Origin of the sequence: Streptomyces sp. NPDC088730, from assembly GCF_044751215.1 — a bacterium.
In the GTDB taxonomy this organism is placed as follows: Bacteria; Actinomycetota; Actinomycetes; order Streptomycetales; family Streptomycetaceae; genus Streptomyces.
In genome coordinates this window covers 629,874-853,755 of record NZ_JBIVLK010000002.1, presented here as the reverse complement: position 1 = coordinate 853,755, position 223,882 = coordinate 629,874, and the positions used below count along the sequence as shown (strand labels likewise).

Annotated in this window: 221 protein-coding genes, 5 tRNA genes and 2 pseudogenes (2 of these 228 only partly in view); 77 read left to right on the top strand and 151 right to left on the bottom strand. The window is 70.3% G+C overall.

Going from position 1 to position 223,882, the window contains the following annotated elements; genetic code table 11:
* The 3 genes in view from tsaD to tsaB are tightly spaced (at most 3 nt apart) and all read right to left on the bottom strand, a layout consistent with a single transcriptional unit that may run on beyond the window.
* Window positions 1–841, bottom strand: the 5' portion of a protein-coding gene (tsaD, locus tag ACIP89_RS10745) for a tRNA (adenosine(37)-N6)-threonylcarbamoyltransferase complex transferase subunit TsaD (RefSeq protein ID WP_402114254.1). Its footprint begins 278 nt before the window's first position; the window shows 841 of its 1,119 coding nt (coding positions 1–841); its start codon is at window positions 839–841; its stop codon lies off the left edge, out of view.
* 3 nt (window positions 842–844) lie between these two features.
* The gene (gene rimI, locus ACIP89_RS10740) at window positions 845–1,357 is read right to left on the bottom strand and encodes a ribosomal protein S18-alanine N-acetyltransferase (protein ID WP_401923522.1); all 513 of its coding nucleotides are present in this window, start codon (window positions 1,355–1,357) and stop codon (window positions 845–847) included.
* Window positions 1,354–2,001 carry a tRNA (adenosine(37)-N6)-threonylcarbamoyltransferase complex dimerization subunit type 1 TsaB gene (tsaB, locus tag ACIP89_RS10735; RefSeq protein WP_401923826.1) on the bottom strand — a complete coding sequence of 216 codons (648 nt, stop codon included), beginning with the start codon at window positions 1,999–2,001 and terminating at the stop codon, window positions 1,354–1,356. The genes rimI and tsaB overlap by 4 nt, the downstream gene beginning before the upstream one ends.
* A gap of 185 nt (window positions 2,002–2,186) precedes the next feature.
* On the opposite strand from tsaB, the gene ACIP89_RS10730 reads away from it, so the two are divergent.
* Window positions 2,187–2,720, top strand: a complete 534-nt coding sequence (locus tag ACIP89_RS10730; RefSeq protein ID WP_401923824.1) for a hypothetical protein — start codon at window positions 2,187–2,189, stop codon at window positions 2,718–2,720.
* A 508-nt stretch (window positions 2,721–3,228) separates the two neighbouring features.
* Here ACIP89_RS10730 and tsaE read toward each other — a convergent pair.
* The 7 genes from tsaE to glmS all read right to left on the bottom strand — a co-directional run bounded on the left by tsaE (window position 3,229) and on the right by glmS (window position 10,668).
* Entirely contained in the window at window positions 3,229–3,792 is a 564-nt protein-coding gene (gene tsaE, locus ACIP89_RS10725) for a tRNA (adenosine(37)-N6)-threonylcarbamoyltransferase complex ATPase subunit type 1 TsaE (protein WP_401923516.1), read from the bottom strand.
* Window positions 3,758–5,005, bottom strand: a complete 1,248-nt coding sequence (locus ACIP89_RS10720) for an alpha/beta fold hydrolase (RefSeq protein ID WP_401923513.1) — start codon at window positions 5,003–5,005, stop codon at window positions 3,758–3,760. Before ACIP89_RS10720 ends, tsaE begins: the two co-directional genes overlap by 35 nt.
* Before the next feature lie 141 nt (window positions 5,006–5,146).
* Complete coding sequence (gene alr / locus ACIP89_RS10715; RefSeq protein WP_401923511.1) at window positions 5,147–6,325, bottom strand: alanine racemase; 1,179 nt, start codon at window positions 6,323–6,325, stop codon at window positions 5,147–5,149.
* Between the two features lie 86 nt (window positions 6,326–6,411).
* Entirely contained in the window at window positions 6,412–6,801 is a 390-nt protein-coding gene (locus ACIP89_RS10710) for a DUF488 domain-containing protein (protein ID WP_401923509.1), read from the bottom strand.
* Between the two features lie 37 nt (window positions 6,802–6,838).
* Window positions 6,839–8,314, bottom strand: coding sequence for an NAD(P)H-hydrate dehydratase (locus ACIP89_RS10705; protein ID WP_401923506.1), 1,476 nt, complete (start codon window positions 8,312–8,314; stop codon window positions 6,839–6,841).
* Between the two features lie 94 nt (window positions 8,315–8,408).
* Window positions 8,409–8,777: a holo-ACP synthase gene (locus ACIP89_RS10700; protein ID WP_401923504.1), complete on the bottom strand. Its 369-nt coding sequence runs from the start codon at window positions 8,775–8,777 to the stop codon at window positions 8,409–8,411.
* Between the two features lie 43 nt (window positions 8,778–8,820).
* Window positions 8,821–10,668 carry a glutamine--fructose-6-phosphate transaminase (isomerizing) gene (glmS, locus tag ACIP89_RS10695; RefSeq protein ID WP_402114251.1) on the bottom strand — a complete coding sequence of 616 codons (1,848 nt, stop codon included), beginning with the start codon at window positions 10,666–10,668 and terminating at the stop codon, window positions 8,821–8,823.
* Between the two features lie 756 nt (window positions 10,669–11,424).
* Here glmS and ACIP89_RS10690 point away from each other — a divergent pair.
* Both ACIP89_RS10690 and ACIP89_RS10685 read left to right on the top strand, forming a co-directional pair.
* Window positions 11,425–12,246 (top strand): SDR family oxidoreductase, encoded by an 822-nt coding sequence (locus ACIP89_RS10690; RefSeq protein ID WP_402114249.1) that lies wholly within the window; start codon window positions 11,425–11,427, stop codon window positions 12,244–12,246.
* A 205-nt stretch (window positions 12,247–12,451) separates the two neighbouring features.
* On the top strand, window positions 12,452–13,336 hold the full coding sequence (locus ACIP89_RS10685) for a helix-turn-helix transcriptional regulator (protein ID WP_402114248.1): 885 nt from the start codon (window positions 12,452–12,454) through the stop codon (window positions 13,334–13,336).
* A 196-nt stretch (window positions 13,337–13,532) separates the two neighbouring features.
* Here the strand turns inward: ACIP89_RS10685 and ACIP89_RS10680 are convergent, their stop codons facing one another.
* Both ACIP89_RS10680 and ACIP89_RS10675 read right to left on the bottom strand, forming a co-directional pair.
* Complete coding sequence (locus tag ACIP89_RS10680; RefSeq protein ID WP_401923493.1) at window positions 13,533–13,739, bottom strand: DUF397 domain-containing protein; 207 nt, start codon at window positions 13,737–13,739, stop codon at window positions 13,533–13,535.
* Window positions 13,736–14,587: a helix-turn-helix domain-containing protein gene (locus ACIP89_RS10675; RefSeq protein WP_402114245.1), complete on the bottom strand. Its 852-nt coding sequence runs from the start codon at window positions 14,585–14,587 to the stop codon at window positions 13,736–13,738. The genes ACIP89_RS10680 and ACIP89_RS10675 overlap by 4 nt, the downstream gene beginning before the upstream one ends.
* 136 nt (window positions 14,588–14,723) lie before the next feature.
* On the opposite strand from ACIP89_RS10675, the gene ACIP89_RS10670 reads away from it, so the two are divergent.
* Complete coding sequence (locus ACIP89_RS10670) at window positions 14,724–15,143, top strand: ATP-binding protein (RefSeq protein ID WP_402114243.1); 420 nt, start codon at window positions 14,724–14,726, stop codon at window positions 15,141–15,143.
* A 345-nt stretch (window positions 15,144–15,488) separates the two neighbouring features.
* Window positions 15,489–16,388 carry a helix-turn-helix domain-containing protein gene (locus ACIP89_RS10665; protein ID WP_402114240.1) on the top strand — a complete coding sequence of 300 codons (900 nt, stop codon included), beginning with the start codon at window positions 15,489–15,491 and terminating at the stop codon, window positions 16,386–16,388.
* Between the two features lie 9 nt (window positions 16,389–16,397).
* Here ACIP89_RS10665 and ACIP89_RS10660 read toward each other — a convergent pair whose 3' ends face one another.
* Window positions 16,398–16,631, bottom strand: coding sequence for a hypothetical protein (locus ACIP89_RS10660; RefSeq protein ID WP_402114238.1), 234 nt, complete (start codon window positions 16,629–16,631; stop codon window positions 16,398–16,400).
* Between the two features lie 295 nt (window positions 16,632–16,926).
* Between ACIP89_RS10660 and ACIP89_RS10655 the strand changes: the two genes are divergently transcribed.
* Window positions 16,927–17,964, top strand: coding sequence for a sodium:calcium antiporter (locus ACIP89_RS10655; RefSeq protein ID WP_402114235.1), 1,038 nt, complete (start codon window positions 16,927–16,929; stop codon window positions 17,962–17,964).
* 238 nt (window positions 17,965–18,202) lie between these two features.
* Here ACIP89_RS10655 and ACIP89_RS10650 read toward each other — a convergent pair whose 3' ends face one another.
* The 3 genes from ACIP89_RS10650 to ACIP89_RS10640 all read right to left on the bottom strand — a co-directional run bounded on the left by ACIP89_RS10650 (window position 18,203) and on the right by ACIP89_RS10640 (window position 20,028).
* Window positions 18,203–18,616, bottom strand: a complete 414-nt coding sequence (locus ACIP89_RS10650; protein ID WP_401923482.1) for a VOC family protein — start codon at window positions 18,614–18,616, stop codon at window positions 18,203–18,205.
* Window positions 18,617–18,704: 88 nt separating this feature from the next.
* The gene (locus tag ACIP89_RS10645; protein ID WP_401923480.1) at window positions 18,705–19,097 is read right to left on the bottom strand and encodes a helix-turn-helix domain-containing protein; all 393 of its coding nucleotides are present in this window, start codon (window positions 19,095–19,097) and stop codon (window positions 18,705–18,707) included.
* A 7-nt stretch (window positions 19,098–19,104) separates the two neighbouring features.
* Window positions 19,105–20,028 carry a LysR family transcriptional regulator ArgP gene (locus tag ACIP89_RS10640; RefSeq protein ID WP_401923477.1) on the bottom strand — a complete coding sequence of 308 codons (924 nt, stop codon included), beginning with the start codon at window positions 20,026–20,028 and terminating at the stop codon, window positions 19,105–19,107.
* 69 nt (window positions 20,029–20,097) lie between these two features.
* Between ACIP89_RS10640 and ACIP89_RS10635 the strand changes: the two genes are divergently transcribed.
* The 3 genes from ACIP89_RS10635 (at window position 20,098) to ACIP89_RS10625 (ending at window position 22,971) form a co-directional block, all read left to right on the top strand.
* Entirely contained in the window at window positions 20,098–20,724 is a 627-nt protein-coding gene (locus tag ACIP89_RS10635; RefSeq protein ID WP_402114233.1) for a LysE/ArgO family amino acid transporter, read from the top strand.
* A gap of 242 nt (window positions 20,725–20,966) precedes the next feature.
* On the top strand, window positions 20,967–21,962 hold the full coding sequence (gene coaA / locus ACIP89_RS10630) for a type I pantothenate kinase (RefSeq protein ID WP_401923470.1): 996 nt from the start codon (window positions 20,967–20,969) through the stop codon (window positions 21,960–21,962).
* A gap of 28 nt (window positions 21,963–21,990) precedes the next feature.
* Entirely contained in the window at window positions 21,991–22,971 is a 981-nt protein-coding gene (locus ACIP89_RS10625) for a DUF389 domain-containing protein (protein WP_402114231.1), read from the top strand.
* Window positions 22,972–23,036: 65 nt separating this feature from the next.
* Here ACIP89_RS10625 and glmM read toward each other — a convergent pair whose 3' ends face one another.
* The 4 genes from glmM to ACIP89_RS10605 form a co-directional block, all read right to left on the bottom strand.
* Complete coding sequence (gene glmM / locus ACIP89_RS10620) at window positions 23,037–24,395, bottom strand: phosphoglucosamine mutase (protein WP_401923464.1); 1,359 nt, start codon at window positions 24,393–24,395, stop codon at window positions 23,037–23,039.
* A gap of 165 nt (window positions 24,396–24,560) precedes the next feature.
* Window positions 24,561–25,097 carry a 30S ribosomal protein S9 gene (gene rpsI, locus ACIP89_RS10615; protein WP_024490228.1) on the bottom strand — a complete coding sequence of 179 codons (537 nt, stop codon included), beginning with the start codon at window positions 25,095–25,097 and terminating at the stop codon, window positions 24,561–24,563.
* Window positions 25,098–25,141: 44 nt separating this feature from the next.
* The gene (rplM, locus tag ACIP89_RS10610) at window positions 25,142–25,585 is read right to left on the bottom strand and encodes a 50S ribosomal protein L13 (RefSeq protein ID WP_024490227.1); all 444 of its coding nucleotides are present in this window, start codon (window positions 25,583–25,585) and stop codon (window positions 25,142–25,144) included.
* Window positions 25,586–26,271: 686 nt separating this feature from the next.
* Window positions 26,272–27,891 carry an ABC-F family ATP-binding cassette domain-containing protein gene (locus tag ACIP89_RS10605; RefSeq protein ID WP_402114228.1) on the bottom strand — a complete coding sequence of 540 codons (1,620 nt, stop codon included), beginning with the start codon at window positions 27,889–27,891 and terminating at the stop codon, window positions 26,272–26,274.
* A 67-nt stretch (window positions 27,892–27,958) separates the two neighbouring features.
* Here ACIP89_RS10605 and ACIP89_RS10600 point away from each other — a divergent pair, with 67 nt between their 5' ends.
* Window positions 27,959–28,813, top strand: coding sequence for a hypothetical protein (locus tag ACIP89_RS10600; protein WP_402114225.1), 855 nt, complete (start codon window positions 27,959–27,961; stop codon window positions 28,811–28,813).
* 22 nt (window positions 28,814–28,835) lie between these two features.
* On the opposite strand, the gene truA is transcribed toward ACIP89_RS10600, so the two are convergent.
* From truA to rpsJ, 31 genes are all read right to left on the bottom strand, one after another.
* Window positions 28,836–29,690 (bottom strand): tRNA pseudouridine(38-40) synthase TruA, encoded by an 855-nt coding sequence (truA, locus tag ACIP89_RS10595; protein ID WP_401923457.1) that lies wholly within the window; start codon window positions 29,688–29,690, stop codon window positions 28,836–28,838.
* 90 nt (window positions 29,691–29,780) lie between these two features.
* Window positions 29,781–30,284 (bottom strand): 50S ribosomal protein L17, encoded by a 504-nt coding sequence (gene rplQ / locus ACIP89_RS10590; protein WP_073732672.1) that lies wholly within the window; start codon window positions 30,282–30,284, stop codon window positions 29,781–29,783.
* A gap of 250 nt (window positions 30,285–30,534) precedes the next feature.
* A complete protein-coding gene (locus ACIP89_RS10585; protein ID WP_024491600.1) occupies window positions 30,535–31,557 on the bottom strand; it encodes a DNA-directed RNA polymerase subunit alpha in 1,023 nt (340 codons plus the stop codon).
* A gap of 137 nt (window positions 31,558–31,694) precedes the next feature.
* Window positions 31,695–32,099 (bottom strand): 30S ribosomal protein S11, encoded by a 405-nt coding sequence (gene rpsK, locus ACIP89_RS10580; RefSeq protein ID WP_003956432.1) that lies wholly within the window; start codon window positions 32,097–32,099, stop codon window positions 31,695–31,697.
* 105 nt (window positions 32,100–32,204) lie between these two features.
* Window positions 32,205–32,585 carry a 30S ribosomal protein S13 gene (gene rpsM / locus ACIP89_RS10575; RefSeq protein WP_014047799.1) on the bottom strand — a complete coding sequence of 127 codons (381 nt, stop codon included), beginning with the start codon at window positions 32,583–32,585 and terminating at the stop codon, window positions 32,205–32,207.
* A 193-nt stretch (window positions 32,586–32,778) separates the two neighbouring features.
* A complete protein-coding gene (rpmJ, locus tag ACIP89_RS10570) occupies window positions 32,779–32,892 on the bottom strand; it encodes a 50S ribosomal protein L36 (protein ID WP_003956441.1) in 114 nt (37 codons plus the stop codon).
* A gap of 60 nt (window positions 32,893–32,952) precedes the next feature.
* Complete coding sequence (gene infA, locus ACIP89_RS10565; RefSeq protein ID WP_014047798.1) at window positions 32,953–33,174, bottom strand: translation initiation factor IF-1; 222 nt, start codon at window positions 33,172–33,174, stop codon at window positions 32,953–32,955.
* Window positions 33,175–33,346: 172 nt separating this feature from the next.
* The gene (gene map / locus ACIP89_RS10560) at window positions 33,347–34,183 is read right to left on the bottom strand and encodes a type I methionyl aminopeptidase (RefSeq protein WP_371776646.1); all 837 of its coding nucleotides are present in this window, start codon (window positions 34,181–34,183) and stop codon (window positions 33,347–33,349) included.
* Window positions 34,184–34,336: 153 nt separating this feature from the next.
* Window positions 34,337–34,996, bottom strand: coding sequence for an adenylate kinase (locus tag ACIP89_RS10555; RefSeq protein ID WP_401923452.1), 660 nt, complete (start codon window positions 34,994–34,996; stop codon window positions 34,337–34,339).
* Window positions 34,996–36,315 carry a preprotein translocase subunit SecY gene (gene secY / locus ACIP89_RS10550; RefSeq protein WP_024491597.1) on the bottom strand — a complete coding sequence of 440 codons (1,320 nt, stop codon included), beginning with the start codon at window positions 36,313–36,315 and terminating at the stop codon, window positions 34,996–34,998. Before secY ends, ACIP89_RS10555 begins: the two co-directional genes overlap by 1 nt.
* Window positions 36,316–36,539: 224 nt before the next feature.
* Window positions 36,540–36,995, bottom strand: a complete 456-nt coding sequence (gene rplO / locus ACIP89_RS10545; protein ID WP_073732675.1) for a 50S ribosomal protein L15 — start codon at window positions 36,993–36,995, stop codon at window positions 36,540–36,542.
* Between the two features lies 1 nt (window position 36,996).
* Window positions 36,997–37,179 (bottom strand): 50S ribosomal protein L30, encoded by a 183-nt coding sequence (gene rpmD / locus ACIP89_RS10540; protein ID WP_024491595.1) that lies wholly within the window; start codon window positions 37,177–37,179, stop codon window positions 36,997–36,999.
* The gene (rpsE, locus tag ACIP89_RS10535) at window positions 37,179–37,778 is read right to left on the bottom strand and encodes a 30S ribosomal protein S5 (RefSeq protein WP_024491594.1); all 600 of its coding nucleotides are present in this window, start codon (window positions 37,776–37,778) and stop codon (window positions 37,179–37,181) included. The genes rpmD and rpsE overlap by 1 nt, the downstream gene beginning before the upstream one ends.
* A 47-nt stretch (window positions 37,779–37,825) precedes the next feature.
* Entirely contained in the window at window positions 37,826–38,209 is a 384-nt protein-coding gene (gene rplR / locus ACIP89_RS10530; RefSeq protein WP_024491593.1) for a 50S ribosomal protein L18, read from the bottom strand.
* A 3-nt stretch (window positions 38,210–38,212) separates the two neighbouring features.
* On the bottom strand, window positions 38,213–38,752 hold the full coding sequence (rplF, locus tag ACIP89_RS10525; RefSeq protein WP_311303763.1) for a 50S ribosomal protein L6: 540 nt from the start codon (window positions 38,750–38,752) through the stop codon (window positions 38,213–38,215).
* Window positions 38,753–38,773: 21 nt separating this feature from the next.
* Window positions 38,774–39,172, bottom strand: a complete 399-nt coding sequence (gene rpsH, locus ACIP89_RS10520; RefSeq protein ID WP_024491591.1) for a 30S ribosomal protein S8 — start codon at window positions 39,170–39,172, stop codon at window positions 38,774–38,776.
* Between the two features lie 224 nt (window positions 39,173–39,396).
* Complete coding sequence (locus tag ACIP89_RS10515) at window positions 39,397–39,582, bottom strand: type Z 30S ribosomal protein S14 (RefSeq protein ID WP_024491590.1); 186 nt, start codon at window positions 39,580–39,582, stop codon at window positions 39,397–39,399.
* 2 nt (window positions 39,583–39,584) lie between these two features.
* Complete coding sequence (gene rplE / locus ACIP89_RS10510) at window positions 39,585–40,142, bottom strand: 50S ribosomal protein L5 (protein ID WP_018550615.1); 558 nt, start codon at window positions 40,140–40,142, stop codon at window positions 39,585–39,587.
* Window positions 40,142–40,465 carry a 50S ribosomal protein L24 gene (gene rplX / locus ACIP89_RS10505; protein ID WP_018550616.1) on the bottom strand — a complete coding sequence of 108 codons (324 nt, stop codon included), beginning with the start codon at window positions 40,463–40,465 and terminating at the stop codon, window positions 40,142–40,144. The genes rplE and rplX overlap by 1 nt, the downstream gene beginning before the upstream one ends.
* A 2-nt stretch (window positions 40,466–40,467) precedes the next feature.
* Window positions 40,468–40,836 carry a 50S ribosomal protein L14 gene (rplN, locus tag ACIP89_RS10500; protein ID WP_003966950.1) on the bottom strand — a complete coding sequence of 123 codons (369 nt, stop codon included), beginning with the start codon at window positions 40,834–40,836 and terminating at the stop codon, window positions 40,468–40,470.
* 107 nt (window positions 40,837–40,943) lie between these two features.
* The gene (gene rpsQ, locus ACIP89_RS10495) at window positions 40,944–41,228 is read right to left on the bottom strand and encodes a 30S ribosomal protein S17 (RefSeq protein ID WP_024494977.1); all 285 of its coding nucleotides are present in this window, start codon (window positions 41,226–41,228) and stop codon (window positions 40,944–40,946) included.
* On the bottom strand, window positions 41,228–41,452 hold the full coding sequence (gene rpmC / locus ACIP89_RS10490) for a 50S ribosomal protein L29 (protein WP_024494976.1): 225 nt from the start codon (window positions 41,450–41,452) through the stop codon (window positions 41,228–41,230). The genes rpsQ and rpmC overlap by 1 nt, the downstream gene beginning before the upstream one ends.
* Complete coding sequence (gene rplP, locus ACIP89_RS10485) at window positions 41,452–41,871, bottom strand: 50S ribosomal protein L16 (RefSeq protein WP_003966953.1); 420 nt, start codon at window positions 41,869–41,871, stop codon at window positions 41,452–41,454. The genes rpmC and rplP overlap by 1 nt, the downstream gene beginning before the upstream one ends.
* A gap of 5 nt (window positions 41,872–41,876) precedes the next feature.
* Window positions 41,877–42,713, bottom strand: coding sequence for a 30S ribosomal protein S3 (rpsC, locus tag ACIP89_RS10480; protein ID WP_250968190.1), 837 nt, complete (start codon window positions 42,711–42,713; stop codon window positions 41,877–41,879).
* Window positions 42,713–43,060, bottom strand: coding sequence for a 50S ribosomal protein L22 (gene rplV / locus ACIP89_RS10475; protein WP_073733141.1), 348 nt, complete (start codon window positions 43,058–43,060; stop codon window positions 42,713–42,715). The genes rpsC and rplV overlap by 1 nt, the downstream gene beginning before the upstream one ends.
* Window positions 43,061–43,102: 42 nt before the next feature.
* Window positions 43,103–43,384, bottom strand: coding sequence for a 30S ribosomal protein S19 (gene rpsS / locus ACIP89_RS10470; protein ID WP_015610726.1), 282 nt, complete (start codon window positions 43,382–43,384; stop codon window positions 43,103–43,105).
* A 12-nt stretch (window positions 43,385–43,396) separates the two neighbouring features.
* Window positions 43,397–44,233 (bottom strand): 50S ribosomal protein L2, encoded by an 837-nt coding sequence (gene rplB, locus ACIP89_RS10465; protein ID WP_024494973.1) that lies wholly within the window; start codon window positions 44,231–44,233, stop codon window positions 43,397–43,399.
* Window positions 44,234–44,272: 39 nt separating this feature from the next.
* Window positions 44,273–44,596 (bottom strand): 50S ribosomal protein L23, encoded by a 324-nt coding sequence (gene rplW / locus ACIP89_RS10460; protein ID WP_014154589.1) that lies wholly within the window; start codon window positions 44,594–44,596, stop codon window positions 44,273–44,275.
* The gene (gene rplD / locus ACIP89_RS10455) at window positions 44,596–45,249 is read right to left on the bottom strand and encodes a 50S ribosomal protein L4 (RefSeq protein WP_073732676.1); all 654 of its coding nucleotides are present in this window, start codon (window positions 45,247–45,249) and stop codon (window positions 44,596–44,598) included. The genes rplW and rplD overlap by 1 nt, the downstream gene beginning before the upstream one ends.
* Window positions 45,250–45,253: 4 nt before the next feature.
* Window positions 45,254–45,898 (bottom strand): 50S ribosomal protein L3, encoded by a 645-nt coding sequence (gene rplC, locus ACIP89_RS10450; RefSeq protein ID WP_014154591.1) that lies wholly within the window; start codon window positions 45,896–45,898, stop codon window positions 45,254–45,256.
* A 14-nt stretch (window positions 45,899–45,912) separates the two neighbouring features.
* Window positions 45,913–46,221 (bottom strand): 30S ribosomal protein S10, encoded by a 309-nt coding sequence (gene rpsJ / locus ACIP89_RS10445; protein WP_003948644.1) that lies wholly within the window; start codon window positions 46,219–46,221, stop codon window positions 45,913–45,915.
* 507 nt (window positions 46,222–46,728) lie between these two features.
* On the opposite strand from rpsJ, the gene ACIP89_RS10440 reads away from it, so the two are divergent.
* Window positions 46,729–48,504 (top strand): RNA ligase family protein, encoded by a 1,776-nt coding sequence (locus ACIP89_RS10440; RefSeq protein WP_402114223.1) that lies wholly within the window; start codon window positions 46,729–46,731, stop codon window positions 48,502–48,504.
* A complete protein-coding gene (locus ACIP89_RS10435) occupies window positions 48,504–50,750 on the top strand; it encodes a poly(A) polymerase (RefSeq protein ID WP_402114221.1) in 2,247 nt (748 codons plus the stop codon). Before ACIP89_RS10440 ends, ACIP89_RS10435 begins: the two co-directional genes overlap by 1 nt.
* Before the next feature lie 51 nt (window positions 50,751–50,801).
* Here the strand turns inward: ACIP89_RS10435 and ACIP89_RS10430 are convergent, their stop codons facing one another.
* Window positions 50,802–51,011, bottom strand: a complete 210-nt coding sequence (locus tag ACIP89_RS10430; RefSeq protein ID WP_402114219.1) for a DUF397 domain-containing protein — start codon at window positions 51,009–51,011, stop codon at window positions 50,802–50,804.
* Window positions 51,008–51,883, bottom strand: coding sequence for a helix-turn-helix domain-containing protein (locus ACIP89_RS10425; RefSeq protein ID WP_402114217.1), 876 nt, complete (start codon window positions 51,881–51,883; stop codon window positions 51,008–51,010). Before ACIP89_RS10425 ends, ACIP89_RS10430 begins: the two co-directional genes overlap by 4 nt.
* A gap of 164 nt (window positions 51,884–52,047) precedes the next feature.
* Between ACIP89_RS10425 and ACIP89_RS10420 the strand changes: the two genes are divergently transcribed.
* From ACIP89_RS10420 to ACIP89_RS10405, 4 genes are all read left to right on the top strand, one after another.
* The gene (locus ACIP89_RS10420) at window positions 52,048–52,473 is read left to right on the top strand and encodes an ATP-binding protein (RefSeq protein ID WP_402114216.1); all 426 of its coding nucleotides are present in this window, start codon (window positions 52,048–52,050) and stop codon (window positions 52,471–52,473) included.
* Window positions 52,474–53,421: 948 nt separating this feature from the next.
* Window positions 53,422–54,300: a hypothetical protein gene (locus ACIP89_RS10415; protein ID WP_402114214.1), complete on the top strand. Its 879-nt coding sequence runs from the start codon at window positions 53,422–53,424 to the stop codon at window positions 54,298–54,300.
* 227 nt (window positions 54,301–54,527) lie between these two features.
* Window positions 54,528–54,601: transfer RNA gene (locus ACIP89_RS10410), tRNA-OTHER, on the top strand.
* Between the two features lie 43 nt (window positions 54,602–54,644).
* Complete coding sequence (locus ACIP89_RS10405; RefSeq protein WP_401923431.1) at window positions 54,645–55,109, top strand: GNAT family N-acetyltransferase; 465 nt, start codon at window positions 54,645–54,647, stop codon at window positions 55,107–55,109.
* A 95-nt stretch (window positions 55,110–55,204) separates the two neighbouring features.
* Here ACIP89_RS10405 and tuf read toward each other — a convergent pair whose 3' ends face one another.
* The 14 genes from tuf to ACIP89_RS10335 all read right to left on the bottom strand — a co-directional run bounded on the left by tuf (window position 55,205) and on the right by ACIP89_RS10335 (window position 73,366).
* Entirely contained in the window at window positions 55,205–56,398 is a 1,194-nt protein-coding gene (tuf, locus tag ACIP89_RS10400; protein WP_250299265.1) for an elongation factor Tu, read from the bottom strand.
* Between the two features lie 161 nt (window positions 56,399–56,559).
* Window positions 56,560–58,689: an elongation factor G gene (gene fusA / locus ACIP89_RS10395; protein ID WP_401923429.1), complete on the bottom strand. Its 2,130-nt coding sequence runs from the start codon at window positions 58,687–58,689 to the stop codon at window positions 56,560–56,562.
* A 38-nt stretch (window positions 58,690–58,727) separates the two neighbouring features.
* Window positions 58,728–59,198, bottom strand: a complete 471-nt coding sequence (gene rpsG / locus ACIP89_RS10390) for a 30S ribosomal protein S7 (RefSeq protein ID WP_014047773.1) — start codon at window positions 59,196–59,198, stop codon at window positions 58,728–58,730.
* Between the two features lie 2 nt (window positions 59,199–59,200).
* Window positions 59,201–59,572, bottom strand: a complete 372-nt coding sequence (gene rpsL / locus ACIP89_RS10385) for a 30S ribosomal protein S12 (RefSeq protein ID WP_003948652.1) — start codon at window positions 59,570–59,572, stop codon at window positions 59,201–59,203.
* A 384-nt stretch (window positions 59,573–59,956) separates the two neighbouring features.
* The gene (locus tag ACIP89_RS10380) at window positions 59,957–63,856 is read right to left on the bottom strand and encodes a DNA-directed RNA polymerase subunit beta' (RefSeq protein WP_327338541.1); all 3,900 of its coding nucleotides are present in this window, start codon (window positions 63,854–63,856) and stop codon (window positions 59,957–59,959) included.
* A gap of 130 nt (window positions 63,857–63,986) precedes the next feature.
* Window positions 63,987–67,472, bottom strand: coding sequence for a DNA-directed RNA polymerase subunit beta (gene rpoB / locus ACIP89_RS10375; protein ID WP_401923425.1), 3,486 nt, complete (start codon window positions 67,470–67,472; stop codon window positions 63,987–63,989).
* Window positions 67,473–68,079: 607 nt separating this feature from the next.
* On the bottom strand, window positions 68,080–68,463 hold the full coding sequence (rplL, locus tag ACIP89_RS10370) for a 50S ribosomal protein L7/L12 (RefSeq protein WP_073732691.1): 384 nt from the start codon (window positions 68,461–68,463) through the stop codon (window positions 68,080–68,082).
* 84 nt (window positions 68,464–68,547) lie between these two features.
* Entirely contained in the window at window positions 68,548–69,105 is a 558-nt protein-coding gene (gene rplJ, locus ACIP89_RS10365) for a 50S ribosomal protein L10 (RefSeq protein ID WP_401923422.1), read from the bottom strand.
* 273 nt (window positions 69,106–69,378) lie between these two features.
* On the bottom strand, window positions 69,379–70,278 hold the full coding sequence (locus tag ACIP89_RS10360; protein WP_401928559.1) for a hypothetical protein: 900 nt from the start codon (window positions 70,276–70,278) through the stop codon (window positions 69,379–69,381).
* A 193-nt stretch (window positions 70,279–70,471) separates the two neighbouring features.
* Window positions 70,472–71,194 (bottom strand): 50S ribosomal protein L1, encoded by a 723-nt coding sequence (gene rplA / locus ACIP89_RS10355; RefSeq protein WP_401923417.1) that lies wholly within the window; start codon window positions 71,192–71,194, stop codon window positions 70,472–70,474.
* A gap of 79 nt (window positions 71,195–71,273) precedes the next feature.
* Window positions 71,274–71,708 carry a 50S ribosomal protein L11 gene (gene rplK / locus ACIP89_RS10350; protein ID WP_024494105.1) on the bottom strand — a complete coding sequence of 145 codons (435 nt, stop codon included), beginning with the start codon at window positions 71,706–71,708 and terminating at the stop codon, window positions 71,274–71,276.
* Between the two features lie 176 nt (window positions 71,709–71,884).
* On the bottom strand, window positions 71,885–72,826 hold the full coding sequence (gene nusG, locus ACIP89_RS10345; protein ID WP_401928561.1) for a transcription termination/antitermination protein NusG: 942 nt from the start codon (window positions 72,824–72,826) through the stop codon (window positions 71,885–71,887).
* Between the two features lie 73 nt (window positions 72,827–72,899).
* The gene (gene secE, locus ACIP89_RS10340) at window positions 72,900–73,187 is read right to left on the bottom strand and encodes a preprotein translocase subunit SecE (RefSeq protein ID WP_073732696.1); all 288 of its coding nucleotides are present in this window, start codon (window positions 73,185–73,187) and stop codon (window positions 72,900–72,902) included.
* Window positions 73,188–73,293: 106 nt separating this feature from the next.
* Window positions 73,294–73,366 (bottom strand) — tRNA-Trp (locus ACIP89_RS10335).
* Window positions 73,367–73,602: 236 nt separating this feature from the next.
* Between ACIP89_RS10335 and ACIP89_RS10330 the strand changes: the two genes are divergently transcribed.
* A complete protein-coding gene (locus tag ACIP89_RS10330; protein ID WP_073732697.1) occupies window positions 73,603–74,829 on the top strand; it encodes a pyridoxal phosphate-dependent aminotransferase in 1,227 nt (408 codons plus the stop codon).
* Between the two features lie 121 nt (window positions 74,830–74,950).
* Window positions 74,951–75,973: an adenosine deaminase gene (locus ACIP89_RS10325; protein WP_402114211.1), complete on the top strand. Its 1,023-nt coding sequence runs from the start codon at window positions 74,951–74,953 to the stop codon at window positions 75,971–75,973.
* Between the two features lie 12 nt (window positions 75,974–75,985).
* Here the strand turns inward: ACIP89_RS10325 and ACIP89_RS10320 are convergent, their stop codons facing one another.
* Window positions 75,986–76,591 carry a TetR/AcrR family transcriptional regulator gene (locus ACIP89_RS10320; protein ID WP_401923410.1) on the bottom strand — a complete coding sequence of 202 codons (606 nt, stop codon included), beginning with the start codon at window positions 76,589–76,591 and terminating at the stop codon, window positions 75,986–75,988.
* Window positions 76,592–76,678: 87 nt separating this feature from the next.
* On the opposite strand from ACIP89_RS10320, the gene ACIP89_RS10315 reads away from it, so the two are divergent.
* Window positions 76,679–77,314, top strand: coding sequence for an NAD(P)-dependent oxidoreductase (locus tag ACIP89_RS10315; protein ID WP_401923407.1), 636 nt, complete (start codon window positions 76,679–76,681; stop codon window positions 77,312–77,314).
* 170 nt (window positions 77,315–77,484) lie between these two features.
* Here the strand turns inward: ACIP89_RS10315 and ACIP89_RS10310 are convergent, their stop codons facing one another.
* The 8 genes from ACIP89_RS10310 to ACIP89_RS10275 all read right to left on the bottom strand — a co-directional run bounded on the left by ACIP89_RS10310 (window position 77,485) and on the right by ACIP89_RS10275 (window position 82,263).
* Complete coding sequence (locus tag ACIP89_RS10310) at window positions 77,485–78,540, bottom strand: UDP-N-acetylmuramate dehydrogenase (protein WP_402114208.1); 1,056 nt, start codon at window positions 78,538–78,540, stop codon at window positions 77,485–77,487.
* Window positions 78,541–78,609: 69 nt separating this feature from the next.
* Window positions 78,610–80,040 carry an MFS transporter gene (locus ACIP89_RS10305; RefSeq protein WP_401923403.1) on the bottom strand — a complete coding sequence of 477 codons (1,431 nt, stop codon included), beginning with the start codon at window positions 80,038–80,040 and terminating at the stop codon, window positions 78,610–78,612.
* 103 nt (window positions 80,041–80,143) lie between these two features.
* Window positions 80,144–80,692: a TetR/AcrR family transcriptional regulator gene (locus ACIP89_RS10300; RefSeq protein WP_401923822.1), complete on the bottom strand. Its 549-nt coding sequence runs from the start codon at window positions 80,690–80,692 to the stop codon at window positions 80,144–80,146.
* A 134-nt stretch (window positions 80,693–80,826) separates the two neighbouring features.
* Entirely contained in the window at window positions 80,827–81,255 is a 429-nt protein-coding gene (locus ACIP89_RS10295; protein WP_401923401.1) for a MaoC family dehydratase, read from the bottom strand.
* Complete coding sequence (locus ACIP89_RS10290; RefSeq protein ID WP_401923398.1) at window positions 81,255–81,707, bottom strand: MaoC family dehydratase N-terminal domain-containing protein; 453 nt, start codon at window positions 81,705–81,707, stop codon at window positions 81,255–81,257. Before ACIP89_RS10290 ends, ACIP89_RS10295 begins: the two co-directional genes overlap by 1 nt.
* A 110-nt stretch (window positions 81,708–81,817) precedes the next feature.
* On the bottom strand, window positions 81,818–81,982 hold the full coding sequence (gene rpmG, locus ACIP89_RS10285) for a 50S ribosomal protein L33 (RefSeq protein ID WP_003956487.1): 165 nt from the start codon (window positions 81,980–81,982) through the stop codon (window positions 81,818–81,820).
* 90 nt (window positions 81,983–82,072) lie between these two features.
* Window positions 82,073–82,145, bottom strand: a tRNA-Met gene (locus tag ACIP89_RS10280).
* Between the two features lie 45 nt (window positions 82,146–82,190).
* Window positions 82,191–82,263, bottom strand: a tRNA-Thr gene (locus ACIP89_RS10275).
* Window positions 82,264–82,564: 301 nt separating this feature from the next.
* Here ACIP89_RS10275 and ACIP89_RS10270 point away from each other — a divergent pair.
* Both ACIP89_RS10270 and ACIP89_RS10265 read left to right on the top strand, forming a co-directional pair.
* Entirely contained in the window at window positions 82,565–83,839 is a 1,275-nt protein-coding gene (locus ACIP89_RS10270) for an amidohydrolase family protein (RefSeq protein WP_402114206.1), read from the top strand.
* 36 nt (window positions 83,840–83,875) lie between these two features.
* Window positions 83,876–84,532 (top strand): SDR family oxidoreductase, encoded by a 657-nt coding sequence (locus tag ACIP89_RS10265; protein WP_401928569.1) that lies wholly within the window; start codon window positions 83,876–83,878, stop codon window positions 84,530–84,532.
* Between the two features lie 30 nt (window positions 84,533–84,562).
* Here ACIP89_RS10265 and ACIP89_RS10260 read toward each other — a convergent pair whose 3' ends face one another.
* Window positions 84,563–85,012, bottom strand: a complete 450-nt coding sequence (locus tag ACIP89_RS10260; protein ID WP_401923819.1) for a DUF523 domain-containing protein — start codon at window positions 85,010–85,012, stop codon at window positions 84,563–84,565.
* A gap of 71 nt (window positions 85,013–85,083) precedes the next feature.
* A tRNA-Tyr gene (locus ACIP89_RS10255) sits at window positions 85,084–85,165 on the bottom strand.
* 215 nt (window positions 85,166–85,380) lie between these two features.
* Between ACIP89_RS10255 and ACIP89_RS10250 the strand changes: the two genes are divergently transcribed.
* The 3 genes from ACIP89_RS10250 (at window position 85,381) to ACIP89_RS10240 (ending at window position 87,193) form a co-directional block, all read left to right on the top strand.
* Window positions 85,381–85,869, top strand: a complete 489-nt coding sequence (locus ACIP89_RS10250; protein WP_073732707.1) for a YajQ family cyclic di-GMP-binding protein — start codon at window positions 85,381–85,383, stop codon at window positions 85,867–85,869.
* Window positions 85,870–86,019: 150 nt separating this feature from the next.
* Entirely contained in the window at window positions 86,020–86,532 is a 513-nt protein-coding gene (locus ACIP89_RS10245) for a methylated-DNA--[protein]-cysteine S-methyltransferase (protein ID WP_402114204.1), read from the top strand.
* A gap of 1 nt (window position 86,533) precedes the next feature.
* Window positions 86,534–87,193: an alpha-ketoglutarate-dependent dioxygenase AlkB family protein gene (locus tag ACIP89_RS10240; RefSeq protein WP_401923387.1), complete on the top strand. Its 660-nt coding sequence runs from the start codon at window positions 86,534–86,536 to the stop codon at window positions 87,191–87,193.
* A 20-nt stretch (window positions 87,194–87,213) separates the two neighbouring features.
* Here ACIP89_RS10240 and ACIP89_RS10235 read toward each other — a convergent pair whose 3' ends face one another.
* The 14 genes from ACIP89_RS10235 to ACIP89_RS10170 all read right to left on the bottom strand — a co-directional run bounded on the left by ACIP89_RS10235 (window position 87,214) and on the right by ACIP89_RS10170 (window position 100,018).
* Window positions 87,214–87,489, bottom strand: coding sequence for a GlsB/YeaQ/YmgE family stress response membrane protein (locus tag ACIP89_RS10235; protein WP_024493475.1), 276 nt, complete (start codon window positions 87,487–87,489; stop codon window positions 87,214–87,216).
* 145 nt (window positions 87,490–87,634) lie between these two features.
* Entirely contained in the window at window positions 87,635–88,027 is a 393-nt protein-coding gene (locus tag ACIP89_RS10230; protein WP_073732710.1) for a YccF domain-containing protein, read from the bottom strand.
* Window positions 88,024–88,887 carry a zinc metalloprotease HtpX gene (gene htpX / locus ACIP89_RS10225; RefSeq protein WP_402114201.1) on the bottom strand — a complete coding sequence of 288 codons (864 nt, stop codon included), beginning with the start codon at window positions 88,885–88,887 and terminating at the stop codon, window positions 88,024–88,026. The genes ACIP89_RS10230 and htpX (ACIP89_RS10225) overlap by 4 nt, the downstream gene beginning before the upstream one ends.
* Window positions 88,888–89,081: 194 nt before the next feature.
* Window positions 89,082–89,546, bottom strand: coding sequence for a large conductance mechanosensitive channel protein MscL (gene mscL / locus ACIP89_RS10220; protein ID WP_401928606.1), 465 nt, complete (start codon window positions 89,544–89,546; stop codon window positions 89,082–89,084).
* A gap of 103 nt (window positions 89,547–89,649) precedes the next feature.
* A complete protein-coding gene (locus ACIP89_RS10215) occupies window positions 89,650–91,275 on the bottom strand; it encodes an NADH-quinone oxidoreductase subunit N (protein WP_402114199.1) in 1,626 nt (541 codons plus the stop codon).
* Entirely contained in the window at window positions 91,272–92,822 is a 1,551-nt protein-coding gene (locus ACIP89_RS10210; RefSeq protein WP_401923817.1) for a NuoM family protein, read from the bottom strand. Before ACIP89_RS10210 ends, ACIP89_RS10215 begins: the two co-directional genes overlap by 4 nt.
* A gap of 27 nt (window positions 92,823–92,849) precedes the next feature.
* Complete coding sequence (locus ACIP89_RS10205) at window positions 92,850–94,850, bottom strand: NADH-quinone oxidoreductase subunit L (RefSeq protein ID WP_402114196.1); 2,001 nt, start codon at window positions 94,848–94,850, stop codon at window positions 92,850–92,852.
* Window positions 94,847–95,275, bottom strand: coding sequence for an NADH-quinone oxidoreductase subunit NuoK (gene nuoK, locus ACIP89_RS10200; protein ID WP_402114193.1), 429 nt, complete (start codon window positions 95,273–95,275; stop codon window positions 94,847–94,849). Before nuoK (ACIP89_RS10200) ends, ACIP89_RS10205 begins: the two co-directional genes overlap by 4 nt.
* A complete protein-coding gene (locus ACIP89_RS10195) occupies window positions 95,275–95,943 on the bottom strand; it encodes an NADH-quinone oxidoreductase subunit J (RefSeq protein WP_402114190.1) in 669 nt (222 codons plus the stop codon). The genes nuoK (ACIP89_RS10200) and ACIP89_RS10195 overlap by 1 nt, the downstream gene beginning before the upstream one ends.
* Window positions 95,940–96,473 (bottom strand): 4Fe-4S binding protein, encoded by a 534-nt coding sequence (locus ACIP89_RS10190; RefSeq protein WP_401923814.1) that lies wholly within the window; start codon window positions 96,471–96,473, stop codon window positions 95,940–95,942. The genes ACIP89_RS10195 and ACIP89_RS10190 overlap by 4 nt, the downstream gene beginning before the upstream one ends.
* A gap of 77 nt (window positions 96,474–96,550) precedes the next feature.
* Window positions 96,551–97,522 (bottom strand): NADH-quinone oxidoreductase subunit H, encoded by a 972-nt coding sequence (locus ACIP89_RS10185; protein WP_401923370.1) that lies wholly within the window; start codon window positions 97,520–97,522, stop codon window positions 96,551–96,553.
* Window positions 97,519–98,934 (bottom strand): NADH-quinone oxidoreductase subunit C, encoded by a 1,416-nt coding sequence (locus ACIP89_RS10180; RefSeq protein WP_402114188.1) that lies wholly within the window; start codon window positions 98,932–98,934, stop codon window positions 97,519–97,521. The genes ACIP89_RS10185 and ACIP89_RS10180 overlap by 4 nt, the downstream gene beginning before the upstream one ends.
* Complete coding sequence (locus tag ACIP89_RS10175; protein ID WP_402114185.1) at window positions 98,931–99,617, bottom strand: NADH-quinone oxidoreductase subunit B; 687 nt, start codon at window positions 99,615–99,617, stop codon at window positions 98,931–98,933. Before ACIP89_RS10175 ends, ACIP89_RS10180 begins: the two co-directional genes overlap by 4 nt.
* Window positions 99,608–100,018: an NADH-quinone oxidoreductase subunit A gene (locus ACIP89_RS10170; RefSeq protein ID WP_401923364.1), complete on the bottom strand. Its 411-nt coding sequence runs from the start codon at window positions 100,016–100,018 to the stop codon at window positions 99,608–99,610. Before ACIP89_RS10170 ends, ACIP89_RS10175 begins: the two co-directional genes overlap by 10 nt.
* A gap of 170 nt (window positions 100,019–100,188) precedes the next feature.
* Here ACIP89_RS10170 and ACIP89_RS10165 point away from each other — a divergent pair, with 170 nt between their 5' ends.
* The 6 genes from ACIP89_RS10165 to ACIP89_RS10140 all read left to right on the top strand — a co-directional run bounded on the left by ACIP89_RS10165 (window position 100,189) and on the right by ACIP89_RS10140 (window position 109,350).
* Complete coding sequence (locus ACIP89_RS10165; protein WP_402114182.1) at window positions 100,189–101,397, top strand: sensor histidine kinase; 1,209 nt, start codon at window positions 100,189–100,191, stop codon at window positions 101,395–101,397.
* 232 nt (window positions 101,398–101,629) lie between these two features.
* Window positions 101,630–103,033, top strand: coding sequence for a sensor histidine kinase (locus ACIP89_RS10160; RefSeq protein WP_402114179.1), 1,404 nt, complete (start codon window positions 101,630–101,632; stop codon window positions 103,031–103,033).
* A 184-nt stretch (window positions 103,034–103,217) separates the two neighbouring features.
* Complete coding sequence (locus ACIP89_RS10155; protein WP_024493722.1) at window positions 103,218–103,877, top strand: response regulator transcription factor; 660 nt, start codon at window positions 103,218–103,220, stop codon at window positions 103,875–103,877.
* A gap of 262 nt (window positions 103,878–104,139) precedes the next feature.
* On the top strand, window positions 104,140–106,092 hold the full coding sequence (locus ACIP89_RS10150) for a 2-oxoacid:acceptor oxidoreductase subunit alpha (RefSeq protein ID WP_401923357.1): 1,953 nt from the start codon (window positions 104,140–104,142) through the stop codon (window positions 106,090–106,092).
* Window positions 106,085–107,173, top strand: a complete 1,089-nt coding sequence (locus ACIP89_RS10145; RefSeq protein ID WP_401923355.1) for a 2-oxoacid:ferredoxin oxidoreductase subunit beta — start codon at window positions 106,085–106,087, stop codon at window positions 107,171–107,173. The genes ACIP89_RS10150 and ACIP89_RS10145 overlap by 8 nt, the downstream gene beginning before the upstream one ends.
* A 221-nt stretch (window positions 107,174–107,394) precedes the next feature.
* The gene (locus tag ACIP89_RS10140; RefSeq protein ID WP_402114176.1) at window positions 107,395–109,350 is read left to right on the top strand and encodes an APC family permease; all 1,956 of its coding nucleotides are present in this window, start codon (window positions 107,395–107,397) and stop codon (window positions 109,348–109,350) included.
* A 16-nt stretch (window positions 109,351–109,366) separates the two neighbouring features.
* On the opposite strand, the gene ACIP89_RS10135 is transcribed toward ACIP89_RS10140, so the two are convergent.
* Window positions 109,367–109,792, bottom strand: a complete 426-nt coding sequence (locus tag ACIP89_RS10135; RefSeq protein ID WP_401923351.1) for a winged helix-turn-helix transcriptional regulator — start codon at window positions 109,790–109,792, stop codon at window positions 109,367–109,369.
* Between the two features lie 109 nt (window positions 109,793–109,901).
* Between ACIP89_RS10135 and ACIP89_RS10130 the strand changes: the two genes are divergently transcribed.
* The 7 genes from ACIP89_RS10130 to ACIP89_RS10100 all read left to right on the top strand — a co-directional run bounded on the left by ACIP89_RS10130 (window position 109,902) and on the right by ACIP89_RS10100 (window position 117,308).
* The gene (locus ACIP89_RS10130; RefSeq protein ID WP_402114174.1) at window positions 109,902–110,765 is read left to right on the top strand and encodes an SDR family oxidoreductase; all 864 of its coding nucleotides are present in this window, start codon (window positions 109,902–109,904) and stop codon (window positions 110,763–110,765) included.
* Between the two features lie 159 nt (window positions 110,766–110,924).
* Window positions 110,925–111,920 carry an EamA family transporter RarD gene (rarD, locus tag ACIP89_RS10125; RefSeq protein WP_401923345.1) on the top strand — a complete coding sequence of 332 codons (996 nt, stop codon included), beginning with the start codon at window positions 110,925–110,927 and terminating at the stop codon, window positions 111,918–111,920.
* An 88-nt stretch (window positions 111,921–112,008) separates the two neighbouring features.
* Complete coding sequence (locus tag ACIP89_RS10120; RefSeq protein WP_402114171.1) at window positions 112,009–113,592, top strand: FAD-dependent monooxygenase; 1,584 nt, start codon at window positions 112,009–112,011, stop codon at window positions 113,590–113,592.
* Between the two features lie 58 nt (window positions 113,593–113,650).
* Window positions 113,651–115,075, top strand: coding sequence for a hypothetical protein (locus ACIP89_RS10115; protein ID WP_402114168.1), 1,425 nt, complete (start codon window positions 113,651–113,653; stop codon window positions 115,073–115,075).
* Window positions 115,076–115,083: 8 nt separating this feature from the next.
* Window positions 115,084–115,731, top strand: a complete 648-nt coding sequence (locus ACIP89_RS10110) for a class F sortase (protein WP_401923339.1) — start codon at window positions 115,084–115,086, stop codon at window positions 115,729–115,731.
* A gap of 65 nt (window positions 115,732–115,796) precedes the next feature.
* The gene (locus ACIP89_RS10105; RefSeq protein WP_401923336.1) at window positions 115,797–116,246 is read left to right on the top strand and encodes a VOC family protein; all 450 of its coding nucleotides are present in this window, start codon (window positions 115,797–115,799) and stop codon (window positions 116,244–116,246) included.
* Window positions 116,247–116,501: 255 nt separating this feature from the next.
* A complete protein-coding gene (locus tag ACIP89_RS10100) occupies window positions 116,502–117,308 on the top strand; it encodes an HAD family hydrolase (RefSeq protein WP_401923333.1) in 807 nt (268 codons plus the stop codon).
* A 22-nt stretch (window positions 117,309–117,330) separates the two neighbouring features.
* On the opposite strand, the gene ACIP89_RS10095 is transcribed toward ACIP89_RS10100, so the two are convergent.
* On the bottom strand, window positions 117,331–118,500 hold the full coding sequence (locus ACIP89_RS10095; protein WP_401928629.1) for an FAD-dependent oxidoreductase: 1,170 nt from the start codon (window positions 118,498–118,500) through the stop codon (window positions 117,331–117,333).
* A 147-nt stretch (window positions 118,501–118,647) separates the two neighbouring features.
* Here ACIP89_RS10095 and ACIP89_RS10090 point away from each other — a divergent pair, with 147 nt between their 5' ends.
* Window positions 118,648–119,235, top strand: coding sequence for a TetR/AcrR family transcriptional regulator (locus tag ACIP89_RS10090; RefSeq protein WP_402114165.1), 588 nt, complete (start codon window positions 118,648–118,650; stop codon window positions 119,233–119,235).
* A 55-nt stretch (window positions 119,236–119,290) separates the two neighbouring features.
* On the opposite strand, the gene ACIP89_RS10085 is transcribed toward ACIP89_RS10090, so the two are convergent.
* The 5 genes from ACIP89_RS10085 to ACIP89_RS10065 all read right to left on the bottom strand — a co-directional run bounded on the left by ACIP89_RS10085 (window position 119,291) and on the right by ACIP89_RS10065 (window position 124,533).
* Window positions 119,291–119,881, bottom strand: coding sequence for a TetR/AcrR family transcriptional regulator (locus tag ACIP89_RS10085; RefSeq protein WP_401923326.1), 591 nt, complete (start codon window positions 119,879–119,881; stop codon window positions 119,291–119,293).
* 197 nt (window positions 119,882–120,078) lie between these two features.
* Complete coding sequence (locus ACIP89_RS10080) at window positions 120,079–120,969, bottom strand: ABC transporter permease (protein WP_401928631.1); 891 nt, start codon at window positions 120,967–120,969, stop codon at window positions 120,079–120,081.
* Window positions 120,956–121,909: an ATP-binding cassette domain-containing protein gene (locus ACIP89_RS10075; protein ID WP_401928633.1), complete on the bottom strand. Its 954-nt coding sequence runs from the start codon at window positions 121,907–121,909 to the stop codon at window positions 120,956–120,958. Before ACIP89_RS10075 ends, ACIP89_RS10080 begins: the two co-directional genes overlap by 14 nt.
* 115 nt (window positions 121,910–122,024) lie before the next feature.
* Window positions 122,025–123,284, bottom strand: coding sequence for an outer membrane lipoprotein carrier protein LolA (locus ACIP89_RS10070; RefSeq protein WP_402114162.1), 1,260 nt, complete (start codon window positions 123,282–123,284; stop codon window positions 122,025–122,027).
* A 238-nt stretch (window positions 123,285–123,522) separates the two neighbouring features.
* Window positions 123,523–124,533 carry a polyprenyl synthetase family protein gene (locus ACIP89_RS10065; RefSeq protein ID WP_401923318.1) on the bottom strand — a complete coding sequence of 337 codons (1,011 nt, stop codon included), beginning with the start codon at window positions 124,531–124,533 and terminating at the stop codon, window positions 123,523–123,525.
* Window positions 124,534–124,689: 156 nt separating this feature from the next.
* On the opposite strand from ACIP89_RS10065, the gene ACIP89_RS10060 reads away from it, so the two are divergent.
* The 11 genes and pseudogenes from ACIP89_RS10060 (at window position 124,690) to ACIP89_RS10010 (ending at window position 137,767) form a co-directional block, all read left to right on the top strand.
* A complete protein-coding gene (locus tag ACIP89_RS10060; RefSeq protein ID WP_401923315.1) occupies window positions 124,690–126,189 on the top strand; it encodes a peptide MFS transporter in 1,500 nt (499 codons plus the stop codon).
* Window positions 126,190–126,198: 9 nt separating this feature from the next.
* A complete protein-coding gene (locus tag ACIP89_RS10055) occupies window positions 126,199–128,223 on the top strand; it encodes a CocE/NonD family hydrolase (RefSeq protein WP_402114159.1) in 2,025 nt (674 codons plus the stop codon).
* Between the two features lie 148 nt (window positions 128,224–128,371).
* On the top strand, window positions 128,372–129,601 hold the full coding sequence (fahA, locus tag ACIP89_RS10050) for a fumarylacetoacetase (protein WP_328695936.1): 1,230 nt from the start codon (window positions 128,372–128,374) through the stop codon (window positions 129,599–129,601).
* Window positions 129,598–130,248 carry a GPP34 family phosphoprotein gene (locus ACIP89_RS10045; RefSeq protein ID WP_401923312.1) on the top strand — a complete coding sequence of 217 codons (651 nt, stop codon included), beginning with the start codon at window positions 129,598–129,600 and terminating at the stop codon, window positions 130,246–130,248. The genes fahA and ACIP89_RS10045 overlap by 4 nt, the downstream gene beginning before the upstream one ends.
* A 145-nt stretch (window positions 130,249–130,393) precedes the next feature.
* Window positions 130,394–131,164 (top strand): GntR family transcriptional regulator, encoded by a 771-nt coding sequence (locus ACIP89_RS10040; protein WP_401923310.1) that lies wholly within the window; start codon window positions 130,394–130,396, stop codon window positions 131,162–131,164.
* A 42-nt stretch (window positions 131,165–131,206) separates the two neighbouring features.
* Window positions 131,207–131,434: a ferredoxin family protein gene (locus ACIP89_RS10035; protein WP_250968247.1), complete on the top strand. Its 228-nt coding sequence runs from the start codon at window positions 131,207–131,209 to the stop codon at window positions 131,432–131,434.
* Between the two features lie 15 nt (window positions 131,435–131,449).
* Window positions 131,450–132,817: an ABC transporter substrate-binding protein gene (locus ACIP89_RS10030; protein ID WP_401923307.1), complete on the top strand. Its 1,368-nt coding sequence runs from the start codon at window positions 131,450–131,452 to the stop codon at window positions 132,815–132,817.
* The gene (locus ACIP89_RS10025; RefSeq protein WP_402114156.1) at window positions 132,814–133,680 is read left to right on the top strand and encodes an ABC transporter permease; all 867 of its coding nucleotides are present in this window, start codon (window positions 132,814–132,816) and stop codon (window positions 133,678–133,680) included. The genes ACIP89_RS10030 and ACIP89_RS10025 overlap by 4 nt, the downstream gene beginning before the upstream one ends.
* The gene (locus ACIP89_RS10020; protein ID WP_401923301.1) at window positions 133,677–134,414 is read left to right on the top strand and encodes an ABC transporter ATP-binding protein; all 738 of its coding nucleotides are present in this window, start codon (window positions 133,677–133,679) and stop codon (window positions 134,412–134,414) included. Before ACIP89_RS10025 ends, ACIP89_RS10020 begins: the two co-directional genes overlap by 4 nt.
* 26 nt (window positions 134,415–134,440) lie before the next feature.
* Complete coding sequence (locus ACIP89_RS10015; RefSeq protein WP_402114153.1) at window positions 134,441–137,161, top strand: fumarate reductase/succinate dehydrogenase flavoprotein subunit; 2,721 nt, start codon at window positions 134,441–134,443, stop codon at window positions 137,159–137,161.
* Window positions 137,162–137,246: 85 nt separating this feature from the next.
* Window positions 137,247–137,767: pseudogene (locus ACIP89_RS10010) on the top strand (Uma2 family endonuclease).
* 33 nt (window positions 137,768–137,800) lie between these two features.
* Here the strand turns inward: ACIP89_RS10010 and recQ are convergent.
* From recQ to ACIP89_RS09935, 15 genes are all read right to left on the bottom strand, one after another.
* On the bottom strand, window positions 137,801–139,900 hold the full coding sequence (recQ, locus tag ACIP89_RS10005; protein WP_402114151.1) for a DNA helicase RecQ: 2,100 nt from the start codon (window positions 139,898–139,900) through the stop codon (window positions 137,801–137,803).
* 144 nt (window positions 139,901–140,044) lie between these two features.
* Window positions 140,045–141,709: an NADH-quinone oxidoreductase subunit NuoN gene (gene nuoN / locus ACIP89_RS10000; RefSeq protein WP_401923294.1), complete on the bottom strand. Its 1,665-nt coding sequence runs from the start codon at window positions 141,707–141,709 to the stop codon at window positions 140,045–140,047.
* Window positions 141,706–143,340 carry an NADH-quinone oxidoreductase subunit M gene (locus ACIP89_RS09995; protein ID WP_401923291.1) on the bottom strand — a complete coding sequence of 545 codons (1,635 nt, stop codon included), beginning with the start codon at window positions 143,338–143,340 and terminating at the stop codon, window positions 141,706–141,708. Before ACIP89_RS09995 ends, nuoN begins: the two co-directional genes overlap by 4 nt.
* A 4-nt stretch (window positions 143,341–143,344) precedes the next feature.
* Window positions 143,345–145,246, bottom strand: a complete 1,902-nt coding sequence (gene nuoL / locus ACIP89_RS09990; RefSeq protein WP_402114149.1) for an NADH-quinone oxidoreductase subunit L — start codon at window positions 145,244–145,246, stop codon at window positions 143,345–143,347.
* Between the two features lie 16 nt (window positions 145,247–145,262).
* Window positions 145,263–145,562: an NADH-quinone oxidoreductase subunit NuoK gene (gene nuoK / locus ACIP89_RS09985; protein ID WP_024493678.1), complete on the bottom strand. Its 300-nt coding sequence runs from the start codon at window positions 145,560–145,562 to the stop codon at window positions 145,263–145,265.
* Window positions 145,559–146,389, bottom strand: coding sequence for an NADH-quinone oxidoreductase subunit J (locus ACIP89_RS09980; protein ID WP_401923286.1), 831 nt, complete (start codon window positions 146,387–146,389; stop codon window positions 145,559–145,561). The genes nuoK (ACIP89_RS09985) and ACIP89_RS09980 overlap by 4 nt, the downstream gene beginning before the upstream one ends.
* Window positions 146,386–147,108: an NADH-quinone oxidoreductase subunit NuoI gene (gene nuoI / locus ACIP89_RS09975; protein WP_401923283.1), complete on the bottom strand. Its 723-nt coding sequence runs from the start codon at window positions 147,106–147,108 to the stop codon at window positions 146,386–146,388. The genes ACIP89_RS09980 and nuoI overlap by 4 nt, the downstream gene beginning before the upstream one ends.
* Window positions 147,101–148,504: an NADH-quinone oxidoreductase subunit NuoH gene (gene nuoH / locus ACIP89_RS09970; protein WP_401928646.1), complete on the bottom strand. Its 1,404-nt coding sequence runs from the start codon at window positions 148,502–148,504 to the stop codon at window positions 147,101–147,103. The genes nuoI and nuoH overlap by 8 nt, the downstream gene beginning before the upstream one ends.
* Window positions 148,501–151,008 carry an NADH-quinone oxidoreductase subunit G gene (locus ACIP89_RS09965; RefSeq protein WP_402114146.1) on the bottom strand — a complete coding sequence of 836 codons (2,508 nt, stop codon included), beginning with the start codon at window positions 151,006–151,008 and terminating at the stop codon, window positions 148,501–148,503. Before ACIP89_RS09965 ends, nuoH begins: the two co-directional genes overlap by 4 nt.
* Complete coding sequence (gene nuoF, locus ACIP89_RS09960) at window positions 151,005–152,372, bottom strand: NADH-quinone oxidoreductase subunit NuoF (RefSeq protein WP_401923277.1); 1,368 nt, start codon at window positions 152,370–152,372, stop codon at window positions 151,005–151,007. The genes ACIP89_RS09965 and nuoF overlap by 4 nt, the downstream gene beginning before the upstream one ends.
* Window positions 152,369–153,184, bottom strand: a complete 816-nt coding sequence (gene nuoE / locus ACIP89_RS09955; RefSeq protein WP_401923809.1) for an NADH-quinone oxidoreductase subunit NuoE — start codon at window positions 153,182–153,184, stop codon at window positions 152,369–152,371. The genes nuoF and nuoE overlap by 4 nt, the downstream gene beginning before the upstream one ends.
* A gap of 29 nt (window positions 153,185–153,213) precedes the next feature.
* Window positions 153,214–154,536: an NADH-quinone oxidoreductase subunit D gene (locus ACIP89_RS09950; RefSeq protein WP_401923275.1), complete on the bottom strand. Its 1,323-nt coding sequence runs from the start codon at window positions 154,534–154,536 to the stop codon at window positions 153,214–153,216.
* Entirely contained in the window at window positions 154,536–155,249 is a 714-nt protein-coding gene (locus ACIP89_RS09945) for an NADH-quinone oxidoreductase subunit C (RefSeq protein WP_402114143.1), read from the bottom strand. The genes ACIP89_RS09950 and ACIP89_RS09945 overlap by 1 nt, the downstream gene beginning before the upstream one ends.
* Window positions 155,246–155,800, bottom strand: a complete 555-nt coding sequence (locus ACIP89_RS09940; protein WP_024491742.1) for an NADH-quinone oxidoreductase subunit B family protein — start codon at window positions 155,798–155,800, stop codon at window positions 155,246–155,248. The genes ACIP89_RS09945 and ACIP89_RS09940 overlap by 4 nt, the downstream gene beginning before the upstream one ends.
* Window positions 155,801–155,818: 18 nt before the next feature.
* Window positions 155,819–156,178: an NADH-quinone oxidoreductase subunit A gene (locus ACIP89_RS09935; RefSeq protein ID WP_024491741.1), complete on the bottom strand. Its 360-nt coding sequence runs from the start codon at window positions 156,176–156,178 to the stop codon at window positions 155,819–155,821.
* An 823-nt stretch (window positions 156,179–157,001) separates the two neighbouring features.
* Between ACIP89_RS09935 and ACIP89_RS09930 the strand changes: the two genes are divergently transcribed.
* Window positions 157,002–157,862, top strand: coding sequence for a C40 family peptidase (locus tag ACIP89_RS09930; protein WP_402114141.1), 861 nt, complete (start codon window positions 157,002–157,004; stop codon window positions 157,860–157,862).
* A 232-nt stretch (window positions 157,863–158,094) separates the two neighbouring features.
* Window positions 158,095–159,300 carry an MFS transporter gene (locus tag ACIP89_RS09925; protein WP_402114138.1) on the top strand — a complete coding sequence of 402 codons (1,206 nt, stop codon included), beginning with the start codon at window positions 158,095–158,097 and terminating at the stop codon, window positions 159,298–159,300.
* 124 nt (window positions 159,301–159,424) lie between these two features.
* Here the strand turns inward: ACIP89_RS09925 and ACIP89_RS09920 are convergent, their stop codons facing one another.
* Window positions 159,425–160,639, bottom strand: a complete 1,215-nt coding sequence (locus tag ACIP89_RS09920) for an esterase/lipase family protein (RefSeq protein WP_402114135.1) — start codon at window positions 160,637–160,639, stop codon at window positions 159,425–159,427.
* A gap of 584 nt (window positions 160,640–161,223) precedes the next feature.
* A complete protein-coding gene (locus tag ACIP89_RS09915) occupies window positions 161,224–161,577 on the bottom strand; it encodes a MerR family transcriptional regulator (protein WP_393336040.1) in 354 nt (117 codons plus the stop codon).
* A 619-nt stretch (window positions 161,578–162,196) separates the two neighbouring features.
* Here ACIP89_RS09915 and ACIP89_RS09910 point away from each other — a divergent pair.
* Window positions 162,197–162,652, top strand: a complete 456-nt coding sequence (locus ACIP89_RS09910; RefSeq protein ID WP_402114132.1) for an ATP-binding protein — start codon at window positions 162,197–162,199, stop codon at window positions 162,650–162,652.
* Between the two features lie 158 nt (window positions 162,653–162,810).
* Here ACIP89_RS09910 and hemC read toward each other — a convergent pair whose 3' ends face one another.
* The gene (gene hemC / locus ACIP89_RS09905; protein WP_402114130.1) at window positions 162,811–163,752 is read right to left on the bottom strand and encodes a hydroxymethylbilane synthase; all 942 of its coding nucleotides are present in this window, start codon (window positions 163,750–163,752) and stop codon (window positions 162,811–162,813) included.
* A gap of 131 nt (window positions 163,753–163,883) precedes the next feature.
* Complete coding sequence (locus ACIP89_RS09900; RefSeq protein WP_402114128.1) at window positions 163,884–165,200, bottom strand: helix-turn-helix transcriptional regulator; 1,317 nt, start codon at window positions 165,198–165,200, stop codon at window positions 163,884–163,886.
* 250 nt (window positions 165,201–165,450) lie between these two features.
* Between ACIP89_RS09900 and tgmA the strand changes: the two genes are divergently transcribed.
* From tgmA to tgmC, 3 genes are read left to right on the top strand one after another with little or no spacing between them, the layout of a single operon-like run.
* The gene (gene tgmA / locus ACIP89_RS09895) at window positions 165,451–165,717 is read left to right on the top strand and encodes a putative ATP-grasp-modified RiPP (protein ID WP_402114126.1); all 267 of its coding nucleotides are present in this window, start codon (window positions 165,451–165,453) and stop codon (window positions 165,715–165,717) included.
* A gap of 1 nt (window position 165,718) precedes the next feature.
* Window positions 165,719–166,684 carry an ATP-grasp ribosomal peptide maturase gene (gene tgmB / locus ACIP89_RS09890; RefSeq protein WP_402114124.1) on the top strand — a complete coding sequence of 322 codons (966 nt, stop codon included), beginning with the start codon at window positions 165,719–165,721 and terminating at the stop codon, window positions 166,682–166,684.
* Window positions 166,681–167,841 (top strand): ATP-grasp peptide maturase system methyltransferase, encoded by a 1,161-nt coding sequence (gene tgmC / locus ACIP89_RS09885; RefSeq protein ID WP_402114121.1) that lies wholly within the window; start codon window positions 166,681–166,683, stop codon window positions 167,839–167,841. The genes tgmB and tgmC overlap by 4 nt, the downstream gene beginning before the upstream one ends.
* A 49-nt stretch (window positions 167,842–167,890) precedes the next feature.
* On the opposite strand, the gene ACIP89_RS09880 is transcribed toward tgmC, so the two are convergent.
* The 4 genes from ACIP89_RS09880 to ACIP89_RS09865 all read right to left on the bottom strand — a co-directional run bounded on the left by ACIP89_RS09880 (window position 167,891) and on the right by ACIP89_RS09865 (window position 175,443).
* A complete protein-coding gene (locus ACIP89_RS09880; RefSeq protein WP_402114118.1) occupies window positions 167,891–168,274 on the bottom strand; it encodes a DUF6193 family natural product biosynthesis protein in 384 nt (127 codons plus the stop codon).
* Window positions 168,271–173,061: an RHS repeat-associated core domain-containing protein gene (locus tag ACIP89_RS09875; RefSeq protein WP_402114115.1), complete on the bottom strand. Its 4,791-nt coding sequence runs from the start codon at window positions 173,059–173,061 to the stop codon at window positions 168,271–168,273. Before ACIP89_RS09875 ends, ACIP89_RS09880 begins: the two co-directional genes overlap by 4 nt.
* Before the next feature lie 283 nt (window positions 173,062–173,344).
* On the bottom strand, window positions 173,345–174,628 hold the full coding sequence (locus tag ACIP89_RS09870) for a geranylgeranyl reductase family protein (protein WP_311303867.1): 1,284 nt from the start codon (window positions 174,626–174,628) through the stop codon (window positions 173,345–173,347).
* 122 nt (window positions 174,629–174,750) lie between these two features.
* The gene (locus ACIP89_RS09865; RefSeq protein WP_123527617.1) at window positions 174,751–175,443 is read right to left on the bottom strand and encodes a demethylmenaquinone methyltransferase; all 693 of its coding nucleotides are present in this window, start codon (window positions 175,441–175,443) and stop codon (window positions 174,751–174,753) included.
* Window positions 175,444–175,689: 246 nt separating this feature from the next.
* Here ACIP89_RS09865 and ACIP89_RS09860 point away from each other — a divergent pair, with 246 nt between their 5' ends.
* The 4 genes from ACIP89_RS09860 to ACIP89_RS09845 all read left to right on the top strand — a co-directional run bounded on the left by ACIP89_RS09860 (window position 175,690) and on the right by ACIP89_RS09845 (window position 178,993).
* Entirely contained in the window at window positions 175,690–176,199 is a 510-nt protein-coding gene (locus tag ACIP89_RS09860; protein WP_401928674.1) for a SigE family RNA polymerase sigma factor, read from the top strand.
* 17 nt (window positions 176,200–176,216) lie between these two features.
* On the top strand, window positions 176,217–177,230 hold the full coding sequence (locus ACIP89_RS09855) for a hypothetical protein (RefSeq protein ID WP_402114587.1): 1,014 nt from the start codon (window positions 176,217–176,219) through the stop codon (window positions 177,228–177,230).
* Complete coding sequence (locus tag ACIP89_RS09850) at window positions 177,220–178,182, top strand: DUF3152 domain-containing protein (RefSeq protein ID WP_402114111.1); 963 nt, start codon at window positions 177,220–177,222, stop codon at window positions 178,180–178,182. The genes ACIP89_RS09855 and ACIP89_RS09850 overlap by 11 nt, the downstream gene beginning before the upstream one ends.
* 109 nt (window positions 178,183–178,291) lie before the next feature.
* A complete protein-coding gene (locus tag ACIP89_RS09845) occupies window positions 178,292–178,993 on the top strand; it encodes a DUF3152 domain-containing protein (protein ID WP_402114108.1) in 702 nt (233 codons plus the stop codon).
* Window positions 178,994–179,052: 59 nt separating this feature from the next.
* On the opposite strand, the gene ACIP89_RS09840 is transcribed toward ACIP89_RS09845, so the two are convergent.
* From ACIP89_RS09840 to ACIP89_RS09825, 4 genes are all read right to left on the bottom strand, one after another.
* Entirely contained in the window at window positions 179,053–179,709 is a 657-nt protein-coding gene (locus tag ACIP89_RS09840) for an imidazolonepropionase-like domain-containing protein (protein WP_402114105.1), read from the bottom strand.
* Between the two features lie 7 nt (window positions 179,710–179,716).
* Window positions 179,717–180,916: a cyclic dehypoxanthinyl futalosine synthase gene (mqnC, locus tag ACIP89_RS09835; protein WP_402114103.1), complete on the bottom strand. Its 1,200-nt coding sequence runs from the start codon at window positions 180,914–180,916 to the stop codon at window positions 179,717–179,719.
* A gap of 72 nt (window positions 180,917–180,988) precedes the next feature.
* Window positions 180,989–182,716 (bottom strand): serine/threonine-protein kinase, encoded by a 1,728-nt coding sequence (locus tag ACIP89_RS09830; RefSeq protein ID WP_402114100.1) that lies wholly within the window; start codon window positions 182,714–182,716, stop codon window positions 180,989–180,991.
* Window positions 182,717–183,085: 369 nt separating this feature from the next.
* A complete protein-coding gene (locus ACIP89_RS09825) occupies window positions 183,086–183,964 on the bottom strand; it encodes a menaquinone biosynthesis protein (protein ID WP_311303872.1) in 879 nt (292 codons plus the stop codon).
* A 400-nt stretch (window positions 183,965–184,364) separates the two neighbouring features.
* On the opposite strand from ACIP89_RS09825, the gene ACIP89_RS09820 reads away from it, so the two are divergent.
* Window positions 184,365–184,568, top strand: a complete 204-nt coding sequence (locus ACIP89_RS09820; protein ID WP_003967102.1) for a cold-shock protein — start codon at window positions 184,365–184,367, stop codon at window positions 184,566–184,568.
* A 121-nt stretch (window positions 184,569–184,689) separates the two neighbouring features.
* Here ACIP89_RS09820 and ACIP89_RS09815 read toward each other — a convergent pair whose 3' ends face one another.
* A complete protein-coding gene (locus tag ACIP89_RS09815) occupies window positions 184,690–185,733 on the bottom strand; it encodes a CU044_5270 family protein (protein WP_402114097.1) in 1,044 nt (347 codons plus the stop codon).
* The gene (locus ACIP89_RS09810; RefSeq protein WP_402114095.1) at window positions 185,730–186,380 is read right to left on the bottom strand and encodes an RNA polymerase sigma factor; all 651 of its coding nucleotides are present in this window, start codon (window positions 186,378–186,380) and stop codon (window positions 185,730–185,732) included. The genes ACIP89_RS09815 and ACIP89_RS09810 overlap by 4 nt, the downstream gene beginning before the upstream one ends.
* 113 nt (window positions 186,381–186,493) lie before the next feature.
* Between ACIP89_RS09810 and ACIP89_RS09805 the strand changes: the two genes are divergently transcribed.
* Window positions 186,494–187,324, top strand: coding sequence for a MerR family transcriptional regulator (locus ACIP89_RS09805; RefSeq protein ID WP_401923230.1), 831 nt, complete (start codon window positions 186,494–186,496; stop codon window positions 187,322–187,324).
* Window positions 187,325–187,370: 46 nt separating this feature from the next.
* On the opposite strand, the gene ACIP89_RS09800 is transcribed toward ACIP89_RS09805, so the two are convergent.
* On the bottom strand, window positions 187,371–188,597 hold the full coding sequence (locus tag ACIP89_RS09800; RefSeq protein ID WP_401923227.1) for an amidohydrolase family protein: 1,227 nt from the start codon (window positions 188,595–188,597) through the stop codon (window positions 187,371–187,373).
* Between the two features lie 237 nt (window positions 188,598–188,834).
* Between ACIP89_RS09800 and ACIP89_RS09795 the strand changes: the two genes are divergently transcribed.
* Window positions 188,835–191,801, top strand: a complete 2,967-nt coding sequence (locus ACIP89_RS09795) for a BTAD domain-containing putative transcriptional regulator (RefSeq protein ID WP_401923225.1) — start codon at window positions 188,835–188,837, stop codon at window positions 191,799–191,801.
* A gap of 209 nt (window positions 191,802–192,010) precedes the next feature.
* Window positions 192,011–192,202 carry a hypothetical protein gene (locus tag ACIP89_RS09790; protein ID WP_401923223.1) on the top strand — a complete coding sequence of 64 codons (192 nt, stop codon included), beginning with the start codon at window positions 192,011–192,013 and terminating at the stop codon, window positions 192,200–192,202.
* A 288-nt stretch (window positions 192,203–192,490) separates the two neighbouring features.
* Here the strand turns inward: ACIP89_RS09790 and ACIP89_RS09785 are convergent, their stop codons facing one another.
* The 4 genes from ACIP89_RS09785 to ACIP89_RS09770 form a co-directional block, all read right to left on the bottom strand.
* Window positions 192,491–192,628, bottom strand: a complete 138-nt coding sequence (locus ACIP89_RS09785) for a hypothetical protein (RefSeq protein WP_402114093.1) — start codon at window positions 192,626–192,628, stop codon at window positions 192,491–192,493.
* Window positions 192,625–193,152, bottom strand: a complete 528-nt coding sequence (locus tag ACIP89_RS09780) for a TnsA-like heteromeric transposase endonuclease subunit (RefSeq protein WP_402114092.1) — start codon at window positions 193,150–193,152, stop codon at window positions 192,625–192,627. Before ACIP89_RS09780 ends, ACIP89_RS09785 begins: the two co-directional genes overlap by 4 nt.
* 405 nt (window positions 193,153–193,557) lie before the next feature.
* On the bottom strand, window positions 193,558–194,169 hold the full coding sequence (locus tag ACIP89_RS09775; protein ID WP_402114090.1) for a hypothetical protein: 612 nt from the start codon (window positions 194,167–194,169) through the stop codon (window positions 193,558–193,560).
* 837 nt (window positions 194,170–195,006) lie between these two features.
* Entirely contained in the window at window positions 195,007–195,633 is a 627-nt protein-coding gene (locus ACIP89_RS09770) for a hypothetical protein (RefSeq protein WP_402114089.1), read from the bottom strand.
* 1,431 nt (window positions 195,634–197,064) lie between these two features.
* On the opposite strand from ACIP89_RS09770, the gene ACIP89_RS09765 reads away from it, so the two are divergent.
* Window positions 197,065–197,553 carry a hypothetical protein gene (locus tag ACIP89_RS09765; RefSeq protein ID WP_402114087.1) on the top strand — a complete coding sequence of 163 codons (489 nt, stop codon included), beginning with the start codon at window positions 197,065–197,067 and terminating at the stop codon, window positions 197,551–197,553.
* On the opposite strand, the gene ACIP89_RS09760 is transcribed toward ACIP89_RS09765, so the two are convergent.
* From ACIP89_RS09760 to ACIP89_RS09750, 3 genes are read right to left on the bottom strand one after another with little or no spacing between them, the layout of a single operon-like run.
* Window positions 197,550–197,906 (bottom strand): hypothetical protein, encoded by a 357-nt coding sequence (locus ACIP89_RS09760; protein WP_402114086.1) that lies wholly within the window; start codon window positions 197,904–197,906, stop codon window positions 197,550–197,552. The two genes, ACIP89_RS09765 and ACIP89_RS09760, sit on opposite strands and share 4 nt — an antisense overlap.
* Window positions 197,903–198,208: a hypothetical protein gene (locus ACIP89_RS09755; protein WP_402114084.1), complete on the bottom strand. Its 306-nt coding sequence runs from the start codon at window positions 198,206–198,208 to the stop codon at window positions 197,903–197,905. Before ACIP89_RS09755 ends, ACIP89_RS09760 begins: the two co-directional genes overlap by 4 nt.
* Before the next feature lie 28 nt (window positions 198,209–198,236).
* On the bottom strand, window positions 198,237–199,799 hold the full coding sequence (locus tag ACIP89_RS09750; RefSeq protein ID WP_402114082.1) for a FadD3 family acyl-CoA ligase: 1,563 nt from the start codon (window positions 199,797–199,799) through the stop codon (window positions 198,237–198,239).
* A gap of 94 nt (window positions 199,800–199,893) precedes the next feature.
* On the opposite strand from ACIP89_RS09750, the gene ACIP89_RS09745 reads away from it, so the two are divergent.
* The 3 genes from ACIP89_RS09745 to ACIP89_RS09735 are packed head-to-tail and all read left to right on the top strand — an operon-like array spanning window position 199,894 to window position 202,303.
* Window positions 199,894–201,063 carry a lipid-transfer protein gene (locus ACIP89_RS09745; protein ID WP_399125461.1) on the top strand — a complete coding sequence of 390 codons (1,170 nt, stop codon included), beginning with the start codon at window positions 199,894–199,896 and terminating at the stop codon, window positions 201,061–201,063.
* A gap of 13 nt (window positions 201,064–201,076) precedes the next feature.
* Window positions 201,077–201,517 (top strand): Zn-ribbon domain-containing OB-fold protein, encoded by a 441-nt coding sequence (locus tag ACIP89_RS09740; RefSeq protein WP_401923217.1) that lies wholly within the window; start codon window positions 201,077–201,079, stop codon window positions 201,515–201,517.
* Between the two features lie 6 nt (window positions 201,518–201,523).
* Entirely contained in the window at window positions 201,524–202,303 is a 780-nt protein-coding gene (locus ACIP89_RS09735) for an enoyl-CoA hydratase/isomerase family protein (protein WP_402114080.1), read from the top strand.
* Between the two features lie 96 nt (window positions 202,304–202,399).
* Here the strand turns inward: ACIP89_RS09735 and ACIP89_RS09730 are convergent, their stop codons facing one another.
* Window positions 202,400–202,960, bottom strand: a complete 561-nt coding sequence (locus tag ACIP89_RS09730) for a hypothetical protein (RefSeq protein WP_402114078.1) — start codon at window positions 202,958–202,960, stop codon at window positions 202,400–202,402.
* A 290-nt stretch (window positions 202,961–203,250) separates the two neighbouring features.
* Here ACIP89_RS09730 and ACIP89_RS09725 point away from each other — a divergent pair, with 290 nt between their 5' ends.
* Window positions 203,251–203,880, top strand: a complete 630-nt coding sequence (locus ACIP89_RS09725; RefSeq protein WP_402114077.1) for a hypothetical protein — start codon at window positions 203,251–203,253, stop codon at window positions 203,878–203,880.
* Window positions 203,881–203,987: 107 nt separating this feature from the next.
* On the opposite strand, the gene ACIP89_RS09720 is transcribed toward ACIP89_RS09725, so the two are convergent.
* Window positions 203,988–206,378 (bottom strand): serine/threonine-protein kinase, encoded by a 2,391-nt coding sequence (locus ACIP89_RS09720; RefSeq protein WP_402114074.1) that lies wholly within the window; start codon window positions 206,376–206,378, stop codon window positions 203,988–203,990.
* Between the two features lie 179 nt (window positions 206,379–206,557).
* Window positions 206,558–207,367 (bottom strand): VOC family protein, encoded by an 810-nt coding sequence (locus ACIP89_RS09715; protein ID WP_402114071.1) that lies wholly within the window; start codon window positions 207,365–207,367, stop codon window positions 206,558–206,560.
* Between the two features lie 367 nt (window positions 207,368–207,734).
* Between ACIP89_RS09715 and ACIP89_RS09710 the strand changes: the two genes are divergently transcribed.
* Window positions 207,735–208,382: a TetR family transcriptional regulator gene (locus tag ACIP89_RS09710; protein ID WP_037779609.1), complete on the top strand. Its 648-nt coding sequence runs from the start codon at window positions 207,735–207,737 to the stop codon at window positions 208,380–208,382.
* Between the two features lie 121 nt (window positions 208,383–208,503).
* On the opposite strand, the gene ACIP89_RS09705 is transcribed toward ACIP89_RS09710, so the two are convergent.
* The gene (locus ACIP89_RS09705) at window positions 208,504–209,001 is read right to left on the bottom strand and encodes a nitroreductase family deazaflavin-dependent oxidoreductase (RefSeq protein WP_401923204.1); all 498 of its coding nucleotides are present in this window, start codon (window positions 208,999–209,001) and stop codon (window positions 208,504–208,506) included.
* A complete protein-coding gene (locus tag ACIP89_RS09700; protein WP_402114069.1) occupies window positions 209,001–210,254 on the bottom strand; it encodes an acyl-CoA dehydrogenase family protein in 1,254 nt (417 codons plus the stop codon). Before ACIP89_RS09700 ends, ACIP89_RS09705 begins: the two co-directional genes overlap by 1 nt.
* Before the next feature lie 162 nt (window positions 210,255–210,416).
* Here ACIP89_RS09700 and ACIP89_RS09695 point away from each other — a divergent pair, with 162 nt between their 5' ends.
* Window positions 210,417–211,586, top strand: a complete 1,170-nt coding sequence (locus ACIP89_RS09695) for a thiolase C-terminal domain-containing protein (RefSeq protein ID WP_401928703.1) — start codon at window positions 210,417–210,419, stop codon at window positions 211,584–211,586.
* 156 nt (window positions 211,587–211,742) lie between these two features.
* Entirely contained in the window at window positions 211,743–212,537 is a 795-nt protein-coding gene (locus tag ACIP89_RS09690; protein WP_402114066.1) for a pyridoxal 5'-phosphate synthase, read from the top strand.
* Between the two features lie 109 nt (window positions 212,538–212,646).
* On the opposite strand, the gene ACIP89_RS09685 is transcribed toward ACIP89_RS09690, so the two are convergent.
* A complete protein-coding gene (locus ACIP89_RS09685; RefSeq protein WP_401923193.1) occupies window positions 212,647–212,835 on the bottom strand; it encodes a ferredoxin in 189 nt (62 codons plus the stop codon).
* A gap of 36 nt (window positions 212,836–212,871) precedes the next feature.
* Window positions 212,872–214,122: a cytochrome P450 gene (locus tag ACIP89_RS09680; protein WP_401923191.1), complete on the bottom strand. Its 1,251-nt coding sequence runs from the start codon at window positions 214,120–214,122 to the stop codon at window positions 212,872–212,874.
* 206 nt (window positions 214,123–214,328) lie between these two features.
* On the opposite strand from ACIP89_RS09680, the gene htpX (ACIP89_RS09675) reads away from it, so the two are divergent.
* Together htpX (ACIP89_RS09675) and ACIP89_RS09670 are read left to right on the top strand one after the other, a co-directional pair.
* Window positions 214,329–215,240, top strand: coding sequence for a zinc metalloprotease HtpX (gene htpX / locus ACIP89_RS09675; RefSeq protein ID WP_401923188.1), 912 nt, complete (start codon window positions 214,329–214,331; stop codon window positions 215,238–215,240).
* 9 nt (window positions 215,241–215,249) lie between these two features.
* Window positions 215,250–215,834: a hypothetical protein gene (locus tag ACIP89_RS09670; protein ID WP_402114063.1), complete on the top strand. Its 585-nt coding sequence runs from the start codon at window positions 215,250–215,252 to the stop codon at window positions 215,832–215,834.
* A 21-nt stretch (window positions 215,835–215,855) separates the two neighbouring features.
* Here ACIP89_RS09670 and ACIP89_RS09665 read toward each other — a convergent pair.
* The 3 genes and pseudogenes from ACIP89_RS09665 to ACIP89_RS09655 form a co-directional block, all read right to left on the bottom strand.
* A pseudogene (locus tag ACIP89_RS09665) lies at window positions 215,856–216,095 on the bottom strand (transcriptional regulator); the annotation flags it as partial.
* A 160-nt stretch (window positions 216,096–216,255) separates the two neighbouring features.
* The gene (locus ACIP89_RS09660) at window positions 216,256–216,705 is read right to left on the bottom strand and encodes a GNAT family N-acetyltransferase (protein WP_402114060.1); all 450 of its coding nucleotides are present in this window, start codon (window positions 216,703–216,705) and stop codon (window positions 216,256–216,258) included.
* Between the two features lie 64 nt (window positions 216,706–216,769).
* Window positions 216,770–217,546, bottom strand: a complete 777-nt coding sequence (locus tag ACIP89_RS09655) for a GNAT family N-acetyltransferase (RefSeq protein ID WP_402114057.1) — start codon at window positions 217,544–217,546, stop codon at window positions 216,770–216,772.
* Between the two features lie 268 nt (window positions 217,547–217,814).
* Here ACIP89_RS09655 and ACIP89_RS09650 point away from each other — a divergent pair, with 268 nt between their 5' ends.
* Together ACIP89_RS09650 and ACIP89_RS09645 are read left to right on the top strand one after the other, a co-directional pair.
* Window positions 217,815–218,804, top strand: coding sequence for a phosphotransferase family protein (locus tag ACIP89_RS09650; RefSeq protein ID WP_401923179.1), 990 nt, complete (start codon window positions 217,815–217,817; stop codon window positions 218,802–218,804).
* Window positions 218,801–220,183 (top strand): MATE family efflux transporter, encoded by a 1,383-nt coding sequence (locus ACIP89_RS09645; protein ID WP_402114055.1) that lies wholly within the window; start codon window positions 218,801–218,803, stop codon window positions 220,181–220,183. Before ACIP89_RS09650 ends, ACIP89_RS09645 begins: the two co-directional genes overlap by 4 nt.
* Here the strand turns inward: ACIP89_RS09645 and ACIP89_RS09640 are convergent.
* The 3 genes from ACIP89_RS09640 to ACIP89_RS09630 form a co-directional block, all read right to left on the bottom strand.
* Window positions 220,164–220,784 (bottom strand): TetR family transcriptional regulator, encoded by a 621-nt coding sequence (locus ACIP89_RS09640; RefSeq protein ID WP_401923173.1) that lies wholly within the window; start codon window positions 220,782–220,784, stop codon window positions 220,164–220,166. The two genes, ACIP89_RS09645 and ACIP89_RS09640, sit on opposite strands and share 20 nt — an antisense overlap.
* 73 nt (window positions 220,785–220,857) lie before the next feature.
* The gene (locus tag ACIP89_RS09635; protein ID WP_402114053.1) at window positions 220,858–221,106 is read right to left on the bottom strand and encodes a DUF397 domain-containing protein; all 249 of its coding nucleotides are present in this window, start codon (window positions 221,104–221,106) and stop codon (window positions 220,858–220,860) included.
* Window positions 221,103–221,915: a Scr1 family TA system antitoxin-like transcriptional regulator gene (locus ACIP89_RS09630; RefSeq protein ID WP_402114052.1), complete on the bottom strand. Its 813-nt coding sequence runs from the start codon at window positions 221,913–221,915 to the stop codon at window positions 221,103–221,105. Before ACIP89_RS09630 ends, ACIP89_RS09635 begins: the two co-directional genes overlap by 4 nt.
* A gap of 86 nt (window positions 221,916–222,001) precedes the next feature.
* Here ACIP89_RS09630 and ACIP89_RS09625 point away from each other — a divergent pair, with 86 nt between their 5' ends.
* A complete protein-coding gene (locus ACIP89_RS09625) occupies window positions 222,002–222,406 on the top strand; it encodes a hypothetical protein (protein ID WP_401923165.1) in 405 nt (134 codons plus the stop codon).
* A gap of 103 nt (window positions 222,407–222,509) precedes the next feature.
* Here ACIP89_RS09625 and ACIP89_RS09620 read toward each other — a convergent pair whose 3' ends face one another.
* Window positions 222,510–223,292, bottom strand: a complete 783-nt coding sequence (locus ACIP89_RS09620; protein WP_402114050.1) for a thioesterase family protein — start codon at window positions 223,290–223,292, stop codon at window positions 222,510–222,512.
* 116 nt (window positions 223,293–223,408) lie between these two features.
* Between ACIP89_RS09620 and ACIP89_RS09615 the strand changes: the two genes are divergently transcribed.
* On the top strand, window positions 223,409–223,867 hold the full coding sequence (locus ACIP89_RS09615; RefSeq protein ID WP_402114048.1) for a cytidine deaminase: 459 nt from the start codon (window positions 223,409–223,411) through the stop codon (window positions 223,865–223,867).
* Between the two features lie 8 nt (window positions 223,868–223,875).
* On the opposite strand, the gene ACIP89_RS09610 is transcribed toward ACIP89_RS09615, so the two are convergent.
* A protein-coding gene (locus tag ACIP89_RS09610; protein ID WP_401928725.1) for a Zn-ribbon domain-containing OB-fold protein crosses the window boundary here: on the bottom strand, window positions 223,876–223,882 show its end. 410 nt of this gene lie beyond the right edge of the window; the window shows 7 of its 417 coding nt (coding positions 411–417); the start codon falls outside the window, past its right edge; its stop codon occupies window positions 223,876–223,878.

Genomic DNA, 223,882 nt, shown 5'->3' with positions numbered 1-223,882 from the left:
AGTTGGCCGCGACCCCGCCGCCGATCATCAGGTGGTCGACGCCCTCGTCCTTGCAGGCGCGGACGGCCTTCCGGGTGAGCACGTCCACCACGGCCTCCTGGAACGACGCCGCCACGTCCCGCACCGGCACCTCCTCGCCCGCCGCGCGCTTCGCCTCGATCCAGCGGGCGACGGAGGTCTTCAGGCCGGAGAAGGAGAAGTCGTACGCGGGGTCGCGCGAGCCGGTCAGACCGCGCGGGAACGCGATGGCCTCCGGGTCGCCCTCCCTCGCGAGCCGGTCGATGACCGGGCCGCCGGGGAAGCCGAGGTGCAGCACCCGGGCGATCTTGTCGAAGGCCTCGCCCGCCGCGTCGTCGATGGTCGCGCCGAGCGGCCGTACGTCGCTGGTGATGTCGGGCGCCAGCAGCAGCGAGGAGTGCCCGCCGCTGACCAGCAGCGCCATCGTCGGCTCGGGCAGCGGGCCGTGCTCCAGCTGGTCGACGCAGATGTGCGAGGCCAGGTGGTTCACCCCGTACAGCGGCTTGTTCAGCGCGTACGCGTACGCCTTCGCCGCCGAGACGCCGACGAGCAGCGCACCGGCCAGTCCCGGACCGGCGGTGACGGAGATGCCGTCGAGGTCCCGGCCGCTGACCCCGGCCTCCTTCAGCGCGCGCTCGATGGTCGGGACCATCGCCTCCAGATGCGCGCGGGAGGCGATCTCCGGGACGACGCCGCCGAAGCGGGCGTGCGTGTCGACACTGGACGCGACGGCGTCGGCGAGCAGCGTCGTCCCCCGGACGATACCGACGCCGGTCTCGTCGCAGGAGGTCTCGATACCGAGTACGAGCGGTTCGTCAGCCATCAGTCAGATCTCTGTTTCCTGTACGTGCCCCGGTACGTCTTCGTGTACGTGGAGGCGCATGACGAGTGCGTCGATGTTGCCGGGCTGGTAGTAGCCGCGCCGGAAGCCGATCGGTTCGAAGCCGAAGCGTTCGTACAGCTTCTGCGCCCGGGTGTTGTCGACCCGGACTTCGAGGAGCACCTCGGCGCACTCGAAGGCCGTGGCGTGCTTCAGCAGGTCGGTCAGCAGCTCGGAGCCGAGGCCGCCGCCCCAGTGGTCGCGGGAGACGGCGATCGTCTGTACGTCGGCGAGGTCACCGGCCGCCGCCAGTCCCGCGTAGCCGACGATCCGGCCGGTGGCCGGGTCCTCCGCGACGACGTAGCGGCGGGTCGCCCGCGGGCCTCTGGCGTGGGCCAGCTCGGACCAGAACATGCCGGGTGACCAGGCGTCGTCCGGGAACAGCTCGTGCTCCAGGTCGAGCACCGGCTCGATGTCCCACCAGCGCATCTCGCGCAGGGTGGCGGTCGCGGTGGTCACTTCGGCGTGACCACCTTGTAGTTCTTCGGGACCTGCGCGTCGGGCCTGCGGAGGTAGAGCGGCGTCGGCGGCAGCATCCCGCCGCCCGAGGCGAGCCGCTCGGCGGCGAGGGCGGCCAGCGCACCGGCCGCGACGTGCTCGGGGCCGCGCGCGTCCGGGAACGCCTCGGGGTAGAGCACCGCGCCCGCCCCGACGACGGGGAGCCCGGCGAGCCGCTCCGCGATCTCTGCGGGCCGGTCCACGGCGGGCTCGCCGGTCCGGGTGCGGGGGTCCTCGTACCGGGCCCAGTAGACCTCCTTGCGGCGGGCGTCCGTCGCGACGGCGAACGGTCCCTCGACGCCGTCCTGTCCGGCGGCGTACGCGAGGCCGTCCAGGGTGCACAGCCCGTGCACGGGCACCGACAGCACGGACCCGAAGGTCGCGGCCGTCACCAGGCCGACCCGCAGCCCGGTGTACGGGCCGGGGCCGACGCCCACGACCACGTCCGTCACGGCGTCGAGCTTCACCCCGGCGGCGGCGAGGACCCGGTCGACGGCGGGCAGCAGCAGCTCCCCGTGCCTCCGGGCGTCGACCTGACCGGACTCGGCGACGACACGGGTCCCGTCGTGCAGGGCGACGGTGACGGCAGGGGTAGCGGTATCCATAGCGAGCAAGAGCACGCAAACAGCCTACGGCTCCCGCGCGGGGGCGGCCGCGCCCCGTACGGCGTCCCGGCAGCCGGGGCCACGGCTGCTACCGTCACCCGGTATACGCGGAGTACGTGTAAACGCTTGTACGACAACCAACAGCGAAAGAGGCGCGCACGGTGTCTAGGGGCAGCTCGGGAATCGTGGTCGCGCTCACCGCGGCGGCCGTGGCCGCGGTGAGCTTCCTGGCCTACCAGGCGTCGGCGAACGCGCCCGCCAGCGTCGCCCCGAAGCCGAAGGCGTCCAGCAGCTCGCCGGCCGCCGGGCACGCCAAGCCGAAGCCCACGAAGGACCCGCTCGCGGTCCCCGGCTCCTCCGGCACGGGGGCGCGGGTCGTGTACGCGCTGGGTGACCGGCGGGTCTGGCTGGTGGACGCGAAGGGCAAGGCGACCCGGACCTTCAAGGTCATGCCGAGCGCGGTCAGCGCGCTCCCGGGGACGTACCAGGTCACCTCGCGCTCCGGCAGCGTCACCGGCTCCGACGGGGTGCCGATCGAACACGTGGTGCGGTTCGCGACGACCGACGACGTGGCCATCGGCTTCAGCGCCGCGCAGGACGGCTCGATGGAGAGCCCGGACCCGACGCTGAAGGCGGGCGGCGTGCGGATGTCCCGTGCGGACGGCAACGCGGTGTGGACGTTCGCCACGGTCGGCGCGAAGGTGGTCGTGGTCCCGTAACCACGTCGAGCCCGTCCGGCGCCGGAGAACGTCTCTGACCTGAGCAGATTCAAGCCCGTCCGGCGACCGAGGACATCTCTGACCTCAGCAGATTCAAGCCCGTCCGGCGATTGAGGACGTCTTCGAGCTCAGCCACGTCAAGCCCGTCCGGCGATTGAGGACATCCGTAAGCTCCGCCGGCCCCGGCCGGCCCCACGCTTCGGCCCTCAATCGCCCGACGGACCACACGCGCCGCACGGGCTCGAAACGCCCTCACCCTCACGCGGCGCGGGCGCCTCTTCCGGCGGCGTCGATACCGCGCTCGCCGCCGCCCCCGCCGCCAGCAGCTCGGTCATCGATACCGCACGCGGCGGCCGCAGGTCACTCTCGGATGTCGGCATGGACGCCTCCTGGGGCTCCGGTGGAAGGCACGGTTAGGCAGACCTAACCTGCTCTCACCCTCCATGTCACCACGCCCGCCCCGCCCCGCGCAACAATTTACCGACACCGCGTCGGAAAGCGGCCCCGCTCAGGCGGCCGCGTCCGACGCCCACGGCTCCCAGGACTCATCGGGCAGTCCGGCCCAGCGCGCACCCACGCCCACCAGCGTCACCACGCGCCGCTCGTCGTCGGTGTCCCCGACCGCCCGGTCGATCAGCACCTGGAGCCGGTCGTCCGCCAGCTCCTCGACCTTGCCGTCGCCCCACTCGACGACCACCACCGACTCCGGCAGCGACACATCGAGGTCGAGGTCCTCCATCTCGTCGAGCCCGCCGCCCAGCCGGTAGGCGTCGACATGGACCAGCGCCGGGCCGTCCCCGAGCGGCGGATGGACGCGGGCGATCACGAACGTGGGGGACGTGACGGCGCCGCGCACCCCCAGGCCCTCACCGAGGCCGCGGGTCAGGGTGGTCTTCCCCGCGCCCAGCTCTCCGGTGAGCATCACGAGGTCGCCGGGGCGCAGCACACCGGAGATCCGGCGGCCCAGGGCCTGCATCTGTTCGGGGGAATCGACGGTCAGCCTCACGCTGACGGTGCCGGGCGCGTTCGCGGCGGTCTCAGCGGCCGCCGGGCTGTTGTGCGGTGCTTCCATGCCCGCCAACGTTAGAGGATTCCGGTACGGCTCCCGCCCGCACCAGCAGGTCCGCGAGCCGGTCGGTCACCGTCTCCGGGTGCTCCAGCATCACCAGGTGCCCGGCGTCCGGGACGATGACCAGTTCCGCGTCGGGCAGCCGGTCCGCGATCGCCTCGCTGTGCGAGCTGGGCGTCACCAGATCCTTGTCCCCCGCCAGGATCAGCACCGGGACGTCCCGGAAGAGCGGCAGCGCGGCGCTCTTGTCGTGCTCGGTGAAGGCCGGGTAGAACTCCGCGACGACATCGATCGGCGTGGACTCGATGAGGCGCTCCGCGAACCGTTCGACCGCCGGGTCCACGTCCCGCGAACCGAACGAGTACCGCTTGATGAGCCCCGCGAACAGGTCCGCGGTCGCCCGCCTGCCCCGCTCCACCAGCTCCGCCTGCGAGCCGAGCGCCCTCAGCACCCCGGGCAGCACCCGCCGTACCGCGTTCACGCCCGCCACCGGCAGCCCGAAGTTGACCTCGCCGAGCTTCCCGCTCGACGTACCGACGAAGGCGACGGCGACGACCCGGTCGCGCATCAGGGCCGGGTACTGGTCGGCGAGCGCCATCATCGTCATGCCGCCCATGGAGTGCCCGACCAGCACCAGCGGTCCCTCGGGGGCGGCCGCGTCGATCACGGCCTTGAGGTCGCGGCCGAGCTGGTCGATGCCGACGTGGACGCCCTGCGCCTGGGCCCGGCCGCGCTCCGAGCGGCCGTGGCTGCGCTGGTCCCAGTGGACCGTGCGCACGAGTCCGCGCAGGGCCGCGCGCTGGAAGTGCCAGGAGTCCTGGCTGAGGCAGTAGCCGTGGCTGAAGACGACCGTGACGGGGGCGGGGGCCTTGCGCCCGAACAGCCGGCGCCTGCGCGGACCGGCGGCGTTGCCGGGAGGCGTACCGTCGGGGCCGTTTCCGGGGTCCACCTCGTCGACCTCGTAGTACAGCTCGGTGCCGTCGTCGGCGGTGGCCCGGCCCGGCAGCCCGCGCAGCGAGCCGTACGGGCCGGTGGCGTCCAGCGCCAGCCGGGCCCGCTTCCGCATTCCCCGGCCGACCGTCAGGCGCTCGACCGCGACACCGGCGGCGGCGCCCGCCGCGATCACGCCTATGGCGGCCCCGGCGACCCCCGCCCGGCGCCAGCCGGCCGCCGAAGCGGCCGTCGCCATCGCGTCCCCCGCGCTGATCTCGCTCACCGTGCCGCGCTCCTCGTGGGTCGTGTCCTTCGGGTCGGGGCCGGTCCGATCACATCAGTTCCGATCGGCCGGTCCCAGTCCAATCCGCTCCGATCTGACCGGACCGGATCTGATCGTGCCTGGTCAGGGACGCTTCCTCGGTCAGGACCCGGCCGACTTGCCGTCGGCGGTCCCGTCCGCCGTCCCGTTCCGGTAGACGCGTGGCACCCGGCCGCCGATCCGGGTGACGATCTCGTACGCGATCGTGTCCGCCGCCCGCGCCCAGTCCTCCGCGCTCGGCTCGCCCCGGTCACCGGGGCCGAACAGCACCGCGTCGCTGCCCTCCGCGACCACGTCGCCGTCCAGGTCGACGACGAACTGGTCCATCGCCACCCGGCCCGCGACCGTCCGCCGGACCCCGCCGACCAGGACCGGGCCCCGGCCGGAGGCGTGGCGCGGGATGCCGTCCGCGTACCCCACCGGCACCAGGCCGAGCGTGGTCTCGCCGCTCGTCGTGTAGTGGTGCCCGTAGCTGATGCCGTGCCCGGCGGGCACCTGCTTGACCAGGGCGACGGAGGCGGCGAGCGTCATCACCGGACGGAGCCCGAAATCCGCCGGGGTGCCCAGCTCGGGGCTGGGCGAGATGCCGTACATGGCGATGCCGGTCCGCACCAGGTCGAAGTGCGACTCGGGGACGGTCAGCGTGGCCGGGGAGTTGGCGATGTGCCGCACCTCGGGCTCTGCGCCCGCCTTCTCCGCGTACGCGACCATGTCCCGGAACACGGTCAGCTGGGCGGCGATGGAGGGGTGTCCCGGCTCGTCGGCGCAGGCGAAGTGGGACCAGAGACCGGTGATCCGGACCGTCCCGGCCTGCTCCGCGGTGCGGGCGGCGGCGACCAGCTCGGGCCAGTCGGCGGGCTGGCAGCCGTTGCGGCCGAGGCCGGTGTCGGCCTTGAGCTGGATACGGGCGGGGCGGCCGGCCTCCGCGGCCGCCGCGGTGACCTCGCGCAGCGCCCACATGCCGCTGACCGAGACATCGACATCGGCCTCGACCGCCTCGCGCCAGGGCCCGCCCGGCGTCCACAGCCAGCACATCACCCGGCCGCCGAGCCCCGCCGCGCGCAGCGCCAGCGCCTCCTGCGGGGTGGCGGTGCCCAGCCAGGTCGCACCGGCTTCGAGCGCCGCACGGGCGCAGGGCACCGCGCCGTGTCCGTACGCGTCGGACTTGACGACGGCCATGAGCTGCGCGCCGGACGCACGGGCGCGCAGAACGCGCACGTTGGCGCGGAGTGCGGCGAGGTCGATCTCGGCACGGGCTCTCAGGGACGCTGTCTCGTTCATCGCGCCCAGTCTCTCAGAGCCGTGTCCCGGAGCCGTACGGAGCGGCCTTCCGGCGCCGCTCGCGGCAGGGTGCGCCGGGGTCCGGGTCAGTGGTGGCGCAGCTCGTGTTCCAGGTGGTCGACGAGGACCGGTACGTGGCTGTGCGGGACGTCCTTGACCGCGGTCACCAGCGTCACCGGCCCGCCGTCGCGGACCAGCGCGACGAGTTCACCGACGGCGGCGGTGTGCACGGGGTCGGCCAGTTCGGCGCGGTAGCGGTCGACGAAGTCGTCGTAGCGGGTGCCGGAGCGGTCCTCGTGGTACCAGGAGCGCAGTTCCTTCGACGGGGTGAGGTCCTTGAGCCACTTGTCGATCGCGGCACGTTCCCTGGCGACCCCGCGCGGCCAGAGCCGGTCGACCAGCACCCGGGTGCCGTCGCCGTCCTCCCGCGGGTCGTACACCCGGCGTACGCGCACGTCACTGCTGCTGTTGCCCACGGCCGGGCCCCTCTCGTCTCGGCGCTTCCAGGATCGCTCAGGCCCGTACGTCCCGCCAGGCCGAACGGATGGCCTCCGCGACGTCCTGGGCGGCGACCGGGGAGCCGTCGGAGGCGTGCCGGGCCGCGAGGCCGTGCAGGTGGGCGCCGACGGAAGCGGCGTCGCGGGGGGCGAGACCGGCGGCGAGCAGCGAGCCGGTCAGCCCGGAGAGCACGTCGCCGCTGCCCGCCGTGGCGAGCCAGGAGGTGCCGGTCGGGTTGACCCGCACGGGGGCGCCCGGCTCGTCGGCGGCGATCAGCGTCGTCGAGCCCTTGAGCAGAACGGTGGCGCGGAACCGGGAGGCGAGTTCGCGCACGGCGGCGAGCCGCCCCGCCTCGACCTCCTCGCGCGCTACGCCGAGCAGGGCCGCGGCCTCCCCGGCGTGCGGGGTCAGGACGGTGGGGGCGGTGCGCTCCCGGACCACGTCGGCGTCCAGCAGCCGCAGCCCGTCCGCGTCGATCAGCACCGGGACGTCGGCGGCCAGCACGTCGGAGACGGCCTCCACGGCGTCCGTCCCGTCACCCAGCCCCGGACCGACGACCCAGGCCTGCACCCGCCCCGCCCTGGACGGCGGGCCCGCGTGGACCAGGGTCTCCGGGTGCCGCGCGATGACCGCGTCCGCCCCGGGGCCGACGTAGCGCACCGCCCCGGCCCCGCCGCGCAGCGCCCCGGAGACGGCCAGCACCGCCGCGCCCGGGTAGCGCGCGGAGCCGGCGGCGATGCCCACGACGCCGCGCCGGTACTTGTCGCTCTCTGCGCCCGGTACCGGCAGCAGCGCGGCCACGTCCGCGTACTGGAGCGCCTCCAGGTCCGGCACGGCGGGCAGTTCGGCGCCGAGCCCGATGTCGACGAGGCGCAGCGCCCCGGCCCGTTCCGCGGCCGGGTCGATGAGGAGCCCCGGCTTGTACGCCCCGAAGGTGACGGTCGCGTCGGCGCGGACCGCGTCCCCGAGCACCTCACCGGTGTCGGCCTCGACGCCGCTGGGCAGGTCGACGGCGACGACGGGCGCGTCGTGTGCCGTGTACCGGGCCACGAGCGCGGCGGCGGCGGGCCGCAGTCCGCCGCGCCCGCCGATGCCGGTGACGGCGTCGACGACGAGGTCCACGCGGCCCGCCCAGTCCCGGTGCCTGCTCGTCGCCGGGACGTCGAGGCCGTCCACCACCCGGCCGCCCGCCGCGCGCAGCGCCTCGCTCCCGCCCTCGTGGGCCCGGCCCGGCGAGACCCGTACGGCGAGCACACCGGCCCCGCGCCGGGCGAGCCGGGCGCCCGCGTACAGCGCGTCGCCGCCGTTGTCGCCGCTGCCGACGAGGAGGACGACGCGGGACCCGTACACCCGGCCGCCGCGCCGCAGCAGGTCGGTGCAGGCGGCGGCGAGCCCCGCGGCGGCGCGCTGCATCAGCGTGCCCTCCGGGAGCCGTGCCATGAGGGCCTGTTCGGCGGCCCGTACGGTCGAGACGCTGTACGCAGTACGCATGGCTCCAACGTACGCAGAAAACGTCCGCCACGCCCCGGCCCGCCGCGCTCCCGCCGGCCGGCGACACCCGGCTCAGCCCTCCGCGATCATCACCTCAGCCCTCCGCGATCACCACGGCGGACGCCACCCCCGCGTCATGGCTGAGCGACACGTGCCACTGCCGCACGCCCAGTTCGGCGGCGCGGGCGGCGACCGTGCCGCTCACCCGCAGCCGGGGCTGCCCGCTCGCCTCGACGTACACCTCCGCGTCCGTCCAGAGCAGCCCGGCGGGGGCGCCGAGCGCCTTGGCGAGCGCCTCCTTCGCGGCGAACCGCGCGGCCAGCGAGGCGATCCCCCGCCGCTCACCGTCCGGAAGCATCAACTCGCTCTCCAGGAAGAGGCGTTGAGCCAACTTCGGGGTGCGCTCCAGCGCCTCGTCGAACCGCTCGATCTCCGCCACGTCGATACCGACCCCGATGATCACGCGCGCACCCCCACAGCTGCCCCGCTCATGTCACTCCACTCACTCACTCCACGGTGACGGACTTCGCCAGATTGCGCGGCTGGTCCACTTCGTTGCCCCGGGCCGTCGCCAGCTCGCAGGCGAAGACCTGGAGCGGAACGGTGGCGACCAGCGGCTGAAGCAGCGTAGGCGTTGCGGGAATCCGGATGAGGTGGTCGGCGTACGGGACGACGGTCTCGTCGCCCTCCTCCGCGATGACGACGGTGAGCGCGCCCCGGGCCCGGATCTCCTGGATGTTCGAGACGATCTTGCCGTGCAGCACCGAGCGCCCGCGCGGTGACGGCACCACCACGACGACCGGCAGGCCCTCCTCGATCAGCGCGATCGGCCCGTGCTTCAGCTCCCCGGCGGCGAACCCCTCCGCGTGCATGTACGCGAGCTCCTTGAGCTTCAACGCGCCTTCCAGGGCGACCGGGTAGCCGACGTGCCGGCCGACGAAGAGCACCGTGTCGTGGCCCGCCAGCGAACGCGCCAGCGCGCGCACCGGCTCCATGGTCCCCAGGACCCGCCGCACCTCGCCGGAGATCTCGGAGAGCTGCCGGATGACGGTGCGGATCTCGTCACCCCACTTGGTCCCCCGGACCTGGCCGAGGTACAGCGCGACGAGGTAGCAGGCGACGAGCTGGGTGAGGAACGCCTTGGTCGAGGCGACGGCGACCTCCGGCCCGGCGTGCGTGTACAGGACGGCGTCGGACTCGCGCGGGATGGTGGACCCGTTGGTGTTGCAGATGGCGAGGACCTTCGCGCCCTGCTCACGGGCGTGCCGCAGCGCCATCAGGGTGTCCATCGTCTCGCCGGACTGCGAGATCGCGATGACGAGCGTGCGCTGGTCCAGGATCGGGTCCCGGTAGCGGAACTCGCTGGCCAGCTCGGTCTCGCAGGGGATCCGGGTCCAGTGCTCGATGGCGTACTTGGCGATCATCCCGGCGTGGAACGCGGTCCCGCAGGCGACGATCACCACCTTGTCGACCTCGCGCAGCTCCGCCCGGGTGATCCGCACCTCGTCGAGGTGCAGGGTCCCCTCCGGGTCGATCCGGCCGAGGAGGGTGTCGGTGACGGCCTTCGGCTGCTCGGCGATCTCCTTGAGCATGAAGGAGGGGTAGCCGCCCTTCTCCGCCGCGGACGCGTCCCAGTCCACGTGGTACGGCAGCACCTCTGCGGGCCGCCCGTCGAACCCGGTGACGACGACACCGTCCCGGCTCAGCTCCACCACCTGGTCCTGGCCCAGCTCGATCGCGGACCGGGTGTGCGCGATGAACGCGGCGACGTCGGAGGCCAGGAACGCCTCGCCCTCCCCCACCCCCACCACGAGCGGAGAGTTCCGCCGGGCCCCGACCACCACGTCGGGGGCGTCCGCGAACACCGCGACGAGCGTGAACGCCCCTTCGAGCCTCCGGCAGACCTGCCGCATCGCCCCGGCCGGGTCCTCGCCGCCCGCGTACTCCTCCGCGAGGAGGTGGGCGACGACCTCGGTGTCGGTCTCGGATGCCAGCTCGTGGCCGCGCCCGGTCAGTTCGGACCGCAGGACGGCGAAGTTCTCGATGATCCCGTTGTGCACGACGGCGACGCGTCCGGCGTTGTCCAGGTGCGGGTGGGCGTTGACGTCGGTCGGACCTCCGTGCGTGGCCCACCGGGTGTGGCCGATCCCTGCGCTCCCGGCCGGCAGCGGCCGCTCGACCAGCAGCTTCTCCAGATTGACGAGCTTCCCGGCCCGCTTCGCGGCGGCCAGCCCGCCATCAGCGAGGACGGCGATCCCGGCGGAGTCGTACCCCCGGTACTCCAACCGCTTGAGTCCCGCGACGACGACGTCCTGCGCCGACTGCCCACCGACGTATCCGACGATCCCGCACATATCGGTCCCTTCATGGACGTTTGCTTATGTTCCTCGCATAGTCGCAGAAGCATCCGGCATTTCACGCCCACGTCGGCGGCATCGAGCCCGTCCGGCGATCCAGGGCACCGCGTCGCCGGAGGCTGCGCCGCGACTGCCCACCCGCGCCGCCTCCGGCACCGGGCATCCGGAAGCCGGGCGGGCACGACGCGGTCCCCGCGCCAGGAGCACGGCCACCCCGAAGGCGTAACCGAGCCGCCGGAAGGGTGCCCACCGAGCCGCCCTCCGCGCCCGCCCGCTCCGGTGCCCAGGACGGGCTTCTCCGCCCGCTCCGGTGCCCAGGACGGAGCGCGCCGCCCGCCTCCGGCGGGACCGGGCGCGCCGGGTCATCGGCTCCGGCGAGCACACCTTCGAACCCGATTCCGTGGTCCCTGAATTCGTCTCGCATATGGTCGCGACACGAGTCCGCACGGCACCGGGAAAGCATTGGATCCTCGATATCGAACCGAGAACTTCGTCAACGCATCCTGACCCTTGGTGAATTCGATGGACCTGAAGAGCGCCGAGGACTTCCCGAGTCAGCGGACCGGGCAAGGGGGTTCTGACAGTACCTGTATCACCAGGGTCTCCCTGACGTTCCGAACCCCTGTCAACCTGGCGGGGCCGAATGCCCCGACAGCACGCACTGCAGCTCTACCTCATCAGCTGAATTCAGCCGCTGCCCCGAACGCGTGACCATATCGGTGCATTCTGATACGGCAGAAGGAACGGATACCAATGACGGACAACCAATTCACCACTCACACAGAACTATTCGATCTGAGTGGAAAATACGCACTTGTCACTGGCGGCACCAAGGGAATTGGGATGATGATAGCGCGCGGCCTTCTCCAGGCGGGCGCCCGCGTCGTCATCAGCTCACGCGACGCAGACACGTGCACGGAGGCACAGCGGCTGCTATCCGAATTCGGCGACGTCCAAGCAATTCCCGCCGACCTGTCCAGGCACGACGAGTGCCAGCGCCTCGCTGATCTTGTCCAGGCCGACTCGGAACGCCTGGACATCCTCGTCAACAACGCGGGCGCGATGCGTAGCGAGCCGCTGGAGACGTTCCCGGACGAGGCCTGGGATGCCGTGCTCGACCTCAACCTCAAGTCGCCGTTCTGGCTGGTGCAGGCACTGCTCCCGGCACTTCGCAAGGCGGGCACCGCCGATGATCCGGCACGGATCATCAACATCGGCAGTATCGCCGCCATCCACGTCGCCCAGGCGCCCACCTACTCGTACGCCAGCAGCAAAGCGGCACTCCATCAGCTCACCAGAGTGCTTGCCCGGGAGCTGGGCCCACAGCACGTCACGGTGAACGCGGTAGCACCGGGAGTCTTCCCGTCGCAGATGATGGGGGCCACGCTCGATGCCATCGGCGACAAGATCGCGGCGGCTGCCCCACTGCGGCGGCTCGGGCGCGACGACGACATGGCGGGTATCGCCGTGTTTCTCGCCGGCCGGGCCGGGTCCTACCTCACGGGCGCCGTCATCCCGGTAGATGGCGGCACCGCTACGACTGCAACGGGCACTCCCCCCGTCATGGGCCACTGACCAGTACGACTGAACGGGCCTAAGGGCTGTCCCGCAATTCCTGGTGGATCAGCGCGCGGCGTCAGATGCGGTGCATCGCGAGGCGGAGAGGCGCCCGCGTACTGGAGGTATTCGAGCGTTTCGACAACGCGGCGAGGCGCCGTAGCCGGCGTCGCGCGCCCGCCAGGAATTGCGGGACAGCCCTTAGGGTAAGGAGATGGCCACGATGGATCCACGCACCGAGATCCGGGAGTTCCTCAGCTCGCGTCGTGCCCGCATCGCACCCGAGCAGGCGGGCCTGCCCGCTTACGGCGGCAACCGCCGGGTCAAAGGTCTGCGCCGCGAGGAGGTCGCGCTCCTGGCGGGGGTATCGGTCGACTACTACGTGCGCATGGAGCGCGGCAGCCTCGCCGGTGCCTCCGACGGCGTACTTGAGGCTCTGGCCTCTGCCTTGCAGCTCGACGAAGCCGAGCGCGACCACCTGTTCCACCTCGCGCGCCGGTCCAGGGCGCCCCGCGGCCCACGCCGGCGCAGGCCTGCCGTGACGGTGCGCTCGACACTGCAGCAGGTGCTCGAAGCCATCTCCGATGCGCCGGCCTGGATCGGTAACGGCCGTTACGACGTGCTCGCCATGAATCAACTCGCCCGCGCGCTGTATTCACCGGTGCTGGCCGACCCGCGACGGCCCGCGAACACGGCGCGGTTCGTCTATCTGAACCCTGAGGCGGCCAGAGATTTCTTTGTCGATTACGACCAAGTTGCCGGTGCCGTGGCCGCGAAGCTACGCATGGAAGCCGGCCGCAATCCGCACGACGAGGAGCTGATCGCCCTGGTCGGCGAACTGTCCACGCGCAGTGAGCTATTTCGGCAGCGGTGGGCGTCGCAGGACGTGCGGCTGCACCGGTCCGGCCGCAAGCGTATGCACCATCCGATCGTGGGCCCACTCGACTTGGACGTCGAATCCCTGGAACTGCCCGCGGAACCCGGCCTGCACCTCAACATCTACACCGCCCCCGCAGGCACACCGACCGCCGACAAATTGGCGCTCCTGGCATCGTGGGCGGCCTCCCAACAGACGCTGGCGACCGAACTCGAACCACACAACGGATAGTCCAACCCCTTCAGCCGTACCGGGGTCCACCTCCCCGGCCAGCGCGGGCGGACCGCACCATCCGGCCAGCCGCACCACCGGCTCCAGCCCGCAGTACGCGATCAGGTTCGGATCATCGAACGCGGCTGGAGGGCCTGCCACACACGCGTATGCGCGGGCAGGCCCTCGGGGGACGGCGGTGGCGGTGTACCGACGCTCAGTCGGTCGACGCGTACGAGACGAACTCGGCCCAGGCGTCCGGGGCGAAGCCGAGTTCGGGGCCGGGGATGTTCTTGGAGTCGCGGACGTGGACGGTGTTGGGGGCAGCGGCGACCTCCACGCACGAGGGGCCGTCGTTCGAGCTGTAACTGCTCTTGAACCAGGTCAGGTCGGAAGGGATTCCGGCCGAGGGCTTGGCACTCATGTCTCTCCCAGCAGTTTCTCGATGAACATTCGCGAGAGCCGAGGCGTAAGTGCCTGGGCCCGGATCAGGCCGTACCGCATCTCAAGGATCTGGACTTCCTTGGGATCGCTGATCAGCCGACTGGTGAGCTGGACCTCGTTGAGCCCCACAGCCGTACCATCAGTCAGCTTAAACACCCGGTGAGAGCCTGCCAGTCCTGCGTGTTCTTCCGTCTCCATCGGCATGACCTGGATCTCGACATGCCTCAACATGCTCAGTTCTAGCAGGTGTTCGAGCTGTCGACGCAACACCATTTTGCCGCCCGTGGGGCGCCTGAGCGTGGCCTCTTCCTGCACGAAGGTCAGCAGCGGGGCGGGCCGACGCTCGAAGATCGCCTGCCGGGCCATCCGCGCGGCCACAAGACCTTCGACCTGTTCCTCGGTGAACGCCGGGCGCCGTTCCCCGTAGAGAGCGCGGGCATACGCCTCCGTCTGAAGCAGGCCATCGACCACATCGGTGTCGTACGAGCCCAACTCGACCGCATCGGCCTCCAACTTGGCCAGATCGCGAACCTTCTTCGGATACCGCGCCTCCGCGACATCCTTCTTCATCGCTGCGATCTTGCCCTTCGCACCCAGGGCTTCGTCCGTCCGGTCCAGGAACTCCGGTTTGGCGATCCGGGTACCGGCCTCCACCTTGTAGACCAGGTTCTCGCCGTACCCGATCGCCTCGCCCAGTTCCGCCGCGCGTAAGCCCGCCGTCTCACGCCAGAGCCGGATCTGCCTGCCGACCATGGCCATCACGGCACCCGACTCGTCCTCGGGATCGACCACCCAATCCGGCCCGTCCACCATGTCGTTGCCCGTCATGCGCCACCCGCCTCCACCCGTTCGCGGCGCTCCGGCGCTGTACGGCGTGGACAGGCCCGTACGACCGCTGGACAGTCACCGTCCGTATACGTGTCACTGCTTTTCAGCGTAGCGACGGACGGCCACGCTGAGTGACGTGAACCGAGAAATCACCCAACCGCGTGCACGCAGCGGACAGTTCGCCGTGCAGCTCTCCGCGACCCGTCGAGGCGCCCGGCTCGCCCGGCTGCTGACGACCGAACAGCTCCGCTCCTGGGGGCTGCCGCTGGACGATGCCAGACAGGTCATCGCTGAGCTGGCGTCGAACGCGGTGATGCACGGTTACGTACCGGGGCGCGACTTCCGCATCCTGCTGACGGTCACCGGGGACACGCTGCGCATCGAGGTGGCGGACGCACGCGGGGAGCGGCTGCCCCGGGTGCTGGATCGGTCCGAGGTGTACGAGTCCGGGCGGGGGCTCCTTCTCGTCGAGGCACTGGCCACGCGCTGGGGCGTCCGGCACGGCCCGTTCCCGCGCAAGACGGTCTGGGCGGAGCTCTCCCTCACCGGATCGTGACCACCGCGACCCGGTCGGCCGCGACGCGGTGGTCCGCGACCCGGCGGGCCGCGACGCAGCTGCCCACGACGCGGCTGCCCACGACGTAAAAGGCTTTTAAGTCCTTTGGGAAGAAGAAACTCTCCCAACCTAACCCCACCCAACCCATCCCGGTGGACCTCAGCAGGCCCCGCGCGCCCGCGGGGGCGCCCGTCACTCACACGGGTGAGGTTGGCCAACTGAGCTGGATTTCGCCCGGGTTGCCTGGCATATGCTCACGAAACCAACTTCAGACATGAGACGGCCCCCGCCGGGACAGCAATCCCGAGCGAGGGCCTGACCAAGAGGAAGCAGCAGATCTTCCCGATGGATATCCAGCAGAATATCGCGCCCTCGCGCGCCTCTTCAGGCGCCCGGTCCGGCCCCGGGTCCGGCGGGGTCCTCCACGTCAACGTGCGCCACACCAGTCACTTCACGGTCGTGGGCAACCATCTCGCCCAGCACCAGGAACTCTCACTGGTCGCGATCGGGCTCGCCGTACACATCCAGTCGCTGCCGGACGGGGCCAAGATCGGCATCAAGTTCCTGGTCGAGCGCTTCCCGGAGAGCGAGTACCGCATCGCCGAGGCCTTGCGGGAACTCGAAACCAAGGGCTACTTGAAGCGCACCCGCGAGCGCCTGGCCAGCGGCCGCGTGATCACGCGCTCGACGTCGTACAACCAGCCGTGCGAAGTGGCGGCGGACCCGCCGCCCACTCCTGCTCCTGCTCCTGCCCCGGCAGCGGCCCCGGTTGCGGCTGCGGCCCCGGCCCCGGTTGAGACTGTCCCACCGGCCTCCACGCCCACTCCCGCGCCCGTACCCGTCCCCGTCCCCGTCCCCGTCCCCCGGCCGCAGGAACCCACCCCGGACCTGCACCGACGGGCGTCGGCCATCCTGCTCGGGCTGCGGCGCGAGGCGCCCGTACTCGTCCTCTCGCAGAACGACATCCGCAGCCTCACGCCCGCCGTAGCGGCCTGGCTGGAACGCGACGCCGCCCCCGCCTCGATCACCCGGGCCCTGACGACGGACCTGCCCGTACCCCTGAAGTACCCGGCCAAGCTGCTGGCGCACCGGCTGAACGCACTGCTCCCCGCCCCGGTCCCGGCCGCTTACGTCCCCCCGCCCCCGGTACCGCTCCAGAACTGCGACGCCTGCGACCGCGCGTTCAGGGCGCCCGAGCCCGGCCGGTGCGGCGAGTGCCTCGCGGAGTTGTCCGTCACCGCGTGACCCGCGCCCTCAGCCGCTCTCGTCCCCGTACAGGAAAGCAAGGAACTCCCCGGAGTTCGAGGCCACTTGTACCCACACGGTGTCGTTCATGTACAGCACGCGCGGAGCGGTGGGCGACTCGCGGTAGTCGAGCACGACGGGCATGTCCGGGCCGAGATCCGCGATCGGGAGCGACCGTCGCGGAACGATTCCCTCGTTCCTCTCGTCGGCCGGGACCGGGGCGGGAAGCTCCCCGCGATGCACCAGGCCTTGTGAGTCCTCCGGCAACGGGCAACCCTTCACCGACTCCTGAAGACGCCCGGCCTCCCCGATCCAGCCATGACGCGTATGCGTCACGTTAGGTACGCGGGAGGCCCGACCCGCAGGGCCCAGAGCCCCTCGTCAGGCCCAAAGGTCGCCGGAACAAACAGGTCAGCGACTTGCTGGGGTCACTGCGGCTCCCGGCAGCCGGCTCCGTGCAGAATCTTGCGGGTGGGCGTGGTGGAGCCAGAAGCCCAGAGCCCAGGAATCCGTAGTGCGGAAAGGCCGGGCGGTCGGTGTGATCCATTTCGTTCTGCTCATCGTGTGCGCGGTGGCGATCTACCTGTCGTGCGAGTGGTTCGTCAACGCGGTGGAATGGCTGGGGCAGCGCCTCGACGTCGGAAAGATGGCGGTCGGGACGATCCTGGCCGCGTTCGGCACGGCACTGCCGGAGTCGGTCGTCACGCTGGTCGCGGTCACCACGGGCGCCGACGAGGAAGCCAAGAACATCGGCGTCGGCGCGGCAATGGGCGGCCCGCTCGCGCTGTCCACGATCGCCTACGGCGTGACCGGCGCGATGCTGTTCCTCAAGCGGCGCAGGGAGCATGTCCCCGACCCGGCCGACGGGGGTGACCGCGGCGGGGTACGGGCTCCGCTCGGGGACGAGAAGGACATGAAGCGGCTGGCCAAGGACCAGACCTGGTTCCTGCCGATCTTCGTGGTCAAGGTCGCGCTCGGGCTGGTGGCGTTCGCCGTCAAGCCGGTCCTCGGCGTGCTGTTCTTCGCCGCGTACGCCGTCTACTTCTGGCGCGAGATCCGCAGCGGCGACGACGGCGGGGAGGACGAGGAGCTGGAGCCGCTGAAGCTCCGTCCCCGGGCCGCCGTTCCGGAGACCTGGGCCGTCGTGGTCCAGACCCTGGCCACCCTCGCCGTCATCTTCTTCGCGTCCCAGCTGTTCGTGAGGCAGCTCGACGCGATCGGCCCGATGCTGGGGCTGTCGTCCGCCGTCACCGCGCTGCTGCTGTCGCCGGTCGCGACGGAGCTGCCCGAGGTCATGAACGCGATCATCTGGGTCCGGCAGGGGAAGACCCAGCTGGCGCTGGCGAACATCTCCGGCGCCATGATGATCCAGGCGACCGTCCCCAGCGGCCTGGGGCTGCTGTTCACCAGCTGGGAGTTCGACGGCGCCCTGCTCTGGTCCGGGGTGATCACCATGGCCGCGATCGTCTACCTGCTGCTGACGATGCGCGCCCACCGCCTCACCCCCGGGCGGCTGGCCGTGGCGGCGCTCTTCTACGCCGTCTTCGGGCTGGGGCTCGTCCCGATCCTGGCCTGACCCGCCCGCGGAACCGCCGTCAGGCCGCCGTCAGGCCGCAGTCAGGCCGTCTGAAGGCCGCCGTCAGGCCGCCGTGAGGCCGCCGTCAGGCCGTCTGAAGGCAGCCGTCAGCAGTCTTCGCGCGGCCCTCGGACGGCCCTCGGACGGCCCTCGGACGGCCCTCGGACGGCCCTCGGACGGCCCTCGGACGGCCCTCGGACGGCCCTCGGACGGCCCTCGGACGGCCTTCGGACCGCCTTCAGACGGCCTTCAGCTGGGTGAAGCGGAGGCGGTTGCCGAACGGGTCACGCAGGCCGCAGTCGATCCCGTAGTCGCGGTCGGTGGGCTCCTCGGTGAACTCGACGCCCTTGGCCAGCAGCGTCTCGTACGTCTTGCGGCAGTCGTCCGTGGTGAGGATGAGCCAGCCGCCCATCGCGCCCTTGGTCACCAGCTCGCGTACCTGCTCCGCGGTCTCCTCCGACATCGCGGGGGCGCCCGGCCGCTCCAGCAGGATCTGGCGCTCGGGGTGGCCGGGGACGCTGACGGCGAGCCAGCGCATGAAGCCCATGTCGACATCGGCGGCGACTTCGAGGCCGAGCTTGCCGACGTAGAAGTCGAGGGCCTGGTCCTGGTCGAGGACGTAGATCTGTGAGTGCGTGATCGCGTTGAACATGTGCTCAACGCTACGGGCGCCGGACCGGGAAAACTTATCCGGAACTGCTCGGTCGCACCGTCGTACCGTCGTACCCGCCCCCAACCGCTCAGTCGCTGGGCCTCGTCCACGCCATCGTGAAGCACGTGGGTACGCCCGTCGGCACGGATTCCTTGCGGTACGCCCTCGGCGAGCGGCCGACGATCGCGCTGAAGGTGCGGCTGAAGGTGCCGGTGCTGCCGAAGCCGACCTCGAAGCAGATGTCCGTCACGCTGCGGCCGGTCTCCCGCAGCAGGAACATCGCGCGCTCCACCCGGCGGCGCTGGAGGTAGCGGTGCGGCGTCTCACCGAACGTGTCCCGGAAGGTACGCGAGAAGTGCGCCGGGGAGACGTGCGCGATACGGGCCAGGGCGGGTACGTCCAGCGGCTGCGCGTAGGAACGGTCCATCGTGTCCCGGGCCCGGAGCATCCGGCGGTTCGACTCTTCTGCGGCGCGGCTCACCCCGCCATCACACCACGGGGGCGGGGCTCGGATCCCGGTACAGGAACTCGGCCGCTGTGGCGGCGATGACTCCGGTCACGACGGCCAGCGCGGGCACGTCCAGCTTCCAGTGCTGCCAGTACAGGGGCACATCCAGCCGCCGTCCCGGCGCCAGCTCCACGAGAGCGCCCGATCGCAGCAGCGGATCCGCCTGCGTCTCCGGGACCAGGCCCCAGCCGAGACCGGCGGCCACCGCGTCGCAGAACCCCTCCGACGTGGGCACGTAGTGACGCATCGGCCCGGCGCCCGGGGCACTGGGCGAGAGGGACCGGACGAAGCGGTCCTGCAGTTCGTCCCGGCGGTCGAAGACGATCACCGGCGCATCGGACAGCGAGCGCTCAAGAGGGGCCGTCGCCAGATGGCGTTCCGTGAACCGGGGGCTCGCCACCGGCAGATACCGGGCCAGGCCCAGCGGACGCACGACGCAGCCGGCGACCGGCTCCGCCGAGGAGGTCACCGCCGCCATCACCTGCCCCTCGCGCAACAGCATCGCGGTGTGCGCCTCGTCCTCGCGGTGCAGCTCGAAGCAGACCGGCTCGTCCTGCGGCACCCGCGTCAGCGCGGTGAGGAACCAGGTGGCCAGCGAGTCCGCGTTCACCGCTATCGGCAGCCGCGCCGGACCCGAGGCGTCCGCGATGCCCAGCTCCAGGTGCGCTTCCCGCTCCAGCGCGGCCAGTTGGCGCGCGTACCGCACCACCACCCGGCCGGACTCCGTCAGCCTGACCGGCTTCGTGCGCATCAGCAGCACGCGGCCGGTGCGCTGTTCCAAGGCCTTGATCCGCTGACTGACCGCGGACGGCGTCACATGCAGAACCGCGGCGGCGGCATCGAAAGTGCCCTCGGCCACGACGGCGAGCAGCGTGCGCATGTGGTCGGACGGAAGCTCGATCATCACAATCGCTAATCTTACCTAAGAAACTTTAGCTGTACTAATGGTTCCGCGCTCCCTAGCGTCGACTGCGTGAACAGCGACATCCTCCCGGTGGCCATCGCCGGATTCAGCACGGGCCTCTCCCTCATCGTCGCCATCGGCGCACAGAACGCCTTCGTCCTGCGCCAGGGCGTACGCAGGCAGGCCGTGCTCGCGGTGGTGGGCATCTGCGCCGCGTCCGACGCCGCCCTCATCGCCCTGGGAGTGGCCGGGCTGGGAACCGTGGTGACCACGTGGCCCAGCGTCCTGACCGCGGTCGGTCTGGCCGGTGGCGGCTACCTGCTGTGTTACGGCGCTCTGGCCGCCCGCCGCGCGCTGCGACCCGTCTCCGGGCAGGCGCTGACGACGGAGGGCGTCTCGACGGGCTCCATCCGTACAGCGGTGCTCACCTGCCTGGCCCTGACCTGGCTCAACCCGCACGTGTACCTGGACACCGTGCTGCTGCTCGGCTCGGTCGCCGCCGAACGCGGCTCGCTGCGCTGGGTCTTCGGTTTCGGAGCGATTCTGGCCAGTCTGGTCTGGTTCGCCGGCCTCGCCTACGGCGCCCGGCTGCTCAGCGGAATCCTCAACCGCCCCGCCGCCTGGCGGGTTCTGGACGCGCTCGTCGCGCTCACCATGCTCACGATGGGCGCCATGCTGCTGGCCCGCTCGGTCTGACGCACGCGGCGCACGGATTTCCGCGGCACGGCCGCCGTCAGGCCGCCGGGCGGCTCCTACGACCGCGTCGTGGCGCGCTTCCGTCAGAAGCTCCAGCCACTGCCGGACCTCTGGTCCGATCCCGACCCGCCACAGATCCCACCCACCCGTTATGCCCGCCCGTTATGCGGAAATCGACATGAAGCCCCCCACGTGACCGACCCCACCCTCCGCTCTGTTCGTATTCCCGCAACAATGAACCTGTGATCACTTCGCCGACACGGAGCACGAACCGACGCGCCGAGCACGCCGCGACGCCGTACGTCGACCTCTCCCGAGCGGAGTGGAGCGCACTGCGCGACAAGACGCCGCTGCCGCTGACCGCCGAGGAGGTGGAGCGGCTGCGCGGGCTCGGGGACGTCATCGACCTGGACGAGGTCCGCGACGTATACCTGCCGCTCTCCCGGCTCCTCAACCTGTACGTGCAGGCCACGTCCGGGCTGCGCGGCGCGCTGAACACCTTCCTCGGGGACGCGGGCAACGGGCAGGGGGCGCAGCGCGGCACCCCGTTCGTCATAGGGGTCGCGGGCAGTGTCGCCGTCGGCAAGTCCACCAGTGCCCGTCTCCTCCAGGCGCTGCTGGCCCGCTGGCCGGAGCACCCCCGGGTGGAGCGGGTGACCACCGACGGGTTCCTGCTGCCGATGAAGGAACTCCACGCACGCGGGCTGATGTCGCGCAAGGGGTTCCCGGAGTCCTACGACCGGCGCGCCCTGACCCGCTTCGTCGCGGACATCAAGGCGGGCAAGGACGAGGTGACCGCCCCCGTCTACTCGCACCTGATCTACGACATCGTGCCCGGTGAGCGGCTCACCGTCCGGCGTCCCGACATCCTCATCGTCGAGGGGCTGAACGTGCTCCAGCCCGCGCTCCCCGGCAAGGACGGCCGCACCAGGGTGGGGCTGGCGGACTACTTCGACTTCAGCGTGTACGTGGACGCCCGGCCGGAGGACATCGAGGCCTGGTACCTCAACCGCTTCCGCAAGCTGCGCGAGACGGCGTTCCAGGACCCGTCCTCGTACTTCCGCAAGTACACACAGGTCTCGGAGGCGGAGGCGCTGGAGTACGCGGCGACGATGTGGCGGACCATCAACAAGCCGAATCTGGTGGAGAACGTCGCGCCGACCCGGGGCCGTGCCACCCTGGTGCTCCGCAAGGGCCCCGACCACAAGGTCCAGCGGCTGTCCCTGCGCAAGCTCTGAGCCGCAGGACCCACCCGAGGAGCCCGTTGTGCTGCATCTGCGTCTGATCGTGCCCGCCGGCCGTACGGACGAGGTGACCGATCTGCTGGAGCGGACCGTCGGCACCGCCCATCTCGTCGTGCTGCCCGGCGTGGCCCGCGATCCGGTGGGCGACGTGGTGCTGTGCGATGTGGCCCGGGAGGCGGGCGACGAGCTGATCGGGGCGCTGCGGGAGCTCGGCCTCGACGAGCACGGCTCGATCACCGTCGAGAACATGGACCTGACGCTCTCCGCCCGCGCCGACCGGGCCGAGGAGGAGGCGCCGGGTGAGGGCGCGGACGCGGTGCTGTGGGAGGAGCTGACGGAGGCGACCCACGAGGAGTCGACGTTCAGCATCACCTACGTGGCGTTCCTCGCGGTGGCGACGATGCTCGCCGCCTGCGGTGTGATGCTCGACAACGCGATCCTGATCGTGGGCGCGATGGCGGTGGGCCCGGAGTTCGGTCCGCTGGCCGGGATCTCCACCGCGCTGGTGCAGCGGGCTCCGCGGCTGGTCTGGCGCTCGCTGCTGGCGCTGGTCGGCGGCTTCGCGGTGGCGATGGTGCTGACGGCCGGTTTCGCCTGGCTGATGGACGTCTTCGGGCTGTTCGACGCGGGGATGATCGAGGCGAAGCGGCCCAACACCGCGTTCATCTGGCAGCCCGACTGGATGTCATTCGTGGTCGCGTTCCTCGCGGGCATCGCCGGGACGCTCTCCCTCACCTCGGCCAAGTCCGGCGCGCTGATCGGGGTCGCGATCTCGGTGACGACCGTGCCGGCCGCGGCCAACGCGGCGGTGGCGTTCAGCTACAGCGACTACGGCCAGATGACCGGCTCCGTGCAGCAGCTGCTGGCGAACCTGGGCGGGATCGTGCTGGCGGGGACGCTGACGCTGCTGGCCCAGAAGGCCCTGTGGCGGGCGGCCCGCAACCGGGGTGCGAAGGTACGGCCCCCGGAGCGACAGGCCGCGGGCCGGCGCTCCGGGAGCTGAGGGCACCCCCCGGAGCCGGCCCCATGCCCCCCGGCTCCGCCCTTCAGCCCCGTCCCGCTGTCCGGCTATCCCAGCGCGGACTTCACCACGTCGGCCAGCCGGCCGGCCACCGCGCGTGCCTGCTCGATGTCGGCCGCCTCGACCATGACCCGTACCAGCGGCTCCGTGCCCGACTGGCGCAGCAGCACACGTCCGGTGGCGCCCAGCTCGCGCTCGGCCTCGGCGACGGCCACGGCCAGCTCCGAGGAGGTGGAGACCCGGGATTTGTCGACGTCCGGCACGTTGATGAGGACCTGCGGCAGGCGCTCCATCACACCCGCCAGCTCGGCGAGCGTACGGCCGGTGGCGGCGACCCGGGCCGCCAGCATCAGGCCGGTCAGCGTGCCGTCACCGGTCGTGGCGTGGTCCAGGACGATGACGTGGCCGGACTGCTCGCCGCCCAGGGCGTAGCCCTGGTCCTTCATCGACTCCAGCACGTAGCGGTCGCCCACCGCGGTCTGGACGAGCTCGATGCCCTCCCGCTCCATGGCGATCTTGAAGCCGAGGTTCGACATCACGGTGCCGACCACGGTGCCCTTGCGGAGCTGCCCGGCGTCGCGCATGGCGAGGGCGAGGACGGCCAGGATCTGGTCGCCGTCGATCTCCTCGCCCGCCGCGTCCACGGCCAGGCAGCGGTCGGCGTCACCGTCGTGCGCGATGCCGAGGTCGGCGCCGTGCTCGACGACGGCGGCCCGGAGCAGCTCCAGGTGCGTGGAGCCGCAGCCGTCGTTGATGTTCAGCCCGTCCGGCTCGGCGCCGATCGTGATGATCTCGGCCCCGGCGCGGGCGAACGCCTCCGGCGAGACGCGGGCCGCGGCGCCGTGCGCCTCGTCCAGTACGACCTTCAGGCCGTCGAGCCGGTTGGGCAGTACGCCGATGAGGTGAGCGACGTAACGGTCGAAGCCCTCGGCGTAGTCGCTGATGCGGCCCACCCCGGCGCCGGTGGGACGGGCCCACGGCTCGCCCGTGCGGTGCTGCTCGTAGACCGTCTCGATGCGGTCCTCCAGCTCGTCCGCGAGCTTGTGGCCGCCGCGGGCGAAGAACTTGATGCCGTTGTCCGGCATGGCGTTGTGGCTGGCGGAGAGCACGACACCGATGTCAGCGCCCAGCGCACCGGTGAGGTACGCCACGGCGGGGGTCGGCAGCACGCCGACGCGCAGGACGTCGACGCCCGCGCTGGCGAGGCCCGCCACCACGGCGGCCTCCAGGAACTCTCCGGAGGCACGGGGGTCTCTGCCGACCACGGCCGTCGGCCGGTGGCCCTCGAAGGTGCCCACCTCGCCCAGTACGTGCGCCGCAGCGACCGACAGGCCGAGCGCGAGCTCAGCCGTCAGGTCCGCATTGGCGACACCGCGCACGCCGTCCGTGCCGAAGAGTCGTCCCACTGGTGTCCTCCGAAGGTGCTCCGAAACGCAAAAAAACAGACCAGCCAGTCCACGAGCGCATGAACGTCTTATGCCGTTATATGCCCGAGGCTGTCAATAAACGAACGCCCCGGCAGCACGAGGTGTGCCGCCGGGGCGAACGTGTAACGCGGATGAGCAGGCGGTTTAGCGCTTGCTGTACTGCGGGGCCTTACGGGCCTTCTTGAGACCGGCCTTCTTGCGCTCGACCGCACGGTCGTCGCGGGAGAGGAAGCCGGCCTTCTTCAGCGTGGCGCGGTTGTTGTCCTCGTCCGCCTCGTTGAGCGAACGGGCGACACCGAGGCGCAGGGCTCCGGCCTGGCCGGAGACGCCGCCACCCGAGATACGGGCGATGACGTCGTAGCGGCCGTCGAGCTCAAGCACCTTGAAGGGCTCGTTGACTTCCTGCTGGTGCACCTTGTTGGGGAAGTAGTCCTCAAGGGTGCGACCGTTGATCTTCCACTTGCCGGTGCCCGGGATGATCCGGACGCGGGCGATGGCGTTCTTGCGACGGCCAAGGCCGGCCGCCGGCTGCGGGTCGCCGAAGCGGCCCACGAGCGACTCCGAGGTGTACTCGCCCTCGACGGGCACCTCGGACTCGAAGGTGGTCACCTCGGCGAAGGTCTCTTCGCCCTCGGTGACCTCGGTGCCCTCGACGGGCGTCTCTGCAGTGGTCTCGGCCACGATTCTCCTCAGATCTTTCTGTACGTCTTAGGGGGAGGCCGGAACTACTGCGCGACCTGGGTGATCTCGAACGGGACCGGCTGCTGGGCAGCGTGCGGGTGCTGGTCACCCGCGTAGACCTTGAGCTTCGAGATCATCTGGCGACCCAGAGTGTTCTTGGGGATCATGCCCTTGATGGCCTTCTCGACAGCCTTCTCGGGGTTCTTCGCGAGAAGCTCGTCGTAGCGCACGGAGCGCAGACCGCCCGGGAACCCGGAGTGGCGGTACGCCATCTTCTGGGTCTTCTTGTTGCCGGAGAGGTGAACCTTCTCGGCGTTGATGATGATGACGAAGTCGCCCATGTCCATGTGGGGGGCGTAGATCGCCTTGTGCTTGCCTCGGAGGAGGTTCGCAGCCGTGGTGGCCAGACGGCCCAGGACGATGTCCTCGGCGTCAATGATGTGCCACTGGCGAGTGACATCGCCGGGCTTGGGGCTGTACGTACGCACTTCGTAGCCTTCGCTTCTTCAGTGGATGGGGTCCAGACACACGGCACCTCTGAAGCGATATGCAGCTGGGGCTGACAATGCCGGGGACGCTGCCCGTATGCGAGCCACTGGTAACTGCTCCAGAGAACCTACGTAAGGGCCCTTCGCGTGAGAACGACGAAGCCAATACGTATAACAACGCCCGAGAGTACCTGCCACGCCCCCGACGGGTCAAAACGGTGCCCTCGGCCGGGGGCGCGGGGTCCTCGGGGCGCGGGGTTCCGTCCTCAATCGCCGGACGGGCTGTGGGTGCGGGGTGCTCCGCGTTGCGCGGGGGTGCGCCTTCCCGGTGGGTGGGGGTTCGGGGTCCCTCCGGGGCGTCTCCTCAAAAACTGGCGTGGCGACCGGAGACGTAGCGGGGGCCGGGTAGTACGCCATTTTTCTGCGGGGACGCCCCTGCACGCCCCCGAACCCGCCCGCCGCGCGTCTGCGACAGCACTTTCGCCGGTGTGCAGACGCGACTGATGCAGGGGTGGGGACGTGCAGGGGGGTCCCCGCAGGGAATGGCGTACGACCCGGGTCCCCCGCGTTGCCGGGTGAACACGCCATTCCCGAGGAGACACCCCGGAGGGGCACCACCCCCCACCCACCGGACCAGGCGCACCCCCGCACAGGCGAAGCACCCGCACCCCCCGGCCGAGGGCACGTCAGCGAGCCCGCGACACCCGACGCTCGTCCCAGACCGGCTCCGCCGTCTCCCGTACGACCCCGTCGGAGCCGAAGACCAGATACCGGTCGAAGGACTTCGCGAACCAGCGGTCGTGCGTGACGGCCATCACCGTGCCGTCGTACACCTCAAGACCGTCCTGGAGCGCCTCGGCCGACTCCAGGTCCAGGTTGTCCGTCGGCTCGTCCAGCAGCAGCGCCGTCGTACCGGCCAGCTCAAGGAGCAGGATCTGGAACCGGGCCTGCTGCCCGCCGGACAGCTTCTCGAACGGCTGGTCCCCCTGCCGCTCCAGCTCGTACCGCCGCAGCACCGACATCGCGCCGCCCCGGTCCTTGGCCTGCTCCGTCCACAGGATCTCGACGAGCGTCTTGCCGAGCAGCTCCGGATGGGCGTGGGTCTGCGCGAAGTGCCCGGCCACCACCCTCGCCCCGAGCTTCCACTCCCCCGTGTGCGCCACCGGCTCGCCGGCCAGCAGCCGCAGGAAGTGCGACTTGCCCGACCCGTTGGAGCCGAGGACGGCGACCCGTTCCCCGTAGAAGATCTCCAGGTCGAACGGCTTCATCAGGCCGGTCAGCTCCAGGTTCTTGCAGGTCACCGCCCGCATCCCGGTCCGGCCGCCGCGCAGCCGCATCCTGATGTCCTGCTCGCGGGGCGGCTCCGGCGGCGGGCCCGCGTCCTCGAACTTCTTGAACCGGGTCTGCATCGCGTGGTACCGGTTCGCCATGTCGGGGCTGTTCGCCGCCTGCTGCCGCATCCGCAGGACGAGTGCCTTCAGCCGGGCGTGCTCCTCCTCCCAGCGCCTCAGCAGCTCCTCGAAGCGCGCGAACCGCTCCTTGCGGGCCTGGTGGTACGTGGCGAAGCCGCCGCCGTGCACCCAGACGTCGCTGCCGGCCGCACTGGGCTCCACGCTGACGATCTTCTCGGCGGCCCGGGACAGCAGCTCCCGGTCGTGGGAGACGAAGAGGACCGTCTTGCGGGTCTCCTTCAGTTTCTCCTCCAGCCAGCGCTTTCCGGGGACGTCCAGATAGTTGTCCGGCTCGTCGAGGAGCAGCACCTCGTCGGGCCCGCGCAGCAGCGCCTCCAGGACCAGCCGCTTCTGCTCACCGCCGGAGAGCGTGCGCACCTCGCGCCACTGCGCCTTCTCGTACGGGACGCCGAGCGCCGCCGTCGTGCACATGTCCCAGACGGTCTCGGCCTCGTACCCGCGCGCCTCCGCCCAGTCGCTGAGCGCCTGCGCGTACGCCATCTGCGCGGCCTCGTCGTCCACGGTGAGGATCTTCTCCTCGGCCCGGTCGACGGCCTGCGCGGCCTCGCGGATACGGGGCTGGGCGACGGAGACCAGCAGGTCGCGCACGGTGCGCTCGTCGCGTACCGAGCCGACGAACTGCTGCATCACGCCGAGCCCGCCGCTCACCGAGACCGAGCCGCCGTGCGGCTGGAGCTCACCGGCGAGCAGCCGCAGCAGCGTGGTCTTCCCGGCGCCGTTCGCCCCGACGAGGGCGACCACCGCGCCGTCCGCCAGACGGAACGAAGCATCGCCGAGCAGCACCCGCCCGTCCGGTAGGTAGTACTCCAGATGGCCTGCTTCAAGATGTCCCATACACAGCATTGTCACGGCCCGCGAAGCTCTGGCCCAACCGGTTTCTGTTCCGTCTAGGATTCGCGGCATGAGCTTTGGGCAAGGGGGGCCCTCCTGGGGGCCAGGGGAGAGCGGTACTCCGGACTGGTCGGCTCTGGCCGATCAGTCCGCGGCGCGGACCAGGCGCAAGAGGTGGCTGATGATCGGCGGGGGCGCGCTGGCCACCGCCGCCGTCGCCGCGATCGTGGCGACGGCGGTCATCAAGACCGACAAGGACGGCACCGGGGCTTCCGGGGGCAAGGACGCGAGCCAGCTGCCGTCGGCGACGGACCTGCCGAGCCAGACGGCCGAGCCGGAGCCGTCCTTCTCCGCGGTGCAGCCGCCGCCACCGCCGGACCCGAAGGACTACATATCCGACGTGAAGAAGGACCGGGCTCCCGTCAGCGCGGACGCCTTCTTCCCCGGCAAGCAGCTCAAGATGGGCGACCGCGTCTACGCCAAGGGCGCCACGAACCGGACGACGAAGTGCGCCGCCACCACGCAGGGCACACTCGGCTCGATCCTCGTCAACAACGGCTGTGACCAGGTCATCCGGGCCACCTACAGCCGCAGCGGCGTGGCGGTGACGATCGGGCTGGCGGTCTTCGAGACCGAGGCCCAGGCCAAGAAGACCGCCCAGCAGGCCACCGGCGGCATCGCGTCACTGAGCGGCTCGGGCGTTCCGACCTTCTGCCGAGGCGGCGCCATCTGCCGCCGTACGGCCAACTCCTACGGCCGGTACGCCTACTTCACGATCGGCGGCTTCACCAACGGCAGGAGCGTCACCAAGGCCGACAGCAACGTGTTCGCGGTGGGGAACGACCTGACGGACTTCACGTTCCGCCAGATCCGCCACCGCGGCGAGGTCCAGGCCTCGGCCGCGGCCACCGCCCCCACCACCTGACCCGCCGCCCGGGGCCGGCCGCTCAGCAGCAGCCGGCCCCCGGCAGCGTCCGCACGTTACGGGCCTCGACAGCCCGCGCGGCCAGCAACTCATCGGCCGGGTAGGCCACTTCCTCCAGCGTCAGCCCGTGCGGCCGCACCACGTGCACGCCGGGGTCGCGCACCCGGGCCGCCAGTACCTCGGCCGGCCAGGCGGCCGGGCGCCGCCCGTCCCCCACGAACAGGGCGGCGCCGATCAGCGCCCGCACCATGTTGTGGCAGAACGCGTCGGCCTGCACCGTCGCCGTCATGACCCCGGACGCCTCGTCCCGTACCCAACGCAGCTGCTGCAGGGTCCGGATGGTCGTGGCGCCCTCGCGCTTCTTGCAGTACGCGGCGAAGTCGTGCTCGCCGGTCATCAGCGCCGCCGCCTCGTTCATGGCGTCGATGTCCAACGGCCGGTCGTGCCACAGGACATGACCCCGGATCAGCGGATCGACCCCGCCCGGCCGGTCCGCCACCCGGTACGCGTACCTGCGCCACAGCGCCGAGAAGCGCGCGTTGAACCCCGCCGGCGCCTCCTCGATCCGCATGATCCGCACATCGGGCGCCATCCGCCCGGCCATCCGCCGCAGCAGCTTGTCCGCGTGCTCGGCCCACACCCCGGCCGGCAGGTCCACGTGCGCGACCTGGCCGCGGGCGTGCACCCCGGCATCCGTGCGCCCGGCCACGGTCAGGTCGTACGTCCGGGAGGAGCGGGTCACGGTGCGCAGGGCATCCTCGATCTCCCCCTGGACGGTGCGCCGGCTCGTCTGCTTCGCCCAGCCGGAGAAGTCCTTGCCGTCGTAGGCCAGGTCCAGCCGCACCCGTACGAAACCGGGCTCCACCACGTCACTCACACCAGCGGTCCTTTCAAGATCCGTACACAGCGGAACGGGCCCGCACCGCCCCGAAGGGTGATGCGGGCCCGTCCAGAGGTCTCAGAACGCTCAGGCGTCCTTGGACTCCTCGTCGGCAGCGGCCGGCTTGGCGTCCTCGACGGACTCGACCGGGGTCTCGTCCTTCTTGGCCGCGTCTTCCTTGACCGCACGCTTCGTGGCGGCCTCGGCCTCACCGGTGGCAGCCTGCGCCACGGTCAGGGCCTCGACCAGCTCGATGACGGCCATCGGGGCGTTGTCGCCACGACGGTTGCCGATCTTGGTGATACGGGTGTAACCACCGGGGCGGTTCTCGTACCGCGGGGCGATCTCGGTGAAGAGCGTGTGGACGATGCCCTTGTCCGTGATCGACTGCAGCACCAGGCGACGGTTGTGGATGTCGCCCTTCTTCGCCTTGGTGATGAAACGCTCGGCGACCGGACGCAGGCGGCGGGCCTTGGCCTCGGTCGTGGTGATGCGGCCGTGCTCGAACAGCGACTTCGCGAGGTTGTTGAGAAGAAGCTTCTCGTGCGCAGCGCTGCCGCCCAGACGGGCGCCCTTGGCGGGCTGAGGCATGGTATTTCTCCTTGTGTGCTGCACCGGCCGTATCAGGTACCGGTGTCAGTTCCCGCGCGGCGGTCGCCACGCGGAAGTCTTACGAGCCTTACGGCTGTCATCGGACATCAGCCCGAAATCCAAGCCGTCCGGCCCTTGAGGACAAAGCCCTCGCGTACGAGCCAAAACCAAGCCCGTCCGGCGCTTGAGGACAAAGCCCTCGCCCGGTCCGGGGCGCGCAGCACAACCACGCACCCCAGCCGGAGGCGACTCAGTACTGCTCGGTCTCCACGAAACCGGCATCCGCGTCGTCGTCCGCGCCGAACGCGTCCGCCGCGGCGGTCGGGTCGAAGCCGGGAGGCGAGTCCTTCAGCGCCAGGCCCATACCGGCCAGCTTCGCCTTGACCTCGTCGATCGACTTCGCACCGAAGTTGCGGATGTCGAGCAGGTCCGCCTCGGAGCGGGCCACGAGCTCGCCCACCGAGTGGATGCCCTCGCGCTTGAGGCAGTTGTACGAGCGGACCGTGAGCTCCAGCTCCTCGATCGGCAGCGCCAGATCGGCAGCGAGCGCGGCGTCCGTCGGGGACGGGCCCATGTCGATGCCCTCGGCGTCGATGTTGAGCTCGCGCGCCAGACCGAACAGCTCGACCAGGGTCTTACCGGCCGACGCCATGGCGTCACGGGGACGCATGGCCTGCTTGGTCTCGACGTCGACGATCAGCTTGTCGAAGTCGGTGCGCTGCTCGACACGGGTCGCCTCGACCTTGTACGTGACCTTGAGCACCGGCGAGTAGATGGAGTCGACCGGAATCCGGCCGATCTCCTGGCCCACCTGCTTGTTCTGGACGGCGGAGACGTAGCCGCGACCGCGCTCGACGGTCAGCTCCATCTCCAGCTTGCCCTTGCCGTTCAGGGTGGCCATGACGAGGTCCGGGTTGTGGACCTCGACACCGGCCGGCGGGGCGATGTCGGCAGCGGTGACCAGGCCGGGACCCTGCTTGCGCAGGTACATCACGACCGGCTCGTCGTGCTCGGAGGAGACGACCAGCTGCTTGATGTTGAGGATGAGGTCGGTGACGTCCTCCTTGACACCCGGCACGGTGGTGAACTCGTGCAGAACGCCGTCGATCCGGATGCTGGTGACAGCGGCGCCCGGGATCGAGGAGAGGAGCGTACGGCGAAGAGAGTTACCGAGCGTGTAGCCGAAACCCGGCTCCAGCGGCTCGATGACGAACCGCGAGCGGAACTCGTCAACGACCTCTTCGGTCAGCGACGGACGCTGAGCGATAAGCATGTGTGAATCCTTCAGTCGTGGGCGACCACTATTTGACGCCCGACAGATGAAACAAGGATACGGGCGGCACACCCCCGTAGGGGGCATACCGCCCGTACCCACGCTACTGACGCACGGCCGTCACCGGCCGTGACGGATCAGACGCGGCGACGCTTCGGCGGACGGCAGCCGTTGTGCGGCGTCGGGGTGACGTCCTGGATCGAACCGACCTCAAGGCCCGTGGCCTGGAGGGAGCGGATCGCGGTCTCGCGGCCGGAGCCCGGACCCTTCACGAAGACGTCGACCTTGCGCATGCCGTGCTCCTGCGCGCGGCGGGCGGCCGACTCGGCGGCCATCTGCGCGGCGAAGGGGGTGGACTTGCGCGAGCCCTTGAAGCCGACGTGGCCGGCGGAGGCCCAGGAGATCACGTTGCCCGAGGGGTCCGTGATCGAGACGATGGTGTTGTTGAACGTGCTCTTGATGTGCGCGTGGCCGTGAGCGACGTTCTTCTTTTCCTTGCGACGCACCTTCTTGGCTGCGCCCTGACGACCCTTGGGGGGCATGTCTTTACTCCAGATGGAGAGGGGAGGTGATCGGTCCTACAGCGAAGACCGCTGGATGCTGCGGATGCCCGGGGAACCGGACGTTCGCAGTGCGTCCGCTGAGGACTACTTCTTGCCCGGCTTCTTCTTACCGGCGATCGCGCGACGCGGGCCCTTGCGGGTACGCGCGTTCGTGCTGGTGCGCTGACCGTGCACCGGCAGACCACGGCGGTGACGAATGCCCTGGTAGCAGCCGATCTCGATCTTCCGGCGGATGTCGCCCTGGATCTCGCGGCGGAGGTCACCCTCGGTGCGGAGGTTGGCGTCCACGTACTCGCGGATCTTGACCAGGTCTTCCTCGGCCAGGTCACGAACGCGGGTGTTCGGGTTCACGCCGGTGGTGGCGAGGATCTCCTTGGACCGGGTGCGCCCGATACCGAAGACGTAGGTGAGGGCAACCTCCACGCGCTTTTCGCGCGGGATGTCAACACCTGAAACGCGTGCCATTCAATGGCTCCAGTTGTTATTTCGGGGGTCTTCCGCAGTGCCGCTCCCGACCGCCGACCGCTCACTCGGAGCCGGTGGTACGCCCGGGTCTCCGGCCCCCGCCGGAGGTGTCGTCAGCCGTGGCTTGGACGGGCACTGCGTATGTACGTTTACGTGCGTCGCGCGAAGTCTGCGAGATGCAGGGGGTCGTGCGTCAGCCCTGGCGCTGCTTGTGGCGCAGGTTGTCGCAGATGACCATGACCCGACCGTGACGGCGGATCACCTTGCACTTGTCGCAGATCTTCTTGACGCTCGGCTTGACCTTCATGGGATGTCAGGTTCTCCGGGTCAGTGCCAGCACCCCGCCGCAGCGGGATGTGGGCAAGATCTACTTGTAGCGGTAGACGATCCGGCCACGCGTCAGGTCGTACGGGGAGAGCTCCACGACGACCCGGTCATCGGGAAGGATTCGGATGTAGTGCATCCGCATCTTCCCGCTGATGTGCGCGAGGACCTTGTGACCGTTCTGGAGCTCCACCCTGAACATGGCGTTAGGGAGAGACTCGATCACGGTGCCCTCAATTTCGATGGCACCTTGCTTCTTGGCCACGCTTCGCCTTTCGAATCGGCTACCTTGATCGGCTCCGTGCCTTCGTGTGCGCACATACGGGCACACTGATGCACGAGAGCCGACGAGTCAGTCTACGTCAGCGGACCCCAAAAGACGAATCCGTCAAGTTTGCCCCGCGCCGGAGATCCTTAGACCTCCTGGTGGGCCTCAATCACCCCAGCGGGTCGGGTGCCGCCTCGATGCCGTACTGCGCGAGCTTCTCGCGGCCGCAGTCCGGTGCGGTGAGCACCAGCGGGCCCTGCTCCGTGAGGGCGATGGAGTGCTCCCAGTGGGAGGACCAGCTGCCGTCGGGGGTGATGACGGTCCACTCGTCCTCCAGCACCTCGGTACGGGCCGTCCCGAGGGACACCATCGGCTCGATGGCCAGGCAGACACCGGGGACCAGCTTGATGCCCTTGCCGCGCTTGCGGGCGACGTAGTTCAGCAGGTGCGGGTCCATGTGCATCTCGGTGCCGATGCCGTGGCCGCCGTAGTCCTCGACGATCCCGTACTTGCCGGTCGACGGGCGGGGCTGGCGGCGGATGTAGGACTCGATCGCCTTCGAGATGTCGACCAGGCGGTTGTTCACCTTCATCGCGGCGATGCCGGCCCACATCGACTCCTCGGTCACCCGGGACAGCTCGATGAGCTCCGGAGCGTGACCGGTGCCGACGAAGGCCGTGTACGCGGCGTCGCCGTGCCAGCCGTCGATGATCGCGCCGGCGTCGATGGAGATGATGTCGCCGTCCTTGAGGACGGTCTTCTCGTCCGGGATGCCGTGGACGACGACCTCGTTGACCGAGGTGCAGATCGTCGCGGGGAATCCGCCGTACCCGAGGAAGTTCGACTTCGCACCGTGCTCGTCGATCACCTTGCGGGCGACCTGGTCCAGGTCCAGCGTGGTGGCACCGGGAACGGCGGCCTCTCGGGTGGCCGCGTGAATGGCAGCGACCACCAGCCCCGCCTCACGCATCTTCGCGATCTGCTCGGGGGTCTTGATCTGCACCATTGCGCGGCGCCTTTCTGCATGGATGACGGTGCCGGGGGCGGCCCTGCGGGGCCGGCCCCGCTGGGTCCACGATACGGCCGCAAACAGTCGGCCGCGGCGTCCATGGACGCCGCGGCCGACTGCACAAGTACTACGGGTTCTACGGCTTCGCTGTCAGCCCTCGTCGGACTTCTTCAGCGCCTCCATGGCCCGGTCGGTCACATCGGTGACCTTGCCGAGCGCGGAGATGGTGACCACCAGGTCCTGAGCCCTGTAGTAGTCGATGATCGGCTCGGTCTGCGTGTGGTAGACCTCCAGCCGGGTGCGGACCGTCTCTTCGCTGTCGTCGTCGCGCTGGTACAGCTCGCCGCCGCAGGTGTCGCAGACACCCTCGGTCTTCGGCGGGTTGTACGTCACGTGGAACACGTGCGCGCTCTCGTTGCGGCAGATGCGACGGCCCGCGATCCGCTTCACGACCTCGTCCTCGGGGACTTCGAGATCGAGAACCGCGTCCAGCTTTACGCCCTCGTCCTTGAGCATCACATCAAGAGCCTCGGCCTGGCCCACGTTGCGCGGGAAGCCGTCGAGCAGGAAGCCGTTGACCGCGTCCGACTGGGACATCCGGTCCTTGGCCATCCCGATCGTGACCTCGTCCGGCACCAGCTGGCCCGCGTCCATGTAGGCGCGGGCCTGCTTGCCAAGGGCGGTGCCCTGGCTGATGTTGGCGCGGAAGAGGTCGCCCGTGGAGATGTGCGGAATCGACAGGTTCTTGGCAAGGTACGCAGCCTGCGTTCCCTTGCCGGCACCCGGCGGGCCGACGAGGACGATTCGCATCAGCGGAGGAACCCTTCGTAATTGCGCTGCTGGAGCTGACTCTCAATCTGCTTCACGGTTTCCAGACCCACACCCACGATGATGAGGATGCTCGTCCCGCCGAACGGGAAGTTCTGGTTAGCGCCACCGAAGCCTGCCAACGCCATCGTTGGCACCAGAGCGATCAGACCCAGGTACAGCGAGCCCGGCCAAGTGATCCTGTTGAGCACGTAGCTCAGGTACTCGGCAGTAGGTCGACCAGCCCGGATACCCGGGATGAAGCCACCATACTTCTTCATGTTGTCCGCGACTTCCTCGGGGTTGAACGAAATCGCCACATAGAAGAAGGCGAAGAAGACGATCAACAGGAAGTAGGCGGTGATGTAGTACGGGTGGTCGCCCTTGACGAAGTGGTCCTTGATCCAGGTCGCCCAAGCCGCTTGGGAGTTGGAGAACTGGACGATCAGGGCCGGGATGTAGAGCAGCGAAGAAGCGAAGATGACGGGGATCACACCCGCCTGGTTCACCTTCAGCGGGATATAGGTGGACGTACCACCGTAGGACCTGCGGCCGATCATCCGCTTCGCGTACTGGACCGGAATGCGGCGCTGGGCCTGCTCGACGAAGACCACGAGGGCCACCATCACGAAGCCGATCAGGATGACGGTGCCGAACTCGATCCAGCCGTCCGCGAGCTTGCCGCTCGTCTTGATGGCCCACAGGGCGCCGGGGAAGCTGGCGGCGATCGAGATGAACATCAGGATCGACATGCCGTTGCCGATGCCGCGGTCGGTGATCAGCTCACCGAGCCACATGACGGCGGCGGTGCCGGCGGTCATCGTGATGACCATCGTGATGGTCGTGAACAGCGACTGGTTCGGGACGATCTGGTCGGCGACCGGGCAGCCGCTGAAGAGCGCTCCGCTGCGTGCGGTGGCCACCAGGCCGGTGCCCTGGAGGATGGCGAGCGCGACCGTCAGATAACGCGTGTACTGCGTGATCTTGGCCTGGCCGGACTGCCCCTCCTTCTTGAGCGCCTCTAGTCGGGGAATCACCACGGTCAGCAGCTGAAGAATGATGCTGGCCGTGATGTACGGCATGATGCCGAGCGCGAAGATCGTGATCTGCAGCAGTGCACCACCGCTGAACATGTTCACCAGGCCGAAGAGGCTGTTATTGCCCTTGCTTGCCTGATCAACACAGGTCTGGACGTTCTCGTAGCTCACCCCCGGGACCGGGATATGCGCCCCGAGCCGGTAGAGCACGATGATGCCGAGCGTGAAGAACAGCTTCTTGCGCAGGTCGGGCGTCTTGAACGCCCGGGCGAACGCGGTGAGCACGGTGCCTCCTGCGACCCCCGCGCAATGCGTAGAGGTGACGGTCTTGAGGATTGACGAATACGTAACAGTCAAAGGTCCCCGGACGACATGCGTCCAGGGCTTACCACAGCAACGGACGCCACCTTACCGGCGTACATGCCCCCCTAGGAACGACCAACCGGGGATGCCCCATATGAGAGGCATCCCCGGTCGGATGTTCAGGCCACCTATGTGTCCGAGTTGTCTCAGACCAGCTCGGTGACGGTGCCGCCCGCGGCGGCGATCTTCTCCTTGGCGGAGCCGGAGACGGCGTCAACCGAAACCTGCAGCGCCACGGAGATCTCGCCCTGTCCGAGGACCTTGACGAGGTGGTTGTTGCGCACCGCGCCCTTGGCGACCAGACCGGCCACCGTGACCTCTCCACCCTCGGGGTAGAGCGTCGCGAGCTTGTCCAGGTTCACGACCTGGTACTCGGTGCGGAACGGGTTCTTGAAGCCCTTGAGCTTCGGGAGACGCATGTGGAGGGGCATCTGCCCGCCCTCGAAGCGCTCCGGAACCTGGTAGCGGGCCTTGGTGCCCTTGGTGCCACGTCCGGCGGTCTTACCCTTGGACGCCTCGCCTCGACCCACACGGGTCTTGGCGGTCTTGGCGCCCGGGGCAGGCCGGAGGTCGTGGGCCTTCAGCGGCTGGTTCTCCGCCATGTCAGTCGACCTCCTCAACCGTCACGAGGTGGCGGACGGTGTTAGCCATTCCGCGGAACTCGGGGCGGTCCTCCTTGACAACCACGTCGTGCAGGCGCTTGAGCCCGAGCGAACGAAGGGTGTCGCGGTGGTTCTGCTTGCTGCCGATGTACGACTTGGTCTGCGTGATCTTGAGGCGCGCCATCACACACCCGCCGCTCGGGCACGGAGCAGAGCGGCCGGGGCCACGTCCTCAAGGGGCAGACCGCGGCGGGCCGCGATCTCCTCGGGACGCTGCAGGCCCTGGAGGGCCGCCACCGTCGCGTGCACGATGTTGATCGGGTTCGAGGAACCGAGCGACTTCGACAGGATGTCGTGAACGCCGGCGCACTCGAGAACGGCGCGCACGGGGCCACCCGCGATCACACCGGTACCGGGGGAAGCAGGCTTGAGCAGGACAACGCCCGCGGCCTTCTCGCCCTGGATCGGGTGCGGGATGGTGCCCTGGATACGCGGAACCTTGAAGAAGCTCTTCTTGGCCTCTTCAACGCCCTTGGCGATGGCCGCGGGAACTTCCTTGGCCTTGCCGTATCCGACACCGACGCTGCCGTCACCATCGCCCACCACGACCAGCGCGGTGAAGCTGAAGCGACGACCACCCTTCACGACCTTGGCGACACGGTTGATCGCGACGACACGCTCGACGTACGCGGTCTTCTCGGCGGCGCTGGCGCCGTCACGGCCCTTCCGGTCCCGCCGCTCGCCGCCACCGGCACCGCTTCCGCGGCGCTGGGGTCCAGCCATTGGAATTACCTCTCTCTGTTACGTCCGCTGTGCGTAGGAACCGGGGCTTAGAACTTCAGCCCGGCTTCACGGGCGGCGTCAGCCAGAGCGGCAATCCGCCCGGCGTACTGGTTGCCACCGCGGTCAAACACGACGGCCTCGACGCCTGCGGCCTTGGCGCGCTCGGCGACCAGGGCCCCGACCTGCTTGGCGAGGGCACTCTTGTCACCCTCGACGCCGCGGATGGAAGCGTCGAGCGTCGACGCCGACGCGAGCGTGTGGCCCGCGATGTCGTCGATGACCTGAGCGACCATGTGGCGGTTCGAACGCGTCACAACCAAGCGCGGACGCTCGGGCGAACCGGAGATGTGCTTCCGGACGCGGATGTGGCGGCGCTTGAGGGCGGCACGCTTGTAGGCGTCGCCCTTGGCGATCTTTACACCGTATGCCATGGCTTACTTACCCGCCTTTCCGACCTTGCGGCGGATAACCTCGCCGGCGTACTTGACGCCCTTGGCCTTGTACGGGTCGGGCTTCCGCAGCTTGCGGATCTTCGCCGAGACCTCGCCGACCTTCTGCTTGTCGATGCCCTCGACAGTGAACTTCGTGGGCGACTCGACCTTGAAGGTGATGCCTTCGGGGGCCTCGATGAGGATCGGGTGGCTGTAGCCCAGGGCGAACTCCAGGTTGGAGCCCTTCGCCTGGACGCGGTAACCGACACCGCTGATCTCGAGCGCCTTGATGTATCCCGTGGTCACGCCGGTGATCATGTTCGCCACCAGCGTGCGGGACAGGCCGTGGAGGGCCTTGTTCTGACGCTCGTCGTTCGGGCGGACGACGTTCAGGACGCCGTCCTCACCCTTGGTGACCTCGATCGGCGCGGCGACGGTGTGCGAGAGGGAACCCTTGGGGCCCTTCACCGCGACCGTGCGGCCATCGATGGTGACGTCCACACCGGCGGGAACCTGGATGGGGAGCTTGCCGATTCGCGACATGAGCTTTTCCTCCGTTCCCGACTACCAGACGTAGGCGAGGACTTCCCCACCTACGCCCTTCTTGCTGGCCTGCTGGCCGGTCAGGAGACCGTGGGACGTGGAGATGATCGCCACGCCCAGGCCGCCCAGAACCTTCGGCAGATTGGTGGACTTTGCGTATACACGCAGACCCGGCTTCGAAATACGCTTGATGCCGGCGATCGAACGCTCGCGGTTCGGACCGAACTTCAGGTCGAGAACGAGGCTCTTGCCGACCTCGGCGTCCTCGACCTTCCAGCCGGTGATGAAGCCCTCCTGCTGGAGGATCTCCGCGATGTGCGACTTGATCTTGCTGTGCGGCATCTTGACGTCGTCGTGATACGCCGAGTTCGCGTTACGCAGACGCGTGAGCATGTCTGCGATGGGATCAGTCATGGTCATGAGTTGGCCTTCGGCCTCTCTCGCCGGGGTTTCCTGTATGCGCCATCCCTCTCCCCACTCAGTGGCGGGACGGGTGCGGTGCGGGGACCTACGGCGTAGTAAGTCGGTCTAGGGCGGCAGGCGCCCAACCACACAAGCCTACGGCATGTGAGACCGGGCTCCTGCCGACCAGATACTTACCGAGAGCTTCCGGATAATCCCAACGCCCAAAGGGCGAAGGAGGATTACCAGGAGCTCTTGGTCACGCCCGGCAGCTCGCCACGGTGAGCCATCTCACGAAGGCACACGCGGCACAGGCCGAACTTGCGGTAGACGGAGTGGGGCCGGCCGCAGCGCTGGCAGCGGGTGTACCCGCGGACGCCGAACTTCGGCTTGCGGGCGGCCTTAGCGATCAGGGACTTCTTCGCCACGGTCAGTTCTCCTTGAACGGGAAGCCGAGGTGACGAAGGAGGGCACGACCCTCGTCGTCATTGGTCGCCGTGGTGACCACGGTGATGTCCATGCCCCGGACCCGGTCGATCTTGTCCTGGTCGATCTCGTGGAACATGACCTGCTCCGTGAGACCGAAGGTGTAGTTGCCACGGCCGTCGAACTGCTTCGGCGACAGGCCACGGAAGTCACGGATACGCGGCAGCGCGAGCGACAGCGTACGGTCCAGGAACTCCCACATGCGGTCACCGCGGAGGGTGACGTGGCAGCCGATCGGCTGCCCCTCGCGCAGCTTGAACTGCGCGATCGACTTGCGGGCCTTGGTGACGGCGGGCTTCTGGCCGGTGATCGTGGTGAGGTCGCGCACGGCGCCATCGATCAGCTTGGAGTCGCGGGCGGCGTCGCCCACACCCATGTTGACCACGATCTTGACCAGACCGGGGATCTGCATGACGTTCTCGTAGGAGAACTCCTCACGCAGCTTGCCGGCGATTTCCTCGCGGTAGCGCGTCTTGAGACGCGGCGCTGTGGTGGTAGTCATCAGATGTCCTCACCGGTGCGCTTGGCAACGCGGATCTTGTTGCCCTCGTCGTCAAAGCGGTAGCCGACGCGAGTAACGACCTTGTTGCCGTCCTTCTCAACAACCAGCTGCACGTTGCTGACGTGGACGGGGGCCTCGGTCGTCACAATGCCACCGGTCTGCGAACCGCGAGCGGTCTGACCGGCCTTCGTGTGCTTCTTGACCCGGTTGACACCCTCGACGAGGACGCGGTCCTGAGCAGGGTAGGCAACGATGACCTTGCCCTGCTTGCCCTTGTCCTTACCGGTGATGACCTGAACCAGGTCGCCCTTCTTGATCTTCATGCTTACAGCACCTCCGGCGCGAGCGAGATGATCTTCATGAACTTCTTCTCGCGCAGCTCACGGCCCACCGGGCCGAAGATACGGGTGCCGCGGGGGTCGCCGTCGTTCTTCAGAATGACGGCGGCGTTCTCGTCGAAGCGGATGTACGAGCCATCCTGACGACGACGCTCCTTGACGGTGCGAACGATGACGGCCTTGACGACGTCACCCTTCTTCACGTTGCCACCGGGGATCGCGTCCTTGACGGTGGCGACGATGACGTCACCGATGCCCGCGTAGCGGCGACCCGAGCCACCGAGAACACGGATGGTGAGAATTTCCTTCGCACCCGTGTTGTCGGCGACGCGCAGTCGCGACTCCTGCTGGATCACGTCTATCTCCTGATCGTCTGCCGGTTCCCGGCGGGGGCCGCTCCGTTACCGGAGCGAGCCCCCACCGAGCCTGGCGGAACCTGCCTGAGAGGAATGCCTCTCAGGAATTACTTGGCCTTCTCGAGGATCTCGACGACGCGCCACCGCTTCGTGGCGGACAGCGGCCGGGTCTCCATGAGGATGACACGGTCGCCGACGCCGGCGGCGTTCTGCTCGTCGTGAGCCTTGAGCTTGTTCGTACGGCGGATGACCTTGCCGTACAGCGCGTGCTTGACGCGGTCCTCGACAGCGACGACGACGGTCTTGTCCATCTTGTCGCTGACGACGAGACCCTCACGGGTCTTACGGAAACCGCGGTCAGTGTTGGTCTCAGTCACAGTCTTCTCGCTCATCAGACGCTCTCCACCGTCTCGATGCCGAGCTCGCGCTCACGCATCAGGGTGTAGATCCGGGCGATGTCCTTACGGACGGACTTGAGCCGGCCGTGGTTCTCGAGCTGTCCGGTCGCCGCCTGGAAGCGGAGGTTGAACAGCTCTTCCTTGGCCTCGCGGAGCTTGTTGAGGAGCTCCTCGTTGCCCAGCTCGCGCAGCTCGGACGTCTTGGTACCGGCCGACATCACGACTCACCTGCCTCGCGCCGAACAATCCGGCACTTCATCGGAAGCTTGTGAGCAGCGCGGGTGAGCGCCTCACGAGCAATCTTCTCGTTCGGGTAGGACAGCTCGAACATCACCCGGCCCGGCTTGACGTTCGCGATCCACCACTCGGGAGAACCCTTACCGGAACCCATGCGGGTCTCGGCAGGCTTCTTCGTCAGGGGGCGGTCCGGGTAGATGTTGATCCAGACCTTGCCGCCACGCTTGATGTGACGGGTCATCGCGATACGAGCGGACTCGATCTGACGGTTCGTCACGTACGCCGGGGTCAGCGCCTGGATGCCGTACTCGCCGAACGCAACCTGCGTGCCACCCTTGGACATGCCGCTGCGCTTCGGGTGGTGCTGCTTGCGGTGCTTGACCCTACGGGGGATCAGCATTTCGGTCAGGCCTCCGTTCCGGTGCTCTCAGCCGCCGGAGCAGCGGCGGGCGCCTCGGCCTTGGGGGCCTCGGCGGCCGGAGCCGACTGCTGCGGCTTGCGGCCGCGACCGCCACGCTCGCCACCGCGGCCACCGCGGCCGGCCGGACGGTCAGCGCCGCCACGGGCCGGGCGGTTGCCCGCACGGGCAGCAGCGTTCTCGGCGCGGACCTCGGCGATGTTCTTGACGTCGCCCTTGTAGATCCAGACCTTCACACCGATGCGGCCGAAGGTCGTCTTGGCCTCGAAGAAGCCGTAGTCGACGTTCGCACGGAGCGTGTGCAGGGGCACGCGGCCCTCGCGGTAGAACTCCGAGCGGGACATCTCGGCGCCGCCGAGACGACCGCCGCACTGGATCTTGATGCCCTTGGCGCCGGCCTTCATCGTGCTCTGCATGCTCTTGCGCATGGCACGACGGAAGGAGACGCGGGAGGAGAGCTGCTCGGCGACGGCCTGGGCCACCAGCTGAGCGTCCACCTCGGGGTTCTTGACCTCGAGGATGTTCAGCTGGACCTGCTTGCCGGTCAGCTTCTCCAGCTCGCCACGGATGCGATCGGCCTCGGCGCCGCGGCGGCCGATGACGATGCCCGGACGGGCGGTGTGGATGTCAACGCGGACGCGGTCGCGGGTGCGCTCGATCTCGACCTTCGAGATGCCGGCCCGCTCCATGCCCTTCGTCATCATGCGACGAATGGCGACGTCTTCCTTGACGTAGTCCTTGTACAGCTTGTCGGCGTACCAACGGGACTTGAAGTCCGTGGTAATGCCGAGCCGGAACCCATGCGGGTTAACCTTCTGGCCCATTACCGGGTTCCTTCCTTGCTGCTGACGACCACGGTGATGTGGCTGGTCCGCTTACGGATCCGGTAGGCACGGCCCTGAGCACGCGGACGGAACCGCTTCAGGGTCGGACCCTCGTCCACAAACGCCTCGCTGATGACCAGCGAAGAAGCGTCGGGGTGGTCGTAGTTGTGTGCAGCGTTGGCGATGGCGCTGTCAAGCACCTTGCCAACCGGCACGCTCGCGGCCTGCGGGGCGAAACGCAGGACCGCCTGAGCCTCCGTGGCATCCATGCCACGGATGAGGTCCACCACTCGGCGGGCCTTCATGGGCGTGACGCGGATGTACCGCGCCTGGGCCCTGGCTTCCATGGTTGTCCCTTCGGTGTGAGTCATAGTCGTTTCCACCCCGCGCTAGCGGCGCTTCGACTTCCGGTCGTCCTTGACGTGGCCGCGGAAGGTGCGAGTCGGCGAGAACTCGCCGAGCTTGTGGCCGACCATCGACTCGGTGACGAACACCGGGACGTGGATCTTGCCGTTGTGCACCGCGATGGTGTGACCCAGCATGGCCGGGATGATCATCGAGCGACGGGACCAGGTCTTGATGACGTTCTTGGTGCCGGCTTCGTTCTGTACGTCCACCTTCTTGACGAGGTGGCCGTCGACGAAGGGCCCCTTCTTGAGACTGCGCGGCATCTAAACCCGCTCCTAGCGCTTCTTGTTCGTCTTGCGGCGGCGGACGATGTACTTGCTCGATGCCTTCTTCGGCGAGCGAGTACGACCCTCCTTCTGACCCCACGGCGAGACCGGGTGACGTCCACCGGAGGTCTTGCCTTCACCACCACCGTGCGGGTGGTCGACCGGGTTCATCGCAACACCGCGGACGGACGGGCGAACGCCCTTCCAGCGCATGCGACCGGCCTTGCCCCAGTTGATGTTCGACTGCTCGGCGTTGCCGACCTCACCGATCGTGGCGCGGCAGCGGGCGTCGACCAGGCGGATCTCACCCGACGGCATACGAAGGTGGGCCATGGTGCCCTCCTTCGCCAGCAGCTGCACGGAGGCACCCGCGGAACGGGCGAACTTCGCGCCGCCGCCGGGCCGCAGCTCGATGGCGTGGATGGTCGTACCGACCGGGATGTTGCGCAGCGCCAGGTTGTTACCGGGCTTGATGTCGGCGGCCGGACCGTTCTCGACACGGTCGCCCTGTCCCAGGCCGCGCGGCGCGATGATGTAGCGCTTCTCGCCGTCGGCGTAGTGCAGGAGCGCGATGCGCGCGGTGCGGTTCGGGTCGTACTCGATGTGCGCGACCTTGGCCGGCACGCCGTCCTTGTCGTGACGACGGAAGTCGATCACGCGGTAGGCGCGCTTGTGGCCACCACCCTGGTGGCGAACGGTCACACGACCGGTGTTGTTACGGCCGCCCTTGCTGTGCAGGGGGCGGACCAGCGACTTCTCCGGCGTGGACCGCGTGATCTCGACAAAGTCGGCGACGCTGGAGCCACGACGGCCCGGGGTCGTCGGCTTGTACTTGCGGATACCCATTTCTCAGTCCTCGTCCGATTCCGGACGACTCGACCTCCGTTAGGAGGTCGGGCCGCCGAAGATGTCGATTCGGTCGCCCTCAGCGAGGGTCACGATGGCGCGCTTGGTGTCAGCGCGCTTGCCGAAACCGGTCTTGGTGCGCTTGCGCTTACCCTGCCGGTTGATCGTGTTGACCCCGGTGACCTTGACCGAGAAGACCGCTTCGACGGCCTGCTTGATCTGGGTCTTGTTGGAGCCGGGCGCGACGATGAACGTGTACTTGTTCTCGTCGAGCAGCGCGTAGCTCTTCTCCGAAACAACCGGCTTGACGAGAACGTCACGCGGGTCGGAGTAGGTCTTGCTGGTAACGGTCGCCTCGCTCATCAGGCGTCGCTCCCTTCGGTCTCAGCGGTCTGGGGGCCAGACACGAAGGACTCGAAAGCGGCCTGAGTGAAGACCACGTCGTCAGAGACGATCACGTCGTACGTGTTCAGCTGGCCCGGGTCCAGGATGTGCACCTGGGGCAGGTTGCGTGCGGAGAGCCACGCGGCCTCGTCGTTGCGGTCGACGACCAGGAGCACGTTCTTGCGCTCCGAGATCTTGCCGAACAGCGACTTCGCTGCCTTCGTGGAGACCGCGGCACCCTCGACCACGCCGGTGACGACGTGGATGCGGGAGTGGCGCGCCCGGTCGGAGAGGGCACCGCGCAGGGCGGCGGCCTTCATCTTCTTGGGGGTGCGCTGCGAGTAGTCACGCGGCTGCGGGCCGTGGACGACGCCACCGCCGACGAACTGCGGTGCGCGGGTCGAACCCTGGCGCGCGCGGCCGGTGCCCTTCTGGCGGTAAGGCTTGCGCCCACCACCGCGGACCTCGCCACGACGCTTGGTCTTGTGCGTGCCCTGACGGGCAGCTGCCAGCTGTGCGACAACGACCTGGTGGATCAGCGGAACGCTGGTCTTCGCGTCGAAGATCTCCGCGGGGAGCTCGACGGTACCGGCCTTGTCGCCTGCCGGCGAAAGGATGTCAATGGTGCTCATTACCTCAAGCCCCCTTGGCCGCGGTACGGACCAGGACGAGGCCGCCGTTCGGACCGGGGACCGCGCCCTTGATGAGCAGCAGACCCTTCTCCGCGTCAACCGCGTGGATGGTCAGGTTCTGGGTGGTGACGCGCTCGTTACCCATCCGACCGGCCATGCGCATGCCCTTGAAGACACGCCCAGGGGTGGCACAGCCACCGATCGAACCGGGGGAACGGTGCTTGCGCTGGACGCCGTGGCCGGCGCCGAGGCCCTTGAAGTTGTGACGCTTCATGACACCGGCGAAGCCCTTGCCCTTGCTCTTGCCCGTGACGTCGACCTTGACGCCGGACTCGAACACCTCGGCAGTGACCTCCTGGCCCAGCGTGTACTCGCTGGCGTCAGGGGTGCGGAGCTCCACCAGGTGGCGGCGCGGGGTGACGTCGGCCTTGGCGAAGTGACCCTTGAGGGGCTTGTTCACCTTGCGCGGGTCAATCTCGCCGAAGGCGATCTGGACCGACTCGTAGCCGTCGCTGTCGTTCGTACGGACCTGCGTCACGACGCACGGACCGGCCTTGACGACGGTCACCGGGACAACCCGGTTGTTCTCGTCCCAGACCTGGGTCATGCCGAGCTTCTCGCCCAGGACGCCCTTGATGTTCTTGCTCATCTCGGCCCGTCCCCTCAGAGCTTGATCTCGATGTCGACGCCCGCCGGCAGGTCGAGGCGCATCAGCGAGTCAACCGTCTTCGGCGTGGGGTCGAGAATGTCGATGAGGCGCTTGTGCGTGCGCATCTCGAAGTGCTCGCGCGAGTCCTTGTACTTGTGCGGCGACTTGATGACGCAGTACACGTTCTTCTCAGTGGGCAGCGGCACCGGGCCTGCGACCGACGCACCAGTGCGGGTCACCGTCTCGACGATCTTCTTCGCCGAGGAGTCGATGACCTCGTGGTCGTAGGCCTTGAGCCGGATGCGGATCTTCTGTCCCGCCATGGCTACTAGTAGTCCTGTCTCTCGTAACGCTCTGGAACCCGGGGTTCTGATTACTCCGCCTCCGACCCACGCGGTCGGGCGTGTCGCATCCCCTCTACGAAAATCTCCCGAAGAAGATCCCAACCAAGGGGGTGCGGGCCTGAGACCGCGGATGCCGGGGGAGGAACCCCACCGGGTGCCTGGCCGGTGGCACACATACGCTTCCCGAAAGATTCCCGTACGTCCGGCCCATAGGGCCGACGAGTACTGTGGGACTCGCTTCCGGTCCTCCCGGCGGGAGGCGCGCAGCATTGACACTCAACCGAGCAACCTGGTCAGTGTGCCATACGGGGTGTGAGCCTGGCCAATCGGCCGGGGATCTTACCCCCCGGGGATGAATGGTCAAACGCGGGCACGCCTCCATCACCCCCGCTCCCCTCCCCCGGCCGGGTTATTCGGTCGAGCGCCGCGGCCCCCCGCCCCTACAGTGACCGGCCGGGCCAGGCACGACACCGGGGGCGGGAATCCATGCGTACGCACTATCCGCGCACCCCGCATCTGCCCTGGTCACCGGGGGCCTCCTCGGACGACGTACGGCTCACCGGCCGCACGGACCTCGCCGGACTCACCGGCTCGGAGGTCGTGGTCACGGAGAAGATGGACGGCGAGAACACCACGCTCTACGCCGATGGGCTGCACGCCCGCTCGCTCGATTCGGCGCACCACCCCTCCCGGGCCCGGGTCAAGGCGCTCCAGGGACGCGTCGGCCCCCGCGTCCCGGCGGGATGGCGGATCTGCGGCGAGAACGTGTTCGCCCGCCACTCCATCCCCTACGACGACCTCGCGGGCCACTTCTACGGCTTCTCCGTCTGGGACGGGGACACCTGCCTGGGGTGGGACCGGACCGTGGCGTTCCTGCACGGCCTCGGCATCCCGACCCCGCCGGTGCTGTGGCGCGGGGTGTTCGACGCCCGTGCGGAACGGACCCTGCGCGCCCTGCGCCTGGACACCGGACGCCAGGAGGGTTACGTCGTCCGCCCCGCCGCGAGCTTCGGGGCCGCCGAGTTCGGGCGGCGGGTGGCCAAGTGGGTACGGCCGGGCCACGTCGTCACGGACACGCACTGGATGCACGCGGCGGTGGTGGAGAACGCGCTGGGCCCGTCCGCCGCCCTCTGGGACGTGCGCTCGGGCGCTCCGGTCGACCCGGTGGCGCTCACCGCCGCCGCCTCGGCCGGTGCCGGTGCCGGTGCCGGTGCCGCCGCCTCGGCCGGTGCCGGTGCCGGTGGCACACCCGACGGCCTCACGGCTGCGGACGCACCGGCCTGCCTCGCCGCGGCGGACGCACCCGCCGCCCTCGCGGCGGCCGACGCCCTGGACGCGCTGAGCCTTACCGGTGACGACCGGCTGTCCGGGGTGCTGGCCGCGCTGCTGCACCGCACCCGGCGGGCGGTCCTGGCCCCCGCGCTGGCCGGCCCGCTCGGCATGCCGCTCGCCCGCCGGGTCGCGGACCTGGTGGGGCTGGCCCCTTCGCTGCACCGCCCGTACCCGGACGAGGAGCGGCACGGCGGGCTGGCGCGGATGTCGCTCGCCGCCCGGCTGCCGGTGCTGCACGCGGTGGCCGGCGCCCTGGCCGTGAGCCCGGAGGCCCGAGAACAGGTGGAGTGGTCGCGGCTGCACGCCGAGGAGATACGTGAGCCGGACGGGCTCCGGGAGGCGTTCGCCGGTCTGGAGCCGGATGCCGCGGACCGCTGCCTGGCGCAGGCCCGTCAGGCGTACGCGCTGGGCCGGATCAGCACCGCGGAGGAGGCGGCGGCCGCGACCTGGCGGTGGCGGGACGGGGACTTCCCCCGCCTGGTCCACCTGGTCGGTCCGTCGGGCAGCGGCAAGAGCACCTTCGGCCGTGCCCTGCCGGGCACCGACACCTATATATCCCTCGACGACCTGCGCCTGACCCGCGGCTCTCGCGCCGACCAGAGCGCCAACGCGGACGTCCTGCGCGAGGGACTGCGGCGGCTGGACGCGGCCCTGGTCCCCGGCGCCACCGTGGTCTGGGACGCCACCTCGCTCAACCCGCACCAGCGCAGCCTGGTGCACGCGGCCGCCCGCCGCCGGGACGCGCTGCTCACCCACGCCGTGGCCTGGACCGGCGAGGCCGAGCTGACCGCGCGCAACGCCCGGCGTGCCCACCCGGTGCCCCCGGAGGTACTGGCCTCCCAGCTGCGCCGGTTCGTACCCCCGTACCCGGGCCAGGCGCACCGCACCTGGTACATCGGCAGCAGCACGACCGTGGAGGACCGGGCCTGATGCGCACCAGCGAGGAGATCTACCACCGGGTCCGCTGGGACCCCCGGTTCGACCCGGCCCGCTTCGTCCTGGGCGTCGCCCAGCGCGGCCGGGACCCCGAGCGGGTGCCGCTGGAGCGGTTCACCCCGGGCGGGGACATCCCCTGGCACCGGGTGCTGTTCTTCGAGGCGGACGGCGAGGTGGTGTGGGACCGGTCCACGGGCACCGACCGGATCGACGCGACGGACGCCGGCCGGACGCGCACTCGGCGCAGGCTCCCGTCCCCCTACTTCACGTCCCGGACCCCGCACGCGTACTCCCCTACTACGGAGACCTGGGAACCGGCACCTGCTACGAGCACCTGGGAACCGGCAGGGGCCGGGCGGGCGAGCCGGGCCGGTTCCGTGACCGTGCTGACCTGGAACACCCTCTGGGACCGGTACGACGCCGACCGGATCGACACGGCGCGCCGCCGCCCCCTGCTGCTCGACGCGCTGCACGCGGCGGACGCGGACGTCATCGCGCTCCAGGAGGCGGAGCCCGCGCTGCTGGAGCTGCTGCTGGGGACCGGCTGGGTGCGCGACGGATACACGCTCGCCACCGAACCGGCGGGCCGGGACGTGGCGGACTGCGGTCTGCTGCTGCTCAGCCGGCTCCCCGTGCGCGAGGCGGGGCTGCACGTCCTCGCCCCGCACAAGGCGGTGGCGGCGGCCGTGGTGGAGACGGCCGACGGCTGCCCGGTCACCGTGGCCGTGACCCACCTGAGCAGCGACCACTCCCCCGCGGGAGCCACCCGCCGCGACACCGAACTGGCCGATCTGGCAACGGGGTTGGCGGGTGTCGAGGGCGAGGTGCTGCTCCTCGGGGACTTCAACGACGGCGGCGACCGCCCGCAAACCCGGCTGGCGATGACGGACGCGTGGCACCAGGTCCACGGCGCCGCCGACGCAACCCCGACCTTCGACCCGTCCGCGAACCCCCTGGCGGCCGTCTCCTCCCTCTCCGGCCGTGCCTCCCGGCTGGACCGGGTGCTGCTGCGCACGGACCAGCTGCGGGCGCGGACGGCGGAGCTGACCGGCGAAGCGCCGGGCCCGGCGGGGCTCTGCATCTCCGACCACTACGGGGTACGGGTAGAGCTGGGCCCGCCCGTACCCGCGGCAACGGAAGGACTCGCGGAACGGGTCGCCGCCGCCCTCCCGGGCGCCCGGGTCCACCTCGTCGGCTCCCGGCGCATGGGCTGCGCGCTCCCGGACGCGGACCTGGACCTGGTGGCCGCGCTGCCCGGCGCGCCCGCCCCGGCGGAGCTGCGGCAACGGCTGGCCGCCGCGCTCCCGGAGGCGCGGGCCGTGCGCGAGGTGACGGGCGCCCGGGTGCCGGGGCTGCGCCTCCGCCTGGACGGGCTGAGCATCGACCTGATCACCGTGGCGACGGGGTCGCTCTCCCCGGCCGACGCGGTCGCCCACCGCGCGGAACTGGGCGAGGCGGCGGCGATCGCGCTGAGCGCGGTGAGCGACGCGGAGGCGGTGCTCGCGGCGGCGGAGCCCCACGGGGCGGCCTTCGAGGCCCTCGCCCGGAACGTCAAGGTCTGGGCGAGGGCCCGAGGCCTGGACTCCGCGCCCTGCGGCGGGCTGCCGGGCCTGGCCTGGACCGTCCTCGCGGCCCGTACCGCGCACGAGTCCGGCGACCTGCCACCGCTCCCGCTGCTCCGGCACTTCTTCGCGACCTGGGCGGCGTGGGACTGGGCCGAGCCGGTGGGCGGGGCTGCGGCGGCCGGTGACCCGGTCACGGTGCTGATCCCTACCGCTCCGGTACGTTCCTGCACCACGCAGGTCTCGGCCGCCGGCCGCGATCTCCTCGCAGCCGAGCTGTACCGCGCCTGGGAGATCCTGGAGTCGGCGGAGGACGGTGACGATCCCCGCCCCCTTCTCTCTGCCCCGCCCGTACTGCGGGACCGCCACACCTCCTGGGCCCTCGCCTCCGCACACCCCGGCCCGGACGAGGGCCGACTGCGCGGCCGCCTCCTCGCCCTGCGCACCGCCCTCGCCGAGGCGGGCGCCCCCGACTGCCGCGTCTGGCCGCACCCGGTCACGGCCGACGGCCGCACGGGGTACGCGATCGGCCTGGGCGCGACCCCGCCGGACGGGCCCCGGCTGGCGGAGATCGGGGCGGAGCTGCTGCGCGGAATCCGGGACGCGTCGCTGGCGCCGGTGGAGCTGTCAGCGCTGCGGTCGAGCGGGGACGCGGCGTTCGCGGACGGACCCGCCTGAAGAGCGGTGGCGCCCCCGCGCCGGGCCCGAGGCGGGCCTACGTAAGGGGAGTCAGCGCCCGGAGGCGTATGGAACGAAGCCCGCCCAAGCGCCCGCCGCGAAGGAGAGGCGTGGCCCCGGCAGGTTCTTGGAGTCGCGCACGTGCACCGTGCCGGGGGTGGCGGCGACCTCGACGCATTCGTTGCTGTTGCTGCTGTCGCTGTAGCTGCTCTTGAACCACTCCAGCCGGGAAGCTTCTCCGGCAGAGGTCTCGCTGATCATATCTCTCCCAGCAGTTGCTCGATGAAGGCAAGCGACTCCCGAGGCGTGAGAGCCTGAGCCCGGATGATGCCACACCGCAGCTCAACGATCCGGAGATGCTTCGGGTCCGAAACCGGGCGGCTGCCGAAGTCGCCTTCGGAGCGACCCACGGCCGAGCCATCCCTGAACTTCAACACCTGCATCTCGCCACCCATCCCCGCGTGATCGTCGCGACCGGTCGGCATCACCTGAATCTCGACGTTCCGCAACTGCCCCACTTCCAAGAGATGTTCGAACTGTCGACGCAGCACCGTTCTGCCCCCAAGGTGCCGTCGCAGTGTCACCTCCTCCTGGACGAAGCTGAGCTCCGGGCAGGGAGAGCGGTCAAAGATGGACTGCCGTGCCATGCGAGCGGCCACCAGACTCTCCACCTTGTCCAGCGAGAAGGCGGGCCTCCGCATCCCGAACAGCGCTCGCGCATACTCCTCGGTCTGCAACAGGCCATGGAGGTTGTGGCTCCCGTACGCAGAGAGTTCGACCGCCTGCGCCTCCATTTTCGCCAACTCCCGAATCTTCTTCGGGTACCGCACCTCCGCCAGATCCCGCTTCATCGCGGCGAGCTTGCCGCCCGCGCCCACCAGGTCGTCCGCCCGGTCCAGGAACTCGGGCCGGGGGATACGGCGCCCGCCCTCGACCTTGTAGACGAGGTTTTCCCCGTAACCGAGCGCCGCCCCGAACTCGGCGGCCCGCATCCCGGCCGCTTCCCGCCAGGCCTTGATCTGGCGTCCCACGGCGGCAACGACCGCGACGCCGGACTCGTCATCGGGATCGACGTCCCAACCCGGCTCGTCCGCCCCGCCGCCCTGCTCCGTACCGGTCCCGTCCACACTCATCCGTTGCCCCACTTCCGACGTGCGTGCCGTTCTCCCTCAACCGCCTCTGTTCCCCGCACGTCACTCCGGACAGCCGGGACAGCACTGGACAAGCCCGGGACAATCACCGTACGCAAAGGTTTCGTCACTGGGCAGAGTACGCAGGACCGGCCACGCTGAGTGACGTGAACCAGAAAACCGCCACCCCCCAACACCCCACCCACGAGCGCACGTTCACCGTGCGACTCTCCCCCACCCGCCGGGGCGCCAGGCTCGCCCGCCTCCTCGCCGTGGCCCACCTCGGGCTCTGGGGCCTGCCGTCCGAGTCGGCCGGGCAGATCGTCGCGGAGCTGGCCGCCAACGCCACGGTCCACGGCCGCGTGCCGGGCCGGGACTTCCAACTGAGCCTCGTCGTGGACACAGCCGACCGGCTGCGCATCGAGGTCACCGACACCCGGGGTGACCGCCTGCCCGTCGCGGCGATCCCGGAGCCGTACGCGGAGAGCGGGCGCGGTCTGCTCATCATCGAGGCCCTCGCCGATCGCTGGGGCATCGTCCTGGGCCCGGTCCCGCGCAAGACGGTCTGGGCGGAGCTCGACCTCGTACCGTGACCGAGCCCACCGGGTCGCGAGCGCCCACGACCCCATCGGCCACGACCCGGTGAACCGCGACGCGGCCGGCCACGACCTCTAAAGGCTTTTAAAGAACTCGGGAAAACAACCCATCCAAACCCCACCCGGCCCCGTCCTGAGCTGCGTCACTCACACGGGTGACATATGACAACTCGGCTGGATTTGGCCCGGGTTGGCTGGCATATGCTCGCCGCGACAACCACAGAACGAGACGGCCCCCGGCGAGACGCGAATCTCAGCCAGGGGCCTGCCCACGAGGAAGTAGACCCTTCCCCATGGATACCCAGCAGGTTATCGCGCCCCCGGGCGCCCCGCCCGGCTCCGCCGGCACCCGGCCCGACGTCACGCCGGCATCCGGCGTCGTCCACGTCAACACCCGCCACGTATCCGGCTTCACGGTCATCGGCAACCACCTCGCCCAGCACCACGAGTTGTCCCTCGTCGCGATCGGCCTCGCCGCGCACATCCAGTCGCTGCCCGCCGGGGCGAAGGCCGGCATCAAGGTCCTCACCGACCGCTTCCCGGAGAGCGAGGCCCGGATCACGGCCGCCCTGCACGAGCTGGAAGCGGAGGACTACCTGCACCGCAGCCGCGTTCGCCTCCCCAGCGGACGCATGGTCACGCGCACGGTCTCGTACAACCAGCCCGGCGCCAAGCCGTCCACGACGGCCGCTCCAGAACCCCGCCCCCGCCCCCGACCCCGCAAACCGCCGACGGCACCCGCCGCCCCACCACCACGCGAGGCCGCCACCCAGCCCACCCCGCCGCAAGGTCCTCGTCGTCCCGCTCCAGAACTGCGACACCTGCGAACGCGCCTTCCACGTCACAGAGCCAGGGCACTGCCGCGACTGCCGAACCGAAGATCCGGCCGCCCCGCACGGCGCCACCGCGTAACGCCCATTCACCCTCAACCCGGAACGGACCTGCATGGTCAGCTCACCCCACGAGGCGATGCACCGCATCTTCCAGGAGTACCCGGGCCTGTTCTCCCGCGTCTCCGAAGTGCTCGGCATCGACCTCCCACAGCCCATCTCGGCCACCGTCCTGCCGACCGACCTCACCGAGGCCAAACCCGTCGAACGCCGAGTCGACACCCTCCTGCGCATCGAGACAGAGAGCGACGGACCCTTTCTCCTCGCCATCGAGGCCCAGGGCAAGAAGGACCGGCGCAAGACGACCAGCTGGCCCTACTACGTCAGCTATCTGCACAACAGGTACGACGGGCTGCCCGTCCTCCTCCTGGTCGTCTGCCAGGACCACGCCACCGCCGAATGGGCCGCACGCCCCCTCACCATCGGCCTCCGCCAATGGCCGACCCTCACCCTCAACCCCCTCGTCGCGGGGCCGCACAACATGCCGGTCATCACCAACGTGGCCGAGGCGCGCAAGGACCTCGCACTCGCCACCCTCGCCGCCATCACGCACGCCGACAATCCGGACGTCGGTGCCATACTGAAAACGCTCTCCGCCGCGCTGCGCGAAGCACCGGAGGACGTCGCAGACCCCATCGTCGAACTCACCGCACAGGGCCTGGGCAACCGCCCGGCCGCACAACAGTGGAGGAACCTGGTGGCCGTGGATACCTCTTTCTACAAGTCCTTCATGTCAGAAGAAATCCGGGACGAAGGCCGCGCCCAAGGCATGGAAGAGGGCCTCCTCCTCATCCTCCAGGCACGCGGCATCGCCCTCACCGACGAGACCCGCGAAAAGATCACCAGCTGCACCGACCTCCCGCTCCTGCACCGGTGGCTCACCCGCGCCGCCACCGCAACCACCGCGGAGGACGTCTTCACCGAGGACCACTGACCCCGGCCCCACCTCGAACACCCAGGGCCCGCGTCCGCATACGCACGCTCGCCGGTCGGTCCCCGTCGGGGCCGGGGACCGACCGCCCTCATCCGGCTCAGGCCGCACGCCGCCAGATCTCGCTCCACCGCCCGGCCCGAGCCCGACAGACATTGCTGTTCGCCGCGGTCCGCTCCGCACCGAGACCCACCCCGTACCGCGCACACAGCCGGTGTACGAAGCGGGACGGGGTGCGTAGCGCAGTGGTTGTCGCGCCTTCACATCGTGGCGGAGGACACCGGTCCGAATCCGGTCCGCCCCGTCCCACCTGCGCTTCCGGCCCCCGCCTCTGGCACAATCCCGCCATGCATGTACGTACCACTCAAGCCTGGGCGCTGCGCCCCGCCACCCCCGAGGATCTTGAGGCCATAGCCGAGATCCGGGCGGTCGTGATGCGCCCGGATCTCGTCCGGCTGGGGCGCTACGACGAACACCGGGTGCGCCAGCGGCTGCGGGATTCCTACCTGCCGGAGTACACCTCGATCATCGTCGTGGACGGACGCTTCGGCGGCAGTGTCACCCTCCGGCCCGTCGAGGACGGCTGGTGCCTGGAGAACTTCTTCCTCGCCGAGGGCCTCCAGGGCGCGGGCATCGGCTCGGCGGTGCTGGGCGAGCTTCTGGCCACTACCGACGCCGAAGGGGTCACCGTCCGGCTCAACGTCCTCCAGGGCAGCGCGGCCCGGCGGCTGTACGAGCGGCACGGGTTCGTCCTGGAGCGCGAGGACCCGGTGGATGTCTTCATGATCCGCCACCCCGCGGTCACCGCCTGACGGCATGAGGAAGGGCCCCCTCCCACCGCTTGCGCGATGGGAGGGGGCCCTTCTCGGTGCTCTGTGCGGAGCTACCAGGTCAGACGCTCAAGGACTTACTTGAGGATCTTGGTGACCTGGCCGGCGCCCACGGTCCGGCCACCCTCACGGATGGCGAACTTCAGGCCCTCTTCCATGGCGACCGGCTGGATCAGCGCGACGTCCATGAGGGTGTTGTCACCCGGCATGACCATCTCGGTGCCCTCGGGAAGGGTCACAACGCCCGTCACGTCCGTGGTACGGAAGTAGAACTGCGGGCGGTAGTTGTTGAAGAAGGGGGTGTGACGGCCACCCTCGTCCTTCGACAGGATGTAGGCCTGGGCCTGGAACTCGGTGTGCGGCGTGACCGAACCGGGCTTGATGATGACCTGGCCGCGCTCGACGTCCTCGCGCTTGATGCCACGGAGGAGCAGACCGACGTTCTCACCGGCCTGGCCCTCGTCGAGCAGCTTGCGGAACATCTCGATGCCGGTGACCGTGGTGGTGGTCTTCTCGGTCTTGATACCGACGATGTCGACGGTCTCGTTGACCTTGAGGACACCACGCTCGATACGACCGGTGACGACGGTGCCACGACCGGTGATCGTGAAGACGTCCTCGATCGGCATCAGGAACGGCTTCTCGACGTCACGCTCGGGCTGCGGGATGGACTCGTCGACGGCCTTCATCAGGTCGAGGACGGTCTGGCCCCACTCCTTGTCACCCTCAAGAGCCTTGAGCGCCGAGACCTTGACGACCGGAAGGTCGTCGCCCGGGAACTCGTACTCGGAGAGGAGCTCACGGACCTCGAGCTCGACGAGCTCCAGGATCTCCTCGTCGTCCACCATGTCGGCCTTGTTCAGCGCGACGACGATGTACGGAACGCCGACCTGGCGGGCCAGGAGCACGTGCTCCTTGGTCTGCGGCATCGGGCCGTCGGTCGCGGCGACGACGAGGATGGCGCCGTCCATCTGCGCCGCACCCGTGATCATGTTCTTGATGTAGTCAGCGTGACCCGGGCAGTCGACGTGCGCGTAGTGACGCGACTCCGTCTGGTACTCGACGTGCGCGATCGAGATGGTGATACCGCGCTGGCGCTCTTCGGGAGCCTTGTCGATCTGGTCGAAGGCCGAGGCCTCGTTCAGGTCCGGGTACGCGTCGTGCAGCACCTTGGTAATGGCGGCCGTGAGGGTCGTCTTACCGTGGTCAATGTGACCGATGGTGCCGATGTTGACGTGCGGCTTAGTCCGCTCGAACTTTGCCTTCGCCACTGGGTCCTCCTGCGGAGTGGTTCTGTACGCCTTGCTTCATCGGCGCCAGGTGATCTTTGCTGGGATGCCGGGACCCGGGGGCATTCCGCACAGTGCTTGCGCGCTGCGCCGAATGCCCCACCGGGCTCCGGTGACAAGCCTAAAGCGTGAGCTCGGGAGAGTTACTCGCCCTTGGCCTTCGCGATGATCTCCTCGGCGACGTTCCGCGGAACCTCGGCGTAGGAGTCGAACTGCATCGAGTAGCTTGCGCGACCCGAGGTCTTGCTGCGGAGGTCTCCGACGTAGCCGAACATCTCCGAGAGGGGCACGAGGCCCTTCACGACGCGAGCGCCGCTGCGCTCCTCCATGGCCTGGATCTGGCCACGGCGGGAGTTGAGGTCGCCGATCACGTCACCCATGTAGTCCTCGGGGGTGGTGACCTCGACGGACATCATCGGCTCCATGAGCACGGGGGACGCCCTGCGGGCACCCTCCTTGAACGCCTGCGAACCGGCGATCTTGAAGGCGAGCTCCGAGGAGTCGACCTCGTGGTAACCACCGTCGAGAAGGGTGACGCGGACGCCCACCATCTCGTAGCCGGCCAGGATGCCGAACTGCATGGCTTCCTGAGCACCCGCGTCCACCGAGGGGATGTACTCCCGGGGGATGCGGCCACCGGTGACCTTGTTGACGAACTCGTACGACGCGTCGCCGCCCTCGATGGGCTCGATGGCGATCTGCACCTTCGCGAACTGGCCGGTACCACCAGTCTGCTTCTTGTGCGTGAAGTCGATACGGTCGACGGCCTTGCGGATCGTCTCGCGGTACGCGACCTGCGGCTTGCCGACGTTCGCCTCGACGCGGAACTCGCGCTTCATGCGGTCGACGAGCACTTCGAGGTGAAGCTCGCCCATACCACCGATGATGGTCTGGCCGGTCTCCTCGTCGGAGTGCACCTGGAAGGAGGGGTCCTCCTCGGAGAGGCGCTGGATGGCGACACCCAGCTTCTCCTGGTCGCCCTTGGACTTCGGCTCGATGGCGACCTCGATGACCGGCGCCGGGAAGTCCATGGACTCCAGGATCACCGGGTTCTTGTCGTCACAGAGCGTCTCACCGGTCGTGGTCTGCTTGAGCCCCATGACAGCGATGATGTCGCCCGCGCCCACCGACGCGATCTCCTCACGCTTGTTCGCGTGCATGCGGTAGATCTTGCCGATGCGCTCCTTCTTGCCCTTGACCGAGTTCAGCACCGCGGTGCCGGCCTCAAGGCGACCGGAGTAGATCCGGACGAAGGTGAGCTTTCCGAGGTGCGGGTCGCTCGCGATCTTGAACGCCAGGCCGGAGAACGGCTCGTCGTCCGAAGGCTTGCGCTCGATGACCTTCTCGGGGTCCTTGACGTCGTGGCCTTCGATGGCCTCGACGTCCAGGGGGGAGGGCAGGTAACGGACGACCGCGTCGAGCAGGGGCTGGACGCCCTTGTTCTTGAACGCGGTGCCACAGAACACCGGGGTGACCGTGACGGAGTCGGCGGAACCCTTCGACGCGAGGGTGATCCGGCGGATCGCCTCGTGCAGCTGGTCCTGGGTGGGCTCGACGCCCTCCAGGTACAGCTCCATCATCTCGTCGTCGTTCTCGGAGACGGCCTCAAGGAGCTTGCCGCGCCATTCCTCGGCAGCCTCCTTGTGGGTGTCCGGGATCTCGACCGTGTCGTACATCTCGCCCTTGGCGGCCTCTTCGGGCCACACGAAGGCCTTCATCGACACGAGGTCGACGACGCCCTTGAAGTCGGCCTCTGCGCCGATGGGGAGCTGCATGACGAGCGGGACGGCACCGAGGCGGTCGACGATCATGTCGACACAGCGGTGGAACTCCGCGCCCGTGCGGTCGAGCTTGTTGACGAAGCAGATGCGCGGCACGCCGTAGCGGTCCGCCTGACGCCAGACGGTCTCGGACTGGGGCTCGACGCCGGCCACACCGTCGAACACGGTGACAGCGCCGTCGAGGACGCGGAGCGAACGCTCCACCTCGACGGTGAAGTCGACGTGACCCGGGGTGTCGATGATGTTGATCGTGTGGTCAACATCATTGAGCGGCCAGTGGCAGGTCGTCGCGGCAGACGTGATCGTGATGCCGCGCTCCTGCTCCTGCTCCATCCAGTCCATCGTGGCAGCGCCGTCGTGGACTTCACCGATCTTGTACGAAACGCCGGTGTAGAAGAGGATCCGCTCGGTGGTGGTCGTCTTGCCCGCGTCGATGTGGGCCATGATCCCAATGTTGCGGACCTTGGCCAGGTCAAGCGAAGTGGTGGCCATAAGGCTCAATCTTCTCTCGGTCTCGATGGGGTAAGCGACTACCAGCGGTAGTGCGCGAAGGCCTTGTTCGACTCGGCCATCTTGTGGGTGTCCTCGCGCTTCTTGACGGCAGCGCCAAGACCGTTGGAGGCGTCGAGCAGCTCGTTCATGAGCCGCTCGGTCATCGTCTTCTCGCGACGGGCGCGGGAGTAGCCGACGACCCAGCGCAGCGCGAGGGTGGCGGCGCGACCGGGCTTGACCTCGATCGGCACCTGGTAGGTGGCGCCACCGACACGGCGGGACTTGACCTCAAGCGAGGGCTTGACGTTCTCAAGCGCGCGCTTCAGCGTGATGACCGGGTCAGCGCCGGTCTTCTCGCGGAGGCCTTCCATGGCGCCGTACACGATCCGCTCGGCGGTGGAACGCTTGCCGTTGAGCAGGATCTTGTTGATCAGCGAGGTGACAAGAGGAGAACCATAGACCGGGTCAATGATGACCGGGCGCTTCGGGGCGGGGCCCTTACGAGGCATTCTTACTTCTCCTTCTTGGCGCCGTAGCGGCTGCGGGCCTGCTTGCGGTTCTTGACACCCTGGGTGTCAAGGGAGCCGCGGATGATCTTGTAACGAACACCCGGCAGGTCCTTCACACGGCCACCACGCACGAGCACGATGGAGTGCTCCTGCAGGTTGTGTCCCTCACCCGGGATGTAGGCCGTGACCTCGATACCGGAGGTCAGACGCACACGTGCGACCTTCCGGAGCGCGGAGTTCGGCTTCTTCGGGGTGGTCGTGAACACACGCGTGCAGACGCCGCGGCGCTGGGGAGAACCCTCGAGCGCGGGCGTCTTGTTCTTCTCGACCTTGTCCTGCCGGCCCTTCCGGACCAGCTGCTGAATCGTAGGCACTACTTCTCCGGTTTCTGTGTGCCGTCGGTGAAACTAACCTGGAACAACTCCGACCCACGCGGTCGGGTGTGTCGGATACTGCGGGTCACTGCCCTGAAGGCGGTTCATCCACAGATCACGGTGGCCAAAGACGGACTCGCCGTGCGGTTGAGGACACGCACACGAGCCCAGGCACAACCCAGGCACAAGGTCTGATCGTACCTACCTCATCGACTCCGGTCAAAACAAGTACTGTCCACCCGGACGCGCCATCCGGGCGACCCCCACCCCAGCCGCGCTCCGCCGGGCCCGTGCGCGGCCGCCGAGGCGGGCACCCGCACCACGCCGGAGGGCGGCCACCCCGCGTACGGGGTGACCGCCCTCCGGTCGTATCAGGCGACTCGCCTACTGGTTGTACGGACCGTAGTCGTAGTCCTCCAGCGGAACGGCCTGGCCGGAGCCGGTGCCGAACGGCGAGTAGTCGATGTCGTCGTAGCCGACGGCCGAGTACATCGCGGCCTTGGCCTCCTCGGTGGGCTCGACCCGGATGTTGCGGTAGCGGGACAGACCCGTACCGGCCGGGATGAGCTTACCGATGATGACGTTCTCCTTGAGGCCGATCAGGGAGTCGGACTTGGCGTTGATCGCCGCGTCCGTCAGGACCCTGGTCGTCTCCTGGAAGGAAGCCGCGGACAGCCACGACTCCGTCGCCAGCGAGGCCTTGGTGATACCCATCAGCTGCGGACGGCCGGAGGCGGGGTGTCCGCCCTCGGTGACCACACGACGGTTCTCGGTCTCGAACTTCGAGCGCTCGACGAGCTCGCCCGGCAGCAGTTCCGCGTCGCCGGACTCGATGATCGTCACGCGGCGGAGCATCTGCCGGATGATGATCTCGATGTGCTTGTCGTGGATCGACACGCCCTGCGAGTTGTAGACCTTCTGGACTTCGCCGACCAGGTGGACCTGGACCGCGCGCTGACCGAGGATCCGCAGCACGTCGTGCGGGTTGGTGGCACCCACGGTGAGCTTCTGGCCCACCTCGACGTGGTCGCCCTCGCCCACCAGCAGACGGGCGCGCTTGGAGATCGGGAACGGGATCTCCTCGCTGCCGTCGTCCGGCGTCACGACGAGCTTCTTCGTCTTCTCGGTCTCCTCGATCCGGACCCGGCCAGCGGACTCCGAGATCGGGGCGACACCCTTCGGCGTACGGGCTTCGAAGAGCTCGACGACTCGGGGCAGACCCTGGGTGATGTCGTCACCGGCCACACCACCGGTGTGGAAGGTACGCATCGTCAGCTGGGTGCCGGGCTCACCGATGGACTGGGCGGCGATGATGCCGACCGCCTCACCGATGTCGACCAGCTTGCCGGTGGCGAGCGAGCGTCCGTAGCAGAAGGCACAGGTGCCGACCGCGGACTCACAGGTCAGGACCGAGCGGGTCTTGACCTCCTCGACGCCGGCGCCCACCAGGGCGTCGATCAGGACGTCACCGAGGTCGACGTTGGCAGGCGCGATGACCTTGCCGTCGATGACGACGTCCTCGGCGAGCATGCGGGCGTAGACCGAGGTCTCGACGTCCTCCGTCTTACGGAGCACGCCGTCGGCGCCCTTGACGGCGATCTTGAGCTTGAGGCCGCGGTCGGTGCCGCAGTCCTCCTCGCGAATGATCACGTCCTGCGAGACGTCCACCAGACGACGGGTCAGGTAACCCGAGTCGGCGGTACGCAGGGCGGTGTCCGCCAGACCCTTACGGGCACCGTGCGTGGAGATGAAGTACTCCAGAACGGTGAGGCCCTCACGGAAGGACGCCTTGATGGGACGGGGAATCGTCTCGTTCTTGGCGTTGGACACCAGACCACGCATACCGGCGATCTGACGCATCTGCATCATGTTTCCTCGGGCACCCGAGTCAACCATCATGAAGATGGGGTTCGTCTTGGGGAAGTTCGCGTTCATCGCCTCGGCAACCTCGTTGGTCGCCTTGGTCCAGATCGCGATGAGCTCCTGCGTGCGCTCGTCCTTGGTGATCAGACCGCGCTCGTACTGCTTCTGGACCTTCTCGTCCTGGTCCTCGTAGCCCTTGACGATGGCCTTCTTGGCCTCGGGGACGACGATGTCCGCGACGGAGACGGTGACTCCGGAACGGGTGGCCCAGTGGAAGCCCGCCGCCTTCAGGTTGTCGAGCGTCGCCGCCACGATGACCTTGGGGTAGCGCTCCGCGAGGTCGTTGACGATCTCGGAGAGCTGCTTCTTGCCGACCGAGTAGTCGACGAACGGGTAGTCCTCGGGCAGCAGCTCGTTGAAGAGCGCGCGGCCCAGGCTGGTGCGCAGCCGGAAGGTGTCACCCGGCTGGTACTCGGGCTCGCCCTCCTCGGCGACCGGCGGCACCCAGCCACGCGGCGGGATGGTGCCCACCGGGAAGCGGATGTCGACGGACGACTGGAGCGCCAGCTCACCGGAGTCGAACGCCATGATCGCCTCGGCCGTGGAGCCGAACGCGCGGCCCTCGCCCTTGGTGTCACGGAGCTCACCGTCGGTGGTGAGGAAGAACAGGCCCAGCACCATGTCCTGGGTCGGCATGGTGACGGGACGACCGTCGGCCGGCTTCAGGATGTTGTTCGAGGACAGCATCAGGATGCGGGCCTCGGCCTGCGCCTCCGCGGAGAGCGGCAGGTGCACGGCCATCTGGTCACCGTCGAAGTCCGCGTTGAACGCGGTGCAGACGAGCGGGTGGATCTGGATGGCCTTGCCCTCGACCAGCTGCGGCTCGAAGGCCTGGATGCCGAGACGGTGCAGCGTGGGCGCACGGTTCAGGAGAACCGGGTGCTCCGCGATGACCTCTTCCAGGACGTCGTACACGACCGTGCGGCCGCGCTCGACCATGCGCTTGGCCGACTTGATGTTCTGCGCGTGGTTCAGGTCCACCAGGCGCTTCATCACGAACGGCTTGAAGAGCTCCAGCGCCATGGCCTTCGGCAGACCGCACTGGTGCAGCTTGAGCTGCGGGCCGACGACGATCACGGAACGCGCGGAGTAGTCCACACGCTTACCGAGAAGGTTCTGACGGAATCGGCCCTGCTTGCCCTTCAGCATGTCGCTGAGGGACTTGAGCGGGCGGTTACCGGGACCGGTGACCGGGCGACCGCGGCGGCCGTTGTCGAACAGCGCGTCGACGGCCTCCTGCAGCATCCGCTTCTCGTTGTTCACGATGATCTCGGGGGCACCGAGGTCAAGGAGACGCTTGAGGCGGTTGTTGCGGTTGATCACACGGCGGTACAGGTCGTTCAGGTCGGAGGTCGCGAAGCGGCCACCGTCCAGCTGCACCATCGGACGCAGGTCCGGCGGGATGACCGGCACGCAGTCGAGCACCATGCCCTTGGGCTTGTTGCTGGTCTGCAGGAACGCGGAGACGACCTTGAGGCGCTTGAGCGCACGGGTCTTCTTCTGGCCCTTGCCGGTGCGGATGATCTCGCGGAGGCGCTCGGCCTCCTCGTCGAGGTCGAAGGACTCCAGGCGCTTCTGCAGGGCGGCGGCGCCCATGCAGCCGTCGAAGTACGTGCCGAAGCGGTCACGCAGCTCGCGGTAGAGCAGCTCGTCGCCCTCCAGGTCCTGGACCTTGAGGTTCTTGAAGCGGCTCCACACCTCGTCGAGACGGTCGATCTCGCGCTGCGCACGGTCGCGCAGCTGCTTCATCTCACGCTCGGCGCCTTCGCGCACCTTGCGGCGCACATCGGCCTTGGCGCCCTCGGCCTCCAGCTCGCCGAGGTCGGTCTCCAGCTTCTTGGCGCGGTTCTCCAGGTCGGAGTCGCGACGGTTCTCGACCTGCTGGCGCTCGACGGAGACGTGCGCCTCCAGCGACGGGAGGTCGCGGGTACGGCGCTCCTCGTCGACGAACGTGATCATGTACGCGGCGAAGTAGATGACCTTCTCAAGGTCCTTCGGCGCGAGGTCCAGCAGGTAGCCCAGTCGGGACGGGACGCCCTTGAAGTACCAGATGTGGGTGACGGGAGCGGCAAGCTCGATGTGGCCCATGCGCTCACGGCGCACCTTGGCGCGAGTGACCTCGACGCCACAGCGCTCACAGATGATGCCCTTGAAGCGGACACGCTTGTACTTGCCGCAGTAGCACTCCCAGTCCCGGGTCGGACCGAAGATCTTCTCGCAGAAGAGTCCGTCCTTTTCGGGCTTGAGCGTGCGGTAGTTGATGGTCTCCGGCTTCTTCACTTCGCCGTGGGACCAGGTCCGGATGTCGTCCGCGGTGGCAAGGCCGATCCGCAGCTCGTCGAAGAAGTTGACGTCGAGCACTTGTCGTCAATCCCTCTTTCGGGGGTTCGAGCCCCCTCGCGTCAACGCGAGAAATCGGGGCACTTCAGCAATGGTCTGAACGGGTCCGGGGAGAGCCGGCCGGATCACGGAGATCCGGCCGGCCAACCCGTCAGACCTCTTCGACGCTGCTCGGCTCTCGCCGGGACAGGTCGATACCGAGCTCCTCCGCCGCGCGGAAGACGTCCTCGTCCGTGTCGCGCATCTCGATGGACATGCCGTCCGAGGACAGCACCTCCACGTTGAGGCAGAGCGACTGCATTTCCTTGATGAGCACCTTGAAGGACTCGGGAATGCCGGGCTCGGGGATGTTCTCGCCCTTGACGATGGCCTCGTAGACCTTCACGCGGCCGGTCACGTCGTCGGACTTGATCGTCAGCAGCTCCTGGAGGGCGTACGCGGCGCCATAAGCCTCAAGCGCCCACACCTCCATTTCACCGAAGCGCTGTCCACCGAACTGGGCCTTACCACCCAGCGGCTGCTGGGTGATCATGGAGTACGGACCCGTCGAACGAGCGTGGAGCTTGTCGTCGACGAGGTGGTGGAGCTTGAGGATGTACATGAAGCCGACCGAGACCGGCTCCGGGAACGGCTCGCCGGAGCGGCCGTCGAACAGGTTGGCCTTGCCCGAGGGCTGGACCAGCCGGTCGCCGTCGCGGTTCGGGATCGTGGCCTGGAAGAGGCCGGTGATCTCGTCCTCGCGCGCACCGTCGAAGACCGGGGTCGCGACGTTGGTGCCGGGGGCGACCTGGTCGGCGCCGATGTACTGCAGGCGCTTGGCCCACTCGTCACCGAGGCCGGAGACGTCCCAGCCGCGGCTGGCGAGCCAGCCGAGGTGGATCTCCAGGACCTGTCCCGGGTTCATTCGGGACGGGACACCCAGCGGGTTGAGGATGATGTCGACCGGGGTGCCGTCCTCCAGGAACGGCATGTCCTCGATCGGCAGGATCTTCGAGATGACGCCCTTGTTGCCGTGACGGCCGGCGAGCTTGTCACCATCGGTGATCTTGCGCTTCTGCGCGACGTAGACGCGGACCAGCTGGTTCACGCCCGGCGGCAGCTCGTCGCCCTCTTCGCGGTCGAAGACGCGGACGCCGATGACCTTGCCGATCTCACCGTGCGGCACCTTCAGCGAGGTGTCGCGCACTTCGCGCGCCTTCTCACCGAAGATCGCGCGGAGCAGGCGCTCCTCGGGGGTCAGCTCGGTCTCGCCCTTGGGCGTGACCTTGCCGACGAGGATGTCGCCGGCGACGACCTCGGCACCGATCCGGATGATGCCGCGCTCGTCGAGGTCCGCGAGGACCTCTTCGGAGACGTTCGGGATGTCCCGGGTGATCTCCTCCGGACCGAGCTTGGTGTCACGGGCGTCGACCTCGTGCTCCTCGATGTGGATCGAGGAGAGGACGTCGTCCTGCACGAGGCGCTGCGACAGGATGATCGCGTCCTCGTAGTTGTGACCCTCCCACGGCATGAACGCCACGAGCAGGTTCTTGCCCAGGGCCATCTCACCGTTCTCGGTGGCCGGACCGTCGGCGAGCACCTGGCCCTCGATGACCCGGTCGCCCTCGGAGACGACGACCTTCTGGTTGACCGAGGTGCCCTGGTTCGAGCGCATGAACTTCGCGATGCGGTACGTGGTGTACGTGCCGTCATCGTTCGTCACGGTGATGTAGTCCGCGGAGACCTCCTGGACCACACCGTCCTTCTCGGCCTTCAGTACGTCACCGGCGTCGGTGGCGCAGCGGTACTCCATGCCGGTGCCGACGAGCGGGGCCTCCGACTTGATGAGGGGCACCGCCTGACGCATCATGTTCGCGCCCATGAGGGCACGGTTGGCGTCGTCGTGCTCCAGGAACGGGATCATCGCGGTGGCGACGGACACCATCTGGCGCGGCGAGACGTCCATGTAGTCGACTTCGGTGCCGGGCACGTAGTCGACCTCTCCGCCACGACGGCGGACCAGGACGCGGGGCTCGGTGAAGCGCAGCTCGTCGGAGAGCGTCGCGTTCGCCTGGGCGATGACGTAACGGTCTTCCTCGTCGGCCGTGACGTAGTCGACCTCGTCGGTGACCTGGCCGTCGACGACCTTGCGGTACGGCGTCTCGATGAAGCCGAACGCGTTGACGCGGCCGTACGAGGCGAGCGAACCGATCAGACCGATGTTCGGGCCTTCAGGGGTCTCGATCGGGCACATGCGTCCGTAGTGGGACGGGTGCACGTCACGGACCTCGAAGCCGGCCCGCTCACGGGAGAGACCACCCGGGCCAAGAGCCGACAGGCGGCGCTTGTGGGTGAGACCCGACAGCGGGTTGTTCTGGTCCATGAACTGCGACAGCTGGCTGGTGCCGAAGAACTCCTTGATGGAGGCGACGACCGGCCGGATGTTGATCAGGGTCTGCGGCGTGATCGCCTCGACGTCCTGGGTCGTCATCCGCTCACGCACGACGCGCTCCATACGAGCCAGACCCGTACGGACCTGGTTCTGGATGAGCTCGCCGACGTTGCGCAGACGACGGTTGCCGAAGTGGTCGATGTCGTCGGTCTCGACGACGATCGAACGGCCGGACTCGCCGACGGTCTCGGTCTCCCCGGCGTGCAGCTTCACCAGGTACTTGATGGTCGCGATGATGTCGTCGCTGGTGAGGACACCGGCGTCGAGCGGCTCATCCGCGCCGAGCTTCTTGTTCACCTTGTAGCGGCCGACCTTCGCGAGGTCGTAGCGCTTCGGGTTGAAGTAGAGGTTCTCGAGCAGCGTCTGAGCAGCTTCGCGGGTGGGCGGCTCGCCCGGACGCAGCTTGCGGTAGATGTCGAGCAGTGCGTCGTCCTGGCCCTGGGTGTGGTCCTTCTCCAGGGTGGCGCGCATCGACTCGTACTCGCCGAACTCTTCGAGGATCTGCTCGGTGGTCCAGCCGAGAGCCTTCAGGAGGACGGTGACGGACTGCTTGCGCTTGCGGTCGATGCGGACACCGACCATGTCGCGCTTGTCGATCTCCATCTCCAGCCAGGCACCCCGGGAGGGGATGATCTTGGCGGAGAAGATGTCCTTGTCGGACGTCTTGTCGATCGAGGAGTCGAAGTAGACACCCGGCGAGCGGACCAGCTGCGACACGACGACACGCTCGGTGCCGTTGATGACGAAGGTGCCCTTGTTGGTCATGAGCGGGAAATCGCCCATGAAGACCGTCTGGGACTTGATCTCGCCGGTCTCGTTGTTGGTGAACTCGGCCGTGACGAAGAGCGGAGCGGCGAACGTGAAGTCGCGCTCCTTGCACTCGTCGATCGAGTTCTTCGGGGGCTCGAAGCGGTGGTCGCGGAACGTAAGCGACATCGACCCGGAGAAGTCCTCGATCGGTGAGATCTCCTCGAAGATCTCCTCCAGGCCGGACTTGGTGGGGACGTCTTGTCCACTGTCCAGAGCAGCCTCGACGCGAGCCTTCCAGGCGGCGTTACCGAGGAGCCAGTCAAAGCTCTCGGTCTGCAGCGCGAGGAGGTTCGGAACCTCGAGGGGCTCCTTGATTTTTGCAAAAGAGATGCGCAGCGGGGCGGTGCTGGCGCCGTTGTTCGTATTCGCGGTCGAGGCGTTGCGCGAGGCGGCCAAGAGGGGGTCCTTCCGAGGGCTCGGACTCACTACGCGCGTACCGGTCCCAAACTGGACACATGGATAGATGTCCCTCTTCAGGGATGCTCAGTCCACGGTGCACAAGATGGGTATGCCCCTGGTGACGGGCAGGAGGCAGCTAACAGGCAGCGCAAAGGGTCAGTGTAGCCAAGAGGCACACTGATGTCCAGTCGGGGTTCTCAGAGACCCACGTTGCTCGCAACAGCTTGTTCTCAACACCTATGTCTAGCCCTGCGTAGCCCTGGATGAGCTGCGCTCTTCTTTACTGCCCTCTTCGCCCTCGATCCATGCCTCGGATCCGGATCGATATGACGACGCGCCTTGAGAATTGCGCGCCTCGTGCGGTTCGTCAAGGCCCCCCAGCCCCTACGGGCTCCGGGGACCCGGGTACGCCGCCCCCGCGCGCCGTTCGCACTCCCCTCCGAGAGGCGCACGGCGAAGATCACCATACTCGTCAGCGCGGGAAGAGCAAGGCACTCCCACGGGTACGCCGAAAGGCGACCACCCGTACGGGTGATCGCCTTTCGCGATGTGACGTCCGCGCCTCGCGGCACGGGGGTCCAGACGGGTCAGACGACCCGCAGGGTCACTTGACCTCGACGGAGGCGCCGGCGCCCTTGAGGGACTCGGCAGCCTTCTCGGCGGCCTCCTTGGCGACCTTCTCCAGGACGGGCTTCGGGGCGCCGTCCACGAGGTCCTTGGCCTCCTTGAGACCCAGCGAGGTCAGCTCACGCACGACCTTGATGACCTGGATCTTCTTCTCGCCGGCACCCGTGAGGATGACGTCGAACTCGTCCTGCTCGGCCTCGGCCTCGGCGGCCGGGCCACCGGCGGCGGGGCCGGCGACGGCGACCGCGGCGGCGGCGGTGACGTCGAACTTCTCCTCGAAGGCCTTCACGAAGCCGGAGAGCTCGATGAGGGTCATGTCTTCGAACTGCGCGAGCAGGTCGTCCTGGGACAGCTTCGCCATGATAGGCGTCCTTCCACTATTCGGCAGGTGCCGGATGTATATGTCGGCGGGCGTACGTGGAGCCCGCTGGACCGCTGAGCGAAATTACTCGGCGGCCTCGGCGGGAGCCGGAGTACCGGCACCGCCCTGCTCTTCCTTCTTGGCGCGAAGCGCTTCCGCGGTGCGGACGAACTTCGACGGCAGAGCCTGGAAGAGCTGCGCAGCCTGAGTCTGCTTGCCCTTCATGGCACCGGCCAGCTTGGCGAGCAGAACCTCGCGGGACTCGAGGTCCGCGAGCTTCTTGAACTCATCGGGGGACAGCGCCTTGCCGTCAAGGACACCGCCCTTGATGACGAGATTGGGGTTGTCCTTGGCGAAGTCACGAAGACCCTTCGCCGACTCCACCGGGTCACCGGTGACGAAGGCAACCGCCGTCGGACCTGCGAACAGGTCGTCGAGCGTGTCGATCCCGGCCTCGTTGGCCGCAATCTTGGTCAGCGTGTTCTTCACCACGGCGTACTGGGCGTTCTCACCGAGCGAACGGCGCAGCTGCTTGAGCTGTGCCACGGTGAGACCCCGGTACTCGGTCAGCACAGCGGCGTTCGAGCTGCGGAACTGCTCCGCGAGCTCGGCTACCGCGGCAGCCTTGTCGGGCCTTGCCATGAGCGTCGGCCTCCTTCCGGGTGATGAGGACCGCTCAGAAGGGGCCGGAAAAGACGAAACGCCCCGGCACAGGTGCCAGGGCGTAGCTCAACCGCACGAAGTCCGGGAGCTTTCCACAGTCACCTGCGCAGGTCGTCCGTGCTCAACGGATCCTTCGGTTGCTGTCCCCTTGCGGGAAAGCAGCAACGACCAGCGGTCTTTGGCTTCTGCAGAAGAGTACGCGACCGGAGCCGCGCCGAGCAAATCCCTCCCGGTTCGAGTGCTCCGGGAGGTTTAGGACGCGCTGCCGGACGCGCCCTGCTGCTTCTTCAGGAGCTCCTTGAAGTCGACGCTGTCGGAGGCCGGCGGCCGCTCGACCGACACCTTGGTGCCGTAGTCGCTGTAGAACACCGTGGAGTTCAGCTCGCCCGTCTTCATCTGGCCGCGCTCGGTCTTCTTCACCAGCAGGTCGTCCTTGTCGACCCAGATGTCGACCTTCTCCGTGGAGACTCCGGCATCGCTCAGCTGCTTCTTGAACGCGGCGAGCTGGTCGGCGTCCAGCTCGGAGTTCTTGGCGGTCAGCTCGGCGACGTCGACCGTGCCGGAGTAGTGCGTGGCGGTGACGCCCCGGACATCCTCCTGGCCGACCTTCTTCACGTCGCCCGAGGCCAGCAGCGCCTTCACCCCCTGGTCGGGGGTGGTGTTCTGCATCTGGTCCTTCATCACCTCGCCGGAGGCCCCGGAGAGCTCCGCGAGGTCGTCGTAGCTGTAGTTGATCCAGTGCTTGCCGCCGGACTGCTGGGCGAAGGCATCGCCCATGTTGGCCGCGTAGCCGTCCTTGAAGTAGCGCGCCTGCATCGTGCCGTCGCCGCCGACCTGCTTCATGGCGTCCGCCATGGAGCCGCCGGTGTACTTGATCTCCATGGCACCGCTGATGCCGTCGGACCAGTCGAGGGATCCGGTCTGCTTCATGGACATCGTGCTGCCCATCGCGGTGGTGCCCTCGACCTTGGCCGAGTTCGCCCCGCCGGTCTTCTTCTGGACCGCGAGCAGTGCGGCGATCGGCCCGGCCTTCGACGCCGCGGCGCCGTCGCTCCCGTTCTTGTCGTCCGATCCGCCGCAGGCCGCGACCGACGTCAGCGCCGCCGCCACTGCCACGGACAGACCCACGCGTCGTACGGTGCTCGTCCTCATATCCGCTCCCACCCCTTTGTCGGCTCCCGGTCACCTCACGCTAACGCACGGCACCGACAGTCCCGGTATGTACGGCCAGCGCACGGCACCGACGGCCCTCGGTACGTACATACGAGGACGGGCCCCGCACCTCGAAAGGTTGCGGGGCCCGTCAATGTCACACGTGACACGGCGGTCGTACGAGCGCGGAGGCTCAGACGGAGGCCGGGTCCTCCTCGACGAGGAGGTTACGGGTGCGGTTGGCGTCCAGCGGGATGCCGGGGCCCATCGTGGTGGCCAGGGTGGCCTTCTTGATGTAGCGGCCCTTGGCGGCGGACGGCTTCAGACGGAGGATCTCGTCCAGCGCCGCTGCGTAGTTCTCCACCAGCTTGGTCTCGTCGAACGAGGACTTGCCGATGATGAAGTGCAGGTTCGAGTGCTTGTCGACGCGGAACTCGATCTTGCCGCCCTTGATGTCGTTGACAGCCTTCACGACATCGGGGGTGACGGTGCCCGTCTTCGGGTTCGGCATCAGACCACGCGGACCGAGCACGCGGCCGAGGCGGCCGACCTTGCCCATGAGGTCCGGGGTCGCGACGACGGCGTCGAAGTCCAGACGGCCCTTCGCCACCTCGTCGATAAGCTCGTCGGCGCCGACGATGTCGGCGCCCGCGGCTTCCGCGGCCGCAGCACGGTCACCGGTCGCGAAGACCAGGACCCGGGCGGTCTTGCCGGTGCCGTGCGGGAGGTTCACGGTGCCACGGACCATCTGGTCGGCCTTGCGAGGGTCAACACCCAGGGCAAAGGCGACCTCGACGGTGCTGTCGAACTTCGTGGAGGCGGTGTCCTTGGCGAGACGGACGGCCTCGAGCGGAGCGTAGTTACGCGCCCGGTCGATCTTGGCGTCCGCAGCGCGGAGGTTCTTGCTGCGCTTCACTTCTACTCCTGTGGTTTCAGAGTGTGGAGTCGTGGTGCGGACCAGCGCTTGGTCCTACCACTGAGGGGGTGGGGCTGAATCAGCCTTCGACCGTGATGCCCATGGAACGGGCGGTGCCGGCGATGATCTTCGACGCTGCGTCGAGGTCATTGGCGTTCAGGTCGGGGAGCTTCGTCGTGGCGATCTCGCGGACCTGGGCGGCCGTCAGCTTGGCAACCTTGGTCTTGTGCGGCTCGCCGGAGCCCTTGTCCACACCCGCGGCCTTGAGGATCAGCTTGGCGGCCGGCGGAGTCTTGGTGATGAAGGTGAAGGAGCGGTCGTCGTAGACCGTGATCTCCACCGGCACGACCATGCCACGCTGCGACTCGGTCGCGGCGTTGTAGGCCTTGCAGAACTCCATGATGTTGACGCCGTGCTGACCCAGTGCGGGGCCGACCGGCGGGGCCGGGTTGGCCGCACCGGCGTTGATCTGGAGCTTGATAAGCCCCGTGACCTTCTTCTTCTTGGGAGGCATGTGCTCTCTCCGGGTCCTAGTGAGAGTTTTCGCCGTCATCCGGTCATCCGGATGCAGGCATACCGCACAACGATAACGGGTATAGCTGCGCGACCAAAAACCGAGCAGGTCAGACCGGCTTCGACAGCCTGTCTGACCTGCTCGGTAGGCATGTGTCCAGAGGCGAGCGGGCAGCCCTAGTTCTTCTGGATCTGGTCGAAGCTGAGCTCGACCGGTGTCTCGCGGCCGAAGATCTCGACGAGGCCCTTGACCTTCTTCGAGTCGGCGTTGATCTCGTTGATCGTCGCCTGCAGCGTCGCGAACGGACCGTCGGTGACGGTGACCGAGTCGCCCACCTCGAAGTCCAGCACCTGGACCTCGACCTTGCGGGACGGAGCCGGCTTGCCCTCGGCCTCCGCGGCCTCACGGGCGGCCTTCTCCTCGGCCTCCGGCGCCAGCATCTTGACGATCTCGTCCAGGGTCAGCGGGTACGGGTCGTAGGCGTTGCCCACGAAGCCGGTGACACCGGGAGTGTTGCGGACGACGCCCCAGGACTCGTTCGTCAGGTCCATGCGCACCAGGACGTAACCCGGGAGCTTGTTCTGACGGACGTTCTTGCGCTCGCCGTTCTTGATCTGGACGATTTCCTCCTCAGGCACCTCGGCCTGATAGATGAACTCCTCCACGTTCAGCGAGACGGCGCGCTGCTCCAGGTTTGCCTTCACACGCTTCTCGTAACCGGCGTACGTGTGGATGACGTACCACTCGCCCGGCAGGGTGCGCAGTTCCTCGCGCAGCGCCGTGACGGTGTCGACGGGGGCGGCCGGCTCGGCCTCTTCCTCGTCGGTCTCGTCGGCGGCTTCCTCGGCCTCCGCCTCTTCGGCGGCTTCCTCGGCGGCCTCGGCACCTTCGATGTCCGCGACGGCCTCGGCCTCCGCGGCCTCGTCCTCCGCGTCCTCATCGGCGGGCTCGGGGTTCACTGCGGCCTGCTCGGCGGGCTCGCCCGCGGCGGCGTCGGCAGCTTCAGCCTGGTCCGGCTCCACAGCGTCCGCCGCCTCGACGATGTCGAGCTCGTCCTCGGCGGACTCGAAGGCGCCCGCCGTCGGCTCGACGGCGTCGTTCAGGTTCGGGTCAGACACGGTGGCTGCTTCTTCCTGGATACAAATGGGTGGAACATGCGAAAGGGGCGCCCATGAGGCGCCCTCCGCGGGATCAGCCGAAGACGTACTTGATGACCCGCTGGAAACCGAAGTCAATCACGGTAACGAGACCGATCATGACGACGACGAACACAATCACCACGGAGGTGTATGTCGTCAGCTGGTTGCGAGTCGGCCAGACAACCTTGCGGAGCTCGGCAACGATCTGGCGGTAGAACAGCGCGAGACGGCCCAGAGGGCCCTTCTTGCCGCGCTTTCCGCCCTTCCGGGTCTTCTTCTTCGACTCGGGGACTTCATCCTCGGCATCAGGCATGTCGATGGAGCCCACGGCGTCCGTCACGCTTCTCACCTGATTCCGGGTCATGGCCGTGCCGCGCCCGGTGGAGCCGCACGGCGATGCATTGAAGTACGTACATGCGCACACATCCTGGCGAAGGAGTGTGTAGCAGGGCCGGAGGGACTTGAACCCCCAACCGCTGGTTTTGGAGACCAGTGCTCTACCAATTGAGCTACGACCCTTTGTGGTTTCCACCAACCTACCGCATGCTCCGGGATGCCCCGGGTGCAGGAACGGTGCGGCTGGTGAAGGCCAACGACAGGTGAGTGTACGTGCTCAGCGGCCCGGCGTCGAACAGATAGCTCCCGACCGCTCCTGTCCGATGCTGTCCGCTTCCCCGTCCGCATGCTGTCCACGTGGTGTCCGGTCCCTGAAACCCCTGTGCCGGCCAGGAATACGGTCTGGGAGCATGGGGGGCATGAGCGCTGCTACTCCTCCCTCCGAGCGCCGGGTCTCCGCCCGCGTCGGTGCAATCTCCGAGTCCGCCACCCTCGCCGTCGATGCCAAGGCCAAGGCCCTCAAGGCCGCCGGCCGTCCGGTGATCGGCTTCGGTGCCGGTGAGCCCGACTTCCCGACCCCCGGCTACATCGTCGACGCCGCGGTCGAGGCCTGCCGCAACCCGAAGTACCACCGCTACACCCCGGCCGGCGGGCTCCCCGAGCTCAAGGCCGCCATCGCGGAGAAGACGCTGCGCGACTCCGGATACGAGGTCGACGCCTCCCAGATCCTGGTGACCAACGGCGGCAAGCAGGCCATCTACCAGGCCTTCGCCGCGATCCTCGACCCGGGCGACGAGGTCATCGTCCCGGCTCCGTACTGGACCACCTACCCCGAGTCGATCCGCCTCGCGGGCGGTGTCCCGGTGGAGGTCGTCGCCGACGAGACCACCGGTTACCGGGTCTCCGTGGAGCAGCTGGAGGCGGCCCGTACCGAGCGTACGAAGGTCGTCCTCTTCGTCTCCCCGTCGAACCCGACCGGCGCGGTCTACAGCGAGGCCGACGCCGAGGCGATCGGCCGCTGGGCCGTCGAGCACGGCCTGTGGGTGCTGACCGACGAGATCTACGAGCACCTGGTCTACGGCGACGCGACGTTCACCTCGCTGCCGGCGATCGTGCCCGAGCTGCGCGACAAGTGCATCGTGGTCAACGGTGTCGCCAAGACGTACGCGATGACCGGCTGGCGCGTGGGCTGGATCGTCGGCCCCAAGGACGTCGTGAAGGCCGCGACCAACCTGCAGTCGCACGCCACGTCCAACGTCTCCAACGTGGCCCAGATCGCCGCGCTGGCCGCCGTCTCCGGGAACCTGGACGCGGTCGCGGAGATGCGCACCGCCTTCGACCGCCGCCGGCACACCATCGTGCGGATGCTCAACGAGATCGACGGCGTGCTGTGCCCGGAGCCCGAGGGCGCCTTCTACGCGTACCCCTCGGTGAAGGAGCTGCTCGGCAAGGAGATCCGCGGCAAGCGGCCGGCCACCTCGGTGGAGCTGGCGGCGCTGATCCTGGACGAGGCGGAGGTCGCGGTCGTACCGGGCGAGGCCTTCGGTACGCCGGGCTACCTGCGTCTCTCCTACGCGCTGGGCGACGAGGACCTCGTCGAGGGCGTGTCGCGGCTCCAGAAGCTGCTGGGCGAGGCCAAGGCCTGAGCACTGGACGTATCCAGCGGGCGACCCTCGGCCACGGCCGGGGGTCGCTTTCCTGTTCGGGGGGCAATCCGATGGGGAATCCGGCTACCGCGACACCCCGTCCGTGCGGCAAGATCTCTGGATGGAGCGTGATGTACGGCTGTTGCCCAAGGCCCACCTGCACCTGCATTTCACCGGGTCGATGCGGCCCACGACGCTGCTCGAACTCGCCGACAAGTACGGCGTGCGGCTGCCGGAGGCACTGACCGGCGGCGAGCCCCCGAGCCTGCGGGCGACGGACGAGCGCGGCTGGTTCCGCTTCCAGCGGCTCTACGACATCGCCAGGTCCTGTCTGCGCTCGCCGGAGGACATCCAGCGGCTGGTCCGCGAGGCCGCCCAGGAGGACGTGGCGGACGGCTCCGGCTGGCTGGAGATCCAGGTCGACCCCACCTCGTACGCACCCCTGCTCGGCGGGCTCATTCCGGCGATCGAGATCATCCTGGACGCGGTGGACAGCGCGTCGCGGGAGACCGGGCTGCCGATCCGGGTGGTCATCGCGGCGAACCGGATGAAGCATCCGCTGGACGCCAGGACCCTGGCCCGGCTCGCGGTGCGCTACGCCGACCGGGGCGTCGTCGGGTTCGGGCTCTCCAACGACGAGCGGCGCGGCATGGCCCGTGACTTCGACCGGGCCTTCGCGATCGCCAGGGAGGGCGGCCTGCTGGCGGCCCCGCACGGCGGTGAGCTGTCGGGCCCCTCCAGCGTCCGCGACTGCCTGGACGACCTCGACGCGTCCCGGGTCGGGCACGGAGTGCGGGCCGCGGAGGACCCGCGGCTGCTGCGCAGGCTGGCGGAGCGCGGGGTGACCTGCGAGGTGTGCCCGGCGTCCAACGTGGCGCTCGGCGTCTACGAGAAGCCCTCCGACGTACCCCTGCGCACCCTGTTCGAGGCCGGGGTGCCGATGGCGCTCGGCGCGGACGACCCGCTGCTCTTCGGCTCCCGGCTGGCCGCGCAGTACGACCTCGTGCGCCGCCATCACGCGTTCACCGACGAGGAGCTGGCGGAGCTGGCGCGTCAGTCGGTACGGGGTTCGGCGGCGCCGGAGACGGTGCGGGCCGAGCTGCTGTCGGGCGTGGACGACTGGCTGGCGAGGCCGGTCGCCTGACGCCCGCCCGCGTCAGTCGGTGAGCCCGCTGAGCAGGGTCCGGGCGACGGAGGCGGCGAAGGCGTCGAGCGGCTGCGGTGGCCTGCCCGTCTCCGTGGCGTCGTAGGCGAACGCCCGCTGGGCGCAGGCCCCCATCAGCATGGACGCGGCCGCGTACGTATCGGCGTCGGCCCGGATCCGGCCCGCGGACTGTTCGGCGCGCAGATAGGCGTCCACATGGTGGATCGGCACGTGGGGGCCGGTGCCGAGCTCCCGCATCGCCGCGTTGTGCCGGCCCTTGAGCCTCGGGTCCGCGTACAGGGACGCCGCGATCGGGAAGCTCTGCTCGTAGAAGAGGGCGCCCTCGCGGGCGATCTCGGTGAGATTCCGCTCGACCGTCCGCTCCCCCTCCCCCGGATCGGCAATCAGCCGCTTCAGGATGCCGTCGACCTTGGGCAGCCGCTCCTTGAGGACCACCACGAACAGCTCCTCCTTGCTCGTGAAGTGCTTGTAGAGCGCGGCCTCCGAGCAGCCGGCGGCCTTGGCGATCTCCTTGGTGGTGGCGCGGGCCAGGCCGATGGTGAGCATCAGCCGGTGAGCGGCGTCGATGATGCGGGCGCGGGCCGGCTTCTGCTCCATGTGCACTCCAACGAAGCTTGACGGACGGGTAAGTATTCACTCACCCTAGAGGTGAGTGAATACTTACCCACCCAAGGAGGGTGTGTCATGAGGCTCACAGTGTTCGGCGCGACAGGCGGTATCGGTCAGGAGATCGTCGGCCAGGCGGTGGCCGCGGGACACGAAGTGACGGCTGTGGTGCGGGACCCCGCGCGCCTGTCGGTGCCGCTCTCCGGCCTGACGGTTCACACGGTGGCCCGGGTCGACGACCCGGAGGCGCTGCGCGAGGCGGTCACGGGCCGTGACGCGGTCCTCTCCGGCCTGGGCTCGCGGGGCCGGAGGGCAGGCGGCATCGCGGAGCGGCTGACCCGCGCCGTGCTGACGGCGATGGAGGCCGAGGGGACGCGGCGGCTGCTCGTGGTGAGCGCGGCCCCGGTCGCGCCGAAGCCGGCGGACGACCCGCTGATCGACCGGATGATGCTCGGGGCGATCGGCGCGATCCTCAAGGAGGTCTACGCGGACCTCACCGCCATGGAGGCCGCCCTCGCGGCCTCCGCGACGGACTGGACGTCCGTACGGCCCCCGAAGCTCACCAACGGCCCGCTGACGGGTTCGTACCGGACGGTCATCGGCAGCAACCCGCGCAGCGGCCGGTCCATCTCCCGGGCCGACGTGGCGCACGCGATGCTCGCGCTGATCGACGACCCGGCGGCGCTGAAGCAGGGCGTGGGCGTGGCGTACTGAAGCGGCGGCCGCGCGTGCGGTCCACACGGGCCGTGCGATTCCGTGCAGGGGCCTGTACTGAAACGGCGGCCGCACGGGAGCGCGTGCGGTCCGCACGGGCGGTGCGATTCCGTGCAGGGGCCGTGCGATTCCGTGCGATGGGGCCGCCGCTCAGTACGCGCGTGGCCCCGCTACAGGGTCACGCCCACGGTCACCGGCTCGTTGACCAGCGTGACGCCGAAGGCCTCGTGGACCCCGGCGACCACCTCGCGCGCGAGGGCCAGCAGGTCCTCCGTGGTCGCGGCGCCCCGGTTGGTGAGGGCGAGGGTGTGCTTGGTGGAGATGCGGGCGGGGCCGGTGCCGTATCCCTTGGTGAATCCGGCCCGGTCGATGAGCCAGGCGGCCGACGTCTTGGTGTGTCCCTCGTCCGCGGGGAAGGCGGGGGGCGAGACCTCCGGTCCGAGCCGGTCCGCCACTCGGGCGAGGAACGCCTCGAACTGCTCCCGGTCCAGGATCGGGTTGGTGAAGAACGAGCCGGCCGACCAGGTGTCGTGGTCCTCGGGGTCGAGCACCATGCCCTTGCCCGCCCGGAGCCGGAGCACGGTCTCACGGGCCGCGGCGGCGGGCACCCGCTCGCCCTCGGCGACGCCCATGGCGCGGGCCGTCTCCGGGTACTTCAGGGGGGCGGACAGTCCGCCCGCCTCTTCCAGCCCGAAGCGGACGCGCAGCACCACGAAACGGTCGGGTTCGGCCTTGAAGCGGCTGTGCCGGTACGAGAAGTCGCACTCGCTGTTCGGAATGGTGACCGTTTCATGGCTGTGCCGGTCGTAGGCGACGACCTCCGTGATGGTGGACGACACCTCCTGCCCGTACGCCCCGACGTTCTGGATCGGGGTCGCTCCGGCGGAGCCGGGGATTCCGGCCAGGCATTCGAGCCCGGCGAGACCGGCCTCCACGCTGCGGGCGACGGCGTCCGTCCAGATCTCTCCGGCGGCCAGTTCGAGGTTCGCGCCGTCCAGCACGAATCCCTTGGTGGCGATGCGCAGGGCGGTGCCGTCGAAGCCCTTGTCACCGATGACCAGATTGCTGCCGCCGCCGATGACCAGGAGCGGGGTGCCGCTGTCGTCGGCCGCGCGTACGGCGTCGACCACTTCGGCGTCGGTCGTCGCGGTGATCAGGCGGGTGGCGGGGCCGCCGAGCCGGAAGGTGGTCAGGGGGGCGAGGGGGGCGTCGTGGAGTTCCTGCACGGGACAAGAGTACGGTCCGCTCCCCCGCCACCCGGGCGGGACCGCGGACCGTACCGGGGTGACACCCCCTCAGGCGGCCACCGGGACCCGCTCTCCGGGCTGGTCCGCGCCCGACGCCGGTGTGCCGCGACGGCCCGGGATCATCAGGGCGACGAGGGCGGCGAGGGCCACCGCTCCGGCGCCGAGCCGGACCGCGAGGACGGTCCCGTCCGTGAAGGTCCGCGCGGAGTCGTAACCGCCCTGCGAGGAGAAGACCGTGGCGAGCACGGCGACCCCGAGGGCTCCGCCGACCTCGCGCAGCGCGTTGCTGGCGCCGGAGGCGATGCCCTGTTCGGCCGGGCGGACGCTGGACATCACCAGGCTGGCGGCGGGTGCGAAGTACAGGGCCATGCCGACGCCCCCGACGATCAGTCCGGGCAGCTGCGAGGCGTAGGAGGCATCGGGGGCCAGAGCCATGGCGAACAGGGCGAGGCCTGCGGCCTGGACGGCGAGTCCGGTCGCGACCACCGGGCGGCCGCCGAACCGGTCGGCGAGCAGCCCGGCGACGGGCGCCACCAGCATCGGCATTCCGGTCCAGGGCAGCATCCGCAGACCGGCCTCGGCGGGCGAGTAGCCCATCACCCCCTGGAAGTACTGGCTGAGCAGGAAGATCGAACCGAACATTCCGAGGAACATCAGCAGACCGGCCATGTTGATCCCGAAGAACGCCCGGCCCCGGAAGAGCCGCATCGGCAGCATCGGGTTCTCGGCGCGGAAGCCGTGTCGGATGAACGCGCCTATGAGCGCGGTACCGGCGCCGAGCGCGCTCAGGACGACGGGGTCGGTCCAGCCGTCGGCGTTGGCGTTCACCAGGCCGTAGACGATCCCGAAGAGCCCGCCGCTGACCAGCAGGGTGCCGGGGATGTCCAGCCGGGAGTCCGGGGCGTACGACTCGGCCAGGCGCAGCCGGGCGAGCGGCAGCAGGACCAGGCCGATCGGCACGTTCAGCCAGAAGATCCACTGCCAGGAGAGGTGCTCGGTGAGGCTGCCGCCGACCAGTGGCCCACTGGCCACGGCCAGTCCGGTCACGGCGCTGAAGATGCCCAGCGCGGCCCCGCGGCGGGCGGGCGGCACGGCGGCCGTGAGCAGGGTGAGCGTCAGGGGCATCATGATCGCCGCGCCGACGCCCTGGACCGCGCGGAAGGCGATCAGTTCGCCGATCCCGGGCGAGAGGGCGGCCGCGGCGGAGGCGCCGGTGAAGACGGTGAGCCCGATGACGAAGAGCCGGCGGCGGCCGAACCGGTCACCCAGGGAGGCGCCGAGCATCAGCAGGACGGCGAAGGTGAGGGTGTAGGCGTTCACCGTCCATTCGAGCTCCCCCAGCTCGCCGCCCAGGCTCTCTCGGATGGACGGCAGGGCGGTGGTGACGACGAGGTTGTCGAGGGCCGCCATGAAGCCCGCGATGCTGGTGATGACGAGGGCCCAGACCGCTCCCCGGCGGCCCTGCGCGTGCTGTTCCACTGCTCTCCTTGCAGGTTAGTTATTGATTACTAACTTCTCTGGACAGAAAACCGGGCCACCCCGGGGTGCGCCGTTCAGGCGCCCGGTGCGGCCGGGTGCTGGTTCAGGTGTTCTGTGCGCCCGGGTCCCGGAACCCGGACCAGACCCGGTGGTCCGTCGGATAGCCGAGCGAGGTCAGGGTGTTGACGAGCATGCCGTACGCGAGAAACGCGGTCGCCTTCTCGGCATCCACACCGAGCGCGAGGGCGATGTCGTCGAACATCCGCAGCCAGCCGGCCCGCAGCGACTCGCCGAACTCGTGGTCCCCGGCGGCCTCGGCCGCCGCGACGGCCGCGTACATCTGCATCTGCATCAGCAGCCGGTCGTGATCGTGCACGATCAAGCGCCGATAGGCCTCTGACATGGCATGCAGCGCCTCGTCGCCTTCGAGCCCGTCGGCGGCGTCCGCGAAGACCTGACGGGTGTCCGCGATGCACCGCTCGGCGGCGGCCAGGAACATCGCCTGCTTGTTGGGGAAGAGGCGGAAGAGGTACGGCTGCGAGACGCCCACCCGTCTGGCGATCACCTCGGTGGACGTGCCGTTGTACCCGCCGCGGGCGAACTCGGTGATCGCCGCGCGGATGGCGCTCTCGCGCCGCTCGTCCGCACTCATCCTTGCCATACAGATAAGTTAGTACTCAATCACTAACTTGGTCAATCAGAACCCGGCCCCAGCCTTGCCGGGCCGCACGCGTAAGGGGCGCGGTCCCAGGACCACGCCCCTTACAGTGCACCTCTACTACGGAGTCAGCCGAGCTGGACCACGGCGCGGGACATGCCCAGCACCTTCTTGTCGTCGCTCATCACCGTCAGGTCGACCCGTACCCGCTTGTCATCCAGCAGCACGGCCACCTTGGCGCTGACCTCGATCAGGGCGCCCTTGTCGTCGTTCGGTACGACGACCGGCTTGGTGAACCGGACCCCGTACTCGATGACCGCACCGGGGTCGCCGGTCCAGTCCGTGACCACCTGGATCGCCTCGGCCATGGTGAACATGCCGTGCGCGATCACGTCCGGCAGTCCGACCTCGCGGGCGAACTTCTCGTTCCAGTGGATCGGGTTGAAGTCGCCGGAGGCGCCCGCGTACTGCACCAGCGTCGCCCGGGTGACCGGGAAGGACCGCGCCGGCAGCTCCGTACCGACCTCGACCGAGGCGTAACTCACCTTCGCCGTCATCACGCCTCCTCGGCGGCGCGCGCCACCAGCTTCGTCCACGCCGTCACGACAAGCTCACCGGACTCGTCGTGAACCTCGCCACGGACGTCCAGGATGTCGTTGCCTGCCATGGACTTGACCGTCTCGATGGTCGACGTGACCGTCAGCCGGTCCCCCGCCCGCACCGGGCGGACGTACACGAACCGCTGGTCGCCGTGGACGACGCGGCTGTAGTCCAGGCCCAGCTGCGGGTCCTGCACGACCTGCCCCGCGGCCTTGAAGGTGATCGAGAACACGAACGTGGGCGGGGCGATCACATCGCTGTGACCGAGCGCCCTGGCCGCATCGGGATCCAGGTACGCGGGATTGGCGTCGCCGACCGCTTCGGCGAACTCCCGGATCTTCTCCCGGCCGACCTCGTACGGCGTGGTGGGCGGATAGGTCCGCCCCACGAAGGACTGATCGAGCGCCATGGGCTCGCAACCTCCTGATGAAAGACGAATGGGCCGAAGTCTCGGAGTACAGCTTCGTACAACGACACGAGGCCGCCCCCAACGGGGACGGCCTCGTGTACGAGCCTGATTCAGCGCGTTTCGCGGTGCGCAGTGTGCGAGTTGCAGCGCGGGCAATGCTTCTTCATCTCAAGACGGTCCGGGTTGTTACGCCGGTTCTTCTTGGTGATGTAGTTCCGCTCCTTGCACTCCACGCAGGCCAGCGTGATCTTCGGGCGGACGTCGGTGGCAGCCACGTGAGTGCTCCTTGGACGGACGGTGGACGGATGAACGCAAAAAAAAGAGTAGCCGATCGGAGGACCGACCCCACAATCGGCTACTGTTAGTAGCGGTGACCGGACTTGAACCGGTGACACAGCGATTATGAGCCGCTTGCTCTACCGACTGAGCTACACCGCTTTGATGATGAGTCTCCCCGCCGAAGCGGGGTTTCCCGATCACCAGAGCCCCAATGCGGAATCGAACCGCAGACCTTCTCCTTACCATGGAGACGCTCTACCGACTGAGCTATTGGGGCGAGCGATGAAGACATTACACGCTCGGTCGCCGATCGCCCAAATCCGTTTCGAAGCCTCATCCAAAGCCCTTGGCCGGCGCCGCTCCGGACCCTTGATCGACCGTCCGTCCGGCGCTTGATCAGCGGTTCAGCAGTCACCGGATCACCTTCCGCCACACACCTGCGCCCCCGTCCCACGGGCCCCGCCACGGACCCCTGCGGACGACACCGGTACGACTGTTCAGCTCCTCCTCGAACCCGGTGCGTCACACCTCTAGGCTCGACTCACTCTGCGTGATCCTGCCCCCTTCCCTGGAGCGCGATGCCCGACAGCAGGCCGCGGCCGCCGGACGACCACACGGCCGACGCGTCCAACAGCCGGGAGAGCACGGCACTGACGCTCCGCGGCGCCCGTCTCACCGACGGCCGCATCGTGGACGTACGGCTCGGCGGCAGCCGGATCGAGGCCGTCGGCACCGCCGGCAGCCTCTCCGCGTCCGGCGCGCGCATCGATCTGCGCGGCCACCTCCTGCTGCCGGCGCCCGCCGAACCGCACGCCCACAGCGACACCGCGCTCACCGCCGACGCCACCGTGACCGGAGCCCCCGGACCGGCCTCGCAGCTCCCCGAGGACGTCCAGCGGCGCGCCACGGAGGCCGCGTTGCTGCAACTCGGGCACGGCGCGACCGCGCTGCGCTCACACGTGCGGATCGGCGACGTACAGGGCCTCGCCGCCCTCGAAGCCGTCCTCCAGGCACGCCGGTCGCTGCGCGGGCTCGCCGATCTGACCGCGGTCGCCGTCCCCCGGCTGCTCACCGGCATCGCGGGCGCCGACGGCCTGGCCATGCTCCGCGACGCGGTGAAGATGGGCGCCGGCGCGGTCGGCGGCTGCCCCGACCTCGATCCGGACCCGACGGGGTACGCGGAAGCCGTCCTGGAGATCGCCGCCGAACACGGCTGCCCCGTGGACCTGCACACGGACAGTGACGACCCGGCCCGGCTGGCCCGGCTCGCCACCATGGCCGGCGGGGTGCGCCAGGGGGTCGCCATCGGCCCCTGTGCGGGCCTCTCCCGGCTTCCCGGGGAGGCCGCGGGCCGCGCCGCGGACCAGCTCGCCGCGTCCGGCGTGACGGTCATCTGCCTGCCCCAGGGCGGCTGCTGCGGGGCGGAGCGCCGGGGTACCGCCCCGGTACGGCTGCTGCGGGCGGCCGGGGTGCGGGTCGCGGCGGGCAGCGGGGCCCTGCGCGACCTCGCCAACCCGGTGGGGCGCGGCGATCCGCTGGAGGCCGCCTTCCTGCTGGCCTCGCAGAGCGGGCTGAGCGCAGAGCACGCCTACGAGGCGGTGTCCGCGGAGGCAAGAAGGGCGATGGGGCTGCCGGAGGTGCGGATCGAGGCGGGCTTCCCGGCCGAGCTGCTGGCCGTGCGCGGTGAGCAGCTCACCGGGGTGCTCTCCCTGGCGTACAGCCGGATCGTGGTGCACCGCGGCCGGGTGGTGGCCCGGACCAGCGCCGTACGCGAGTACTGCGACTCCGAGACGGGCGGCGCCGGACTCCCCCGCCAGGGACGGCCGGATTCCGGTCCCGGCGGCGGGGCTTGAGCGCGCCGCGGCGCAGTCCGGCGTACGGTCGTGACCATGCGCATTGTCATCGCAGGTGGACATGGTCAGATCGCGCTGCGGCTTGAGCGGCTGCTCGCTGCGCGCGGGGACGAGGCGGTGGGGATCATCCGCGATCCCGGACAGCGTGACGACCTGCGGGCCGTCGGCGCGGAGCCGGTGGTCCTGGACCTCGAATCGGCCACCGTGGAGGAGACCGCGGAGGCGCTGCGCGGGGCCGACGCGGTGGTCTTCGCGGCCGGCGCGGGCCCCAACAGCGGCACGGACCGCAAGGACACGGTGGACCGCGGCGCCGCCGTGCTCTTCGCGGACGCGGCGGAACGGGCGGGGGTACGGCGCTACGTCGTGGTCTCGTCCATGGGCGCCGACGCCGACCACCCCGGCGACGAGGTGTTCGACGCGTATCTGCGGGCCAAGGGTGCGGCGGACGCGTACGTGCGCTCCAGGAAGGCGCTCGACTGGACGATCCTGCGCCCCGGCATGCTGACCAACGACGCCGGCACCGGCCAGGTGCTGCTCGCCGCCTCGACCGGCCGGGGCCCGGTCCCGCGCGACGACGTGGCGGCCGCGCTCATGGAGCTGCTGGACACCCCGGCGACGGCGGGCCTGACGCTGGAGCTCATCTCGGGGAACGTGCCGGTGATGGTCGCGGTGAAGGACGTCGCGGGCAACTGACGACGGGGCGCCGGGGGCCGGCCGTCCCGGTCAGCCGCCCGGCGCCGGACGTACGGCGATGCCGTGCCGCTCCAGCAGGGCCGCCGTCACCCCGTCGCCCTCGCGCAGTTCCCCGGTGAACGTCCCGTCATAAACCCTGCCGCGCCCGCACGAAGGGCTCCGGGCCATCAGCAACGCCTCGGTGCAACCCGCCCCGCGCGCCGCCTCCAGGGCCCGCCGCGCGCCGTCCAGAAACGCCTCGGTCACATCGTGCCCGGAGTCGTCCACGACGCGTGCGCGGCCGTCCAGCACGTCATGGCCGTCGCCGCCGACGATCTCGGCGGGGCGGCGGGGCGTGGGCAGCCCGGCGGCGACCTCGGGGCAGCAGGAGACGGCCCGGCGGTCACCGATGGCCGCGGCGAGCTCGGCGGAGGCCTTGCCCCGGCCGTCGAAGCGACAGGGCACGCCCAGCAGGCAGGCACTGACGAGTACGGATTCCATTTCCACGGGTACGCCCTTCGCCACCGGCACAACAGAGAAGGCCCCCGTCCGAGGACGAGGGCCTTGCTTTGTGGCGGCGCCAGGGTTCGAACCTGGGTAGGCTGAGCCGGCAGATTTACAGTCTGCTCCCTTTGGCCACTCGGGCACACCGCCAAGGGATGCTGCCGTCGGGCCCGTCTCTCGACGGCGCTCTGTGGCAACGACGTAAACGATACCTGATGCCCAGGGGTGCTACGCCACCGGATTGATCAGCGGCCCGCGCGGGCCGGGGTGGCTAGGCTTTGGTCGGCGGCGTGGTGCCAGTGGGCCCCGCGGCCGCCCCGTAGACATTCCGTTTCCAGCACCCCCGATACAAGGAGCCACACGTCATGGCCGACTCCAGTTTCGACATCGTCTCGAAGGTCGAGCGGCAGGAGGTCGACAACGCCCTCAACCAGGCCGCCAAGGAAATCTCGCAGCGATACGACTTCAAGGGCACCGGCGCCTCGATCTCCTGGTCGGGCGAGAAGATCCTCATGGAGGCGAGCGGCGAGGAGCGGGTCAAGGCGATCCTCGACATCTTCCAGTCCAAGCTGATCAAGCGCGGCATCTCGCTGAAGTCGCTGGACGTGGGCGAACCCCAGCTGTCCGGCAAGGAGTACAAGCTCTTCGCCACCATCGAGGAGGGCATCTCCCAGGAGAACGCCAAGAAGGTCGCGAAGATCATTCGTGACGAGGGCCCCAAGGGCGTCAAGGCCCTGGTCCAGGGTGACGAGCTGCGGGTCAGCTCGAAGAGCCGGGACGACCTGCAGGCCGTTCAGGCGCTGCTCAAGGGCCAGGACTTCGACTTCGCCGTGCAGTTCGCGAACTACCGGTAGGACGCGGCGGTCCGGGTGCGGGGCGGAACGCGTGGTTCCGCGCCCGGACGTCATGTCCGAATACCGCCGGTCCCGGCGGTTCGGGCGACGCAGACTGGTCCGTGGCAGCCGATGACCGCGCTGTCCGCCGGACGAGAAGAGGGACGAGCCATGACCATGTACACGACGGTCGACAGCCCGCTGGGCGAGCTGCTGCTGGTCGGCGAGAAGGCCGCGGGACCGGCCGGCGACGGGGTCGCGCTCGTCTCGCTCTCCCTGCCGGGCCAGAAGGGCGCGGCGGTCGTCCAGGACGGCTGGATCCATGAGCCCCGGGCCTTCGCGGCAATCGTCGGGCAGCTGCGGGAGTACTTCGAGGGGCGGCGGACCCGCTTCGACATCGCCCTCGCGGACGGACTGGGCACCGAGTTCCAGCGCCGGGTGTGGGCCGCGCTGGACGAGGTCCCGTACGGGGAGACGGTGTCGTACGGGCAGATCGCCGAGCGGGTCGGCGCCTCCGGGGCGGGGGTGCGCGCCGTGGGAACGGCGATCGGGCGCAATCCCGTGCTGGTCGTACGGCCGTGCCACCGGGTGATCGGCTCCGACGGGGCGCTGCGCGGCTACGCGGGCGGCCTGGAGCACAAGGAGCGGCTTCTCGGGCTTGAGGGCGCCCTGGCGGTGAGCTGATATGGCCGGGCTCTTCCCCCGGCCTCGGGCGGAGATCGCGCCGGGGGCGGTGCATGTTCCCGAATGGCTTTCCGAGGAGCGGCAGCGGGAGTTGGTGGCGGCCTGCCGGGAGTGGGCGCGCGGGCCCGTGCCCTTGCGGCACACGGCGCTGCCGGGCGGCGGGGTGATGTCCGTACGGACGGTGTGCCTGGGGTGGCACTGGCAGCCGTACCGCTACACCCGCACGGCGGACGACGTGAACGGCGCACCGGTCGCCCCGTTCCCGGAGTGGCTCGGGGAGTTGGGGCGGGCCGCGCTGGTGGCGGCGTACGGGCAGGAGAGCCCGGTACCGGCTTACGCGCCGGACACCGCGCTGATCAACTTCTACGACGACACGGCGCGGATGGGCATGCACCAGGACAAGGAGGAGCGGTCCGGTGCGCCTGTGGTGTCGCTGAGCATCGGTGACAGCTGCGTCTTCCGCTTCGGCAACACGGAGGGCCGCGGAAGGCCGTACACCGACGTGGAGTTGGCCTCGGGCGATCTGTTCGTCTTCGGTGGGCCTTCGCGTTTCGCGTTCCACGGGGTGCCGAGGATCCACCCGGGGACGGCCGGTCCCGCGACAGGCATGAGCGGTGGCCGGCTCAATCTGACCCTTCGCGAGACCGGGTTGGGTGTCTGAGGACTGATAACGGCAAGGCGTCAGCGGCGTTCGCGGGAGTTCCCGAACAGCAGCCGGTAGGCGATCAGCAGGATCAGCGAGCCGCCGATGGCCGAGATCCAGGTCGCCGCGTCGAAGAAGTCGTCCTTGGAGATCGGGCGGTCCAGGAAGCGCGCGGATATCCAGCCACCCACGAAGGCGCCGACGATGCCTATGAGCGTGGTGCCCACGAGGCCGCCGGGGTCGCGTCCCGGCAGCAGGATCTTGGCGATGACGCCCGCGACAAGTCCAAGAATGATCCAGCCAATAATCGTCATGCGTGCGAACCTACCCATCACTCGGTCTTGGAATCCAAGACGCGGGTGAGGGGCGGGTGGTTGCGAGACATGGGCTGTGAGCTGGCCGTACGCCACTCGCGGCGCGGTTGCGCCAGGCGCGGTGCCGGCCGTCAGCAGCCGTCCCTCACCAGCCGGCGAACTGCTCGTCGGTGCTGACGATCTCCTTGCCGAAGGGCATCAGCGATACCGGGATCAGCTTGAAGTTGGCGATGCCCAGGGGGATGCCGATGATCGTGATGCACAGGGCGATGCCGGTGGTGATGTGACCGAGCGCCAGCCACCAGCCGGCGAGGACCAGCCAGAGCACGTTGCCGACGCAGGACGGCGCACCCGCGTCCCGGCGGTCGACGACGCGGTGGCCGAAGGGCCACAGGGCGTAGACGCCGATACGGAAGGCCGCGAGGCCGAACGGGATGCCGATGATCGTGATGCACAGCAGGAGTCCCGCGAGCAGGTAGCCCAGGAACATCCAGAAGCCGCACAGGACCAGCCAGATAACGTTCAGAATTGTCTTCATGGGCGATGACCTGCCATCTGCTCAAGTCGGGCGATGCGCTCAGCCATCGGCGGGTGGGTCGAGAACATCCTGGACATGCCCCGGCCGGGGCGGAACGGGTTGGCGATCATCATGTGGCTCGCTGTCTCGATCCGCGGTTCGGGGGGCAGCGGAAGCTGCTTGGTTCCGGCATCAAGTTTACGCAGGGCGGCGGCAAGGGCCAGCGGGTCACCGGTGAGCTGGGCGCCCGAGGCGTCCGCCTCGTACTCCCGGGAGCGGCTGACGGCCAGTTGGATGACGGAGGCGGCGAGCGGGCCCAGAATCATGATCAGGAGCATGCCGAGGATGCCGGGGCCCTCGTCGTCGTTGGAGCGGCCGACCGGGATCAGCCAGGCGAAGTTGACGAGGAACATGACGACGGAGGCGAGGGCTCCGGCGACGGACGAGATCAGGATGTCGCGGTTGTAGACGTGGCTCAGCTCATGGCCGAGGACGCCGCGCAGCTCCCGCTCGTCCAGGATCTGGAGGATGCCGTCGGTGCAGCAGACCGCGGCGTTGCGCGGGTTGCGTCCGGTCGCGAAGGCGTTGGGGGCCTGCGTCGGGGAGATGTAGAGCCGCGGCATGGGCTGCCGGGCGGTCGTGGAGAGCTCGCGGACCATGCGGTAGAGCTGGGGCGCCTCGAACTCGCTCACCGGGCGGGCGCGCATGGCGCGCAGCGCCAGCTTGTCGCTGTTCCAGTACGCGTAGGCGTTGGTGCCGACGGCTACCAGGAGCGCGACGACCAGGCCCGTACGTCCGAAGAAGCTGCCGATGAGAATGATGAGTGCGGACAGGCCCCCGAGGAGTACGGCGGTTCTCAGCCCGTTGTGCCGGCGGTGCACGGTACGCCCTCCAAATGGTGCAGCAGGGGAACCCTTGCTTGGTGGTGCTCCACTCCCCAGTGGAGCCTCCCGTACTGGTCAACGCCAGGCGGGGAGAGCTAGTTCCCTTGTGCTCGCTGCCGCGGGGCCGGGCCGCTCCGGGTGTTCGCTCCGGAGCGGGCCGTAGGCCGTACGGGTGGAGGGGTACCGCCGGGTCAGCGCTGGACGGGGAGTTTGGCGAGCGCCAGGGCCTCGGGGTCGGGCTCGACCTCGCTGGTGCAGTGGGCGCAGCGGGAGGCGACGGCCGGGATCTCCGTGTAGCAGCGGGGGCAGTCGCGCAGGGCGGCCTTGATGTCGGCCTTCTCCTCGTCCTTCTTCGCGGTGAAGCGGTTCTGGACCTTGGCCATGGGGACGACGACGCAGAAGTAGAGGACCGCGGCGGTGATGAGGAAGGCGATCGCGGCGGCGACGAAGAGGCCGTAGGGGAACGTCACACCGTCGAACGTGAACTCAGCCTTGCTGAAGTCGCCGGTGCCCCGGGTGACGAGGCCGATCAGCGGCACGATGAACGCGTTGCTGAACCCGGTGACGACCGCGGTGAACGCGGCTCCTACGGCGAGTCCGATCGCCATGGAGATGACGTTTCCGCGCAGGATGAATTCCTTGAACCCGTTCAGCACTGCCTCTGACCCCTCTGTTGTGATGTGACGTCCGTACGCGCCGTCGCGCGGGCATGACCCTGCCCTGCCCGGACCGCTCCGGGCAAACCGATCTTGGGGGACGTCAGAACAGGTTGACGCCGGCGAACCGGAGGACGGCCTGGGGGGCGCCCGACAGGGCGATGCCGGCGGCGGCGGTGAGGACGATCGCGGCGGTGAGCGGTGCCGGGGCCCGGTGGGCGGCGGCGGGCCGCCGGTCCGTACCGTCCTCGGCCGCCCGGTCCTGAGCGCCGTCCGGAGCCTCGTCCTCCGCGGGGCCGCGGAACAGGGCGGCGGTCCACCGGAGGTAGTAGTACAGCGCGATCACGACGTTGACGGCCATGACGACGGCGAGCCAGCCGAGTCCGGCGTCGACGGCGGAGGAGAAGACGGTGACCTTGGCGAAAAGGCCGATGATGCCCGGCGGCAGCCCGGCCAGGCAGAGCAGGAAGAAGCCCAGGGTGAGGGCGGCCAGGGGGCGGGTGGCGTAGAGATCGCGGTAGTCGGCCAGCCGGTTGCCCGGGTGGGTACGGGCGACCAGGGCGGCCACCGCGAAGGCGCCGAGGTTCACGACGGCGTACATCAGGGCGTACGCGACGGTGGAGCCGATCTGCCGGTCGCCGGCGTACGCCGCCGCGGCGATCGGCACCAGGAGGTAGCCGGCCTGCGCGACGGACGACCAGGCGAGGAGGCGCACGGCGCTGCGGGCGCGGGTGGCGCTCTGGCGCAGCGCGGCGACGTTGCCCACGGTCATGGTGAGCGCGGCGAGGACGGCGAGGGCGGGGCCCCAGACGTCCGCGTAGGAGGGGAAAGCGACCACGGTGACGAGGATGAGGCCGGAGAAGCCCACCGCCTTTCCGACGACCGAGAGGTAGGCGGCGATCGGCAGCGGGGCGCCGACGTAGGTGTCGGGGACCCAGAAGTGGAAGGGCGCGGCGGCCGTCTTGAAGGCGAAGCCGACGAGGGTGAGGGCGACGCCCGCCTCGGCGAGGGTGGAGAGCTGTCCGGGCACCTCGTCGAGACGGCCGGCGATCTCCGTGAGGTGGAGGGTGCCGGTCGCCGCGTAGACGAAGCTGACGCCGAGGATCATCACCGCGGTCGCGACGACGGAGGACAGGAAGAACTTCAGCGCGGCCTCCGAGGAGCGCCGGTCGCCGCGCTTGATGCCGACGAGGGCGAAGGCGGGCAGCGAGGCGACTTCGAGGGCGACGACGAGCGTGGCGAGGTCGCGGGCGGCGGGCAGCAGCGCGGCGCCCGCCGCGGAGGACAGCAGCAGGAACCAGAACTCGCCGGCCGGCAGCTTGCGGGTGTCCCCGACCGACAACAGCGCGGTGAGCAGCGCGCCGCCGAGCACGAGGAGCTGGATGGCCAGGGTGAAGTGGTCGGCGGTGTAGCTGCACGCGTGGGTGCCGGTGGTGAGGCAGAAGGTGGAGCGGTCGCCGTCGCGCAGCGGGAGGAGCAGCGCCAGGGCGGCCACGAGACCGGCGACGGCTCCGTAGCCGAGCAGCGGTTTGCGTTCCTTGGGTACGAAGAGGTCGGCGACCAGGATGACGAGGGCGACGGCCGCGACGGTGAGCGGGGGCGCGATGGCGAGCCAGTCGACGGACTGGACGAGGCTGGACGTGCCTCCGGCCGCGGTCCGGACGAGGTCGGAGGCGTCCCCCGCAGCGGTCTGGACGAGGCCGGTGGTGCTGTCGGCCGCTGTGGTCACGACTTGCCTCCTGCGAGGAGCTTCTGCACGGCCGGGTCGGTGAGGCCGAGGAGGACGGCGGGCCACAGCCCGGCCAGGACGGTGAGGGCGGCGAGGGGGGTCCAGGCGGCGAACTCGTGGTGCTGGATGTCGGGGATCCGGTGCGGTTCCCCGGGCTTGGCGCCCATGCAGACGCGGCGTACCAGGATGAGCATGTACGCGGCGGTGAGCAGGGTGCCGAACGCGGCGATCGACATGAACGTCAGGAAGGCGGGTCGGCTCAGGCCGTCGGCCGGGTCGAAGGCGCCGAACAGGGTGAGCATCTCGCCCCAGAACCCGGCGAGTCCGGGCAGGCCCAGGGAGGCGACCGCGGTGAACGCGAGGAGGCCGCCGAGGCGGGGGGCGCTGCCGTAGAGCGCGGCGCCGGTGGCGCCGGAGAGGGTGTCGAGGTCGGCGGTGCCGTAGCGGTCCTTGACCGCGCCGACCAGGAAGAACAGCAGGCCGGTGATGAGCCCGTGGGCGATGTTGGCGAAGAGCGCGCCGTTGACGCCGGTGGGGGTCATGCTCGCGATGCCGAGGAGTACGAAGCCCATGTGTCCGACGGAGGAGTACGCGATCAGGCGCTTCAGGTCGCCCTTGGCACCGGGCCGGGCAAGGGCCAGGCAGGCGAGCGACCCGTAGATGATGCCGGCGACCGCGAAGGCCGCGAGGTAGGGCGCGAAGGTGTGCATGCCGTCGGGGGCGATCGGGAGCAGGATCCGGACGAATCCGTACGTGCCCATCTTCAGCAGGACGCCCGCGAGGAGGACCGAGCCGACCGTGGGGGCGGCGGTGTGGGCGTCCGGCAGCCAGCTGTGCAGCGGCCACATCGGGGTTTTGACGGCGAGTCCGATGCCGATCGCGAGAACGGCGGTGACCTGCACGGACGAGGTGAGGCCGCGGCCGTTGTCAGTGGCGAGTGCCACCATGTCGAAGGTGCCGCTCTTCAGTCCGATGAGGAGCAGCCCGAGCAGCATGACGACCGAGCCGAGCAGGGTGTAGAGGATGAACTTCCAGGCGGCCGCCTGCTTCCGCGCACCGCCCCAGCGGGCGATGAGGAAGTACATCGGGATGAGCACCATCTCGAACGCCAGGAAGAACAGCAGCAGATCGAGGACGGCGAAGGTCGCGAGGGTGCCGGACTCCAGGAGCAGGATCAGTGCGACGAAGGCCTTCGGGGAGGGGCCCGCCGGCATTTTGAAGTAGCTGTGGAGCGCGCAGAGGAAGGTCAGCAGCGCGGTCAGTACGAGAAGGGGGAGCGAGATGCCGTCGATGCCGAGATGGATGCGGACGTCGAGCGCCGGGATCCAGCTGATGTCGGTGGTGGCCTGCATCTTCGACGGGTGGTCGTGGTCGAAGCCCAGGGCGAGCACGATCGCGGCGAGGAGGATCACGCCGGTCACGGTCACGCCGTGGCGGAGCACGGCCTGGTCGGGGTTGCGGCCCTTCAGTCCGGGCGGGGCCGGGAGCAGGGCCGCGACGGCTCCGAGCAGCGGGGCGACGACGATGAACGCCAGAAGGAACTGCATCACGGATTCGCTCATATCGATCACGGCTCACGACCCGGCGTTGACGTTGGCGAAGACGACGGCGGCGACCGCCAGGACCAGGGAACCGGCGAGCAGCGCGCTGAGGTAGGTCTGCACGTTGCCGGTCTGGGCACGGCGGACGGCGGTGCCGAGCCAGCGTGCACCGGTGGCTGAGCCGCGTACGTAGGTGTCGACGACCTCGCGGTCCAGGAAGCGGACGAGGCTCGCCGCGGCCTGGACCGGGCGAACGAACAGGGCCGCGTAGACGGCGTCCAGGTGGAAGCCGGTGGCCGCGTGGCGGTGGAGCGGGCCGAGCAGCAGCCGGCCGGGGTCGGCCGGGTCGGGGGCGTCACCGGCGTCTCCGTAGGCGGCGGTGTGGCTCTCCAGCGCCTCGACCTCGATGAGGGCCGGTTCGGCGTCGGGGTGGGCGGTGACGGAGCCCATGGGGACACGGGCGGTGAGCGCGGTGGTGTGGCGCCAGGCCCCGTAGGTGAGGAGTCCGCCGACGAGGCAGACGCCGGTGGACAGGACGGCGGTGGTCAGCGACGGGGTGAGGCTGTGGCCGTCGAACCAGTCGGTGATCACGCCGACGGTCAGTCCGAACGCCATGGTGGGGACGGCCAGTACCCACAGCACCGAGGTCATGGCGACGGGCTGCCTGCCGTGGTCGGGGGCCTCTGCGCCCCGGCCCCGGAAGGCGAGGAGCCAGAGGCGGGTGGCGTACGCGGCGGTGAGCACGGCGGCCAGGAGTCCGGCGATCAGGACGGTCCAGCCGGCGGCGGCCGGGGCGACGTGGCGGTCGCCGAGGGCGGTGTGTTCGGCGGCGACGAGGACGGCTTCCTTGGAGAAGAAGCCGGCGAACGGCGGGATGGCGGCCAGCGCGAGGAGCGCGACGGTCATCGTCCAGTACGCGTCCGGGATGCGCTTGGCGAGGCCGCCCATGCGGGACATGGCGGCCAGTGAGTTGGTGCCCGCGGCGTGGATGACGACGCCCGCGGCGAGGAAGAGCACGGCCTTGAACGCACCGTGCGAGAGGAGGTGGAAGACGGCTGCCCCGCGGTCACCGACGGCCAGGGCGCCGGACATGTAGCCGAGCTGCCCGATCGTGGAGTAGGCGAGGACGCGTTTGATGTCGTCCTGGGCGAGCGCCGCGAGTCCGGAGCCGATCATCGTGACCGCCGCCATCACGGCGAGGACGACGAGCGCCGCGCCGGAGGCGGCGAAGACGGGGAGCAGCCGGGCCACGAAGTAGATGCCGGCCGCGACCATCGTCGCGGCGTGGATCAGCGCGGACACGGGGGTGGGACCGGCCATCGCGTCGGGCAGCCAGGTGTGCAGCGGGAACTGCGCGGACTTGCCCGCGACGCCGGCCAGGAGCAGCAGGGCGATCACGGTGGGGTGGTCGAGGCCGCCGTGGGCGACGGAGCCCAGGATGCCGGTGATGCGGAAGGTACCCGTGTCGGCGGCGAGGGCGAACAGGCCGATGAGGAAGGGGACGTCACCGAGCTTGGTGACCAGGAACGCCTTGAGGGAGGCCGCGCGGGCCTCGGGCGTCTCCCAGTAGTGGCCGACCAGGAAGTACGAGCAGATGCCCATGACCTCCCAGCCGACCAGGAGCACCATCAGGTCGCCGGAGTAGACGACGAGCAGCATCGCGGAGGTGAAGAGGGAGACGAGAGCCGCGTAGGAGGGGTAGCGGGGGTCGTCGCGCAGATACGCGGTCGAGTAGATCTGCACGCAGCTCGCGACCAGGGCGACCAGCACGGCCACGAGGACCGCGAAGCCGTCGAGGTGCAGGGCCAGGTCGACCGGGACCGATCCGGTGGGGGTGAGCTGGGTCGCGGCGTCGATGGCCCGTCCGCCGCCCTGGCGTGCGGCGACGACGGCCGCGATGACGAGGGAGGCGAGGGAGGGCAGTACCGCCAGCGGGCGGACGAAACCCGGGGAGCCGCGCCCGAGGAGGAGTCCGGCCGCGGCTCCCAGGAACGGGAGGAGGGGGACGAGGACGGCGAGGGTCGTGGTGGTCACGGGGTGGCCTCTGCCTTCTTTGCCTTCCCTGCCTGAGCAGTGGCCGGGTCTTCGGCGGCTTGCGGGGCTTCGGCGTCGCTCTCGTCGTCGTCGCCTGCCGGGACTGTTTCGGCCTCGTCGGTCTCGGCGGTGTCGCGGAGGCGGTCGACGTCGGAACTGCCCCGGTTGCGGTAGACGGCGAGCACGATGGCCAGTCCGATACCGATCTCCGCCGCAGCGATGGCGATGGTGAACAGGGTGAGGGCCTGGCCGGAGTGCAGGGCGTCGCGGAGCCAGACGTCGAAGGCGACCAGGTTGAGGTTGACGGCGTTGAGCATCAGCTCGACGGACATCAGGACCAGGATCGCGTTGCGGCGCGCGAGGACTCCGTAGAGGCCGGTACAGAAGAGGAGGACGGCGAGCACGGCGGGATAGGCGAGGTGCATCAGCTCTTGTCCTCTCGGCTCGTGCGCGTCCGGGTCGTGCTTGTCGGGGTCGTGCTTGTCCGGCCCGCGCTTGTCGGGGCTGTGCTCGGCCCAGTCGTGCTCGTCCGGGTCGTGTTCCCCCGGCCCTTGCGGGACAGGACGATCGCGCCGACGAGGGCCGCGAGGAGGAGAACGGAGAGCGCTTCGAAGGGGAGTACCCAGTGCCGGAAGAGGAAGGCGCCGGTGACTTCGGTCGATCCCTGGGCCGGTCCGTCCAGTTCGATCCAAGTGGTCCGGAAGGCGTCCACGACGACCCATACGAGGGTGCCGGCGGCGGCGACGGCCACCGCGAGGGCGGCCCAGCGGTTCTCCGAATCGGCGTCCGGGGAGCGGCCGATGGGGGCCCTGGTGAGCATCAGGCCGAACAGCAGGAGGACGACGACGGAACCTACGTAGATCAGTACCTGCACCCAGGCGATGAACTCGGCCGTGAGCAGGAGGTATTCCACGGCGAGGCCGCCGAGTGCCACGATCAGCCAGAGGGCGGCGTGCACCAGCTGCCTGGTCGTGACGGTGACGAGGGCCGCGCCGAGGGTGGCGATCCCGACCAGGACGAAGGCGATCTCGATACCGGACGGGGAGAGGAAGCCGGGGTGGCTCCCGGCGGCGAGGACGGTGGCGGGCGTCATGCCTGGCCCTCCTGGTCCGTCGGGGCGGTGGGGGCGGCCTCGGCGGCCGCCTCCTCCTGCTCGCGCTTGGCCCGGAGCTTGTCCGCCGTTTTGCGCGCGGCGGCGATCTCCTTAGGCTCCTCGGCCCCCGGATCGAGCGCCGGCGGCTCAGGCACCGTCCACATCCACTCGCGGAGCTTGTCGCGCTCGTGGGTCAGTTCGAGGATGTCCGTCTCCGCGTACTCGAACTCCGGCGACCAGAACAGCGCGTCGAACGGGCACACCTCGATGCAGATACCGCAGTACATGCAGAGCGAGAAGTCGATGGCGAAGCGGTCCAGCACATTGCGGCTGCGCTCGCGCCCGCCCGGGGCCGCGGCGGGCACGGTCTCCTTGTGGGAGTCGATGTAGATGCACCAGTCGGGGCACTCACGGGCGCAGAGCATGCAGACCGTGCAGTTCTCCTCGAACAGCGCGATGACGCCCCGGGAGCGGGGCGGCAGCTCGGGCTGAGTGTCCGGGTACTGGGCGGTGACGGTCTTCTTCGTCATCGTCCGCAGCGTGACGGCGAGGCCCTTGGCCAGGCCCGCGCCGGGGATGCGGGGCCGGGAGGGCGGGAGCGATGCGGTCACTGGTTGATCGCCACCTTCACGATGCCGGTGAGCGCGATCTGCGCGAGAGCGAGTGGGATGAGCGTGGTCCAGGCGAGTTTCTGCAGCTGGTCCTCACGGAGTCGCGGATAACTCACGCGCAGCCAGATGACGACGAAGGCGAGGACGGCGACCTTCAGGAGCGTCCAGACCCAGCCCAGTCCGTCGGCGCCCAGCGGACCGTGCCAGCCGCCCAGAAAGAGGACGGTGGTCAGCGCGCAGAGCACGACGATGCCCGCGTACTCGGCGAGCAGGAACAGGGCGAACCGGAGGCCGGTGTACTCGGTGTACGCGCCGAAGATGATCTCCGAGTCGGCGACCGGCATGTCGAACGGCGGGCGCTGGAGTTCGGCGAGCCCGGCCACGAAGAAGACCAGGGCTCCGACGATCTGCCAGGGCAGCCACCACCACTCGAAGGCGTCGAGGATGCCGGGGAGCGAGACCGTACCGGCCGCCATCGCCACCGACGCGGCGGCGAGCAGCATCGGCAGCTCGTACGCGAGCAGCTGCGCGGCGGTGCGGATGCCGCCGAGCAGCGAGAACTTGTTGGCCGAGGCCCAGCCCGCCATGAGCGAGCCGAGCACGCCGACGCCCATCACGGCGAGCACGAAGAAGATCCCCGCGTCGACCACCTGGCCGACCGCGCCCTCCCCCGGACCGATCGGGATCGCTACGAGTACGAGGAGGTACGGGAGCAGCGCGACGGCGGGGGCCAGCTGGAAGACCCGGCGGTCGGCGTCGGCCGGGACGATGTCTTCCTTCTGCACGAACTTCACGCCGTCCGCGACGAGCTGGGCCCAGCCGTGGAAGCCGCCGGCGTACATGGGGCCCAGGCGGCCCTGCATGTGGGCCATCACCTTGTGTTCGGCCTGACCCACGATGAGGGGGACGGCCATGAACACCGCGAACACGATGACGAGGCGGAGGGCGACGTCCAGTACGTCGTTCACTCGGTATCGCCTCCGGCGGGGGTGTCGCGGGTGCTGCGGGTGTTGCGGGGTTCAGCTGCGTCTGTGTCTGTTGCGTCCGCTGCGTCTGTGTCTGCTGCGTGTGCCGCGTCCGCGTCTGCTGCGTCTGCTGCGTCTGTGTCTGCTGCGTCCGCTGCGTCTGTGGGTTGGTCGGTGGTGGGGGTGCCGCTGCGCGGGGGCTCTCCCCTACCCGCCCCTTCCCGAACCGGGGGCTCCGCCCCCGGACCCCCGCTCCTCAAACGCCGGAGGGGCTGGGATGGGGCCGGATCAGTGGCAGCGGCGTCAGCCGGGCCACCGGGGTCAGCCGGGGACGGCGCTCCGTCCGACGGTGCGTCGTCGAAGGCCGGGCGGGCGTTGTGCCACGGCGCGTCCGCAGCCGGAGCAGGCGCCGGAGCGGAGGCCTCAGGGGGCCCGCTCGGAGCCGGAGCTGATGCGCCCGCGGCCGGAGCAGGCGCCGGCGCATCCGTGACCGGCGCAGCAGTCGGGGCCGCATCCGAGGTAGGCGCGGGACCAGGTGCCGGGTTCGTCGTAGGTGCGGGGCCAGGTGCCGGGTTCGTCGTAGGCGCGGGGCCAGGTGCCGCGCCCGACGTGGGTGCGGGGCCCGGTGCCGGGTTCGTCGTGGCGGGGGTGCCCGCAGCCGGCTGCTGGCCCGCCGAGCCGTCGCTCGCGCTGCGGGTGCGGCGGGCCGGGCGGTCGCCCGCAGGCCTCGCCGCGCGGGCGGGGCGGGCGGGGGCAGGGGGGAGCTGGCCCTTCAGCGGGCCCCACTCGTTCGGGTCGGGGACGCCGGGCGGGAGCATCGTGCGGCGCTTCGGGCCGCCGTGCTCCGACTCCCCCGGCTCCTTGGCGCCCGGCCAGGCCTTCGCCACGCGGGCCGCCAGGACGAAGTCCTTCCGCAGCGGGTGGCCCTCGAAGCCCTCGGGCAGCAGCAGGGGCACCAGGTGCGGGTGGCCGTCGAAGCCGATGCCGAACATCTCGTGCGTCTCGCGCTCGTGCCAGCCGGCGCCCGCGTAGACGTCGATCGCGCTGGGCAGCACGGCGTCCTCGTGCGGAACGGTCGTACGGAGCAGCAGCCGGCGGACCGCCGGCCCGGGTCCCGCGCGGTCGGGCAGCGCGGCGAGGTGGGCGCAGACCCGGAAGCCCGTGCCCGGTTCGTCCACGGCGCTCAGCCAGTCGAAGTAGGTGCAGCCGAGCCGGTCGCGCGCCGTTTCGAGCGCGGCGATCCAGGACGCGGGCGGCACGTCGACGGTCAGCAGTTCGTACGCCTGCTCCGCCGTGGCGTCCTCGCCGAAGATCTCGGTGACGGCGTCCGGCAGCCGGTCGTAGCTCTCGGCGCTCCCGGTGCTCCCGCCCGTTCCGGCGTTCTCTGTGTTCCCGGCGTTCCCGGCGGCGGTCACTTCCCCTCCTCCTTCTCGGAGTCGGGCGCGGACGGTGCGGTGACCAGTCCGCTGCGCAGCGCCGCGGTGGAGGGGCGGGCCCCGCCGCCCGTCCCGTAGCGCTCGCTCAGCGACTCGCGAGCGATCTTCTCCTGAAGCTTGAGGATGCCCTGGAGCAGGGCCTCGGGCCGGGGCGGGCAGCCGGGGACGTAGACGTCGACCGGGATGATCTGGTCGACCCCCTTGGTCACCGAGTATGAATCCCAGTACGGGCCGCCGCAGTTGGAGCAGGCCCCGAAGGAGATGACGTACTTGGGCTCGGGCATCTGCTCGTACAGCCGCTTCACCGCCGGGGCCATCTTGTCCGTCACCGTGCCGGAGACGATCATGAGGTCGGCCTGGCGGGGGCCGGGGGCGAACGGGATCACGCCGAGCCGGATGAAGTCGTGGCGCGCCATGGAGGCGGCGATGAACTCGATGGCGCAGCAGGCGAGTCCGAAGTTGAAGACCCAGAGGCTGTAGCGGCGTCCCCAGTTGAGGACCACCTTCATCGGCTCGGGGGCGAGCCGGGAGAGCACACCCAGCCGCTTCGGCTCAGGAAGGAACGTGGGTACGGGTTCGGGCTCGGATACGGGTACGGGTACGGGACCCGGCTCCGGTCCCGACTGCGGCTGACCGGCTGACGACGGGCTCGTCACGTCCATTCGAGGACGCCCTTCTTCCATGCGTAGAGCAGTCCCACGGCCAGGAAACCGAGGAAGATGAACATTTCCACCAGCGTCGTCGCTCCGTATCCGGGCGCGGCGAAGACGGTTGCCCACGGGAACAGGAAGATCGAGTCGACGGCGAAGATCACGTAGAGGAAGGCGTACACGTAATAACGGACCTGGGTGTGGGCCCAGCCCTCCCCCACGGGGTCCACGCCGCACTCGTACGTGAGGAATTTCTCCCGCGTCGGGACCACCGGGCGCATCAGCCGGCCGGCTCCGAAGGCGACGGCGACGAAGAGCACACCGACCACGGCGAGCAGTCCGACGACCGAGTAGCTGTGGAAGTACTCCGACGCGAGAACGGCCGGTCCCGACAGGTCCGTAACGTCCGTCACGTCCGCCCCCTCGCTCCCTCAAACCTGTTCGACGATCTGTACGCACGGGAGTCTAGGCCCTGTAAAGGAACAGTAAGCAGCCGCGTCGGGCAACGGGTGGGGTTATCCCCACTTCATCGCCACCCACGAGCCCCATGGCGTCCGGATGCCCCACCCGGCAGGCTGGGCATATGACCATGAGCCCGCAGGTACCCGGTAACGACCGGCCGCCGCCCGTCCGCTTCGCCTTCGACACGTGTACCTGGAGGGAGATCGCGCATCTCCTCGCCAATCTCCCGTTGGCGATCCTCGGATTCGTGTACTCGGTGCTCATGGTCGCCATCGGGGTCGGGCTCGCGGTCACGGTGATCGGTCTGCCTCTGCTGGCCGTCGGGCTCCAGGGTGCGCGGCTGATCGGCCGGGCCGAGCGGGGCCGGGCGCGGGGTCTGCTCGGGGTACGGATCGAGGAGCCGAGCCCGATGGCTCGGGTCCGTCGCGAGGAGGGGTTCTTCGCCTGGCTGTGGACGAGCCTGAAGGACCCGGTGGGCTGGCGCGCGGTGCTGTACTCCTTCATCCGGCTGCCGTGGGGGGTGCTCACCTTCGCGGTCACGCTCGTGAGCCTGATCGTCCTGTGGCCGGTACTCCCCTATACGGCGCGGTTCATGGCCAACGCCGACCGGGGCATGGTGCGCGGACTGCTCTCCCCCTCCGACGAACTGGAACGCCGGATCGCGGAGCTGGAGTCGGACCGGGGTGTGGTCGTCGACACCGCCGCCGCCGACCTGCGCCGCATCGAACGCGACCTCCACGACGGCGCCCAGGCCCGGCTCGTCGCCCTCGCCATGGGGCTCGGCCTCGCCAAGGAGAAGCTGACCGACGACCCGGAGGCCGCGGCCCGGATGGTCGACGAGGCGCACGGCGAGGTCAAGGTCGCCCTCCAGGAACTGCGCGACCTGGCCAGGGGCATCCACCCCGCCGTCCTCACCGACCGGGGCCTCGACGCCGCCCTCTCCGCCATCGCCTCCCGCTGCACCGTCCCCGTGACGGTCGGGGTGGATCTGCCGGGGCGGCCTGCGCAGGCCATCGAGGGCATCGCGTACTTCACGGTGTCCGAGCTCCTCCAGAACGTCAGCAAACACAGCGGGGCGCGCACGGCGTCCGTCGAGGTGTGGCGGAACGCGGACCGGCTGCTGCTCCAGGTCACCGACGACGGACGCGGCGGGGCCTCGATGGACGGCGGCACGGGCATGTCCGGGCTGGCCGAGCGGCTCGGCGCCGTGGACGGGCTGTTCGTCCTCGACTCGCCGCCCGGCGGCCCGACGACCGTCACGGCGGAGCTGCCCTGGCGCGACCGGGAGGACGAGAAGGCCGCCGCACGCGGCCGGACGGGGAAGGCGTGAGCACTTGGAGCCCGTCCGGGCCGGCCCCGGGTCCGGCCGCGGCCCGCGGGTCAGGCCCGGACGGGCTCCAGGGTGGGGAAAACCCCCCGCTGAAGAGGGAGACCGGCCTCATGGTGCGCCGCCGCCCTGGACAGCACCCTTGAAGCAGTACGGAGCACGGAGCACGGAGCACGTACAGAACCGAACCGAACCAGAACCAGAACAGCAGACGCGGAAGAAACGGATGGACGCCATGGCCACGGCATACGGACCGGATACGCGGGACCAGCAGCGCTCGGGCACCGGCTTCGGCAGCGGCTCCGGCACCGGTCCGGGGTCCGGGACCGGGTCCTCCGGAGACGACCGCGCCGACGCGAAGCGCGTCTTCCCCGCCGTGCTGCGCGCCCCCTTCGAGGCCCGGACCTGGCGCGAGACCACGTATCTGCTGCTCAGCCTGCCCCTCAGCATCGTGTTCTTCACCCTCGCGATCGCCATGACGTCGCTGGGCACAGGGCTGCTCATCACCTTCCTGGGGATTCCGGTGCTGGCCGGGGGCCTGGCCATGTGCCGCGGGTTCGGCGCGCTGGAGCGGGCGCGGGCCCGTGGGCTGCTGGGGCTCGACGTGGCGTCCCCGGAGCCGGTGCGGGGGCGGACCGGCGGGCTGATGTCGTGGGTCGGGGCGGTCCTGAAGAGCGGGGTGTCCTGGCGCCACCTGCTCTACTCGCTGCTGCACCTGCCGTGGGCCGTCTTCGGCTTCATCGTCCCGACGGTCCTGTGGTCCTGGGGCCTGGCGGCCTTCACCTACCCGGCGTGGCACTGGATCTTCCCGGCCTACACGGGCGTCGACGGAGTCCAGCTGTACGGGGACGACGGGCACCAGGTCTATCTGGACTCCCCCGCCGAGCTGGCCCTGACCAGCGCCATCGGGCTGCTGTTCGTCCTGGTCACCCCGTGGATCGTGCGCGGTCTCACTTCGGTGGACCGGCTGATGGTGACCGGGCTGCTGGGTCCGTCCCGGCTGGCGACACGGGTCACGGAGCTGGAGTCGGACCGGGGTGTGGTCGTCGACACCGCCGCCGCCGACCTGCGCCGCATCGAACGCGACCTCCACGACGGCGCCCAGGCCCGGCTCGTCGCCCTCGCCATGGATCTGGGCCTCGCCAAGGAGAAGCTGACCGACGACCCGGAAGCCGCGGCCCGGATGGTCGACGAGGCGCACGGCGAGGTCAAGGTCGCCCTCCAGGAACTGCGCGACCTGGCCAGGGGCATCCACCCCGCCGTCCTCACCGACCGGGGCCTCGACGCCGCCCTCTCCGCCATCGCCTCCCGCTGCACCGTCCCGGTCACCGTCGAGGTCGACCTGACGTCCCGGCCCGCGCAGGCCATCGAGGGCATCGCCTACTTCACCGTGTCCGAGCTCCTCCAGAACGTCAGCAAGCACGCCCACGCGACCCAGGCGTCCGTCGAGGTGTGGCGGACGGCGGACCGGCTGCTGCTCCAGGTCACCGACAACGGACGCGGCGGCGCCGGCCTGACGTCGGGCAGCGGTCTCGCCGGTCTGACGGAGCGGCTGGACGCGGTGGACGGGATCCTGGTCGTCGAGTCCCCGGTGGGCGGCCCGACCAAGATCACGGCCGAGCTCCCCTGGCGCGGCTGACCGCGGCCGCCCCCTCGCCCGCCGCCCCACGCGACGCATCCCTTCGAACGCGCCCCCTGCCCCGCCGAACGCAACCCTTCGAACGCTCGCGGCGTCACCGCCGATACTGGGATGCTGGATGCTGAACGGCATACCGGCGGGAACAGCGAGTGGTGGGGGAACAGACGTCGTGGTGGAGGACAGGGTGCGGGTAGTCATCGCCGAGGATTCGGTACTGCTCCGGGAGGGGCTCACCCGGCTGCTGACCGATCTCGGTCATGACGTCGTGGCAGGGGTCGGGGACGCCGAGGCGCTGATCAAGACGGTGGGCGACCTCGCCGGGCAGGACGCACTGCCCGATGTCGTGGTCGCGGACGTGCGGATGCCCCCGACCCACACGGACGAGGGCGTGCGGGCCGCCGTACGGCTCCGAAAGGAGTACCCGGGCATAGGGGTACTGGTCCTTTCGCAGTATGTCGAGGAGCAGTACGCCACCGAGTTGCTGGCCGGATCCAGCCGGGGCGTGGGGTATCTGCTGAAGGACCGGGTCGCCGAGGTGCGGGAGTTCGTGGACGCGGTGGTCCGGGTGGCGCAGGGCGGTACGGCGCTGGACCCGGAGGTGGTCGCGCAGCTGCTGGGCCGGAGCCGTAAGCAGGACGTGCTGGCCGGGCTGACGCCCCGTGAGCGCGAGGTCCTCGGCCTGATGGCGGAGGGGCGGACCAACTCCGCGGTGGCGAAACAGCTGGTCGTGAGCGATGGTGCGGTGGAGAAGCACGTCAGCAACATCTTCCAGAAACTCGGACTGTCCCCCAGCGACGGCGACCACCGGCGGGTGCTGGCGGTACTGACCTATCTGAATTCCTGACGGTTCCCGACGGTTCCCGGCCCCGCGTCCGACCGCCGGGCCGGGAACGCTCGCGACTCGCTCCACGCCCTCTCCAGTGAGGGTCCGACGAGGATCCGGGCGGCTGATGAATCATGGCGGGACGGCGCCGGACAGGCGTCTCAAAATGCCGTCCAACTTATGATCGGCCAGAGGAAGGCGACCCTTACAGACGTAGGGTGGAGCCTGGGACCGCCGGCGGGCCGGATGGTTCCGAGCCACCGCGCCGAGGGAGGTCCAGTAAGTGACCAGCCAGGTCAGTAGCCCCGCCGAACAGGCCGATGAGGCCAGTGAGGCGCTCGTGGGGGGACAGCGTGCCCCCCAGTCCGCAACAGACAACGGTGACAAAGAGATCCGCCGTCTGGACCGGGTGATCATCCGTTTCGCGGGTGACTCCGGTGACGGTATGCAGCTCACGGGTGACCGGTTCACCTCGGAGACGGCTTCCTTCGGGAACGACCTCTCCACCCTGCCGAACTTCCCCGCCGAGATCCGGGCTCCCGCAGGCACCCTGCCTGGGGTTTCGTCGTTCCAGCTGCATTTCGCGGACCACGACATCCTGACCCCGGGTGATGCGCCGAACGTGCTGGTCGCGATGAATCCGGCCGCGCTGAAGGCGAATATCGCGGATGTGCCGCGCGGCGCCGAAATCATCGTGAACACCGACGAGTTCACCAAACGCCCGATGGCCAAGGTCGGATATCGGACAAGTCCGCTGGAGGACGGCTCGCTGGAGGCGTACAACGTCCATCCGGTGCCGCTGACGACGCTCACCATCGAGGCGCTGAAGGACTTCGGGCTCCCCCGCAAGGAGGCCGAGCGCTCCAAGAACATGTTCGCGCTCGGGCTGCTGTCCTGGATGTACCACCGCCCGACGGAGGGGACGGAGACGTTCCTGCGGGCGAAGTTCGCGAAGAAGCCGCAGATCGCCGAGGCGAACGTGACGGCGTTCCGCGCGGGGTGGAACTTCGGGGAGACCACGGAGGACTTCGCGGTCAGTTACGAGGTGGCCCCGGCCACCCAGGCCTTCCCCACCGGTACGTACCGCAACATCTCGGGGAACCTCGCGCTGTCCTACGGGCTGATCGCCGCGGGCCGGCAGGCGGACCTGCCGGTCTACCTGGGCTCGTATCCGATCACCCCGGCCTCCGACATCCTGCACGAGCTGTCGAAGCACAAGAACTTCGGCGTGCGGACCTTCCAGGCCGAGGACGAGATCGCGGGCATCGGCGCCGCGCTGGGCGCCGCGTTCGGCGGTGCGCTCGGGGTGACGACCACCTCGGGGCCGGGGGTGGCGCTGAAGTCGGAGACCATCGGACTCGCCGTCTCCCTGGAGCTGCCGCTGCTGATCATCGACATCCAGCGCGGCGGCCCCTCCACCGGGCTGCCCACCAAGACGGAGCAGGCCGATCTGCTCCAGGCGATGTACGGGCGCAACGGCGAGGCCCCGGTCCCGATCGTCGCCCCCCGCACGCCGGCGGACTGCTTCGACGCCGCGCTCGACGCCGCCCGGATCGCCCTGACCTACCGCACCCCGGTCTTCCTGCTCTCCGACGGGTACCTCGCCAACGGCTCCGAGCCCTGGCGCATCCCCGAGACCGACGGGCTCCCGGACCTGCGCGTGCAGTTCGCCCACGGCCCCAACCACGAGCTGGCCGACGGCACCGAGGTCTTCTGGCCGTACAAGCGCGACCCGCAGACCCTGGCCCGGCCCTGGGCGGTCCCCGGCACCCCCGGCCTCGAACACCGCATCGGCGGCATCGAGAAGCAGGACGGCACCGGGAACATCTCCTACGACCCGGCCAACCACGAGCTCATGGTCCGCACCCGGCAGGCCAAGATCGACGGCATCGAGGTCCCGGACGTGGAGGTCGACGACCCCGCTCAGGCCCGGACGCTGGTGCTGGGCTGGGGCTCCACCTACGGCCCCATCACCGCCGCCGTCCGCCGGCTGCGCGCGGCCGGCGAGCCCATCGCCCAGGCACATCTGCGCCATATCAATCCGTTCCCCCGAAATCTCGGCGAGGTGCTGAGGCGTTACGACAAGGTCGTCGTCCCGGAGATGAACCTGGGACAGCTGGCCACCCTCATCCGGGCCAAGTACCTGGTTGACGCGCACAGTTACAACCAGGTCAACGGCATGCCGTTCAAGGCCGAGCAGCTCGCGACGGCCCTCAAGGAGGCCATCGATGCCTGAGACCAACGAGCTCCTGCAGCCCGCGGCAGACACCAACGAGCTCCTGCAACTGGTCCCGAAGTCAGAGGCCAAGCAGTCCATGAAGGACTTCAAGTCCGACCAGGAAGTGCGCTGGTGCCCCGGCTGCGGCGACTACGCGGTCCTCGCCGCCGTGCAGGGCTTCATGCCCGAACTGGGTCTGGCGAAGGAGAACATCGTCTTCGTCTCCGGCATCGGCTGCTCCTCACGCTTCCCCTACTACATGAACACCTACGGGATGCACTCCATCCACGGCCGGGCCCCGGCGATCGCGACCGGGCTCGCCTCCTCCCGCCGGGACCTGAGCGTCTGGGTGGTCACCGGTGACGGCGACGCGCTGTCCATCGGCGGCAACCACCTCATCCACGCCCTGCGCCGCAATGTGAACCTGAAGATCCTCCTCTTCAACAACCGGATCTACGGGCTCACCAAGGGCCAGTACTCCCCCACCTCCGAGGTCGGGAAGATCACCAAGTCGACGCCGATGGGCTCGCTGGACGCCCCCTTCAACCCGCTGTCACTGGCCATCGGCGCGGAGGCGTCCTTCGTCGCCCGCACCGTCGACTCCGACCGCAAACACCTCACCAGCGTGCTCCGGGCGGCGGCCGACCATCCCGGTACAGCCCTGGTGGAGATCTACCAGAACTGCAACATCTTCAACGACGGCGCCTTCGAGGTCCTCAAGGACCGGGAACAGGCCCAGGAAGCCGTGATCCGGCTGGAACACGGACAGCCGATCATCTTCGGCACCGACAACACCAAGGGCGTCGTCCGGGACTCACTGACCGGTGACCTCTCGGTCGTCACGGTCACCGAGGACAACCGCTCGCGGATCCTGGTCCACGACGCCCACGCCACCAGCCCCACCACCGCCTTCGCACTGTCCCGGCTGGCGGACGCGGACACCCTGCACCACACCCCGATCGGGGTGCTGCGCAGCGTCGAACGGCAGGTCTACGACACGCAGATGGCCGAACAGCTGGACACCGCCGTCGAGCGGAACGGCAAGGGCGACCTGGGCGCGCTGCTCGCGGGCAACGACAACTGGACCGTGGTCGGCTAGGGCTTCTCGTCGAACCGCCGTCCGCCGCGCTTCGGGCGACGACGGCGGTCGACGACGGGCCGTGGCCCCCGGAGCACCGCCGGCCACCTTCGGCGACGCGACGCGGCCCCCGGGGAGGGAGACTCCCGCGGGGGCCGCGTCGCATGGCCGAACGGGCTGACTTTCCCGCTGTACGGCGATTGCGGACCGGTCACCGGCCGGCGCCCGCGCACCATGTGGCCATGACCCTGGACCGTCCGGTGTACCGCGTCAAGAGACACCTGCTCGGCAAGCCGCTGACCACGGAGCACATCAGCGACGAGAAGCTGGGCAACCGGACGGCGCTCGGGGTGCTCGCCTCCGACTGCATCAGCTCGTCCGCCTACGGCTCGGAGGAGATGCTCCGGGTCCTGGTGCCGGTCGTCGGCGCGGCCGCGTTCACGCTGCTCATGCCGGTGACCTTCGCGATCCTGCTGGTCCTGCTGCTGCTGACGCTCTGTTACAGCGATGTGGTGACGATCTACACCCGCGCGGGCGGCTCGTACGTCGTCGCCCGGGAGAACTTCGGGCCGAACGTCGCGCAGATCGCCGCCGTGGCACTGCTCGTCGACTACATCGTCACCGTCGCCGTGCAGGTCTCGGCCGGCACCAACGCCCTCATCTCGCTCGCCCATCTGGCGGGCGACGAGTTCACCGGCCTGGACCATCTCCAGCTGCCGGTCTCCGTCGCCGTGATCGTGCTCCTGGCGTACGGGAACCTGCGCGGGGTCCGGGAGGCGGGCCGGCTCTTCGCGCTGCCCGCCTACCTGTTCATGGCCGCCGTCGGGCTGGTCCTGCTCGCCTCCGCGCTGCGCGGGCTCACCGGCGGGCTGCCGCACGCCGATCCGCACGCCGCCGGGGTCGTGCCGTTCGGCACCCCGGGCGACGGCTGGCTGTACGGGGCCTCGCTCTTCATCGTGCTGCGCTCGTTCGCCAACGGCGGCTCTTCGCTCACCGGGCTCGAAGCGATCTCCAACGGCATCTCCGCGTTCCGTGAGCCCCAGGGCCGCAACGCCCGGCGCACGCTCATCACGATGAGCGTGATCCTCGGCGTCCTCGTACTCGGCGTCTCGACGCTGGCGCACTTCACCCATGCCGTCCCGTACACGGACGGCACGCCGACCGTCATCGCGCAGGAGGCCCATCTCGCCTTCGGCGGCGGGGTCCTCGGCACGGCCGGGCTGGTCTTCGTGCAGCTGGCGACCGCGCTGGTCCTCTACACGGGTGCCAACACCCCGTTCACCGGCTTCCCCTACCTGGCCAGCTTCGTCGCGGAGGACCGGTTCCTGCCCAGGGTGCTGACCCGGCGCGGGCACCGTCTCGCGTTCTCCAACGGCATCATCGCGCTGACCGTCGTCTCGCTGGCGCTGCTCCTGGCGACCGGCGCCAGTGTGGACAAGCTGGTGGCGCTGTACGCGATCGGCGTGTTCACCGCGTTCACCATGGCGGGGGCCGGGCTCACCGTCTACCACCTGCGGCGCCGGGACCGGTACCGCAGGGCGAAGATCACGCTCAACGCGCTCGCGGCGGTCACCTCCGCCGCGGTCGTGCTGATCTTCGCGGTCACCAAGTTCACCGAGGGCGCCTGGCTGGTCGTGGTGGTCTTCCCGCTGGGGGTGTGGACGCTGACCCGGATCAACCGGGAGTACCGGCGCGAGGCCGCCGCGCTCCAGGGCATCCAGGCCCCGGGGGCGGACCGGGCGGTGTACAGCCGCCACCTGGTCCTGGTGCTGGTCGAGGCGCTCGACCTGGCGACGCTGACGGCTCTGCGGTACGCCCATGAGCTGCGGCCCGACGAGATCCGGGCGGTGCACTTCTCGATCGACGAGGCGTACGCCGGGCGGCTGGCCGCCCGCTGGGGGGCGACCTCCGCCACCGCCGTCCCGCTGGAGCTGGTGGCCTGTCCGGACCGGCGGCTGCGCCACGCGATGAAGGAGCTCGCGTACCGCAGCACAGAGGACGGGAAGACCTGGCTGACGGTCCTGGTGCCCCGGCGGATGTACAGCAACGCGCTCGGCAAGCTGCTGCACCGGGGCACCGGCGAGAAGATGGGCAAGACGCTGACGCAGCTGCCGCACGTGGTGGTGACGATCCTGCCGTTCGACGTCTCACGGGCGCTGCGGGCCATGGAGGAGCGGCACCGGCCCCATGCGGGCTGACCGCCCGGCGCACGGCTCAGCCGGAACCCCGGCCGCTCGCGTCGTACGCCCTGCGCGCCGCGTCCACCGCGTCCAGCCGCCGCTCCGACCAGCGGGCCAGGCTCCACACCTGCTCGGCGGCCTCCCGGCCCATCGCGGTGAGCGTGTAGTCCACCCGGGGCGGGATGACCGGTTTGGCGTCGCGGTCCACGAAACCGTCCCGCTCCAGCGTCCGGAGCGTCTGCGACAGCATCTTCTCGCTGACTCCGCCGACCTCGCGACGCAGCTCGCTGAAGCGGTACGAGCGCTCCAGCAGGGCGGCGAGGACCAGGACCCCCCAGCGGCTGGTGACGTGTTCGAGCACCACCCGGGACGGGCACATCGGCTCCCGTACATCGGGCCCCCGCACCGCGGCATCCCTGACCCTGATGTCCCTGATGTCCCTTACGCTGCTTACGCCCATACCAGTACCTTACTTCAAAGTGCGTACTTTCTTTTGGTTAGCGCTCTCCCTATGGTGAGTAGCAGATCGCACGAACAGAACATGAGCACCTAAAGAGGAGCAAACCCCCATGAGCATCGTCGTCACCGGAGCCACCGGAGAGCTCGGCCGCCTCGTCGTCGACCGACTGCTGGCCACCACGCCCGCCGCCGGGATCGCCGCCGTCGTCCGGAACGAGGAGAAGGCCGCCGGGATCGCCGCCCTCGGCGTCGAGCTCCGGATCGCGGACTACAGCCGCCCGGAGACCCTGGACGGCGCCTTCCGGGCCGGTGACCGGGTCCTGCTGATCTCCGGCAGCGAGGTCGGCAGCCGGGTCGCGCAGCACTCCGCCGTCATCGACGCGGCCAGGGCGGCGGGCGTGGCGCAGCTCGCGTACACCGGCATCCTGGGCGGCCCGGACGCGGACTTCCTGCTGGCCGAGGAGCACAAGGCGACCGAGCGGCTGATCCTCGACTCCGGACTGCCGCACACCTTCCTGCGCAACGGCTGGTACACCGAGAACTACACGGCGAACCTGGCCCCCGTCCTGGCCCACGGCGCCGTGGTGGCCAACGCGGGCGACGGCAGGATCGCCTCCGCCACCCGCGCCGACTACGCGGCGGCGGCCGCCGCCGTACTGACCGGCGAGGGCCACCTGGGCAAGGCCTACGAGCTGAGCGGCGATGTCGCCTGGTCGCTCGACGAGTACGCCGCCGAGGTGAGCCGGGCGTCCGGCCAGGAGATCGTCCACAACGACGTCCCGGCCGCCGCGCACCAGGAGATCCTGGTCGGCGCCGGTCTGCCGGCCGACTTCGCCGCGATCCTGGTGGACGTGGACGAGGCGGTACGGCGCGGACTCCTCGCCGGCACCAGCGGCGAACTGGCCCGGCTGATCGGCCGCCCGACCACCCCGCTCGCGGACACCGTCGCGGAGGCGGTCGCCGCCCAGCGGTAGCAGAGCCCCGGCAAGCGGAAACCTGCGGCAGGAGCGGGAGACAGCGCCGACCGGGCCCGGTGTCATGACCGTCTGGCGGTACGGCAATGACACCGGGCCCGGTCGGCGCTACCTTCGTCTGGCTGACGAAGCGTCGACGCACATCTGCCGGGAGGACCCGTGAAGGGGACGAACGAACAGCGGGCCGGGCTGTTGTCCGGATTCGCCGCCTACGGACTATGGGGACTGGTCCCGCTCTTCTGGCCGCTGCTGAAGCCGTCCGGCGCGGTCGAGATCCTCGCCCACCGCATGGTCTGGTCCCTCGGCGTCGTCGGCATCGCCCTCCTGGCGCTGCGCCGCTGGTCCTGGATCGGGGAGCTGCTGCGACAGCCGCGGAAGCTGGCGCTGATCACCGTCGCCGCGGTGGTGATAAGCGTCAACTGGGGTCTGTACATCTGGTCCGTGAACCACGGCCACGTCGTCGAGGCCTCGCTCGGCTACTTCATCAACCCCCTGGTCACCATCGCCATGGGCGTCCTGCTCCTGGGCGAACGGCTGCGCCCCGTGCAGTGGGTGGCGGTCGGCACGGGCGTGGCCTCGGTGCTCGTCCTGGCGATCGGCTACGGGCAGCCGCCGTGGATCTCGCTGGTCCTGGCGTTCTCCTTCGCGACGTACGGCCTGATGAAGAAGAAGGTGAACATGGGCGGCCTGGAGTCGCTCGCGGCCGAGACGGCGGTGGTGTTCGTGCCCGCGCTCGGCTATCTGCTCTGGCTGGGCGCACGGGGCGAGTCGACGTTCCTCTCCGGGGGTATCGGGCACGGCGCGCTGCTCGCCTCGACGGGGGTGGTGACGGCGGGGCCGCTGATCCTGTTCGGGGCGGCGGCGATCCGCGTGCCCCTCTCCACGCTCGGCCTGTTGCAGTACCTGGCGCCGGTCTTCCAGTTCATTCTGGGGATCGTCTACTTCCACGAGGCGATGCCGCCCGAGCGGTGGGCCGGATTCGGCCTGGTCTGGCTGGCGCTCACCCTGCTGACCTGGGACGCGCTGCGGACGTCGCGGCGGACGAGGATGCGGGCGCTGGCCGCGCGGGAGGCGGCGGCGCAGCAGGCGAGGCCCGCCCCGGACGATTCCGGTTCCGCTCCGCCCCCGTCCGCGGTGACGACTCCGACGCCATGATCCGCACCTCATAAAAGTTACCTGGTTGCTTTTTTAACTCGGTTGCGTTTCCATTGATCCGGACGGGAACGCCAACCGAGGAGTACGCATGCCCAAGCCCCCGAACACCGTGCTGATCGTGGGATCCGGGCCGACCGGACTGACCCTGGCCATCGATCTGGCCCGGCGTGGCACCGGCGTCCGGATCATCGACAAGTCCCGGCGGTTCCCGCGCAGTTCGCGGGCCAAGGGCCCCAACCCGCGCTCACTGGAGGTCCTTGAGGACCTCGGTGTCATCGATCAGGTGCTGGCCGCCGGATCGGCGCCGCTGCCGATGCGCAAGTACCGCGCCGGAGAGGTGATCGCGGAAACCGACCCGTACGCGGCGGCCCGCCCGACGCCGGACGCCCCCTACGACCGGCCCTGGCTGATCGCCCAGTGGCGGCTGGAGGAGATCCTGCGCGCCCGGCTCGCGGAGTACGGCGTACGGGTGGAACTCGGCGCCGAACTCGTCGGGCTGGCCCAGGACGACGACTCCGTGACGGCGTCCCTGACCGGCGGCCGGGAGATCGCGGCCCGGTACGCGGTGGGCTGCGACGGCGGCCACAGCGCGGTGCGCAAGCTGCTCGGCGTCCCGTTCGAGGGCAGCACGGACGAGGAACAGGCGATGGTCTGCGGCGACGTCGAGGTGGCGGGGCCGGACCGGGGCGTCTGGCACCAGTGGTTCGACGAGGACGGCGGCGTGATGCTCTGCCCGATCCCCGGCACGCCCTCCGGCTGGTGGTTCCAGGGTTCCCCGGAGACGGACGCTGCGGGCCGCCCCGCGCCCCCGTCGCTGGCGGGCTTCCAGCGGCTCTTCGCCAAGCACACCCGGCTGCCCGGCGAACTCCTCACGCAGGCCACGCTCCTCTCCTCCTACCGGTTCAACGAGCGGCTGGCGGACCGCTACCGGGTGGGCCGGGTGTTCCTGGCCGGGGACGCGGCGCACGTGCACTCCATCGCGGGCGGCCTGGGCATGAACACCGGCATCCAGGACGCGTACAACCTGGGCTGGAAGCTCGCCAGGGCCGCCACCGGGCAGGCGCCGCCCGAGCTGCTCGACAGCTACGAGGAGGAGCGGCTGCCGATCGCGGCCAGGACCCTGGACATCAGCGCGGAGCGGCTGCGGGCCACGCTGGAGGCGATCAAGGAGCCGGGCGGCGGCCTGGACTCGGCGGTCACCCCGCAGACCTACGGCCTGGGTGACGGCTACCACTGGAGCTCCCTCGCGCCCGGGGGCTCCACCGCCCGGCTGCGCGCGGGCGACCGGGCGCCGGACGCGCCCTGCGCCGACGCGGCCACCGGAGCGCCCCGCCGGCTGTTCGAGGCCTTCGCCGGGCCGCACTTCACCCTGCTCGGCTTCGGCCCCGGCACCGTACAGGCCCTGCGAGCAGCAACCTCCGCACACGTCGGCGAACTGCGGGCGTACGCGGTGACCGAGGTGGACGGAGTGGTGGCAGAGGCGAACGGGGCCGCCTCGCACGGTGTCCTGGCCGACCACGGCGGCCGGGCCCGCTCGGCGTACGGCATCGGGCCGGACGAGGACGTCCTGGTACTGGTCCGCCCGGACAACCACGTGGGGCTGATCGCCCCGGCCGGGGACCACCGGGCCGTCGCCGCGTACCTGAAGGGTGGGGCATTGGAGCGAGCTTGAGCGCGTCGCAGCGGGTCGTCCCCCTGATGACCCGCTGCTTATATTTTCCTCACATCTTATGACCCGATCCATCCGCACGTCGGGGACGTCCCGGACGCTCCTGCGCACCGCGACCGCCACCGCCGCCCTGTCCGCCGTGTCCCTCCTCGCCTGCGGAATCGCTGCCACCGCGGTCGCGGACGACACCGTGCGGACCGTCCACCAGGACGGGCTCGGCCCCGCCGGCCCCTGGCTCCGCCTCCAGGAAACGACCCCGGACCGGGACCCGGGGGTCCAGGAGATCTCCCCGAAGCCCGACCCGGTCCACCTGAACGGCAGCCTGCGCCTCGCGATCGCGGCCGGGCAACAGGCCCAGGCCGCGCACTACTTCAACGCGACGTGGACCCCGGTGCCGATCCGGCCGCTGCTGGACGCGGGCGTCTCGTACTGGGCGTACACGGCGTCCGAGGGCTCCAGCGCCACCGGTATCGGCGCCAACCTTCAGTTCCCGGCGTCCTGCGGGGGTTTCACCACCCTGTCGTTCGAACCCGGCGCCAACACCGACGCGCAGGGCGCGGCGCTGAAGCCGGACACCTGGCAGAAGTACCGGCTCACCGACGACTCCGTGATGCGGACCTCGCGCGCCGTGGCGGGCGTCCCGGCGGGCGGGGACGCCCCGCTGTCGCACTTCGTCACGGCGTGCGAGGGGGCGTACGGGGTGATCGCCAACATCGGCCGGCTCGGTGACCCGAACGGCACGCTGAACACCTACGTCGACAACATCACCGCCCAGGGCACCACCTGGGACTTCGCCGTCACCGGCCGGGCGTCGGCGGCGCTCACCGCCCCGGAGCGGATCAAGGCGGGCGACGGCCCCCGGCCGGCCGACGTCTCCTACACCGATCCGGCGGACGGCCCCGAGTACCAGGGCATCGGCACGCGTCTGACGCTCAAGGGCCCGGCCGGTCTGAAGCCGTACCAGCTGACCGTCGTGTCCGAGGGCTCGGCGGTCCCGCTCACCCGGGAGACGGACGGGTCGCTCACCGGTGAGCTGCGGACCGGGCTCCGGGCGGGCGGCACGCTGGAGCCGGGCGGAACGGCCGGGGCCGCGTTCACCCTGGCCGCGGCCGAGGGCGCGCCGGCCGGGCGGCTCGACGTGACGACCGAACTGACCGTCACCGTCGACGGCACCGACGGCCCGGTGCGCACGGGCGTGAGCGCCACGGACCACAGCCGGATCATCGCGGCCGGCACCCGCCCCAGCCCGTCGCCGTCCCCCAGCCACCCCCACCACCCCAGGCCCACCCCGCCCGGCGGCCACGGCAACGGTGGCGCACCCCTGCCGAACGGTCCGGTCGACGCGGGTGACGGCTCCACCGCCCTGACCGGCTCCGGCTCCGACGGCCTCTCCGGCCCCGGCCTGGCGATCGGCGCGGCCGGGCTGCTGGCAGCCGTCGCCGCCTCGGTCCACGGGCTCCGCGCGGCCCGGCGCCGGCGCGGTTGAGCCCCCGCATGCTGCGGGAACGGCTGCCCCGAGCACCGTTCCCGCGCCTGACCCGGGCGGCCGGGCTGATCCCGGCCGCCGCGGCGGCGCTGGTCCTGCTGCTGGGCTCCCCCCTCGCGGAGCCCGGCGGCGGTACCGCCTCCCGGTCCGGCCCCTCGTCCACGGGAGCGGGGCCCCTGCCGGCCGCGCTCCCCGCCGCCCGCCCCGTCCGCATCGACATCCCCGGACTCCGGGTCAGCGCCCCCCTGGTGGGCCTGACCCTGGACAGCCGGGGCCGGCTCGGCGTGCCCGATCCGGCGGACCGCAACCTGGCCGGCTGGTACCGGGACGGGGTGCCGCCGGGCTCCCCGGGCAACGCGATCGTGGTGGCCCACGTCGACACCGCGACCGGCCCGGCCGCCTTCGCCGGACTCGACGCGCTGCCGCCCGGAGCCACCGTGGAGGTCCGCCGCGCGGACCGGCGGATCGCGACGTTCCGCGTCTACGCGGTCCGGGAGTACGAGAAGCGCGACTTCCCCAGCGCCCTCGTCTACGGCCCGACGAAGGACGCCCAGCTCCGGCTGCTGACCTGCGGCGGCGCCTACGACCCCAGCGCCGGCGGCTACCAGTCCAACGTGGTCGCCTACGCCCGGCTGGCGTCGGTCCGGCCGGCCTGACGGCCCCGCCACGCCGGACACCGGCCAGACCGGGGAGCGGGCCCGGCCCGGATGAGAATGGCGCCATGCCCCTTGACTGGAAGATCGTCGTCGATGCCGCAGACCCGCACGCCCAGGCCGGATTCTGGGCCGCCGCACTGGGCTACGAGATCGAGGACAACAGCCCTCTGGTGGAACGCCTCCTGGGCCTCGGCGCCGTACCGGAGGCGGTCACCACGACCGCGCACGGCCGCAGGGCCTGGCTCGACCTGGCGGCGGCCCGGCACCCGGACGACGCGTACGAGCCGGAGAGCGGTACGGGGCTCGGGCGCCGCCTGCTGTTCCAGCGGGTCCCCGAGCCCAAGACGGTGAAGAACCGCCTCCACCTGGACGTGCACGCCGGACCGGACCGCCGCGACGCGGAGGTGGCCCGCCTGGAGCGGCTGGGCGCGAAGGTGCTCCGCGAGGTCGCGGAACCGGGCGGGACGTGGACGGTCATGACCGACCCGGAGAAGAACGAGTTCTGCGTGCAGTGAGCGGGGGGCAGGGCGGGGTCGGTGCCGGCCGGGCGCGGAATGAGTGGACTCCTCCGCATCCGGAGGGGAATCGGGTCTGCGCCGCGGGCCCGGGTGGTGATGTTCACGCCGTCCCGCCTCCCCCGCACGAAGAGGTGCCCCGCATCCGACCCACCCCCTCCCGCCGCCTGTTCGCCGCAGCGCTGCTCGTGGCGTCCGCGCTGGCCCCCGTGACGGCGCTCCCCGCGCCCGGCGCCGGCCGCATACGCTCGCCCCATGCCTCTCCCACCCGCATACGCCCTCGTCGCCACGGACCTGGACGGCACCCTGCTGCGCCCCGACGACACCGTGAGCCCCCGCACCCGCGCCGCGCTCGGCCTCGCCGCCGCCGCCGGGGCCCGCCACCTCGTCGCCACCGGCCGGCCGGTGCCCGGCGTACGGGAGTTGTTCGCCGCGCTGGGGTACCGGGGGCTCGCCGTCTGCGGGCAGGGCACACAGGTGTACGACGCCGGGGCGGGGCGCATGATCCGTACGGTCGGCCTGGACCGGGAGGCGGCCGCCGCCGCGCTCGGCAAGATAGAGGCGCAGGTCGGGCAGGTCTTCGCCGCGGTGGACCAGGACGGGCCCGGCGGCCGGACGCTGATCGAGCCGGGCTACCTGATGCCGCATCCGGCGCTGCCCGCCCACCGGACCTCCCACCGCGACGAGTTGTGGGCCGCCCCCGTCATCAAGGTGCTGATCCGCCATCCGGAACTGGACGACGACACCCTGGCCGCCGCGGCGCACGCGGCCGTCGGGGAGCTGGCGACCGTCACGCTGTCCGGGCCCGGCACGGTCGAGCTCCAGCCGTACGGCATCGACAAGGGCGCCGGTATCGCGTTCGCCGCCGAGCATCTGGGGCTGGACCCGGCAACCGCGATCGCCTTCGGGGACATGCCGAACGACCTTCCGATGTTCCGCAGTTGCGGGTACGGGGTGGCGATGGCCAACGCCCATCCGCTCCTGCGGGAAGCGGCGGACGAGGTGACCCTGTCCCACCAGGACGACGGGGTCGCGGTCGTCCTGGAGCGGCTCTTCGGCTGAACAGCGCCCCCACGCACGGGTGTCAGGCCCGGTCCCGGACCGGGCCGTCGTCGTCGGGGCCGGCGGCGGCCAGCAGGAATTCGGCGCCGCCTTCGAGCGTGCGCGCCACCTCGGCCGAGCGCGGGAGCATCGTCTTCTCGTAGCCGCGCACCGCGTCGTCGACGGTGGCGGAGCGGACGAGCGAGAGGGCGAGTTCGGCGGCGTCGAGCATGGCGAGGTTGACGCCGACGCCCAACGGCGGCATGAGGTGTGCCGCGTCCCCGAGGAGCGTCACGCCGGGTGCGCTCTCCCAGGTGTGCGGCACCGGCAGGGCGAGGATCGGCCGGTCGACGTAGGGGCCGTCGTTCTCCGTGATCATCCGGAGTACCCGCGGCGACCAGGCCGCGTACTCACGGAGCAGCTGTGCGCGGATGCCCTCGGTGTCCGCCGGGCGGAGCCCCGCCGCCGCGATCCAGTCCAGCGGGACGCGCCGCATGATGTAGACGCGCAGGTGGCCGCCGCTGTTCCGCTGCGCGAAGAGGCCGCGGTCCCCGTCGGCGGCATGGGCGCTGCCGCCTCCCACCAGCTCCGCGAGCTCGGGGTGCGCGCTCTCCACGGCGTCGAACCGTGCTTCGAGGAAGCTGACCCCCGTGTAGTGCGGTGTCGCGGGCGAGAGTGCAGGGCGGACGCGGGAGAAGGCGCCGTCCGCACCGATCACGAGATCGGCCTCGACGGCCGTCCCGTCGGTGAACCTCAGCGTGCGCGCCCCGCCGGCCGGTCCGCTCACCGAGTCGAGGGCCCGCCCCCACTGGACCGTCCCCCCGTCGAGCGAGCGGAGCAGGAGACCGCGCAGCTGTCCCCGGTCGATCTCGGGCCGGGCCGTTTCGTCCGTGTCCGGCATGTGGTGGTCCAGGACGCTCCCCGCCGGATCCAGCCGGCGCATCTCCTGCCCCTCGAACCTGGCGAGCGCGAAGAACTCCTCCAGCAGGCCCGCCTCGCGGAGTGCGATCTGGCCGTTGTCGTCGTGCAGGTCGAGCGAGCCTCCCTGGTTCCGGGAGTTCTCGTCCGGGTCGCGGTCGTAGACGGTCACGGGGATGCCGTGCCGCTGGAGGACGCGCGCGCAGGTGAGACCGCCCGGTCCGGCGCCGATGACGGCGATGCGGGCTCGGGCGGGTGCCGGGCTGTTCGTGGTGGTGTTCATGGCGGTGTTCATGGCGGATTCCTTCCGTCGGCGGGGCCCCGGTGACCTCACGCCCCGATGGGCGGCAACCCCTGCCGGCCCCAGCAAAGCAGGAACAAGTAAGAAACTGCAACCATTACGGTTTCTGCTTCATTCCAGCTATGCGGTAGGGTGGGCGCCATGCCAGACACTCCGGCCGTCGGCCGCCGCGAGCGCAAGAAGGCCGCGACCAGGCAGGCCATCGCCGATGCCGCCCTGGAACTCTTCCTGGAGCACGGATACGAGCGGGTGAGCGTGCGCGACATCGCGGAGAAGGCCGACGTGTCGACGACGACCCTGTTCGCCCACTTCCCGGGCAAGGAGGCGCTGGTCTTCGACCGGGAGGCGGAGGTCGAGGCCTCGCTCACCGCCGCCGTCCGGGACCGGCCCCCGGGGCAGGACGTGGTCGAGGCGCTCCGCGCCCACGCGCTGACGTCCTGGGCGCGGATGGCGTCGGACCCGCGCCGGGACCGGTTCACCGCCCTGGTGGACGCGACGCCCGCGCTGCGCGAGTACTGGGAACGCATGTGGATGCGGCACGCGAGCGCCCTCGGCGCCGCGATCGCGCAGGAGCTCGGCCGGGAGGCCGATGACCTCGCGTGTGCGGCGCTCGCCCGGTTCGTCCTGGAAGTCCCGGCCCTGGCCGCGTCCGGGCACGACCCCCGCGCCTCCGTGGAGACGGTGTTCGATCTGCTGATCCACGGCTGGCGGGGCTCGCAGCACCCCTGAGCGGGGTCCGCGTCGCGCCCCAGTGGCCGTGACCTCCCTGCCGAGGCCGACCGCGTCAGCCCAGCGTCGCCCCCAGCGACCGCAGCACCCGGTCGACCAGCAGCGCCACCGCCTCCGGGTCCTGCATCGGCTTGCGCAGGACGTGGCGGTAGTAGACCGGGCCGTACAGCATCTCCACCGCCAGCCGCAGATCGGCGCCCGGCGGGATCTGGCCCCGTTCCTGGGCCACGCGCAGCCTGACGACCACCTCTTCGAAACGGGGTTCGATCAGCTGGGTGCGAACCGTTTCGGCCAATTCGTCGTCGTGGTGGAGCTCGGAGAGTATTCCGGCGTACGCGGGGCCGAAGGGCGGTACGGAGAGCACGCCGACCGCGCCGTTCACATGGGTCCGCAGGTCCGCCGCGATGTCATCGGTGTCGGCGGACGGGGCGGCCTGGACCAGTGCCTCCGTGAACGCCTCCAGCAGCACCGCGCTCTTCGACGGCCACCAGCGGTAGATCGTCTTCTTGCTGACACCCGCCCGCGCCGCGATGGCCTCAACGGTGACACGGCCGTAACCCCTCTCCGTGCAGAGATCGAGGGCCGCCTCCAGCGTCGCCCTGCGTGAGCTCTCGCTACGGCGCAGCGAACTCGGCGATGTGATCATTCGGTGAGCATAGGGCTGTTCGAGCCAATCCTTATTGACAGTCCGTCGCCAGAAGTCGAACAATGCTCAGGCGGAAACGGAACGTACCGTGTCGGCTCGTTCTCATCCTTCGCACCGTTCGTGCCGTTCGTGCCGCGACGAGCCGATCGGGGGACGGCTCGCCCGGCCGACGGTGCGGGTGAGGCCTCCGTCCACGGTCAGGCCGTGATGTCCTTCGCCGTGAAACGCGCCCAGGCCGCCGAGCCGAACACCGCCGCGTACAGCGCCTGGAGTTCCAGGTTCTTCACCAGGTCGTCCCAGTAGACCGGGGCGCGCAGCAGGTCCGCGAAGGACAGCCAGTAGTGCGGGAAGAGGTACGGGTGCATCCCGTGCAACTGCGGGATGGTGTCCAGGATCTGCACCGTGATCAGCACCCCGACCGTCGCCGCCATGGCCGCGATGCCGCTGTTGGTCAGGGTCGAGACGAACAGTCCGAGCGCCGCGAAGCCGGTCAGTGACGCCGCGACCGCGACCGCGATGACCGCCGCCCGCACCAGGCCCTCACCGAAGCCGATCCGGGTGCCGGAGATCGTCGTGACGTCTCCGACCGGGAACAGCAGCGCGCCCACCGCCAGCGCGGACGCCGCCACCACCAGGGTCGCGAGCAGGCAGAAGGCCAGCGTGGTGGCGTACTTGGCGAGCAGCAGCCGGGTCCGGCCGGCCGGCGCGACCAGCAGATAGCGCAGCGTTCCCGCGTTGGCCTCGCCCGCGACGGAGTCGCCCGCGATCACGCCGACCGCCATCGGGAGGAAGACCGGGAGCGTGGCGGCGAGCGAGGCGAACACCAGGAAGAGGCCGTTGTTGGTCACCTGGGAGAGGAACGCGGGCCCGGCCCCGCCCTCGCCGGGACCGGCCGGTGAGCCGTTCGCCGTCTCGATCCGCACCGCGATCCCGATCAGTACGGGCACGGCGGCCAGCACCCCGAGCAGGGCCAGGGTGCGCCAGCGGCGCAGGGTGGTGGTCAGTTCGGAGCGCAGGATGCCGAGCGTCCACAGCGGGTTGCGCCGGAGCGGCGGGGCCTCCTCGCGCGCCTGTTCAGCCTGCGACATCGAATCCCTCTCCGGTGAGCGCGACGAAGGCGTCCTCCAGGGAGGCCCGTTCGACGCCGAAGGACCGTACCCGGACGCCGGAGTTCACCAGGGCCGCGTTCAGGTCCGCCAGTTCGACGGAGCCCGGCGGGGCGTCGGCCCGTACCCGGTCGCCGTCGAGGGTGAGTCCGGTGACTCCGTGCTCCTTCAGGACGCGGGCGGCGTCGGCCGGGTCCGGGGTGGTGACGGCGAGCCGGCCGCGGGTGCCCGCCGCGAGTTCGGCGACCGGGCCCTGGGTGAGCAGCCGACCGCGTGCCATGACCGCCGCGTGGGTGCAGACCTGCTCGATCTCGTCCAGGAGGTGGGAGGAGAGGAACACCGTGGTACCCTCCGCGGCCAGCTCCCGGACCAGGGTGCGGATCTCCCGCATGCCCTGCGGGTCCAGGCCGTTGGTCGGCTCGTCCAGCACGAGCAGCCTGCGGGGTCTGAGCAGCGCGGCGGCCAGGCCGAGGCGCTGCTTCATGCCCAGCGAGTACGCCCGCGCCTTCTTGCCGCCCGCCGCGGCCAGGCCGACCCGGTCCAGCGCGTCACCGACGCGGGCGGCCCTGGTGCGCGGGTCGGCGGTCGGGTCGGCGCAGTCGTAGCGCACCAGGTTGTCCCGGCCGCTCAGGAACCCGTACAGGGCGGGCCCCTCGATCAGCGCCCCGACGTGCGGGAGCACCGTACGGGCGGCGCCGGGCATGGGGCGGCCCAGGACGCTCGCGGTGCCGGACGTCGGGTCGATCAGCCCCATCAGCATCCGGATGGTGGTCGTCTTGCCCGAGCCGTTGGGGCCGAGGAAGCCGAAGACGCTGCCGCCGGGGACGGTGAGGTCCAGCCCGTCGACGGCGAGCTGGCCGCCCCGGTACCGCTTGGTCAGCCCGCGGGTCTCGATCACGGGCACGGCTGCGGCCCCTGTCATGTCTGCTCCCCATGGCTCGATGGCCCGCTCCGCGCGGCTTCCGGTGCGGACGCGTCCGCCCCGCCGTACGGAGGCTACGGCGGGGCGGAGGCATCGTGCACAGGGTGTTCGGATGTCAGCCGGCGTTGTCCGCCGCCTTCACCAGCGCGTCCTTCGTGACCGCGCCGACGTACACCCGGCCGTCATCGGTCATCAGCGCGTTGACCAGGCGGGTCTTGAAGACCGTGCCGGAGCCGAACGTGCCGGTGACCTTGTCGCCCATCGAGTCCAGGAGCCCCTGCGCCTCGGCCGGAATGTCGCCGGACGCCTTGCCGTCCGAGGACTCCGAGGGCATGCCGCTGCCGCCGGGGGCCTTGATCTCCGCGATCGCGCTCCAGCCCTTGCCGGTCACCTTCACGCCCTCGCCCTTGGCGTTCAGGCCCTCGAACGGGCCGAGACCGCCCTCGGCCTTGTGCGCCTTCTCCTGGTTCGCGGCGCTGTCCGCCTCGGTGACCTCGGCGCCCTTGGGCGGAGTGAAGGTGAACGAGGACGCGGCCGGCCTGCCGAAGTCGACGGAGGTGAACCCGGCGTCGATCGCCGCCTTGCCGCCGCTGCTGGGCTGGAGGGTGAACTTGAGCGGCACGCCCGTCTTCGCGTCCACCGCGACGGTGATCGAGCCGATCGTCGAGCCGCTCTGCTCGGGCTTGACGACCAGCCGGTAGGCGTCGCGGCCCGCGATCTGCGCGGTGCCCCCGACCTTCACGGACGTGGTGCCGTCGGCCGCCTTGAGGGCCTGTTCGGCGAAGGCCTTCGGGGTGGTCGGTACGCCGTCGGGGACCGGCTGGTCCCCGCGCTTCGCGTGCTCCCCGGCCTTCTCCTTCGCGTGGTAGACGGCGTTGGACTTGCTGTCGTACGCCCAGACCTCGTCGCCGTTGTGGATGAGGCTGTACTCGGACGCGTTGTCCAGGATGGACACCCGCTGCCTGTCGGGGCCGTCGGCGGCCACCCGGAGGGTGTGCGTGCCGGACGCCAGCTCGGTCAGCTTCGACTGCGGGTCCGCGCTCGCGCCGCCCTTCTCCCCCGCGCCGTCCGGCACGAAGGAACCGGCCAGCCCGCCCAGGGACGGGATGCCGAGGTCGGTGCTGATCTTCACCGTGCCGGACAGCTGCTCCGTGTCCGAGGCGGCGATCTTCTCGATGAGTTCCTGCGCGGTGATCTCCGGCAGATCGGGATCGCCCGAGCTCGCGAGCGCCGGGACCAGCCCGATCGTCGCGGCCGCGACACCCGCCACCGCGACCGGGACGATGTAGCGCACCGCCTTCCGGCGGCCCGCGACGGGCCGTGCGGGGCCGTGCGGGGCCGTGCCGTTGGTGTCTGCGCTGTCGTTCGGTGCCATGTGTGCCCTACCTCCGTGGTCGGCGGCTTCCGTCGGGATGCACTCGTCCACTCCGTGCCGCCATTCTCACCCGTTTTGGTCAGGAGTGGTTGTTCTCCATCTGACCAAATCCGGGAGCCCGAAGCGTCAGCCCGGGGGAGCAACTCCTCATACCTCTTCGGTATGACACCGCGGGGCCCTCGCTCCGCCTACCCGTAGGGGGCGGCACGCAGATCCGGCCACCGGCACCGGCGGGCTCTCAGCCGGCGCGGTGCACCACGGCGTCGCACATCTCTTCCAGCGCCGACTTGGCGTAGCAGGCGGGCAGCGGTGCCAGCGTGGCCCGCGCCTCCTCCGCGTACCGGACGGTGTCGCGACGGGCCTGTTCGAGCGCCGGGTGGGCGCGCAGCCGGCGCAGCGCCTCGGCCAGCCGGCCGTCCTGCGTCAGGTCGCCGTCCAGCAGGGCGACGAGCTCCAGGTCGTCCGGCCTGCCGTCGGCCTCGGCCCGCGCCCTCAGGTGGAGGACGGGCAGGGTCGGGATGCCTTCGAGGAGGTCGGTGCCGGGGGTCTTGCCGGACTCGTGGGAGTCGGAGGCGATGTCCAGGACGTCGTCGGCGAGCTGGAAGGCGACGCCGAGCCGTTCGCCGTACTGGGTGAGCGTGTCGGTCGCCGCGTCGTCGGCGCCGGCCATCATCGCGCCGAAGCGGCAGGCCACGGCGACCAGCGAGCCGGTCTTGCCGCGCATCACCTCAAGGTAGTGGTCGACCGGGTCACGCCCGTCGCGCGGGCCCGCGGTCTCCAGGATCTGGCCGGTGACCAGGCGCTCGAACGCCTCCGCCTGGATGCGGACGGCCTCGGGGCCGAGGTCGGCCAGGATGTGCGACGCGCGCGCGAAGAGAAAGTCGCCGGTCAGCACCGCCACCGAGTTGCCCCAGCGGGAATTGGCGCTGTCCACCCCGCGCCGCACGTCGGCCTCGTCCATCACGTCGTCGTGGTACAGCGTCGCGAGGTGCGTCAGCTCGACGACCACGGCGGCGGGCACCACGCCCGGGGCGTCGGCGTCACCGAACTGGGCCGCCAGCATCGCGAGCAATGGCCGGAAACGCTTGCCCCCCGCGTGCACCAAGTGCTGTGCGGCCTCGGTGATGAAGGGCACCTCGCTCTTGGTCGCATCGAGCAGCCCCGACTCGACAGCAGCCAAACCGGCCTGGACACCGGCTTCGAGCGCCTGGTCCCGCACGCTCAGTCCGAACGGCCCGACGACGGTCACGAGGGGATCTCCTGTCTGCTGACGATCACACGGAATGTCGATGTGTCGCTGCCATCACTCAAGTCAGCGTATCCGGTCCCCTTTGGATCACCGTGGGCGCCTTCCCGCCACCGCCGGTATGTTCGGGATCAGCTCATACGATCAGGAGTAGTCCCTTTGTCCCACACCGCTCACGACACCGATCCGACCCGGCCACCGCCGGGTGACGACCACGCCTTCTTCGGCCAGCCACGGGGTCTGATGACCCTGTCCGGCCTGGAGGTCTGGGAGCGGTTCTCGTTCCTCGGCATGCAGGCCATCCTCGTCCTGTACTTCGCGGACACGGTCGCCAACGGCGGCATGGGCATGGAGCCCGGCACCGCCGCCTCCGTCTCCGCGGCGTACGGAACCCTCGTCTACCTGGTCTCCGTGGCGGGCGGCTGGCTGGCCGACCGCATCCTCGGCTCCTACCGGGCCGTCCTGTACGGCGGCATCCTCATCGCCTGCGGCCACTACGCCATGGCGGTGCCGACCGCGACCATGACCTGGGTCGGGCTGGGCCTGATCAGCGCCGGTACGGGGCTGCTCAAGCCCAACGTGGCCACCATGGTCGGCAAGCTCTACCGGACCGACGACGAGCGCCGCGACGCCGGCTTCGCCCTCTACTACATGGGCATCAACATCGGGGCGTTCCTCGGACCGCTGATCACCGGCTGGCTGGGCGACCACGCGAGCTGGCACTGGGGCTTCTCGGCCGCCGCCTTCGGTATGACGCTCGGCCTGATCCAGTACGTACTGGGCCGGCGTCACCTGGCCGGGCGTAAGAACACCGCCGAGTTCGCGCTGGCCCCCGCGCCGATGCGCCGGGCCGTCCGGCTCATCCTCATCGGCGCCGTCGTGGTCGCCGCGGTCGCCACCGCACTGGCCCTGGCGGGCTGGCTGACCATGGACCGCTTCGTCGACCTGCTCACCCTCATCTCGGTGATCGCCCCGGTCGTGTACTTCGTGGTGATGTTCAGGAGCCCCCGGGTCACCCCGGAGGAACGCGGCAGGCTGCGCCCGTACGTGGTGCTGTTCCTGGCCTCCGTGGTCTTCAACTTCATCCTCTTCCAGGCCTACTCGACGATGATGCTGCTGGCGTCGACCAACGCCCGCACGGAGATCTTCGGCTTCCACTTCCCGGCCAGCTGGTACGCCTCCGCGCTCGGCGCCTTCGAGGTCGCGCTCGCTCCGGTGGTCGCGGCCGTCTGGGCGAAGATGGGGCCGCGCCAGCCGCACGCGTCCAACAAGATCGCGATGGGCGTGATCCTCGGCGGTCTCTCGTTCCTGCTGATGGTCCTGCCGACCTCCGGGCACGCCGACGACAGCTACCGGATGGCCGCCTGGTGGATCGTCGGCTCCTACCTGCTGCTCGGACTCGGCGACATCCTGCTGGAGACCTCCGGCATGTCCGCGACCACCAAGCTCGCCCCCAAGGCGTTCGCCAGCCAGACCATGGCGCTCTGGTTCCTCTCACTGGCCCTCGCCAACGGAATCCAGGCACAGATCGTGAAGCTGTACGGCGAGGTCTCCAACCCCGCCTACTTCGGTGTCAATGGCGCTATTGCGGTGGTGGCCGGTGTGGCCGTCGTCGCCGCCGCCCCCTGGCTGAAGCGCACCATGCACCCCGTCCACTGAGGTACCCCCATGCACATCCGCACCGAATTCCCGTACGAGACGACCCACGAGGACATCCGCATCCCGCTGCCCGGGGGCACCTCCCAGGCCGAAGGCTCTGGGGGAGGCACCCAGCTGTACGCCCGGATCTGGCGGCCGGTCACCGACGAACCGGTGCCCGCCCTGCTGGAGTACCTGCCCTACCGGCTGAGCGACTGGACCGCGCCGCGCGACGCGCAGCGCCACCCCTGGTACGCGGGCCACGGCTACGCCTCGGTGCGCGTCGACGTACGCGGCCACGGCAACAGCGAGGGGCTGCCGGGCGACGAGTACGACGCGCAGGAGCTGGCCGACGGTGTCGCCGTCATCCACTGGCTGGCCCGGCAGGAGTGGTGCTCGGGGCGCGTCGGCATGTTCGGCATCTCCTGGGGCGGCTTCAACTCCCTCCAGATCGCCGCGCTCGCCCCCGAGCCGCTCAAGGCGATCGTCACCGTGTGCTCGGCGGACGACCGCTACGACAACGACGTCCACTACATGGGCGGCTCCGTCCTCGCCGTGGACATGCACGCCTGGGCCGCGACGATGCTCGCCTTCGTCTGCCGCCCGCCCGACCCGGCGCAGGTGGGCGACGTGTGGAAGGACATGTGGCTGAAGCGGCTCGAAGCCGTCGACCCCTTCATCCACACCTGGCTCGACCACCAGACGCGGGACGACTACTGGAAGCACGGCAGCGTCTGCGAGGACTACTCCGCCATCCGGGCGAACGTCCTCGCGGCCGGCGGCTGGCACGACCCCTACCGCGACACCGTGCTCCGGCTCGTCGAGCACCTGGACCCGTCGAAGGTCCGCGGCCTGATCGGGCCCTGGTCCCACCAGTACCCCGACCGGGGACTGCCGCCGGGGCCCGGCATCGGCTTCCTCCAGGAGACGCTGCGCTGGTGGGACCAGCACCTCAAGGACAAGGACACCGGCGTCATGTCGGAGCCGCTGCTGAGGTCCTGGATCAGCGAGTCGCACCGGCCCGCCACCGTGTACGAGACCCTGCCCGGCCGCTGGGTCGGGGACACCAGCTGGCCCTCGGAGAACGTCTCGCCGGTCGCGTACGCCCTCAAGGGCGGCCCGCAGACCGTCGACTCACCGCAGCAGACCGGGGTGGACGCGGGCCGGTTCTTCCCGTTCGGCAACGACGCCGACCTGCCGCCCGACCAGCGCGACGAGGACGCCAAGTCGGTGTCCTTCGAATTCCCGGTCGAGGAGGCCCCGATCGAGATCCTGGGCCGCCCCCGGGTTCGGCTGCGCATCCGGATGGACGTCGCCCGGGGCCAGGCCATCGCCCGGCTCTGCGATGTCGCACCCGACGGCTCCTCCACGCTCGTCACCCGGGGCGTCCTCAACCTCGCCGCCCGGCACGGCCGGGACCGCGCGGACGACTGGCCCGCCGGGGCCACGGAGGACGTGACGTTCGAACTGAACGGGATCGGTCACACCTTCCCGCCCGGCCACCGCATCAGGCTCGCGGTCTCCTCCTCGTACTGGCCGTGGATCTGGCCGCAGGCCGGCTCGGCGGGCTTCACGCTGGACGCCGAGGGCAGCTTCGTCGAACTGCCGGTGCGCCGGCACACCGAGGACCCCGCGATCCACTTCGAGGAGCCCGAGCAGTCGGAGCCGCTCGGCGTGGTCTACCCCGCCACCCTCGACGAGCAGCGCCCCGAGCGGCTGGTGATCCGCGACGTCGCCAAGGGCGAGTGGCGGATGGAGGTGGACCCGCGCTACGGCGGCACCCGGGTCTACCCCGACGGCCTCGAATTCACCGAGGACGCGGTCGAGACGTACACGATCCAGGAGCGCGACCCGCTCTCCGCGCGCACCCGCTCCGACTGGACGGTCCGGCTGCACCGGCCGGAGACGGGCTGGGACGCGCTGATCGAGACACGTTCCGAGATCAGCGCCGACGCGACCCACTTCATCACCTCCAACGAGGTGGTCTGCAAGGACAGCGGCGAGGTCGTCTTCCACCGGACCTGGGAGAAGCGGATTCCGCGCACGGCCGGGTGAATCGCCCGCCGCATCCCCGCGTACTTCCGGGCGCGCGGGGATACGGCGGGACTTTCCGGGCAATGGGGGGTAGTTGGGGCTCTGCCGCCGGGTGACACCCCCGACGTAACGTGTCCCCCAAGCGACCTGGAAAGCGAGGCAGCAACAGATGCCCGAGCAGAGCAGCCCGCTCGAACTGGCCGAGGGCGATCCCTTCGGTCCGCACAACCTTCCGTACGGCGTGTTCTCCGCCCCCGACCGGCCCGGAGAGCGGCGCGTCGGCGTCCGCATCGGCAGCCATGTGCTCGACGCCGGGGCGGCCGCGCTCGCCCTCGGCTCGCCCTACGCGCAACTGCTGGCCCAGCCCGACCTGATGCCGCTGCTCGCGGCCGGCCGCACCGCCTGGAGCGATGTGCGCCGCGCCCTGACCGCCTGGGTGACGGTCCCGGCCCACCGCCCGGACATAGAGCCGCTGCTGCACCCGGTGGAGTCCGTGACGCTCCACCTGCCCTACCGGGTGGCGGATTACGTCGACTTCTACGCCAGCGAGCACCACGCCACCAACGTCGGCCGGATCTTCCGCCCGGACGGCGACGCGCTCACCCCCAACTGGAAGCACCTGCCGATCGGTTACCACGGCAGGGCGGGCACGGTCGTGGTCTCCGGCACGGATGTGGCACGCCCCTCCGGCCAGCGCAAGACCCCCGCGGACCCGGCCCCGGTCTTCGGACCGTCGGTGAAGCTGGACATCGAGGCCGAGGTCGGCTTCGTCGTCGGCACCTCCTCCGAGCAGGGGCACCCGGTCGCGCTCACCGACTTCCGCGAGCACGTCTTCGGCCTGTCACTGCTCAACGACTGGTCGGCGCGCGACATCCAGGCCTGGGAGTACGTGCCGCTGGGCCCCTTCCTCGGCAAGTCCTTCGCCACCTCGGTCTCCGCCTGGGTGACTCCGCTGGAGGCCCTGGACGCCGCCCGCACCGCCCCGCCCGCCCGCGATTTCCCGCTGCTGCCCTACCTCGACGACGCGGAGGAGGACGAGCCAGGCGGCTACGACCTCCGGCTCTCCGTCGCCGTCAACGGCCACGTCGTCGCCGAGCCGCCGTTCTCCACCATGTACTGGACGGCGGCCCAGCAGCTGGCCCAGATGACGGTGAACGGCGCCTCGCTGCGCACCGGCGACCTGTACGGCTCCGGCACCATCAGCGGCGCCGAGCCCGCCCAGCGCGGCTCCCTGCTCGAACTCACCTGGAACGGCCGCGATCCGCTGGAGCTGCCCGAGGGCAAGCGGACGTTCCTGGAGGACGGGGACACGGTGACGCTGACGGCGTGGGCGCCGGGCCCGGACGGCACCCGGGTCGGTCTCGGCGAGGTGACCGGACGGATCGTGTCCGCGCCATGATCCCGCCGCCGCCCACGCCGACGCTGCCCGAGGAACTGCTGCTGCTGGCCCTGGACCCGGTCCGCGGCAAACCGTACTGCCGCAACCGCTTCCTGGAGTACGCGATGGCCGGGGCCGCCCTGGCTGAGCTGGAGCTCCAGGGCCGGGTCACCGGGCAGGGCGGGCGCTTCCGGGTGACCGACCCGCTGGAGCCGCCGGACCCGGTGCTCGCCGCGGTGACGCGCAGCCTGCCGGCACCCGGCAAGGGCGGCGGGGGTTCCGGGGCGTCGGCCAAGCGCTGGGTGCGGCACACCGGGCGGCCGGTCGAGGGCCTGTACCTGGACGCCCTGGTGGAGCGCGGCGTCCTGCGCCGCGAGACCCGCCGCTTCCTCGGCCTGCTGCCGTACCACCGCCACCCGGTGGCGGCGAAGGACCTGGCCGCCCTGGCCCGTACCCGCTTCGACGCCGCCGAGCGAGCGGGCTTCCCCGACCCGCGGAGCCGGGCCCTGGCCGCCCTCGTCTCGGCGGCCGGCCTGTCCCGCTCGGTCGGCACGGAGCGCGGCAGCCGCAGCGCGATGCGCCGACTGGTCCGCGACCACTGGCCCGCCCACGCGGTACTCCGCAACGTCCGCCAGGACAGGGCGAACCAGTCGGGGGACGGGGGGTAGGGCCCGCCCGCCCCCCGGGCGCCGGTGGCAGATCTCCCCGCCACCGGCCACACCGCCGCAGGTCACAGCTGTTCACCGGGTGCACCCAAGTGGCGCAACACTGCGGCAACACCAACTCCCTTAGGGCGTCGGTATGGTCCACCGCATGCCAGCCGAACGCATCCGCGAGCACACCGTGCCGGTCGCCGCCGCCCGCCGGCGCCGACTGCGCGCGGACGGTGCCCGGCTCCTCGCCGACCTGCTGCGCCACCAGGTGCGCACGGGCGCGTTCCCGGGTGGCGTGCTGCCGTACGAGGACACCATCGGCACCGACTACCGCGTCTCCCGCAACACCGTCCGCCAGGCCCTGGACCTGCTCCGCGGCGAGGGCCTGGTCGAACGGCAGCCCGGGGTCGGCACCGTCGTCGTCAACGAGAAGTACCCGCACGCCCTGGACCGGCTCCAGGGGCTCGCCGAGATCCTGCGCGAACACGGCCGAGTCACCAACGAGGTCCGTACCGTCGGCCCCGTCCCCGCACCCGCACCCGTCGCCCGGCGGCTCGGCGTCGCCGAGCACACCGACGTGCTCTACATCGAGCGCCGCAGGCTGCTGGACGGGCTGCCGCTCTCCCTCGACCTCACCTACGTACCGATGGACATCGGGACCGGGCTCCTCGGCGCCGACCTGGAGAACACCGACGTGTTCCGGCTGCTGGAGTCCCTGACCGGGCAGCCGCTGGGCACCGCCGAGATCACCCTGGAGGCCGTCAACGCCGACGCGCACTCCGCCGCCGTCCTGGAGACCCCGCGCGGCGCCGCCGTACTGATGCTGGAGCGCCTCACCCATCTCGCCGACGGACGCCCGGTCGACCTGGAGTTCATCCGCTTCCGCGGCGACCGCATCAGCATGAGCGCCCTGCTGCACCGGTCCGGCTGACCGCTCCCCTCCCGCCTGATCACCACTTACCTGGAGACCGCCATGCCTCTGGCGCCCCAGCGGGCCGACGTGCCCGTGACCATCGACGAGTCGAAGTGCATCGACGGCTGCACGCTCTGCGTCGACATGTGCCCGCTCGACTCCCTCGCCATCAACCCGGAGAGCGGCAAGGCGTACATGCACGTGGACGAGTGCTGGTACTGCGGACCGTGCGCGGCCCGGTGCCCCACCGACGCGGTCACCGTCAACATGCCCTACCTACTCCGCTGAAAGGCCCGGTTCCCCATGCGAAGCAAGGCATTCGGCGCCCTGCTCGGGGCCGCTCTGCTGGCCTTGACGGCCGCGGGCTGCGGCAGCCCGGCGAGCGCGGGCGGCAGCGGCACCGTCACGGTGACCGTCGGCTACCAGTCCCGGACGATCAACACCGTCACGGCGGGCACCCTGCTGCGCTCCCTCGGCTACTTCGAGGACGAGCTGCGCAGCCGCGGTGAACGGGACGGCATCACGTACGAGGTGAAGTGGCAGGACTACGCCACCGGCGCCCCGATCACCGCGCAGATGACCGCCGGGAAGATCGACATCGGCTCGATGGGCGACTTCCCGCTCCTGATCAACGCGGCCCGCGGCAAGCAGCTGAACCGCCCGACCCGGCTCGTCTCGGTCACCGGGTACAACCTGGCGGGCGGCCTCAACACCGTGGTCACCGCGCCGGACTCGGAGCTCGGCTCGCTCGCGGACCTGCGTGGCAGGAAGGTCTCCACGAGCATCGGCTCCGCGGCCGACGGCACCCTGGTCCGCGCCCTCCGGCAGGCCGGCCTCGACCCGGAGAAGGACATCCGCAAGCTCAACCAGCAGCCCGCGGTGGGCGCTTCGGCGCTCCAGGCGGGCAGCGCGGACGCCCTCTCGCAGTTCGTCGCCTGGCCGGGACTGCTCGCCTTCCAGGGCCGCGCCAAGGCGCTGTACGACGGCGCGGAGCTGAAGCTGCCGACCTTCCACGGGGTCACGGTCGGCCAGGACTTCGCGCAGAGGCGGCCCGGCGTCGTGGAGGACTTCCTCCGCGCCCAGGGCCGGGCGACCGACTACCTCCACCGGCACCCCGTGCCGGCCTCCGAGTCGGTCGCGAAGGCCACCGGGCTGCCGGCCGAGGTCGTCCACCTCTACAACGGCGCCCAGGGCATCGCCACCTTCGACACCACACTGAAGCCCGCGCTGATCGCCGCGCTGAAGAAGGACGTCCCGGTGCTGCGCTCGGCGAAGCTCGTCGGCGACGTCGATGTGGACGCGTTCGTCGACGACCGCTATCTGCGGCGGGTGTACGGCTCCGGCTACGCGAAGGCGCTGGCCGCGGGTCCGCCCGCCCGGCGCGGTGGCGAGGTGTGGCTCAGGGGGGAGGACACCACGACCGCGTACCCCACCCCCACCGCGCTGCTGCGGTACGTGGCCGCGCACCGCGACGCGGTCCGGGCGGCGTACGTCCCCGACGCGTCCACCGGCACGCTCTGGTTCGCGGACCGGGCGGTGTGGGTCTCGGACGGGACCGGACTGCGGCCCTTCGTCACCGGGTCCGCGGCCCGAGCGTACGTGTCGGCCCACCCCGGCGCCCGGACCCTCCCGTACGCCGCCGCGCTGGACAAGGCCCGGTCCGCCTCATGAGCGGCCGGTGGTCGCTCGTGCGCCGGGCGCTCTCGCTGGTCGCGGTGCTCGGTCTCTGGCAGGCGCTGACCTCCTACGACATCAACCTCTGGCTGCGCTTCGAGCAGTTCCCGACCGTCACGGAGGTGGCCCGCGCCTTCGCCGGCCGGATCTCCGGCGACGCGTACTGGCAGGACCTGACCGACAGCCTGACCAGGATCGTCACCGGTTTCGCGCTGGCCGCCGTGCTCGGCGTCACCGTCGGCACGGCCGTGGCGCGCTCGCGCGTCGCCGCCGATCTGCTCGGCCCGGTCCTGGAAGTGCTGCGCCCGGTACCGGCGATCGCGCTCGTCCCGGTGGCGATCCTGCTCTTCCCCAGCAACGAGCAGGGCATCGTCTTCATCACCTGCACCGCGGCGTTCTTCCCCGTCATGGTCTCCACCCGGCACGCGGTGCGGGCGCTGACGCCCATGTGGGAGGAGGCCGTCCTGACGATGGGCGGCGGGCGGTGGCGCGTCCTGCGGTCCGTCGTCCTGCCCGGAGCGCTCCCCGGCATCCTCGGCGGCCTGTCCGTCGGCATCGGGGTGTCGTGGATCTGTGTGATCTCCGCCGAGATGATCTCCGGCGAGTACGGGGTCGGCTACCGCACCTGGCAGGACTACACCGTCGTCGACTATCCGGGCGTCTTCGTCGGCATGGCCACCATCGGTCTGCTCGGCTGGCTGACCTCGACGGCGGTCGAGCTGCTGGGCCGCAGGCTGACCCGCTGGCTGCCGCGCACGGAGAGCCGCCCGCCGGCTCCCGTACGCCGTCGGCCCGCCCCGGCGGCGGCCGCTGTCCACCCGGCCCGTACGGCACCGGAACAGGAACGGGTGCGCTCATGACCACTGACTCCCACGGCGTGCGGCTCACCCTGCGGGGCGTCACCCTCGGCCGGGCCGGGGTGCCCGTCCTGGACGGGCTCGACCTCGACGTCGTACCCGGCGAGATCCTCACCGTCGTCGGACCGTCCGGCTGCGGGAAGTCGACGCTCCTGCGCACCCTCGCCGGGCTGCTGCCGCCGCTGGACGGCGAGGTGAGCCAGGACGGCGAACCCCTCACCGCGCCCCGCGCCGAGCGGGCCCTCGTCTTCCAGGACGACGCGCTGCTCCCGTGGCGCACGGTCCGGGCCAACGTCGAACTGCCGCTGGCCATCCAGGGGGCGGGGCGTGCCGAGCGCCGGGCACGCGCCGGGGCCTGGCTGGCCCGGGTCGGCCTGGCGGAGCACGCCACGAAGCTTCCGCACCGGATCTCCGGCGGCCAGCGCCAGCGCGTCCAGCTGGCCCGCGCGCTGGCCGCCGGTCCGCGCGCCGTCCTGATGGACGAGCCGTTCGGCGCGCTGGACGCCCAGACCAGGGCCGGGATGCAGCAGCTGCTCGTGGACGTGCTGCGCGGCACCGGCGCCACCGTCGTGTTCGTCACGCATGACGTGGACGAGGCGCTGTTCCTCGGCGACCGCGTCGCGCTGCTCTCCACCGGCCGGGTGCTGCCCGTGCCGCGCCCGCGCGAGCGCGCCGCCCACACGGACCCGGCGACGGCCGCCCTGCGCCGCGAGGTGCTGGAATCCCTCACCCCTTGAGCCCCCTCCTCCCGAAAGGCCCTCCCGTGCAGATCCCCGCCCTCGCCGACGCCGAGGAACTCTCCTGCGACGTACTGGTCGTCGGCGGCGGTACGGCCGGCACGATGGCCGCCCTCACCGCCGCCGAGCACGGCGCCTCCGTCCTCCTGCTGGAGAAGGCGCACGTCCGCCACTCGGGCGCCCTCGCCATGGGCATGGACGGCGTGAACAACGCGGTGATCCCGGGCCGCGCCGAACCCGACGACTACGTCGCCGAGATCACCCGCGCCAACGACGGCATCGTCGACCAGTCCACCGTCCGCCGGACCGCCACGCGCGGCTTCGACATGGTGCGGCGGCTGGAGTCGTACGGGGTGAAGTTCGAGAAGGACGAGCACGGCGAGTACGCGGTCCGCCAGGTGCACCGCTCCGGCTCGTACGTGCTGCCGATGCCCGAGGGCAAGGACGTGAAGAAGGTCCTCTACCGGCAGCTGCGCCGCCGCGAGATGCGTGAACTCATCCGCATCGAGAACCGCGTCATGCCCGTCCGCGTCCTCACCGGCGACGACGGCCGGGCGATCGGGGCGGCCGGCTTCAACACCCGCTCCGGGCAGTTCGTCACCGTCCGGGCGGGCGCCGTCATCCTGGCCACCGGCGCCTGCGGACGGCTCGGCCTGCCGGCCTCCGGATACCTCTACGGCACGTACGAGAACCCGACCAACGCCGGTGACGGCTACGCCATGGCCTACCACGCGGGCGCCGAGCTGACCGGCATCGAGTGCTTCCAGATCAACCCGCTGATCAAGGACTACAACGGCCCGGCCTGCGCCTATGTCGCCAACCCCTTCGGCGGCTACCAGGTCAACCGGCACGGCGAACGCTTCGTGGACTCCGACTACTGGTCCGGGCAGATGATGGCCGAGTTCGCGGCGGAAGTGGCCTCAGACCGCGGCCCGGTCTACCTGAAGCTGAGCCATCTCCCCGAGGAGTCGGTCAGCGCGCTGGAGAACATCCTGCACACCACGGAGCGGCCCACCCGGGGCACGTTCCACGCGGGGCGCGGCCACGACTACCGCACCCACGACATCGAGATGCACATCTCCGAGATCGGCCTGTGCGGCGGGCATTCGGCCTCCGGCGTCCGGGTCGACGACCGGGCCCGCACCACCGTGGACCGGCTCTACGCGGCCGGGGACCTGGCCTGCGTCCCGCACAACTACATGATCGGCGCGTTCGTCTTCGGCGACCTGGCGGGCGAGGACGCGGCCCGGTTCACGCCGTACGAGGGCGAGCTGCCGGCCGAGCAGCTGCGCGCGGCCCACGAGCTGGTCTACCGGCCGCTGCGCAACCCGGACGGGCCCCCGCAGCCGCAGGTCGAGTACAAGCTGCGCCGCTTCGTGAACGACTACGTGGCGCCGCCCAAGTCCGGTGCCCGGCTCTCGATCGCCCTGGAGTCGTTCGAGCGGATGCGCACGGACCTCGCGGAGATGGGCGCGAAGACCCCGCACGAGCTGATGCGGTGCGCCGAGGTGTCGTTCATCCGGGACTGCGCCGAGATGGCGGCCCGCTCCTCGCTGGCCCGCACGGAGTCCCGCTGGGGCCTCTACCACGAGCGCACGGACCATCCGGAGCGGGACGACACGGACTGGTTCCACCACCTGGACCTGTACAAGTCGGCTTCCGGCGCGATGGAGTTCACGGCCCGGCCGGTGGCGCCCTATCTGGTCCCGGTGGAGGGGTTCGAGCCGGTCGGGGGCCCGGTGCGCAGGATCGGCGAGGTGGAGCCGGAGGGGGTGGGGACGGCGGGACCTCGCGACGCGGCGCCCGCCTCCGCGTCCGCGCGCACGGCTGCTCCCGCCGTGGCCGGTCCCCTCGCCTCCACATCGCCGCGCATTCTGGAGCTGCTGGCGCTGAGCGAGGGCGAACCCGAACTGGCGGCCCTCTCCCCCTACCTGGCCGACCCCGATCCGTCCGTCCGCCGGGCCGCCGTCGCCGCGCTCACCGAGTCGACCCCGCGGGGCGCGGGCCCGGCCCTCGCCGGCGCGCTGGCCGATCCCGCCGCCGCCGTGCGCGCGGCCGTCGCGGCCTCCCTGCGCGAACTGGTCGAGGTGCTGACGCCTTCACCCGCCCTGCGGACCCCTCTGATCACCGCGCTCGCCTCGGCCGACCCCGTGGTCCGGGCCGCCTCCCTCGACACCCTGCGGTCATTGCGGCTGGGGGACGCGGAGCTGTACGCCCGCACGCTCACCGACGCCGATCTCGACGTGCGCGTGGAGACCGTGCGGGCGCTGGTGTCGGTGGACGCCGTCGCCGGGCTGGTCCGGGCGGCCTCCGACCCGTCCCGCGAGGTACGGGTGGCGGTGGCGAAGGGCCTGGCGGCGATCCGCTCCCCCGCACCGGAACCGCTCACCCCGCTGCTGGACGACCCGGACGCGCTGGTCCGCGCGGCGGCGCTGGGCGCGCTCGCGGAGACGGGCTGCCCGGCCGCGTACGCCGAGCGGGCGGTGGCCGCGCTGACCGATCCGGCCTGGCAGGTCCGGGCGGGCGCCGCGAAGGGCCTCTCCTCGGCGGACCCGGAGCAGGCGGTCACCCCGCTGACCGGCGCGCTGGGCGACCGGAACGCCGACGTGCGCAAGGCCGCGGTGCTGGCACTGCTCCGTCACCCGGGCGAGGCGGCGGCACGGGAGGCCCTGGCGGGGGCGGTGTCGGACCCGGACGCGGATGTGCGGGCCTATGCGGGGCGGGGGATGGCGGTCAACGGCGCGTGACTCGTTCACACGGTCGGGCAGGCCCGTGCCAGTGACGTGCGGATACGCTGGACGAACCCGCCAGACTCCAGCCACGGGAGCACTGATGAGCGTCGAGCCCGATGCCCCCGAGCCGCGGTGGGCGGTTCCGCCCGTGGGCGGCTGGACCGCCGATGACCTGGACACACTCCCGAATCTGTGGCAGTTGCAGTCGATAGCGCCGCTCGACCTGGAGGTCTTTCGAGAGTTCACCATCGATGTCGACTTCCAGAACCGGCCCGAGCCGGATGTGGTCGTCGTCCGGGCCGACGCGGTCGAGAGTCTGCGGCAGACGCGGTTCCCCGCGAGCAGCGTGCTGCTCGCGATCGAGGTCGTGTCCGACGAGTCCGTCACGCGTCCCGCGAGACCAAACCCGTGAAGTACGCGCGGGCGGGGATCCCGCACTACTGGCGGGTGGAGAACCAGGACGGCCGCGCGGTGGTGTACGTCTTCGAACTGGAGCCGGCGACCGGGGCGTACACCTCCACCGGGATCTTTCACGACCGGATGAAGGTGTCCGCGCCCTTCGCGGTCGATCTCGACCTGGCCGCGATCGTCTCCAGGCGCCGGGCGGCGGACCCGCAGTAGGCCCGCCGCGTTCCGGGACCCCGGCGGTGCTCCTCACTCGTACTCCGGCGGCTCCTCGTCCCAGTCGAACTCCGGGTCGGCGCCGGGGGCAGCGGCCGGAGCGGCGGGTGCCGGAGCCGGAGCGGGCACCCGGGCCTGGGGCGCGGGGGCTGCTGCCGGGGCGGAGGCCGCGGGCGCCGGGGCCGTCTCGGCCGGAGCGGAGGCCGCGGGCGCCGGGGCCGTCTCGGCCGGGGCTGCGGGCTCCGCGTCGGCGGCCGGGAGCCCCGCCAGTACCTCCAGCACGCCCTCCCCGTACGTCGCCAGCTTCTTCTCGCCCAGTCCGCTGATCCCGCCCAGCTCCGCGAGCGAACCCGGCCGGAGCGCGGCGATCTCCCGCAGCGTCGCGTCGTGGAAGATCACGTACGCCGGGAGGCCCAGCTCCTTGGCCTGGGCGCCGCGCCAGGCGCGCAGTGCCTCGAAGACCGGGACCGCCGACTCCGGGAGGTCCGCGACGGCGGCCGCCTTGCCCTTGCCGCTCTTCGAGGAGGAGCGGGCCGGGGCGATCTTCTTCGGTTCCTTGCGCAGCAGCACCTCGCGCTCCCGGCCTAGCACGGAACCGCTCTCCTCGGTGAGCACCAGCGTGCCGTACTCACCCTCGACCGCGAGCAGCCCCTGGGCCAGCAGCTGGCGGACCACGCCGCGCCACTCCGCCTCCGCCAGCTCCTCACCGATGCCGAACACCGAGAGCTGGTCGTGGTCGAACTGGATGATCTTCGCCGTCTTGCGGCCCAGCAGGATGTCGATGATCTGGCCCGCGCCGAACTTCTGCCCGCGCTCCCGCTTCAGCCGTACGACCGTGGACAGCAGCTTCTGGGCGACCACCGTGCCGTCCCAGGTCTCGGGCGGGGCCAGGCAGGTGTCGCAGTTGCCGCAGGAGGCGGTGGCGGGCTCCTGGCCGAAGTACTTGAGCAGCTGGGCCCGGCGGCACTGCACGGTCTCGCACAGGGCCAGCATGGAGTCCAGGTGCGAGGCGGCCCGGCGGCGGAAGGCCTCGTCGCCCTCGCCGCCCTGGATGAGCTTGCGCTGCTGGACGACGTCCTGGAGCCCGTAGGCCATCCAGGCGGTGGAGGGGGCGCCGTCACGGCCGGCCCGGCCGGTCTCCTGGTAGTAGCCCTCGACGGACTTCGGCAGGTCGAGGTGGGCGACGAAGCGGACGTCCGGCTTGTCGATGCCCATGCCGAAGGCGATCGTCGCGACGACGACCAGGCCCTCCTCGCGCAGGAAGCGGGACTGGTGGCGGGCTCGGATCCCGGCGTCCAGACCCGCGTGGTACGGGACGGCCTCGATGCCGTTGCGGCAGAGGTACTCGGCGGTCTTCTCGGTGGAGTTGCGCGAGAGGCAGTAGACGATGCCCGCGTCCCCGGCGTGCTCCTCCTTGAGGAAGGACAGCAGCTGCTTCTTCGGGTCGGCCTTGGGCACGATGCGGTACTGGATGTTGGGCCGGTCGAAGCCCGCCACGAAGTGCTTGGCGTCGGGCATGCCGAGGCGCTGGGTGATCTCCTGGTGGGTGGCCGCGGTCGCCGTCGCCGTCAGCGCGATCCGCGGGACGTCGGGCCAGCGCTCGCCCAGGACGGACAGGGCCAGGTAGTCGGGCCGGAAGTCGTGGCCCCACTGGGCGACGCAGTGCGCCTCGTCGATGGCGAAGACGGAGATCTCGCCGCGCGAGAGCAGGCCGAGCGTGGAGTCCAGCCGGAGCCGCTCGGGCGCGAGGTACAGCAGGTCCAGCTCGCCCGCGACGAACTGGGCCTCCATCGAGCGCCGCTCGTCGTGGTCCTGGGTGGAGTTGACGAACCCGGCCCGCACACCCAGCGCCCGCAGCGCGTCCACCTGGTCCTGCATCAGGGCGATCAGCGGCGAGATGACGATGCCCGTACCGGGCCTGACCAGGGACGGGATCTGGTAGCAGAGCGACTTGCCGCCACCGGTCGGCATGAGCACGACGGCGTCCCCGCCGGCCACCACGTGGTCGACGACCGCTTCCTGCTCCCCCCGGAACGCCTCGTACCCGAAGACCCGGTGGAGCGTCTGCCGCGCATCGCTCTCGGTCACATCCATGGTCACGTCTGTCACGTCTGTCCTGCCCGTCCCGCTCATCGCTCTGTCCCCGGCATCCGGCCCGTTCCTGGCGCTCTCCTGCCACGATAGGCGCCGCGTACGACAGCGCCGGACGGGCTTGACTTCCAAGCCCGTCCGGCGCTGTTCCCGCGGTGGTACGCCTCGCGCTACCGCCCCGCCGCCCTACCGCACGAAGACTCCCGCCTGGCTCGCCAGGTCCAGGAAGTACTGCGGGGCCAGGCCCAGCACCAGCGTGACCGCGACACCGACCGCGATCGTGGTCATCGTCAGCGGGGACGGGACGGCGACCGTGGGGCCGTCCGCCTTCGGCTCGCTGAAGAACATCAGCACGATGACCCGGATGTAGAAGAACGCGGCGATCGCCGAGGAGATCACACCGACCACGACCAGTCCGCCCGCGCCACCGTCGGCCGCGGCCTTGAACACCGCGAACTTCCCGGAGAAGCCCGAGGTGAGCGGGATACCGGCGAAGGCCAGCAGGAACACCGCGAAGACCGCGGCGACCAGCGGGGAGCGGCGGCCGAGCCCGGCCCACTTCGACAGGTGCGTCGCCTCGCCGCCCGCATCGCGCACCAGGGTGACGACGGCGAAGGCGCCGACCGTCACGAAGGAGTACGTGGCCAGGTAGAAGAGGACGGAGGAGATGCCCTCCGGAGTGGCCGCGATGACACCGGCCAGGATGAATCCGGCATGGGCGATCGAGGAGTAGGCCAGCAGCCGCTTGATGTCGGTCTGGGTGATGGCGACGATCGCGCCGCCCAGCATCGTGACGATCGCGACGCCCCACATGACCGGGCGAAGGTCCCAGGTGAGGCCCGGCAGCACCACGTACAGCAGGCGCAGCAGCGCACCGAACGCGGCGACCTTCGTGGCCGCGGCCATGAAGCCGGTGACCGGGGTCGGGGCGCCCTGGTAGACGTCCGGGGTCCACATGTGGAAGGGGACGGCGCCGACCTTGAAGAGCAGGCCGGTCAGGATCATCGCGCCGCCGATGAGCAGCAGCGCGTCGTTGCCCATGGTGTCCGCGAGCGCCGGGTCGATCTTCTGGATGGAGCCGTCCACGACGGAGGCGATCTTGGCGTACGAGACGGAGCCGGCGTACCCGTAGAGCAGGGCGATCCCGAAGAGCAGGAACGCCGAGGAGAAGGCGCCGAGCAGGAAGTACTTCACCGCGGCCTCCTGCGACATCAGCCGCTTGCGGCGGGCGACGGCGCACAGGAGGTAGAGCGGGAGCGAGAAGACTTCCAGGGCCACGAAGAGCGTCAGCAGATCGTTGGCCGCCGGGAAGACCAGCATGCCCGCGACCGAGAAGAGGATCAGCGGGAAGACCTCTGTGGTGGTGAACCCGGCCTTGACCGCGGCCTTCTCGCTGTCACTGCCGGGGACCGAGGCGGCCTGCGCGGCGAACGAGTCGACCCGGTTGCCGTGCGAGGCGGGGTCGAGCCGCCGCTCCGCGAAGGTGAACACGGCGACCAGCGACGTCAGCAGGATGGTGCCCTGGAGGAACAGGGCGGGCCCGTCGATGGCGACCGCCCCCATCGCGGCGATGTGCGCCTTCGTCGTGCCGTACCCGTCGGCCGCCAGGCCGATCACCGCGGCGAACGCGGCGACCAGCGCGACGACGGTCAGGAAGATCTGCGTGTGGTAGCGGGCCCGGCGCGGCACGAAGGCCTCGGCGAGCACGCCCAGTACGGCGACTCCGATCACGATCAGGACCGGGGTCAGCTGGGCGTACTCGATGACCGGCGCCTTGAACTTCTCGTCAGGAGCGGCCGATGTCACCCCGCCCGCCATTGTCCACAGGCTGTGGACAGCTGTTGCGCTCACTTGACGGCCTCCACCTCGGGCTGCGGGTCCTTCTTCTGTACGTCCGACATGGTGTGCTGCACCGCGGGGTTGACGATCTCCGTCAGCGGCTTCGGGTAGACGCCCAGGAAGATCAGCAGTGCGATCAGCGGGACGACCACCACCAGCTCACGGGCCCTGAGGTCCGTCATGCCCTGGACCTCGGCCTTGACCGGCCCCGTCATCGTCCGCTGGTAGAGCACCAGGACGTAGATCGCGGCGAGCACGATCCCGGTGGTGGCGATGATGCCGGCCACCGGATAGGCGGAGAACACACCGACGAGGACCAGGAACTCGCTGACGAACGGGGCGAGCCCCGGCAGCGAAAGGGTGGCCAGACCGCCGATCAGGAAGGTGCCGGCCAGGATCGGCGCCACCTTCTGGACTCCGCCGTAGTCGGAGATGAGCCGCGAGCCGCGCCGGGTGATCAGGAAGCCCGCCACCAGCATCAGCGCGGCCGTCGAGATGCCGTGGTTGATCATGTAGAGCGTCGCGCCCGACTGGCCCTGGCTCGTCATCGCGAAGATGCCGAGGACGATGAAGCCGAAGTGCGAGATCGACGCGTAGGCGATCAGCCGCTTGATGTCGCGCTGGCCGACGGCGAGCAGCGCCCCGTAGACGATGCTGATCAGCGCCAGGACCAGGATCACCGGGGTGGCCCACTTGCTGGCCTCCGGGAAGAGCTGGAGGCAGAAGCGCAGCATCGCGAAGGTGCCGACCTTGTCGACGACCGCGGTGAGCAGCACGGCGACCGGGGAGGTCGCCTCGCCCATGGCGTTGGGCAGCCAGGTGTGCAGCGGCCACAGCGGGGCCTTCACCGCGAAGGCGAAGAAGAACCCGAGGAAGAGCCAGCGCTCGGTGCTGGTCGCCATGGAGAACGTGCCGTTGGCGCGGGCCTCGGCGATCTCGGAGAGCGAGAACGTCCCCGCGACCGTGTAGAGCCCGATCACCGCGGCCAGCATGATGAGGCCGCCGACCAGGTTGTAGAGGAGGAACTTCACGGCCGCGTACGAGCGTTGCGTCGCGGCGTTCTCGTCGCCGCCACCGGCCGCCGCGGCGGCCGCGGAGGAGGTGGCCCGGTCACCGAAGCCGCCGATGAGGAAGTACATCGGGATGAGCATGGCTTCGAAGAGGATGTAGAAGACGAAGACGTCGGTGGCCTCGAAGGAGAGGATCACCATCGCTTCGGTCATCAGCATCAGGGCGAAGAAGCCCTGGGTGGGCCGCCATCGATAGGGCTTGTTCTCGTTGGGGCCTCCCCTGCTCGAACGGAGTTGAGAGCTTGGGGACGGATCGGCGTCGTGCCAGCCGGCCAGGATGATGAAGGGCATCAGCAGGGCGGTGAGCGCCATGAGCGCCACCCCGATGCCGTCCACCCCGAGTTCGTACCGGACGCCGAAGTCCTTGATCCAGGCGTGCGATTCGGTGAGCTGGAAGCGGCTGCCGCCGGGTTCGAAGCGGGCGAGCACGATGCCCGCGAGCACCAGGGTGCCCAGCGAGAAGAGCAGCGCCAGCCATTTGGCGGCGGTGCGCCGTGCGGCCGGGACGGCGGCGGTGGCGATCGCGCCGATCGCCGGGAGCACCGCCGTCGCTGTCAGGAGGGGAAAGGACATGTGATCAGACCGCCCTCATCAGCAGGGTCGCGGCGATGAGAACCGCCGTACCGCCGAACATCGAGACCGCGTAGGAGCGGGCGTAGCCGTTCTGCAGTTTGCGCAGCCGGCCGGAGAGCCCGCCCATGGAGGCGGCCGTGCCGTTGACGACCCCGTCGACCAGGGTGTGGTCCACGTACACCAGGGAGCGGGTGAGGTGCTCGCCGCCGCGGACCAGGACCACGTGGTTGAAGTCGTCCTGGAGGAGATCGCGGCGGGCGGCCCGGGTGAGCAGCGAGCCGCGCGGGGCGACCGCGGGCACGGGCTTGCGGCCGTACATCAGCCAGGCGATGCCGACTCCGATCACCAGCACCACCATGGTGGCGGCGGTGACGGTGCTCGCGCTGACCGGGGCGTCTCCGTGGTCGTGGCCGGTGACGGGCTCCAGCCAGTGCAGGAAGCGGTCACCGATGGAGAAGAAGCCACCGGCGAAGACCGAACCGAAGGCGAGCACGATCATGGGGATCGTCATGGACTTCGGGGACTCGTGCGGATGCGGCTCGTGGCCCTCCGCGTCGGGGACCCAGCGCTTCTCGCCGAAGAACGTCAGCAGCATCACGCGCGTCATGTAGAACGCGGTGATCGCGGCGCCCAGCAGGGTGACCGCGCCGAGGATCCAGCCCTCGGTGCCGCCCTTGGCGAAGGCCGCCTCGATGATCTTGTCCTTGGAGAAGAAGCCGGACAGTCCGGGGAAGCCGATGATCGCGAGGTAGCCGAGGCCGAAGGTGACGAAGGTGACCGGCATGTACTTCCGCAGGCCGCCGAACTTCCTCATGTCGACCTCGTCGTTCATGCCGTGCATGACCGAACCGGCGCCGAGGAAGAGCCCGGCCTTGAAGAAGCCGTGGGTCACCAGGTGCATGATCGCGAAGACGTAGCCGATCGGGCCGAGCCCGGCGGCCAGGATCATGTAGCCGATCTGCGACATCGTCGAGCCGGCGAGGGCCTTCTTGATGTCGTCCTTCGCGCAACCGACGATCGCCCCGAAGATCAGGGTGACCGCGCCGACGACCACGACGACCAGCTGTGCGTCCGGCGCGGCGTTGAAGATGTCGCCGGACCGGACGATGAGGTAGACGCCCGCGGTCACCATGGTGGCGGCGTGGATCAGGGCCGAGACCGGGGTCGGGCCCTCCATCGCGTCACCGAGCCAGGACTGCAACGGCACCTGGGCCGACTTGCCGCACGCGGCGAGGAGCAGCATCAGGCCGATCGCCGTCAGCTTGCCCTCGCTCGCCCCGTCGGTGGCCGCCAGGACGGGGCCGAAGGCGAAGGTGCCGAAGGTGGTGAACATCAGCATGATCGCGATCGACAGGCCCATGTCACCGACCCGGTTGACCAGGAAGGCCTTCTTCGCGGCGGTGGCCGCGCTGGGCTTGTGCTGCCAGAAGCCGATGAGCAGGTACGACGCCAGACCGACGCCCTCCCACCCGACGTACAGCAGCAGGTAGTTGTCGGCGATGACCAGGATCAGCATCGCCGCGAGGAAGAGGTTCAGATAGCCGAAGAAGCGGCGCCGGCGCTCGTCGTGCGCCATGTAGCCGATCGAGTAGATGTGGATCAGCGTGCCCACACCGGTGATCAGCAGCACGAACGTCATCGACAGCTGGTCGAGCTGGAAGGCCACATCGGCCTGGAAGCCCTCGACCGGAATCCAGCTGAACAGCCTCTGGTGCAGCGCCCGGTCGTCCGCGCTCTTCCCCAGCATGTCGAGGAAGAGCACCACTCCGATGACGAAGGAGGCGCCGGCGAGCAGGGTGCCGAGATAATGGCCCACGCGGTCCAGGCGCCGGCCGCCGCACAGCAGCACCGCCGCTCCGAGCAGGGGCGCCGCGACAAGCAGCGCAATCAGGTTCTCTGCGTTCATTTGGTCCTGCGCCCCTCTACAGCTTCATCAGACTGGCGTCGTCCACCGAGGCCGAGTGGCGGGAACGGAACAGCGACACGATGATCGCGAGCCCGACGACGACCTCCGCGGCGGCGACGACCATCGTGAAGAACGCGATGATCTGGCCGTCGAGGTTGCCGTGCATACGGGAGAAGGTGACGAACGCGAGGTTGCAGGCGTTGAGCATCAGCTCCACGCACATGAACACCACGATCGCGTTCCGCCTGATCAGCACTCCGGACGCGCCGATGGTGAACAGCAGTGCGGCGAGATAGAGGTAGTTGACCGGATTCACTTGGCGACCTCCTCTTCCTCGGCGGTGTCCCGGCCGAGCCGTTCGCCGGAGCGCTGCTCCAGCGCCTTGAGTTCGGCCAGCGACTCGTTGGACACATCACGCATCTGGCCGCGCTTGCGCAGTGTCTGCATCACGGTGAGTTCGGACGGTGTGCCGTCGGGGAGCAGACCGGCGATGTCCACGGCGTTGTGCCGGGCGTAGACGCCGGGGGCGGGCAGCGGCGGCAGGTGGCTGCTGCGTACCCGGTCCTCGGACATCTCCCGCTGGGTCTTGGCCCGTTCGGTGCGCTCGCGGTGGGTGAGCACCATCGCGCCGACGGTGGCGGTGATCAGCAGGGCACCGGTGATCTCGAAGGCGAAGACGTACTTGGTGAAGATGAGGCTGGCGAGCCCCTCCACGTTTCCGCCGTGCTCGGCGTTGGCGGTGCCGAGCCCGTTGAAGCTGTTCAGCGAGGCGTTGCCGATGCCGGCGATCAGGAGGACGCCGAAACCGAGGCCGCAGCCGATGGCCAGCCAGCGCTGGCCCTTGAGCGTCTCCTTCAGTGAGTCCGCCGCCGTGACGCCGACGAGCATGACCACGAAGAGGAACAGCATCATGATCGCGCCGGTGTAGACGACGACCTGGACGATGCCCAGGAAGTACGCCCCGTTGGCGAGGTAGAAGACCGCCAGGATGATCATCGTCCCGGCGAGGCTCAGCGCACTGTGCACGGCCCTCTTCATCAGTACGGTGGACAGCGCGCCGATCACGGCGACGATGCCGAGCACCCAGAACTGGACGGCCTCGCCCGTAGACGTCTGGGAGGCCGCGGCGGCCAGGCCGGTCATGCGTCCACCTCCTGCGTCGAGCCGTTGCTCTCGTTGTCGGACGGCTTCTCGCCCTTGGAGACGGCGGTCTGACGTTCCGTACCGGGAGCGGCCTCGGTGACCAGGCCCCGGTAGTAGTCCTGTTCGTCCGTGCCGGGGAAGATCGCGTGCGGGCTCTCGACCATGCCTTCCTCCAGGCCCGCGAGCAGCTCGTCCTTGGTGTAGATGAGGCTCTCGCGGGTGGTGTTGGCGAGCTCGAACTCGTTGGTCATCGTCAGCGCCCGGGTCGGGCAGGCCTCGATGCACAGTCCGCACAGGATGCAGCGCGCGTAGTTGATCTGGTAGACGCGGCCGTAGCGCTCCCCCGGGGAGTAGCGCTCCTCCTCGGTGTTGTCCGCGCCCTCGACGTAGATCGCGTCCGCCGGACAGGCCCAGGCGCACAGCTCGCAGCCGATGCACTTCTCCAGGCCGTCCGGATGGCGGTTGAGCTGGTGCCGGCCGTGGAAGCGCGGCGCCGTCACCTTCGGCGTCTCCGGATACTGCTCGGTCAGCCGCTTCTTGAACATGGCCTTGAAGGTCACGCCGAAGCCGGCCACCGGATTCTGGAACTTGTCGTCCGAGGACTGCGGGGACTGGGCGGACCCGCCGGCCCCCGAGCCCCCGGAAGCCACGCTCGACCCCGTCGGCCCGGTGGCCTTCGGCGGCCGCTCCGACCCCCGCGACTCAGGCAGTTCAGACATGGTCGGCCTCCTTTCCGTCACTCGGATTTCCGTCACTCTGAGTATCCACGCCACCACTGACAACGAGCTCGCGCTCACGGCGCGGCACTCGCCTGGGCACCGGCGGCAGGGTCTGTCCGGGCAGCGGTGGCACCGGGAACCCGCCCGCCATCGGGTCGAACGCCGGCTCCGGCTCCGCCTCCGCCGCGTCGGCCCGGCCCTTGCGGTCGCGGAACATGTCGACGACGAAGGAGATCAGCAGGATCGCGATCACGGCCCCTGCCACGTAGAGCAGGATCTTCGAGTAGTCGTAGCCCTCGTTGCGCAGCGCCCGCACCGTGGCGACCAGCATCAGCCAGACCACGGAGACCGGGATCAGTACCTTCCAGCCCAGCTTCATCAGCTGGTCGTAGCGGACGCGGGGCAGCGTGCCGCGCAGCCAGATGAAGAAGAACAGCAGCAGCTGGACCTTGAGGACGAACCAGAGCATCGGCCACCAGCCGTGGTTCGCGCCCTCCCAGAAGGTGCTGATCGGCCACGGGGCCCGCCAGCCGCCCAGGAACAGGGTGATGGAGACCGCGGAGACGGTGACCATGTTGACGTACTCGGCGAGCATGAACATCGCGAACTTGATGGACGAGTACTCGGTGTTGAAGCCGCCGACCAGGTCGCCCTCGGACTCGGGCATGTCGAACGGGGCGCGGTTGGTCTCACCGACCATCGTGATGATGTAGATGATGAACGAGACCGGCAGCAGCAGGATGAACCAGCGGTCCTGCTGCGCCTCCACGATCTTCGAGGTCGACATCGACCCGGAGTAGAGGAACACCGAGGCGAACGCGGCGCCCATCGCGATCTCGTAGCTGATCATCTGCGCGCACGAGCGCAGACCGCCGAGCAGCGGGTACGTCGATCCGGAGGACCAGCCCGCCAGCACGATGCCGTAGATCCCGACCGAGGCGACCGCGAGGATGTAGAGCATCGCGATCGGCAGGTCGGTGAGCTGCATCGCCGTACGGTGGCCGAAGATCGAGACCTCGTTGCCGGACGGGCCGAACGGGATCACCGCGATCGCCATGAACGCCGGTACGGCGGCCACGATCGGGGCGAGGATGTAGACGGCCTTGTCGGCCCGCTTGACGACCAGGTCCTCCTTCAGCATCAGCTTGATGCCGTCGGCGAGCGACTGGAGCATGCCCCAGGGGCCGTGCCGGTTGGGACCGATGCGCAGCTGCATCCAGGCGACGACCTTGCGCTCCCACACGATGGAGAAGAGCACGGTCAGCATCAGGAACGCGAAGCAGAAGACCGCCTTGACGACGACGAGCCACCAGGGGTCGGTGCCGAACATCGACAGGTCCTCTGCGGCGAGCACCGCACCGTGCGGGGCCGCGGCCAGTTGAGCGAGGGCAGTCACGCTCGCACCTCCGGTGTCTCGTCGGGAGTACCCGGTGCGGCGGGACCGATCCGCACCAGACCGCCGGGCTGGGCGCCGGTTCCGGCCGGCACGCCCCGTCCGGTGGAGTTCAGCGGCACCCAGACCACCCGGTCCGGCATGTCCGTGACCTGGAGCGGGAGTTCGACGCTCCCGACCGGGCCGCTGACGGCCAGCAGATCGCCGTCCTTGACGCCGGTCTCGGCGGCGGTGACGGCGGAGAGCCGGGCGACCGCGGCGTGCCGCGTCCCGGCCAGCGCCGTGTCGCCCTCCTGGAGCCGGCCCAGGTCGAGCAGCATCCGGTGGCCCGCCAGGACCGCCTCGCCGTCACCGGGCCGGGGCAGCGGCTGGGCCGGTTCGCGCGGGTCCGCCGTGTGCGTGCCCTGCCAGCCGCCGAGCCGGTCCAGCTCGCGGCGGACCGACTTCAGGTCCGGCAGCGCGAAGTGGACGTCGAGCGCGTCGGCCAGCATGTGCAGCACCCGGGCGTCGCCCGGCGCCAGGGTCCGGGTCATCTGCTCCGGCTTCAGCGCGGCCTCGAACATCCGCGCCCTGCCCTCCCAGTTGAGGAAGGTGCCGGACTTCTCCGCGACCGCGGCCACCGGGAACACCACGTCGGCGCGGTCCGTGACCTCGCTGGGGCGCAGCTCCAGGGAGACCAGGAAGCCGACCCGGTCCAGGGCCTCCAGGGCCCGGCCGGGCTCCGGCAGGTCCGCGGTCTCGACCCCGGCGACGAGCAGCGCGCCCAGTTCGCCGGAGGCCGCGGCCTCGATGATCTGGCCGGTGTCGCGGCCGAACCGGGACGGGAGCTCGGCGACGCCCCAGAGGGCCGCCACCTCGTCCCTGGCCCGCGGGTCGGTGGCCGGGCGGCCGCCGGGCAGCAGCGACGGGAGCGCGCCCGCCTCCACCGCACCGCGCTCGCCGGCCCGGCGCGGGATCCACACCAGGGTGGCGCCGGTGGCGGTGGCGGCCCGTACCGCGGCGCTCAGCCCGCCCGGTACTCCGGCCAGCCGCTCCCCCACCACGATCAGGGCGCCCTCGCCGCGCAGCGCCTCGGCCGCGGCGGCTCCGTCGCCGTCCAGGCCGACGCCGCCCGCGATCGCGTCCAGCCACTCCGTCTCGGTACCGGGGGCGGCCGGCAGCAGCGTGCCGCCCGCCTTGGTGAGGCCGCGGGTGGCGTGCGAGGCGATCCCGAAGGTCCGCTGGCCGCTCTTGCGGTGGGCCTTGCGCAGCCGCAGGAAGACGCCGGGCGCCTCCTCCTCCGACTCGAAGCCGACCAGCAGCACGGCCTGGGCCTTCTCCAGCGAGGTGTAGGTGACCCCGCTGCCGTCCAGGTCGCGGCCGCGCCCGGCGACGCGGGCGGCCAGGAAGTCGCCCTCCTCGCTGCTGTGCACCCGGGCCCGGAAGTCGATGTCGTTGGTGCCCAGGGCGATCCGGGCGAACTTGCTGTACGCGTAGGCGTCCTCGACGGTCAGCCGGCCGCCCGTGAGGACCCCGGCCCGGCCGCGGGCCGCGGCGAGACCGGCGGCCGCCGCCTCCAGCGCCTCGGGCCAGCTCGCCGGCTCCAGCTCGCCGGACTCGCCCCGCACCAGCGGGGTGGTGAGCCGGTCGCGCTGCTGGGCGTAGCGGAAGCCGAAGCGGCCCTTGTCGCAGAGCCACTCCTCGTTGACCTCGGGGTCGTTGGAGGCGAGCCGCCGCATGACCTTGCCGCGCCGGTGGTCGGTGCGCGTCGCGCAGCCGCCGGCGCAGTGCTCGCACACCGAGGGCGAGGACACCAGGTCGAAGGGGCGGGAGCGGAACCGGTAGGCCGCCGAGGTGAGCGCCCCGACCGGGCAGATCTGGATGGTGTTGCCGGAGAAGTACGACTCGAACGGGTCGCCCTCGCCGGTGCCGACCTGCTGGAGCGCGCCGCGCTCGATCAGCTCGATCATCGGGTCGCCCGCCACCTGGTTGGAGAACCGGGTGCAGCGCGCGCAGAGCACGCACCGCTCACGGTCCAGCAGCACCTGCGCGGAGATCGGGACGGGCTTCTCGAAGGTGCGCTTCTTGCCGTCGAAGCGGGAGTCGGCGCCGCCGTGCGACATCGCCTGGTTCTGCAGGGGGCACTCGCCGCCCTTGTCGCAGACCGGGCAGTCCAGCGGGTGGTTGATGAGCAGGAGCTCCATCACCCCCTTCTGCGCCTTCTCCGCGACGGGCGAGGTGATCTGCGACTTGACGACCATGCCGTCGGTGCAGGTGATGGTGCAGGACGCCATCGGCTTGCGCTGGCCCTCGACCTCGACGATGCACTGGCGGCAGGCGCCGGCCGGGTCGAGGAGCGGGTGGTCGCAGAAGCGCGGAATCTCGATGCCGAGGAGTTCGGCGGCCCGGATGACCAGGGTGCCCTTGGGCACGCTGATCTCGATGCCGTCGATGGTCAGCGTGACGAGGTCCTCGGGCGGAAGAGCCGCCTCGCCGCCCCCGGAGGGCGCACTCGTGGTGACTGTCATGCGTTCACCCCCCGGTGAGCGTTCTTGTCGTCGGCCCAGACGGTCGACTTGGCGGGATCGAACGGGCAGCCCTGGCCCGTGATGTGCTGCTCGTACTCCTCGCGGAAGTACTTGAGCGAGGAGAAGATCGGTGAGGCGGCGCCGTCACCGAGGGCGCAGAACGACTTGCCGTTGATGTTGTCGGCGATGTCGTTCAGCTTGTCCAGGTCGGACATCTGCCCCTTGCCGGCCTCGATGTCGCGGAGCAACTGGACCAGCCAGTAGGTGCCTTCGCGGCAGGGCGTGCACTTGCCGCAGGACTCGTGGGCGTAGAACTCGGTCCACCGGGTCACGGCTCGCACCACGCAGGTCGTCTCGTCGAAGCACTGGAGCGCCTTGGTGCCGAGCATGGAACCGGCGGCGCCGACGCCCTCGTAGTCGAGGGGTACGTCGAGGTGCTCCTCGGTGAACATCGGGGTGGAGGAGCCGCCCGGGGTCCAGAACTTGAGCCGGTGGCCGGGGCGCATGCCGCCGCTGATGTCGAGGAGCTGGCGCAGGGTGACGCCGAGCGGGGCCTCGTACTGGCCGGGTCCGGCGACGTGTCCGCTGAGCGAGTAGAGCGTGAAGCCCGGGGACTTCTCGCTGCCCATCGACTTGAACCAGTCCTTGCCCTTGTTCAGGATCGCGGGAACCGAGGCGATGGACTCGACGTTGTTCACCACAGTGGGGCAGGCGTACAGACCGGCGACCGCGGGGAAGGGCGGCCGCAGCCGGGGCTGGCCGCGCCGTCCTTCGAGGGAGTCGAGCAGCGCCGTCTCCTCACCGCAGATGTAGGCGCCGGCACCCGCGTGCACGGTGAGTTCCAGATCGAGACCGGAGCCCAGGATGTCCTTGCCGAGATAGCCCGCCTCGTACGCCTCGCGCACGGCCTCGTGCAGCCGCCGCAGTACGGGGACGACCTCGCCGCGCAGGTAGATGAAGGCGTGCGAGGAGCGGATCGCGTAGCAGGCGATCACGATGCCTTCGATGAGGCTGTGCGGGTTGGCGAAGAGGAGCGGGATGTCCTTGCAGGTCCCCGGCTCCGACTCGTCGGCGTTGACCACCAGGTAGTGCGGTTTGCCGTCGCCCTGCGGGATGAACTGCCACTTCATCCCGGTGGGGAAGCCGGCGCCGCCCCGGCCGCGCAGACCGGAGTCCTTGACGTAGGCGATGAGGTCGTCGGGGGACATGGCGAGGGCCTTGCGCAGTCCCTCGTACCCCTCGTGGCGGCGGTAGGTCTCCAGGGTCCAGGACTCGGGTTCGTCCCAGAAGGCGGAGAGGACCGGTGCCAGGATCTTCTCGGGGCTGGTCCCGTTCTTGTCGATTTCGGCGGCCAACGTCATCACTCCCCCTCCTCGGCGGCGGGACCGGCCGGGTTGTCCGGGTCGGATGCCGAGGTCTCTTGTGGCGCGTCGTGGGAGCTGAGGTGTTCGGCACCCTTCTGCGGTTCGTCGCGCGGGGCTTCGCCGCGCGGGCTCACCACGCGGGGCTGCGGCGTGGCCTCGCCCTTGGCCAGCTTCAGGCCGATCAGCGAGGCGGGTCCGGCGCCGCCGGTCGCCTCGACCGCGCCGGGGCGCTCGTCGGGGAAACCGGCCAGGATCCGGGCGGTGTCCTTGTACGAGCACAGCGGGGCGCCGCGGGTCGGCTCGACGGTGCGCCCGGCGATCAGGTCGTCGACGAGCCGGGTCGCGCTCTCGGGCGTCTGGTTGTCGAAGAACTCCCAGTTCACCATCACGACGGGCGCGAAGTCGCAGGCCGCGTTGCACTCGATGTGTTCGAGCGTGACCTTGCCGTCCTCCGTCGTCTCGTCGTTGCCGACGCCGAGGTGCTCCTTGAGCGTGTCGAAGATCGCGTCGCCGCCCATCACCGCGCAGAGCGTGTTGGTGCAGACGCCGACCTGGTAGTCGCCGCTGGGCCTGCGCCGGTACATCGAGTAGAAGGTGGCGACCGCGGTGACCTCCGCGGTGGTGAGGCCGAGCAGCTCGGCGCAGAACGCCATGCCCGTACGGGAGACGAACCCCTCCTCCGACTGCACCAGGTGCAGCAGCGGCAGCAGCGCGGAGCGGCTGCCGGGGTAGCGGGCGATCACCTCCTTCGCGTCCGCTTCGAGCCTGGCGCGCACCTCGGCCGGGTAGGCGGGGGCGGGGAGCTGCGGCATCCCCAGACTGACTTCGCTGCGTGCTTCGGTCACCGGTCGACGCCTCCCATCACGGGGTCGATGGACGCGACGGCGACGATGACGTCAGCGACCTGGCCGCCCTCGCACATCGCCGCCATGGCCTGGAGGTTGGTGAAGGACGGGTCGCGGAAGTGGACCCGGTAGGGGCGGGTGGATCCGTCCGAGACGACGTGCACGCCGAGTTCGCCCTTGGGCGACTCGACGGCGGTGTACGCCTGCCCGGCGGGGACCCGGAAGCCCTCGGTCACCAGCTTGAAGTGGTGGATCAGGGCCTCCATGGAGGTGCCCATGATCTTCCTGATGTGGTCGAGCGAGTTGCCGAGTCCGTCCGGTCCGAGCGCGAGCTGCGCGGGCCAGGCGATCTTCTTGTCGGCGACCATGACCGGTCCGGGTTCGAGCCGGTCGATGCACTGCTCGATGATCCGCAGCGACTGGCGCATCTCCTCCAGCCGGATGAGGAAGCGTCCGTAGGAGTCGCAGCTGTCCGCGGTGGGGACGTCGAACTCGTAGTTCTCGTACCCGCAGTAGGGATCGGTCTTGCGCAGGTCGTGCGGGAGTCCGGCGGAGCGCAGGACGGGACCGGTGGCGCCGAGCGCCATGCAGCCGGTCAGGTCGAGGTAGCCGACGTCCTGCATGCGGGCCTTGAAGATGGGGTTGCCGGTGGCGAGCTTGTCGTACTCCGGCAGGTTCTTCTTCATGGTCTTCACGAACTCGCGCAGGTGGTCGACCGCGCCGGGCGGCAGGTCCTGGGCGAGACCGCCGGGCCGGACGAACGCGTGGTTCATCCGCAGTCCGGTGATCAGCTCGAAGAGGTCGAGAACGAGTTCACGATCGCGGAAGCCGTAGATCATGATCGTCGTGGCGCCGAGCTCCATGCCGCCGGTGGCGATGCACACCAGGTGCGAGGAGAGCCGGTTGAGCTCCATCAGCAGCACGCGCAGGACGGTCGCCCGGTCGGGGATCTGGTCCTCGATGCCGAGGAGCTTCTCCACCCCCAGGCAGTACGCCGTCTCGTTGAAGAACGGCGTGAGGTAGTCCATGCGCGTGACGAAGGTGGTGCCCTGCGTCCAGTTCCGGAATTCGAGGTTCTTCTCGATGCCGGTGTGGAGGTAGCCGATGCCGCAGCGGGCCTCGGTGACGGTCTCGCCGTCGATCTCCAGGATGAGCCGGAGCACGCCGTGGGTGGACGGGTGCTGGGGGCCCATGTTGACGATGATGCGCTCGTCGTCGGAGGCGGCCGCCGACTGGACGACCTCGTCCCAGTCGCCGCCGGTGACCGTATATACAGTCCCCTCGGTCGTGGCCCTGGGTGTCGCGTGGGGAGTGGTCATCAGGAGTACGACCTCCGCTGGTCCGGAGCCGGGATCTGGGCGCCCTTGTACTCGACGGCGATGCCGCCGAGCGGGTAGTCCTTGCGCTGCGGGAAGCCCTGCCAGTCGTCCGGCATCATGATCCGGGTGAGGGCGGGATGGCCGTCGAAGACGAGCCCGAAGAAGTCGTACGTCTCGCGCTCGTGCCAGTCGTTGGTCGGGTAGACCGCGACGAGGGACGGGACGTGCGGATCGCTGTCCGGCGCGGACACCTCCAGCCGGATGAGCCGGCCGTGGGTGAGCGAGCGCAGGTGGTAGACGGCGTGCAGCTCGCGTCCCTTGTCACCGGGAAAGTGGACGCCGCTCACCCCCGTACAGAGCTCGAAGCGCAGTGCCGGGTCGTCGCGCAGGGTCTTCGCGACGGTGGGCAGGTGCTCGCGGGCGATGTGGAAGGTCAGCTCGCCGCGGTCCACGACGGTCTTCTCGATGGCGTTGTCCGGGAGGAGGCCCTGTTCCTCCAGGGCTCCTTCGAGCTCGTCGGCCACCTCGTCGAACCAGCCGCCGTACGGGCGCGAGGTGGCGCCCGGCAGCGTGACGGTACGGACGAGCCCGCCGTAGCCGGAGGTGTCGCCGCCGTTGTTGGCGCCGAACATGCCCCTGCGTACGCCGATGACCTCGCCGGTCTCGTCGCGCGGGGAGGGGACGCCGTTGGCGCCGGGCTCCTGGTCACTCATCGCAGCAGCCCCTTCATCTCGATCAGGGGCAGTGCGTTGAGCGCCGCTTCCTCCGCCTCGCGGGCGGCCTCCTCCGCGTTGACCCCGAGCTTGGAGCCCTGGATCTTCTGGTGGAGCTTGAGGATCGCGTCGATCAGCATCTCGGGACGCGGCGGGCAACCCGGCAAATAGATATCAACCGGCACAATATGATCAACACCCTGAACAATGGCGTAATTATTGAACATTCCGCCCGATGACGCGCAAACCCCCATGGAGATGACCCACTTGGGATTCGGCATCTGGTCGTAGACCTGCCGCAGGACGGGCGCCATCTTCTGGCTGACCCGTCCCGCCACGATCATCAGGTCCGCCTGCCGCGGCGATCCGCGGAAGACCTCCATCCCGAACCGGGCCAGGTCGTAGCGACCGGCCCCGGTCGTCATCATCTCGATGGCGCAGCAGGCGAGGCCGAAGGTGGCCGGGAATACGGAGGACTTCCGTACCCAGCCGGCGGCCTGCTCGACAGTGGTCAGCACGAAGCCGCTGGGCAGCTTCTCTTCGAGTCCCATGGTGTGCCCCTCAGCCCCTCAGTCCCATTCCAGGCCGCCGCGACGCCACACATACGCGTAGGCGACGAAGACGGTGAGCACGAAGAGCAGCATCTCGACGAGCCCGAAGATCCCCAGGGCGTCGAAGGTGACCGCCCAGGGATAGAGGAAGACGATCTCGATGTCGAAGACGATGAAGAGCATCGCCGTCAGGTAGTACTTGATCGGGAAACGGCCGCCTCCGGCTGGAGTGGGGGTGGGTTCGATACCGCACTCGTACGCTTCCTGCTTTGCCCGGTTGTACCGCTTGGGGCCGATAAGCGTGGCGCTGACCACGGAGAAGATCGCAAACCCTGCCCCGAGGGCGCCGAGCACGAGGATGGGCGCGTAGGCATTCACGCTCCTCGCTCCTTCCAGTCGTCCTTGACCGTTGGACCGCATCGGGCGATCTGGCTCGCCACCTCACCAAGATCGTGCACATGTGAGGCAGTTCACAAGCCCGACTGCCCCGCATCCTATGCCCGCCGTCCTGTGATCTGCGACACGGGGTACGACAACGCCTTTGTGATCTCCACCACCTGACGAACGATCATGAAGTCGGATGAGCGGTGATCTTCATACACGAAGCGGCCGAGTGATCACGAGACGTGACATCCGGTGCCGTCATGGCTGGTCAAAGAGGTGTTGCTCTATCAAGCGATGGTGCCTACAGCCAAATTGGCGATGGACGCGATGCGGTGATATAGGGATCTGCCCCACTCTGCGGCGGAGCGGCCCACCGGGGACCGCCGGAGGATCACCGGAGAGATGACGGGGTCGGTCCGGCCCGAGGCGACGCGATGGACGAAATGCCAACATCCGGACATCAGTCCACTACCGGACGAATGGGCCATCAGGCGCGGCCAGTTCGACGCACACACCACACCTCTCGCGCGAGGCGCTCGTATGCCCATCACACAGAGACCACGCTGTGACCTGCATCACTCCACCACCCCCGCCACACAAGCGGGCTTGGCCAACGGCGTGAACGGATGGTAAGTGACGGGCAATTCGGGCGTATTGCCGAAAACCCGTGATCACAGCCGTGATGACATCCGCCCGATTTGCCCGTTACGGCGTCAATAAGGGCCCACAGAAAGCGGAATCACAGATTCCGAACGTAACTGTGTCGCAACACACGTTTCTTGATGGGACCCCTGGAGCCCTGATAGCGCTAGTACCCATGTCCCACACCGCTCTCATACCCAGCCACCGGAAGCCCCGCCAAAGCGCCTCGAAGACGGCGCTGCGGGCCGGAGTTGCCGGTGGCGTCCTCAGCACCATCGCGGTCGCAGGCGCTGCCGGTCCGGCCCAGGCCGAGCCGGTGACCCAGACCATCGAGATGCCCACCATCACGGCCGGCCTCTCCACCACCGTCGCGGCGTCCGCGGAGGCCACGCAGCAGGTCGCCCTGGACCTGGAGACGCAGGCCAACCAGGACGCGGCAGCCGCCACCGCCGCCAAGGCCGCCAAGAAGGCCAAGGCGGAGGCAGTCCGCAAGGCAGAGGCCAAGAAGAAGGCAGAGGCCGCCGCGAAGGCCGAGGCCAAGGCCAAGGCGGAGGCCGCCGAGCGCGCCTCCCGCGCCTCCCGCTCCACCGAGCGCACCACGCTCAGCGCCTCCTCGGGCTCCTCCTCCTCTTCCGGCTCCTCGGTCTCGACCGCCTCCGCGCCGGCCTCCTCCTCCGCATCGGGCTCCGCGGCCTCGGTCGTCTCGTTCGTTCAGATGCAGGTGGGCGACGCGTACGTGTCCGGCGGCACCGGCCCCAACTCGTGGGACTGCTCCGGCCTCGTCCAGGCCGCGTTCCGCACGGTGGGCGTCGACCTGCCGCGCGTCTCGCAGAGCCAGTCGACCGCGGGCACCCAGGTCGGTCTCGGCAACCTCCAGCCGGGCGACATCCTGTACTGGGGCGGCGCGGGCAGCGCGTACCACGTCGGGGTCTACGTGGGCGGCGGCCAGTTCGTCGGCGCGCAGAACTCCTCCACCGGTGTGGTGCAGAAGTCCCTGGACTACGACCCGCCGTCGGGCGCGGTCCGCGTCCTCTGATTCACATCAGCTGAGTTCACGGATTCACAAGCGCCTCGGCGCACATCGGATGGCCGTCGCTCCCCCGCTCGGGAGCACGGCCATTCGGCGTTTCCGGGTGCCTTCTCCGGCGGGAACCCGACATCACCCCCGCAGGTCACCGTTGACGTCGCGAACCTGCCGGACACCGTCCGCGTGCGCTTGTGAACTGGAGCGAACAGCCCCGCTCCACCGCGCACAGGACGGCCCCGTCATGCCCACCGAACTCATCACCCCCACCAGCACCACGCGCCGCACGTCCTTACCCGGCTGGTGGGCCGTGTCCGCCCTGACCCTGGCCCTCTTCGCCATCGTCACCACGGAGATCCTGCCGATCGGCCTCCTCACCCCGATCGGCGCCGAGTTCGGCGTCACGGAGGGCGCGGCGGGCCTGATGATGACCGTGCCCGGCCTCCTCGCCGCCGTCGCCGCCCCGACGGTGACCCTCGCGACGGCGCGCGTCGACCGCAGGCTGATGCTCTGCGCCCTGGTCCTGCTGCTCGCGGTGGCCAACTTCCTCACCGCCGCCGCGCCGGCCTACTGGCTGGTGCTGGTCGCCCGAGTGCTCGTCGGCACCTCCATCGGCGGCTACTGGTCGATCGGCGTCGGGCTCGCCGCCCGGCTGGTCGGCCCCGCCTCGGCCGGGCGGGCGACGGCGGTCGTCTTCGCGGCCGTCCCCCTCGGTTCGGTCCTCGGCGTCCCCGCCGGCACGTTCCTCGGCGACCTGGCGGGCTGGCGCACCACGTTCGCGGCGATGGGGCTGCTGAGCACCGGCGCACTGGCCCTGCTGCTCCTGACGCTCCCCGCCCTGCCTCCGGCCGAGGTGGTCACCCGCCCCTCGGTGCTCCGCGCCCTGCTGCGCGGCACGGGCACCCGGTACGCGCTGCTGATCACGTTCCTCATCGTGATGGCGCACTTCGCCACGTACACCTACGTAACCCCCTTCCTCCGCCAGATCACCGGCACCGGTCCGGCGCGGATCACCGGGTACTTGCTGCTCTACGGCGCCGCCGGGGTGGGCGGAAACTTCATCGGCGGCGCACTGGTCACGCGCGCCCCCCGCCTCGCCTTCGGGACGGCCGCCGCCACGATCGCCGCCGCGACCGCCCTGCTCCCCGTCCTGGGCCGCACCGACGCGGGCGCCCTCGCGCTGCTCACCGTCTGGGGGCTCGGCTACGGCGCGGTCCCGGTCTGCTCCCAGACCTGGTTCGCCCGAGCGGCCCCACAGGCGCCCGAGGCCGCCACGGTCCTGTTCACCGCGTCCTTCCAGGCGACACTCGCCGCGGGCGCGCTCACCGGCGGCGCGGTCGTCGACCACACCTCGCTCCGGGCGGTCATGTGGTGCGGAGCGGTGGTGGCGGGGCTGGTGGTGGCCGTGGTGGGCGCCGGGCGCGCGGAGCCGCGTCCGCGAGGCCGTTGACGCGGGCCGAGGGCCGTCACCCCCGGCGCGGGAGTGACGGCCCTCGGCCCGCGTGGCCGGGCGCGGACGTCGCAGCCGCGCCCACGGATACGCGGGCGTCGCCGCGAATACGCGGGGGTCAGCTCTACAGCCGGTCCAGCAGCCAGGTGCACAGCTCTTCGGTGATGGCCGTGTGCTTGGTGGTGGCCGAGGAGCAGAGGAAGTCGTCGAACTCGCTCTCCTCCGGGGACAGGTCGTCGATGCTCACGTACAGGTCCGCCGGCTGGTCGATGTCACGGACGGCGACCGCGCTGACCGACGGAACGAAGCAGACATCGGGGTGGCGCAGATCCACGGTGGCGCCGAACTTCTCCAGCATGCCGGCCAGGATCCCGTACGAGTCCAGGAAGCCGCCGGGAGCTCCGTCGAGCGCCGGGAAGCCGCTGGTCGTGATCGTCTTCTCGGCCTTCGGGAAGAGGCGCTTCAGCTCCGCGACGACGACTTCGCGGCCTTCGGCCTGGGTGTAGAGCGTCGTTCCCGGGTAGACCAGCTTCCCGGTGCTCGCCAGTGCCACCTGGCCGGGCGGGACTTCGAGCCCGGTGCCGTTGCCCCGGCCGTTGGCCACGGCGAGCAGCCGCGGCCGCCGGGGCCACCCGCCGACTTCGCGCAGCATCTCGAGGAACTTCTCGCGCTCCGGGTCGACCCGCACCGTCCCGTGCTCGCTGTCGTAGTGCCGCCACAGCATCTGGCGGGCGGCCGAGCTGTTCATCTGCTTCGCGAAGTTGTTCGCGACCGGGATGAAGTGGGCGAACGCCTGGAGCCCGACCGGGATCACCGCACCGCGGTGAGGGCTGTCGTAGGAGAAGTAGACGGCCGTACGGTGATCGATGCTGTCGTGCTCCATCTTGGCGAGCGCGTACCGGGTCACGATCCCGCCCATGGAGAAGCCGCCGACCGTCAGCGGAGTGTCACCCACCTGCTCCCCGATGGTGCGGTGGATGGCGCCGGTCACCGTCCGCGCGTTGTCCAGGATCGAGGCACTGCGGTCGTCGTAGCCGATCAGGATGACGTCGCTGCCGCGCTCCCCCAGAGCACTGAGGAACGCGAATTTCCCCTCCAGCCCCCGATAGAGCGCGTCGAGGTCACTCCGGCCCAGACTGAAGCCGTCGGCCATGAGCACCGGCTGCCGGATGCCGCTGTTGCCCGCGCCGTAGTAGACGCGGGCGAAGCCGTACGGCAGATCCCACTCCTCGTCCGGCTTGCGGACCTGCACCTGACGCGTGGGCCCGGCACCCGGCGCGCCGCCGACGGTGAACGCCCCGATGCTGTGTTCCGCCGACTCACCCTGCTGTACGGACAACGTGCGCTCCTCGCCCCTCGCCCGTGCCGCAGCGGCCCGTACGGCACGGGCTCGGTGACTGCGGACGGGTACGAAGACCGGGACATCATGGCCAGGCGGGCGGTCCCCGTACCGGCGATCTTGGCCACGCTCACCCGTCCGAGTGGCGGACGGAGAAAGGTTGTTCATACCTTCGTACGCGCAGCGCGCCCGGCGTACGGTCCCGGTACGGACCGGCACAAACCACACGGTCGTGGCGGTCCGTACCCGCCCGCCGCGCGTCGTGGTCCCCCACCGGCCCGTCAGGCTCGGTGGCGGGCGCTCTACTGGGCGGCTGGGTTCAGCCGCTCGGGGCGCTGCGTCGCGGCGAGCCCCGCGGGTTCACGCCGCCGCTCCGCACGGGGCGCCACATCGAGTGGCACGTACGCCCTCTGCTCCACCCGACGCTCACGCCCCCGACGTCTCCGCCGAGGGCCCACTGATTCGGGGTCGGCCGCGCTCGCGCGGGAGAGCTCTCTTCGCGAGGTTGTTGAGAGGAAGCTTCTCGTGGTCGGCCGGGCTCGCGCGGGAGAGCTCTCCGCTTCAAAGCCTTTCCGCGGCACCCGTCAGCGGGAAGCTTCCGTTGCCTGCGGGTTTCCCTGCTCGGCCGCGCGGCGGTATTCGGCGTTGATGCGCCGGGCCTCTTCCAGCTGGTCTTCGAGGATCACGATGCGGCAGGCATCTTCGATCTTCGTTCCCTGGTCGACGAGTTCACGGGCCCGGGCGGCGATGCGCAGCTGGTAGCGGGAGTACCGGCGGTGACCGCCGTCCGACCGCAGGGGGGTGATCAGCCGGTTCTCGCCGAGCGCACGGAGGAAGGCCGGGGCGGCGCCGAGCATCTCCGCGGCTCGGCCCATGGTGTAGGCGGGGTAGTCGTCATCGTCGAGGATGTCGGTGGGACGGGGACTGCGAGGGGGCATAGCACCTCATCTTTCGGGGACATGGTCGAGGGGCCCGAACGCCTTGCGGCACCCGGGCCCCGAGCTTTCAACACCATCTACCGGCTGACTGCGCCGGCCTTCTTGTTCCGCTTGTCCGCCTGGGAGGGCAGAGGTGCGGAGATCGCATATGCGTGACCGGGGACCACCTTCCGTTCCGGGGTCTGCGGTACCCGAGCGGTGCTTCTTCTCACCCGGGCGATCCTGATGGCGTCGGCTCCTTACCTCGTACGAAATCGGTCGTTCCTGCGGTTACCGCGGGTGCTGCTCGCGACCCCTGGGGCCGCTCGGCCCGGCTGCCAGCGAGGGAGCCCACCACTTCCGGCTCCGCCACTCCACCGCCGTTCCGCACCCTGTTCCGGTCCTGCGCACGGCAGTTCGTGTCTGCCGTGCCGTCTTTGCCGTCCTGGTTACGAGGAAAACACTACTCACGGCACAACCCAGATGTCTACTCTCGCCATGACAGTTTTTCTTCGTTGCACAGTCTGCATCTTCTTGCTGTGCCCATGTGAGGGAAATTGCTCCACTGTGAGTGTGAAGTCCGATGGGCCGGGCACGGGCACCTCTTAGCGTTAAAACCAACGCAGTGGGGTGATCGCGTATGAACGGCACAGCGACGACCGGCGCGGCAGTGCCCGCAGCCCTGGTCATCGAGGACGACAGCCCGTCCGGCGTGGCTCGCGCCCGCGATGCCACCCGCACCTTCGCCCGCGGTCTCGACCCGGCGCTGGAAGCCGAAGCGGCGGAGACTCTCATCCTGGTGGTGTCCGAACTCGCCACCAACGCGGTACGGCACGGGGGCGGCAGCTACACCCTCCGGCTCGACGCCACCGCCGAGTCGGTGCACGTGGCGGTCAGCGACCTCAGCGCCTCACCACCGTGCGAACGCGACCCGGACCTGAGCGAGGGCACGGGCGGCTTCGGCTGGCACATGATCCGCCATCTCGCCGACGACGTGGCCACGGTCCCCGGCCCGGGTCAGGGCAAGACCATCTACGCCCACCTGAACCGACACCGCACCGAGGAGGGCGGCGCCACCGCACAGCTGACCTGGTGATGTGCGGGCACTACCGTTCGGCACGGCAATGAGGACAGGGAAGGGGACGAGGACGGGGACGAGCCCTGCGGGTTCACGCTGCTGCTCCGCAAGGGGCACCACACCGATCGGCGCGTGCGCCCCTTGCCCCACCTGACGACCACACCCCCGGCCGCCACTCAGTGCGCGATGCCGTCGATCAGCTCACGCGCGCCCTGACGCAGCAGGCTGACGGCGACGGACGTGCCGAGGGTGGCCGGGTCGAGGGGCCCCGCCCACTCGTGGGCGTTGAGGACGGTCTTGCCGTCGGGCGTGAACACCTTGGCCCGGAGGGAGAGTTCGCCGCTGCCTTCGACCTGGGCGTATCCGGCGATGGGGCTGTTGCAGTGCCCTTGCAGGACGTGCAGAAGCATGCGTTCTGCGGTCGTCTCGCGGTGAGTGGCCGCGTCACCCAGCTCGCTGATCACGTCGATGAGGGCGGTGTCGTCCTCGCGGCATTGCAGGGCGAGGACTCCCGCGCCGATCGGCGGGCACATCAGCTCGGACGACAGCACTTCGGTGATCACATCGGTACGGCCGATGCGTTCGAGCCCGGAGAGGGCCAGCAGCAGCGCATCGGCCTCCCCGGCGGCGAGCTTCTCCAGGCGGCGGTTGGCGTTGCCCCGCATCGGTACGCAGTCCAGGTGCGGGTGCGAGGCGGCCAGCTGGGCGATGCGCCGGACCGACGAGGTGCCGACGCGGGTGCCGGCCGGGAGCTCGTCGAGGCGGAGGCCCTCCGGGTGGATGAGCGCGTCCCGGATGTCGTCCCGGGCAAGGAACGCGGCGAAGGCCGTACCGGCGGGCAGCGGCCGGTCGGCGGGGATGTCCTTCACGCAGTGCACCGCGAGATCCGCCTCGCCCGCGAGGAGCGCCTGGTCGACCTCCTTCGTGAACGCCCCCTTGCCCTCGACCGCCGCGAGGTCGCCCATCCACTTGTCGCCGGTCGTCCTGACCGGGACGACCTCGGTGACGGTGTCCGGGTAGCGGGCGGCCAGCAGCGCGCGGACACGCTCCACCTGGGCGAGGGCCATGGGCGAATCGCGGGAGACGATGCGGATCGGATTCAGTTCAGAGGCGGGCATAACGCCGACGATAGACCTCGGTCCGGGGCGTGGCCGTCAGGCCCCGGCGTCCATCTCAGCCAGGTGGCACGCGGATTGAGGGCATCGGGCAGCTGTACGAGGACGTGATCGGCGCACCGCCTCTGCTGGGGTCACCGGGATCGCAGACGGTCGATGAAGTCGGCCACGCCCTCCACCTGTCGGTAGGGCTTGAACGCCGGGGCCAGTTCACGGACGAGGGTGACGCAGCGTTCGGCGCCGATCCTGGTGGCGAGGTCCAGCGATTCGGTAGTGACGGCCAGCGCCTGTTCGATGTCGTTGGACCGGAGGAAACCCTTGGCCTGATAGGTCAGGAAGATGCCGCGCGTCTTGTCCCTGGCCTTGGGCAGCAGGGCCATGCCCTCGGTCATCTTGGTGCGGGCCTCCTCCGTCCGGCCGAGGTCGAGCAGACACTGCCCCGAATCCACCGCCAGGTCCGCCGGGCTCATCCACGCGCACCATCCGGGCGCGGGATCGGTGGCCCGCACCGACAACTCGGTCTCGGCCGAGGACAGGTCCCGGTAGCAGTCGGTCCGCCGTCCGAGAGCCGCGTGGGCCCTGGCCCGGCGCACGAACAGCAGCGACCGGGCGGTGGGGTGCCTGGTGCCCGAGATCGCGTGGCCGAGCTGGTCCACGGAGACATCCGGCTTGCCGAGCCAGTTCGACTGGTAGGCGAAGTCGGAGAGCACCCCGGCGCCGAAGTCGCGGTTGCCCGCGACGTGCGAGGAGTGCAGTGCCGCGGTCCAGAGCTTGCCCGCCGCGTAGTGCTTCCCCTGGTCGAAGCGGTACCAGCCGCACGTGGTGGACAGTGCGGCGGCCAGGGTGTGCAGACGCCTGCCGGTCCGTTCGGTGCACCGGCCGCCGTCGATCAGGTCGGTGACCGTGGCGAGGTGGGCATCCGCCAACTTGATGGTGTGCTGGCGCTGTTCGGTCGGTAAGGCCGTCAGCTTCGCGCTGGTGGCCTCCAGCCAGTCGATGAGTTCGGTATCGACAGCCGTCCGCCCGCTGAGTGCGGCGGTGAGGCGGTCCGTCTCGATCGTGGCCCACTGGGCGGCGAGGCCGGCCAGCGCAGCCGCGCTGTAGGTCATGAAGCTGCGGCGGTCCATGGCGGCTTTCTGTGCGTCTCGAAGTACGTGAACCGTGTGCGCCGTCCCGAGCGGCATAGGAAGATCCCGGCCGGGCAGCCAGTCGGGCCAGCCGTGCGACTCCAGTTCCCTCATGGGGACGCCGAAAGCTTCGGCTATCAGGATCTGCGAGTCGGGACCGGGCTTCTTGCGCCCGTTCTCCCATCGACTGACGGCTGTCTTGTCGGTACCGGAACGGAGTCCATGAGTGCGGGCGACCCGGTCGAGGTGCGCGGCCAAGTCGCTCTGCGACCACCCCCGCAGTTCGCGGGCGTAGGCGAGGGGGTGCCGGATCGGATCGTCCACGCGTCAATTCCATCATCGACAGTGACCGTCAGCGTACTGGGAGCGAGGGCGGGACAACCCCGGGACTACACATCTCGCCTGTCCGGGGCCCTTTCTTTCGGTTGTACTCAATACATCGAGATGTTCCCGCACGAAGCGGGAGGAATCCGCCGTGAACGATGAGCCTCAGCCACGGGCCTTGTCGCCACGGCAGTCGAGGACCACCCGCCGGGCCTGCTCGCGGCGGGCAAAGAAGATCAAGGAGACCCCGATGTCCATCTCAGTCCAGCCGTGGGGCGTCAAGCGCCTGGCCCCCTATCCCAACGCCGTGCGGTACGCGTTCACCCGGACCGGGATCGATCCCGAGACGCAGACGACGCGCTACTTCGACGCGCGGGGTCGGGTCATCGACATGACCGGCGGGCACGGCACCAGTCAGTCGACATCCTCACCGACCTCGACCGGCGCCGACGGCGGTGGCTCGCAGCCGCCCGCCCCTGCGGACTCGGACGCCCTCGAAGACCACGTACCGGACTGACATGACCGACTCACCGGTTCTCGTCATCACCGCACTCGGTGACGTCACAGCGGATCTGGTGCTGAGCGAGCTGTACGGCCGAGGTGTCCCGGCCGTACGGCTCGACCCCGCCGTCGACTTCGCCGGGCAGGCGCGCATGAGCGTCCGGGTCGGAGCGGCCCCGTTCACGGGGGACCTGAGCACAGCTTCCAGATGCGTCGGCCTGACCACCGTCCGCTCGGTCTACTGGCGGCGCCCCACGCCCTACGGCGACCCACGACGGAGCGAGTCGCCCCAACAGCGTTTCGCCCTCGAACAGTCCCGCGCCGGATACACCGGAATGCTGACCGCGCTCCCCGAGGTGCCGCACGTCAACCACCCCATCCGCAACCGCGCTGCCGACCACAAGCTCGCCCAGCTCGGCACGGCCGAGCGCCTCGGCTTCTCCGTCCCCGAGACCCTGATCACGAACGTTCCCGGGGACGCCCGCGCCTTCGCGGCCGAGCACGGGCCCGTGATCTACAAACCGGTTCATGGCGTGCACCTCACAGGTGAGGACGGGTGTAGCCGGACCATCTGGGTTCGCCCTGTCCACGCCGACGAGCTCGATGATTCGATTGCCCTGTGTCCCCACCTGTTCCAAGCCTGCGTCCCGAAGATCGCGGACATCCGGCTCGCCGCCGTCGGTGACAGGTTGTTCGCCACACGGATCGACACCGCCGGCGATCACTTGGACTGGCGGCAGGACCAACGTCTGATCACCTGCTCGCCCGTACCGGTCCCGTGGGAGGTCCGCGAAGCCGTCGGTCGCTTCCTCCGCGCGTTCGAGCTCACCTTCGGCGCGTTCGACTTCGCCCTCGACGGGAGCGGCCGATGGTGGTTCCTCGAATGCAACCCGAACGGGCAGTGGGCATTCGTCGACGAGCCCACGATCCGCGCCATCGCGAGTGCGCTCGCCGACATCCTCCAGAAGGGCGCACCCACATGAACCCTGAGCACTCCGCAGTCCCTCGCCGCCGGCTCGTCCAACAGCTCGTCGCCGAAGACCTGTTGCACGACTCGGACGTTCTCCGCGCGGCCCGGACCGTACCGCGCGAGGTGTTCCTCGGTCGCGCGGTCTACCTGCCGAGCGACCCGCCGGGCGTCACCGTGTGGACGCCGACTCGGCGCGCCGACGTCCCGGCCGAGGAGTGGCTGCGCCTCACCTACCGGAACACGACGTGGGTCACGCAGATCGACGGCGTACTCGCGGAGGAGGCAGCCGCGCCGATCACCGGCGGCACGCCGACATCGTCCTCGACCCTTCCCGGGCTGATCCTGTGGATGATCGAGCAGGCCCGGGTCTCGGCCGGCGACCGGGTCCTGATCATCGGCGCCGGTACGGGGCTGTCGACCGCCTACGTGTGCGAGATCGCGGGCGAGGGCCGCACCACCGCGATCGAGGCCGACCCCGCCGTCGCCGAGCGCGCCCGCGGGGCCCTTGCCGAGGCCGGGTACGCACCGACCCTGATCACGGGCGACGGTCTGCGCGGACATGCCGACCGGGCCCCGTACGACGTCGTCCTCGCGTTCTGCTCCATGCGCCATGTCCCGTACGGCCTGCTTCGGCAGATCAAGGAAGGGGGCACCCTGCTGGTCACGCTGGCCGGGTGGGGGTTCGGGCACGGCCTGGTGCTCCTCACCGCCGACGGCGAGGGCGGAGCAGCCGGCCGGTTCCTGCCCGGGTACACCTCGTTCATGACGGCCCGCTCACACGACCGGCCCCCGCACGGCCCCGTCGAGCTGCTGCCGGGCGAACAGCGGCGGAGCAGGATCGACCCCGCCCTGCTCGACGACTGGAACGGCCGGTACGTCGCCCAACTCGCCGCGCCGTCGGCCGAACGGCTCGGCGCGGGGCACGAGCAGATCCTGCTCGACGTCGCCACGGGCTCGCAGGCGAGGACTCAGATGGCCGAGGGCGGCGACGGATGGAACGTGATCCAGCGTGGCCCGCTCAGGCTGTGGGACGCCGTCGAGGACTCGGTCGCCCTCTGGCAGGCCCATGGTTCGCCGCACCTGTCCGAGTTCGGCATGACGATCACCCCCAGCGCCCAGCGGGTGTGGCTGAGGTCTCCGGACGGCCCCGGCTGGACGCTGCCCGTCTAGGGTCTGTCCGGTGGATCAGGGTCGGATAGGGCATATCAAGAACCTGTGGTCACAGGTCGTCAGCCGTTCCATCGATGGCGGGGCCGCATCCTTCGGGAAGGTTGGCGACGATCAGATCGATTGCCTCCTCCACGGTCTCGGGCTCGCCGAGGGTGGTGCCGTCAGAGCTGCGGATCACCACGAACCCGCCGCCACCGCGGGGGAACAGGGCGCCCGCATCCTGGGTCCACGGGGATCGGATGCATCGGCTGAAGTACAGGGCTCCGTGGCTTACCACAGGAAATAGTTCTCGCAGGCGAGGGTTCGCGTACGCCGCTCGGGGCATAGCCGGGTCGATCAATCCGTTGCTGGAATCGAGGACCGTCTTCCATTTCTCTGCGACGATTTCTGCGGCTCGTGTGCGGTCCTCATCATCTACCATTTGCTGATTCATCCCTTTCTGGGTTTAGGAGGTTGCACCTCAGGAATGTCCGGCTTCGGGACATTTTTGACTTCCTCATTACCTGAGTACCATCTTATTTCCTCCCAGGGGCGTCCGAGCGGATCGGGCTCGTTGAACATCACATCAGATTCGTACATACGCACATTGCGCGCGACGACGCTCATCTCCCAAGCCGTCCCCAAGCCTGGGCCCGGATAGTTCCCGGGGGTGGTACTGAATGGTTGGCCGTTCCGAACGGCGGTCTGGAAGGCGTCCACGATGGTCTCCGGGGTGTTCCAATTGCCATACTCCCCCCTGCTGTTCGGCATCCCGTCGAGGGTGATGAACAACGTGGTGTCTCGGTCGCCCACAGCGGCCATGACGTTCGTCATCCACACAGGCCCGGACGGCTCGATCTGGGCGTAGTCGCCCCCGTTGTAAGTGTGTGCCCCTGGTTCGCCGTTGGCGCGGAGATGCAGGGCCAGCGAGTTCGAGGCGTTGGTGGGCTCCTGGTTTACCCCCAGCACCACGCTGTGAGGGTCCTGTCCGCTCCGGTGCGGGCACCCCGCCAGCCCCAGCGGGTCGATCCACCGCGTCGGGTTGTCGACGTAGGCGATCGCGTTCGGGGCGGGGGCGAGGCCGAGAGGGTCGGGGGACAGGTAGCGGGCGGTTTCGGGGTCGTAGTGGCGGTGGCGGTTGTAGTGGAGTCCCGACTCGGGGTCGAAGTACTGGCCCGGGAAGCGCAGCGGGGTATAGGCGTCGGCGCCGCGGTTCCATGAGGTAGTGCCCCAGAGGGTGGCGCGGGTGTGCCACACCACCTCGCCCTGTTCGTCGATGAGTTCACGGGGCGTTCCGACCAGGTCGGTGATGATCGCGAAGAAGCGCTGGTCGACCTCCGATTGGTCCACGAGCCGTCGTTCCACCTGGGTGACCGGCTTCACGCCGTCGTGGTCCCAGGTGAGGGCGACGGATTCCGGGGTGCCTGGTGTGGAGGTGTTCTGTTCGCACAGGGTGTCGCCGTCCCAGGTGAAGGTCACCTCCTCGGCGACCGTCGCTCCGTCCCCGGACAGGCGCTGTTTGGCGGTGCGGCGTCCCAGTGCGTCGTAGAGGTAGCGCCAGCGTGTGCCGTCCGGTGTGGTGACCGAGACCAGACGGTCCTCGGCGTCCCAGCCGTAGCGCCAGGTCTCGGGCTTGCGGGAGAGGCGGGCCTTCTGCCGCAGGATCACCCGGCCTTGGGCGTCGTGTTCATAGCGGCAGCGGCCGGCTCGGGTGATGCGGGTGCCGGTGTACTCGCGCGGGCCGGTGGCGGGGTCCGTACCGGGCCAGGAGGCAGTGGTCTGGTTACCGGCCTCGTCGTACGCGTACCGCTCCGACCAGTTCTCCGCGGTGACACCGGTGACCCGGCCGTCGCCAGTGACCTCCAGCCGCTTGTGCCCGCTGGTCAGTTCATCGACCGAGGTCAGGTGGCCGTCGGCGCGGTACGTGTACGAGCGGTGCTGGAGTATCCGGTCGCCGGGCGTGCGGACACTCTGGTCGGTCAGGCGGCCCGCAGGGTCGTAGGCGTGGTCCACGGTCAGCGCGTCACCGATCCGACGGGTCGTCTCGCGCCCCGCCTCGTCGAAGGCGAAGACCACGTGTCGCCCCGAAGCGTTCAGTTCGGCTCGCAGCCCGTTGGGGAAGGACCAGCTGCTGACCGCCCCGGACGGTGTGACCCGGCGAGTGCGGCGGCCGGTCTCGTCGTAGGTGTTGCTCAGTTCGCGGCCGTCACAGATCTCGCGGAGGACCCTGCCCGAACCGTCGCGGACGTAGAACAGCTCGGTGCCGGCGCTTGTCGCGGAGGCGAGGCGCCCGTGGATGTCGTAGTCGAAGCGCGTGACCGTGCCGTCGACGTCCTTGGCGGTGACTCGGCCCGCCGTGTCGCGGGTGTAGCGGACTGTCTGGCCCAGAGCGTTCGTGCGGGAGGTGAGGTGCCCGCAGGCGTCGTGTGTATAGCTGAGGGAGCGGCCGTCGAAGTCGGTCTCCGAGGTGAGGCGTCCCGCAGCGTCGTAGTTGTAGTCCCAGGTCAGGCCCTGGGGATTGGTGACACGGGACATGCGCAGTTCGGAATCGTGCGTGAACTCCTGGCGCGCACCATCGGGTGTGATGCGTGCGGAGACAAGATCGAAGTGCGTGTATTCGAAGCGGGTCTCGCCGCCCGCCGCATCGGTGTGGACGAGGCAGTTGCCCTCGCCGTCGTAGGTCCACGACTGCTGCGAGCCGTCGGGGTCCGTACGCCGGGCGGGCCTGCCCTCGACGGTCCATTCCAGCTCGGTGGTGCGGCCCTGCGGGTCGGTGATCTTCACCGCCCGCCCGAATGAGTCGCGGACGTAGTGGGTGACTCCCCCGAGCGGCCCGCGCACCGCCAGCGGAAGACCGGCCCTGTCGCAGCGCAGCCGGTCCAGCGCGCCGAGGGAGTCGTCGACACCGGTGAGCTGACCATCCGGTCCGTGGGTGAGGCGGGTTGTCGTGCCGTTCGGCCGGGTGAAGAGCGTCGGGTTGCCCCGGTCGTCGTACTCCTGCCGCGAGGTCGCGCCGTCAGGGCCGGTGACGGAGGTGAACTGGTTCAGGTCGTTGTACTCGATGTCGGCGGAGCTGCCGTCAGGGTGCTCGATCCGGGTCAGGTTTCCGTGATCGTCGTACGTGTATGCGGTGGTCCGGCCGAGCGGATCCGTTCGGGAGAGAAGGCGGTCGTAGCGGTCGAAACTGCGGCGGGTGATACCGCCCAGCGGGCCCGTCTCCGCGACCGCCTGGAGCCGGTTGTTGAAGTGATGGACCTTGGTCGCACCGAGAGAGTCCGTATACCGGGTGACGCGGTCGCCCGTCTCCGGGTGGACGTCGTATGCGAACGTGGACGACAGGTAGCCGTCCGGGCCGATCGTGCGGACGACGCGACCGTCGTCGTCGTACACGTAGCGGAAAGTGGAGTCGTTACGGTCGGTCCAGGACGTGATCCGGGCGTCCGCGTCGTAGGTGAAACGAAGCGGAAGCCCTGAGGAGTTGACGACGCCGCCGAGGTTGCCGAGGTGGTCGTAGTCGTAGCGCATGACGGCGACCGGGCCGTCCGGCGTACGCAGCGACATCTCTCGTATTCGGGCGTCTTCGACGGCCAGATCGATCCGGTAGCCGCCGGAGTGGGCGACCGTTGACGGACTGCCGTCACCGAGGCGGACGAAGGAGATCCGGTTGAGGTTGCGGTCCTCGATCTCTCCGAGCCAGTAGGCCGGCGACGTGTTGTACGGGCCGCCACGGAACGAACGGGTCAGGCCCGTGTGCGGGTCGGTGACGCGATAGGTGGTCTCCGCGTTGTCCTGTCCGCCGTGCACCAGCGGGAGTCGGGCACCCTCAAGGGGCAGGACGCCGTCGTCGTCACCGGGCAGCGGCAGTCGTGGGTAGACGAGGAGCGAACCGTCCTCCCGTGACCACACCGCGCCGACGCCGAGCGGGTCGAGCTCGATCCGCTCGTCCAGCGTGGATGCCCAGCTGCGTCCGAACCACTGGCCGTACCGGTAGCCGGAGAGATGTGTCCGGCGCAGGACGAGCGGAAGGACGCCGGGCAGGGTCACATCGGTCTGCGGCAGCGTCATCTCACCGGTGGCGACGTCCACCGGGTCGTTCTCGCATATCTTCTTGTCCAGCGAGATGCTGTGACGGCGGGGCTCTTCTTTGGCGTTCTTCAGAACGTCCGCCTTGGTGCGAGCGGAGTTCTGACGTGTTCGGGGGCGCGGCAGGGATTCTCCGTCGTCCTTGCGTACCTTGGACATCCGGTCCTTGATATCCAGGTCGATCTTCTTCTGGGCTTCGGATATCTCCTTGACCGCCTTCGGCAGGTCCTCGCCGAGGTGGTTGCCCATCGCCTTGTTTGCTTTGCCCAGCGCCTTCATGGCTTTGTCGAGCACGGGATCGAGAGCGCCGGCGATATCGTCCTTGCCCCGGGTCCGGCTGTGGTGCGTACCGGCCTTGGCCAGTCTGCCCGCCGTCTTGCCGTGGATGTCGACGCTGACCAGCTTCAGGCTGGTGCCGGCCCGGTCGTGCTCCCCGTGTTCGATGTGCACGCCCTTGCCGGATGCGCCCCCCGGGCCGTTCGCCGAAGCGAGCTGGAAGGACTCCTTGGCGCCCGCCACCCCTTCGTTGAAGCCCTCCTTGCCCGACTGGCCGACCTGGTTCATGTCGACGCCGTCCTGCAGCCCGAGCATGCTGGCGCCCACCTGTATCGCCAGATCCGCGGCCATGTTCTCCAGCGCGGAGACGGCCGGTTCGGTCAGAGCGGAGACGATGTAACCGACCACCTCCTCCAGGCACTCCTTGATGACCCGGCGGATGGCCTGCTGGGCGACCGCGATCGCTCCTCCGCCGATGAGCATGGACAGCCCGCCGGTCACCGGTATCAGGGCCATGGAGATGCCCGCCTTGCCCGCCAGCACGCTCAGGTGGACAAGCGCCGCGTACTTCATGGCCTCGATCGCCGTGGCCGCGTTGTCCAGGGCTCCGGCAATCGTGCGAGCGCCGTCGGCCAGATCCTTTACATGCTTGTTCTTGATCTTGCCCCAGTGGCTGCCCAGCGCGTCCAGGGCTTCACCATGACCGGACGAGAGCAAACGTTGCACGTACTGGTTGGCAAGGTGGCCGTCATCCTCTACGTCCTCGGCGAACTCCCGGAGGGCGTCGGCCATGTCTCGGTACGCGTCTTCGTCGACGTTCGGCCAATTGACGCCGATGACGTCAAGCAGGGTGTCGGCCCAATCGGGCACAGTTACGGACACAGTACGAAGCCCCCCGAACCAAGCTGCGTTCACTGAATGCAGATGCGAAGAGAATCTCATTCCTGGACCGCTCCACCAAGGCCTTTCCAAGCCGGTCCAGGCCGGAGGCGGGCTGGATGCGGGCCGCACGCCTCTGAGCCCCCGGCCGTTGGCCAGGGGCTCAGAGGTTGGGAAGAACGGCCAGGCCGCCTTCACGGCGCGGCCCGCAGGCGCGTCCGGTGACTCGCGAACAGAGAGCCAAGGGCTGCTTCGTACGTCCTCCGAGGTGGGCGGGCCCGTCCCGTCAGGCCTTCGGGGCCACCTTCGAGAGGCCGTTGATGATGCGGTCCATCGCGTCGCCGCCCGTCGGGTCGGTGAGGTTGGCGAGCATCTTGAGGGTGAACTTCATCAGCAGCGGGTGCGTCAGGCCGCGCTGGGTGGCGACCTTCATGACCTTCGGGTTGCCGATCAGCTTCACGAAGGCGCGGCCCATCGTGTAGTAGCCGCCGTAGGTCTCCTTGAGCACCTTCGGGTAGTTGTTCAGGGCCAGTTCGCGCTGGGCCGGGGTCGCGCGGGCGTGCGCCTGGACGATGACGTCGGCCGCGATCTGGCCCGACTCCATGGCGTACGCGATGCCCTCACCGTTGAACGGGTTGACCATGCCGCCCGCGTCACCGACGAGCAGCAGGCCCTTGGTGTAGTGCGGCTGGCGGTTGAAGGCCATCGGGAGGGCGGCGCCGCGGATCGGCATCGTCATGTTGTCCGGGGTGTAGCCCCAGTCCTCCGGCATCGACGCGCACCACGCCTTGAGGACCTCGCGCCAGTCCAGCTCCTTGAACGCGGCGGAGGAGTTGAGGATGCCGAGGCCGACGTTGGAGGTGCCGTCGCCCATGCCGAAGATCCAGCCGTAGCCGGGCAGCAGGCGGTCCTCCGTGCCCCGGCGGTCCCAGAGTTCCAGCCAGGACTCCAGGTAGTCGTCGTCGTGGCGGGGCGAGGTGAAGTACGTACGGACCGCGACGCCCATCGGGCGGTCCTCGCGGCGGTGCAGGCCCATCGCGAGGGAGAGCCGGGTGGAGTTGCCGTCGGCGGCGACCACGAGCGGGGCGTGGAAGGTGACCGGGGTCTTCTCCTCGCCGAGCTTCGCGTGCACGCCGGTGATCCGGCCGGTGCGGGGGTCGGTGATCGGGGCGCCGACGTTGCAGCGCTCGTACAGCCGGGCGCCGCCCTTCTGCGCCTGGCGGGCCAGCTGCTCGTCGAAGTCGTCGCGCTTGCGGACCAGCCCGTAGTCCGGGTAGGAGGCGAGATCCGGCCAGTCCAGCTGGAGCCGGACGCCGCCGCCGATGATGCGCAGGCCCTTGTTCCGGAGCCAGCCGGCCTCTTCGGAGATGTCGATGCCCATGGAGACGAGCTGTTTGGTGGCGCGCGGGGTGAGGCCGTCGCCGCAGACCTTCTCGCGGGGGAAGGCGGTCTTCTCCAGGAGGAGAACGTCCAGGCCCGCCTTGGCGAGGTAGTACGCGGTCGTGGAGCCGGCTGGGCCTGCCCCGACGACGATCACATCCGCGCTGTGTTCGGACAGGGGCTCGGTCACGGTCGGATCTCCCGAAGACTCGAAATCGCGTGCCGCGCGGCACATGGCCCATGCAGTCTATGGGGGCCCGCTGATCAACCTCCCGAAGGGCTCCCCCATGTCGGCCGCGCCCCGTGCGGCGCTCAGGCGCGGACGCCCCGGTGCAGCGCGACCACGCCGCCGGTGAGGTTGCGCCAGGCGACGTCCGACCAGCCGGCCCGCTGGAGCCTGGCGGCGAGCCCGGCCTGGTCGGGCCAGGCGCGGATCGACTCGGCGAGGTAGACGTACGCGTCGGGGTTGGACGACACCGCGCGTGCGACCGGCGGCAGCGCCCGCATCAGGTACTCGGTGTAGACGGTCCGGAACGGCGTCCAGACCGGCTGGGAGAACTCGCAGATGACGACCCGGCCGCCCGGCTTCGTCACCCGGTACAGCTCGCTCAGCGCCGCGTCCGTGTCCTGGACGTTGCGCAGCCCGAAGGAGATGGTGACCGCGTCGAACGTCTCGTCCCGGAACGGCAGCCGCGTCGCGTCGCCCGCCGTGAACGGCAGCCAGGAGTTGCGCTTCTTGCCCTCCTGGAGCATGCCGATGGAGAAGTCGCACGGCACGACGTACGCCCCGGTCGCGGCGAACGGCAGCGAGGACGTCGCGGTCCCGGCGGCGAGGTCGAGGACCTTCTCCGCGGGGCGGGCGTGGACCGCCTTGGCGACCTCCTTGCGCCACAGCCGGGCCTGGCCGAGCGAGAGCACGTCGTTGGTCAGGTCGTAGTTCGCCGCCACGTCGTCGAACATCGAGGCGACTTCGTGCGGCTGCTTGTCCAGGGAGGCTCGGGTCACGCCTCCCATTCAAGCAGTCCGCCGGTGGAGCGCCGAGACGGGCCCGCCGCCGGAGCCGGGCACGAGGGCGGCGACGCGGTGTCCGGCCCGGCGGACACTCCGTACCGGGCCTGCCGAGGCCCCGCCCTGCTTCGCACCACCCTGTCCGGGATTCGGACACGGGTTTGGATTCGGCTTCAACCTTTCCGGTCCGTGCGCTCTCAGTAACAGGAGGAGAGACCACCGACGGACCGTGAAAGGGGCCGGATGAGCGCGGGGACCGGCCGGGACGCCGACAGCTTCGAGGAGTTCGCGCGGGCGGGCCAGCGCAGGCTGTACCGCACCGCGTACCTGCTGTGCGGCGACGCGGAGGCGGCCCGCGATCTGACCCAGACGACGCTGGCCAAGCTGTTCCAGCACTGGCACCGGGTGAGCGCCGCCCACCATCCGGACGCCTATGCCAGGACCGTACTGACCCGCACCTACATCGCAGAGCGACGCCGGCGGCTGCGCGACTTCCGTGCCCATACGCCGATCGCCGCGCACGCGCCGGCGGTCGGCCCCGAACTGACGGTCACCCTGCTGGCCGCGCTGGCCGAACTGCCGCCCCGCGCAAGGGCGATGGTCGTCCTGCGCTACTGGGAGGACCTGAGCGTGGAGACCGTGGCCGAGCTGCTGCGGTGCAGCCCGTCCACCGTGAAGAGCCAGTGCTCGCGCGCCCTCGCCACCCTGCGTACGCGGCTGGGCGACGCACACCTCTACACCACCCGAAGCTGAGGAGAACAGTCGTGGACATGTCTTCTGACCGCTTTCCCGGCCGGGCCGCGGACGAGGGGGCCGAGGCCGCCGCGGGGGCAGAGGTGGCCGAGTCCCTGCTGATCAGGGCGGCCATGGAGCAGGCGACCGACGGTGCGCCGGCCCTGCCGGACCTGGTGCCCGCCGCCCTGGTCCAGGGCCGCCGGCGCCGCATCCGGGCCCGCGCGACCATCGGGGCGGTGGTGACGGGCGTGGTGGCGCTCGGCGCACTCGGCGCCGTCCTGCCGCTGTGGAACGGCAACGGCAGCGGCGGTACGGAACCCGCCCGGACGTGGTCCGCCGCCTCGCGGCCCACGGGCATCGCGCCGACGCCGGCCCCGGAGAACGTCCCGACGGACGCGCCGTCGCCCGTGCCGTCGGACGGGTCCTCAGGGGCGCAGTCGGCCCCGGCGTCACCGGTGCCCACCAACGCGCCGGAGCCGCCCACCGTGCACATCGAGCCGTCCCCCGGCCAGTCGTCCATGGCCGACCTGCCGGCCGCGGAGCGGGCCCGGCAGCAGGAGTTCCAGCACCATGTCGCGGCGCTGCTCGCGGAGTTGCTGCCACGGAAGGTGGGCCCGGTCCACCCGGTGGACCTCGCCGTCAGCCAGTACCAGGCCGGGAGCGGCGGCGAGATCTTCCCGGTCGTCCTCTCGGTACGCCCCGGGAGCGACCGGAGTGTCGCTCCGCAGGAAGCGCCCTGCCGCCAGTACCCGGACGGCCTGCCGCACTGCAAGCGAGCGCGGCTTCCCGGCGGGATCGAGGCCCGGGCCGTGACGTCGGCCGCCGGCCCGGACGGGTCACCGGCCGCCACGCGCACCCTGGTCCGCTTCACGTACGGCGGCAGCGCGGTCGTCCTCTCGGTCGGCGGTGACGGCAGCACAGGGGGGCCGTCACCCGTCACCGCCGATCAACTGCTCGGCGTCGCGGGAGACTCCAGGCTTCTGGAGCTCGTGAAGTACGCGGCGGCACACCCCATGGAATCGAAGGAGTACGCGGACAGTGTCGGTTGAGGTACGCAGACAGCAGGAACAGCGACGGAGCGGCCGGGGGGACCGGCGGCGCTCGCGGCAGGACCGTCGCCGCCGCAGCCGGGTACGGCTGCTGGTCGCGGTCCTCGTACCGACGGCCGTGATCTGCATCGCGGTGGCCGCTTCGCCGCTGTGGACCGGCGGGGACGATCTGTCGGCCGCCGCGGCCGCGTCCGGATCGGCCGGTCCCGGTTCCGGCTCCGGTTCTTCTTCCGGTTCCGGAAGCGGAACCGGCGACACGTCGCGTGCCATGGACTCCGCGGCCGGTTCCGGTCCGAAGGGCGGGGCGGGTATCGAACCGAAGGCGCGCGCCAAGCCGAAGGTGAGCGCGAAGACCAAGCCGAGCTCCGGCTCCAAGGGCGGTGGCCGTCCCGGCATTCCCTCCCACGGCCCCGGCACCTTCACGGTCGCGCGGGCGGGCGCGGCCTCGGGCGGCGGCAACGCCTACCGGGTCGAGGTGGAGGACGGCTCCGGCGTCGACCCGGAGAAGGCCGCCACCCAGATCGCCGGGTTCCTCGCCGCGCCGCGCGGCTGGGCGCACGGCGGCGAGCACACGTTCCACCAGGTCACGAAGGGACCGGCGGGGCTGGTCGTCCGGATCGCCACGGCGGCGACCGTCGACAGGATCTGCGGGAGCAGCGGTCTGGACACGCATGGCGAGGTCAACTGCCGCGTCGGCGTCGACGTCATGGTCAACCTCAAGCGCTGGCAGACCGGCTCACCCGAGTTCGACGGACCCCTCGCCGAATACCGCGCCCTCATCATCAACCACGAAGTCGGCCACTGGCTCGGCCACGGCCACGAGACCTGCCCAGCCGAAGGCCGGCCCGCCCCCGCCATGATGCAGCAGATCTACGGACTCAAAGGATGCGTCGCCAACGCCTGGCCCTACGACACCAAGGGCCGGTACCTGGGCGGCCCCTCCGTCCCATAGGGCTCCCGCACTCCCACGGTTCCCGGGCGAGTGGACTGAACCAATCCGGGCCATCAGCGGTCATTACATAGGGCAGTAGGAATACTTGGAGCACTGGGGAGGGGCGCGGATGTCCGGATCGGACGTGCGTCGGCGGGGTCAGCGGGGGCGTGGCCGGAACCGGCTGCTCATCATCGCCGTCGTCCCGGTCGTGCTGGTGGCGGCCACCGTGGCGGGGCTCCGGTGGAAGAACGAGCGCGCGGGCGGTACCGCCGGCTCGGGCCCCACCGCCTCCTTCAGCGTCGCCCGCAAGGCCGCGTCGACCACCGGCAGGGGCCACGCCTACCGGGTCGAGGTGGAGGACGGCTCCGGCGTCGACCCGGACAAGGCGGCCGCAGAGGTCACCCGGATCCTCGCCGCGCCCCGGGGCTGGTCGCATCACGGCGAGAACACCTTCCGCCAGGTCGCCGAGGGCCCCGCGGGGCTGGTCATACGGATCGCCTCGCCCCGGACCACGGACAGGATCTGCGGGAAGAGCGGTCTGGACACGCATGGCGAGGTCAACTGCCGCGTCGGCGTCGACGTGATGGTCAACCTCAAGCGCTGGCAGACCGGTTCACCCGAGTTCGACGGACCCCTCGCCGAATACCGCGCCCTCATCATCAACCACGAAGTCGGCCACTGGCTCGGCCACGGCCACGAGACCTGCCCAGCCAAAGGCCGGCCCGCCCCCGCCATGATGCAGCAGATCTACGGACTCAAAGGATGCGTCGCCAACGCCTGGCCCTACGACGCCAAGGGCCGGTACCTGGGCGGCCCGTCGGTGCCGTGAGGCTCCTGCGGCACCCGGCGTGCCGCGGCACCCGGCGCGGGCTGCGGCACCCGGTGTGCTCAGCGCCGCCGGTACACCAGCCGCCCGGCCAGGACGGTGACCACGCAGGACCCCGCCCCCGCCGCGACGAGCGCGGCCTCGTCCGGTACGTCGAACACCGCGAAGTCGGCGCGGGCCCCGGTGACGAGCGGGGCGTGCACGGAGCCCGGCAGGTCACGGCCCCCGGCGAGCGGATCGAGATCCGCCTCCCCGTCCGTGGAATCGCCCCCCGGAACACTCCCCGGAACCTCCACCAGGCCGGAGCGGGACACCGCGGTCCGCACGGCCGGGTCGCGGAACGGACCGGTGAGGTGCGTCGTCCCGTACCGCAGCATCTGCTGGAGGCCCCGGCGTACGCTGCCCGCCCACCGGGTCGCGTCCAGCTCCCGCGCCAGCCGCGCGAACGCCTCGCCCGACAGCGGATCGGCGCCGAGTGCGTCCGCCTCGCGGGGGTCGGGGTGGTAGCAGCGGGTCAGCAGCCACTCCGCGTGCCGCTGCCGCAGGCCCGGGGCGATGACGCCCGGCCACTGCCGTACGCGCGCCGCCGGATGAGCGGCGGCGACCGTCCCGTACGGTCCGAGAGCCACGATCCGGTCCCCGTCCACGGCCACCGCGCCCCGCTCGACGGCGGCCGCGCCGACCGGAAGGACCAGCGGCGCGGCGTGGACGGTCAGCACGACGGCGTCAGTTGGCGTTCAGGAGCTTGAGCTCCGGGTGGGCGGTGCCGCCCTCGATCGCGGTGGACGAGATGTGCGAGACGACGCGCTCGTCGACCGGGTCGTTCGCCGGGTCCTCGTGGACGACGAGGTGCTCGTACGTGGTGGCGCGCTGGGCCGGGACCCGGTCCGCCTTGCGGATCAGGTCGATGATCTCCAGCCGGTTGGAGCGGTGCTTGGCTCCGGCGGAGGAGACGACGTTCTCCTCCAGCATGATCGAGCCGAGGTCGTCCGCGCCGTAGTGCAGCGACAGCTGGCCGACCTCCTTGCCGGTGGTGAGCCAGGAGCCCTGGATGTGCGCGACGTTGTCCAGGAAGAGCCGGGCGATGGCGATGATCCGCAGGTACTCGAAGAGCGTGGCCTGCGTCTGGCCCTTCAGCTTGTTGTTCTCCGGCTGGTACGTGTACGGGATGAAGGCGCGGAAGCCGCCGGTGCGGTCCTGTACGTCGCGGATCATGCTCAGGTGCTCGATGCGCTCGGCGTTGGTCTCGCCCGTGCCCATCAGCATCGTGGAGGTCGACTCGACCCCCAGGCCGTGGGCGATCTCCATGATCTCCAGCCAGCGCTCGCCGGACTCCTTGAGCGGGGCGATCGCGGTGCGCGGCCGGGCCGGCAGCAGCTCGGCGCCCGCTCCCGCGAAGGAGTCGAGACCGGCGGCGTGGATGCGGCTGATGGCCTCCTCCGCGGAGACCTTGGAGATCCGGGCCATGTGCTCGATCTCGGAGGCGCCGAGCGAGTGGATGACCAGCTGCGGGAACGCCTTCTTGATCGCGGAGAAGTGCTCCTCGTAGTACTCCACGCCGTAGTCCGGGTGGTGCCCGCCCTGGAACATGATCTGCGTACCGCCCAGCTCGACGGTCTCCGCGCAGCGGCGCAGGATGTCGTCGAGATCGCGGGACCAGCCCTTGGCGGTGTCCTTCGGCGCGGCGTAGAACGCGCAGAACTTGCACGCCGTCACGCACACGTTCGTGTAGTTGATGTTGCGCTCGATGATGTACGTCGCGATGTGCTCCGTACCGGCGTAGCGGCGTCGGCGTACGGCGTCGGCGGCCGCGCCCAGCGCGTGCAGCGGCGCCGAGCGGTAGAGGTCGAGCGCCTCCGCCGGAGTGATCCGCCCGCCTTCGGCGGCTCGGTCGAGGATGGGCTGGAGGTCGGCCTTCTCGGTCACCGGGCTGTCACCTTTCGGCGGTTTTTCAACGGATCTACGGACCGGTTCAGCGTACGCCAGCCCCGGCGCAGGTCAGCCGCCGGACCGGTTGAGCGTGCCGTAGGGGAGTCCCGCGCCCCGCTCGTCGGACCGGAAACGGAGGGTGTCGTCGCTGACGCGGGTGAAGTGGATGTCCGTGGTGGTGGTCGTGCACAGGCCCGCCGTGCCGGGGCGTTCCGGATCGGCGCGCTCCCGGAACATCAGCTCCTTCTCGGTGCCGGAGGTGAGGGACGCGATGCTGTGGCAGCTGACCTCGACGCCGAGGGCGGAGAGCGTCGTGCTCGTACGGACCACGTCGGCGCCCTTCTTCCCCTTCCTGATCACCACGCTGAGCCTGCCGTGCGGCTGGCCGGTCGTCTTCTCGGTGATCGGCCCCTCCCAGGTGCCGATGAAGCCCTCCGGCACCTCACCGACCTGACCGCCCGGAGTCGCCGCGCTGTCCCCGGGGCCGGTCGGCCCGGGGGAGGCGGAGGCGCCCGGGGCACGGCCGGTGCCTCTGTGCTCCGCGGTGTCGCCGCCGCCACCGCCCGGCATCAGGTCGAAGACCTGGGCACTGCCCACGGTCACCGCGGCGAGCGCGCCGGCCACCGCGAGGGCGACGGTGCAGCTCAGCCGGCGTCCCCGGTGCTGCTCGCCCGGCCGGGAGCCGGCGCTCGCACTGACGGTGAACCGGGGCTCGGGCACCCGCTGCCCCGGCACCCCGTCCGTCCCGGGGGCGGGCGGGTGCGGCGGCGGGCTCGTACCCGGTCCGGTCAGGTGGGCCGCCGGTTCGACCGGCGGGCCGAACACCCCGAGGCCGGGGCCCCCGTCGAACCCGTGCGAGGCGTTGGTGAACGGCACCGGCCCCGACTGCACCGGGGCGTCCTGCGGTTCCAGGTCCAGCAGCGCGACCGCGGACCGGCTGACCTCGCGCACCAGCGGGCCGGGCAGCCAGCCCGCCGCCACCCGGGCCGCCGCGCCGCCGGGGGCCAGCCGGTCCGCGAGCCGGGCCGGACTGGGCCGGTGCGCCGGGTCCTTCGCCAGGCAGGAGGCGACGACCTCGCGCAGTTCACCCTCCAGATCACCCAGCTCCGGCTCCTCGTGCACCACCTTGTAGAGCAGTACGGCGGACGAGTCGCCGAGGAAGGGCGCGACACCGGTGGCCGCGTACGCCAGCACCGCGCCCAGCGAGAAGAGGTCGGCCGCGCCCGAGATCTCCTGGCCCCGGATCTGCTCCGGCGCCATGTAGCCGGGCGAGCCGACCGAGACCCCGGTGGAGGTGAGCGAGGCGGTGGCGTCGATGGCCCTGGCGATGCCGAAGTCGATCAGCCGGGGGCCGTCGAGGGCGAGCAGGACGTTGGAGGGCTTCACGTCCCGGTGGATCACGCCCTGTTCATGGACCGCGCCGAGCGCCTCGGCCAGCCCGGCGCCCAGGGTGCGTACCGCCTGTTCGGGCAGCGGGCCGTGCTCGGTCACCGCGGCGGAGAGCGGGGGCCCGGCCACGTAGCCGGTCGCCACCCACGGGACGGGGGCGTCGGGGTCGGCGTCCAGGACGGGCGCGGTCCACTGGGCGCCGATCCGCCGCGCCGCGTCCACCTCGCGCCGGAACCGGGCGCGGAACTGCTCGTCGAGCGCGAAGTGCGGATGGACCACCTTGACCGCGACGGTGCGGCCGCCGGCGCTGCGTCCCAGATAGACGCGCCCCATGCCGCCGGCACCGAGTCTGCCGAGCAGCCGGTAGGCACCGATGCTCAGCGGTTCGCCGGCTTCCAGCGGCTGCATATGCGGACTCCCCCTGTGGACACCGGCCCGGACCTCCGACCGAAGCCTAGAGGCGAGGGTCTTCGAGTCCCAGGCAAACCATCCGCCGATATCGCCCCCGAGGGAACGAACGGCGCCATTCATCACAAGAAAAGAGCCCGAATGTGTCGTCCCGGATGACGGACCGATTGACGGAAGCCACCGGGGCGCACTTCCGACGCTTCCCACTAATCGGCCATTCAACGCGTATTCACTCGAATCGATATCGCCCGGGGACATCCCGTGGGAAGGCGGGAAGTCGGGCGACGGGAAGGCGGCAACACGGAAAGGGCGACGGGTAGACGGAATGCCGCATTCCACCTACCCGTCGCGTGCCGCCCTCGCGTGCGCTCAGCCGCCGAGCAGCTCCACGTTCACGTCCGCGGCGAAGCCGGTCGTCGGGCCGGTCCGGCGGGCGAACTCCTGGACGCCGGCCAGCTGCGCGGGGCCGAAGCGGAAGTCGAGGGTCGTGAAGTAGCGCTCCAGGACCTCCGCGTCGAAGGCCTCCCAGCGCGCCGCCTGCTCCGCGACCTTGGTGACCTCCTCCAGGGAGACGTCCCGCGAGGCCAGGAACGCCTCGTGGACCTTCCGCACCGCGGTGGGCTCGGCCGCCAGGTAGTCCTTGCGGGCGGCCCAGACGGCGAAGACGAAGGGCAGCCCCGTCCACTCCTTCCACATCGCGCCCAGGTCGTGGACCTGGAGCCCGAGGCGGGGGGCGTCGTGCAGGTTGGCGCGCAGCGCGGCGTCACCGATGAGGACGGCGGCGTCCGCCTCCTGCATCATCACGCCGAGGTCCGGCGGGCAGGTGTAGTAGTCCGGGGTCACCCCGTACCGCTCGGCGAGCAGCAGCTGGGCCAGCCGTACGGAGGTGCGGGAGGTCGAGCCGAGCGCCACCCGGGCCCGGTCGAGGTCCTCCAGGGGGCGCTGCGACACGATCACGCACGACATGACGGGACCGTCGCAGCCGACCGCGATGTCGGGGAAGGCGACCAGGTCGTCGGCGTTGCGCAGGAACTCCACGAGAGTGATGGGGCCGATGTCCAGATCGCCTCTGATCAGCTGCTCGCTGAGCTTCTCCGGGGTGTCCTTCGAGAGCTCCAGGTCGAGCAGGGTCCCGGTCCGTGCCAGCCCCCAGTAGAGGGGAAGGCAGTTGAGGAACTGGATGTGGCCGACGCGCGGCCGGTTGCGACGGTCGTCGCCTGCGACGGTTGAGACGGTTGAATTGTCCACATCGCGAGGCTAGACCTGTCGCTCTCCGGCAGCCCCACCGGGGGCGCGCGGCGCCGCGCGATCCCTCTCCCGGCGGGTCGCCGGTCCCTCTCCCGGCGGGTCGCCGGAATGGCGTCGGCCCCGTCTCCCCGCCCCGGCGGAAGAGGCCTCTCCCCAGGGCTTCCGGCCCTGCTCGAAGAGGGTCCCGGACCGCTCGTGCGCACGGCAATCAAACATTCGAGTCGCGTGATCTTTCCCTCTACCCTTCCGCACATCCTGCGTGCTAGGCTCAACGCCAAGTTGCAGTTTGGTTTCCCTTGCAGTACAGAGCCTGCGGAGCATGTAACCCGCAGGCTTTTGTAGTTTTCAGACTTCTTTGCAGGTTCTGGAGCAGGGCAACCCTTTGGCCCAAGGAGGGCTTATGGCTACCGGAACCGTCAAGTGGTTCAACGCTGAAAAGGGCTTCGGCTTCATCGCCCAGGACGGCGGCGGCCCGGATGTCTTCGTCCATTACTCCGCGATCAACGCGTCCGGGTTCCGCTCCCTTGAGGAGAACCAGGTCGTGAACTTCGACGTCACTCAGGGACCCAAGGGTCCGCAGGCTGAGAACGTCACCCCGGCCTAGTTGCCCGGGTCGGCCGATCGCGGCCGGTAACGCAGTACCCAAGGAGCCCCGCTCCCCCGCCTCGGCGGAGGAGCGGGGCTCCTGCCTGTGTGCCGCGGCCCGGCCGTCCGGCTGCCTCCCGCTACTTCGCGGGCGTCTCGTCGCGGCTGTCGACGACTCCGCGGTCGAGTACGGCCTGCATCTCGGTGACCGTGCCCTTCTTGCCCAGCTCGGTGTTCTGGACCAGGTAGGCGCGCATGCCCAGGTAGTCGTAGCTGTTGGCGTCGAAGACCAGTTCCTTGCGCTCGTGGTCCCTCTCGTCCGTGCGGGCGAGGGCCACCCCGGGGCGGCCGTCGCCGTCCTGGGCCCTGTCCAGCGCGACGACGCCGGGGATCTTCGCCGCGGCGCGGTAGATCGCGGCGCCGGTCTCGGGCGGCAGGATGTTCTCGTTGATCAGGCCGGCCACGTAGTTGAAGAGGTTCTGATCGGACGAGCCGGAGTACGCGGCGTCCTCGCGGAGCTTCTTCAGCAGCGCGTCGGGCTCGGTGGGCAGCTTCTCCAGCGCGGCGTAGGTGTGGTTGCGGTTCCACTCCGCGAGCCCCTCGTCACCCTCGCGCGGCGCCGACCAGACGATGTCGTCGCCCGGCTGCTTGAGGCGGCTCTGCACCTTGTCGGGGTTCTGGGACGTCCACGCCTCCCGGTAGTACGTCTTCAGCTTGAACGGGCTGCCGACCTCGGCCTGCATGTTGGAGTAGTGCGAGCGCACGTAGACGAACTGGTTCACGCCGACGCGGGCCGCGGGGCCCTGCGAGGCGCGCTCCGCGACGTTCTCCATCAGCGCGCCGACACCGTTCGCCGAGCCGACCTCGACCTTGACCACTGGGGCCGCGCTGAGGTGGTACCCGGTGTCGCCGCCGCTCCCGCCGGGACCCGCCAGGAAGGTGAAGGCGAGCGCACCGGCGGCGACCATGCCCGCGGGCACGGCGTACCAGGCGCGGTTGCGGCGTGGCCGTACCGCCGCCGGGGCCTTCCCTTCCCGGGCCTTGTCCTGGACCCGGGTCTGGTGGATCTCGTTCATCAAATGCTCCCTGAGCAGCCGGTGACGGTCGCCCGGCAGGACCGGTCCGTGCGGCTCGGGCAGCTGCGCCCTGAGCTCCCCCGCAACCTTCTCGGCGTCGGCACTCATCGGTTTCCCTCCCTTTCGTTCGACCGGACCGCGGTGGCGCGGTCACTCAGGTACTGTCCGGCTGATCCGGGTAGTTCCATGTTTCTTGTGGTTTCCGTGATTTTCTTTCTCTCGTCCTCGGTGAGTTCCCTCAGCCGCTTCCGGGCCCGGGAGAGCCTGGAGCGGACGGTTCCGACGGGGACCCCGAGCGCCCGTGCCGTGTCCCGGTAGTCCAGGCCGTCCCAGACGCAGAGCAGGAACACCTCCCGCTCCTTGGGTCTGAGCCGTCGCAGCGCGGCCTGCGCGGCGGCGAGCTGTTCCGCGTCGTGGATGCGGCCCACCAGCTCGTCCGCGAAGTCCGGCACGGCGGGTCCGACCGGAATCCGGGTCAGCGCGGCGTCATGCCGCCGGGCGGCGCGGCGGGTGTTGCGCAGGACGTTGGTCGCGATGCCGAGCAGCCAGGGCCTCAGCTCCTCGTCCGACTCCCGCAGGGTCGCTCGCAGCCGCCATGCCTCAAGAAAGGTGAGCGAGACGATGTCCTCCGCGCCGGCCCAGTCGCCGGTCGAGCGGACCGCGTACCGGAACACCGTCTGCGCGTAGTCGTCGAAGAGGCCGCCGAACGCGTCCGGGTCGCCTGCCCGTATCCGGGCTCTCAGAGAATGCTCCACGTCATGTCCTGTCCCCGGCGGAGAGCAGGTTCCAGTGGTCCGCGTCACACCCGCCCCAGGGCCACGCGATGCTTGACCTTGACACCGTGTGAGGCCGTGCACTGGGAGACATCATGTTCACCATCGGAGACTTCGCCCGCCACGGGCGGGTGTCGGCCCGGATGCTGCGTCATTACGACGCGATCGGGCTGCTGCCCCCCGACAGTACCGACCCCGACACCGGCTACCGCTACTACGGCGGCGGCCAGCTCGCCCGGCTCAACCGGATCATCGCCCTCAAGGACCTCGGCTTCACGCTCCAGCAGGTGCGGGCCGTCCTCGACGAGGAGGTGGGTCCGGAGGAGCTGCGCGGGATGCTCCGGCTGCGGCGCTCGGAGCTGGCGGAGGCGATGGCCGCGGCGGCGGCACGGCTGGCCCAGGTCGAGGCGAGGCTCCGGTCGATCGAGAGCGAGGGACACATGCCAGTGGACGATGTAGTGGTCAGGAACATCGCGGCGGTACGGGTCGCGGAGCTGACCGGGGTGGCCGCGGGCTACGGACCGCAGGACATCACTCCGGTGATCCGCCCCCTGTACGAGCAGCTGTTCCCGCTGCTGGAACGGGCCGGGGTCGCCCCGGCGGGTCCGGGGATCGCGCGCTACGAGGACGCCCCCGAGGGCGGCGGCGCGGTCGTCGTCCATGCCGGGGTGACGGTCTCCGCACCGCCGGGGCCGCTGGGCGACACCGGGATCACGGTGGTCGAGCTGCCCCCGTTCGAGGCGGCGACCGTCATCCACCGGGGCGCGATGGACGGCGTGCTGCCGACGGCCCAGACCCTGGCCCGCTGGATCGACGGCTCCGGCTACCGGTCTGCCGGGTACGCCCGCGAGGTCACCCTGGAGTGCCCGGAGGACGAGTCGCGGTGGGTGACGGAGCTCCAGGAGCCGGTCATCAGGGGAGCCTGACGGCCTGAGGGTGGGGCCGCCCCTCGTGCGGACGGCCCCACCGCTCCTACGCGCCGGGTCCCGCCCACAGCCCGTCGTCGGTGAGCCCGAGCAGATCGATCGCGTTGCGGCGCACGATGCGGTCCACCACGTCCGCGTCCAGGTGCCCCATCTGCGCCTCCCCGACCTCGCGGGACTTGGGCCAGGTCGAGTCGGAGTGCGGGTAGTCCGTCTCGTACAGGACGTTGGCGACGCCGATCGCGTCCAGGTTCTTCAGCCCGAAGGCGTCGTCGAAGAAGCAGCCGTAGACGTGCTCGGTGAACAGCTCCGACGGCGGCCGGTGGACCTTGTCCGCGACCCCGCCCCAGCCCCGGTTCTCCTCCCAGACCACGTCGGCGCGTTCCAGGATGTACGGAATCCAGCCGATCTGCCCCTCCGCGTACATGATCCGCAGGTTCGGGAAGCGCTCGAACTTGCCGCTCATCAGCCAGTCGACCATCGAGAAGCAGCAGTTGGCGAAGGTGATGGTGGAACCGACGGCGGGCGGGGCGTCCGCCGAGGTGGACGGCATCTTCGAGGACGAGCCGATGTGCATGGCGATCACCGTCCCCGTCTCGTCACAGGCCCGGAGGAACGGATCCCACTCGTCCGTATGAATGGACGGCAGTCCGAGATGTGGAGGTATTTCGGAGAACGCCACCGCACGCACCCCGCGCGCCGCGTTGCGCCTGACCTCCTCCGCGGCCAGCCGCGCGTCCCAGAGCGGGACCAGGGTGAGGGGGATGAGCCGGCCGTGCGCGTCCGGGCCGCACCACTCGTCGACCATCCAGTCGTTGTACGCGCGCACGCCGAGCAGGCCGAGTTCGCGGTCCTTCGCTTCGGTGAAGGTCTGGCCGCAGAAGCGGGGAAAGGTCGGGAAGCAGAGCGCGGACTGCACGTGGTTGACGTCCATGTCGGCGAGCCGCTCCGGCACCGAGAACGAACCGGGGCGCATCTGCTCGTACGTGATGACTTCGAGCTTGATCTCGTCCCTGTCGTAGCCGACGGAGGTGTCGAGGCGGGTGAGCGGGCGGTGCAGGTCCTCGTACACCCACCAGTCGCCGATCGGGCCGTCATCGCCCTTCGCACCCATCACGGGCGCGAACTTTCCGCCCATGAACGTCATTTCCTTGAGCGGCGCCCGGACGATGCGCGGACCGGAGTCCGCGTACTTGGACGGGAGCCGGTCCCGCCAGACATGAGGGGGCTCCACCGTGTGGTCGTCCACCGAGATGATCTTCGGGAAGGTCTCCATGCGTACCACGGTAGCGCCGATCTGACGAACCGTCAGCAATCTGTGCGAGGCTCCGTTCCACAATCGTTGTCGAGGGCTCGTGCAGAGAGTCACCCACTGCTGACGTGTCCGCCCTTCACAAGGCAGACTGTTGACGGCGATACGAACGGTATGGAGCAATCCGGATCTCCTCGGCGGTGTCCCGACATGTTCGGTGCGGCACTGGGCAGTGCGCAGAGAGCAGGACAGGAGGCGGCAATGGGCCGTGACGACGGGTCACGGGTGCGTGTTCCGGAACAACGAGCTCCGGAGCGGCAGCCGACGGACGGTACAGAGCTGCGCTTCTCCGTGCTCGGACCGGTACGGGCCCGGCGGGGCGACGAGACGCTGCCGTCCGGTTCGCCGCAGCAGCGCGCCCTGCTGTCGGCCCTGCTGCTGCGGGGCGGCCACACCGCCACGGCCGGTGAACTCATCGACGCCATCTGGGGCGACGAGCCGCCCTCGCAGGCGCTGGCCGCGGTACGCACGTACGCCTCCCGGCTCCGCAAGATCCTTGGCCCGCAGACCCTGGAGAGCGATTCCGGCGGGTACGCCATGCGGACCGGGCCGGACGCGCTCGATGTGACCGTGGCCGAGGAACTGGCCGCCGGAGCTGACAAGGCCCGCGCCTCGGGCGACCGCTGCCGGGCCAGGGTGCTGCTGAACAAGGCGCTCGCCCTGTGGGACGGCGAGGCACTGGCCTCGGTGCCCGGACCGTACGCGGAGAACCAGCGCACCCGGCTGGAGGAGTGGCGCCTCCAGCTGACCGAGACCCGGCTCGACCTGGACCTGGAGGTCGGCTGCCACGCGGAGGCGGTCTCCGAACTGACCGCGCTCACCGCCGCGCACCCGCTGCGCGAACGGCTGCGCGAGCTGCTGATGGTGGCCCTGTACCGCAGCGGCCGGCAGGCCGAGGCCCTCGCGGTGTACGCGGACACCCGCCGGCTGCTCGCCGAGGAACTGGGCGTGGACCCGCGCCCCGAGCTGGCCCAGCTCCAGCAGCGCATCCTGCAGGCCGACGAGGAGCTGGCCCGCCCGGTCGACGAGCCCGTCCAGGCCGCCGCCCCGGTCCGCCCGGCCCAGCTCCCGGCCACCGTGCCGGACTTCACCGGCCGCGCCTCCTTCGTCCGCGAGCTGGGCGACCGGCTCGCCACCGCGGAGGGCTCCGTGATGGCCGTCTCCGCCCTCGCGGGCATCGGCGGCGTCGGCAAGACGACCCTGGCCGTGCACGTCGCCCACCAGGCCCGCCCGCACTTCCCGGACGGCCAGCTGTACGTCGACCTCCAGGGCGCGGGCTCCCGCACCGCGGAACCGGAGACGGTGCTCGGCGCGTTCCTGCGCGCCCTGGGCACGGCGGACTCCGCGATCCCCGACACCCTCGACGAACGCGCCGCGCTCTACCGCTCCACGCTCGACGGCCGCCGCATCCTGATCCTCCTGGACAACGCCCACGACGCGGCCCAGATCCGCCCCCTGCTCCCGGGCACGGCGGGCTGCGCGGCGCTGGTCACCAGCCGGGTCCGGATGGTCGACCTGGCGGGCGCGCACCTGGTCGACCTGGACGTGATGTCGCCCGAGGAGGCGCTCCAGCTCTTCACCCGCATCGCGGGCGAGGAGCGCATCAACTCCGAGCGCGAGGCCGCCCTCGACGTGGTCGCCGCCTGCGGATTCCTCCCGCTCGCCATCCGCATCGCCGCCTCCCGGCTGGCCGCCCGGCGCACCTGGACGGTCTCGGTCCTGGCCGCCAAGCTCGCGGACGAACGCCGCCGGCTGGACGAACTCCAGGCGGGCGACCTCGCGGTGAAGGCCACCTTCGAACTCGGCTACGGCCAGCTGGAGCCCGCCCAGGCGCGTGCCTTCCGCCTCCTGGGCCTGGCGGACGGCCCCGACATCTCCCTCGCCGCCGCGGCCGCCCTGCTGAACCTGGAGCCGCACGCGGCGGAGGACCTCCTGGAGGCCCTCGTCGACACCTCCCTGGTGGAGTCCGCCGCGCCGGGCCGCTACCGCTACCACGACCTGGTCCGCCTCTACGCGCGTTCCTGCGCCGAGCGGGACGAGGAGGCTCCGGAGGAGCGGGAGTCGGCGCTGTCGCGGCTGCTGGACTTCTACCTGGCGACGGCCGCGGGGGTGTACGCGCTGGAGCGGCCGGGAGACCGGCTGGTGGATCAGCTTGAGCCGACGGAGCACCCGGGGCTGCTGTTCAGCGATCGGCACGACGCCCAGGACTGGCTCTACTCGGAGGCCGGCACTCTCCTGGCCTGCCTGTCCCAGTCATCCGGCCCGAAGACGCTCCGCCGGGCGATCGACCTCCTGTGGGCCGCCCTGGACCTCGCCGAGTCCGGTGCCAACTCCAAGCAGTACGAGGTCGCCGCCTCCTTCATGCTGGACGCCGCGCGCCGGTGCGGCGACCGCAGGGCCGAGCGGCGCGCCCTGGTCACACTGAGCAACGCCCATCTGGTCGCCGGCCGGTTCAAGCAGGCCGACCAGGAGGCCGTCCAGGTCCTGCGGCTTTCGCCGGACGCGCATGATCCGCTGCCCGACTGCTGGGCGCTCAACCACCGCGGGGTCATCGCCATCTACCAGAGCCGCCACGAGGACGGCGAGAAGTACCTGACCCGCGCGATCGAGGACTTCCGCGCGGGCGAGAACCTCCCGGGCGAGGCCTCCTCCCTCTGCAATCTGTCCCGGGTCCACCTGGCCATGGGCCGGACGGCGAGTGCTGTCGCGCTGGCCCGGAAGGGGATCGGCATCTACGACAGCATGGGGCATTCGCTCCGGGGCGCCAACGCCCGGTACGCGCTCGGGATCGCGCTGACCCGGAGCGGCGAACTCACCGAGGCGACCCACAGCTTCGAGGAAGCCCTGGACGTCTTCCGCGACAGCCGCCAGCGGCTCTGGGAGGGCATGACCATGTTCCGCCTCGCGGAGACCGATCTGGCCGGGGACAACCCGGCACAGGCCGCCTCCAAGGCGGAGATGGCGTTGACCGTGCTGCGCGGCATCGGCGGGGAGTGGCGCAGGGGGAACGTGCTCACCGTCCTTGGGCACGCCCTCAACGGAATAGGCCAGTCGGGGCGGGCCGCGGCCTGTTGGCACGAAGCCCTCGCGATCTACGAGGCCCTCGACTCCGACGAGGCGGCCGAGATCCGCACCTTGCTGATGCGCGTAGCCACTGAGCAGCCATAACCGGCGCTCGGCCCGGACGTTCATCGTTCGTTTATCGCCGGGCGGCAATCTCATGCGTGTCGATCCGTCGCGTCGGGGGGCAGGCGGGGCGACACGAGCGGCCAACCACTAAGGTGATCGGCCCTGACAGGGGCCCGCCCGGCAGTCCACGGGGGAACAGCCGGGCGGGCCCCCCACGCAGCTCGCCAGCCACAACGGAGATGACGACCATGAGCGAAGCGAAGAAGACCGACCCGATCACCAAGCCCGCGGACACGCACGCGACCGGCGCGGACTCGGGTACGGCGACGACCCAGGACACGCACGCGACGGGGGGCGACATCAAGGCCATGGACACCCACGCCACCGGCAGCCCCATCAAGCCCACGGACACGCACGCCACGGGCGAGCCGGCCAACTAGAGCCACAATTCGACGGGGGTACGGGGGTACGGGGGTACGGGGGAGCGGCCGCGGCGGCGCGGAGGGGGAGCCGTCGCGGCCGCCGTATGTCCGGACACCGGGCCGGGCAGGGCCCTACAGCCCCCGCACCAGCACCAGCACCAGCACCCGCCCCCGACCAGGTGCCGCTGCCACCAAAAAGCGCGCGGCCACCGGGCCGGCCAGACGGTCCAGCAGCGCGGCCGAGCCCAGCGCGGTGCGGTCACCGTCCCCGAGAACCGCGAAGTCCCCGGCCGACTGCAGGTGGACCTAGTCGACGAGCATGCCGCTGCCGTGCGCGTCGGCCAGTCGGACCTGCATTCCGGTCAAGCCGACCACGGTATAGGTGTGCTCCTGGAACCTGACCCGGTCACCGAACCGCAGCCGTCCCGGCCGCGCGGACGTCATCGCCGGCCCCGGAACGCCGGGTGCACCAGCGTGTCGATGCCCAGCGGGTCCGTAGCCAGGTCCGCTGTCAGTTCCTGCTGCCAGAGCAGGTCGGGGACCGGCAGCACGGCCAGCCGGTCCCCGACCTGCTCGGCCCCGGCGAGAAGAGGCAGGGGATCAGCGAAGGTCTTCCGCAGCCGGTCCGCCACCGGCGCGCGATGGCAGCGGCTGTGGCGGTATCGGGACAGCCAGCGCAGGTTCACCCGGTAGGGCTGGTGCAGGTCACCGACGTGACGGAACTGCCATCCCACCTCCTCGCAGACCCGCGCGGTGAACGCGAAGACCTCGGCGGTGTCCTCGTCCACCAGGCCCTCCGGCCGCACGTCGACAACCACACCGGTGCCGTCCAGCAACCGCGCGAAGTAGTCCGGGGTATGCCTGCGCTCCCGCTCGCCGTCCGTCCAGGTGAGGCGGAAGGGCTGCGAGGCGAGCGCGACGACAGCGGGGCGAAGTCCAGCGCCATCGCCGCGTCCCGCTCCACCCACACTCGTAGCCCACCTGAGTTCGCGAGGTCGCCGCCCAGTACTCACCGGTGAAGTTCTTCTGTCCCTTGAACGAGGCGAACGACCGCACCGGCGACGCCAGTTCGAAGGCTTCGCCCCACCAGCGCGCCAATGGGCCGGAACGCTCGACACCGTCGGCGTCGACGAACCCGACCTCGACGCCCGAGGCGCACTCCCGCGCAAAGTCCCTCAAGGCTGAACCTCCCCCCGACACCCCCAGCCGCGATCTCCCCCTTCACTGCGAGGGTGATGCACCCTGCGAAGGCTCATGACAGAGAGCTGGTTGTCGTCACTCGAAGAGGTGACAGCCCGTCTCAAACAGTCTGGTCGACGCTGGCCAGCAGTGGTGTGCCCCACCCGAGGACGAGTCGGGGGCTCCCTGCGAGCTCACTCACGGCTGGAGAGAGGAGCGCGTAGCTCCACCCGGAGTCGGATGGACTTGTCGATGGGCAGTCCCAAACCGGCGTGGCGAAGATCCTTTGAGTAGCGTGCGATCAGGTCCAGATCCCGTAGTTGCCGCTGCAACTCGGAGGTGAGCGCCTCGTCCATGTCGACGGGGAGTTCGTCTTCTTCCTGTTCAGCCAGGCACTGAAGGTGTTGGTCGATCGCCTCAACTGCCCGGTTACTGTTCCAGACGGCGAATTCCTGACAGGCGAACAGGTAGGCATGTGCGGCATACAAGGTCGCCGCTGCGGCAGACTCGTCCGCGTCATCCGGCCCGTCCTGGCCGTCGTTGTGGCAGTACTCGCTGAGCATGTACTCGCCGACACCGCGCTTGACCACCGAGAACGCTGTCGAGTCGCCCAGGGCCCCCTCCCACACGGAATTCAGCAGCGGTCGCAGGCTCATGGTGAACGGCGCCTGCTCGTCCTCCGGCAGTGCTTCGTGCCAACTCATCAGGCGTTCCGCGATGCCGGCGGCGAACACGCCACGCTCGCCAGACGACACCGCCTTCAGCCGCTCTTCCACTAGCGCCGAAAGCTCCTGCCACGTATCCATGCGAGCCACCCCAGAGTCGCCATTCCAGCGTGCCCACGCTGGCCAGGGCGATCATCGCAGTCACCGGTGACAACCCCACACACGAGCCCCCAGCCGCCTCCGCGCTCAATCGGCGAGGGCTGCCTCCCGCCCCGGCAGGTGTCTGGCGGACCGGATCATCGGAGACGCTGAGTGAATCGGACCAGATCATTTGAGGCTGGGACCAGATCGACTGAGACGGGACAGTAAGCGGCGCAACTGTCATGTCGCACCGAACCTTGAGCGGTTCTCACCGAACCTTGACGGATCGCAGTTCGTCTCAGCGAAGGTTAAGCACGCAGGTCAGGGCGTTGCCGCAGTGCGCTGAGGCCCGGCCTGTCCACCGCGGAGGCGATCGGTTGGAGGCTGGGGGCACGCGCCGACGGTGCCTCGCTCGGCCCTCTGACCTGGGGCGCAGCCGAGGTTCAACTTCGCTGAGAATTGCTCAAGGTTCAGTGCGACAGGACAGCAACGGCTGTTCGTGCAGGCCGGGGCTGCAACACGGGTGCGTTGCAGCCCCGTGTTGCAGGCCCGGCGACCCGGGGCGCCGGGCGCGGCATGGCTGACCTGTGACGGCGAACCTGGACTGACTGCCACCGAAGATGGGCCAACGCCATTTCATGACAGCGAGGATGGACCGCCGCGTGTCAGAAGCACAGAGCCCACCAGCAGAACGGTCGGCTCAAAATTCGATGCTCCGGCGAGCGTGCTGGCCCGGATGCGGGTGTCGCCGAGATACGGGCCAATGGGGCAATAAGTGGATCGTGAACGCGGCAAGCCCCAGGTCACGGCGGTGGGTGCTCGTCGCCGCTGAGCGGTTCAGGGCCAGACAATTATGTCGAGCGTTACGTACTTGCTCTCGTCGCGGGTCTGCGGAGCCTCCTTGATCGTCACAAGGCCGATGCGGTCGTTCCGCTGCACGCAGATGCGCACGCCTTTGGTCAGGGCAGAGTTTCTGATGATGTCGGTGTACCTCGTGTCCGACCGGCACACCTCCAAGGACCCTTCCTGCCCGGAATCCAGCTTGCCCATCCGCCCTTTGGACTGGAGGCCGTTGAAGCTGTCGTAGGTCAGGTCGTAGCCCACGCCCTCCCGGAGCTCGATCGGGTCGTCCGAAAGGACGATGCCGTAGTCGGCGGGCATCCTGATGTCGTTCTTGGTTACAGGATTGCCGGTTCCCGTTTCGGCCGACGGCGAAGTGGTGGAAGCCGGAGGTGTTTGTGACACCGTCGCAGAGGCAGTGGGCTGTGCTATCGGCGTGGGGGTTCGTGCTGTGGGTGAGTTGATCACCACCGGCAACCCGAAGAACCCGAACAGCAGGCCCACCACGCCGGTCACCGCTGACAGCATGGCGGCCCACTCGCCGAGGCGTCTGGGCTGAGGCGGAGCGGGCGGGTCAGGGCTGGGCGGAATGGAGGGCGGCGGGGGCGTGGAAGGCGCGTTCATGTACAGCTCCTTCTGAGTAGGGCATGCCATGTCTGTTATCAACTCAGCTATGCGGTAGCCGTGTTGAGTCTGCCGGGATAGTGCAGGTGACATTACGTTGCGAGGACGCCTGATGCCTGTGGTTGTCGCCCACCGGGGGGTGATCCAGCCACGGCCGGACGTGCGCCACATACCTTGAGCACACGCCACCGGTTGGTTGAGGGTGGGAAGCTCAAGCAGGGAGAACTCGGTTCCGCTCAGAAGCCTGCGTAGACCTACGGCTGCGACCTAGAGTTGCCGCGTTCAAGATCCGTCGATCGCCCCTTTGGCCTGCATCTCGGCGATATGCGAGAGGCGTCAGTCGTTCGTCCGCGAGCCCGCGTCACCTTCGCCTCGATCCACGCTGACCTGCGGCGGTCCATCTTCGGGGACACGAACCGCCGTCAGTCCGACTTCGGTGGCAAACGAACCGCCTTCGCTGTCACAGGTCAATGGCGACGGCGCAGAAACAGGGCCGGCCACCGACAGGATCCGGCTGCTCCCTCGCCGCACGCTGGCCGATCATCCCGCTGACACGGCCTCAGCCCCCCTGACAGTGTGCGGTGATCGGATCACCGGACGGCAGGGGGCTCCCGTGGAAGCACGGATGTGGAACGGACTGGTCGGCGTCGCAAAGGAGACGTACACGGCCTCGCTGGGCGAGGGGGTCGTGCCGCGCCCGCTCATGATGCCGCTGGTGCGCGGCGAGCTGGTCGGGCTGGTCTGGGTCCGCCCGCTCCGGGTCGGCCAGGACGCGCTCGCCGGGATCGCGGAGCTCGCGAACATTACCGCAGCGGCCGGCGCGGACGAGGTCGTCCTTGCGTGGGAGACGCACGACGTCGCCACCGCTTGCGAGCTGCCGATCGTCGGCCCAGTGCCATGCCTGAACATGGTGCTCGCCACTCCGGCCGGGCACGTGCTGCACCAGTTCCCCTACACCGAGCAGTTCCTGTCCCGCAGCCCCGAGGGCTGGGCGGCGGTCGGCCCCAGACTGGAGGCTGGCCCCCGCGCCGCAGCCCGGCGGCGAGCTGGTGCCGCCGATCCAAGCCGCGGTGAACTTCTCCTTCACCCCGATCGAGCTGGACCATCCAGACCCGTTCGGCGTCACCGTCGTGCTGATGGAAGAGGACGGCTACCGCATCAGCCTGACCGAAGCGTTCGCCCGCTGATCCCATGCCCGCGACTTCGACACCGACGCGCCCCACCGGCTCAGGGACGCGGACGACCTGATCAACGCCCGCAAGCGGGACGAAGCCGAACGGATTCGCGCCCGCCAGCGAGACGCCGACGAACGGATGTACGTGATGACCACCAATCTCGTCATCGATGCCCAGGAGCAGCTCGCCCGGCGCCGACTGCTGAACCGCATCTGGCGCGCGCCTGGGGCACCCGGGCGACCCGCCACGGTTCGTCGTGGGTGACCTGATCGGCGGCGGCCTGCGCCTGATGTCCTTGCTGACGCTGGTCGGCGTCTACTTCGCCGGGGCTGCCCGGCAGCAATCGGTGCTTATCTGCCTCCACCTGCACGAGTACACCGCTTGCCGCTTTTGTTCATATTTAGCAGCTAGAGACGACGGCGACCGGACGCGGCGCGGGCAGCACGACCGGAGCCACCGGCGCGGCCGGGACGTCGTCAGTCGGCTGCGCGGCCGCGGCTTCGGCACGCGCCTGAGCTGCGGCGGCCCGCTGCTCACGGACCTGCTCCCAGCGGTGGGCCTTGGCCCACGCTTCGCGGTCACATCCTGGTGCAGCTGCTCGGTGGCCGCACGACGCTCGGTCTCCGAGGCGTACGGCATCGCGGTGTCGACGGCGGTCGCGACCGTGCGGCGCTGTGCACGGCGGTCGGCCTGTCGGTCCTCGCAGCGCGGGCAGTCCCGGCCGGAGTCGAGCAGCGCGCCCTAATCGCACCGGGGCTCGGCACACAGCTGGCGCTGCGACAGGCCCCTGCCGATCAGCCAGCCCACCGGATCGACGATCGGCTTGCCCAGCCGCATCTGCTCCTCCAGGCGCCGGGCGAGCCGGTCGGCCAGGATCTTCGGCCCATTGGTCTGCCCCGCGAAGCCCACCACCTGCTTCAGCTCGCTGCGGGCGGCGGCCTCCACCAGCTTCCGGGTTACCGAACGGTCCAGGCGCGCCCACAGCAGGTCGACCGGAGCCAGGACGACCCGCAGGTCCTCCGACGGCAGAGCCACCCCCATGTCGTCCTCGTCCGAGGCGAAGACGACCACCCGGCCCGGCTGCCGGTCCGAGATCACCGGGAGGGCGGCGTCACCTCGGCCAAGGTCATCGCGCTGGTCACCACGCGGATGCCCGAACGGTGGGAGTCCTTCCCACGGCGCCCGGACTCGGCCGCCGACGGATCAGCATCCGTCACCGGGCCGTACTCGACCTCCAGCCGGCCCACCAGCTCCTCCAGCCGGTCATGCTCGCGCTGGCGCTCTATGGCGCGGGTGACATACGCGCTGAAGGCACCGGGCCCGACCTCGGCCCGAATCTCCTCCGCCGGCTCCTCCGGCAGAGTCACCGTGTACTTCTTGGTTGCCCTGCCCATCACCATGGAGTGATGAGCTGGCGCAGGCCGCCCCTCAGCCCTCCCCGCGCCCCCGCAGCTCCCCCTTCACCACCTTGCCGCTCGCGTTGCGCGGGAGCTCGCTGACGAACTCCACCGCCCTCGGCACCTTGTAGTTCGCCATCTCGCGGCGCGACCAGGCGATCAGGTCGTCGGCCGTCACCGTCGCGCCCGGACGGCGCACCGCGTACGCCTTGCCGACCTCGCCCAGGCGGGGGTCGGGGATGCCGATGACCGCGATGTCGGCGATGTCCGGGTGCAGGCCCAGGAGCTGTTCGATCTCCGCGGGGTAGGCGTTGAAGCCGCCGACGATGAACATGTCCTTGATCCGGTCCGTGATCCGCAGGCTGCCGTCCGGGGCCAGGACGCCCACGTCGCCGGTGTGGAGCCAGCCGTCCGGGGTGATCGTGGCGGCCGTGGTCTCCGGGTCCTCGAAGTAGCCGCGCATCACGTTGAAGCCCCGGACCAGGACCTCGCCCGGTTCGCCGGGGGCGGCCAGGACGCGGATCTCGGTGCCGGGGATCGCGCGGCCGGAGGTGGCGGCGATGGTCCGGGCCGGGTCGCCCCGGCGGCACATCGACACGATGCCGCTCGCCTCGGAGAGGCCGTAGGCGGTCAGGACCGTGGCTATGCCGAGTTCGGCGCGCAGCCGCTCCACCAGCTGGAGCGGGACCACCGCCGCGCCCGTCACCACCAGGCGGAGCGCCGAGAGGTCGTGGGTGGAGCGGGCCGGGTGGTCCAGGAGCGACTGGTGGAGGGTGGGCGGGCCGGGCAGGACCGAGATGCGCTCGGCGGCGATGTTGGCGAGGACGGTGTCCACGTTGAAGACCGGCTGCGGGATCATCGTCGCGCCCCGCATCAGGCAGGCGATCACGCCCGCCTTGTAGCCGAAGGTGTGGAAGAAGGGGTTCACGATCAGATAGCGGTCACCTTCGCGCAGACCCGCCAGCTCGCTCCAGATCTCGTAGCAGCGCAGGGTCTGGGCGTGGCTGATGACCGCGCCCTTGGGCCGGCCCGTGGTGCCGGAGGTGTAGATGATGTCGGAGGGGGCGGACGGGGCGATGGCGTCGGCCCGTTCCCGTACCCGCTCGGGGGAAATCCCCTCGCCGGAGGCCAGGAAGTCCTTCCAGGTGACGTAGTCGGCGGGGGCGGTGTCGGCGAGCACGACCACCGTCTCCAGGTGCGGGAGTTCGATGTCGGACCGGCGCAGCGAGGCCACATACGACGTGCCGAGGAAGGTGCCCGTGACGAAGAGCAGCTTGGCCCGGCTGCGCTCCAGGATGTACGCCGCCTCCGTCCCCTTGAAGCGGGTGTTGAGCGGCACCAGGACCGCCCCCGCGGTCACCGCGCCCAGTGCGGAGACGATCCAGTCCAGGGTGTTGGGCGCCCAGACCGCCACCCGGTCCCCCGGTTCCACCCCCGAGGCCATGCACGCGGCGGCGGCCCGCTCCACGCGCTCGCCGAGTTCCGTGTAGGTGATCCTGGTGCGTCCCTCGGCCACCGCCTCGCGGTCGCCGTAGCGCCGCGCCGCCTCCCGCACCAGGTTCGGGACGGTGGACCATTCCTCGTCGCCGCGCATCTCGTGCCCTCCCGTCACAGTCCGAACGGCCCTGCCGACCGCAGTAGCTGACTATCCGTCAGATTAGCTGTAGCCTCCTCCGCTGTCAGCAGTCATGACGGCTTCGGAGGTGGCGGTGGCGACGCTCAAGGACAAGACAGCGATAGCCGGGATAGGGCAGACGCGGTTCGCGAAACACCTGCCCGAATCGGAGAAGACCCTGGCCTGCCGGGCCATCGTCGCGGCGCTCGACGACGCGGGCATCGCCGCGTCCGAGGTGGACGCGTTCGCCTCGTACACGATGGAGGAGACCGACGAGGTCGAGGTCGCCAAGTCCATCGGGGCCGGTGACGTGACCTTCTTCAGCAAGGTGGGCTACGGGGGCGGTGGCTCCTGTGCGACGCTCGCGCATCTCGCCGCCGCCGTCGCCACCGGCCAGGCGAGTGTCGGGGTCGCCTGGCGGTCCCGGAAGCGCGGCTCCGGGCCCCGGCCCTGGAAGAACACCGCCGTGCAGCTGCCCACCCCCGCGCAGTGGACCCGGCCGTACGGGCTGCTGCGGCCCGCCGACGAGATCGGCATGCTGGCCCGGCGGTACATGCACGAGTACGGGGCGACCCGCGACCACCTCTTCAACGTCGCCCTCGCCTGCCGCAACCGGGCCAACCAGAACCCCGACGCCGTGATGTACGAGCGCCCGCTGACCCGTGACATGTATATGACCTCGCGCTGGATCAGCGAACCGCTCTGCCTCTTCGACAACTGTCTGGAGACGGACGGGGCGCTGGCCTGCGTCATCGTCTCCGCCGAACGGGCCCGCGACTGCCGGCAGAAGCCCGTCTACCTCCACTCCGTCGCCCAGGGACTGCCCGCCCAGCACCACGGGATGGTCAACTACTGGAACGAGGACCCGCTCACCGGACCGGCCTGGGCCGCCGCCCGGCAGCTCTGGAAGCAGGCCGACTTCGGTCCGGACGATGTCGATGTGGCCCAGATCTACGACGCGTTCACCCCGCTCATCCCGCTCTCCCTGGAGGGGTACGGGTTCTGCGGGCGCGGCGAGGGCGCCTCCTTCACCGAGGGCGGGGCGCTGGAGAGCGGCGGCCGGCTCCCGGTCAACACCGGTGGCGGCGGGCTGAGCGAGGGGTACGTGCACGGCTTCAACCTCATCAACGAGGGCGTGAAGCAGCTGCGCGGCGTCTCCACCGCCCAGGTCCCCGACGCCTCGACCTGCCTGGTCACCGCCGGGGAGGGCGTGCCCACGTCCGCCGTACTGCTGAGGAACTGAGGAGCGATTCGAGATGGATGGACTGCTGCTGCCCGTCGTCGACGAGGACGGCGCGCCCTTCTGGGAGTACGCGGCCCGCGGTGAACTGCGCGTCCAGGCGTGCGCCGCCCCCGACTGCGGACGGCTCCGCTTCCCGCCCCGGCCGTGCTGCCCGCACTGCCAGTCGTTCGAGAGCGAGTGGCGGGCGATGAGCGGGCGCGGCCGTATCTGGTCGTACGTGCTGCCGCACCCGCCGCTGCTGCCCGCCTACGCCGCGCAGGCCCCGTACAACGCGGTGGTGGTCGAACTGGCCGACGCCCCCGAGATCCGGCTGGTCGGCAACGTGGTCAGCGGGCCGGACGCACCGCTGGACTCCGTCGATCCGGAGCGGCTGCGGATCGGGGCCGGGGTGAAGGCGGTCTTCTGCCCCGTCTCCCCCGAGGTGACCATGGTCCGCTGGCTGCTGGAGCGGTGAGCGGCGATGGCGCTGCGCACGGAGACGGACAAGGGGACCGGGGTCGCGCTGCTCACCCTGGACCGGCCGACCAGGCTCAACGCGATCGACCTCGCTACGGCCGCCGAACTCATCGCCGCCTGGCGGGCGTTCCGGTACGACGACGAGGTGCGGGCGATCGTGCTGACCGGCGCGGGCGGCCGGGCGTTCTGCACCGGGATCGACCGGGGCGTGGACGTCCCGCAGCCGCCGTCCCCGTACACCATCGACGATCCGCTGATCGCGATCGGGCCGAAGGCCAACGACCTGTGGAAGCCGGTGATCGCGGCGGTGGAGGGGATGGCCTGCGGCGGGGCGTTCTACCTGCTGGGCGAGGCGGAGTTCGTCATCGCGTCGGAGGAGGCGACGTTCTTCGATCCGCACACCACGTACGGCATGGTCAGCGCGTACGAGGCGATCTCGATGGCGCAGCGGATGCCGTTCGGTGAGGTGGCCCGGATGTCCCTGATGGGGACGGCCGAGCGGGTGTCGGCCCGGCGCGCGTACGAGACCGGGCTGGTCAGCGAGGTCACCGGGGCCGGTGGCGCGGTGCCGGCGGCGCTGCGGGCGGCGGCGGTCATCGCCTCGTACCCGACGGCGGCGGTGCAGGGCACGGTACGGGCCGTCTGGTCGGCCAAGGAGGCGGCGAGGACGCAGGCGCTGGCCCATGCCCCGCACCTGATCGCGCTCGGGAACCTGGCACCGGAGCAGCAGGCCGAGCTGTTCGAGGGGCGGGGCAGGGGCGGCGGTGAGCCCCGGATCAGGTGAACGCGGGGCCGGTGACGCTGTGACGCCGACGGGGTCCGTCAGCACAACAGCACGTCAGGACGTCAGGACGACTTCGGCACGTCAGTACATGACACGTCAGTACATGAGCTGCGCGGTGACCGAGCACTTCTTCACCCGGGAGACCTTGCCCGGACTGTCCATCCGGACGGAGACGGTCTTCATGTCGCCGCCGTCGGCGTCCACGGTCGCCTCACCGGTGTCGATGGTGGTGCCCCTGGCGTCGAGAAAGCTCACGTCGATCTCGTACGTGTGGCTGCCGGCCGCGTTCGCGGTGAGCCGCACGGTGGAGGAGGTGACGGCCTTGCGCTTGCCCTTGCGGGGTGCCGCGCAGCGGAAGACGTAGGCGCGGGGAGCGTCCGTCGCGGTGGCGCTGGGGGTCGCCGTGTCGTACACGGAGTCGCTGGACGAGTAGTCGTCATCGTCGTAGCTGGAATCGGTGTCGTGGTAGGTGCCGTTGCTCTTCTTGGAGTTGGAGCACCCGCCGCCGCTACTGCTGCCGCTGCTGCCGCTGCTGCTGGACTTCCGGCTCTTGCCGCCGCTCTTGCCGCCGTGTCCGTGGCTGGAGCTGGAGAAGCCGGTCAGCGCGAGGACCACCGCGACCAGGACCACTGTCAGTTTCATGTGCTGCCGCATCATCGATGCCGCCCCCCTTGTGTGGTGATTCAGTTGTTTGGTGCCATGCCGCCGTCCGGCCGGGGTCGAACAGCCGCGCGACACCGTAGCGCACAGCATGGCCGGTTTCGATCGGCAGTCCGGTCATGGCCCTGTCACGGTCTTGTCATCGTCCGGCGACGGGCCTGCCCGCAGCCGGTCCGCCGCCGTCTGGTGGCGGGGTTCATCCGCCCGGCGTAGCGTCGGGAAGCGAGAGCGGTGCTGTTCCGCGCCACCGGCCGGTGGCGTTTCGCGCGTCCCGCTGGAGGCCGGAGATGATCCGTAACGTCCTCGGCTCGATCGTCGCTCTCGCCGGAGCGGCGGCCGCCGTGCTGAGCCCCTTCCGTGACTGGTACGACGGCCGCCTCGGGCGGCACTACCGGATCGACGACCTCTTCACCGGCATCACCGCGGCGCACCCCGGTCTGTTCGGTTCGGTCCTGCTGCCCTTCGCCTTCGCCGCGGTCGTGACGGTCCTCGGCGTGGTCCTGCGGTCCCGGCTGCTGGTCGCCCTCGCGGGCGTGGTGGTCCTCGGCTTCACCGTGCTCTGGATGGTCCGGCAGGGCCAGGCGGCCGGCGAACTCACGGTCACCGGCGACGGTTCCGGACTCCAGCAGGGGGTCGCGACCGCGGCGGGCGGCGGGGTGCTGCTCCTGCTGGGCGCGGCCCTGATGTCGGGGCGGCGCCGGAGCGCGGGGCGGCCGGGGCGGTACGAGCCGCCGGAGCCGTACGAGCCGCCGGGCTCCGCGGACCCCGACACCTGGCCGCCCACCCGGGAGCCGGGCCCGTCGGTGCAGACGAGCCCCTGGCCGGAACCGGAGAGGGACCCGTACGTGGGCCCGGACCAACCGGGCCCGAATCCGGAACCGGGTCCGCCGCGGAAATCAGGCCCGTCCGGCGATTGAGGACGAAGCGGCCACCGGGCGCCCCCGGACCCCATGTGCGCCGCCGGCCACCGCACCGGTTCCGTCCTCGAACGCCGGACGGCGCTTGAAACGGCTGGGAGCACCCCCTACGAACGCGCCCGGTTCCCCGTCCCCGTGCCCTTCAGCGCGTCCAGCGCGTACACGCAGCGGTCCTTGCTGCACGCGTACACCACCCCGCCCTGTGCGACCGGAGAGCCCGTGATCTCGCCGCCCGTCGCGAGCTTCCAGCGGAGCTGGCCGCCCGCCGCGTCCAGGGTGTAGAGCACGTGGTCCGCGGAGCCGAAGTGGACCCGGCCGTCCGCGACGACCGGTGCGCCCACCACGTCGCCGCCCGCGGCGAACCGCCACTTCGGGGTGCCGGTGACCGCGTCCAGCGTGTACAGCGCGCTGCCGCTGCCGACGTGCACGTTGCCCGTCGCCACCAGCACCGGCTCGCTCGACTGCCGGGACTCCGTGGCGATGCGCCAGCGGTCCTTGCCGGTCGAGGCGTCCAGCGCGTACACCGTGCCGAGGTAGTCCGCGAGGTACACCCCGCCGCCGGTGACCGCGGGGCCCGGCGCGAAGGCGGGCGGTGAGAGGAAGACCGCGGGGGACTCGAAGTGCCAGCGCACCCGGCCCGAGCCGATGTCCAGCGCGAGGACCCGGGTCCCCGCGCTGACGTAGGCGTAGCCGTCCGGCGCCGGGGTCACCCGGACCGGCACTCCGCCGCAGGAGGCCGCGTCGCCCACCGGGTACGACCAGCGCTCGATGCCCGTCCGGGCGTCGACGGCCCGCAGCCGGGCGTCCTGCCAGAGGTAGACCGTGCCGTCGTGGATCGCGGGCCCGGCCTCCGCCGTCTCGAAGTCCGTCTGCGCCCCGGTGGTCTCCCAGAGCTTCTCCCCGGTGGACGCCTCCCACGCCTGGACGCCGCCGCCCCGGGTGCCGGTGACGACCGTGCCCCGGTCCGCCTTGAGCGAGTACACCCACGCGTCGCTCTGGAGCCGCCACCGCTCGGCGCCGGTGACCGCGTCCAGGGCGTAGAGCGAGGGCCCGTCGGAGGCGTGGATCCTGCCACCCTCCACGGCCATCGCCCAGGCCACGTCACGGGTCTTGAACTGGCGCCGCCCGTTGCCGGTGTCCAGCGCGTGCACCTCGAAGGAGGTGACGTAGAGGAGCTCGCCGACGACGACCGGCGTCCCCCACACGTCGTTCGACATCCGGAACCGCCAGGGCCGCCAGCGGTCCGGGCCGGAGGACGCGCTGTCCGGCGCGTGTGCCGGGGCGGGCACCGGTGCGGCCGGGGCCGTGAGCGGGCCGTTCGGCCCGCCGGGCGCACGCACCCAGCCGGTCGCCGGAGCCGCCTCCGCCATGGCGGCGGTGGCCCGCACGTCCTGGGCGCGCGGACCGGGCCCGATCGGCACCGGGGCGCCGGAGAGCCGCACCGGACCGCCCGCGTCGGGCGCCTCCGCGGGCGGGGTCGCGGGCGGTACGGCCGGGGGGCGCGGATCCGTGGCCCCGGGCCGCCGGGCGGTGTCCCGGCCGGCGCCGGGATGCGTGGCGGGCAGCGGCTGCGGGGGTACGGGAGGGGGCGCGGCGATCACGCGGCCGCCGCCCCGGCGCAGCTCGATCATCTCGGTGGCGGAGGCCGGCAGCCAGGCGGAGGCCGTACCGCTGTCGTCGCCGCCGGAGGCGAAGAGGTGCGGGGCCAGCTGGGACTGGAGCTCGGCGGGGGTGGGCCGGCGCGAGGCGTCCATCTGCATGCAGGACTCGATCAGCGACCGCAGATCCTCGGGCAGGCCGTTGAGGTCGGGGCCCTCGCGCAGCAGCATGAAGACCGTCTCGACCGGGTTGGCCCCGTGGAAGGGCGCATGGCCGGTCGCGGCGAAGACGAGTGTCGAGCCGAGCGAGAAGATGTCACTGGCGCCCGTGACACTGCGCGAGTCCCGCGCCTGCTCCGGCGACATGTACGCGGGCGTGCCGACGGCGACGTTCGTCATGGTCAGCCGGGTGTTGGAGACGCCGGAGGCGATCCCGAAGTCGATGACCCGGGGGCCGTCCTCGACGACGAGCACGTTCGACGGCTTCATGTCGCGGTGGACGAGCTTCGCACCGTGGATGGACTGGAGGGCCTCCGCGATGCCCGCGGCCAGCCAGCGCACCGCCTGGGTCGGCATCGGCCCGCACTCATTCACTATTTCTTCCAGCGAGGGCGCGGGCACATAGGCGGTGGCGAGCCAGGGCACGGCGGCGCGCGGGTCGGCGTCGACGACGGCGGCCGTGTAGAAGCCGCTGACCGCGCGGGCGGCCTCCACCTCACGCGTGAACCGGACCCGGAACAGCTGGTCCTCGGCCAGTTCCGTGCGCACCGTCTTGATCGCCACCCGCCGGCCCGACGCCGAGCGGGCGAGATAGACCAGCCCCATGCCGCCGGCCCCGAGCCGCCCCAGCACCTCGAACGGGCCGATCCGCCTCGGGTCGTGCTGCGTCAGCTGCTCCATCACTTACCTGCCACCCTCCCCGTACGGGCCCCGGTCGCCCGAGGCCCGCGAAAACCCGCCCTGTGCGGCGTCTCACCACTGGGCGCCACCCGACGGTGCGCACCCCGATTGTTCCTGGCCGAGGCGCCGGTTGCGAACCCGGGGGCAGAACCGGGTGTCGTGGATCACTCCAGGCGGTATCAGGACACCGGTGGCTGAAGTACGGCGAAGACGGCGCCCTGGTCGTCCTGGAGCACCGACATCCGCCCGTACGGGATGTCGAAGGGCGGTGCGGAGACCCGGCCGCCGAGCCGGACGACGGTGTCGGCCGAGGCGTCGCAGTCCGCCACGGCGAAGTAGTTGAGGAAGTAGCTGGGCATCATCGCGGGGAACGCGTCGGTGATGACGCTGCGCCCGCCTACCGCGGTGTCCGGCCCCGGTTCCGTGCCGGCCGGCGACCACATGCGGAAGTCGACCCGGGACTCGTCGGTGTCCGGGGCGCCGGGTGTGCCGGGGCCCGCCTCGTCCGGATCGACGGAGCGGAAGCCGAAGACCTGCTCGTAGAAGGGGTCCACGAGGTCCTTCTGCCGGGTGTACACCTCGGTCCAGCAGAAGGAGCCCGGCTCGTTCTGCTTCTGGAAGCCCTTGCGTTCACCCGCCTGCCAGAGTCCGAAGACCGCGCCCCCGGGATCGGCGGCCTGGGCGAGCGCCCCCAGCCGGCCGGCCCGCACCGGTTCGGTGATCACCTGCCCGCCCGCCTCTTGGACGCGGGCGACGGAGGCGATGATGTCGTCGGTCGCGAAGTAGACGCCCCAGGCGGTCGGCATCCGGCCGTCCTGCTTGGCGGCGAGCGCGGCGACCAGGGCCCCGTCGCTGAGGGCGTCGGCGTACGGGCCGTCGCCCGTCCGGAAGGTCCAGCCGAAGAGCTCGCCGTAGAAGCGCTTCCCGGCTTCGAGGTCGGAGAGCTGCACATCCACCCAGCACGGCGCGGACTGCGCGAATGCGGCCATGGGCCCGGTCCTTCCGTCGCGGTGACGCTCGTCACAGCCAACGTAACCGCGGGTCGCCGCATGCGCGCCCCAGCCCTTCCCCGGCCTCACGCGCGTCCCACGCGCGGCCCACGCGCACCCCCAGGCGCATCGAACGTACATTCGAGACAGAGTTCTCGAATCACCTTCGTCACGGAAAGTTATCCACGGAAGTTATCCACAGGCTGTTAATAACATTAACGTGGCGGTGGGTAACGAGCGCGGAACCACGGGGCGCGGTGCCGTCCACATCGGTGGAAACCATCGCACTCCCCCCACCACGCCTGCGCCCCTCCCCATTTGCAGTCGGCCGAATCGCGCTCCGATCACCCGTCGGTAAGCTGACGGCATGACAGGACAAGTACGCACCGTCGACGGCCGCGTGGCCGGCCGACGCGGACAGGCGACGCGGCAGAAGCTGCTCGACTGCCTCAGCGAGATGCTCAGTTCCTCGCCGTACCGGGACGTCAAAGTCATCGACGTCGCCCGGAAGGCGGGGACTTCACCCGCGACCTTCTATCAGTACTTCCCCGACGTCGAGGGCGCCGTCCTTGAGATCGCGGAGGAAATGGCCAAGGAGGGTGCCGGACTGACCGAACTGGTCGCCGGGCGCTCCTGGGTCGGCAAATCGGGCTGGCAGACCGCCGAGGAGCTCGTCGAGGGGTTCCTCGACTTCTGGCGGCGCAACGACGCGATCCTTCGCGTGGTCGATCTCGGCGCGGCCGAGGGCGACAAGCGGTTCTACAAGATCCGCATGAAGATCCTCAACTCCGTCACCAACTCCCTTACGGATTCGGTGAAGGAGCTCCAGGCCAAGGGCAAGGTCGACAAGGACGTCAGCCCCGCGGCGATGGCCGGATCGCTGGTCGCGATGCTGGCCGCGGTCGCCTCGCACCAGAAGGGCTTCACCACCTGGGGCGTGAAACAGGCCGAACTCCGGCCGAACCTCGCGCTGTTGGTGCACCTGGGCATCACCGGCAAGAAGCCGGCCAAGTAGCGCCCGCGCCGGATTCCCGTACTGGGTGACGCGCGGTGATCCCGGGCGCCCCAGGTCCTGTCTCACCGACGGCGGACCACGCATGTGGTCCGCCGTCGGTGTATCCGGACTCTTCCGAACGTCACACCGGACCGTCGCGCCGCTCCAGCCGGAACAGCCGGATCTCCCGGTCGATCCGCGCCTGGTACGCCGCGTACGGCGGCCAGAACTTCAGCGCCGCCTCCCACACCTCGGCGCGCTCCGCCCCCGCGAGCAGCCGGGCCCGCACCGGAATGCCGACGCCCTTCCAGCTGATCACCGCTGCCTCCGGGTGCGCCAGCAGGTTCGCCGTCCAGGCGGGATGCCCCGGACGGCCGAAGTTGCTGCCGACCAGCACCCAGCCGCCCGTACCGCCGTCCCGCCCCACCGGCATGCAGGCCAGCGGCGTCGTCCGGAGCTGCCCGCTGCGCGCCCCCGGCACCGTCAGCACCACCCCCGGCAGCATCTGCGCGCTGAGCAGCACCTTGCCCCGGGTGAGCCGGTGCACCGCGCGGTCCATGGCGGGCACGACATGGGGGGCGATCCGCGCGAAGGCCCGGGTCGAGGAGACCTTCTGGACGAGGCGTACACCGGGCGCCATCAGACGGCCACCCGTTCGGCCGGTCCGTCGCCGGCCGGTCCCCGTTCCGCCGGGCCCCGCTCCCCCGGCGCGCTCCCGAAGAGTCCCGCCCGCTGGGCCGCGTGGTCCCGGAGCCGGTGGACGGGGCCCAGCAGCAGTTCGGCGGCGGCGGCCCGCTTGAAGTACAGCTGCGCCTGGTGCTCCCAGGTGAAGCCGATACCCCCGTGCAGCTGCACGGCCTCCGCCGTGGTGACGCGCAGCGCCTCCAGCGCCTGGGCGAGGGCGAGCCCGCCGGCCTCCGGGTCCCAGGCCGCGTAGTACGCCGCGGAGCGGGCCGACTGCACCCGCACGTACAGGTCGGCGAGGCGGTGCTTCACCGCCTGGAAGGAGCCGATCGCCCGGCCGAACTGCTCGCGCTCCCCGACGTAGGCGACCGTACGTTCCAGCGCGCTCGCGGCCGCCCCCACCGCCTCCGCGGCGAGCGCGGCCGCGGCGGTCCGCCCGGTCACGGCGAGCGCCGCCGTCGCGTCCACCGTGTCGTCGGCGCCGAGGAGCTCGGCCTCGGTGTCGCGCAGCTGGACCCGGGCGAGCGGCCGGGTCTCGTCCAGCGCGGTCTGCCGGGTGCGGACGAGTCCGGCGGGCACCTGCGGCCCGTCCGCCCTGACCAGGAACAACAGGGTGCGGCTGCGCGGGAAGCCGCCCGTGTGCGCGGCGACCAGGAGCAGTCCGGCGCTGTGCCCGTCCAGCACCTGGTCCGCCTCCCCGTACAGCCGCCACCCCGCGCCTTCGCCGCCGGCCGGTCGGGCCTGGACGCCGCCCGCCCGGCCGCCGCCCGCCCAGCTGCCGCCGGTCAGGTCGCCGGTGAGGCCGAGGGCGGTGGAGAGCGAGCCGCCCGGGACGGCCAGCGCGGCGGTGAGTTCGCCCGCCGCGACGGCCGGCAGCAGGGCGGTGCGCTGCTCCTCGGTGCCGAGGGCGGCGATCAGGGGCGCGGCGAGCACGGCGGTGGCGAGCAGCGGGGAGGGCAGCAGCGCGCGGCCCGCCTCCTCGCAGACGACGGCGAGCTCGACGGGGCCGCAGCCGGCGCCTCCGTACTCCTGCGGGAGGGCGAGTCCGGGCAGCCCGAGGTCCTGGGCGAGCCGGCGCCACAGCCCGGCGTCGTAGCCGTCCCGGGTGCCCACCGCGCTCCTGATGGCCTCGGGGCCGCTGTGTCTGGCCAGCAGTTCGCGCACGGTGCGGCGGATCTCGTCCTGTTCCGCGGTGAAGGCGGCATCCATCGTCGGACTCCTTCCCCTCGGAGGCCGACGGCCTCCGATCTGACGGGCCGTCATGCTAGGTCGGATGCTGCGAGATTCCCAGAGCCGCGCACCGCGACGACGGCAAGATCCGCTCGCCGCGAGCCGGTTCACCTCAGCTGGATCTGATGTACCGTCAGATTCATGCCTTCTTCCCACCGCAAGGTCGCTGTCGTCGGCATATCGCTCGCCGACTGCGGACGCGTCGACACGGCGACGCCGTACGCCCTGCACGCCCAGGCCGCCCGCCGGGCGCTCACCGACTCGGGCCTGGAGCGCTCGGTCGTCGACGGGTTCGCCTCGGCCGGACTCGGCACGCTCGCCCCGGTCGAGGTCGCGGAGTACCTGGGGCTGAAACCCACCTGGGTGGACTCCACCTCGGTCGGCGGATCGACCTGGGAGGTGATGGCGGCCCACGCGGCGGACGCCATCGCGGCGGGCCGTGCCAACGCCGTCCTGCTGGTCTACGGCTCGACGGCACGGGCGGACATCAAGGCGGGCCGCCGCACCTCCAACCTCTCCTTCGGGGCGCGGGGCCCGCTCCAGTTCGAGGTGCCGTACGGGCACTCGCTGATCGCCAAGTACGCGATGGCCGCCCGCCGCCACATGCACGAGTACGGCACCACCCTGGAGCAGCTGGCCGAGGTGGCGGTACAGGCCCGCGCCAACGCGGCGGCCAACCCGGACGCGATGTTCCGTACCCCGGTCACGGTCGACGAGGTCCTGTCGGGCCCGATGATCGCCGACCCGTTCACCAAGCTGCACTGCTGCATCCGCAGCGACGGCGGCTGCGCGGTGCTGCTGGCCGCAGAGGAGTACGTCCCCGACACGGCGAAAGCCCCCGTCTGGATTCTCGGCACCGGCGAGCACGTCTCGCACTCCGCCATGTCCGAGTGGGACGACTTCACGGTCTCCCCCGCCGCCGTCTCCGGCCGCCTCGCCTTCGAGCGGGCGGGGGTGCGGCCCGCGGACATCGACCTGGCCGAGATCTACGACGCGTTCACCTATATGACCCTGGTGACGCTGGAGGACCTGGGCTTCTGCGCGAAGGGCGAGGGCGGCGCGTTCGTGGAGAAGGGCCGCACGGGCCTCATGGGCGAGCTCCCGGTGAACACGGACGGCGGCGGACTGTCCGCCTGCCACCCCGGTATGCGCGGACTGTTCCTGCTGGTGGAGGCGGTACGCCAGCTGCGCGGCGAGGCGGGGGAACGCCAGGTCCGCAAGGCGGGCGGCCGGCTGCCGGAACTGGCGGTGGCGTCCGGAACGGGCGGCTGGTTCTGTTCGTCGGGGACGGTGGTGCTGGGGCGGGGGTGAGGGGTGGGGCGTGGGGCGTACGCAGCCATGCCCGCCGTCCCACGGATCGTCCCCTCCGCCGCCCGGTCCTCGTCGCCGAAGAGGCTCGGCTCCCCCGCGACGCGTCAGCCGCGGGGAAGCCCCGGTGCCGACTGATCGATGAGGTGAAATGGCCGCATGACCGACGCATCCGCAACCGCCTCCGCCACCCAGCGCGCCTTCCGTGATCTGCTCCACGCCCAGCGCGTGTGGGACATCGAGCTGCCCGTCTTCGACCCCGCCGCCGCGCCGCAGGCCCCGCTCCCCCTCTTCCACGCCTGGTTCGAGGAGGCGGTGGCCGCCGGGCAGGCGGAGCCGCACACGATGACCCTGGCCACCGCAGACGCGGACGGGCTGCCCGATGTGCGGACCCTGATGCTGCACGACGCGGACGAGCGCGGCTGGCACTTCGCCACGCACGCCACCAGCGCGAAGGGCCGCCAGCTGGCCACCCGCCCGCATGCCGCGCTCGGCTTCTACTGGCCCGCGCAGGGCCGGCAGGTACGGGTACGGGGGCCGGTCACCGCGTGCTCCGCCGCCGAGAGCCGGGCCGACCTGCACGCCCGCTCCACCGGGGCGCTGGCCTCCGCGCTGGTGGGGCGGCAGAGCGAGGTGCTCGGCTCCACGGGGGAGCTCGGCCGGGCCTCGGACGCAGCCTGGCAGCGGGCCCGGACGGAACCGGAGGCCGAGGTGACGAGCTGGACGCGGTATGTCGTCGAGCCGTACGAGGTGGAGTTCTTCCAGGGCGACGCACGGCGGCGGCACGTCCGGCTGCGCTACCGCCGGGACGCCGGGGCGGCGGAGGCAGCGGAGGGCCCGGGGAGTCCGGGGCCCGCCGGGGCCCCTGGGACTCCGGGTACTCCCGGGACCGCCGGGACTCCGGATACTCCCGGGACCGCCGGGGCCTGGCAGCGGGAGCTGCTCTGGCCCTGACGGCCGCCGAGCGCCCCGGTCGCCGAGCGCCCCGGCCGCCCCGCGCCCGGCGACCCCCGGACACCCCGCCGCCTCCCCCTCCTCTCCCGTCCCGTCCCCTCCCCTCAGCTCAGCTCACCGTGATCGCCTGCACCGGGCAGGCGCGGGCCGCCTCGCCGACCATCGGCCCGCCGAGGGCGTCACCGGGCTCCGGCAGCAGCTCGCTGAACCCGTCGTCGTCCTGGGTGAACACCTTCGGCGCCGTGAGCGCGCACTGACCCGCGCCGATGCACACGTCCCTGTCGATATCGATCTGCATCTCAGCAGGACCCTTCCGATCGGTTTCCAACACCGGTCACCACGTCACGGGCAGTTCCAGCAGCCCCTGGATCGTGTCTCCCGGCTTGAACGGCACGTCCTCCGCGGGCACCGCCAGCCGCAGGCCGGGGAGCCGCTCGAAGAGGGCGGGCAGTGCGATCTCCAGCTCGGCCCGCGCCAGGTTCTGGCCCAGGCACTGATGGATGCCGAAGCCGAACGCCACGTGGTTGCGCGCGTTGCGGCCGAGGTCCAGCTCGTCGGGCGACGGGTACACGGAGCCGTCCCGGTTGATCACCGCCGTGGACAGGAGGACCCCGTCCCCCGCCCGGACGGTCACCTCGCCCACCTCTATGTCCTCGACGGCCACCCGCGACAGCCCGTCCGCGATGGACAGGAACCGCAGCAGCTCCTCCACCGCGGCGGGCATCCCGCTGCCGGGCTCGTCACCGGTGGAGGCACCGGCCGCACGCAGCAGGGCCAGCTGTTCCGGGTGCTGGAGAAGGGTGAAGGTGCCGAGCGAGATCATGTTCGCGGTCGTCTCGTGCCCCGCGACGAGCAGGATCTCGGCCAGCCGCACCAGCTCCTCGACGTCCACCGCGCCGGTCTCCAGCTGCTTGGCGATCAGCTCGTCCAGCAGCCCTTCGCCGGGATCGCGCCGCTTGCGCTCGATCAGTACCCGGAAGTACTCGTCGAGGGCGTCCCGCGCGGCTTCGACATCGGAGGCCTCCGGGCCGCGGAGCAGCTTGCGCGACTGCGCCTCGAAGAACTCGTGGTCCCCGTAGGGCACCCCGAGCAGCGCGCAGATGACCATCGAGGGCACCGGCAGCGCGAACGCGTTGACCAGATCGGCCGGCGGCCCCTGCTCGACCATCGCGTCGAGGAGGCCGTCCACGGTCGCCCGGATCTGCGGCCGCAGGGCCGCCGTCCGCCTGACCGTGAAGCTCGGGATCAGCATCCGGCGCTGGGCGTTGTGCTCCGGATCGTCTACGCCGATCAGTTCCACGCGCCGCTGGGTGATCTCGGCCTGGCGCTTGGCGAACAGCGGGAACTTCGGGTGTTCCCGGTCGGACGACAGCCTGGGGTCCACCAGGAGCGACCGCGCCTCGGCGTGACCGGTCACCAGCCACACCGTCCGGCCGGAGTAGATGCGGACGGGGGTCACCGCCTGCTGCCCCCGGGTCTCACTCGGATATCCCGTCGGCGGGTGGTAGGGGCAGCTGCGGTTCTGCGGAAAGGCGATGGTCTCGGTCTGGGTTTCGGTCTGGGTCTCGGTGCCGGTCTCTGCCATGGAGGACCTCGCAAAGCTATGGGGGAGTCCTGCCGATCACCCACCACTAGATGCCCCAGGCACCTAATGGGGCTAGGCGTTGTTCGGCCAAATACCCCGTACCGGACGCGCCCGCCACGGCTCGTAACGATCCACCCGGAACGCTCTTATCCGATTTCAACCGCCGAGGAGCACTATGGGAAGCAGATGAGGACTGGAGGTCACCCATGACCCGAACCCGTAGCCGGTACGCCTCGGACCGCGGTCTCACCACACGCATGGTCACCACCATGTTCCTGATCGGCCTGCTGTACGTGGTCCTGGTCGGCGTACTGCTCGCCGTGCTGCGCGGTGCCTGGCCGATCATCCTGATCATCACCGGTGGCATGTTCGTCGCCCAGTTCTGGTTCAGCGACCGCATCGCCGCCTTCAGCATGGGCGCCCGTGAGGTCTCCCCGGAGGAGGCGCCGGAGCTGCACGGCGCCATCGACCGCATCTGCGCCCTCGCCGACATGCCCAAGCCCCGGGTGGCGATCTCGCAGAGCGACGTACCGAACGCCTTCGCCACCGGCCGCAGCGAGAAGACCGCCCTCGTCTGCGCCACCACGGGACTGCTGCGCAGGCTGGAGCCGGAGGAGCTGGAGGGCGTACTCGCCCACGAGATGTCGCACGTCGCACACCGTGACGTCGCCGTCATGACGATCGCCTCGTTCCTCGGCGTGCTCGCGGGCATCATCACCCGGGTGGCGCTCTGGGGCGGCTTCTCCCGCAACAGCCGCAGCAATGACCCCATCGGCATCGCGATCATGCTCATTCCGCTGATCAGCGCGGTGGTCTACGCCCTGAGCTTCCTGCTGACCCGGCTCCTCTCGCGCTACCGCGAGCTGTCCGCCGACCGCACGGCCGCGCTGCTCACCGGCCGCCCCTCGGCCCTGGCCTCCGCCCTCACCAAGGTGAGCGGCCAGATGGCCCGGATTCCGACGGAGGACCTGCGGAAGGCGGAGCCGTACAACGCCTTCTACTTCGTCCCGGCCTTCTCCTCCAAGGAGAGCCTGAGCCGGCTGCTCTCCTCGCACCCGACCCTCGAACAGCGCCTCGACCAGCTCTCCCGCATCTCCGCCGACCTCTCCCGCCCGTAAGGAGCCTCCATGGGTCTGCTCGACACCATCCTGGGCCGCAGCAAACCGGTCCGCCCCGACCTCGACCAGCTCTTCGCCGTCCCGTCCGCCGCCCTGACCCTCCAGGCGGCGACGGGCTTCGTGCCGACCGGCCTCGGCTCGGTGTGCTTCGCGGGGGTGGAGGGCGCCACCTTCGCCCGCGTCCAGCAGGACGTACGGGAGCTGCTCGACGCGGACACCGCGCACGGCGGCGTCCCGGTGGAGTTCAGCCGCGACCCCTACGGCTACACCTGGCTGCTCGCCCGCCAGCCCGCCGAGGACACCGCCGCCCTGGTCAACGACCTGCACGCGGTCAACACCCTGCTCCAGGACGGCGGCTTCGGCCCGCAGCTGCTCTGCTCCCTGATCGCCTTCCGCGACGACCGGGACCGCCCCCTCGCGCTGGTCTACCTCTACAAGCGCGGCACGTTCTACCCCTTCGCCCCGGTGCCCGGCAGCGGTGAGAAGCGCGACAACCAGCTTGAGCTACAGGTCCGGGCCGCCCTCGGCGACGACCTGCGCGTGGAGAAGGACCTGGCCAGGTGGTTCCCGGTGTGGGGCGCGCCGGGGCTGTGAGGCGGGCGCAGCGGAAGGGCATCAGCCCGGGGCGTCGATCGCCCGCACCACGAGGGCCCCGGCCGCGGGTCTGTAGACGGCGGTGCGGCGCATCTGCTCGAAAGCCTTCACGTACCACCCGATCCCACCGGGCTGGGTGATCCGGACCTGCGCCGAGACCAGCTCGACGGACACGACGGACACGACGGACACGAGGGAATCGCCGTAGACGTGGAACGTCTCGCGCGGCCACTGCCCGCGCGTCGCGGTGGCCGGGATGATGTCACGTGTCCGGTGGCGCCACTCGCTGTACATCGACTCGGCGTGCAACGACTGCGCGACCGGATCGGCGGTCAGGCCACATCGGCACGCTACTCGTTCGCGTCTGCGTCTGACGCGGACGGAGGAAACCTCGACTCCCCGTGCGGCGAGGCGCACGGGATCAGGAGCGCGGTCCGGCCGTCTCCGAGGCCGACGGCAGAGGCGGGCAGAGGTAGAACAGCTCCGGATCGCCCTCGTCCAGGCCATGGAGCAGACCGGCCGGCGTCCATCCCGCTCGCTGAAGCAGCCGCTGCATCGGCTGGTTGGAGACGTTCACAGAGGTGAACAGTTTCGGGGTGGTACGGGAGGTCGCGGCGTCAGCCAGCAGCCTCGCGCCTACACCCCGGCCACGGGCGGCCGGGGCCACCATCAGCATCGTGACGAAGCCCTGCTCGAAGAACGTGTACTCCACCACGCAGTACCCGAGCGGCCCGAACGCGTCCTCGGCCACGGCGGCGAGGCCCTGCCGACACCAGCGCCGGATGTGCCCGCACCGCTCCTCGTCGCCCTCTCCCGCGAACGAATCGATTCGCGCCAGCGCCTCGGCATCCGACTCGCTCGCGCGTCGCACGGAGAACCTCCCGGCCCCCTCCGCACCCATGACAGTCCTGTGGACCATGTCGTCAGCCCCTCGCCTACAGGCCCTGAGCGCGGGTGAACACGTGGAAGCGCCCGGCCGCCTTGAACCCACGGCGGGTGTACCAGGCGTGCGGCCAGTCGTCGGGGTCGGCCAGGAGGAAGACCACGCCGCAGCCCGACGCGTAGCGCAGAGCGGTGGCGAGCAGCGTGTCCGCGTAGCCTCGCCGGACGTGGGTGTCGGCGGTGACGACGTCCTCGATCTGGGCGATCCCCTGGGAGGCGTCGCGGTAGAGGTCGGCCCAGGAGCCGATCGCTCCCTCCTCGTCGTGGACGGCGAGGAAGCGGACCTGTTCGGCGCCGCGGAGCCGGGCAGTCCGGCGGTCGGCCAGCTGACTGACCACGATGTCCTCCGCCCCTGGCATCCACCTGCGCAGCTGCCCGACCAGAGCGGGTCGCAGGTCGTCGAAGGCCACGGTCCGCGCGGACGGGTCCGGGACGGCGGAAGAGGCGGCGGATCCGGCGTACGTCATGACGAGTTCGGTCACTTGGGTGTACCCGGCTGCCGTGAGGGCGGGTGCGCAGTCGGTACCGGTGCGGTCGTCGAGCACGGTGATCTGGCGGTGATCCAGGTGACCGAGAGCCGTGTCTGCCAGGGCCGGGAGTGCGGCGGGATCCGGTGATCCCTCGATCACGAGCTGGTTGTGCTCGTACGACGCGGCGTACTCCACGTCCAGCACCACCACGCCGCCGGGAACCTCGTTCACGACCGCGGCCTGACGCCGGGCGAAGGACAGGCGGAAGGCCGCGATGCGCTGGAGATCCGTGACTGGCATCCGGGCAGCCTAAGGATCGACACCGCCCGGCGCGACCGCGTTTTCCTTTCCCCGGCCGGCCCCCGGCGGGCCGCTCCGGCGGTGATCCGTCGTGCGCCGCGCAGACCGTGTGCGGAGAAACCTGCTCCTATCCCCTGGTGAAACATTTCTACCAGGTGTTAAGTATTTATGGACGCGTCCCGAGGGCCGTGCAATCGACCGCACGCCTGGGGGCTCGCCCCTCCCTCGCGGAGACACCACCGACACGCCATCAGCAAAGGGGACGGGTGTGGAGAGCATCACCAAGAACAGGCAGTCTCCCGAGGTGCTGCGCGCCATGATCGAGCGCGCCTACGGAGCCGGGCAGGTCCCGGCCGGGGACGGCTGGGCGAGCGAGCTGGGGCACGGCTGGTTCAACGTCGCCTACCGCATCCGGCTGCGCGACGGCGCCGAGGTCGTCCTGAAGATCGCCCCGCCACCCGCGGTGGAGGTGATGGCCTACGAGCACGGCGCCATGTCGATCGAACTGGCCACGCTGGACCTGCTGAGGACCCGGACCGCCGTGCCGGTACCCGCCGTCCACTTCGCCGACCGGAGCCGCGAACTGTGCGACGCCGACTACTTCTTCATGCCGTACATCGACGCCGACAACCTCGGCATCATCGACGAGACGCTTCCCGCGGACGAGCGAGCTGCCCTGATGGAGCAGCTCGGCACGTACAACCGGGAGATCAACTCCGTCCGCGGTCCGCACTTCGGGCCGCTGGCCGGGCCCGGCCATGCCACCTGGCGGCAGGCGTTCACCACGATGACCGAGAACGTGCTCCTCGACGGCGAGCGTCGCGGCGTCGACATCGGCTGGGAGTACGACACCGTGCGCGCGGCCGTGGCCGCCCATGCCGACAGCCTCGACGAGGTCACCGAAGCCCGCCTGGTGGAATGGGACCTGTGGGCCAGCAACGTCATGGTCCGCGACGGCAAGATCGTCTGCATCATCGACCACGAACGCGCCTTCTACGGCGACCCCTTGATGGAGGCCGGTTTCACCGGCACCCAGATGTCCGCCGCCTTCGGCGACCCGGCACCCTTCATGCGCGGCTACGGTCACGGCGAGCTGACCGGAACCGAGCAGACCCGCCGTCGCCTGTACTGCCTCTACCTGCTCCTGATCATGGTCATCGAAACCGTGTACCGCGGGCACACCGACAGCACTCAGTACGACTGGGCCCGCCCCCGCCTCGACGAGGCCATGGCGCTGCTCGGCCGCACCCGCCGGTGACGTCCGCGCAGGCGCCCGCCGTCACCGACCACACGACCCGGCTCGGCACGGAGCCGGTGGGCCGGCTGCTGTGGCGCGCCTGCACGCAGACCACCGCCGCGGTCGGCGTATACGGCGTCTACGCCCTCACCAACGCCTGGTTCGTCGGCCGCGGCGTGGGCGACACCGCCATGGCCGCGGTCAACCTGGTCGCCCCGCTGCTGCTGCTCCTCGGCGCGGTGTCCACCACCGTCGGCGCGGGCGGCGCCTCCCTGGTCTCCCGCGCCCTGGGCACGGGAGACCACCGGGCGGCCGCCCGCGCGACCGGCAACGCCTTCGCCCTGTTCTGGGCCTGCGCCGCAGCCACCACCGCACTCGGCCTGGCCTTCCTGGACCCGCTGCTCACCCTGCTCGGCGCCACCGGCGAACTGGGCGCGACCGCCCGCCCCTACGCCGTGGTGCTGCTGTGCGGGGCCCTGGTGTCCACCGGCTTCTCCAGCCTGGTGCGGGCCGAAGGGCGCATGGGGTTCTCGACCCTGCTGTGGCTCGTGCCCGTCGCGGTCCAGATCACCCTGGACCCGCTGCTCATCTTCGGACTCGGCATGGGTGTGCGGGGCGCCGCGCTCGGCACCGTCGGCGGCCAGGCCGTGTCCGCGGCGATGAGCCTGTGGTTCTTCTTCGTACAGAGAGACCGCCCCTACCGCGTCGGCCTGCGGGACCTGCTGCCCCACGGTCCGACGCTACGGGCGCTGCTGGCCGTCGGCCTGCCCTCGTTCCTGGCCGGCACCGGTGTCACGCTCCTGGCCGTCCTCGTCAACGCCACCCTCGCGGCCACGGGATCGGCCACCGCGCTCGCGGCCTACGCCGTCTGCGCCCGCCTCCAGACCTTCGTGATGATGCCGCACACCGGTATCAGCCAGGGCCTGCAGCCCATCGTCGGCTACAACACCGGCCGCGGACTGCCCGGCCGCGCCCTCAAAGCCCGCAACTACTCGCTTCTCGCGTCCGTGCTGTACGGCCTGGTCACCGCCGCCGCCCTCGCCGTACTGGCCCGGCCGCTGGCCGGCCTCTTCCTCAACGACGCCGACACCGTCAACACCGCCGGACAGGCCCTGCCGGTCATCGCGATCGGGCTCGCCGTCGCCGGAATCGGCCCACTGGTAGCGGCCTACGCCCAGTCGCTGGGCCGCCCGGCGCCCGCCTACCTCATCTCCATCGGCAGCCTGCTCCTGATCAAGGTTCCCCTGATCGCCGTCCTCGGCCGGCTCGGCACCACGGGTGTCTGGACCGCTCTGGCCGCCGGCGAGGTGGCCACAGCGGCTGTCGCCCTCCTGCTGCTGCGACGCCTCCACGGAGCTACGTCAAAGGGCCCCCACGGAGCTACGTCAAGGGCTCCTTGAGGAGCTGCTCCAGGTGGGACCGCAGCGCCCCGGCCATGTCCACCTCGTCCGGGCTCGTCAGCCACTGCACCTGCAACCCGTCCATCAGCGCCACGAGCCCGGACGCCGCCACCCGGGGATCGACCCCGTCCCGCAACGCCCCCTGCTCCGCCAGCTCCCGCAGCGCACGGTGCACATACTCCCGCGTCGTCCTGTAGTGATCCGTGAAGTACTGATGCGCGGGGTGATCCTCGGAGAACGCCTCCGCCGCGAGGCGCACGTACAACTCCACGATCCCCGGGTGCCGGGCATTGTGATCGGCCAGATCGACCAGATGCCGCATCGCCGCCGTGGGGGAGTACTCCTTCGGTCCGAGCAGCGCGGTGTCCTCCTCGTCCCGGCGCTCCAGCACCGCCGCCAGCAGCGCTTCGCGGCTGGGGAAGTAGTAGTGGAGGCCCACGTGGCTGAGGCCGGCACGCTTGGCGATCTCCCGCAGCGAGGCGCCGTGGTAACCCACGTCCGCGTACACCTCGGCAGCCGTCGTCACGATCTGCTCACGGCGCGCCCGCCCTTTCGCGTACCCACGCGAAGAGGCAGGCACCTTGGCTTCCGCATCAGACATGCCCCCATCATCGCAGCGGCGGTGATCGGAAAGCCGTACCCCAGGTGCCTCGGCGCTCTACCGGCCGACGTGGTCAGCCGTTCGCGGCGTGCCCCAGGAACGCGGTCCAGGCGGCGGGGGCGACCGCGAAGGCCGGGCCGTCGGTGACCTTGGAGTCGCGGACGTGGACGGTGTGCGGGCAGGTGGCGACCTCGACGCAGGCTCCGCCCTCGTTGTTGCTGTAACTGGACTTGTGCCAGTCGTAGGCGACTTCGAGGCAGGCCGCGCCCTCGTTGCCGCTGTAGCTGGACTTGAACCAGGTCAGTCCGGGTCCATCGCTCACAGTTGTCCCACCTTCGTCTCGATGATCTCCACGGACTTCCAGGGATTGAGCGCCTGGGCCCGCAGGATGCCGAAGAGGTCGAGTTGGTCGCTCACCTGCTCGGGCTTCGAGATCAACCTATCGCCGCCCTGTGCCTCCACGTACATCAGATTGCGGCCCTCCGCTGTGGACATCAGCTGCATGGAACCCATCAGCCCCGCGTGCGTGTGCTGGTTCGTAGGCATCACCTGCACCGTCAGATGGTTGAACCGCTCGTTGCAGTCCAGCAGATGCCGCAGTTGCTCCTTCAGCACCTCCGGGCCCCCGAGCGGCCGCTCAAGCACCGACTCCTCGATGACGTACCCGACGCGCGGGGGCGGCGTGCGGCTCAGCACCGCCTGCCTCTCCAGTCGCGCTTCGACGTACCGAACGATCTCGGCCTCGGTGTAGGCCGGTACGCGCGCCCGGTACAGCGCGTACACGTACGCCTCCGTCTGGAGCAGTCCGGGGATCAGCATCGTCTCGTACGCGCTGATGACGCGTGCGAGCCGCTCCAGCTTCGCCCAGTCCACGAACTTCGGCGGGTACTTCTCGCCGTCCATCAGCTCGCAGCACGCCTTCAGCGCCCCGCCCGCGTCCAGGACCTTGTCCCCGTCGTGCAGGAATTCCAGCGACGGGATGCGTTCCGCCCGCTCGTACGCACCCAGCAGGGATTCCGACATCAACAGCCGCTCCGCCGCCTCCTTCTGCGTCAGTCCCGCACGCACCCGATGGATGCGAATCAGGTCCCCCACGAGCTTCCGCACCTGCGACGTCTCGTTGCTCGTCACCACAGTCACCACCGTTCCCACCACATCGCCGGATGTGGCACGTGCCTGACTGGTCACGCTACGCAGTCGCCACGATGCTCGTAGGCATGACGAGCAAGAAACTCCCCGAATGGGTACCCGCCTCGGGGCTCCAACTCCACCTGTCCGGCATCCACTTCGACGCGATCCGGCTGCGCGGGGTGCGGGGCGAGGCGGTGCTGCACCATCTGGCCACCCTCACCGACGGCGATCCGGGGCCCGTCGTACGGGAGATCGCGGGGGCGCGGTGGACGTACTTCCTGCTGGCCCCGGGGGCGAGCCAGGACTTCGACTGGCCGCCCGGCGCGAAGTGTTTCGGCCCGGCCGCCCGCGACCAGTACGTGGGAATTCCGGCCCCGCACGGCAACACGTATCCGCTGAGCTGGCGTTGCGGGGCGCCGGACGACGGGGACTTCGTGGACGCGGAGCTGCTGCACGGCCTGGTGACGGCGCAGCTCGTGCCCGAGGAGTGAGCGCCGCAGGCAGCGCAAGGAGCAGAGGCGCCGAGCCCCGGCCGGACGGCTTACGGGTGCCGGACGGCTTACGGGTGCCGGACGGCTCAGCCAGGGCGACGGCTCATACGGGCCGGACGGTGAGGATCTGCTGGGCCTGGCCGACCGGTCCATGGATGTCGTGCAGGACGGTGCTGGTGATGCCCTGGCCCGTGGGGCCGAAGACGACCGTGGTGTCGAGCCCCGTCCAGCTGCCCTCGGGCTGGCGCTGGAGGTGGATGGTCAGGTCCACGTTGGGGAACGTCCAGGCGGTGGGGGGCTGGCGTACGGCGATGCCGTTGGCGGTGTCGACGAGCGCGACGAAGGACGCCACCGGGCCGGCGGGCTCGTCCGCGACGAGGTCGAGGGGCGTGGAGATCCACGCGGTCGTCCGGCCCGGCCGGGGCGGCGCGAGCGGGCGGACGTCGATGGACGCGATGTAGCCGCCGGGCCAGAGGTCCGCCATGCGCCAGGGCGCGAGCGTCTCCGGGGCGGCGAGCCTGTCGGCCTCGCCCCCGGCGACGGAGCCGGTGTCGATGGCGGCGAGGCACCAGGCCCTGGCGCGTACGACGGGGCGGTCCGCGATGAGGGCGACGGCTTCGACCAGCTCGATCGTGCGGCCCGGCCGGATGGTCTCGACCCTGATCTCGCACTCGTCCAGGGCGAGCCGGCCGAGGATGTCGAAGCTGATCCGGGACAGCAGCAGGCTCTCCCCCGGCCGGTCGGCCAGATGGCGGTCGATGGCATGCACGATGAGGCCGCCGAGCGGGCTGAAGTGCACTTCGTCCGTGCTCCACGCACCGCTCGCGTGGGCGGTGGGCTTGAAGCGGTGGTCTTCGGTGCGCTCGTAGTAACTGCCGGTGCTCATCGGTGCTTCCCTCGCGGCCGTACGGATCAAGGAACCTCAGCCTGACACCGCACGCCCACCGGCCGGTGCCCGGGTCCCCCGTCAGCTCCTGGACGTCGAGAGGTACCGTTCCCGCCATGGCGGTCGACCAGGAGCTCGTGGACGCGGCGATCGGGCTGGCGCATGCCCGCTTTCCCGGGCAGGCCTGGTCCGGAGCCGCCGCGCTGCGTCTCGACAACGGCGTGATCCTGACCAGCACCGCCCCGGACCCGCCGAACAGCGCCGTGGGCCTCTGCCATGAGACGGGCGCCATCTGCGAGGCCTACAAGCTGGACCGGCGGGTGGTGGCGTCGGTCTGTGTGACGGCCGCCGGCGAGGACCGGGGGTACTGGGTCCTGGCGCCGTGCGGCGTCTGCCAGGAACGGCTCTTCGCGTACGGGCCGGACGTCGAGGTCGCGGTACCGGAGCCCGCGGACCCGCGCCGCTGGCGCACCCTGCGGCTGCGGGACGTCCAGCCCCACTGGTTCGCGCGGGTCTTCCCGGACGATGTCTGGCCCTTCGACTCCCGGGACCCGGAACCCCGGCCGGGCGGCTGAGGACGGGCTCAGGGC

Excerpts from the sequence above, each read along its gene's own strand:
- tgmC (WP_402114121.1), top strand. The coding sequence starts at position 166,681 with ATGAACCCTGAGCACTCCGCAGTCCCTCGCCGCCGGCTCGTCCAACAG.
- tsaB (WP_401923826.1), bottom strand. The coding sequence starts at position 2,001 with ATGGATACCGCTACCCCTGCCGTCACCGTCGCCCTGCACGACGGGACC.
- rpsE (WP_024491594.1), bottom strand. The coding sequence starts at position 37,778 with ATGGCTGGACCCCAGCGCCGCGGAAGCGGTGCCGGTGGCGGCGAGCGG.
- ACIP89_RS09805 (WP_401923230.1), top strand. The coding sequence starts at position 186,494 with ATGTTCACCATCGGAGACTTCGCCCGCCACGGGCGGGTGTCGGCCCGG.
- ACIP89_RS09915 (WP_393336040.1), bottom strand. The coding sequence starts at position 161,577 with ATGCCCCCTCGCAGTCCCCGTCCCACCGACATCCTCGACGATGACGAC.
- ACIP89_RS09735 (WP_402114080.1), top strand. The coding sequence starts at position 201,524 with ATGGCGCTGCGCACGGAGACGGACAAGGGGACCGGGGTCGCGCTGCTC.
- rpsS (WP_015610726.1), bottom strand. The coding sequence starts at position 43,384 with ATGCCGCGCAGTCTCAAGAAGGGGCCCTTCGTCGACGGCCACCTCGTC.
- ACIP89_RS09980 (WP_401923286.1), bottom strand. The coding sequence starts at position 146,389 with ATGACCGGCCTGGCCGCCGCGGCCTCCCAGACGTCTACGGGCGAGGCC.
- ACIP89_RS09945 (WP_402114143.1), bottom strand. The coding sequence starts at position 155,249 with ATGAGTGACCAGGAGCCCGGCGCCAACGGCGTCCCCTCCCCGCGCGAC.
- ACIP89_RS10325 (WP_402114211.1), top strand. The coding sequence starts at position 74,951 with ATGGAGCGTGATGTACGGCTGTTGCCCAAGGCCCACCTGCACCTGCAT.
- ACIP89_RS10070 (WP_402114162.1), bottom strand. The coding sequence starts at position 123,284 with ATGGCACCGAACGACAGCGCAGACACCAACGGCACGGCCCCGCACGGC.
- ACIP89_RS10605 (WP_402114228.1), bottom strand. The coding sequence starts at position 27,891 with ATGGGACATCTTGAAGCAGGCCATCTGGAGTACTACCTACCGGACGGG.
- ACIP89_RS09730 (WP_402114078.1), bottom strand. The coding sequence starts at position 202,960 with ATGATGCGGCAGCACATGAAACTGACAGTGGTCCTGGTCGCGGTGGTC.
- ACIP89_RS10085 (WP_401923326.1), bottom strand. The coding sequence starts at position 119,881 with ATGATCACATCGCCGAGTTCGCTGCGCCGTAGCGAGAGCTCACGCAGG.
- ACIP89_RS09855 (WP_402114587.1), top strand. The coding sequence starts at position 176,217 with ATGTCTTCTGACCGCTTTCCCGGCCGGGCCGCGGACGAGGGGGCCGAG.
- ACIP89_RS09950 (WP_401923275.1), bottom strand. The coding sequence starts at position 154,536 with ATGACCACTCCCCACGCGACACCCAGGGCCACGACCGAGGGGACTGTA.
- rplJ (WP_401923422.1), bottom strand. The coding sequence starts at position 69,105 with ATGGCAAGGCCCGACAAGGCTGCCGCGGTAGCCGAGCTCGCGGAGCAG.
- ACIP89_RS10435 (WP_402114221.1), top strand. The coding sequence starts at position 48,504 with ATGCGCACCAGCGAGGAGATCTACCACCGGGTCCGCTGGGACCCCCGG.
- tgmB (WP_402114124.1), top strand. The coding sequence starts at position 165,719 with ATGACCGACTCACCGGTTCTCGTCATCACCGCACTCGGTGACGTCACA.
- ACIP89_RS09965 (WP_402114146.1), bottom strand. The coding sequence starts at position 151,008 with ATGACAGTCACCACGAGTGCGCCCTCCGGGGGCGGCGAGGCGGCTCTT.
- ACIP89_RS09710 (WP_037779609.1), top strand. The coding sequence starts at position 207,735 with ATGACAGGACAAGTACGCACCGTCGACGGCCGCGTGGCCGGCCGACGC.
- rplO (WP_073732675.1), bottom strand. The coding sequence starts at position 36,995 with ATGGCGGAGAACCAGCCGCTGAAGGCCCACGACCTCCGGCCTGCCCCG.
- ACIP89_RS10250 (WP_073732707.1), top strand. The coding sequence starts at position 85,381 with ATGGCCGACTCCAGTTTCGACATCGTCTCGAAGGTCGAGCGGCAGGAG.
- ACIP89_RS10080 (WP_401928631.1), bottom strand. The coding sequence starts at position 120,969 with ATGTCGCAGGCTGAACAGGCGCGCGAGGAGGCCCCGCCGCTCCGGCGC.
- rpsM (WP_014047799.1), bottom strand. The coding sequence starts at position 32,585 with ATGGCACGCGTTTCAGGTGTTGACATCCCGCGCGAAAAGCGCGTGGAG.
- ACIP89_RS09755 (WP_402114084.1), bottom strand. The coding sequence starts at position 198,208 with ATGGTGATGGGCAGGGCAACCAAGAAGTACACGGTGACTCTGCCGGAG.
- ACIP89_RS09995 (WP_401923291.1), bottom strand. The coding sequence starts at position 143,340 with ATGTCCTTTCCCCTCCTGACAGCGACGGCGGTGCTCCCGGCGATCGGC.
- ACIP89_RS09830 (WP_402114100.1), bottom strand. The coding sequence starts at position 182,716 with ATGCAGCCGCTGGAAGCCGGCGAACCGCTGAGCATCGGTGCCTACCGG.
- ACIP89_RS10030 (WP_401923307.1), top strand. The coding sequence starts at position 131,450 with ATGCGAAGCAAGGCATTCGGCGCCCTGCTCGGGGCCGCTCTGCTGGCC.
- ACIP89_RS09860 (WP_401928674.1), top strand. The coding sequence starts at position 175,690 with ATGAGCGCGGGGACCGGCCGGGACGCCGACAGCTTCGAGGAGTTCGCG.
- ACIP89_RS10115 (WP_402114168.1), top strand. The coding sequence starts at position 113,651 with ATGACCCGATCCATCCGCACGTCGGGGACGTCCCGGACGCTCCTGCGC.
- ACIP89_RS09615 (WP_402114048.1), top strand. The coding sequence starts at position 223,409 with ATGGCGGTCGACCAGGAGCTCGTGGACGCGGCGATCGGGCTGGCGCAT.
- ACIP89_RS10665 (WP_402114240.1), top strand. The coding sequence starts at position 15,489 with ATGGATATCCAGCAGAATATCGCGCCCTCGCGCGCCTCTTCAGGCGCC.
- ACIP89_RS10190 (WP_401923814.1), bottom strand. The coding sequence starts at position 96,473 with ATGACGAAGAAGACCGTCACCGCCCAGTACCCGGACACTCAGCCCGAG.
- ACIP89_RS10210 (WP_401923817.1), bottom strand. The coding sequence starts at position 92,822 with ATGCAGTTCCTTCTGGCGTTCATCGTCGTCGCCCCGCTGCTCGGAGCC.
- ACIP89_RS10055 (WP_402114159.1), top strand. The coding sequence starts at position 126,199 with ATGCACATCCGCACCGAATTCCCGTACGAGACGACCCACGAGGACATC.
- tsaE (WP_401923516.1), bottom strand. The coding sequence starts at position 3,792 with ATGGAAGCACCGCACAACAGCCCGGCGGCCGCTGAGACCGCCGCGAAC.
- ACIP89_RS10140 (WP_402114176.1), top strand. The coding sequence starts at position 107,395 with ATGACCCTGGACCGTCCGGTGTACCGCGTCAAGAGACACCTGCTCGGC.
- ACIP89_RS10290 (WP_401923398.1), bottom strand. The coding sequence starts at position 81,707 with ATGGCGCTCGATCAGTCCTTCGTGGGGCGGACCTATCCGCCCACCACG.
- ACIP89_RS10260 (WP_401923819.1), bottom strand. The coding sequence starts at position 85,012 with ATGGAATCCGTACTCGTCAGTGCCTGCCTGCTGGGCGTGCCCTGTCGC.
- ACIP89_RS10110 (WP_401923339.1), top strand. The coding sequence starts at position 115,084 with ATGCTGCGGGAACGGCTGCCCCGAGCACCGTTCCCGCGCCTGACCCGG.
- rplK (WP_024494105.1), bottom strand. The coding sequence starts at position 71,708 with ATGCCTCCCAAGAAGAAGAAGGTCACGGGGCTTATCAAGCTCCAGATC.
- rplF (WP_311303763.1), bottom strand. The coding sequence starts at position 38,752 with ATGTCGCGAATCGGCAAGCTCCCCATCCAGGTTCCCGCCGGTGTGGAC.
- fahA (WP_328695936.1), top strand. The coding sequence starts at position 128,372 with ATGCCCGAGCAGAGCAGCCCGCTCGAACTGGCCGAGGGCGATCCCTTC.
- rplL (WP_073732691.1), bottom strand. The coding sequence starts at position 68,463 with ATGGCGAAGCTGTCCCAGGACGACCTGCTCGCGCAGTTCGAAGACATG.
- ACIP89_RS10585 (WP_024491600.1), bottom strand. The coding sequence starts at position 31,557 with ATGCTTATCGCTCAGCGTCCGTCGCTGACCGAAGAGGTCGTTGACGAG.
- ACIP89_RS10705 (WP_401923506.1), bottom strand. The coding sequence starts at position 8,314 with ATGCGTACTGCGTACAGCGTCTCGACCGTACGGGCCGCCGAACAGGCC.
- ACIP89_RS10440 (WP_402114223.1), top strand. The coding sequence starts at position 46,729 with ATGCGTACGCACTATCCGCGCACCCCGCATCTGCCCTGGTCACCGGGG.
- rplV (WP_073733141.1), bottom strand. The coding sequence starts at position 43,060 with ATGGAAGCCAGGGCCCAGGCGCGGTACATCCGCGTCACGCCCATGAAG.
- rplW (WP_014154589.1), bottom strand. The coding sequence starts at position 44,596 with ATGAGCGAGGCGACCGTTACCAGCAAGACCTACTCCGACCCGCGTGAC.
- ACIP89_RS10040 (WP_401923310.1), top strand. The coding sequence starts at position 130,394 with ATGCCAGCCGAACGCATCCGCGAGCACACCGTGCCGGTCGCCGCCGCC.
- ACIP89_RS09790 (WP_401923223.1), top strand. The coding sequence starts at position 192,011 with ATGAGCGAAGCGAAGAAGACCGACCCGATCACCAAGCCCGCGGACACG.
- ACIP89_RS10095 (WP_401928629.1), bottom strand. The coding sequence starts at position 118,500 with ATGAACACCGCCATGAACACCACCACGAACAGCCCGGCACCCGCCCGA.
- ACIP89_RS10600 (WP_402114225.1), top strand. The coding sequence starts at position 27,959 with ATGAGCTTTGGGCAAGGGGGGCCCTCCTGGGGGCCAGGGGAGAGCGGT.
- ACIP89_RS10105 (WP_401923336.1), top strand. The coding sequence starts at position 115,797 with ATGCCCCTTGACTGGAAGATCGTCGTCGATGCCGCAGACCCGCACGCC.
- ACIP89_RS10045 (WP_401923312.1), top strand. The coding sequence starts at position 129,598 with ATGATCCCGCCGCCGCCCACGCCGACGCTGCCCGAGGAACTGCTGCTG.
- ACIP89_RS10405 (WP_401923431.1), top strand. The coding sequence starts at position 54,645 with ATGCATGTACGTACCACTCAAGCCTGGGCGCTGCGCCCCGCCACCCCC.
- rpmC (WP_024494976.1), bottom strand. The coding sequence starts at position 41,452 with ATGTCGGCCGGTACCAAGACGTCCGAGCTGCGCGAGCTGGGCAACGAG.
- ACIP89_RS10245 (WP_402114204.1), top strand. The coding sequence starts at position 86,020 with ATGACCATGTACACGACGGTCGACAGCCCGCTGGGCGAGCTGCTGCTG.
- ACIP89_RS10690 (WP_402114249.1), top strand. The coding sequence starts at position 11,425 with ATGACGGACAACCAATTCACCACTCACACAGAACTATTCGATCTGAGT.
- ACIP89_RS10330 (WP_073732697.1), top strand. The coding sequence starts at position 73,603 with ATGAGCGCTGCTACTCCTCCCTCCGAGCGCCGGGTCTCCGCCCGCGTC.
- hemC (WP_402114130.1), bottom strand. The coding sequence starts at position 163,752 with ATGCCCGCCTCTGAACTGAATCCGATCCGCATCGTCTCCCGCGATTCG.
- rplC (WP_014154591.1), bottom strand. The coding sequence starts at position 45,898 with ATGAGCAAGAACATCAAGGGCGTCCTGGGCGAGAAGCTCGGCATGACC.
- ACIP89_RS09715 (WP_402114071.1), bottom strand. The coding sequence starts at position 207,367 with ATGGCCGCATTCGCGCAGTCCGCGCCGTGCTGGGTGGATGTGCAGCTC.
- nuoE (WP_401923809.1), bottom strand. The coding sequence starts at position 153,184 with ATGCCGCAGCTCCCCGCCCCCGCCTACCCGGCCGAGGTGCGCGCCAGG.
- ACIP89_RS09680 (WP_401923191.1), bottom strand. The coding sequence starts at position 214,122 with ATGGCAGAGACCGGCACCGAGACCCAGACCGAAACCCAGACCGAGACC.
- htpX (WP_401923188.1), top strand. The coding sequence starts at position 214,329 with ATGACCCGAACCCGTAGCCGGTACGCCTCGGACCGCGGTCTCACCACA.
- ACIP89_RS10135 (WP_401923351.1), bottom strand. The coding sequence starts at position 109,792 with ATGGGCGTAAGCAGCGTAAGGGACATCAGGGACATCAGGGTCAGGGAT.
- ACIP89_RS10035 (WP_250968247.1), top strand. The coding sequence starts at position 131,207 with ATGCCTCTGGCGCCCCAGCGGGCCGACGTGCCCGTGACCATCGACGAG.
- ACIP89_RS09640 (WP_401923173.1), bottom strand. The coding sequence starts at position 220,784 with ATGTCTGATGCGGAAGCCAAGGTGCCTGCCTCTTCGCGTGGGTACGCG.
- ACIP89_RS10240 (WP_401923387.1), top strand. The coding sequence starts at position 86,534 with ATGGCCGGGCTCTTCCCCCGGCCTCGGGCGGAGATCGCGCCGGGGGCG.
- ACIP89_RS10090 (WP_402114165.1), top strand. The coding sequence starts at position 118,648 with ATGCCAGACACTCCGGCCGTCGGCCGCCGCGAGCGCAAGAAGGCCGCG.
- ACIP89_RS10300 (WP_401923822.1), bottom strand. The coding sequence starts at position 80,692 with ATGAGTGCGGACGAGCGGCGCGAGAGCGCCATCCGCGCGGCGATCACC.
- ACIP89_RS09690 (WP_402114066.1), top strand. The coding sequence starts at position 211,743 with ATGACCGACGCATCCGCAACCGCCTCCGCCACCCAGCGCGCCTTCCGT.
- ACIP89_RS10235 (WP_024493475.1), bottom strand. The coding sequence starts at position 87,489 with ATGACGATTATTGGCTGGATCATTCTTGGACTTGTCGCGGGCGTCATC.
- ACIP89_RS10120 (WP_402114171.1), top strand. The coding sequence starts at position 112,009 with ATGCCCAAGCCCCCGAACACCGTGCTGATCGTGGGATCCGGGCCGACC.
- ACIP89_RS10100 (WP_401923333.1), top strand. The coding sequence starts at position 116,502 with ATGCCTCTCCCACCCGCATACGCCCTCGTCGCCACGGACCTGGACGGC.
- tgmA (WP_402114126.1), top strand. The coding sequence starts at position 165,451 with ATGTCCATCTCAGTCCAGCCGTGGGGCGTCAAGCGCCTGGCCCCCTAT.
- ACIP89_RS10165 (WP_402114182.1), top strand. The coding sequence starts at position 100,189 with ATGACCATGAGCCCGCAGGTACCCGGTAACGACCGGCCGCCGCCCGTC.
- ACIP89_RS09820 (WP_003967102.1), top strand. The coding sequence starts at position 184,365 with ATGGCTACCGGAACCGTCAAGTGGTTCAACGCTGAAAAGGGCTTCGGC.
- ACIP89_RS10160 (WP_402114179.1), top strand. The coding sequence starts at position 101,630 with ATGGCCACGGCATACGGACCGGATACGCGGGACCAGCAGCGCTCGGGC.
- ACIP89_RS10320 (WP_401923410.1), bottom strand. The coding sequence starts at position 76,591 with ATGGAGCAGAAGCCGGCCCGCGCCCGCATCATCGACGCCGCTCACCGG.
- alr (WP_401923511.1), bottom strand. The coding sequence starts at position 6,325 with ATGAACGAGACAGCGTCCCTGAGAGCCCGTGCCGAGATCGACCTCGCC.
- ACIP89_RS09845 (WP_402114108.1), top strand. The coding sequence starts at position 178,292 with ATGTCCGGATCGGACGTGCGTCGGCGGGGTCAGCGGGGGCGTGGCCGG.
- ACIP89_RS09800 (WP_401923227.1), bottom strand. The coding sequence starts at position 188,597 with ATGGAGACCTTCCCGAAGATCATCTCGGTGGACGACCACACGGTGGAG.
- rplP (WP_003966953.1), bottom strand. The coding sequence starts at position 41,871 with ATGCTGATCCCCCGTAGGGTCAAGCACCGCAAGCAGCACCACCCGAAG.
- ACIP89_RS09785 (WP_402114093.1), bottom strand. The coding sequence starts at position 192,628 with ATGACGTCCGCGCGGCCGGGACGGCTGCGGTTCGGTGACCGGGTCAGG.
- nuoK (WP_402114193.1), bottom strand. The coding sequence starts at position 95,275 with ATGCACCTCGCCTATCCCGCCGTGCTCGCCGTCCTCCTCTTCTGTACC.
- ACIP89_RS09720 (WP_402114074.1), bottom strand. The coding sequence starts at position 206,378 with ATGGAGCAGCTGACGCAGCACGACCCGAGGCGGATCGGCCCGTTCGAG.
- rpsC (WP_250968190.1), bottom strand. The coding sequence starts at position 42,713 with ATGGGCCAGAAGGTTAACCCGCATGGGTTCCGGCTCGGCATTACCACG.
- ACIP89_RS10360 (WP_401928559.1), bottom strand. The coding sequence starts at position 70,278 with ATGAGGACGAGCACCGTACGACGCGTGGGTCTGTCCGTGGCAGTGGCG.
- ACIP89_RS10265 (WP_401928569.1), top strand. The coding sequence starts at position 83,876 with ATGCGCATTGTCATCGCAGGTGGACATGGTCAGATCGCGCTGCGGCTT.
- rplX (WP_018550616.1), bottom strand. The coding sequence starts at position 40,465 with ATGAAGATCAAGAAGGGCGACCTGGTTCAGGTCATCACCGGTAAGGAC.
- ACIP89_RS10295 (WP_401923401.1), bottom strand. The coding sequence starts at position 81,255 with ATGACGGCGAAGGTGAGTTACGCCTCGGTCGAGGTCGGTACGGAGCTG.
- ACIP89_RS10685 (WP_402114248.1), top strand. The coding sequence starts at position 12,452 with ATGGATCCACGCACCGAGATCCGGGAGTTCCTCAGCTCGCGTCGTGCC.
- ACIP89_RS10145 (WP_401923355.1), top strand. The coding sequence starts at position 106,085 with ATGCCTGAGACCAACGAGCTCCTGCAGCCCGCGGCAGACACCAACGAG.
- rpmD (WP_024491595.1), bottom strand. The coding sequence starts at position 37,179 with ATGGCGCGCCTCAAGATCACGCAGACCAAGTCGTACATCGGCAGCAAG.
- ACIP89_RS10025 (WP_402114156.1), top strand. The coding sequence starts at position 132,814 with ATGAGCGGCCGGTGGTCGCTCGTGCGCCGGGCGCTCTCGCTGGTCGCG.
- ACIP89_RS09705 (WP_401923204.1), bottom strand. The coding sequence starts at position 209,001 with ATGGCGCCCGGTGTACGCCTCGTCCAGAAGGTCTCCTCGACCCGGGCC.
- ACIP89_RS09795 (WP_401923225.1), top strand. The coding sequence starts at position 188,835 with ATGGGCCGTGACGACGGGTCACGGGTGCGTGTTCCGGAACAACGAGCT.
- rpsQ (WP_024494977.1), bottom strand. The coding sequence starts at position 41,228 with ATGAGCGAGAAGACTGTGACTGAGACCAACACTGACCGCGGTTTCCGT.
- ACIP89_RS09670 (WP_402114063.1), top strand. The coding sequence starts at position 215,250 with ATGGGTCTGCTCGACACCATCCTGGGCCGCAGCAAACCGGTCCGCCCC.
- ACIP89_RS10425 (WP_402114217.1), bottom strand. The coding sequence starts at position 51,883 with ATGAGTGTGGACGGGACCGGTACGGAGCAGGGCGGCGGGGCGGACGAG.
- glmS (WP_402114251.1), bottom strand. The coding sequence starts at position 10,668 with ATGTGCGGGATCGTCGGATACGTCGGTGGGCAGTCGGCGCAGGACGTC.
- rplE (WP_018550615.1), bottom strand. The coding sequence starts at position 40,142 with ATGACTACCACCACAGCGCCGCGTCTCAAGACGCGCTACCGCGAGGAA.
- rpsG (WP_014047773.1), bottom strand. The coding sequence starts at position 59,198 with ATGCCTCGTAAGGGCCCCGCCCCGAAGCGCCCGGTCATCATTGACCCG.
- ACIP89_RS10555 (WP_401923452.1), bottom strand. The coding sequence starts at position 34,996 with ATGCGAATCGTCCTCGTCGGCCCGCCGGGTGCCGGCAAGGGAACGCAG.
- ACIP89_RS10675 (WP_402114245.1), bottom strand. The coding sequence starts at position 14,587 with ATGACGGGCAACGACATGGTGGACGGGCCGGATTGGGTGGTCGATCCC.
- ACIP89_RS10270 (WP_402114206.1), top strand. The coding sequence starts at position 82,565 with ATGCCCGACAGCAGGCCGCGGCCGCCGGACGACCACACGGCCGACGCG.
- recQ (WP_402114151.1), bottom strand. The coding sequence starts at position 139,900 with ATGAGCGGGACGGGCAGGACAGACGTGACAGACGTGACCATGGATGTG.
- ACIP89_RS09910 (WP_402114132.1), top strand. The coding sequence starts at position 162,197 with ATGAACGGCACAGCGACGACCGGCGCGGCAGTGCCCGCAGCCCTGGTC.
- ACIP89_RS09880 (WP_402114118.1), bottom strand. The coding sequence starts at position 168,274 with ATGAATCAGCAAATGGTAGATGATGAGGACCGCACACGAGCCGCAGAA.
- ACIP89_RS10315 (WP_401923407.1), top strand. The coding sequence starts at position 76,679 with ATGAGGCTCACAGTGTTCGGCGCGACAGGCGGTATCGGTCAGGAGATC.
- ACIP89_RS10175 (WP_402114185.1), bottom strand. The coding sequence starts at position 99,617 with ATGGACGTGACGAGCCCGTCGTCAGCCGGTCAGCCGCAGTCGGGACCG.
- ACIP89_RS09925 (WP_402114138.1), top strand. The coding sequence starts at position 158,095 with ATGCCCACCGAACTCATCACCCCCACCAGCACCACGCGCCGCACGTCC.
- ACIP89_RS10650 (WP_401923482.1), bottom strand. The coding sequence starts at position 18,616 with ATGTTCAACGCGATCACGCACTCACAGATCTACGTCCTCGACCAGGAC.
- ACIP89_RS10230 (WP_073732710.1), bottom strand. The coding sequence starts at position 88,027 with ATGAAGACAATTCTGAACGTTATCTGGCTGGTCCTGTGCGGCTTCTGG.
- ACIP89_RS10195 (WP_402114190.1), bottom strand. The coding sequence starts at position 95,943 with ATGACGCCCGCCACCGTCCTCGCCGCCGGGAGCCACCCCGGCTTCCTC.
- rpsJ (WP_003948644.1), bottom strand. The coding sequence starts at position 46,221 with ATGGCGGGACAGAAGATCCGCATCCGGCTCAAGGCCTACGACCACGAG.
- ACIP89_RS09620 (WP_402114050.1), bottom strand. The coding sequence starts at position 223,292 with ATGAGCACCGGCAGTTACTACGAGCGCACCGAAGACCACCGCTTCAAG.
- rplQ (WP_073732672.1), bottom strand. The coding sequence starts at position 30,284 with ATGCCTCAGCCCGCCAAGGGCGCCCGTCTGGGCGGCAGCGCTGCGCAC.
- ACIP89_RS10130 (WP_402114174.1), top strand. The coding sequence starts at position 109,902 with ATGAGCATCGTCGTCACCGGAGCCACCGGAGAGCTCGGCCGCCTCGTC.
- rpsH (WP_024491591.1), bottom strand. The coding sequence starts at position 39,172 with ATGACCATGACTGATCCCATCGCAGACATGCTCACGCGTCTGCGTAAC.
- ACIP89_RS09685 (WP_401923193.1), bottom strand. The coding sequence starts at position 212,835 with ATGCAGATCGATATCGACAGGGACGTGTGCATCGGCGCGGGTCAGTGC.
- ACIP89_RS09655 (WP_402114057.1), bottom strand. The coding sequence starts at position 217,546 with ATGCCAGTCACGGATCTCCAGCGCATCGCGGCCTTCCGCCTGTCCTTC.
- ACIP89_RS09775 (WP_402114090.1), bottom strand. The coding sequence starts at position 194,169 with ATGGATACGTGGCAGGAGCTTTCGGCGCTAGTGGAAGAGCGGCTGAAG.
- ACIP89_RS09700 (WP_402114069.1), bottom strand. The coding sequence starts at position 210,254 with ATGGATGCCGCCTTCACCGCGGAACAGGACGAGATCCGCCGCACCGTG.
- rpsK (WP_003956432.1), bottom strand. The coding sequence starts at position 32,099 with ATGCCCCCCAAGGGTCGTCAGGGCGCAGCCAAGAAGGTGCGTCGCAAG.
- ACIP89_RS09770 (WP_402114089.1), bottom strand. The coding sequence starts at position 195,633 with ATGAACGCGCCTTCCACGCCCCCGCCGCCCTCCATTCCGCCCAGCCCT.
- ACIP89_RS09940 (WP_024491742.1), bottom strand. The coding sequence starts at position 155,800 with ATGGGACTCGAAGAGAAGCTGCCCAGCGGCTTCGTGCTGACCACTGTC.
- nuoL (WP_402114149.1), bottom strand. The coding sequence starts at position 145,246 with ATGAACGCAGAGAACCTGATTGCGCTGCTTGTCGCGGCGCCCCTGCTC.
- ACIP89_RS09725 (WP_402114077.1), top strand. The coding sequence starts at position 203,251 with ATGATCCGTAACGTCCTCGGCTCGATCGTCGCTCTCGCCGGAGCGGCG.
- ACIP89_RS09625 (WP_401923165.1), top strand. The coding sequence starts at position 222,002 with ATGACGAGCAAGAAACTCCCCGAATGGGTACCCGCCTCGGGGCTCCAA.
- ACIP89_RS09740 (WP_401923217.1), top strand. The coding sequence starts at position 201,077 with ATGGATGGACTGCTGCTGCCCGTCGTCGACGAGGACGGCGCGCCCTTC.
- ACIP89_RS09930 (WP_402114141.1), top strand. The coding sequence starts at position 157,002 with ATGTCCCACACCGCTCTCATACCCAGCCACCGGAAGCCCCGCCAAAGC.
- ACIP89_RS10640 (WP_401923477.1), bottom strand. The coding sequence starts at position 20,028 with ATGATCGAGCTTCCGTCCGACCACATGCGCACGCTGCTCGCCGTCGTG.
- ACIP89_RS10430 (WP_402114219.1), bottom strand. The coding sequence starts at position 51,011 with ATGATCAGCGAGACCTCTGCCGGAGAAGCTTCCCGGCTGGAGTGGTTC.
- ACIP89_RS10415 (WP_402114214.1), top strand. The coding sequence starts at position 53,422 with ATGGTCAGCTCACCCCACGAGGCGATGCACCGCATCTTCCAGGAGTAC.
- ACIP89_RS10020 (WP_401923301.1), top strand. The coding sequence starts at position 133,677 with ATGACCACTGACTCCCACGGCGTGCGGCTCACCCTGCGGGGCGTCACC.
- rplB (WP_024494973.1), bottom strand. The coding sequence starts at position 44,233 with ATGGGTATCCGCAAGTACAAGCCGACGACCCCGGGCCGTCGTGGCTCC.
- ACIP89_RS09815 (WP_402114097.1), bottom strand. The coding sequence starts at position 185,733 with ATGAGTGCCGACGCCGAGAAGGTTGCGGGGGAGCTCAGGGCGCAGCTG.
- nuoI (WP_401923283.1), bottom strand. The coding sequence starts at position 147,108 with ATGTCTGAACTGCCTGAGTCGCGGGGGTCGGAGCGGCCGCCGAAGGCC.
- rplR (WP_024491593.1), bottom strand. The coding sequence starts at position 38,209 with ATGGCATACGGTGTAAAGATCGCCAAGGGCGACGCCTACAAGCGTGCC.
- ACIP89_RS09745 (WP_399125461.1), top strand. The coding sequence starts at position 199,894 with ATGACGGCTTCGGAGGTGGCGGTGGCGACGCTCAAGGACAAGACAGCG.
- ACIP89_RS09695 (WP_401928703.1), top strand. The coding sequence starts at position 210,417 with ATGCCTTCTTCCCACCGCAAGGTCGCTGTCGTCGGCATATCGCTCGCC.
- map (WP_371776646.1), bottom strand. The coding sequence starts at position 34,183 with ATGGTGCAGATCAAGACCCCCGAGCAGATCGCGAAGATGCGTGAGGCG.
- ACIP89_RS10075 (WP_401928633.1), bottom strand. The coding sequence starts at position 121,909 with ATGACAGGGGCCGCAGCCGTGCCCGTGATCGAGACCCGCGGGCTGACC.
- ACIP89_RS10680 (WP_401923493.1), bottom strand. The coding sequence starts at position 13,739 with ATGAGTGCCAAGCCCTCGGCCGGAATCCCTTCCGACCTGACCTGGTTC.
- fusA (WP_401923429.1), bottom strand. The coding sequence starts at position 58,689 with ATGGCCACCACTTCGCTTGACCTGGCCAAGGTCCGCAACATTGGGATC.
- rplD (WP_073732676.1), bottom strand. The coding sequence starts at position 45,249 with ATGAGCACCATTGACATCCTTTCGCCGGCAGGCGACAAGGCCGGTACC.
- rpmJ (WP_003956441.1), bottom strand. The coding sequence starts at position 32,892 with ATGAAGGTCAAGCCGAGCGTCAAGAAGATCTGCGACAAGTGCAAGGTG.
- ACIP89_RS09750 (WP_402114082.1), bottom strand. The coding sequence starts at position 199,799 with ATGCGCGGCGACGAGGAATGGTCCACCGTCCCGAACCTGGTGCGGGAG.